Origin of the sequence: Shewanella sp. ALD9 (genome assembly GCF_002836315.1) — a bacterium.
In the GTDB taxonomy this organism is placed as follows: Bacteria; Pseudomonadota; Gammaproteobacteria; order Enterobacterales; family Shewanellaceae; genus Shewanella.
The window spans coordinates 461372-692057 of the sequence record NZ_PJCD01000001.1 but is presented as its reverse complement, the minus strand read 5'-3'; the positions used below and the strand labels follow the sequence as shown (position 1 = coordinate 692057).

General features: G+C 41.8%; 206 protein-coding genes, 3 tRNA genes and 1 pseudogene (1 of these 210 only partly in view). 98 read left to right on the top strand and 112 right to left on the bottom strand.

Annotated features, from left to right (window positions below; translation table 11 throughout):
- Window positions 1-953 carry the 5' portion of an ammonia-forming nitrite reductase cytochrome c552 subunit gene (gene nrfA, locus CXF88_RS03210; RefSeq protein ID WP_192114231.1) on the bottom strand. It extends 439 nt beyond the left edge of the window, so only the first 953 of its 1392 coding nucleotides appear in the window; its start codon is at window positions 951-953; its stop codon lies beyond the left edge, outside the window.
- 283 nt (window positions 954-1236) lie between these two features.
- On the opposite strand from nrfA, the gene narQ reads away from it, so the two are divergent.
- Window positions 1237-2952, top strand: a complete 1716-nt coding sequence (gene narQ, locus CXF88_RS03205; RefSeq protein ID WP_101085304.1) for a nitrate/nitrite two-component system sensor histidine kinase NarQ — start codon at window positions 1237-1239, stop codon at window positions 2950-2952.
- On the top strand, window positions 2945-3574 hold the full coding sequence (locus CXF88_RS03200) for a response regulator (RefSeq protein WP_101085303.1): 630 nt from the start codon (window positions 2945-2947) through the stop codon (window positions 3572-3574). Before narQ ends, CXF88_RS03200 begins: the two co-directional genes overlap by 8 nt.
- A gap of 90 nt (window positions 3575-3664) precedes the next feature.
- Here the strand turns inward: CXF88_RS03200 and CXF88_RS03195 are convergent, their stop codons facing one another.
- Window positions 3665-4036 carry a YacL family protein gene (locus CXF88_RS03195; protein WP_101085302.1) on the bottom strand — a complete coding sequence of 124 codons (372 nt, stop codon included), beginning with the start codon at window positions 4034-4036 and terminating at the stop codon, window positions 3665-3667.
- A gap of 185 nt (window positions 4037-4221) precedes the next feature.
- Here CXF88_RS03195 and CXF88_RS03190 point away from each other — a divergent pair, with 185 nt between their 5' ends.
- Window positions 4222-5202 (top strand): zinc transporter ZntB, encoded by a 981-nt coding sequence (locus tag CXF88_RS03190; RefSeq protein ID WP_101085301.1) that lies wholly within the window; start codon window positions 4222-4224, stop codon window positions 5200-5202.
- A gap of 277 nt (window positions 5203-5479) precedes the next feature.
- Here the strand turns inward: CXF88_RS03190 and fkpA are convergent, their stop codons facing one another.
- Complete coding sequence (fkpA, locus tag CXF88_RS03185) at window positions 5480-6232, bottom strand: FKBP-type peptidyl-prolyl cis-trans isomerase (protein ID WP_101085300.1); 753 nt, start codon at window positions 6230-6232, stop codon at window positions 5480-5482.
- Window positions 6233-6400: 168 nt separating this feature from the next.
- On the opposite strand from fkpA, the gene CXF88_RS03180 reads away from it, so the two are divergent.
- The 6 genes from CXF88_RS03180 to pepN all read left to right on the top strand — a co-directional run bounded on the left by CXF88_RS03180 (window position 6401) and on the right by pepN (window position 13121).
- On the top strand, window positions 6401-7369 hold the full coding sequence (locus tag CXF88_RS03180) for a hypothetical protein (RefSeq protein ID WP_101085299.1): 969 nt from the start codon (window positions 6401-6403) through the stop codon (window positions 7367-7369).
- A gap of 35 nt (window positions 7370-7404) precedes the next feature.
- On the top strand, window positions 7405-7617 hold the full coding sequence (locus CXF88_RS03175) for a SlyX family protein (protein ID WP_011638679.1): 213 nt from the start codon (window positions 7405-7407) through the stop codon (window positions 7615-7617).
- Between the two features lie 244 nt (window positions 7618-7861).
- Window positions 7862-8374: a peptide deformylase gene (gene def / locus CXF88_RS03170; protein WP_101085298.1), complete on the top strand. Its 513-nt coding sequence runs from the start codon at window positions 7862-7864 to the stop codon at window positions 8372-8374.
- On the top strand, window positions 8368-9738 hold the full coding sequence (locus CXF88_RS03165) for a hypothetical protein (RefSeq protein ID WP_101085297.1): 1371 nt from the start codon (window positions 8368-8370) through the stop codon (window positions 9736-9738). The genes def and CXF88_RS03165 overlap by 7 nt, the downstream gene beginning before the upstream one ends.
- 49 nt (window positions 9739-9787) lie before the next feature.
- Window positions 9788-10381 carry a penicillin-binding protein activator LpoB gene (lpoB, locus tag CXF88_RS03160; protein WP_174839654.1) on the top strand — a complete coding sequence of 198 codons (594 nt, stop codon included), beginning with the start codon at window positions 9788-9790 and terminating at the stop codon, window positions 10379-10381.
- Between the two features lie 76 nt (window positions 10382-10457).
- Window positions 10458-13121 (top strand): aminopeptidase N, encoded by a 2664-nt coding sequence (gene pepN, locus CXF88_RS03155; protein WP_101085296.1) that lies wholly within the window; start codon window positions 10458-10460, stop codon window positions 13119-13121.
- Window positions 13122-13280: 159 nt separating this feature from the next.
- Here pepN and CXF88_RS03150 read toward each other — a convergent pair whose 3' ends face one another.
- On the bottom strand, window positions 13281-14414 hold the full coding sequence (locus CXF88_RS03150) for an endonuclease/exonuclease/phosphatase family protein (protein WP_101085295.1): 1134 nt from the start codon (window positions 14412-14414) through the stop codon (window positions 13281-13283).
- 342 nt (window positions 14415-14756) lie between these two features.
- Between CXF88_RS03150 and CXF88_RS03145 the strand changes: the two genes are divergently transcribed.
- Genes CXF88_RS03145 through CXF88_RS03135 form a run of 3 tightly spaced genes read left to right on the top strand, consistent with a single transcriptional unit; the run spans window position 14757 to window position 16259 of the window.
- Window positions 14757-15368: a CIA30 family protein gene (locus tag CXF88_RS03145; RefSeq protein WP_101085294.1), complete on the top strand. Its 612-nt coding sequence runs from the start codon at window positions 14757-14759 to the stop codon at window positions 15366-15368.
- A 25-nt stretch (window positions 15369-15393) separates the two neighbouring features.
- The gene (locus tag CXF88_RS03140; RefSeq protein ID WP_059746633.1) at window positions 15394-15999 is read left to right on the top strand and encodes an HAD family hydrolase; all 606 of its coding nucleotides are present in this window, start codon (window positions 15394-15396) and stop codon (window positions 15997-15999) included.
- A gap of 44 nt (window positions 16000-16043) precedes the next feature.
- Window positions 16044-16259: a TIGR02450 family Trp-rich protein gene (locus CXF88_RS03135; RefSeq protein WP_182743245.1), complete on the top strand. Its 216-nt coding sequence runs from the start codon at window positions 16044-16046 to the stop codon at window positions 16257-16259.
- A 257-nt stretch (window positions 16260-16516) separates the two neighbouring features.
- Here the strand turns inward: CXF88_RS03135 and CXF88_RS03130 are convergent, their stop codons facing one another.
- From CXF88_RS03130 to slyA, 4 genes are all read right to left on the bottom strand, one after another.
- A complete protein-coding gene (locus tag CXF88_RS03130) occupies window positions 16517-17404 on the bottom strand; it encodes a tetratricopeptide repeat protein (protein ID WP_101085292.1) in 888 nt (295 codons plus the stop codon).
- A gap of 250 nt (window positions 17405-17654) precedes the next feature.
- Window positions 17655-18680 carry a DUF2955 domain-containing protein gene (locus tag CXF88_RS03125; protein ID WP_101085291.1) on the bottom strand — a complete coding sequence of 342 codons (1026 nt, stop codon included), beginning with the start codon at window positions 18678-18680 and terminating at the stop codon, window positions 17655-17657.
- Window positions 18681-18800: 120 nt separating this feature from the next.
- Entirely contained in the window at window positions 18801-19859 is a 1059-nt protein-coding gene (locus tag CXF88_RS03120) for an HlyD family secretion protein (RefSeq protein ID WP_101085290.1), read from the bottom strand.
- Between the two features lie 8 nt (window positions 19860-19867).
- Window positions 19868-20353: a transcriptional regulator SlyA gene (slyA, locus tag CXF88_RS03115; RefSeq protein WP_101085289.1), complete on the bottom strand. Its 486-nt coding sequence runs from the start codon at window positions 20351-20353 to the stop codon at window positions 19868-19870.
- 426 nt (window positions 20354-20779) lie between these two features.
- Between slyA and CXF88_RS03110 the strand changes: the two genes are divergently transcribed.
- The 3 genes from CXF88_RS03110 to CXF88_RS03100 all read left to right on the top strand — a co-directional run bounded on the left by CXF88_RS03110 (window position 20780) and on the right by CXF88_RS03100 (window position 25849).
- On the top strand, window positions 20780-23068 hold the full coding sequence (locus CXF88_RS03110; protein ID WP_101085288.1) for a nitric-oxide reductase large subunit: 2289 nt from the start codon (window positions 20780-20782) through the stop codon (window positions 23066-23068).
- Window positions 23069-23210: 142 nt separating this feature from the next.
- Entirely contained in the window at window positions 23211-24767 is a 1557-nt protein-coding gene (gene norR / locus CXF88_RS03105) for a nitric oxide reductase transcriptional regulator NorR (RefSeq protein WP_101085287.1), read from the top strand.
- A 167-nt stretch (window positions 24768-24934) separates the two neighbouring features.
- Window positions 24935-25849 (top strand): L,D-transpeptidase family protein, encoded by a 915-nt coding sequence (locus tag CXF88_RS03100; protein ID WP_101085369.1) that lies wholly within the window; start codon window positions 24935-24937, stop codon window positions 25847-25849.
- Window positions 25850-25990: 141 nt separating this feature from the next.
- Here CXF88_RS03100 and CXF88_RS03095 read toward each other — a convergent pair whose 3' ends face one another.
- Window positions 25991-26788 carry a polymer-forming cytoskeletal protein gene (locus CXF88_RS03095; protein ID WP_101085286.1) on the bottom strand — a complete coding sequence of 266 codons (798 nt, stop codon included), beginning with the start codon at window positions 26786-26788 and terminating at the stop codon, window positions 25991-25993.
- Between the two features lie 176 nt (window positions 26789-26964).
- Here CXF88_RS03095 and zapE (CXF88_RS03090) point away from each other — a divergent pair, with 176 nt between their 5' ends.
- Entirely contained in the window at window positions 26965-28164 is a 1200-nt protein-coding gene (gene zapE / locus CXF88_RS03090; protein ID WP_101085285.1) for a cell division protein ZapE, read from the top strand.
- A 53-nt stretch (window positions 28165-28217) separates the two neighbouring features.
- Here zapE (CXF88_RS03090) and CXF88_RS03085 read toward each other — a convergent pair whose 3' ends face one another.
- Window positions 28218-28502, bottom strand: coding sequence for a DUF3081 domain-containing protein (locus tag CXF88_RS03085; RefSeq protein WP_101085284.1), 285 nt, complete (start codon window positions 28500-28502; stop codon window positions 28218-28220).
- A gap of 227 nt (window positions 28503-28729) precedes the next feature.
- Here CXF88_RS03085 and CXF88_RS03080 point away from each other — a divergent pair, with 227 nt between their 5' ends.
- Entirely contained in the window at window positions 28730-29683 is a 954-nt protein-coding gene (locus CXF88_RS03080; RefSeq protein WP_101085283.1) for a sodium-dependent bicarbonate transport family permease, read from the top strand.
- Window positions 29684-29924: 241 nt separating this feature from the next.
- On the opposite strand, the gene CXF88_RS03075 is transcribed toward CXF88_RS03080, so the two are convergent.
- Together CXF88_RS03075 and glnE are read right to left on the bottom strand one after the other, a co-directional pair.
- Entirely contained in the window at window positions 29925-30908 is a 984-nt protein-coding gene (locus CXF88_RS03075) for a sensor domain-containing diguanylate cyclase (protein ID WP_101085282.1), read from the bottom strand.
- A gap of 86 nt (window positions 30909-30994) precedes the next feature.
- The gene (glnE, locus tag CXF88_RS03070; protein ID WP_194956035.1) at window positions 30995-33844 is read right to left on the bottom strand and encodes a bifunctional [glutamate--ammonia ligase]-adenylyl-L-tyrosine phosphorylase/[glutamate--ammonia-ligase] adenylyltransferase; all 2850 of its coding nucleotides are present in this window, start codon (window positions 33842-33844) and stop codon (window positions 30995-30997) included.
- A gap of 163 nt (window positions 33845-34007) precedes the next feature.
- On the opposite strand from glnE, the gene CXF88_RS03065 reads away from it, so the two are divergent.
- From CXF88_RS03065 to CXF88_RS03030, 8 genes are all read left to right on the top strand, one after another.
- Window positions 34008-34970: a hypothetical protein gene (locus CXF88_RS03065; protein ID WP_101085280.1), complete on the top strand. Its 963-nt coding sequence runs from the start codon at window positions 34008-34010 to the stop codon at window positions 34968-34970.
- 13 nt (window positions 34971-34983) lie between these two features.
- Window positions 34984-35883: a DUF350 domain-containing protein gene (locus tag CXF88_RS03060; RefSeq protein WP_101085279.1), complete on the top strand. Its 900-nt coding sequence runs from the start codon at window positions 34984-34986 to the stop codon at window positions 35881-35883.
- 3 nt (window positions 35884-35886) lie between these two features.
- Window positions 35887-37647: a polyamine aminopropyltransferase gene (locus tag CXF88_RS03055; protein ID WP_101085278.1), complete on the top strand. Its 1761-nt coding sequence runs from the start codon at window positions 35887-35889 to the stop codon at window positions 37645-37647.
- Between the two features lie 79 nt (window positions 37648-37726).
- Complete coding sequence (locus CXF88_RS03050) at window positions 37727-38140, top strand: DUF2170 family protein (protein WP_101085277.1); 414 nt, start codon at window positions 37727-37729, stop codon at window positions 38138-38140.
- Window positions 38141-38150: 10 nt separating this feature from the next.
- Window positions 38151-38840 carry a PspA/IM30 family protein gene (locus CXF88_RS03045; RefSeq protein ID WP_101085276.1) on the top strand — a complete coding sequence of 230 codons (690 nt, stop codon included), beginning with the start codon at window positions 38151-38153 and terminating at the stop codon, window positions 38838-38840.
- Window positions 38841-38846: 6 nt separating this feature from the next.
- Window positions 38847-39500, top strand: a complete 654-nt coding sequence (locus tag CXF88_RS03040; RefSeq protein WP_101085275.1) for a hypothetical protein — start codon at window positions 38847-38849, stop codon at window positions 39498-39500.
- Between the two features lie 23 nt (window positions 39501-39523).
- Complete coding sequence (locus CXF88_RS03035) at window positions 39524-39859, top strand: hypothetical protein (protein ID WP_101085274.1); 336 nt, start codon at window positions 39524-39526, stop codon at window positions 39857-39859.
- Window positions 39860-39988: 129 nt separating this feature from the next.
- Window positions 39989-40798, top strand: coding sequence for an ion transporter (locus tag CXF88_RS03030; RefSeq protein ID WP_101085273.1), 810 nt, complete (start codon window positions 39989-39991; stop codon window positions 40796-40798).
- Between the two features lie 141 nt (window positions 40799-40939).
- Here the strand turns inward: CXF88_RS03030 and mrcB are convergent, their stop codons facing one another.
- The 3 genes from mrcB to CXF88_RS03015 all read right to left on the bottom strand — a co-directional run bounded on the left by mrcB (window position 40940) and on the right by CXF88_RS03015 (window position 48300).
- Window positions 40940-43240, bottom strand: a complete 2301-nt coding sequence (gene mrcB, locus CXF88_RS03025; RefSeq protein WP_101085272.1) for a penicillin-binding protein 1B — start codon at window positions 43238-43240, stop codon at window positions 40940-40942.
- Window positions 43241-43308: 68 nt separating this feature from the next.
- Entirely contained in the window at window positions 43309-45855 is a 2547-nt protein-coding gene (hrpB, locus tag CXF88_RS03020) for an ATP-dependent helicase HrpB (protein ID WP_101085368.1), read from the bottom strand.
- Between the two features lie 183 nt (window positions 45856-46038).
- Window positions 46039-48300 (bottom strand): EAL domain-containing protein, encoded by a 2262-nt coding sequence (locus tag CXF88_RS03015; protein WP_101085271.1) that lies wholly within the window; start codon window positions 48298-48300, stop codon window positions 46039-46041.
- A gap of 221 nt (window positions 48301-48521) precedes the next feature.
- On the opposite strand from CXF88_RS03015, the gene thpR reads away from it, so the two are divergent.
- On the top strand, window positions 48522-49067 hold the full coding sequence (gene thpR / locus CXF88_RS03010; RefSeq protein WP_157822766.1) for an RNA 2',3'-cyclic phosphodiesterase: 546 nt from the start codon (window positions 48522-48524) through the stop codon (window positions 49065-49067).
- Between the two features lie 53 nt (window positions 49068-49120).
- Here the strand turns inward: thpR and pepB are convergent, their stop codons facing one another.
- Window positions 49121-50395 carry an aminopeptidase PepB gene (pepB, locus tag CXF88_RS03005; protein ID WP_101085269.1) on the bottom strand — a complete coding sequence of 425 codons (1275 nt, stop codon included), beginning with the start codon at window positions 50393-50395 and terminating at the stop codon, window positions 49121-49123.
- A 144-nt stretch (window positions 50396-50539) separates the two neighbouring features.
- Between pepB and sfsA the strand changes: the two genes are divergently transcribed.
- The 8 genes from sfsA (at window position 50540) to CXF88_RS02965 (ending at window position 57831) form a co-directional block, all read left to right on the top strand.
- Entirely contained in the window at window positions 50540-51244 is a 705-nt protein-coding gene (gene sfsA / locus CXF88_RS03000; RefSeq protein WP_101085268.1) for a DNA/RNA nuclease SfsA, read from the top strand.
- 118 nt (window positions 51245-51362) lie between these two features.
- The gene (dksA, locus tag CXF88_RS02995; RefSeq protein WP_011638715.1) at window positions 51363-51806 is read left to right on the top strand and encodes an RNA polymerase-binding protein DksA; all 444 of its coding nucleotides are present in this window, start codon (window positions 51363-51365) and stop codon (window positions 51804-51806) included.
- A gap of 138 nt (window positions 51807-51944) precedes the next feature.
- A complete protein-coding gene (gene gluQRS / locus CXF88_RS02990) occupies window positions 51945-52826 on the top strand; it encodes a tRNA glutamyl-Q(34) synthetase GluQRS (protein ID WP_101085267.1) in 882 nt (293 codons plus the stop codon).
- Between the two features lie 241 nt (window positions 52827-53067).
- Window positions 53068-54369: a polynucleotide adenylyltransferase PcnB gene (gene pcnB / locus CXF88_RS02985; protein WP_162024398.1), complete on the top strand. Its 1302-nt coding sequence runs from the start codon at window positions 53068-53070 to the stop codon at window positions 54367-54369.
- Between the two features lie 5 nt (window positions 54370-54374).
- The gene (gene folK, locus CXF88_RS02980) at window positions 54375-54860 is read left to right on the top strand and encodes a 2-amino-4-hydroxy-6-hydroxymethyldihydropteridine diphosphokinase (protein ID WP_101085265.1); all 486 of its coding nucleotides are present in this window, start codon (window positions 54375-54377) and stop codon (window positions 54858-54860) included.
- A 68-nt stretch (window positions 54861-54928) separates the two neighbouring features.
- Window positions 54929-55723: a 3-methyl-2-oxobutanoate hydroxymethyltransferase gene (gene panB / locus CXF88_RS02975; protein ID WP_101085264.1), complete on the top strand. Its 795-nt coding sequence runs from the start codon at window positions 54929-54931 to the stop codon at window positions 55721-55723.
- A gap of 243 nt (window positions 55724-55966) precedes the next feature.
- Window positions 55967-56821, top strand: a complete 855-nt coding sequence (gene panC, locus CXF88_RS02970) for a pantoate--beta-alanine ligase (protein ID WP_101085263.1) — start codon at window positions 55967-55969, stop codon at window positions 56819-56821.
- A 491-nt stretch (window positions 56822-57312) separates the two neighbouring features.
- A complete protein-coding gene (locus tag CXF88_RS02965) occupies window positions 57313-57831 on the top strand; it encodes a hypothetical protein (RefSeq protein ID WP_101085262.1) in 519 nt (172 codons plus the stop codon).
- Between the two features lie 36 nt (window positions 57832-57867).
- Here the strand turns inward: CXF88_RS02965 and CXF88_RS02960 are convergent, their stop codons facing one another.
- Entirely contained in the window at window positions 57868-58065 is a 198-nt protein-coding gene (locus tag CXF88_RS02960) for a YheV family putative zinc ribbon protein (protein WP_162023862.1), read from the bottom strand.
- Between the two features lie 176 nt (window positions 58066-58241).
- Here CXF88_RS02960 and CXF88_RS02955 point away from each other — a divergent pair, with 176 nt between their 5' ends.
- Together CXF88_RS02955 and CXF88_RS02950 are read left to right on the top strand one after the other, a co-directional pair.
- Window positions 58242-60152, top strand: a complete 1911-nt coding sequence (locus tag CXF88_RS02955; RefSeq protein ID WP_101085260.1) for an ABC transporter ATP-binding protein — start codon at window positions 58242-58244, stop codon at window positions 60150-60152.
- 72 nt (window positions 60153-60224) lie between these two features.
- The gene (locus CXF88_RS02950; RefSeq protein WP_101085259.1) at window positions 60225-60716 is read left to right on the top strand and encodes a TIGR02444 family protein; all 492 of its coding nucleotides are present in this window, start codon (window positions 60225-60227) and stop codon (window positions 60714-60716) included.
- Window positions 60717-60786: 70 nt separating this feature from the next.
- Here CXF88_RS02950 and CXF88_RS02945 read toward each other — a convergent pair whose 3' ends face one another.
- Both CXF88_RS02945 and CXF88_RS02940 read right to left on the bottom strand, forming a co-directional pair.
- Window positions 60787-62376, bottom strand: a complete 1590-nt coding sequence (locus CXF88_RS02945; protein ID WP_101085258.1) for a GMC family oxidoreductase — start codon at window positions 62374-62376, stop codon at window positions 60787-60789.
- Between the two features lie 23 nt (window positions 62377-62399).
- Window positions 62400-62912 (bottom strand): TAT leader-containing periplasmic protein, encoded by a 513-nt coding sequence (locus CXF88_RS02940; protein ID WP_101085257.1) that lies wholly within the window; start codon window positions 62910-62912, stop codon window positions 62400-62402.
- A 112-nt stretch (window positions 62913-63024) separates the two neighbouring features.
- On the opposite strand from CXF88_RS02940, the gene CXF88_RS02935 reads away from it, so the two are divergent.
- The 3 genes from CXF88_RS02935 to CXF88_RS02925 all read left to right on the top strand — a co-directional run bounded on the left by CXF88_RS02935 (window position 63025) and on the right by CXF88_RS02925 (window position 65330).
- A complete protein-coding gene (locus tag CXF88_RS02935; protein ID WP_101085256.1) occupies window positions 63025-64038 on the top strand; it encodes a hydrolase in 1014 nt (337 codons plus the stop codon).
- 13 nt (window positions 64039-64051) lie between these two features.
- Complete coding sequence (locus CXF88_RS02930; protein ID WP_101085255.1) at window positions 64052-64300, top strand: YheU family protein; 249 nt, start codon at window positions 64052-64054, stop codon at window positions 64298-64300.
- A 133-nt stretch (window positions 64301-64433) separates the two neighbouring features.
- Window positions 64434-65330, top strand: a complete 897-nt coding sequence (locus CXF88_RS02925) for a phosphoribulokinase (protein ID WP_059744602.1) — start codon at window positions 64434-64436, stop codon at window positions 65328-65330.
- Window positions 65331-65570: 240 nt separating this feature from the next.
- On the opposite strand, the gene CXF88_RS02920 is transcribed toward CXF88_RS02925, so the two are convergent.
- Window positions 65571-66269, bottom strand: a complete 699-nt coding sequence (locus CXF88_RS02920) for a tetratricopeptide repeat protein (protein ID WP_242445089.1) — start codon at window positions 66267-66269, stop codon at window positions 65571-65573.
- A 378-nt stretch (window positions 66270-66647) separates the two neighbouring features.
- Between CXF88_RS02920 and crp the strand changes: the two genes are divergently transcribed.
- The 4 genes from crp to CXF88_RS02900 all read left to right on the top strand — a co-directional run bounded on the left by crp (window position 66648) and on the right by CXF88_RS02900 (window position 69750).
- Window positions 66648-67283, top strand: coding sequence for a cAMP-activated global transcriptional regulator CRP (crp, locus tag CXF88_RS02915; RefSeq protein ID WP_101085253.1), 636 nt, complete (start codon window positions 66648-66650; stop codon window positions 67281-67283).
- A gap of 130 nt (window positions 67284-67413) precedes the next feature.
- Complete coding sequence (locus CXF88_RS02910; RefSeq protein ID WP_242445083.1) at window positions 67414-67764, top strand: hypothetical protein; 351 nt, start codon at window positions 67414-67416, stop codon at window positions 67762-67764.
- Window positions 67745-68419: a response regulator transcription factor gene (locus CXF88_RS02905; protein ID WP_101085252.1), complete on the top strand. Its 675-nt coding sequence runs from the start codon at window positions 67745-67747 to the stop codon at window positions 68417-68419. Before CXF88_RS02910 ends, CXF88_RS02905 begins: the two co-directional genes overlap by 20 nt.
- A complete protein-coding gene (locus CXF88_RS02900) occupies window positions 68416-69750 on the top strand; it encodes an ATP-binding protein (protein WP_101085251.1) in 1335 nt (444 codons plus the stop codon). Before CXF88_RS02905 ends, CXF88_RS02900 begins: the two co-directional genes overlap by 4 nt.
- Before the next feature lie 105 nt (window positions 69751-69855).
- On the opposite strand, the gene CXF88_RS02895 is transcribed toward CXF88_RS02900, so the two are convergent.
- From CXF88_RS02895 to CXF88_RS02795, 21 genes are all read right to left on the bottom strand, one after another.
- Window positions 69856-70656 carry a DUF1338 domain-containing protein gene (locus CXF88_RS02895; protein WP_101085250.1) on the bottom strand — a complete coding sequence of 267 codons (801 nt, stop codon included), beginning with the start codon at window positions 70654-70656 and terminating at the stop codon, window positions 69856-69858.
- A gap of 69 nt (window positions 70657-70725) precedes the next feature.
- On the bottom strand, window positions 70726-72186 hold the full coding sequence (gene astD, locus CXF88_RS02890) for a succinylglutamate-semialdehyde dehydrogenase (protein WP_101085249.1): 1461 nt from the start codon (window positions 72184-72186) through the stop codon (window positions 70726-70728).
- Between the two features lie 9 nt (window positions 72187-72195).
- Window positions 72196-73215, bottom strand: a complete 1020-nt coding sequence (gene astA / locus CXF88_RS02885) for an arginine N-succinyltransferase (protein ID WP_101085248.1) — start codon at window positions 73213-73215, stop codon at window positions 72196-72198.
- Between the two features lie 116 nt (window positions 73216-73331).
- Window positions 73332-74549, bottom strand: a complete 1218-nt coding sequence (locus CXF88_RS02880; protein WP_101085247.1) for an aspartate aminotransferase family protein — start codon at window positions 74547-74549, stop codon at window positions 73332-73334.
- Between the two features lie 336 nt (window positions 74550-74885).
- A complete protein-coding gene (locus tag CXF88_RS02875) occupies window positions 74886-76028 on the bottom strand; it encodes an HDOD domain-containing protein (RefSeq protein ID WP_101085246.1) in 1143 nt (380 codons plus the stop codon).
- Window positions 76029-76130: 102 nt separating this feature from the next.
- A complete protein-coding gene (locus tag CXF88_RS02870; protein ID WP_101085245.1) occupies window positions 76131-78620 on the bottom strand; it encodes a prolyl oligopeptidase family serine peptidase in 2490 nt (829 codons plus the stop codon).
- A gap of 128 nt (window positions 78621-78748) precedes the next feature.
- Window positions 78749-79318, bottom strand: coding sequence for an aminodeoxychorismate/anthranilate synthase component II (locus CXF88_RS02865; RefSeq protein ID WP_101085244.1), 570 nt, complete (start codon window positions 79316-79318; stop codon window positions 78749-78751).
- A 97-nt stretch (window positions 79319-79415) separates the two neighbouring features.
- Window positions 79416-79886, bottom strand: coding sequence for a ClpXP protease specificity-enhancing factor (locus CXF88_RS02860; protein WP_101085243.1), 471 nt, complete (start codon window positions 79884-79886; stop codon window positions 79416-79418).
- Complete coding sequence (sspA, locus tag CXF88_RS02855) at window positions 79886-80515, bottom strand: stringent starvation protein SspA (RefSeq protein ID WP_011638743.1); 630 nt, start codon at window positions 80513-80515, stop codon at window positions 79886-79888. The genes CXF88_RS02860 and sspA overlap by 1 nt, the downstream gene beginning before the upstream one ends.
- Before the next feature lie 95 nt (window positions 80516-80610).
- Window positions 80611-81345, bottom strand: coding sequence for a cytochrome c1 (locus tag CXF88_RS02850; RefSeq protein ID WP_101085242.1), 735 nt, complete (start codon window positions 81343-81345; stop codon window positions 80611-80613).
- Window positions 81345-82559, bottom strand: coding sequence for a cytochrome bc complex cytochrome b subunit (locus tag CXF88_RS02845; protein WP_101085241.1), 1215 nt, complete (start codon window positions 82557-82559; stop codon window positions 81345-81347). Before CXF88_RS02845 ends, CXF88_RS02850 begins: the two co-directional genes overlap by 1 nt.
- Window positions 82559-83149, bottom strand: coding sequence for a ubiquinol-cytochrome c reductase iron-sulfur subunit (petA, locus tag CXF88_RS02840; RefSeq protein ID WP_101085240.1), 591 nt, complete (start codon window positions 83147-83149; stop codon window positions 82559-82561). Before petA ends, CXF88_RS02845 begins: the two co-directional genes overlap by 1 nt.
- A 704-nt stretch (window positions 83150-83853) precedes the next feature.
- Window positions 83854-84732: a protease modulator HflC gene (hflC, locus tag CXF88_RS02835; RefSeq protein ID WP_101085239.1), complete on the bottom strand. Its 879-nt coding sequence runs from the start codon at window positions 84730-84732 to the stop codon at window positions 83854-83856.
- 2 nt (window positions 84733-84734) lie between these two features.
- Entirely contained in the window at window positions 84735-85895 is a 1161-nt protein-coding gene (gene hflK, locus CXF88_RS02830) for an FtsH protease activity modulator HflK (protein ID WP_101085238.1), read from the bottom strand.
- A gap of 33 nt (window positions 85896-85928) precedes the next feature.
- Window positions 85929-87236 carry a ribosome rescue GTPase HflX gene (hflX, locus tag CXF88_RS02825; RefSeq protein WP_101085237.1) on the bottom strand — a complete coding sequence of 436 codons (1308 nt, stop codon included), beginning with the start codon at window positions 87234-87236 and terminating at the stop codon, window positions 85929-85931.
- A gap of 20 nt (window positions 87237-87256) precedes the next feature.
- Entirely contained in the window at window positions 87257-87514 is a 258-nt protein-coding gene (gene hfq, locus CXF88_RS02820) for an RNA chaperone Hfq (RefSeq protein ID WP_011638750.1), read from the bottom strand.
- 83 nt (window positions 87515-87597) lie between these two features.
- The gene (miaA, locus tag CXF88_RS02815; protein ID WP_101085236.1) at window positions 87598-88524 is read right to left on the bottom strand and encodes a tRNA (adenosine(37)-N6)-dimethylallyltransferase MiaA; all 927 of its coding nucleotides are present in this window, start codon (window positions 88522-88524) and stop codon (window positions 87598-87600) included.
- 1 nt (window position 88525) lies between these two features.
- Window positions 88526-90388: a DNA mismatch repair endonuclease MutL gene (gene mutL / locus CXF88_RS02810; RefSeq protein ID WP_101085235.1), complete on the bottom strand. Its 1863-nt coding sequence runs from the start codon at window positions 90386-90388 to the stop codon at window positions 88526-88528.
- A 1-nt stretch (window position 90389) separates the two neighbouring features.
- Entirely contained in the window at window positions 90390-91694 is a 1305-nt protein-coding gene (locus CXF88_RS02805) for an N-acetylmuramoyl-L-alanine amidase (RefSeq protein WP_242445088.1), read from the bottom strand.
- 41 nt (window positions 91695-91735) lie between these two features.
- Window positions 91736-92194 carry a tRNA (adenosine(37)-N6)-threonylcarbamoyltransferase complex ATPase subunit type 1 TsaE gene (gene tsaE, locus CXF88_RS02800; protein ID WP_101085233.1) on the bottom strand — a complete coding sequence of 153 codons (459 nt, stop codon included), beginning with the start codon at window positions 92192-92194 and terminating at the stop codon, window positions 91736-91738.
- Window positions 92195-92366: 172 nt separating this feature from the next.
- On the bottom strand, window positions 92367-92822 hold the full coding sequence (locus CXF88_RS02795; protein ID WP_101085232.1) for a hypothetical protein: 456 nt from the start codon (window positions 92820-92822) through the stop codon (window positions 92367-92369).
- A 245-nt stretch (window positions 92823-93067) separates the two neighbouring features.
- Between CXF88_RS02795 and CXF88_RS21885 the strand changes: the two genes are divergently transcribed.
- Window positions 93068-93217, top strand: coding sequence for a hypothetical protein (locus tag CXF88_RS21885; protein ID WP_157822765.1), 150 nt, complete (start codon window positions 93068-93070; stop codon window positions 93215-93217).
- A 462-nt stretch (window positions 93218-93679) separates the two neighbouring features.
- On the opposite strand, the gene CXF88_RS02790 is transcribed toward CXF88_RS21885, so the two are convergent.
- From CXF88_RS02790 to orn, 4 genes are all read right to left on the bottom strand, one after another.
- Window positions 93680-93755 (bottom strand) — tRNA-Gly (locus CXF88_RS02790).
- Between the two features lie 22 nt (window positions 93756-93777).
- Window positions 93778-93853 (bottom strand) — tRNA-Gly (locus CXF88_RS02785).
- A gap of 36 nt (window positions 93854-93889) precedes the next feature.
- Window positions 93890-93965, bottom strand: a tRNA-Gly gene (locus CXF88_RS02780).
- Window positions 93966-94233: 268 nt separating this feature from the next.
- Window positions 94234-94779 carry an oligoribonuclease gene (gene orn / locus CXF88_RS02775; protein WP_011638756.1) on the bottom strand — a complete coding sequence of 182 codons (546 nt, stop codon included), beginning with the start codon at window positions 94777-94779 and terminating at the stop codon, window positions 94234-94236.
- A gap of 112 nt (window positions 94780-94891) precedes the next feature.
- Here orn and rsgA point away from each other — a divergent pair, with 112 nt between their 5' ends.
- From rsgA to CXF88_RS02740, 7 genes are all read left to right on the top strand, one after another.
- A complete protein-coding gene (rsgA, locus tag CXF88_RS02770) occupies window positions 94892-95953 on the top strand; it encodes a small ribosomal subunit biogenesis GTPase RsgA (protein WP_101085231.1) in 1062 nt (353 codons plus the stop codon).
- 55 nt (window positions 95954-96008) lie between these two features.
- The gene (gene asd, locus CXF88_RS02765; RefSeq protein ID WP_101085230.1) at window positions 96009-96875 is read left to right on the top strand and encodes an archaetidylserine decarboxylase; all 867 of its coding nucleotides are present in this window, start codon (window positions 96009-96011) and stop codon (window positions 96873-96875) included.
- Window positions 96876-96880: 5 nt separating this feature from the next.
- Window positions 96881-97753 (top strand): DMT family transporter, encoded by an 873-nt coding sequence (locus CXF88_RS02760; RefSeq protein ID WP_101085229.1) that lies wholly within the window; start codon window positions 96881-96883, stop codon window positions 97751-97753.
- 48 nt (window positions 97754-97801) lie between these two features.
- Window positions 97802-101008 (top strand): mechanosensitive ion channel domain-containing protein, encoded by a 3207-nt coding sequence (locus tag CXF88_RS02755; RefSeq protein WP_182743239.1) that lies wholly within the window; start codon window positions 97802-97804, stop codon window positions 101006-101008.
- A 24-nt stretch (window positions 101009-101032) separates the two neighbouring features.
- Window positions 101033-101767: a glycerophosphodiester phosphodiesterase gene (locus CXF88_RS02750; protein WP_101085227.1), complete on the top strand. Its 735-nt coding sequence runs from the start codon at window positions 101033-101035 to the stop codon at window positions 101765-101767.
- Window positions 101768-101800: 33 nt separating this feature from the next.
- The gene (locus tag CXF88_RS02745) at window positions 101801-102754 is read left to right on the top strand and encodes a D-2-hydroxyacid dehydrogenase (RefSeq protein WP_101085226.1); all 954 of its coding nucleotides are present in this window, start codon (window positions 101801-101803) and stop codon (window positions 102752-102754) included.
- A gap of 354 nt (window positions 102755-103108) precedes the next feature.
- Window positions 103109-103300: a bacterioferritin-associated ferredoxin gene (locus tag CXF88_RS02740; RefSeq protein ID WP_011638763.1), complete on the top strand. Its 192-nt coding sequence runs from the start codon at window positions 103109-103111 to the stop codon at window positions 103298-103300.
- Between the two features lie 93 nt (window positions 103301-103393).
- On the opposite strand, the gene parC is transcribed toward CXF88_RS02740, so the two are convergent.
- The 7 genes from parC to nudF all read right to left on the bottom strand — a co-directional run bounded on the left by parC (window position 103394) and on the right by nudF (window position 111471).
- The gene (gene parC, locus CXF88_RS02735; RefSeq protein ID WP_101085225.1) at window positions 103394-105697 is read right to left on the bottom strand and encodes a DNA topoisomerase IV subunit A; all 2304 of its coding nucleotides are present in this window, start codon (window positions 105695-105697) and stop codon (window positions 103394-103396) included.
- Window positions 105690-106790, bottom strand: coding sequence for a PQQ-dependent sugar dehydrogenase (locus CXF88_RS02730; RefSeq protein WP_242445087.1), 1101 nt, complete (start codon window positions 106788-106790; stop codon window positions 105690-105692). The genes parC and CXF88_RS02730 overlap by 8 nt, the downstream gene beginning before the upstream one ends.
- A 108-nt stretch (window positions 106791-106898) precedes the next feature.
- Window positions 106899-108785, bottom strand: a complete 1887-nt coding sequence (gene parE / locus CXF88_RS02725) for a DNA topoisomerase IV subunit B (protein ID WP_101085223.1) — start codon at window positions 108783-108785, stop codon at window positions 106899-106901.
- Between the two features lie 70 nt (window positions 108786-108855).
- Window positions 108856-109428, bottom strand: coding sequence for a YqiA/YcfP family alpha/beta fold hydrolase (locus tag CXF88_RS02720; RefSeq protein ID WP_101085222.1), 573 nt, complete (start codon window positions 109426-109428; stop codon window positions 108856-108858).
- Between the two features lie 64 nt (window positions 109429-109492).
- Window positions 109493-110332, bottom strand: coding sequence for a 3',5'-cyclic-AMP phosphodiesterase (gene cpdA, locus CXF88_RS02715; protein WP_101085221.1), 840 nt, complete (start codon window positions 110330-110332; stop codon window positions 109493-109495).
- 35 nt (window positions 110333-110367) lie between these two features.
- Window positions 110368-110805 (bottom strand): DUF1249 domain-containing protein, encoded by a 438-nt coding sequence (locus tag CXF88_RS02710; RefSeq protein WP_101085220.1) that lies wholly within the window; start codon window positions 110803-110805, stop codon window positions 110368-110370.
- Window positions 110806-110844: 39 nt separating this feature from the next.
- Window positions 110845-111471 (bottom strand): ADP-ribose diphosphatase, encoded by a 627-nt coding sequence (gene nudF, locus CXF88_RS02705; RefSeq protein ID WP_101085219.1) that lies wholly within the window; start codon window positions 111469-111471, stop codon window positions 110845-110847.
- A gap of 424 nt (window positions 111472-111895) precedes the next feature.
- Between nudF and tolC the strand changes: the two genes are divergently transcribed.
- Window positions 111896-113191 (top strand): outer membrane channel protein TolC, encoded by a 1296-nt coding sequence (gene tolC / locus CXF88_RS02700; protein ID WP_101085218.1) that lies wholly within the window; start codon window positions 111896-111898, stop codon window positions 113189-113191.
- Window positions 113192-113323: 132 nt separating this feature from the next.
- On the opposite strand, the gene CXF88_RS02695 is transcribed toward tolC, so the two are convergent.
- From CXF88_RS02695 to CXF88_RS02685, 3 genes are read right to left on the bottom strand one after another with little or no spacing between them, the layout of a single operon-like run.
- A complete protein-coding gene (locus CXF88_RS02695; RefSeq protein ID WP_101085217.1) occupies window positions 113324-114058 on the bottom strand; it encodes a TIGR04219 family outer membrane beta-barrel protein in 735 nt (244 codons plus the stop codon).
- A gap of 2 nt (window positions 114059-114060) precedes the next feature.
- Window positions 114061-115032, bottom strand: a complete 972-nt coding sequence (locus CXF88_RS02690) for a DUF2333 family protein (protein WP_101085216.1) — start codon at window positions 115030-115032, stop codon at window positions 114061-114063.
- A 12-nt stretch (window positions 115033-115044) separates the two neighbouring features.
- On the bottom strand, window positions 115045-115533 hold the full coding sequence (locus CXF88_RS02685; protein WP_101085215.1) for a copper chaperone PCu(A)C: 489 nt from the start codon (window positions 115531-115533) through the stop codon (window positions 115045-115047).
- Window positions 115534-115568: 35 nt separating this feature from the next.
- Between CXF88_RS02685 and CXF88_RS02680 the strand changes: the two genes are divergently transcribed.
- Window positions 115569-116306, top strand: coding sequence for an enoyl-CoA hydratase-related protein (locus tag CXF88_RS02680; RefSeq protein ID WP_101085214.1), 738 nt, complete (start codon window positions 115569-115571; stop codon window positions 116304-116306).
- 72 nt (window positions 116307-116378) lie between these two features.
- On the opposite strand, the gene CXF88_RS02675 is transcribed toward CXF88_RS02680, so the two are convergent.
- The 5 genes from CXF88_RS02675 to CXF88_RS02650 all read right to left on the bottom strand — a co-directional run bounded on the left by CXF88_RS02675 (window position 116379) and on the right by CXF88_RS02650 (window position 120477).
- A complete protein-coding gene (locus tag CXF88_RS02675) occupies window positions 116379-116579 on the bottom strand; it encodes a PspC domain-containing protein (protein ID WP_011638776.1) in 201 nt (66 codons plus the stop codon).
- Window positions 116580-116760: 181 nt separating this feature from the next.
- Complete coding sequence (locus tag CXF88_RS02670) at window positions 116761-117066, bottom strand: hypothetical protein (protein ID WP_059744650.1); 306 nt, start codon at window positions 117064-117066, stop codon at window positions 116761-116763.
- Window positions 117067-117799: 733 nt separating this feature from the next.
- Window positions 117800-118849, bottom strand: a complete 1050-nt coding sequence (gene dusA / locus CXF88_RS02665) for a tRNA dihydrouridine(20/20a) synthase DusA (RefSeq protein ID WP_101085213.1) — start codon at window positions 118847-118849, stop codon at window positions 117800-117802.
- A 465-nt stretch (window positions 118850-119314) separates the two neighbouring features.
- Window positions 119315-119836 (bottom strand): hypothetical protein, encoded by a 522-nt coding sequence (locus CXF88_RS02655; RefSeq protein ID WP_101085211.1) that lies wholly within the window; start codon window positions 119834-119836, stop codon window positions 119315-119317.
- 245 nt (window positions 119837-120081) lie between these two features.
- Window positions 120082-120477 (bottom strand): cupin domain-containing protein, encoded by a 396-nt coding sequence (locus tag CXF88_RS02650; RefSeq protein ID WP_101085210.1) that lies wholly within the window; start codon window positions 120475-120477, stop codon window positions 120082-120084.
- Window positions 120478-121174: 697 nt separating this feature from the next.
- On the opposite strand from CXF88_RS02650, the gene CXF88_RS02645 reads away from it, so the two are divergent.
- Complete coding sequence (locus CXF88_RS02645) at window positions 121175-121642, top strand: chemotaxis protein CheX (protein ID WP_101085209.1); 468 nt, start codon at window positions 121175-121177, stop codon at window positions 121640-121642.
- A 194-nt stretch (window positions 121643-121836) separates the two neighbouring features.
- Here the strand turns inward: CXF88_RS02645 and alr are convergent, their stop codons facing one another.
- Together alr and dnaB are read right to left on the bottom strand one after the other, a co-directional pair.
- Complete coding sequence (gene alr, locus CXF88_RS02635; RefSeq protein ID WP_101085207.1) at window positions 121837-122955, bottom strand: alanine racemase; 1119 nt, start codon at window positions 122953-122955, stop codon at window positions 121837-121839.
- A gap of 145 nt (window positions 122956-123100) precedes the next feature.
- Complete coding sequence (dnaB, locus tag CXF88_RS02630; protein ID WP_101085206.1) at window positions 123101-124507, bottom strand: replicative DNA helicase; 1407 nt, start codon at window positions 124505-124507, stop codon at window positions 123101-123103.
- A 130-nt stretch (window positions 124508-124637) separates the two neighbouring features.
- Here dnaB and CXF88_RS02625 point away from each other — a divergent pair.
- Window positions 124638-126821, top strand: a pseudogene (locus CXF88_RS02625) (S46 family peptidase); the annotation flags it as partial.
- A gap of 883 nt (window positions 126822-127704) precedes the next feature.
- Here the strand turns inward: CXF88_RS02625 and rplI are convergent.
- The 4 genes from rplI to rpsF are packed head-to-tail and all read right to left on the bottom strand — an operon-like array spanning window position 127705 to window position 129144.
- Entirely contained in the window at window positions 127705-128157 is a 453-nt protein-coding gene (gene rplI, locus CXF88_RS02620; RefSeq protein WP_101085204.1) for a 50S ribosomal protein L9, read from the bottom strand.
- A gap of 45 nt (window positions 128158-128202) precedes the next feature.
- Window positions 128203-128430, bottom strand: a complete 228-nt coding sequence (gene rpsR, locus CXF88_RS02615) for a 30S ribosomal protein S18 (protein ID WP_101085203.1) — start codon at window positions 128428-128430, stop codon at window positions 128203-128205.
- 12 nt (window positions 128431-128442) lie between these two features.
- Window positions 128443-128730, bottom strand: coding sequence for a primosomal replication protein N (gene priB / locus CXF88_RS02610; protein ID WP_011638788.1), 288 nt, complete (start codon window positions 128728-128730; stop codon window positions 128443-128445).
- Between the two features lie 21 nt (window positions 128731-128751).
- On the bottom strand, window positions 128752-129144 hold the full coding sequence (gene rpsF / locus CXF88_RS02605) for a 30S ribosomal protein S6 (protein ID WP_011638789.1): 393 nt from the start codon (window positions 129142-129144) through the stop codon (window positions 128752-128754).
- 216 nt (window positions 129145-129360) lie between these two features.
- Here rpsF and CXF88_RS02595 point away from each other — a divergent pair, with 216 nt between their 5' ends.
- Together CXF88_RS02595 and CXF88_RS02590 are read left to right on the top strand one after the other, a co-directional pair.
- Window positions 129361-130113: a DUF481 domain-containing protein gene (locus CXF88_RS02595; RefSeq protein ID WP_101085201.1), complete on the top strand. Its 753-nt coding sequence runs from the start codon at window positions 129361-129363 to the stop codon at window positions 130111-130113.
- A gap of 81 nt (window positions 130114-130194) precedes the next feature.
- Complete coding sequence (locus CXF88_RS02590) at window positions 130195-131619, top strand: MFS transporter (RefSeq protein ID WP_101085200.1); 1425 nt, start codon at window positions 130195-130197, stop codon at window positions 131617-131619.
- Between the two features lie 216 nt (window positions 131620-131835).
- Here the strand turns inward: CXF88_RS02590 and rlmB are convergent, their stop codons facing one another.
- From rlmB to zapE (CXF88_RS02550), 8 genes are all read right to left on the bottom strand, one after another.
- Window positions 131836-132576: a 23S rRNA (guanosine(2251)-2'-O)-methyltransferase RlmB gene (rlmB, locus tag CXF88_RS02585; protein WP_011638792.1), complete on the bottom strand. Its 741-nt coding sequence runs from the start codon at window positions 132574-132576 to the stop codon at window positions 131836-131838.
- A 4-nt stretch (window positions 132577-132580) separates the two neighbouring features.
- The gene (rnr, locus tag CXF88_RS02580; protein ID WP_101085199.1) at window positions 132581-135100 is read right to left on the bottom strand and encodes a ribonuclease R; all 2520 of its coding nucleotides are present in this window, start codon (window positions 135098-135100) and stop codon (window positions 132581-132583) included.
- Between the two features lie 37 nt (window positions 135101-135137).
- Entirely contained in the window at window positions 135138-135779 is a 642-nt protein-coding gene (locus tag CXF88_RS02575; protein ID WP_101085198.1) for an SEL1-like repeat protein, read from the bottom strand.
- Between the two features lie 98 nt (window positions 135780-135877).
- Window positions 135878-137173: an adenylosuccinate synthase gene (locus CXF88_RS02570; RefSeq protein WP_101085197.1), complete on the bottom strand. Its 1296-nt coding sequence runs from the start codon at window positions 137171-137173 to the stop codon at window positions 135878-135880.
- A 69-nt stretch (window positions 137174-137242) separates the two neighbouring features.
- Window positions 137243-137431, bottom strand: coding sequence for a DUF2065 domain-containing protein (locus CXF88_RS02565; RefSeq protein ID WP_011638796.1), 189 nt, complete (start codon window positions 137429-137431; stop codon window positions 137243-137245).
- Between the two features lie 392 nt (window positions 137432-137823).
- A complete protein-coding gene (rpsI, locus tag CXF88_RS02560; RefSeq protein WP_011494965.1) occupies window positions 137824-138216 on the bottom strand; it encodes a 30S ribosomal protein S9 in 393 nt (130 codons plus the stop codon).
- Between the two features lie 17 nt (window positions 138217-138233).
- Window positions 138234-138662: a 50S ribosomal protein L13 gene (gene rplM, locus CXF88_RS02555; RefSeq protein ID WP_011638797.1), complete on the bottom strand. Its 429-nt coding sequence runs from the start codon at window positions 138660-138662 to the stop codon at window positions 138234-138236.
- A gap of 262 nt (window positions 138663-138924) precedes the next feature.
- Window positions 138925-140037, bottom strand: coding sequence for a cell division protein ZapE (gene zapE, locus CXF88_RS02550; protein ID WP_101085196.1), 1113 nt, complete (start codon window positions 140035-140037; stop codon window positions 138925-138927).
- Window positions 140038-140359: 322 nt separating this feature from the next.
- On the opposite strand from zapE (CXF88_RS02550), the gene degQ reads away from it, so the two are divergent.
- Window positions 140360-141709 carry a Do family serine endopeptidase DegQ gene (degQ, locus tag CXF88_RS02545; RefSeq protein WP_101085195.1) on the top strand — a complete coding sequence of 450 codons (1350 nt, stop codon included), beginning with the start codon at window positions 140360-140362 and terminating at the stop codon, window positions 141707-141709.
- Between the two features lie 155 nt (window positions 141710-141864).
- Window positions 141865-142944: an outer membrane-stress sensor serine endopeptidase DegS gene (degS, locus tag CXF88_RS02540; RefSeq protein ID WP_101085194.1), complete on the top strand. Its 1080-nt coding sequence runs from the start codon at window positions 141865-141867 to the stop codon at window positions 142942-142944.
- Window positions 142945-143056: 112 nt separating this feature from the next.
- Here degS and murA read toward each other — a convergent pair whose 3' ends face one another.
- Genes murA through CXF88_RS02505 form a run of 7 tightly spaced genes read right to left on the bottom strand, consistent with a single transcriptional unit; the run spans window position 143057 to window position 147697 of the window.
- Window positions 143057-144316 carry a UDP-N-acetylglucosamine 1-carboxyvinyltransferase gene (gene murA / locus CXF88_RS02535; protein WP_101085193.1) on the bottom strand — a complete coding sequence of 420 codons (1260 nt, stop codon included), beginning with the start codon at window positions 144314-144316 and terminating at the stop codon, window positions 143057-143059.
- Window positions 144317-144331: 15 nt separating this feature from the next.
- Window positions 144332-144583 (bottom strand): BolA family protein, encoded by a 252-nt coding sequence (locus tag CXF88_RS02530; protein WP_011638802.1) that lies wholly within the window; start codon window positions 144581-144583, stop codon window positions 144332-144334.
- 27 nt (window positions 144584-144610) lie between these two features.
- Window positions 144611-144910 (bottom strand): STAS domain-containing protein, encoded by a 300-nt coding sequence (locus tag CXF88_RS02525; protein ID WP_101085192.1) that lies wholly within the window; start codon window positions 144908-144910, stop codon window positions 144611-144613.
- Window positions 144907-145575 carry an ABC transporter substrate-binding protein gene (locus CXF88_RS02520; RefSeq protein WP_194956034.1) on the bottom strand — a complete coding sequence of 223 codons (669 nt, stop codon included), beginning with the start codon at window positions 145573-145575 and terminating at the stop codon, window positions 144907-144909. The genes CXF88_RS02525 and CXF88_RS02520 overlap by 4 nt, the downstream gene beginning before the upstream one ends.
- A gap of 10 nt (window positions 145576-145585) precedes the next feature.
- Window positions 145586-146059 carry an outer membrane lipid asymmetry maintenance protein MlaD gene (mlaD, locus tag CXF88_RS02515; protein WP_101085191.1) on the bottom strand — a complete coding sequence of 158 codons (474 nt, stop codon included), beginning with the start codon at window positions 146057-146059 and terminating at the stop codon, window positions 145586-145588.
- Window positions 146060-146100: 41 nt separating this feature from the next.
- Complete coding sequence (mlaE, locus tag CXF88_RS02510) at window positions 146101-146886, bottom strand: lipid asymmetry maintenance ABC transporter permease subunit MlaE (RefSeq protein WP_101085190.1); 786 nt, start codon at window positions 146884-146886, stop codon at window positions 146101-146103.
- Entirely contained in the window at window positions 146873-147697 is an 825-nt protein-coding gene (locus CXF88_RS02505) for an ATP-binding cassette domain-containing protein (RefSeq protein ID WP_101085189.1), read from the bottom strand. The genes mlaE and CXF88_RS02505 overlap by 14 nt, the downstream gene beginning before the upstream one ends.
- Window positions 147698-147885: 188 nt before the next feature.
- Between CXF88_RS02505 and CXF88_RS02500 the strand changes: the two genes are divergently transcribed.
- The 14 genes from CXF88_RS02500 to CXF88_RS02440 all read left to right on the top strand — a co-directional run bounded on the left by CXF88_RS02500 (window position 147886) and on the right by CXF88_RS02440 (window position 158654).
- Window positions 147886-148848: a calcium/sodium antiporter gene (locus tag CXF88_RS02500; RefSeq protein WP_101085188.1), complete on the top strand. Its 963-nt coding sequence runs from the start codon at window positions 147886-147888 to the stop codon at window positions 148846-148848.
- A gap of 44 nt (window positions 148849-148892) precedes the next feature.
- Complete coding sequence (locus CXF88_RS02495) at window positions 148893-149870, top strand: KpsF/GutQ family sugar-phosphate isomerase (protein ID WP_101085187.1); 978 nt, start codon at window positions 148893-148895, stop codon at window positions 149868-149870.
- Between the two features lie 2 nt (window positions 149871-149872).
- Window positions 149873-150439: a 3-deoxy-manno-octulosonate-8-phosphatase KdsC gene (gene kdsC / locus CXF88_RS02490; RefSeq protein ID WP_101085186.1), complete on the top strand. Its 567-nt coding sequence runs from the start codon at window positions 149873-149875 to the stop codon at window positions 150437-150439.
- Window positions 150436-150996 carry an LPS export ABC transporter periplasmic protein LptC gene (gene lptC, locus CXF88_RS02485; RefSeq protein ID WP_101085185.1) on the top strand — a complete coding sequence of 187 codons (561 nt, stop codon included), beginning with the start codon at window positions 150436-150438 and terminating at the stop codon, window positions 150994-150996. Before kdsC ends, lptC begins: the two co-directional genes overlap by 4 nt.
- Window positions 150983-151564, top strand: coding sequence for a lipopolysaccharide transport periplasmic protein LptA (lptA, locus tag CXF88_RS02480; protein WP_101085184.1), 582 nt, complete (start codon window positions 150983-150985; stop codon window positions 151562-151564). The genes lptC and lptA overlap by 14 nt, the downstream gene beginning before the upstream one ends.
- Window positions 151561-152292: an LPS export ABC transporter ATP-binding protein gene (lptB, locus tag CXF88_RS02475; protein WP_011638813.1), complete on the top strand. Its 732-nt coding sequence runs from the start codon at window positions 151561-151563 to the stop codon at window positions 152290-152292. Before lptA ends, lptB begins: the two co-directional genes overlap by 4 nt.
- A 142-nt stretch (window positions 152293-152434) precedes the next feature.
- Complete coding sequence (locus CXF88_RS02470) at window positions 152435-153919, top strand: RNA polymerase factor sigma-54 (RefSeq protein WP_059744680.1); 1485 nt, start codon at window positions 152435-152437, stop codon at window positions 153917-153919.
- A gap of 25 nt (window positions 153920-153944) precedes the next feature.
- The gene (hpf, locus tag CXF88_RS02465; RefSeq protein ID WP_101085183.1) at window positions 153945-154232 is read left to right on the top strand and encodes a ribosome hibernation promoting factor; all 288 of its coding nucleotides are present in this window, start codon (window positions 153945-153947) and stop codon (window positions 154230-154232) included.
- Window positions 154233-154234: 2 nt separating this feature from the next.
- Window positions 154235-154678 (top strand): PTS IIA-like nitrogen regulatory protein PtsN, encoded by a 444-nt coding sequence (ptsN, locus tag CXF88_RS02460; protein WP_011638816.1) that lies wholly within the window; start codon window positions 154235-154237, stop codon window positions 154676-154678.
- Entirely contained in the window at window positions 154675-155538 is an 864-nt protein-coding gene (gene rapZ, locus CXF88_RS02455; protein WP_101085182.1) for an RNase adapter RapZ, read from the top strand. Before ptsN ends, rapZ begins: the two co-directional genes overlap by 4 nt.
- 20 nt (window positions 155539-155558) lie before the next feature.
- A complete protein-coding gene (locus tag CXF88_RS02450; RefSeq protein ID WP_101085181.1) occupies window positions 155559-155834 on the top strand; it encodes an HPr family phosphocarrier protein in 276 nt (91 codons plus the stop codon).
- 511 nt (window positions 155835-156345) lie between these two features.
- Entirely contained in the window at window positions 156346-157710 is a 1365-nt protein-coding gene (gene mgtE, locus CXF88_RS02445; protein ID WP_101085180.1) for a magnesium transporter, read from the top strand.
- Between the two features lie 520 nt (window positions 157711-158230).
- Window positions 158231-158383: a hypothetical protein gene (locus CXF88_RS21880; RefSeq protein WP_157822764.1), complete on the top strand. Its 153-nt coding sequence runs from the start codon at window positions 158231-158233 to the stop codon at window positions 158381-158383.
- A gap of 19 nt (window positions 158384-158402) precedes the next feature.
- The gene (locus tag CXF88_RS02440) at window positions 158403-158654 is read left to right on the top strand and encodes a transposase (RefSeq protein WP_101085179.1); all 252 of its coding nucleotides are present in this window, start codon (window positions 158403-158405) and stop codon (window positions 158652-158654) included.
- A gap of 1174 nt (window positions 158655-159828) precedes the next feature.
- Here CXF88_RS02440 and CXF88_RS02435 read toward each other — a convergent pair.
- On the bottom strand, window positions 159829-162318 hold the full coding sequence (locus CXF88_RS02435; protein ID WP_101085178.1) for an EAL domain-containing protein: 2490 nt from the start codon (window positions 162316-162318) through the stop codon (window positions 159829-159831).
- Between the two features lie 419 nt (window positions 162319-162737).
- Between CXF88_RS02435 and CXF88_RS02430 the strand changes: the two genes are divergently transcribed.
- From CXF88_RS02430 to CXF88_RS02420, 3 genes are all read left to right on the top strand, one after another.
- A complete protein-coding gene (locus CXF88_RS02430; RefSeq protein WP_101085177.1) occupies window positions 162738-163388 on the top strand; it encodes a hypothetical protein in 651 nt (216 codons plus the stop codon).
- Between the two features lie 245 nt (window positions 163389-163633).
- On the top strand, window positions 163634-164611 hold the full coding sequence (locus CXF88_RS02425) for an ABC transporter substrate-binding protein (RefSeq protein ID WP_157822763.1): 978 nt from the start codon (window positions 163634-163636) through the stop codon (window positions 164609-164611).
- Window positions 164612-164614: 3 nt separating this feature from the next.
- Complete coding sequence (locus CXF88_RS02420; RefSeq protein WP_101085175.1) at window positions 164615-165943, top strand: diguanylate cyclase; 1329 nt, start codon at window positions 164615-164617, stop codon at window positions 165941-165943.
- On the opposite strand, the gene CXF88_RS21965 is transcribed toward CXF88_RS02420, so the two are convergent.
- Window positions 165913-166467: a hypothetical protein gene (locus CXF88_RS21965; RefSeq protein ID WP_197708403.1), complete on the bottom strand. Its 555-nt coding sequence runs from the start codon at window positions 166465-166467 to the stop codon at window positions 165913-165915. The two genes, CXF88_RS02420 and CXF88_RS21965, sit on opposite strands and share 31 nt — an antisense overlap.
- A gap of 487 nt (window positions 166468-166954) precedes the next feature.
- Here CXF88_RS21965 and ubiD point away from each other — a divergent pair, with 487 nt between their 5' ends.
- The 3 genes from ubiD to CXF88_RS02400 all read left to right on the top strand — a co-directional run bounded on the left by ubiD (window position 166955) and on the right by CXF88_RS02400 (window position 169922).
- On the top strand, window positions 166955-168436 hold the full coding sequence (gene ubiD / locus CXF88_RS02410) for a 4-hydroxy-3-polyprenylbenzoate decarboxylase (RefSeq protein ID WP_101085174.1): 1482 nt from the start codon (window positions 166955-166957) through the stop codon (window positions 168434-168436).
- An 80-nt stretch (window positions 168437-168516) separates the two neighbouring features.
- Complete coding sequence (gene fre, locus CXF88_RS02405; RefSeq protein ID WP_101085173.1) at window positions 168517-169215, top strand: NAD(P)H-flavin reductase; 699 nt, start codon at window positions 168517-168519, stop codon at window positions 169213-169215.
- A 128-nt stretch (window positions 169216-169343) separates the two neighbouring features.
- Complete coding sequence (locus tag CXF88_RS02400; RefSeq protein ID WP_101085172.1) at window positions 169344-169922, top strand: nucleoside triphosphate pyrophosphohydrolase family protein; 579 nt, start codon at window positions 169344-169346, stop codon at window positions 169920-169922.
- 141 nt (window positions 169923-170063) lie between these two features.
- Here the strand turns inward: CXF88_RS02400 and CXF88_RS02395 are convergent, their stop codons facing one another.
- The 4 genes from CXF88_RS02395 to uvrD all read right to left on the bottom strand — a co-directional run bounded on the left by CXF88_RS02395 (window position 170064) and on the right by uvrD (window position 175273).
- A complete protein-coding gene (locus CXF88_RS02395; RefSeq protein ID WP_101085171.1) occupies window positions 170064-171083 on the bottom strand; it encodes a hypothetical protein in 1020 nt (339 codons plus the stop codon).
- Between the two features lie 154 nt (window positions 171084-171237).
- Entirely contained in the window at window positions 171238-172158 is a 921-nt protein-coding gene (locus tag CXF88_RS02390; protein WP_101085170.1) for an alpha/beta hydrolase-fold protein, read from the bottom strand.
- A 33-nt stretch (window positions 172159-172191) separates the two neighbouring features.
- Entirely contained in the window at window positions 172192-173052 is an 861-nt protein-coding gene (gene ubiA, locus CXF88_RS02385; protein WP_101085169.1) for a 4-hydroxybenzoate octaprenyltransferase, read from the bottom strand.
- A gap of 37 nt (window positions 173053-173089) precedes the next feature.
- A complete protein-coding gene (gene uvrD, locus CXF88_RS02380) occupies window positions 173090-175273 on the bottom strand; it encodes a DNA helicase II (RefSeq protein ID WP_011638834.1) in 2184 nt (727 codons plus the stop codon).
- Between the two features lie 431 nt (window positions 175274-175704).
- Between uvrD and CXF88_RS02375 the strand changes: the two genes are divergently transcribed.
- Entirely contained in the window at window positions 175705-176583 is an 879-nt protein-coding gene (locus tag CXF88_RS02375; RefSeq protein WP_101085168.1) for a LysR family transcriptional regulator, read from the top strand.
- 179 nt (window positions 176584-176762) lie between these two features.
- On the opposite strand, the gene CXF88_RS02370 is transcribed toward CXF88_RS02375, so the two are convergent.
- From CXF88_RS02370 to CXF88_RS02360, 3 genes are all read right to left on the bottom strand, one after another.
- Window positions 176763-177698 carry a stomatin-like protein gene (locus CXF88_RS02370; protein WP_162024400.1) on the bottom strand — a complete coding sequence of 312 codons (936 nt, stop codon included), beginning with the start codon at window positions 177696-177698 and terminating at the stop codon, window positions 176763-176765.
- Window positions 177699-177700: 2 nt separating this feature from the next.
- Window positions 177701-178630, bottom strand: coding sequence for a slipin family protein (locus CXF88_RS02365; protein ID WP_101085166.1), 930 nt, complete (start codon window positions 178628-178630; stop codon window positions 177701-177703).
- 229 nt (window positions 178631-178859) lie between these two features.
- On the bottom strand, window positions 178860-179321 hold the full coding sequence (locus CXF88_RS02360; RefSeq protein ID WP_101085165.1) for an NfeD family protein: 462 nt from the start codon (window positions 179319-179321) through the stop codon (window positions 178860-178862).
- A 509-nt stretch (window positions 179322-179830) separates the two neighbouring features.
- Here CXF88_RS02360 and CXF88_RS02355 point away from each other — a divergent pair.
- Complete coding sequence (locus CXF88_RS02355) at window positions 179831-180583, top strand: outer membrane protein OmpK (protein WP_101085164.1); 753 nt, start codon at window positions 179831-179833, stop codon at window positions 180581-180583.
- Window positions 180584-180754: 171 nt separating this feature from the next.
- Here the strand turns inward: CXF88_RS02355 and udp are convergent, their stop codons facing one another.
- On the bottom strand, window positions 180755-181513 hold the full coding sequence (gene udp / locus CXF88_RS02350; RefSeq protein ID WP_011638840.1) for a uridine phosphorylase: 759 nt from the start codon (window positions 181511-181513) through the stop codon (window positions 180755-180757).
- A gap of 439 nt (window positions 181514-181952) precedes the next feature.
- Here udp and CXF88_RS02345 point away from each other — a divergent pair, with 439 nt between their 5' ends.
- Window positions 181953-182174 (top strand): DUF465 domain-containing protein, encoded by a 222-nt coding sequence (locus tag CXF88_RS02345; RefSeq protein WP_101085163.1) that lies wholly within the window; start codon window positions 181953-181955, stop codon window positions 182172-182174.
- Window positions 182175-182236: 62 nt separating this feature from the next.
- Here the strand turns inward: CXF88_RS02345 and CXF88_RS02340 are convergent, their stop codons facing one another.
- The gene (locus CXF88_RS02340) at window positions 182237-183412 is read right to left on the bottom strand and encodes a type III PLP-dependent enzyme (protein WP_011638842.1); all 1176 of its coding nucleotides are present in this window, start codon (window positions 183410-183412) and stop codon (window positions 182237-182239) included.
- A gap of 358 nt (window positions 183413-183770) precedes the next feature.
- On the opposite strand from CXF88_RS02340, the gene CXF88_RS02335 reads away from it, so the two are divergent.
- Window positions 183771-184604, top strand: a complete 834-nt coding sequence (locus CXF88_RS02335; protein ID WP_101085162.1) for a mechanosensitive ion channel family protein — start codon at window positions 183771-183773, stop codon at window positions 184602-184604.
- Between the two features lie 616 nt (window positions 184605-185220).
- Window positions 185221-186438, top strand: a complete 1218-nt coding sequence (gene rbsK, locus CXF88_RS02330) for a ribokinase (RefSeq protein WP_242445082.1) — start codon at window positions 185221-185223, stop codon at window positions 186436-186438.
- A 125-nt stretch (window positions 186439-186563) separates the two neighbouring features.
- On the opposite strand, the gene CXF88_RS02325 is transcribed toward rbsK, so the two are convergent.
- On the bottom strand, window positions 186564-187538 hold the full coding sequence (locus CXF88_RS02325; RefSeq protein ID WP_101085160.1) for a nucleoside hydrolase: 975 nt from the start codon (window positions 187536-187538) through the stop codon (window positions 186564-186566).
- Window positions 187539-188001: 463 nt separating this feature from the next.
- On the opposite strand from CXF88_RS02325, the gene CXF88_RS02320 reads away from it, so the two are divergent.
- Window positions 188002-188418 (top strand): hypothetical protein, encoded by a 417-nt coding sequence (locus CXF88_RS02320; RefSeq protein ID WP_101085159.1) that lies wholly within the window; start codon window positions 188002-188004, stop codon window positions 188416-188418.
- The gene (locus tag CXF88_RS02315) at window positions 188415-188609 is read left to right on the top strand and encodes a helix-turn-helix transcriptional regulator (protein WP_101085158.1); all 195 of its coding nucleotides are present in this window, start codon (window positions 188415-188417) and stop codon (window positions 188607-188609) included. Before CXF88_RS02320 ends, CXF88_RS02315 begins: the two co-directional genes overlap by 4 nt.
- Window positions 188610-188751: 142 nt before the next feature.
- Here CXF88_RS02315 and nhaC read toward each other — a convergent pair whose 3' ends face one another.
- Window positions 188752-190164, bottom strand: coding sequence for a Na+/H+ antiporter NhaC (gene nhaC, locus CXF88_RS02310; protein WP_182743109.1), 1413 nt, complete (start codon window positions 190162-190164; stop codon window positions 188752-188754).
- 502 nt (window positions 190165-190666) lie between these two features.
- Between nhaC and CXF88_RS02305 the strand changes: the two genes are divergently transcribed.
- Complete coding sequence (locus CXF88_RS02305) at window positions 190667-191800, top strand: ADP-ribosylglycohydrolase family protein (RefSeq protein WP_101085364.1); 1134 nt, start codon at window positions 190667-190669, stop codon at window positions 191798-191800.
- On the opposite strand, the gene ovoA is transcribed toward CXF88_RS02305, so the two are convergent.
- From ovoA to CXF88_RS02285, 4 genes are all read right to left on the bottom strand, one after another.
- The gene (ovoA, locus tag CXF88_RS02300; RefSeq protein WP_101085157.1) at window positions 191772-193934 is read right to left on the bottom strand and encodes a 5-histidylcysteine sulfoxide synthase; all 2163 of its coding nucleotides are present in this window, start codon (window positions 193932-193934) and stop codon (window positions 191772-191774) included. The two genes, CXF88_RS02305 and ovoA, sit on opposite strands and share 29 nt — an antisense overlap.
- Before the next feature lie 114 nt (window positions 193935-194048).
- Window positions 194049-195182 carry a PatB family C-S lyase gene (locus CXF88_RS02295; RefSeq protein WP_101085156.1) on the bottom strand — a complete coding sequence of 378 codons (1134 nt, stop codon included), beginning with the start codon at window positions 195180-195182 and terminating at the stop codon, window positions 194049-194051.
- 101 nt (window positions 195183-195283) lie between these two features.
- Window positions 195284-195943, bottom strand: a complete 660-nt coding sequence (locus tag CXF88_RS02290; protein WP_101085155.1) for a thiopurine S-methyltransferase — start codon at window positions 195941-195943, stop codon at window positions 195284-195286.
- 98 nt (window positions 195944-196041) lie between these two features.
- On the bottom strand, window positions 196042-196389 hold the full coding sequence (locus CXF88_RS02285) for a hypothetical protein (RefSeq protein ID WP_101085154.1): 348 nt from the start codon (window positions 196387-196389) through the stop codon (window positions 196042-196044).
- 291 nt (window positions 196390-196680) lie between these two features.
- Here CXF88_RS02285 and CXF88_RS02280 point away from each other — a divergent pair, with 291 nt between their 5' ends.
- Window positions 196681-198513 carry a protein kinase gene (locus CXF88_RS02280; protein WP_101085153.1) on the top strand — a complete coding sequence of 611 codons (1833 nt, stop codon included), beginning with the start codon at window positions 196681-196683 and terminating at the stop codon, window positions 198511-198513.
- A 137-nt stretch (window positions 198514-198650) separates the two neighbouring features.
- On the opposite strand, the gene CXF88_RS02275 is transcribed toward CXF88_RS02280, so the two are convergent.
- From CXF88_RS02275 to CXF88_RS02265, 3 genes are all read right to left on the bottom strand, one after another.
- Entirely contained in the window at window positions 198651-201047 is a 2397-nt protein-coding gene (locus CXF88_RS02275) for a zinc-dependent metalloprotease (RefSeq protein WP_101085152.1), read from the bottom strand.
- Window positions 201048-201087: 40 nt separating this feature from the next.
- Entirely contained in the window at window positions 201088-204798 is a 3711-nt protein-coding gene (locus CXF88_RS02270) for a response regulator (RefSeq protein ID WP_101085151.1), read from the bottom strand.
- Between the two features lie 261 nt (window positions 204799-205059).
- Window positions 205060-207324, bottom strand: coding sequence for a TonB-dependent receptor (locus CXF88_RS02265; RefSeq protein ID WP_101085150.1), 2265 nt, complete (start codon window positions 207322-207324; stop codon window positions 205060-205062).
- A 216-nt stretch (window positions 207325-207540) separates the two neighbouring features.
- Here CXF88_RS02265 and CXF88_RS02260 point away from each other — a divergent pair, with 216 nt between their 5' ends.
- The 3 genes from CXF88_RS02260 (at window position 207541) to treF (ending at window position 211468) form a co-directional block, all read left to right on the top strand.
- Entirely contained in the window at window positions 207541-208563 is a 1023-nt protein-coding gene (locus CXF88_RS02260) for a LacI family DNA-binding transcriptional regulator (RefSeq protein WP_011638923.1), read from the top strand.
- 111 nt (window positions 208564-208674) lie between these two features.
- The gene (locus CXF88_RS02255; RefSeq protein ID WP_197708402.1) at window positions 208675-209913 is read left to right on the top strand and encodes an MFS transporter; all 1239 of its coding nucleotides are present in this window, start codon (window positions 208675-208677) and stop codon (window positions 209911-209913) included.
- Between the two features lie 16 nt (window positions 209914-209929).
- Window positions 209930-211468, top strand: a complete 1539-nt coding sequence (treF, locus tag CXF88_RS02250) for an alpha,alpha-trehalase TreF (RefSeq protein ID WP_101085149.1) — start codon at window positions 209930-209932, stop codon at window positions 211466-211468.
- 69 nt (window positions 211469-211537) lie between these two features.
- On the opposite strand, the gene CXF88_RS02245 is transcribed toward treF, so the two are convergent.
- Window positions 211538-212932: a PhoH family protein gene (locus tag CXF88_RS02245; protein WP_101085148.1), complete on the bottom strand. Its 1395-nt coding sequence runs from the start codon at window positions 212930-212932 to the stop codon at window positions 211538-211540.
- Window positions 212933-213263: 331 nt separating this feature from the next.
- Here CXF88_RS02245 and rapA point away from each other — a divergent pair, with 331 nt between their 5' ends.
- Both rapA and CXF88_RS02235 read left to right on the top strand, forming a co-directional pair.
- Window positions 213264-216170, top strand: a complete 2907-nt coding sequence (gene rapA, locus CXF88_RS02240; protein WP_101085147.1) for an RNA polymerase-associated protein RapA — start codon at window positions 213264-213266, stop codon at window positions 216168-216170.
- A gap of 129 nt (window positions 216171-216299) precedes the next feature.
- Window positions 216300-217175, top strand: a complete 876-nt coding sequence (locus tag CXF88_RS02235; RefSeq protein WP_242445081.1) for an alpha/beta hydrolase family protein — start codon at window positions 216300-216302, stop codon at window positions 217173-217175.
- 51 nt (window positions 217176-217226) lie between these two features.
- On the opposite strand, the gene CXF88_RS02230 is transcribed toward CXF88_RS02235, so the two are convergent.
- Window positions 217227-218033, bottom strand: a complete 807-nt coding sequence (locus CXF88_RS02230; RefSeq protein WP_101085145.1) for a crotonase/enoyl-CoA hydratase family protein — start codon at window positions 218031-218033, stop codon at window positions 217227-217229.
- Between the two features lie 434 nt (window positions 218034-218467).
- On the opposite strand from CXF88_RS02230, the gene CXF88_RS02225 reads away from it, so the two are divergent.
- Both CXF88_RS02225 and CXF88_RS02220 read left to right on the top strand, forming a co-directional pair.
- Window positions 218468-219463, top strand: coding sequence for a response regulator (locus CXF88_RS02225; RefSeq protein WP_101085144.1), 996 nt, complete (start codon window positions 218468-218470; stop codon window positions 219461-219463).
- A gap of 15 nt (window positions 219464-219478) precedes the next feature.
- Window positions 219479-220435, top strand: a complete 957-nt coding sequence (locus CXF88_RS02220) for a sensor domain-containing diguanylate cyclase (protein WP_101085143.1) — start codon at window positions 219479-219481, stop codon at window positions 220433-220435.
- An 83-nt stretch (window positions 220436-220518) separates the two neighbouring features.
- Here CXF88_RS02220 and rraB read toward each other — a convergent pair whose 3' ends face one another.
- From rraB to CXF88_RS02190, 6 genes are all read right to left on the bottom strand, one after another.
- Entirely contained in the window at window positions 220519-220944 is a 426-nt protein-coding gene (gene rraB / locus CXF88_RS02215) for a ribonuclease E inhibitor RraB (RefSeq protein WP_101085142.1), read from the bottom strand.
- 101 nt (window positions 220945-221045) lie between these two features.
- A complete protein-coding gene (locus CXF88_RS02210; protein WP_101085141.1) occupies window positions 221046-221780 on the bottom strand; it encodes a 1-acylglycerol-3-phosphate O-acyltransferase in 735 nt (244 codons plus the stop codon).
- Window positions 221781-221942: 162 nt separating this feature from the next.
- A complete protein-coding gene (locus tag CXF88_RS02205; RefSeq protein ID WP_101085140.1) occupies window positions 221943-222728 on the bottom strand; it encodes a metal ABC transporter permease in 786 nt (261 codons plus the stop codon).
- Window positions 222729-222732: 4 nt separating this feature from the next.
- Window positions 222733-223638, bottom strand: a complete 906-nt coding sequence (locus CXF88_RS02200; protein WP_197708401.1) for a zinc ABC transporter substrate-binding protein — start codon at window positions 223636-223638, stop codon at window positions 222733-222735.
- Window positions 223622-224818 carry a hypothetical protein gene (locus CXF88_RS02195; protein ID WP_101085139.1) on the bottom strand — a complete coding sequence of 399 codons (1197 nt, stop codon included), beginning with the start codon at window positions 224816-224818 and terminating at the stop codon, window positions 223622-223624. The genes CXF88_RS02200 and CXF88_RS02195 overlap by 17 nt, the downstream gene beginning before the upstream one ends.
- Window positions 224819-224905: 87 nt before the next feature.
- Window positions 224906-225196: an ABC-type zinc uptake system zinc chaperone gene (locus tag CXF88_RS02190; RefSeq protein WP_101085138.1), complete on the bottom strand. Its 291-nt coding sequence runs from the start codon at window positions 225194-225196 to the stop codon at window positions 224906-224908.
- A 253-nt stretch (window positions 225197-225449) separates the two neighbouring features.
- On the opposite strand from CXF88_RS02190, the gene CXF88_RS22165 reads away from it, so the two are divergent.
- Complete coding sequence (locus CXF88_RS22165; RefSeq protein ID WP_259395501.1) at window positions 225450-225575, top strand: hypothetical protein; 126 nt, start codon at window positions 225450-225452, stop codon at window positions 225573-225575.
- A 5-nt stretch (window positions 225576-225580) separates the two neighbouring features.
- Here CXF88_RS22165 and CXF88_RS02185 read toward each other — a convergent pair whose 3' ends face one another.
- Complete coding sequence (locus tag CXF88_RS02185; protein WP_101085137.1) at window positions 225581-225910, bottom strand: hypothetical protein; 330 nt, start codon at window positions 225908-225910, stop codon at window positions 225581-225583.
- A 123-nt stretch (window positions 225911-226033) separates the two neighbouring features.
- Between CXF88_RS02185 and CXF88_RS02180 the strand changes: the two genes are divergently transcribed.
- On the top strand, window positions 226034-227677 hold the full coding sequence (locus CXF88_RS02180) for a mechanosensitive ion channel family protein (RefSeq protein ID WP_101085136.1): 1644 nt from the start codon (window positions 226034-226036) through the stop codon (window positions 227675-227677).
- 81 nt (window positions 227678-227758) lie between these two features.
- On the opposite strand, the gene CXF88_RS02175 is transcribed toward CXF88_RS02180, so the two are convergent.
- A complete protein-coding gene (locus tag CXF88_RS02175) occupies window positions 227759-228625 on the bottom strand; it encodes a MaoC/PaaZ C-terminal domain-containing protein (protein ID WP_101085361.1) in 867 nt (288 codons plus the stop codon).
- 268 nt (window positions 228626-228893) lie between these two features.
- Between CXF88_RS02175 and CXF88_RS02170 the strand changes: the two genes are divergently transcribed.
- On the top strand, window positions 228894-229661 hold the full coding sequence (locus CXF88_RS02170) for a methyltransferase domain-containing protein (protein WP_101085135.1): 768 nt from the start codon (window positions 228894-228896) through the stop codon (window positions 229659-229661).
- Window positions 229662-229758: 97 nt separating this feature from the next.
- Here the strand turns inward: CXF88_RS02170 and CXF88_RS02165 are convergent, their stop codons facing one another.
- Entirely contained in the window at window positions 229759-230667 is a 909-nt protein-coding gene (locus tag CXF88_RS02165; RefSeq protein ID WP_101085134.1) for a TraB/GumN family protein, read from the bottom strand.
- Window positions 230668-230686 lie beyond the last annotated feature (19 nt).

The window sequence follows — 230686 nt, the reverse complement described above, 5'->3', positions numbered from 1 at the left end:
TTGCTTTCATTAACTTGCTTAACCATAAACTCTTTGCTTTGACTGTGACAAGTTGCACATGTTTCTTCAAAGCGATCAAATGGGTTACCCACTTTATGGTCTGTAAATTTGCGGCCTTTGTCATTAGTCACTTTAGGCATATGACAATCAACACAACTCACGTTATTTTGACCGTGAACACCCATTTTCCAAGTTTCATAACCAGGGTGTTGTGCTTTTAGCATAGGAGTTTTAGACACAGCATGAGTCCAATCAGAGAACTCCATGTTGTCGTAATACACTTCCATTTGCTCAACAGTGGTACCCATATCCCAAGGGAATTTAACGAAACCAGGACGTTCAGCCGTTTTCTCGAAATAATATTCTACGTGACATTGAGCACACACCATTGACTGCTTGTCTTTACGAGAAGCTTTATCAAATGGAGTATTCAATGTTGTCATTGCGCGTTCTGCAAACGGACGAGACATACGTAACTTAGATGAGCCTTTTTCATGACAATCGCCACAACCAAGAACATTGACAATTTCTGGACCGCCTTTAGCCCACTTGCCACTGAAATAGCCATCTTCGCCCTGCTCTTCAATCACACGAGGCACATCAGGACTTTTACAGCTCCAACACGCCATTGGCATTGGACCATCTTCAGCATTTTTTGGCGCACCGGTACGCAATGAATTCGTTACGTCAGTAACCGCATACATATGACCTCGTGGTGCATTGTAATCTTTAGCAAAGCCGTAGCCTGCCCACAATACGACTAGACTAGGTACTTTTTCCAACATATCGACAACTTCTTTGCTTTCATCAGTTGCATGCCAGCTGTCATATTGCTTAGAAAATTTATCTTTATAAACCTCATTTCGAGGCTCCGTTTTATCACTCGCCATTGCGCCAGCAGCTAAAAAACTGGCTGCCATCACTGCACTCAGTGCAATTGATTTCATATTCATCTTCATCACCCTTTATCTCCGTGTTACATTATATTTAATTTAATAATCACGACATCTCCAAAGTCAAAGTTAGCGATTTAACACCGCTTTAAATATACCCCTTATGGGGTATAGCGATGAAAGTTTGCGCCAGATCAACATGTAAACAGGATGTATTTCACAGTTTTGTAAACTTGTTAATGTTATCAACCCATACCTAATGTAGAACACACTATTGGACATCATATAAAACAGTACTTTTGACTTATTTTTAATCACTAATCGCTATCAACAGCAGGATTTTATGTTTACTCGTGGCAGCCTTACTTCCACCATTTTAAGTTTAATGCTCATTTTAATTTTGTTGTCATCAAGCTTAGCGGTGTTTTCTATCGTCAATTTAACCTTCAGCTTAGGCGATGCCAAAGGCATCAACGCCTCAGGCTCACTGCGAATGCAAAGTTATAGGCTGTTGTTGTATACCAATGCCGGCAGTAGTAATACCGATGAAAAAATTACTGCATTCGAAAATACACTTAGTTCAGAAGCACTTAAACGCTCTCTTCAATGGTATAGCCCCAAAGAGCTGCGAGACCAATATTTATTGGTTATCGATAAATGGCAAGTGATGAGAGTGTATATTGAAGAAGGGAATACGCGACTTTACTCAGCCTCATTAACCGACTTTGTCGACACCATTGATACCTTGGTATTAAAGATGGAATTGTTCGCGGCCTTTAAATTAAAGTTATTGGTTATTGGGCAGATTATCGGCTTATTTATTTTACTTGTTATCGCTTTCTTTGCCGTAGTATTCACACGTAAACGGGTTGTTAAACCATTGCAATTGTTGATGGATAGCGCAGCAACTATTTCGAAAGGTAACTTCAAAGTTGAGATGCCTAAAACGGGTTATATAGAACTGACGGCTCTAGGTAATGCACTGCAAAAGACGGCAGCGGAATTAGCCCATTTATATGAAGATTTAGAAAACCAAGTGAACGAAAAAACCTTGGCATTAACCCGAGCAAACAATGAGCTAAAGTTTTTATACGACAATCTACTCATGTTACATGCTGATAAACTCGACTATAAAGCATTACAATCTGCAATCAATCAGCTGAAATATTATGAAGACTTAACCTTTCTTCGCTTAGTCGTTGAGCATGATGATGGCTCTAAAGACGTTATTAAAGCTGAAGGCGGCTGGCCTGATGAGTTAGCCACTGAATCGGTACAGTTTCCGCTATTAATAGAAAAGACCCAAATGGGCTATTTAGATGTAATATCTAATAAGCCATTGAATAAATTATTGTTTGAAAACTTCGCCATGATGTTAACCCGTTCAATTACTATCCATAATGCTACTGAACAACGGCAGCAACTGGCGCTACTGGAAGAACGTGCGGTCATCGCTAGAGAATTACATGATTCAATTGGGCAATTATTATCTTTTCTGAAAATCCAGGTGAGTTTATTACGTAAAAGTCTTGCTCACAGTTGTCGTAGCCCTGAAGTAGAAGGTCAATTGACAGAGATTAATGAAGGTGTCAGTACTGCTTATGTACAATTACGTGAACTGTTATCAACCTTTAGATTAACCATTAAAGAGCCTAATTTAAGTCAAGCTATTGAAGTTATGTTGGATCAATTACGTCATCAAACGAATATCAATATCCAATTGAATTACAAGATATCAGCACATTTACTTGAAGCTAAACAACACATTCATATTTTACAATTAATTCGCGAAGCGACATTAAATGCAATTAAACACGCTAACCCTGCTCATATAGTGGTAGATTGTCAGTTAACAAATAATGGCATGATTACTATTACAATATGTGATGATGGCATTGGCGTGACACATTTAGCTGAACGAGATCAGCATTTTGGTATTGGCATCATGCATGAACGCGCCAACAAACTGAATGGTATCGTTTCGTTCAATAGTAACCAGCTCGGCGGTACTACTGTTACGCTGAGTTTTCCACCTCAACAGGAGCCTTTAAATGGGTAAGCCGTATTCCGTACTTGTTGTCGATGATCATCCATTATTACGCCGTGGTATTTGCCAATTAATCACCTCCGACGGTGACTTTTCGCTTTTTGGTGAAACGGGCACGGGACTAGAAGCTCTTACCGCCGTAGCCGAAGATGAACCCGATATTATTTTGCTCGATTTGAATATGAAAGGCATGTCTGGGCTTGATACTCTCAATGCTATGCGTCAAGAAGGTGTAACAGCAAGAATTGTGATTTTAACCGTCTCAGACGCTAAACAAGATGTCATTAGACTACTGCGAGCGGGTGCTGACGGCTATTTACTCAAAGACACTGAGCCTGATTTACTGTTAGAGCAACTCAAAAAAGCCATGCTGGGTCACCGAGTCATTAGTGATGAAGTAGAAGCTTATCTTTATGAGTTGAAAAATACGATTGACGACAACAGCTGGATAGAGAATTTAACCCCGCGTGAATTACAAATATTGCAGGAGCTGGCGGAAGGTAAAAGTAATCGAATGATCGCCGAAGACTTACACATCAGCGAAGGCACTGTTAAAGTTCATGTGAAGAATTTACTGCGTAAAGCAAATGCTAAATCTCGCACTGAAATGGCGGTACGCTACCTTAACAATTAGCCCCACGCAAAAGTTCAAACCACACTTAACAACAAGGCCACATAAACGTGGTTTTGTTGTTATTTAACTCCCGCTAGAAATAAGAAATGGCTATTTATCGTTAATAAATGCTAACCAGCTTTGCAGCACCGACTCAAAGTCTTCCAGACCACAATAACACTCAGATTCCGCATTATACAGGTTCATGGAGTCTTCTAATAAGTGCTCTTCCTCAAAATCAATCACACTGGCAAACACTCTCACTTGCTCAGAGTCAATGTCGATAGTTAACTCTCCACCAACATCTAGCAAATGGCCAAGCGCCCCAGATTTGATTAACACTATCTGGGTGAGAATATGATTAGCTTTGCTCTTGTCGTCACCAAGCTCTTCAGCAAACCATCTGCCTAACACTTCATGACCCATGCTAAATTCAGCAAAGACCGTGCCTTCTAGGCGATTTCGACGAAATTGATATTCCATACTAGTACTCTTTTATTAGCATTTTTTCTATTTTAACCGATGAACGGCCACTCTGCTGCTCGTTAGTTCAGCAAATATTGCGCTTGATGGTTAAATGCACGATAAATAAAGGATTTCATTTTATAAGGTGGTTTTAAACTTGGGCTAGATAAAAAAATAGCGTAAATTATTGCGATAGTGATCACATGGAATCTCTAATAATGAATAATGGTTTTATATACAGTTTATTGCTTACCGGCCCCAATGTTGGCCAGTCACTTACCGCGGAACAAATAGCACAATGGCAGCCTGCTGATGGGCTGTTGTGGTTACATCTGCGATATCGTGAACCTAAAGCTCGTAAATGGATCCTCAACTCCGGCTTACAGAGGGTTGAGATGGATACTCTGTTGGCCACTGATACTCGTCCACGAGTATTAAGTTCCGACAAAGGAATTTTACTGGCGTTACGAGGAGTTAATTTAAACCCAAACTCCGATCCAGAAGACATGGTCGCAGTGCGGATCTACGCTGAAGAGCACAAGATCATCTCAACCTGCGAGCGCCAGTTACAATCGGTGATTGATGTTGCCGATGCGATAACACAAGGCAAAGGTCCGGTTGATAGTGCAGCGTTTATCATGGCCATTTGTGAGCGTCTGACGCAACGTAAAGTGGAGTTTATTGGCAAACTGGAAGAGCAGCTCGATGAATTAGAAGAACGCGTTGTCACTCAAGTAAACAAAACCTTACGTACTGACATTGCCGAGCTGCGCAGACAAACCGTGGTATTGCGTCGCTACCTCGCGCCCCAACGAGAAGCATTTTCTCGTATGCTACAAGAAGCCAGCGAACTATTTGACGACAATGATAAAGTCCGCTTACGTGAAATACACGAAACCCTTATTCGAGTAATAGAAGATCTTGATGCAATACGCGATCGAGCCAGCGTTACGCAGGAAGAGCTTCAATCACAACAGTCAGAACAAGTGAATCAGAGACTGTATTTCTTATCATTGATTTCGGCGGTATTTTTACCATTAGGTTTTTTAACAGGCTTATTGGGCGTCAATATTGGCGGAATACCTGGCGCTGAATCAAATTGGGCTTTTGCCGCATTCTGTGGCGGATTGTTTGCGCTGATAGGTTTGCAAATGTACTTATTCTACCGTTTGAAATGGCTATAATCCGTCTCTAATATACATGATGGACATTGATCTGCTGAGGGTTAACTACTCGTCAGGAGCGGCTAATTTGCACGTAATGATTAGCGGAGTTAACTTGGTATTACCTAACGTTAAACGACTAACGAGATACGACTAACGTTGAGCAATATAAAGCGACGGAGTTAATCACTTATCCAAGGCCATTCTAAGCAAATTTAACTGTAAACAAAAAAGGACACCGAAGCGTCCTTTTTAATTTATATTTATCAGTCTTTTAACGACTGAAACAATGTTGATATTACTTAGTTTCTACTGCAGCAGGTGTTTTCTCTACTGACATTAATTCAACTTCAAAAACCAATGTTGAGTTAGCAGGAATAGTGCCAGTATCACGTTCGCCATAAGCTAATTCTGATGGGATAACAAACTTATACTTAGCGCCTACAGGCATTAACTGTACGCCTTCAGTCCAACCAGGAATAACACGGTTTAGTGGGAACTTAGCCGTTTCACCACGAGCATATGAACTGTCAAATTCGGTGCCATCAATTAACGTGCCACGGTAATGAACTTCAACAGTATCTTCAGCAGCAGGCTTTTCACCACTACCGGCCTCTAATACTTCGTACTGCAAACCAGACTCAGTCGTGGTTACGCCTTCTTTGGCTTTATTGTCTTCTAAGAATTTTTTGCCATCTGCAATTGATTTAGCAGCTAACGTTTCAGCTTGCTCTAAGCGCTTGTCGTTTAGTTTTTTATCTAGGTTTTGTAATACAGTCTGCATTTCTTCTTCAGTTAACTGCATTTCTTCGCCTAAGCCATCGCTAAAGCCTTTAATCACCATAGCGCGGTCAACAGCAAAGCCTAATTCTTCTTGCTCTTTAATGTGACCAGACATGTACTTACCAATTGAACCACCAACACTATATGCTTCTTTTTGAACGTCAGTTGTCAATTCAACTTTCTTTTGAGCAACGTCTTGTTCCTGATTACACGCAGTAAGGCCAACAACGGCTAATGCAACTAACGATAATTTGTAAATAGATTTCATTAAAGCTTCCTCAGCATCCTATAGTGGTTACAATAACCTTAATACATTCAATCAATGAGATGTTTAATTGGTCATGTTCTCTTGCCACTTTATACTAGTTAAAACGGTTATACCATTGGGTAAACCTTATATGACAAGGTTTAGGACAATAATTCAAGGAGCAAGTTCATGATACGCGTTCCAATGCTGTTTTTTTGGCCAACTCTAGTCTTAGTAAGCCTATTATCTGCATGCCAACCAACAGCGACGAAAGTTAAGGTCATCACGACTGATGCCAGTTATAGTGCAAGTTTGTCAAATGATGCAACCATCGCCTTGGTTAGCACGGCTCATAATGGCGTACAGGTATGGGATCTTACTGACTCAACGTTGTCTTACCAGTGGCTCCAAGGCCAACAACAAAATACCAGTAACGTCATTGATACTGCGATATCAGCAAATAGCCTTTATGCTGCAACAATTAGCAGCCACTCACTTGCAATATGGCGATTAACCGATGGTTCATCTGTCGGATGGTGGTCTTTGCCTTCTTATGCGCAAAGTGTCGCCATCGCTAATACAGGGCAAACCCTTGTGGGTTTAGTCGATGGCTCTGTGATGTCATTGTCACCTGAAAAATCACGCTTAATTCAATTTTTGGGCCATCAAGAAAAAGTGAATAGCGTGTCTATTAGTGCCGATGGCAATACAGCATTAAGCGGCGGGAATGATGGTAAAGTATTACTTTGGCAAGCCCAAACGGGTCAACCATTACAACAATGGCAGTTAACATCCCGCATCACTAAAGTGGCGATTAACGATTCAGCGACTCTCAGCTTTGCAAGCGATATCACTGGTAATGCCACCCTGTGGCAGTCGGATACCGGTAAACCAATAAGTCATCTCGATATTAATCGACGCCAAATGAATTTTTCAAGTGCTCGCTTTGTTAATAATGACCAGCAATTACTCACAGGTACGCCATCAAGAGAAATCTTTTTATGGCAAATAGACTCAGGTAAACGACTTTCTCGCTGGCAAGTTCAATTGAGTAAAAACACCCAAAACAAAGGCGCTGTAGTATACTCTGCCGCAATGATAGCACCTGGCTCGATAGTCAGTATTAGCAGCCAAGGTTTAGTTGAATATTGGCAGTAATAACTAATGTAATAATTCAGTAATAAGAGGTCGACATGGAAAGCGTTTTACAAAAGATTGATGATCTTGAAATGAAATTATCATTTCAAGATATCTCCATTGAAGAGTTAAACCAAGAAGTGATAAAACTCAATGCATTAGTTGCCAGACAGCAACAGCAAATGCTATTAATGGTTAATAAACTGCATTCTATTGAGCCTAGTAACATGGCGTCTTCTGCCGAAGAGACTCCACCACCACATTACTAAAGCCTTGCGACCATACAAGATATTTTAGGATACTTTGACTGCTATCATAGTCAGCTTATAGTCAGCTTATAGTCAGCTGATATTCAGCAAATATGATATAGACTGTATTGAAATCGAGTGAATGGTCAGTACCATAGAATGAGACTATGCAAGTAATAACCTTGCTTACTCATAACAATTTAAACCATAAATAAGATTAACCTAGGTCGTCATCTAACGCGAATAACAAGGACAGCCGTCACCTATGCAGCTAAAGCCACTACTCAGCATTGCTACCACAGGCGAACAGATACTGACTCAAATTGCTGAGCCAGTGACGGTGTTTGACGACGCATTACATACCTTAGCTGATAACATGCTCAGCACTATGCTGAATGCAAATGGCGTCGGTATTGCGGCAACGCAAGTGTTCAGCAACGTAGCAATGTTTATCATGGCGTCAAATCCTAACGAACGTTATCCCCATGCGCCATCAATGCCTCCAACGGTAGTCATAAACCCACAGATTCTATCGGCATCTGCCGCAACAGAAACAGATGTAGAAGGTTGCTTATCCATTCCAGGTCAGCGGCTATCTATTGCGCGACACAGCGAAATAGAAGTTCAGTATCAGTCGCTTGATGGCCAGTTACATCAACAAACATTAACGGGATTTGTTGCGCGTATTTTTCAACATGAATATGACCACCTGCAGGGTATTACTTTACTTGAACGGGTCAACCTCATGACACCTCAGATACTGGTGCCACAATGTTAAGAACATTCTGTATTGGGTTGAGTCTCATTATTGGCCTATCCGGTTGTGCCTTTAATAGTGTATTTGTTAACTATCCATCGCAAATAGCGCCATACAAGCAACAACTCAATAGCGATTCACCAACAGCAAAAATTACTGATTTGGCCGACAATATTAGCGGCAATGATGGCTTACTTTACGCCCAAGAGTCTGGGCGTATTATGCAAATTGCGGGTGACTTTAGCGGCAGTAAAACCTATTACCAACAAGCCATTGACGATTATCAAGTTTTTGATGATAAAGCCATCGTGAGTGCCAGTAAATTAGGTGCAGGGGCGAGCAGTCTTTTACTCAACGATAATGCCATTCCTTATCGAGGTCCGGGTTATGAGCGTATTATGTTGCATCAATATCAGGCACTTAATTATTTATTTAGTGGTGATGCTCAAGGGGCATTAGTAGAAGTTCGCCGCAGTAATGAATTGCAAAGTATGGAACAAGCACGCTATCAGAAATCACAAAAATCAGTGCAAGACATGGCCAATGGCACCATTGACGCGCAAGTAGCCCAATTAAGCAAAGAAGCCGGCAATGTCACCAGTTCATTTCTAAACGCTTACAGCTATTACACTACTGGCTTGTTGCACGAGCTCGCCAACGAGCCTAATGATGCGTTTATTGATTATCGCAAAGCAGCACAAATTACCCCAGACAATGTGTATTTACAGCAAGATTTAGTTCGTTTAGCTAAACAACTGGGGATGCCTCAATACGACGAATTTAAACGTCGCTGGGGAGAGGCGGTAATGCCTACACCCGACCAAGGCCAAGTTGTGTTTATTATTGAACGTGATTTTGTACCAGAAAAACAGAGTATTACGGTACCTTTTCCACTTAACGGTAATATCCAATCCGCGTCATTAGCGACCTATCAACCACAACGTCAGTTAGTCAATAACAGCCAAATCCAAGGGTTAGACGCGCCACTCACAGCACAAACTATTGCTAACATTGATGCGTTAGCCATTAATGCCTTAAAAGAAGATTTACCCGCTGCGTTGTTTCGACAAGCCGCAAGAGTTTATGCTAAATACCAAATGAATCGCAGTGTACAAAACAGTAGTCAACGAGCCAATAATCAAGTTGATGCTGCTGCGATGGTAATGCAAATATTTAATGTTATCACCGAGCAAGCCGACCGTAGAAGTTGGTTAACCCTGCCACGTCAGGCTCAAATTGCTCGACAATTTATCGATGCCGGCAGCTATAATGTTCGCTTAAATAGCAGCCAAAATGTAAATATTGACGTAAAACCAAACCGTACAACATTAATTTGGGCAATAGAGACTGGAAATCGTACCCGTTTTTATTCGATAATCATCTGATAGACGATAATTGCTTATCAACTGTCACTCATCACCAATGGAATTTACTATGAAAAATTTGAAACTGATATTTGTATTAGCTGCAGTAATGGGGCTGAGCGCCTGTCAATCTAAAGTAGAGTATGGTGACGCGACGGAAGTCGAAACCGTTAACGAAAACTTCGGTTCAACTGATCTGCAAGTCATCGCAGCAAAAATGGTCGACAGCATGATGGCATTCCCACCTGTTGTAGTAATGACACAGAGCAACCGCCCGATTGTATTTGTGGATAAAATTAAAAATAAAACTTCTGAACATATCGATACAGAATCAGTGACCGACACCATTAGCAATAAACTATTACGCTCTGGTAAGTTCCGTTTTATTGATATGACTAAGGTTGATACTGTACGCAAACAACTTGATTATCAAAACAATGCTGGCATGGTAGACCCATCTACGGCAATTAAATTTGGCCGTCAAATTGGCGCGCAATATATGCTTTATGGCAACTTATCAAGCATCGTTAAACAAGATGGCAGCACCAAAGATGTTTACTACAAAATGACCATGCGGTTAATGGATCTTGAAACGGGCTTAATTGAATGGTCAGATGAAAAAGAAATCCGTAAAATGAAATCAAAGTCTTTTTTAGGCTTATAAATCACTACTCATAGCACTAAAGCCGACATTGTTGTCGGCTTTTTCATACATCAAATAAAAAGTTAGGAACACTAACGTGAAATTGTTATCCACTGAATTGTTTAGTCCTCGGGTCATCAAAACCAGTCTCATCGCATTATGTTGTGCTAGCCTTGTCAGCTGCAGCAGCTCACTTTCAACATCATCCTTGCAACGGGATGGCTCTGCCTACATAAGCCAAGTACAAGCACAAGCAAGATCCAACGTGGTATCAAATGCACAATATGAGCTAACTTTCTTTTTAAGTGAGCACAGCCAATTCAGTGCAAAATCGATTGTTCACTTTGACTTAAGCAGCGTGCCAAAATCACTGACGCTTGATCTTAACAAAGCCAATATTAAGCAATTTATTGTTAACGGAACCAAGGTATATCCTAATTACAATGGCGCTTATATTGTGTTAAATCAAAGTCTATTAGTTGATGGTCACAACACTGTAGAGGTTGAATTTACTCGAGAACACAGTACCAATGGCGAAGGCTTACATCGTTTTGTCGACCCAGTAGACAGTAAAGTTTATTTGTATTCACATTTTGAACCTGCAGCCGCCCAGCAAATGTTTGCAGTATTTGATCAACCGGATCTTAAAGCCAGTTATCAGATTAACGTCCATGCACCCAAAGATTGGCAAGTGATCAGTGCCATGCGTGAAACCAATGTGGTTGACCAAGGCGATACTAACTTATGGACCTTCCCTGCTACCCCAAAATTAAGCCCATATAACTTTTCTATGCACGCAGGTCCGTACCATGTTTGGGAAGATAATTCAGGCCGTTATCCGATGCGTTTATTTTCGCGTCAGTCTGTGGCCAACCAAGTTACCCCTCAAGATTGGTTCACCTATACCAAGCAAGGTTTAGACTTTTTTGATAGCTACTTTGGTATTGCTTATCCGTTTAAAAAATACGACCAAGTATTAGTGCCTGACTTTCTTTATGGCGCAATGGAAAACGCAGGAGCGATCACTTTTTCTGAAGACCGTTTCTTATTTAATGCCAAGATGACTGCCGAACAAAAAGAACGTTTAGCAGGCGTTATCATGCACGAAATGGCGCACCAATGGTTTGGCGACTTAGTCACCATGAAGTGGTGGAATGGCTTATGGTTAAATGAAAGCTTTGCCTCATTTATGGGCACCCTTGCTACCAGTGAAGCCACTGAATTTAGTCATGCATGGCGCACTTTTTATGCCTCTGGTAAACAAGCTGCTTACCATCAAGACAGTTTAGTCACGACTCACCCAATTGAAGTGCCCGTGGCCACCAGCCAAAATGCCTTTGATAATATCGACGCCATTACTTATCAAAAAGGCGCATCGACCATCAAGCAATTACGTCATTTACTCGGTGAAGAAACCTTCCGCCGTGGAGTGAGCCAATATTTACAACAATACAGTTATCAAAATGCTGAGCTTAATGACTTTATCAACAGTCTAGCCAAGGCCAGTGGTCGTGATTTGTCTTTGTGGACCAAAGAATGGTTGTACGCGGCGGGTGTAAATACCATCAAAGCTCAGTACACTTGTCAGCGAGGTCAAATTGACTCGTTTGGGTTAGTGCAAACATCTGATGATGAACAACATCCAACGCTACGTGAACAACGAGTACAACTAGGGTTGTTCAATAAAACTCGATATGGCATAGAAAAACAACAAGTGGTTGCGGTGACATACAAAGGCGCTTATACCGAAGTTGATCAGTTAATTGGCGAGGTTTGTCCTGATTTAGTGTATCCAAACTACGATGACTGGGGATTTGTGAAAGTAACGCTAGACTCTAGCTCATTTAACACCGCCAAACAGTCTTTAGGTCAAGTAACCGATCCGCTATTACGCTCTATGTTGTGGCAAAGCATGTGGGACAGTGTGATTGATGGTAATACATCATTGGATCAGTTTTTAAATATCGCGTTAATTAATGCGCCACTCGAAAAAGACTACACCATTCTAGGTCAAGTACTTGGTAATCTGCAGCGTGCTAAGAACTATCTTGATTTAATGGCGCCAGCTAATGCGGCTTACAACAGTAAAATATCTAAGGCACTTAGCCAAATGAGCCTGCGGATGAGTATGGAAAGCTACCGTAATAGTGATTTTCAACGCCGTTGGTTCGATGCTTATATTAGTTTATCTAGCCATGGCGATGCGTTAAAGCATATCCAATCATTACTGCAAAGTAAGAGCCATATTAAAGGGTTAAGCATAGATCAAGATTTACGCTGGGCGATGATCCGCCAATTAAACCGTTATGATTACGGTGATGCTCAGGCGCTACTCGCCCAAGAAAAACACCTTGATCAATCTGACTCTGGTGAAAAAGCCGCGATTGCAGCCGAGGTTATCCGCCCACAGTCATCGCTTAAGCGTCAGTGGTTAAATACTATTGAAAACAATGACAGCATGGCGTTCTCAAAAATTCGCGTCGCAATGTACAATATTTATCCGGCTGAACAAAAACTGTTAAGTGCCGCAACGGCAGAACAACGCTTTGCCAACTTGCCGCTAATGGACGATAAAGGTCCGGTATTTATGCGCAGTTTTGCGGCGCAATTAATTCCGACCGATTGTAGTGCAACAAACATAGATGCTATTAGCCACGTTTTAGATACACAAACGGGTTTATCACCATTGGTGAGACGCGCCCTACTCGAAACCCGTCAACAAGAACAACGCTGCGTAAAAATCAAACAAACATTACAGTAAGCTTACCCATTACAACGGTAAATCAATTACGTTAAATCTAAAAAAGCGCTGATATTTATCAGCGCTTTTTATTATCTTGACCAAATGGAGCCGACACTTAGCAAGTTATGTGGCGATCACTTTCAATAGTCCATCTATAAACATCATCATTGCCACTCACTAAGTGCGCACGCAAAAGCTCATCATCACTGGTGCATGATCGGTACTGTCGCTGTCGCGTTCATAGTCAGGCCGAACTAGATGACGATCAAACGTTTTATAATCAATTATATGAGCGAGGTTTTGCTGCTGAGTCGGATTAAACTCACTTGAGACTAATATGTAATCAAGTACTGAGCCACTGTTGCCATAGTAATGTGTCGGCTGCCTAGCAGGATGCGGTTGCTCATCCACTAGTGAGCTTGACTCAAATTCATCCAGGGCCAATGTTGCGTTACACTTAGTCGCGGCGATAAACAGCTCATAGCTGTCAAACAAACTGCTTTGCTGTAACTCTGCCATTAATGAGGTTTCACCTAGTTTAGCCAGCCCAGGGTCTTCAATATCACTGCGATACACTCGTAATTGATTATTAAATGCCGCTAAGAGTTCACTGCCCATGGTGTCATTAAAGTCACCCATCAGCATAAAGGGCTGCTGAGTTTGCTGTCGTCTCATCAGCATTTGATGGCACAATAGAGCTGATTCACTGCCGCGCTGTAAACTGGATGCCCAACGCCCAAGCACTTGCCGTGCAACAAAATCAGCACCGCCATGTAAGCCACTTTCACTGATATCGTCACGACTCACGCCACTGCGTTTAGACTTAAGGTGAATGACATAACAATCACATGGACCAAATACTGGTAACTGTATCGTAGCCCGTAACGGTTTACGGCTAAAACTAAATGACTCCGCTAAACCTAACTGGCTAACCCATTGCGGATCTGGGCTGACATTAGCTGAATCAATAATAGGATACTTTGATGCTATCGCGACCACAGGGCTGCGGTACACATAATCACTTACTACCTCGGGTAAATCTAGCGCCACAAAATATTCATAACCCAACGACTCAGTCAACTTAGCTAAGGCATCAGGACTAAACACTTCCTGAAAAGCAATAATGTCAGGTTGATTGTGGTTAATAAACTCACCTAACCATGCACATTTTTTTTGCCATTGCTTATCACTATAGATGTTTTCAAAGTCGTAGTAGGCGTGAGGCGGTTCAATAAAGTTAAATAAATTAATGCTTACGACACTAAATGTAAGCTCGGGTGATGGAGCGGTTGATACATCGTTTACGTCCAAAATATTTTGCTCTCTGTAAAACTTATATTAAGGGTACTGACAACATTGTTATTTGTCGAATTTAACTCCCCTCAACCAGGAATAATGCAACATAAACAAAATAACCTAAAAAAAACTGAACCTACATTCACAAATACGCGTAATGAATAATAGTTAGACGTTAAGTGATATCTGATTGACTATCCCCCGATATAGCTGATCCGATAAAGTAACACCCGATGTTCTAAGACAATCATCCTCCGTAAGACCCTTTATGGCTTATCCCTCACCCTGATAAGCCATTTTTTTACGGCATTGTTTCTATAGCACATGTGCTTATCGAACTAAAATGAATAGGAGTATATGATGGGATCACTCAATGCAAATAATCGGCATGTCTGCCAAACAATACAAATAGGCATTGCTACTGCCGTTGGGGTTTTATTATTAATTGGCCAACCCGTCTGGAGTGCCAGTGAGGACAACATGCTATTTCACTTTACTGACCCAAGCCACTTCACAGCGTGGAACATCAATAATGACACTGTGATGGGCGGTATTTCGCAAAGCCAAATGAAGCTTAATGAGCAACAAGCGTTATTATTCTCTGGACAGGTTTCCTTGGCAAATAATGGCGGATTTGCATCGACAGAATCCAGCTTTATCCATCAAATTGCCGATGCATCATTACTCACTATCACGGCCAAAGGTGACGGGAAAATATATCAAATCCGTCTAAAAACACCGAATTTATCTTATGGTGAAGCCTATGTGGCTAACGTTAATACTCAAGCTGATACACTCACTCAACATACTTTTACCCCGGCAGATTTTACTGTCAGCTTTAGAGGGCGAACGGTCACGAATGCCCCTACATTAAACTTTGAAGATATTGATCGTGTTGGTTTTCTCGTGGCACAAAAACAACAAGGTCCATTTATAATTGAGTTACACTCAATACAGTTTGACCGATAAATATGTTAATACATAAGGGTATTCATTGAATTTACCAATACACATAAAAGGCATTATTTTTGATTTAGACGGCACCTTAGTTGAGTCCAGTTTAGATTTTGACTTAATTCGCCAACAAATTGGTTGCCCTAATGGCGTAGACCTTCTTAAATACGTCGACGAGTTAAGTTGCAAAGCCACTCAAGCCAACGCAAACAAAATTATTCTTGAGCATGAATATCAAGATGCTATGAGTGCCAAACCAATCAAAGGCATGACCGAACTGATTAACGCTATTGAAGCGGCCAAATTACCCACAGCCATAGTGACTCGTAATAGCCTTGCAGCCAGTGCCATGAAGGTAACACAAAATAATATCGCCATAGACCATGTGTTAACCCGAGAGCACTTCCCTGCAAAGCCGGCACCCGATGCGTTACTGGCCATTGCAACACAATGGCAAATACATCCACAGCATATTATCTATGTTGGTGATTACTTATACGATATTCAAGCGGCTAATAACGCGGGAATGATAGCCTGTTTAATTAATCATGGCATCGAACGCGATTATCAACATTTAGCCGATATTGTTATCGAAGAGTTGAGTCAACTCCAGCAATTATTAATCAATAACTCACCGAGCGATTAACGCCAGTACTAACGTTAATAATAAATAAGAACTACCACATGAATATGAATCAAATTCACCCTAAAAAATTACTGAATAGTAAATGGACCAAAGTTAACGTGGTTCAAAAATTGAAGCATTTTACAGTGACTAAAGTTGAGTATGACGAGCAACAAAACGTGGTTGAATGTCTTATCCGTGCAGAAATGAATGCAGAAGAATTCTCTATTAATTGGCGCGTTCTTAAGGATCCGCAACAGTGGAAAATTGGTTGGCAATAATCTACTGCAAAACACATTTATTATGCCGTTTGATAATAAAAAAAGTGACTCTTGTTTAAATACAATGAGTCACTTTTTTATACTAGCATTAGCATAACCTTAGCTAACGAGTTTCAAGATAATAAACGGTTATCAAACCGCTTATTATCTGTTTACTATTGTATTGACTACAACAACTGACTATAACTTCGTTATTAGCCTTGCAACAAAAATAACCAGTTTGTCATTGAAACCCATTATTCTATTTAACTCGGCTATTATTTTATGATAAATATTGAACCTTCGATCCTAAATTGAAGGGTTTCTAAACCCCAATCAGATAACATGACATCCTGAATACGTTGGCCATCACCTTCACTACTACATCCCCACATTTTTGCACATGTTTGTCCCGCTATATTGGATCCAGTGCCTTTTGAAGTGTCAGGGATCATGTGGTTCAATTGGGTAATATGCGAGCCAAACATGTCTTCAAATGTATCCATTTGTACGTCAATGGTTTCCATTTCACCTTGAGGAAAATTGATCGCTGCAGTTTGCTGGTTTGAAACAGTTTTCTCAGGGATTAACGTGACAACATCTTTTGAAATTAAAGCGTAAAGTTTGCTCAGCGGTAAATCTTTAGTTGATTCATGTAGGTAAAGTATTTGCCCATAATTTCTGGCTGCAAAATTATTTTCTTCATAAGCTATAGCAAGGTATTGATCTGCAAGTGCCAAATCTTGTTCTACCATGCCACCACCTAAATACATTTTACCCAATAAATACGATGACTGAGAGTGGCCCATCTTTGATGCGAACTGTAAAAACTCAACACCTTCGTCGACATCTTTCAGAGGAGTATCTTGTAAATACAAGACACCCGCTTTATATTTTGCATCCAGTACACCATATTTACCTGCACGTCGGTACCATTTTAACGCCATGTCTAAATCTTTATCGGTGCCATAACCGGTGTAATAGAATTCAGCTAACATGGCCATTGCTGAGGAGTGGCCTCGTTTCGTTAAAATGCGATAGGCTTTAAAGTATTCAATACATTCAGACGTGTTACACTCAGGCAATTGGTTTGCTTGGCTTTTAAATGGAGCGAAAGCGAGAAAGCTTAATATTAAGCTCAAAATAATAGCATTTTGTTTCATCATGTTAAGTCCTTTTTATATACGATTCATTACTATTAGCATTTATATGCAAAATGTCTATAGTAATTATGTCTATAAAACTAACCGTACGTTATATCTAATATTATCAATCGATTACCTAATTATTCTTCAAAAGTAATCTAATACTCTAACAATAGCCACTTCCCTACTGCCATTAAAATCAATCCACAACTGACGAATATTAGTAAACTCATATACTCCAATGAGATTTATTTACCGCACACACCAATGTTCAACCAAATCGAGTAGCTTCAAATCGATTCAATATCCGATGCACCACATAACACAGTAATAATGTTGCCACGATAGCGACTAATATGCTGCTTATTCGGTACAAAGCACTAAAAACTAAGTCATTATCTGGGGTTAAGTATTGACCGAATAATATCCCTAAGGTGATCATAGCACCGAATCCCACTCCAGAGCCACTCGCTTCTCTCACGTGTACTTGGCTAAACAACATTAAGCCTATCCACAATAGTGGTATCACAAAAATCAATAATCCAGACCAATCATAGAGTAACCCTTGTCCAACCAAGCCGAAAGTCACGCCAAACAAGGTACCGATAGCTCGTTTGCGGGCATAACCGAGTGCACCATTCCAATGCATTGGGAATAACAATAACAAGGTGGTGGCTTGAGCAGACATAGAATCACGTAAGTTAAATACCTGAAAAACCACAAATGATGCAGTTGCAATAGATGCACCGAGTAACGCTTCGTGTCGCATGCGGTTAGGCACTTTAACCACGGCAGCAACTGGCGCTCTTGGTTCAACATCGGGCCATAAAGCCGTCATAGCATAAGCGATTACAACAGAGGCCGCTGTCGCCCAAAAATTACTGAAAATGAGATTATTAATATCGACACTCGGATAACTGGCAAAGTGCAGCATAATGCTTAAGCTGATAACCCCGTTAGCGCCAAATAAAAACAAACTACCGCGTGACATTGCCGCAAAACGATACAAAAATAGCACAAACACGATAGGTAATATCACCCCAGCGTGAGAGCCAAATAAACCGCCTAAAATACCCACTTCAATCCCAGACATTACAGATGATGCCAATAATTGCCTCATCGCATGTGCATTCATCACAGGGACTAAACCCAGTAACAACATTGGAGTGACGGTAAAAAACACACCATAACTGAGATCGAAAAACTTGCATATCGCAAACCCTAGCGTGGCGCCTGTTGCAATGCGTAAACATTGGCGTAAATCGTTTTGAGTCAAAGGACTATGGCGTAATAACATATGAACAACCTACGACATTGATACAAGATACTGCACGCAAATAAATTAACCTGCAGCATTGCCTTGAGTGTGAATTGGTGTAATGAGTATTAACAATCAATATTGGGCTTAACTGCGGCGTTAATAGATATAATGCAGCGTGCTGATAACCTTAATTTGAACCTTGGCTAGAAAGCCAAGTAAACCGCTATTAGGTACTAATTGCACCGTTGCACGTGCTCCAGCGGGTAATGCATTAACGCCTTGGTGGTCAAGTTCAAGGTGTAATCGTAAGCGTTGAGCATCACGTACCCAACGTACCGATTCTTGCGGATCAGCTAAACGGCCATTGGCATCAAATTGCCCGGCACTCACACCGGCATCTACGGTACTCACTTTGGCATGATATAAACGTCCAGGTTGACCATCAAATGCAATAAGCGCAGTTGATTGTGGCTCAATACCGCGTAAACTTTTTTCTCTAAAATCAGCAATAATATCGACGTTTTCTGACACTACAGCTAATAGCGGCTGTCCAACAGTGGCAAAGCTGCCGACTTCTAACTGTAAGTTAGTCACCACGCCATTTTGGTCTGCGCGAATTTGAGTGTATGACAGGTTTAATTCTGCTTGAGCTAAACGATTTTGAGCTTGACGGACTTTTAAATTATCTTCGCCATTGCGTCCACGACTTACCACTAGCTTAGTTAAGCGAGCTTTAGCGGCAAGTAAATTGGCCTGCGCCGTGACGGCCTCACTTTGAGCTTGATCAGTTAACTGCTGCGATACACCTCGGGAGGCATACAGAGCATCAAGGCGTTTTGCTTCACTATTTCTCTGCTGTGCACTACTTTGATTTGCCTGAACATCTGCTTTGGCTGCTAGTATCGATGCATCAAGTTCAGCGTTATCTTGTTTTGCTTGCTCTAACGCCAATGTAGCTTGCTCAGCCGCTAACTCGTAAGGGGCTGAGTCGATGCTAAATAACACATCACCTTTAGCCACAAGTTGGTTATTTTCGACGGCAATAGATGCAATTTTACCACTGACTTGTGGCGTCACTTTAGTGACCATTCGTGTGGCCATGGCTTGCGGCGTCATAGGCATTACTGCATCGGCAAACATAAAGTAACCAAACACCATTACAAACATAAAAATAGCGATTTTAACGAGTCGAGCAAATTGTTGATCTGGGGTCATGTTATTTCTCATTCAGGAATTTTGTTGTCTTGTTCAGTGTTCTTATGCAGCGCAGCAAGAGCATTATCACTAATAAGACTAATGACACGTTCAAATTCACTTAATTCTTGGCTGCTAATACCTGCAAGTAAATCGCGACGAACCAACATAATGCGGCTTTCCATCTGCTTAAGCATGTCGATGCCTTCAGGAGTTAAGCTGACTATTCGTGCTCGCTTATCGTTCTCGCAGCAGCGGCGCTGTATATATCCTTGCTGTTCTAACTGGCTCAAAGTGCGCATTAAAGAGGGCAATTCTATCTCTAAAGCATCGGCAAGCACCTTTTGGCTCACGTTATCGCCCAAGCGCAGTAACTTCCACAGCGCAGTCCAGCGAGGGTGAGTTAACCCTAATGGTACGAGCTCCGCGTCTGCAGCGGTGCGCCATAAACGATGTAATCGCCCTAAGTGCTCAGCAAGTGAAAGTTCTTTTAATCGCTCTAATTCTTTATACATAATAAATTGCCATTTAGTTAGCGTGCTAAGCATTATAACAACTTAGCATGCTAAGTAAATGACTGATGTTAATTAATCCATAAAACCTCTATAGCGTTGAAACTAATTTATTGATAACTGTGACTAAAAATGACTAGCGTTGATTACACGAACAAGAAAGATTAGGCCTTTAGTCACATGACATTACCTGGAAAAGAGAACATGAGTGTTATTTAGACAAAGATGATCAGTATCACCAAAACAAAGTGTCACTTTGACATTAACAGTCTTTTTGACACTCATTAAATATGTCACTTTGACAACATATTAACGACAGGTAAAAACAAAATTCATTAATAACAGTAACTTAATAACAATAAAAAGTTGGCACGACTTGTGTAATGCTCTGGTCATCTGTATCAAAATGACTTTGCGCTAAGAGGACTTATGAGCAAAAATAAACTCACCGGCATTGCACTGCTAATCGTGCTAGTGGCTTCCTTCACGGTATTACTCAGTTTAGGCAGCGGCATATATCGAGAAAAACCGCCGATTCCAACGGCTTTCACTGACACCAGTGGCCAACCCATATTTACCAAAAATGATATTGAGCAAGGCCAACTTGTATGGCGTTCAATGGGCGGGCATCAGTTAGGATCAATTTGGGGCCATGGTTCTTATGTGGCACCAGATTGGACTGCAGATTGGTTACATCGTGAAGCCCAAGCTTGGTTGTCTATCACCGCAAACGAGCGCTATAACCGCGATTTCACTGAACTCGATTCAGAACAGCAAGCCGGTTTAGAAAAAGGCTTAAGAGATGATATTCGCCATAACACAGTGATCAAAGGTACTGGGGGTGAAACTCACGTCGCGCTGTCAAATACCCGAATTGCGGCAATTAATGAAGTGACTAAGCACTATTTATCGTTATTTGGTGATGATCCTGCATTAAGTTCATTACGTGAACAATATGCCATGAAAGAAGGCACTATCACTGATGCTGAACATCGTGAATTGTTAAATGCCTTCCTCTTTTGGGGAGCGTGGGCTGCGGTAACTGAGCGCCCTGGTTATGATTATACTTATACCAATAACTGGCCATACGATCCACAAATTGGCAACGTCCCCACTTCAGACAACATTGTTTGGTCAGTACTAAGCTTAGTGACATTGCTTCTTGGTATTGGCATGCTGGCTTGGCATCACGCCACCTGCAAAGAGGAACCATTGCCAGAACCAGCCAAAGGTGATCCATTATTTTTTACTAAACCTACTCCATCGCAAAAAGCCGTCGGAAAGTATTTTGTTACTGCTATTGGACTGTTTTTACTGCAAATATTAGTTGGCGGAATTACCGCGCATTACGCAGTTGAAGGCCAAGAATTTTATGGTTTCCCAATATCTGAAATTCTGCCTTATTCTGTTACCCGTACTTGGCATACTCAACTCGCAGTATTTTGGATTGCCACTGCATGGTTAGGCACAGGGCTATATATTGCCCCTGCACTATCAGGATACGAGCCGAAGTATCAACGCTTAGGGGTAAACGTTCTTTGGGTCGCGTTGGTCGTTATCGTATTGGGATCTATGGCTGGTGAATGGATTGGCGTACAACAATACTTTGACCTAGACATGAACTATTTATTCGGACATCAAGGATATGAGTACATTGATTTAGGACGCGTATGGCAAATATTATTGTTTGTGGGCTTATTAATTTGGACCGTGTTAATCACTGCAGCTATGCGCCCAGCATTAAAAGTTGACAGCGACATACTGCCGGCAATTTGGATTCTATACGCCTCTTGTGTCGCCATCGGTTTGTTTTATGGTGCCGGCCTGTTTATGGGCAAACACTCAAACCTTGCCATCGCTGAATACTGGCGTTGGTGGGTGGTCCACTTATGGGTAGAAGGCTTCTTTGAAACATTTGCAACAGCCGTTATCGCATTAATGTTAGTTCGCTTAGGCCTTATCCGTGCACGCAGTGCCAACGGTGCGGTATTATTCACAACAGTGGTGTTTTTAACTGGCGGCTTAATCGGCACCTTACATCATTTATACTTTACCGGTACCCAAACCTCAGTCATTGCTTGGGGAGCCATATTCTCGGCACTTGAAGTGGTGCCGTTAGCATTAATTGGTTTTGAAGCTGTGGGAACCTATCGTTTACGTAAAGCGAGCCCTTGGATGGAACGTTATCACTGGGTCATTATGTTCTTTGTCGCCACCTCATTTTGGAACTTAATTGGTGCCGGTGTATTAGGTTTCTTAATTAATCCACCAATATCGCTTTATTTTATCCAAGGTTTAAATACTACTGCGACACATTCTCATGGTGCATTTATGGGCGTGTACGGTATGTTAGGTATAGGGCTAATGCTATTCTGTTTACGCGGATTAACAGGCGATATGCAATGGAACCAAAAATACCTTAAAGGGGCATTCTGGACATTAAATATCGGCTTAGCAGCAATGCTGTTTATGTCATTATTGCCTGTCGGAATTGTGCAGTTCTTTGCGGTCATTGACCACGGCTATTGGTATGCTCGTTCACCCGCTGTGATCCACAGCGATTTAGTGGAAAGCCTTGTATGGACACGAATGTTTGGTGACATTATCTTCAGTATTGGTGGATTATTGATGGCGGCGTTCTTATTTGACATCATCAAGAAAGCCATTGCTAGCAAAGGCGTTAAAGCGAAACAAGCTAGTCCATTAACGATTAACTAAGTATGCATTAATAAACACGCTTTGATAACCATCATCAGGGGCCTTTGTGGCCCCTTTAGTTTCAACAATTTGGGCTTTACCCTTGTTGTTATATTCACACTTGTCATAATGACACTTATTATGTTCCTTTCTGGAGTTTAGCATGGCATTGAGACAAGCTGACTTAACCCGTATCGCACTTGATATCACGTCCAATTTATCTAAACGTGATCGATTCTCTCGTTTATTAACCACAGTAAGAGAAACCCTCGATTGTGATGCTGCTGCACTGTTATCGTTCCACGGGCATCAATTCAAGCCATTAGCGATTGATGGACTGAGTGCGGATGTATTAGGACGGCGCTTTATTTTAAGTGAGCATCCGCGACTTGAAACCATTGCCCGAGCGGGTGATATTGTCCGTTTCCCTTCCAATAGCGAATTACCCGACCCTTACGATGGCTTAATCCCCAATGTAGATGGTGACTTAAAAGTGCATGCCTGCATCGGTTTACCATTATTCGCTAACGAGCAACTCATTGGCGCATTAACTATTGATGCATTAGATCCCAATAAGTTTGATCAATTCAGTAATAATGAACTGCGCAGTTTTAGCGCAATTGCAGCGGCTTCATTAAACAACGCATTGCTGATTGATAAACTTGAAAAACAAGCGTCAACGTTTACCATCCCCCATACCCAACCCTCTAGGCTATTAGACACAGAAACAGAAACCGAAATAATTGGTCAGGCCGATAATCTATTATCGCTGCTTAATGAAGTGAATGTGGTGGCAGAAACTGAACTCAACGTGTTGATTTTAGGAGAAACGGGTACCGGTAAAGAACTGATAGCCAAGCAGATCCATCAACAATCAGCACGAGCCAATAAACCACTGGAGTATTTAAACTGTGCTGCACTTGCTGAATCCGTTGCCGAAAGCGAACTCTTTGGTCATGTAAAAGGCGCGTTTACTGGCGCTATTAGCCATCGTAGCGGCAAATTTCAAGTAGCCGATAAAGGCACATTATTTTTAGATGAAATTGGTGAACTACCTCTTAACTTACAAGCAAAACTTCTGCGAGTACTGCAATTTGGCGACGTGCAAAAGGTCGGTGATGATCGTAGCTTAAAAGTCGATGTTCGTATTATTGCCGCAACCAATAAAGACCTAAAAAGCGAAGTATTGGCCGGACGATTTAGAGCAGATTTATACCATCGTTTAAGCGTGTTCCCGGTTATGGTTCCACCACTAAGAGAACGTCAACAAGATATCCATTTATTAGCGGGCTACTTTATCGAGCGCTATAGACAGCAATTACACTTGGCCCATTTAAGATTAGAGCCTTCATCATTGCAATTACTGGAGCAATATGACTGGCCTGGCAACATACGTGAACTTGAGCATTCCATTCATCGAGCCGCTGTTTTAGCTAAATCACAAAGCCAAAAAGATGGTTTATGCATCATTAACAACAGCCATTTTGAATTTGCACAGTCATCGCCTGATGCTATCCATTCAAACAAAAACCTGACGCTTAAACAGTCGGCAACATCTTTACCACAAACAAGCTTACGAGATGCAACAGATCAGTTTCAAAATCAATTTATCCAGCAAATATATACTCAGCAAGGGAGTAATTGGGCTGCAACCGCACGCCAATTGCAAATAGATTCAGGTAACTTACACAGGCTGGCTAAACGCTTAGGATTAAAATAAAAAAAGTAAAAAATTTCAGTTGAAATATTAGCCGTAATAAGTAACGATGCGCCCTAACCATCTGTACAAATGACCTGTACTAATTATTTGTACTAAATAGTCAAACTTGGCAAAATATTGTAGTCTGACTAATATAACGTCTGTTTTGGAATGATATAACCCTTATGATAAATTCGTTACGTTCTACTTTAATTGCAGCGACTGCCATTGTATTAAGTTTTTCGAGTGCTGCTGTTGAATATCGTCTACCGGCTGAAGGCAGTAATTTAGTAGGTGAAAATCAATATTATGTTGTTCCTGAGGGGAAACTAACCTTAGAGCAAATTGCTTCACAATTTCAGCTAGGGTTGACTAATTTATTAGAAGCTAATCCAGGTGTTGACCCATTCTTACCTAAACCGGGTAGCACATTACTGATCCCGCATCAGCTAATTCTACCTAACGCTAAAAGAGAAGGTGTGGTCATTAACTCTGCCGAGATGCGTTTGTATTATTATCCGAAGGGTAAAAATACCGTCGAAGTATTGCCTATTGGTATTGGTCAAATTGGTAAAGATACCCCTGAAAATTGGGTAACAACAGTACAACGTAAACGCGCTAATCCAACTTGGACACCTACGGTTAATATTCGTAAATCATACGCGGCTAAAGGGATAACATTACCAGCTGTATGGCCAGCAGGCGCTGACAACCCAATGGGGTTATTCGCCCTTTATGTCGGTAACTTGTATGCGGTTCACGGTACTAACGCCACGTTTGGTATTGGTTTACGGGTAAGTTCTGGCTGTGTTCGTTTACGCGATGAAGACATTGAACATTTATATAATAGCGTACCAGTTGGCACACGTGTTGAGTTTATTAACCAACCGATTAAAGCCACTGAAGAACCTGATGGTAACCGCTATTTAGAAGTTCATGAGCCACTGTCACGAACTCAAGCTGAATTTGATTCGTTAGAACCAGTAGCACTATCATTCGATAAAGCCATGACTCGCTTTGTTGCTCACCCAGACACTGACTCATTTACATTAAAACGATTACTTGAGCAACGTACTGGAATGCCAGCTCGGATTAATCCTTAGGCATTAACCGATAAGCATAAAATGTTTGGATTTCTGCAAACATAACAAAATGGCTTTGTTAATTCAGTAAACACTGTGATTAACAAAGCCATTTTTTATATCAGCTTGATAGTTACTCCCTACTCAGGATAAGAAATGAAGTTACTTATCAGGTGTACTTATCGTCGACCCATTCTGATCAACATTATCACTTTCACTCACATTCTGACTATCACCCAGCGCTTCACTGGTTTGTGCTAATGCATGTAAATCTTCCATCGCCACATTAATGTCACTTTGACCGGCATTAATTAACTCTTCGGTTTGCTCGGCAAATGAAGTCTGTTGATCCATTTCTTGTAGAAGCGCGGCAGCATTTTCTTCTGTTATATTTAATGCTGATTGTGGGTATTGCTGAGCATTTGCTTGATTACTATCAGCTGACGGTGCTTGACCGCGATTTAGCATGGAGCTAATTGTCGGTTGCATAACCATAGCGGTAATAATCACGATTGCGGCCACAGCAACCAAACTAAGCTTACCCATAGAAATTGGCGTTTTCTTATCCGGCATTGAAGGAGTTTGATTGAGTTCGGAAAAACGTTCGTTATCAACCTGGGGTAACCCAGACGATTCAGGCCCTTTAGTGCGCATGCCGATAAATTGACCGCCATCATAAATTTCCATTTGATGGCTGGATACTTCACCCTCGACAATGCCCGAACTGACAATTATGAGTTTATTACAATGTAACTTGCCTTTGAATAAGCCAGACACTCGCAGCTCTTGACAAAAAACCTCACCTTCAACCACACCACTAGGTTCTATTTTTATTTGATCGGTTGAACTGATTTTACCCTTAGTTTGGCCCGCGATTATTGCTGGACCTTGAATATGCATATCACCTTCCAACGCCATATCGACACCAATATAGGTCATGCCCTTATTTTTATTATTCATTTTGGGTCCTTGTTAGGATTATTACTCTTGGTTATTATTCTTAGTTATTACTCTGGGTTAATCGTCTTTGTTGATAGATTGTTATTTTTATCACAAGAGCTTAAAGGAAATACACTTCATAATAAAGTAAGTCGTTAATGGTATAATACCCAGATCAACAATTTACCCTAAGTGCTATGTCGCCATTACAAGCTTACCAACAACGTCTTCAGCAAAATATTGTTGATGATCCTGCACAGCAGCAAGCAATACTCGCGCTTGATTTGCTTTATCAACAATGTCTCTGTGTTAATACAAACAGCCGAGGCTTATATTTATGGGGCGATGTAGGCCGAGGAAAAACCTTTTTGATGGACCTATTCTATCAAAGCTTGTGTGACCAGATTCAGTGCGATCAGATTCAGTGCGATCAGATTCAGTGCAACCAGAGCATGTATAGCTCACAACATAAAACGGATAAAACCGTATTACGCCTGCACTTTCACCGTTTTATGGCCATGGTCCACCAGCAATTAAATCAAACTTCGGGGATACGTGATCCATTAACTCACATAGGCAAGCAGATTGCGGAGAAATATTCTGTTATTTGTTTTGATGAGTTTTTTGTCGCTGATATCGGTGATGCCATTTTACTCGGTCGATTATTTGAAACATTATTTCAGTCAGGCGTCATCTTAGTTGCAACCTCAAATGTACCAATAATCGACTTGTATAAAAATGGTTTACAACGCGATCGTTTTTTACCCACAATCGATCTGCTCCTACAATATACCCAATCGATCCACTTAGACGGTCAAATCGATCATCGCTTACATTTTAGCGCCGTAACGCCTACAACATCAGCCCGCTGGTTAACATTGCCGTCGGCAATAACGCCTCAAGCGGTGTTTACACTTTTGTGTCAACAATACCCACAAGCTAATGTCAGCATAATAAATACACCTGACTCAATTGATATTTGTCAGCGCACTATTGCCATTGAGGCTCAATATGGACAACTTGCTTGGTTTGAATTTTCAGCTTTGTGCCAAGGCCCACGTTCGGCATTGGATTACATTGAATTAGCTAGCCGATTTAGCCATATATTGCTCAGTAATGTGCCTACATTAGGCGGTGAAGTACGTAGTTGGATTAAAGCTCGCGGCACCGAAGATGGCGCATTAGCTACCACCACAGGCGAACGACAACTGGCGTATGCCAGTGAAGACGATCCGACTCGACGCTTTATTAGTTTAGTGGACGAATTGTATGATCAAAAAGTGATGTTAATCCTCAATAGCGACTGCAACTTAGAAGATTTATATATCGACGGGGCATTACAATTTGAATTTAGACGCACTTATAGCCGCCTGATTGAAATGCAACAATGGGTGTAAATAAGCCTGCAGCACTGAAATGAACCGCTTAACAGGCGAGTCTATGCAGTAGATTATGAAGCTTGATAGTTTTCAACATCATTAAAACGAAGTAAAAAGTTGTCAAGAGCATCATTGGTCGGGTAATCGAACTGATATTTATTGTGAAAAAATACTGTCAAGCTAACCTGAGCATCGGCTAAAGTAATGGTATAACCATCATGATCCGTTTGCGCACTGATTCCACACAACCAATAATCATGACCATTATGACCGTCTTCAAGCGCCCGCTTCTCACCATATTGCGTGACTTTGTTAAACACTTTCAACGCGCGGTGAATATCAATTTCATTTTTCATATCATGCTCTGCTATTAATGTTTTGCATTATCATTTAAGCATACTATACGCCATTTGCACTTAATAGATCAGCGAAGAAAAACATGATAAACCCGCAAAGTACAACACGACTGATCAGCCGTAAATGGATAAGTTTACTATAGCAGTATTTTTTCGCTGAAAAGATTTCCCTTTGTTAACACAACAAGGCAGAATCGCGATACTTTATAACAGACAGAACCTATACCATGCCTGATATTGTGATTGCCTTTTTTGCCCTCGGTTTGCTTGCCGGGTTGATAAAGTCTGATTTAAAAGTCCCTAAAGCAACCTACGAAACCCTATCTATCTTACTTATGCTTACACTAGGACTAAAAGGTGGCATGGCACTGCATGGAGAAACTGCCAATTTAGCGATCACCGAATTACTGTCTGTTATTGCACTTGGATTCATTATCCCACTTAGCCTTTATCCTCTACTGCGAAAATTAATTCAATTACCGCAAAAAGAAGCCATAAGTATTGCTGCTCATTACGGCTCTGTGAGTGCGGGAACATTTGCCGTGGTGATGACCATGGTCGATCAATCTCAGTGGCCTTTACGACCTGAAACAACGTTGTATCTAGTGCTACTCGAATTGCCTGCAATTATTATCATGCTTTGGCTACACCGCTACTTACAAGCAAAAGTAGCAGGCGATAGCCAACACTCTTCGGCAGGCAGCGTATTACATGAAGCGCTGACAAGCCGCGGAGTCGTATTACTCTGTGGAGGGGTGATCATAGGCTGGATATATGGCACTAGTGGCATGGCACCACTTACACCAATGTTATTGGGTGGTTTTAAAACGTTATTAGCACTATTCTTATTAGAAATGGGGATTAGTACCGCCAAAGTATGCTTCCCTATTCCTTACAAACAATGGCGTTTATTGGTATTTGCTGCGGTAATTCCATTTATTTTAGCTTGGGCGGGTATCGGCTTAGGCGTGTTACTTGATTTACCTTCTGGCAGCATATTAGTACTTGCAGGCTTAAGTGCAAGTGCGTCTTATATTGCTGCGCCGGCCGCAATTAAGGCAGCAATACCAGACGCTAATATTGGTTTAGCGATGTTAGCATCACTCGGAATAACGTTCCCAATAAACGTATTAATTGGTTTACCTATCTATAAAATGTGGATAGAACAAATACTAAGCTGAGCATTGATACACTCATAACCGTGCCGATAAATCGATGTTAGCAGTTGTTGTTAACGAACGTTATTAACGATTGTTGTTAACAATCGTTAATAACGTTGATTTATTTCGCTGCGAATATGCAAATGAATAATAGTTGCGCCAAGTGTATTATTTGCAGCGGCTCAACGAGTTTAACGTTTGTAGCTTATCAAATCAGTTACATGCGCAGATAAAAACACCAATATCATCAGCCGAATCATCGCTATTTCACATCAATTTGAGTTCTCTGGTGATGTTTTTCTTTATCGACAAACATGGCTTTATCGACCTTAACCAAATAATCATTTAACGATAATGACTGCCTAGCTTGTCGATGCGCCACGCCCTTACTGTACTTTAATTGGTATGGTTTACCACTGTGCAAATTATGTTGATTAACGCACTGTTGAAAACGTTGTAATACATTATTAACACTAATTTCATCGCTTTGGCTCAGCATTACCACAAATTCATCACCAGCAAAGCGGGCAATAATATCCGATTCGCGGAAGCTGTCGATCAATAAGCCAGCAAAAGTCCTCAAGGCAGTATCACCTTCTTCATGGCCAAAATTGTCGTTAATTGCTTTAAAATAATCTAAATCAAAGAAAATTAAGCACGTTGCAAAATCAAGCCTATCACCATAAGCAAGCGTCTTATTAGCGAGTAATTCAAAGCCTCGACGATTAGAAATACCGGTTAGCGCATCTAAGGTATTTTGCTGAATCGACAGCAGTTCTTCTGCGACAATTTTGCCAAGGTCTTCCAAGGCATCTTCATCATCTTTAGAGAAAGATCTCGGCTTGTCATCGATAATACACAAGGTACCTACCCTCACACCATTAGGCATAGTCAACGGATAGCCGGCATAAAATCGAATCTTAGGAGCCGCCAATACAAGCGGATTGTCGGAAAAACGTTCATCTTTTAGTGTATCTGGCACAACTAAAACATGTTGTTGATTAATAGTATGACCACAAAATGAAATATCACGCCGGGTTTCGCATACATCCAACCCCTGCACAGACTTGAACCATTGGCGATCGGAGTCGATTAAACTCACCACACTAATTGACACTGAAAACAATCGCTTAGCCAACCGAGTGATACGATCAAAACGTTCTTCAGCGATCGTATCGAGCACGTTCAGCCCTCGAAGCGTTTCGAGTCGAGTGTATTCATTGTCAGGTATCGGTGCCAGCAGCATTAAACAACCTATTCAATCAAAATAATAGTTCTATAATCAAAGCAGTTAAGTGACTAAATATCAACCTAATCTACTTTGATTAATGTTTAAACCGATAGAATTTCATTATAAATTTCAATTACACTGTCGATTTTTTGTTGCACACTTTGTATGGGTAATTTACCGGGCAACTGTTGTAATGTCAGTTCATGATTCTCGTCACGCAGCCAGCAATAGGTTTGGGTTAAATGTTGGGCTTGCATGATGGGTAATAACTCCAACTCCGCCAACACTTCAAAGATACGCACATTATCAGACCAAATGGTTAATTCCTGATATTGATGAGCATTCGCTAACACTAAGTACTGAGCGATAAACTCTATGTCTGCAATACCACCAGCACTCTGTTTTAGATCAAATTGCCCTGGTTCAACTTGCAACAAGTGCTCACGCATTTTTATCCGCATGTCTTTGACCGCTTTGGCTAATACCTCTTTATCACGCTCTATTTTCAATATTTTCGCACGTAAATCACTAAAACGACCGGCAAGCGAATAATCACCAAATACAAAACGAGATCGCACTAATGCTTGATGCTCCCAAGTCCACGCTTCTTGTTGTAAATAGGTACCAAAATGCTCAATCTCACTCACCAACAAACCAGAAGCACCTGACGGACGTAAGCGCATATCCACTTCATATAACTCACCAGACGTTGTCCGGGTAGCAAATAAATGCACAATACGTTGGGCAAGCTTGAGGTAGAAATGGCCGATATCAATAGGACGCTTACCATCAGTTGTGCCAGCACCTGTGTGGCCGTGTAGAAACACCAAATCTAAATCAGAACCATAACCCAGCTCAATTCCACCTAACTTACCGTAACCAATGACGGCAAAACCCATGTTACTTGGGCTCGTTCCTGCAGGTATACCATGGCGAGATGCCACCTGATGCCAAGCTTGTAGTACAACTTGTTCGATAATGGCTTCAGCTAAAAAGGTTAAATGATCGCTAACCTGCATGACAGGTAATACCCCAGTAACATCTGCGGCCGCAATCTTAAGCTGCTGAGACAATTTAAACTGCCGTAACGCTTCCATTTGCTGTTCCATGTCATCTTCAGGTACACGTAATAAATACTGACGTAATTCACTAGGATAATCATCAATCGAAGTAATGTCATACAGCTGCGACGGATCAATTAACTCATCGAGCAGCATTGGGAAATTCGCCAGTTCGCGGGCAATCCAAGGGCTTGCACAACACAAACTCACTAATTGCTGTCTAGCGCCTGGGTTTTCACATAAAAGCTCTAGATAGGTAGTACGGGTTAAAATTTTATCCAGCACTTTAGCTACTGGTTTAAACGCCTGGCTCGGTTTAGTTTGAGTGACTAACTCTTCAAGCAACTTAGGCATTAATTTGTCTAGCGTTTCACGTCCTCGAGGTCCGATAGAACGTTTCGACACCGTTTGATGCCACTCATTTAATAGTGGCCATAATTCGGCATCATCGATTTGTTGCTCTTGCAACAAGGCGTTAGCGTGTTCATCTTGCTGCACATTCCAAAATAAAGCAGTCCAATGATCATTGTGTTCATGGCTGTCAGTACCACCCACAGTGGCATTAAAATGGCCATGAATGGTGACCATTGCTTGATTAATTTTTTGACGAAGTTCGGCTTCATCGGCCATGTCTAGCGGATAACATAAACGTTGCCAATCGAGCTCATTATTAGGCAGGGTTTGCGTTTGCTTATCGTCAATGGCTTGCAACAAGTTTTCCACTCGACGCAATATAATATAACTGTGTTTAAGCTCATCAACCGCTAAGTATTCCAATTGCCCTAAGCTGTACAAGGTATCAATGGCGCCAAATAAACTTTGCTGACGCAATGCAGGCTCGCGGCCACCACGGATCAACTGAAAACTTTGCACCACGAATTCAACTTCGCGGATCCCGCCGGCGCCAAGCTTAATATTATCGGTTAACTGACGACGCCTAACTTCTTGGGCGATTAATTGCTTCATTTTACGCAGTGATTCAATCGCAGAAAAATCAATATAACGGCGATAAACAAATGGTCGTAGTAGGTCATGCAACTCATCGCAATAGCCAGACCAAGGTCCAAGTACGCGCGCTTTGACCATGGCATAACGCTCCCAATCACGGCCTTGCTCTTGGTAATAGTCTTCTAAACCGCTAAAACTGACCACCAAAGGACCACTTTCACCATAAGGTCGTAGACGCATGTCGACACGGAAAACGAATCCATCCACGGTGACTTGGTCGAGTAAATTCACCAAGCGTTGTCCCATGCGGATAAAAAATTGCTGATTTGCCTGAGTCCGTCGACCGCCAACGGTTTCACCATGTTCTGGAAAGGTAAAAATTAAGTCGATGTCTGATGAAAAGTTAAGTTCACGACCACCCAGTTTACCCATGCCTAAAATCAATAAGGGTTGTGGCTTACCTTCAGCACTTGTTGGTGTGCCGTATTGTTGACACATCTCTTGATATAACCAATCACGTCCAGCAATTACCAATGCCTCTGCTAATGCAGATAAATCGAGTAATGACTCTTCAACTGGGGTGTAATTTAAAAAGTCACGCCACGCTAAGCGCACCATTTGCAGATTACGATAACGACGTAAGGCAGACTTAACTTGCTCTTCTTGAGTTAACTCAGCTAATAGCGAATGTAACTGCGCATCAAACTCACTGCGCACAACATCACTTAATAAGCCATCAAATAACTGCACAATCCATTCTGGATGACGACAAAGTTGCTCACCCATATAGTCACTTAAGCCAAATACGGCCTTTAACTCTTGCTGTTGCATGGCTGTCAGTGCTGTTTTAGCTTCTGGCCAAACGTCGCAGAGTCTTAACCAGTAACGATCTGCGCTGTCTAGCATCGCTGCAGATAATACCTTGTTACTTTGGTTTTGCATGGCAATAATGATCCCTAAAGAAAATGAACGTTGGACATATTATGTCGTGAATGGTATATCTATCAGCCAGTCAAATGATCAGATTAATATCATTGACACTAAGATTACTATAACCTGTGTCATATTGAATTAGCACATGAAAAATCTACATTTTGGAGAAAACATGGTAGGTCACCTCCCACGTGTACTCACATTGATAACGGTATTGTTTGTTGCCTTAACCCTTGGCGGTTGCGGTGACGATAGACCGGAACAAATTGCTAAGTACCAGCAACTGACCCAACAACGACTTGATCTGTTGGCCAGTTCGCTCGATAACAATCAGTTACGCAATGCGACGTTACTCAAACAATACACTCGAGTTCTCGCTCAGCGTCAATCCGACTTAACCCCATTACTAGAAGAATTGGCTAAAGATGCCAGCACTGAAGGGCCAATGTTTAAGTCATTAACGCGTCGTTACAAAGACTTAAACGACAGCGCTAATTTTATTGATTTAGACCAACAGTTAGCTGAAGCACAGAATATTTATCAAGCCGCTGACACCAGTTTGTATAACGATATGCTGTCTGATCCAGTCAATGTTGTTGCCGATATGTCTAAAGGGCAACTCGCTCGAGTTAATGCTATTAGCCGTGAGGCTGAAGCCCTAGCAAATGGCACCGAAGGCAGTGGTGCAGGCAGCCAACTTGTGGGTAATCCTGCATATGGTAGCTGGCAAAATAATTCAAGCGGCACCTCCATTTGGGCTTGGTATGGCATGTATGCGATGTTTTCTAACTTCTCCCGCCCAATAGGCTACGGTAGTTGGTCGGGTAACCGTGGTTACAGCTATTATAATGATGTGGGACGTTACCGTTACACTTCACCAAAACAAGCAACTTCGCAAACCAAAACCTTTGAACAAACCAAGAAACGTTTTAACAGCCAAGGGAAACGATTCGACAGCCCTTATGCAAAAGCTCGAACAGGCTCTACTAGCTTGTCACGTCAAAGTACCAGTGCACCCAAAGCTAATAGCACCACTCAGAGCGCGAGTAGAAAATTTCGTTCGAGCTACTCAAAAGACAGCAGTTTCCGTAACTCAAGCAGCCGCACTAGTCGCGGTGTTAGCCGTGGAAAATAGGTAAGGACTCACCATGACATTTTTTCAAGAATATGGCTTAACTCAACATTTGGCGATTATTTTAGCCATTGATTTAACCATCGCTATCATTTTGCTGACGCTAATGCGTTATTTGCAGGGGTGGAGCGTTAAAGTCAACAGCAGTGCAGAGTTAGCCGAGCGCGACAACTTTGCCTTTGGGATCAGTACCGCTGGTGCTGTGGCGGCTTTAGGTATTGTGCTAACTGGCGCTATCACAGGCGAAGCGGCTCCGTCTTATTTAACTGAAGCGATTGGCATGTCGGCATACGGCTTGTTTGGCTTAATACTGATTAAATTAGGCCGTTTTTTACATGATAAAATCGCCTTAAATGAATTTGCTAAAAACGATGAGATTCTTAAAGGTAATATTTCTGTTGCTGTGGTTGATGCTGCTGCAGCCATAGCCACTGCCATTATTATCCGCGCGGTATTAATGTGGGCTGAAGATATTACTCTAGATACCTTTATCGCTATTTTTAGTGCCTTTTTAATCTCACAACTGATGTTAGTCATACTCACCCGACTACGTGAAAAGCGTTATGCCAAACGTAATCAAGGCGCGTCAATGCAACAAGCGTTAACTCAGGGCCAAACGGCATTAGCACTTCGTCACAGCGGCTACATGATTGCCATGGCACTAAGCTTTAATGCGGCGAGTCATTTTATTGCTTATGACCCAACAGCCCATGTAAGCAACATTATTGGTTGGTGCGCATTCTCATTGATCATGCTGGTGGTATTATCGTTATTAATAACCATAGTGAAAAAAATGGTGTTAGCCGGTATCAATCTTGCTGAAGAAGTTGAGAAACAACAAAACATCGGTATTGCAGCCGTTGAAATGGCGATTAGTATTGCCGTTGCCCTTATTCTCACGGCGTTAATGGCTTAATCTATGACAACACCTTTGCTCGATGATCTTCCCGCTAACACTACACAGGGGGACTCGCAGCAAAGTTCCCCTCCATCCCGTCAAGTATCATGGTTTGATGATGCCTTGTTACTCGGCATTATGGCCTCGTTGGCGGGATGCGGTCTTATTTATGAATACTTATTATCACACTATGCTGGTCGCATTCTCGGCGCATTAGAAGCCGCCATTTACACCATGATTGGTCTAATGATTGTGTCCATGGGTGTGGGCGCTTTTGCCGCACGTAAAATAAAATGCGCTTTTACTGGCTTTGCCATGCTTGAATTAACCGTAGCACTGTGTGGCTCTTTTGCCATTATCATTACCGCAGCGGTCATCGGATTCGGTCAACAACTGCCGTTAACCATCGCCAATACACTCGGCCTACCGCCAGATCATTTACCCAATGGTGGCTTTATTGCCAGTTTGCAAACTCTCAGTGCATATTTACCGTATGTTTGGGGTGTATTACTCGGGTTAATGATTGGCATGGAAATTCCACTTATTGCCCGCGTTCGACAATCATTGTCTGAAGCGCACTTACTGCATAATGCCGGCACCATATATGGTGCCGATTACATTGGCGCTGGAATAGGCGCCGCAATCTGGGTCGGTTTTATGCTGGCCATTGATATTCAATTAGCTGCTGCGCTTACAGCGAGCGTTAACCTACTCGCTGGACTGGTGTTTATTTGGCGTTTTTGGTCAAAAATAAATCATGTAAAATTGCTGCTTATCGGCCATATTATTGCCAGTGTGGTGATTGGCATATTAGCCGTTAAAGGCCCGAGCTGGGAACAGCATTTTAATAATCTTTTGTATAAAGATCATGTGGTTTATGCCAAAGCGACCCGCTTTCAGCAGCTCAATTTTACTGAGCGTTTGCGCGGTGGTGGTTTACCTCCCGTTTATAATTTATACATCAATGGTCGGTTACAATTTTCAAGCAGCGACGAGCACATCTATCATAGCTTTTTGGTTCATCCAACATTGGCTGCCAGCGCACGGCACGATAACGTGCTCATTATTGGTGGTGGTGATGGCTTAGGACTGAAGCAAGTACTCAAATGGCAACCTAAAACGGTTACCTTAATGGATTTAGATAAAGACTTACTGGCACTGTTTAAATCGCCACCAGCAGATATGCCACAACGCTTACAGGATGCATTACTGGCGTTAAACGGCGATGCGTTAAACGATCCACGCTTAATATTAATGGTCGACGATGCATTTAACGGGGTTGATAAGCTAATTCAAAATGGCAAAATGTTTGATGCCATTATTGTTGACTTACCCGACCCAAGTCATCCTGATTTAAACAAACTGTATTCAGACTTATTTTATCGTAAGCTTAATGAATTACTTAGCGCCGATGGCGTGATAACGGTGCAATCAACCTCACCTTATCATGCGCCAAAAGCGTTTATATCGGTTGGTAAAACACTGACTGCTGCAGGGTTTAATGTAAAACAGTATCACCATAATGTCCCTAGCTTTGGTGAATGGGGTTGGAGCATTGGCAGTAAAATGGGTAAAAACCCACAACAACGACTTGCTGCACTAACAGATATACCGGTACCAGAAGAATGGCTAACCCCAGGACTTATTCACGCTTCATTTGAATTCCCAAAGAATTTCTATGCCGATATAGACAACATCAAAGTAAACGAAATTGGTTCATTACAGCTGTATTACTACCACTTAGCGGCTTGGTCAGAAAATGAAGTAATTAATCTTTTTTAATTGGACCAGATAGCGCTTGACATATTATGTCTAGATGCTATCTTTACTCACAGACATAATATGTCAATTAAGGACGAATATGAACATCCATACCATTGCAGGTCACCTAAACGGACTATGCGATCACAGCAAAACCGGTTTTCAGTTTGATTGTTATCCGATTGACGGTGATGTTGAAGTGTTACAAGTCAATATTGTCGGCCGAGAAGAAATTCCGGTGTTTGTATCAGTAACTGACAACCAAATATTGTGTATCAGTTACTTGTGGGGCGAAAACGAAGTAAACCAAGCTCGCCGCGCTGAAATGTTCGAGACCATGTTAGAGCTCAACATTCCAATGCCATTATCATCGTTTGCTAAAATTGATGATAAATATGTGGTTTACGGGGCATTATCTGTGCAATCAAGCATGGAAGAAATTGAACAAGAATTAGCAGTACTGTCAGACAACTGTCTGGAAGTCATCGACGAACTCGTCGAATTTTTAATCTAAGGAGCCAATTATGGGCATTCTAAACAAGATTCTTACAGCGTTTCGTGGTGGTGCAACTGAAGTTGGCCAAAATATCGTTGACTCAAACTCAACCCGAATTTTTGAACAAGAAATTCGTGATGCAGAAAAGCATTTAACCCGAGCTAAACGTGAATTAACTGATGTTATGGCTAAAGAAATGCAAGCCAGTCGTGAAATTGATCGCCTAAAGCGTAGTGTTGTTGAGCACGAAGGCTATGTCACCCAAGCGCTAGACAAAGGCAACGAAGCTTTAGCAATTGAAATTGCTGAAAAGATCGCTCAGCTAGACGAAGAATTAGCTGAACAACAAACAGCCAATGATAGCTTTAGCTCACATGCAGTGCGTTTAAAAGATTTAGTGAAGAAGACTGAGCGTCAGTTAAATGATTACCAACGTCAACTTACTATGGTTAAAACCACTGAAAGCGTGCAAAAAGCCACTGCAACTATCACTGACTCATTTGCGTCAAGTAATTCAAAACTGCTTAACGCTAAAGATTCACTAGAGCGCATCAAAGCACGTCAACAACAGTTTGATGACCGCTTAAAAGCGTCAGAAACATTAGCTGAAGAGAATAGCGATAAGTCATTACATGCCAAGCTAGCTGAAGCAGGTATTGGTGAGCAAAAGTCGAATGCTAATGCTGTGCTAGATCGCATTAAAGCACGTAAAGGTTAAGCTATTATGGGATTTCTTAGTGGCCTATTCGGTAAAAAAGAAGCCCCGAAGCGTAAGCTTGACCATCCAAATAAACTGCTCAAGGGTGATATGATCACCTTTGATGACAGTTTTGCTTTGCCTACGCAATTGCGCGGGCAACAGCTTAAGGTTGAAGCTATTCATACCTATGAATACCAACGCTCGCAGCTTTGTGAATTCTTATTACGTGGCCATAGCGGCACCGCAATCTATTTATCCTACGTGCAAGAAGACGAATCTTACTTAAGTATTTCAATCAAAATCAACCGCGCTGTGGTTGAACAATTGTTTGAGCTTGACGCATTTGCTGAAATATTTGAAGAACCAGGTAAAGCAACGCTGACATTGCAGGCACTTCCTGCCGAGTTAGCCGCTGAGTTCGATAAATGGCTCAGTGATGAATATCATCAAGTTGAATTTGCCGGTTTTGGTTACTTCCATCGTCAAGATTATCGCGACCTAAAGCCTCCTCAAAATGACGATGATGCTCGCGGTGAAGGTTTTGAAGGTTACAGTTTGACTAATGCTGATGACTCTCACGCGGTTGATATTGAAGTTTACGAAAGTGGAGACACTGAAGTGATGTTGACTTTATATCGCCCACTGACCGATATTAGAGAGTATTGGCCAGCAAGCTGATACAGGTAGGAGACGATTTTCTAATGAGTTCAGGCAAACCGTTACCAGAGAAATGGCTTAAAAACCAACAAGCTGCAAAAGCAACCCAAGTGGCTTTTGATCTGGATGAGAAGTTTCAATACTCAATCCGAAAAGAAGCCTTAGATAAAGGCGTCAGTCCTTCAGACCAAATCAGGACCATACTTGGACTCTCTGTATCCAAACGTCCAAAGCGTCCTCGTTTAACTGTGTCATTAAATGCTGAAGATTATGTGATTTTAGCGCAAAAATACGGCTTAGAATCTGAGTCGCAGCTGGAAATCAAAAAGCGCGTATTAGATGATTTGGTCCACTTCGTTGATACTAAATCGTCAAAATAAACACCGTTATCAGTACAGTACATTAACTAAAAACAACGCACCAGACACTTGTCTTGTGCGTTTTTTGTTATGATAAACTCAACATCTTAACAAAGCCTCACGGCGAACGAATGCAAACGGACTTATTATATGCTCGAATCTAAACGTTGGTCGGTCAAAAATGTCGATGGCCCAAGTCCATTCGAACTCGCAATGATGGTGTTATCACTGATCTCTGTGGTGATAGTACTCACGATTACCTTTGGTAAGTTAGACGCTGAAACCAACAAAGTACTGCTGTATATAGACACTACAATCTGCATGATTTTTATGACCAAGTTTTTCCATGGTTTGTTCAAAGCACGTAATAAAGCCTTTTACGTTAGGCACCATTGGATAGACTTTGTTGCCAGCATTCCAGCCATTGAAGCACTGCGTATCGCACGTATATTCCAAATATTAAGAGTTATTCGTTTAATCCGCATGAGCCGGTCATTATTAATCCCATTATTGCGTCAGCGAAAACAATCTACATTGGCCAGTTTACTGGTGGCGATGGTATTAATTTTAGCCACTGCATCTGTACTTATTTTACTAGTAGAAAGCACTGAACCTAACGCCAATATCCAAACAGCAGAGCAAGCTATTTGGTGGGCATTAGTGACCATATCAACCGTCGGTTACGGTGACTTCTATCCCGTCAGTACGGTAGGCCATATCATCGGTGGATTAGTGATCATTAGTGGTGTCAGCTTTTTCGGAGTGATATCCGGTTATATGGCATCTGTTTTCGTCGCACCAGATGAGCAAGAACGTAACGAAGCGCAAGAGGCTCAAGCAGCGCATAAAGCAGAAATCAATACCAAGCTAGAACAAGCGCTAGAGCGCATGGAGCACAATCAGCAGCAAATGATCGAAGAAATTGCCACCTTACGTAATCAACTCGGACAAGGTAAATAGCTTCTGCTCTGCAATATCGTCAGCAGGAAAAAAGATTGCTTAAAAATGTTGATTATCCTGCGCGAGACCAAAAAATAAGCCCAAAGTAATCACTTACTTTGGGCTTATTGTTGGCAACGACATAATGGCTAAGCTAACGCGTTACTCTCCCACCAACTTCTGCCACCAAGATAATGACTCGCCACAATTGGCAACCGGATGATAGCTTGCGTCTAATGCCGGTAGACCGATAATATTGTCACAATTACCTTTCTTAGCCACACCCGTTGTACGATCAAAATAACCATTAATAACCCCATTAACGGGCATCATTCGTAAACTAAGCGGTGGACGTTGATGTAAAAAGGCCTGATACACGGCCATTGCGCCACTACTACCATACAAGCCCGTTTTACTGTTATCGTCTTGGCCGACCCAAATAGCCGCTACGTTACGTTCATCAAATCCAGCAAACCACGAGTCACGACTATCATTACTGGTGCCGGTTTTACCCGCTAAACGAACCCCAGGAAATGCAGCGCCTAAACGCTTAGCCGTACCATTTCGCACTACCTGGTTCATTGCATATTGAACTAAGTAATCGGTTGCCGGATCAATTGCCATCGACGATGGAACACGAGTGACTTCCAACGCTTGGTTTTGACTGTCTAATACCGCTGTAATCGATGATAACTTACGATAGCGACCTTCATCAGCAATGGTTTGATAAACTTGAGCCACCATTAATGGTGAGCCATTCACCGCACCCAACAACATCGATGGATAAGGGGATATATCATCCTCCCAACCCGATTTTTTCAATGTAGCAGCAACCTTTTCAACACCAACAGCCAAACCAACGTTAACCGTTGGAACGTTCATTGAATCTTTAAATGCGCTTAATAAAGGCACTTGGCCACTGAACTTTTTATCGACGTTTTTAGGTGACCACGTTTTTCCTTGCTCATTTTTAAGGGTGATGGGTTTATCTTCTACGGGAGTGGCTAAAGTAAATTTATCTGCTTGGCGTAATGCGCTGGCATACACGAATGGTTTTATTAACGACCCAATTGGACGTCTAATTTCAACCGCGCGGTTAAATCCTTCATAACTCGGTTGTTTATCACCCACCATCGCTGCTATGCCGCCAGTATATTTGTCGGTGACAACCATGCCGACTTGAACGTTTTTAGCCCGTTTATCCAGTGATGCCATGGTAGACAACACGGCTTTTTCTGCGGCTTCTTGGGCCATAGGATCGAGCGTGGTATACACTTTTACGCCCGACTGCTTCAGTAACGAATCACCATAACGGTCGCGTAACTCTTGTTTAACCACAGCAAAAAACGCTGGTAACTTCTGATGTACCGATTTTTTAGCACTGCGTAGACCGATTGGCGACTCTGCTGCAGCTTTATATTGGGCAACGGTTAATTTATCGTTTTCCATAAGCAAACGTAACACTAAATCACGGCGCTCTTGGGCTCGTTCAGGATAACGCCACGGGTTGTAATAAGAAGGTCCTTTAATGACCGCAACTAAAAAGGCTTGCTGCGACACGGTTAATTCACCAATGGGGCGACCAAAATAGAATTGTGAGGCTAATCCCATACCATGCACACCACGGGCCTTGTCTTGGCCCATGTACACTTCATTGAGATAAGCTTCTAAAATATCATCTTTGCTATAACGAAAATCGATAATCAATGCCATTATGGCTTCACGCACTTTACGCACAATTGAGCGTTCGCTGCTTAAAAAGAAGTTTTTGGCTAACTGCTGAGTTAAGGTTGAACCCCCTTGCACCGTACGACCGGCAGTAATATTGACCACCGCAGCGCGTGCAATCGCCAATGGGTTTACCCCAAAGTGATCATAAAAACTGCGGTCCTCAACCAAAATAAGCGCATCGATAATCATTGAAGGCATCTCTGGCGTTCGCACAAATAAACGGTCTTCGCCATCGCCGGCAATAATACGGTCAAGTAATACTGGTTCTAAATGAAATACCGCTAATTCACGTTTGTCAGACATCCGCTTAACTGAGCTAACGCCTTCAGAGTCAAAGCTTATCATCACTCGCTGCTCGGCTTGGTTGCCTTCGGGATGCAAAAACGGCCGACGCCATAATTCGATACGAGTACTTGAAGCAGAAAACTCGCCAACTTGCCGCGGATTGGACACTTTACGGTAACCCAACAAATTAAGCTCAGCCATTAACTGCGGATGGTTTATCGCAGCACCTGGGTACAATGCCATTGAACGACTAAAAACTTGGGCAGGTAAATGCCACTTTTGGCCTTCAAATTTCTGCGCAATAATTTGGTCTAAATAAATAGCGTAAAAGCTCACAACAGCAATACCAACGATTGATAATTTCCATGTGAGCGACCACAGTTTTTGCCACCAAGATGAGCCACTTTTTTTTGTGTTGGCTGAAGACTTTTTGGTTTTTTTACTCATAAATAATGGTTTCGTTTTCCATATAACGCTGAAATAATTGCATGTTATTAATAAGCTAGATGACTTATTTACACGCCTGGAGTTTTCTTTTTAGTAAATTTTGTTGCCACTGTATTCACTGGGTCATCAGGCCATAAATGCCTAGGATAACGACCACGCATTTCTTTTTTTACATCAATATATGGGCCTTGCCAGAAGCTGGCTAAATCTGCCGTGGCGGCTAATGGTCGTTGTGCTGGCGACAACAACTCCATAGTAACCGTCATTTTGCCGTGCAATATTGTCGGGCTTTGCGCCATCCCTAATGCTTCTTGTAAACGTACACTAAGCAACGCACGGCCTTGTTGGTCATTGTTATGATAAAAATGTCCGTCAGTATCAAGTGGCATCTGGTAACGGATGGGGGCACGAGTGCCAGTTGCCATCGGCCAATGTGTTGGCACCAGTTGCTCTAATAGCTGCTGCTGTTGCCAATTGAGTAAATTTTTCACCAATCCATACGCGGCTACTTTAGCCAATGCGGCCAATGAACGAATGTTATCCAAATGTGGCTCAAGCCAATCTTCTAACGTCGCCAGTAAGTACTCATCGCTTAAACAAGGCCAATCATGCTCTGGCGCAAAGTATCGAGCTAATTCAACCCGATATTGTAACTGGATTAACAGCTCGTCACGATTAAGGATTGTTAACCCTTTTATACGGATCTGTTCTAATAATGCTGCGGTAATTTGTGCCCGTTCAGGCGTAATACCGGTGTCGATTTTAATGATAACCTCACCGATTTTAGTATGTTTTTCAGCAAAAAAACGCCCTTTTGCTTCATCCCAACCACCGTGAACATGAGTAGTTACTAACGAGGCAAGTTCGGCAGTAAACAAGCGTTCATCTAACCTTGCTGCAAGGTAAATTTGGCCAGCATTACGACCTTGAGTCTCTTGAAAGTCAGCAACCACTAACCAAGGTTCATGAGCCAAACTGTCTTCGGCATTGATCACCACACCCGTACCATTACTTAATAAAAAGCCTTCATGGCCACGAGCTTTGGCAATACGATCAGGGTAAGCAAGTGCTAACAAATAGCTTATATCACGAGTCGATGCATTACGTATTGCCTCATTGACCTGACCCGATATCGCCAAAGATTGTTGCCATTGCCTAACTTGCTGTTTAATTTGCCCCTGCAAAGCCTCGGTCAAATAATGATGAATATCAGCGCCTTTTTTCGGTAGTCCACGGGCTTCAATAATGCCTGCTAATACGCAAGCCAGCAGGCAAAGTTGCGGCTGATTGTCGTGCAAGGCAAGTTGCTTAGCTTTGAGCAGCATATGCGCTAAGCGCGGATGACAACCTAATGCATAAGCCTCTCGGCCAAGTGACGTTAATTTACGTTGTGGGTCAATTAATTCAAGTTGAATAAGTAATCGCCATGCGACTTGTTCATGGATCGGCGGCGGTGGTGTGAGCAATGATAATTCAGCAAATGATTTAGCGCCCCAACTGGCACAATCAAGTGCCATAGAAGTCAGTTCCGCTTGCGTGATTTCTGGCTCATCGACTTTGCGCATGCGCCCTTGTTCTTCTTGGCTCCATAACCGCACGCAATAACCCGCAGCTAAGCGCCCTGCTCGGCCACTACGTTGAATAGCCGATGCCTGGCTAATGCGCTTAAGCCCTAAGCGTGTCACGCCGGTTTTAGGGTTAAAACTCGCTTCACGTCGATAACCGCTGTCTATAACAAGGGTGATGCCTTCAATCGTTAAACTCGATTCAGCCACATTAGTCGCGAGGACGATTTTACGTTTACCCGGTTCTGCTGCACGAATGGCTTGATCTTGCTCCGCTGACGACAAGTCGCCATACATAGGACAAATAAGCCATGATGCATCTAAACGCTCACGCAATAATCCAGCTAATTTACGAATTTCACCTTTACCGGGTAAAAACGCCAAAACGCTGCCCTGTTGATATTGCGCTAGATTGGGATCTGAAATGGTATCGATAACCACGCGGGACATGTGTGTTAGCCACAACTGTTGCCCAGGGCAAGGCTGATAAGCAATCTCAACCTCAAAACTGCGACCATCACTGTGTATTTGCGCAGCATCGGGCATTAACGTGTCTAGCGGTAAGCCAGACAAGGTGGCAGACATAGCAATAATGTGTAAATCGTCACGTAATGATTGCTGCACTTCCAGTGCTAAAGCCAAGCCTAAATCAGTCGTAAGATGACGCTCATGTATTTCATCGAAAATAATCACATCAATCCCACTAAGCTCTGGGTCTTGTTGGATCATTCGGGTCAGAATACCTTCGGTGACAATTTCTAATCGAGTATCTGCGCTGACTTTTGATTCGCCACGGACACGATAACCCACTTGCTGGCCAACATTTTGGCCCAATTGTTGGGCAATAAACTTAGCGACATTGCGGGCCGCGACTCGACGGGGTTCTAACATCAGAATTTTGCCATGAATTTCAGGCCAGGCTAACATCGCTAATGGTAATGCTGTGGATTTACCTGCACCGGTTGGCGCTTCGATAATAATGTGTGAATGGGCCGAAAACTGCACACGCAACGAGTCGAGTACCGCGTGAATCGGCAATGTCGTGGGCATCAATGATGGGTGCTGCTGCAATACTTGTTTTGAGGTCAACGCGATTAACTTTTACGGCTATTTTCTGCGGTTCATTTTACCCACATTGTATCAAGGTGTCATTAATTGCCTATTTCAAGCCTATTTGGCTACCTTTTTAACAAAGCAATTAACCGCTCTCAGTTATTGAGTCATTTTACTCATTTAGATTAACCAAGGAGTCCGTAAACCGTGTTGTAGTTCAGCTAATCGTGTCGGTTTATTAATAGCATAGCCTTGCGCATAATCGACACCAATATTTTTAAGATATACGCCAATATCAGTATTTTCAACAAACTCTGCGATAACTTCAAACCCCATGTCTTTTCCGAGCTGACAAATAGCCGAAACAATGGCTTTATCACTGCGGTTTTCGCATAAATTCACTACAAATTGGCCGTCAATTTTAACGTAATCGACATCAAGACATTTCAAATATGCAAAGCTAGAAAAACCAGAACCAAAATCATCTAATGCAATCTTACAACCAAATGGTCGTAACAACTCAATTAATCCGGTAGCTTGGTCTAATTGGCTTACCGCTGCAGTTTCGGTTATTTCAAAACATAATTTACTCACCAGCTCAGGTTCAACCATTAAACGCATTTCGAGCCAAGTCATGAACTTTTGGTCAGCAAGTGACATCGCAGACAAATTCACCGACACCATAGAAAGCTGTTCCCATGTAGCTAAATTATTGCCGCCCCACGTCAATAAATTATCGATAACCCAACGGTCTACTCGAGGCGCTAAGTTATAACGCTCAGCAGCAGGTAAAAACACCCCCGGCGATACATATTGGCCATCACTCTGCACCATGCGAAGTAGAATTTCCATGTGGATGCCAGTGTCGGGTTTATCGAGCGGCTCAATTAATTGATAGAATAGCTCAAACTGATTTAATGCCAGTGCGCCTGTAATATCCACAGATGCCAGCATTTGGTTATACATCATGTGCATTTGTGGGTCGTCAGGATTATAAAAATGCCAACGGTTACGGCCTTCTTCTTTGGCCAAGCGGCAAGCGGCATCAGCTTTGCTCATCACACCGTAAATATCGGAGTCAACATAATCGACTTTGGCAATGCCAATGCTGGCACTAATGTTGTGTTTGATACCTTTCCAAGTAAATTCATGATCAAACAACTGTTGGCAAATTCGTTTTGCCACTTGTTGCGCCGATGCGGTATCAGAATAATGCATCAATAAGCCAAACTCATCGCCGCCTAAACGCGCAACCACATCGTCTTTACGTAATAATTGTTTTAAGCGAGTCGCCACTTGTTGCAGCAACACATCACCCGCTTGATGACCACTAAGGTCATTTACCACTTGAAATTGATCGAGATCGAGAAAGGCAATACAAGCCGGAGCATGTTCGTCGTCTTTTAATAACTCTTCAAGCATGTTTTCGAACTGTAATCGATTTGGTAATCCGGTTAGCACATCATAATTGGAATGAAACGATAACTCATCGGCAAGTCGATAACGTTCGGTGACATCTTCAATCATTAATAATAACTGTTGCTGTTTATTAAGTGCATGGCAAAAGCTAAACTTATACCAGTATATTTGAACCCCATTTCGTAACGGCACTTCACACCAGGCTTGGCGTAAAATACCTTCTCGAACGATATGCAAGGTATCGAGTAATAGTGGGTGATCATCTTCTCGTAGCAACGTAAATAAACTCTGCCCGACTGTAATGGGTAAATTTTGTTTACTCGCATCATTTTGCAATACAACATTATTGTGTAAATCAATCAACGCACATGGCATCGGCAGTAACTGAAATAGCTCTTGATACTGTTTATCTTTACTGTCTAAAAGCACGGATAAACGACGAAGTTCAAGTGAAGAGGCTAATTGATATGCAGTATCATCGAGTAACTTTTGCACAAACGCACAAGGATCATCTTGCTGACTCACTACTGTGTTAGCATCGGATGCACACATAGTGCCTAAAACAACTTTAACATTGCCAACATGCAAAACAGGACTCAGAGCAAGATGCTTACAATCAATATCGAGTTGATTAAAGATGCCTAAAAGCGGTGTAAGGAGTCGATTTTCGTCAGCGGTAAATGATTGCTCTGGGGAATGAGGATAAATGATTGCTTGATAGCTGTTAAATAATGATTCGCACAGTGACAAATTATCTTGTAAATGCTGGTTAAACAGCGCTTCTGATGCTGGTGAAGCACCAAAATGACTGACACATTGTTGCTCTGAAGTGTCGATAATATCAGTATCGACGGCAAATAATTTATCATATTGACTCGTCAACACAAATGCAGCGCTGCATTCTAGCCTTTGACAGACTAACTGTAATGCTTGATTAAGCAGTGATAACACCGAAGTATTACTACCCTCAATAGGTCCATTTGTAAAAACACTTTTCAATAGTTGCTGGGTGCTATCGGCCATTCATCAACTCATTCAAGGTTAGCAATTCAATTTGCTTGGGAATAAAATCAGTTATCTTGTGGATGCCATATCGCTAACTATAAGCACTAACTATAAGCGCTAACTATAAGCACTATATTGATTAGGTAGTTAACTGAAACCACGATATGTTTTTAAAATCAGTAGTATTGTTAATCTATCAACGTTTATGTTTCAGCTCAATAAATAATAGGGCCAACCGGATGCAAACACCTTCGTCAGCAAGATTATTTGTCGGCTTTAGCGTAGACAAACCACAAATAGATAAAATATTACATCTACAACAAACACTTATAACTAAAATAAATACAAATTCAGTAGCCACTTTAGCACACAACTTACACATAACATTAGGCTTTTTCGGTCAAATAGATCCGACCACTTGTTCAAAAATCCATGAAGCAATAAATCAGATGCCTAAAACAACTTTCAGTCAAGTTATCGACACCTTCGCTTGGTGGCAAACAGCACAATTAATCTGTTTAAAAGGACAAGCGAGTACATCATTAAACACTATGGCGAATGACATTAAGAACATTGCAAAAACTCACCATCTAGCCATCAGTCAATACGATTATGTTCCGCACATTAGTCTATTTCGTGGGGTGACAACAGCTTCTTTACCAGCCGTGGTAAAGGACACTCAGCTCATCATCGCACCAAGCCATTTACATTTATATCAATCGACTGGCCACCGCCATAACGTTAACTACACGATATTAGAAAGTTGGCCGTTACGGCAAAAATAAAAACCGTCACCACAGAATGTGAGCGACGGTTTAATTATGATTACAATTGATGACTAGTCTTTTAATAACTCAGCAATGGTCAATACGCCATGCGTTGTCGCACCAGCGGCCCATAGCGCCGAGGCAGATGATTCAAAAGCACCTGCGAGATCAACGTGTAACCAATTCGCTTTTGGTGACACAAAACGCCATAAGAAACCGGCCGCGTTTGATGCGCCACCTGCACCGCCACCCTTAACTGGGCGACTGTTTGCAGTATCAGCATAAGCTGATGGACACATATCTTTATGCCAAGCATCTAACGGCAATGGCCATACGTTTTCAGAAACGGCTTCAGCACATTGCTGTGCAAGCTGTAATGTCGCCTTTTGTGGTGAAAAAATGGCGTTATAATTTGAGCCCACAGCCATCACAGCAGCGCCGGTTAACGTTGCAGCATCAATAATTAAGCCTGCGCCCGTTTCTGATGCAGCTTGTAAACCATCGGCTAGAACTAAACGTCCTTCAGCATCAGTATTAACAATTTCAACCGTGGTGCCGTTTTTGTAGGTTAGAACATCACCCAGCTTGAAAGCATTACCGCTAACTAAGTTTTCTGCACAACACAAAAATAGCTTAACGCGTTTGTTCAAACCAGCCTTCATGGCTAATCCCAATGCAGCAGTAACAGTGGCAGCACCGCCCATGTCACACTTCATCGCTAACATACCTTCTGACGACTTCAAGCTATAGCCGCCTGAGTCAAACGTAATACCTTTACCCACTAAGGCAACAGAGACTGGAGCATCTGCGCCTAACGGATTAAAATCAAGCTCTAACAATGCAGGAGGACGTTCACTACCACGACCCACAGCATGAATACCGACCCATTTTTTTTCTAATAATTCATGGCCTTCAATAATGTTAAAACTGACATGGTCACCACCAATATTTTTTAGCCAAGACGCCGCTTGATTAGCTAACGATAAAGGCGATAAATCTTCTGGAGTATCATTGATCAATTTGCGAGCAAACTGGGCCGCTATGGCACGTTGATTCAACGTTTCTTTATCGGCGTCACTACCACACCAGTCCACTTGGTACCCTGCTTTAGCCGTGGCAAAACCTTGTGCAAATGCCCACTGTGAATTCAGGGTCCATAAGCCACCGTCTAGCTGCACATAATTAATGCCTTGATTGCGGATTTTTCTTGCGGCCATCTGCACTTGACGCAGTTCATCGCTACCCGATAGATGGATTGTTGCCTTAGTACCTTGGTAAGTCACATCAGCTTTACCCCAATGTTCTGCAGGGGCTTCGGTGGTGAGCGTAACGGTCATAATATTCATAATAATCCCTTGTAGTAAGCCAAATAACACCAATGCTCGAGCTTAATCACGAGCTAATGGCAGTAGTGTAGACAAAACATAATCGATAAACCAAGCTAAAGTTTGTTAGCATTGTTGTAAATCAACTCATTAGATGAGTCATCGATGAAATTTACTCCCGAATTAGAATCCGGTGTATTAATTAAACGATACAAACGCTTTCTTGCCGATATCATGCTACCTAACGGGCAAGAAATCACGATTCATTGCCCAAATACTGGTTCAATGAAAAATTGCTTATTCCCTGGTGAAAAGGTGTGGTTTTCCAGCTCCGACAATCCAAAACGAAAATATGCCCACACATGGGAATTAATGCAGACAGATCAGCAGCATTATATCGGGATTAATACCGGGCGAGCCAATGCTCTTGCAGAAGAAGCGATTAATCGGCAAGTGATTACCGAACTATTAGGTTACGAGCATTTAAAACGCGAAGTAAAGTATGGCAGTGAAAATAGCCGCATCGATATCTTGCTCACTAGCCAAAACCGGCCAGAGTGCTATATTGAAGTGAAGAGTTGTACTTTACTAGAGGATAAAATGGGTTACTTCCCCGATGCCGTAACCACTCGTGGACAAAAGCATCTGCGAGAACTCATCCACATGGTGGAATTAGGCCATCGTGCTGTTTTATTATTTGTGGTGCAGCACAGTGGCATCACGAGTGTTAAACCCGCGCGACATATAGATCCACAATATGCAGACTTACTTGAACAAGCCGTAGCAAATGGCGTTGAAGTGCTAGCTTATAAAACAGCGCTTTCGCCACAGGGAAGCCTGATCACTTCAGCTTGTAAAGTCATGCTGTAGATCAAAATAAAAATTAAATAACAAGTAAAAAATTTGCCACGCTATAGAGTTTCTGGTATAGATAGCGGCCATAAATTTAAGACGTCCTTAAAACGCAAATGATTACAGGAGATGCGTTATGCCTCAAGGCACGAAAAAACTTGGCGTACTCGCTATCGCTGGAGTAGATCCTTACCAGGAATCGGCTGGTGAAGAGTATATGAATACCAAGCAACGTGGTCACTTTACATTGATTCTCGAAGCATGGCGTAACCAATTGCGTGAAGAAGTCGACCGTACGTTAACTCACATGCAAGATGAAGCTGCAAACTTTCCTGATCCTGTCGACCGTGCAGCACAAGAAGAAGAATTCAGCTTAGAATTACGCGCTCGTGACAGAGAACGTAAATTGATCAAAAAGATTGAAAAGACTTTACAGTTGATCAAAGAAGACGATTTTGGTTTCTGCTTCTCATGTGGCGTAGAAATTGGAATCCGTCGACTTGAAGCTCGCCCTACAGCCGATCAATGTATCGATTGTAAAACGCTAGCTGAAATAAAAGAAAAACAAATGGCGGGTTAACCCGTTATTGATTAGGGCGAGATTATCTCGCCCTTTTTATTGACTTTATTTACCCACTAACAAATTAACAAGGCTATTGTGTTGTCGCATTAACTGACGATAATAACAATACGATGTTAACGAAAACAACGCTATAACATGATTCCCCCATCCTATATCGGACGTTTTGCGCCCTCACCATCAGGTTCACTGCATTTTGGCTCACTCATTGCTGCATTAGGCAGTTATCTTCGCGCGCACAGTCAACAAGGCCAATGGCTTGTCCGCATAGAAGATATCGACCCGCCACGCGAAGTCCCCGGTGCAAGCGATAACATCCTTAGAACACTCGATGCCTACGGCTTACATTGGCATGGAACCGTACTATTTCAACAGCAACGATATCAGGCTTATCAAGATCAAATTGAAGCGTTTATCGCCAGTGATCTTGCTTATTATTGCCAATGCACACGTAAAATAATTCAAACCAGCGGCGGAGTGTATGATGGCCGTTGTGGCCGACTTCAGCCTAGACTGACACACGGCGCAATTCGAATTCGTAATCACGTTAAAATTGATCATTTTGTTGATAAACTTCAAGGCTCGGTGATGGTTGATAAAGCTTTCGCCGAAGAAGACTTTATTATTAAACGCAGTGATGGTTTGTATGCTTACCAACTCGCCGTTGTACTCGACGATGCGTATCAAGGCATAACTGAAGTGGTCAGAGGTTGTGATTTACTTGAAGCCAGTTGCCGACAAATAAGTTTGTTTACCCAATTGGAATTTACGCCACCTGATTGGCTACATTTGCCGTTAGTTTGTGCCGAGAAAGGCTTTAAATTATCCAAGCAGAATTATGCTCCAGCCATAGATGTCATTCACCCTCAAGCCAGTATTAATGCGGCACTGACCTTTTTAGGCCAAAAAGCTGTCGATGTAGATTCGGTAGAAGTGATGCTTAAACAGGCTGTTGAACAATTTGACCTAAGCACGATTCCTGCACAAAAAGAAATTGTCTTATCGACAATAAACAACTAGGTATCGTCATTAACTGACATAAGTTATTGCATTAAGCCCTTTTTAGCGCAACTGTACGTATACTCATTCGGTCACATTTAATGTATTATACCCGCCAGATTTTTAATCAAATTATTATAGCATTTCGAGGTGTATTATTTTTCGCCGTATTAGCCAATTCTGTAAACAGCTATTTGAAAACAACAAAGTAGCTCCAGTCCTTGAAGAACCCATTCAAGAAGATGGCTTACGTCTGGATATTATCTCCAGAGATGGTCACTCAATTTCACGTCGTCAAATTAGTGAAAATGCACTAAAAGTACTTTATCGTCTTAATAAATCTGGCTACAAAGCTTATTTAGTGGGCGGTGGAGTACGTGACATTCTATTAGGTCTTGAACCGAAAGATTTTGACGTCGTCACTAATGCCACCCCAGATGACATTAAAAAGTTATTCCGCAATTGTCGCTTAGTCGGCCGTCGCTTTAGACTGGCGCATATCGTTTTTGGTCGTGATGTCATTGAGGTTGCCACTTTCCGCGGTCACCACAGTGAAAGCAATGATAAAGTATCAAAATCCAACGCTGAAGGCCGTTTGTTACGCGATAACGTCTACGGTGAGATCGATGAAGATGCTGAGCGCCGTGACTTCACCATTAACGCGCTCTACTATGATATTAGTGATTATTCTATTCGCAGCTATGGTGGTGGAATAAACGATCTCAATGCTAGAACGATTAAGCTTATTGGCGACCCAGACACGCGATACCGCGAAGACCCGGTGCGTATGCTTCGTGCTGTTCGTTTTGCGACGAAACTTGATATGCAAATCGATGCCGTGACAGCGGATCCCATCAAAGCCCTTGCTCCATTGCTAGCCGATATTCCTGCTGCGCGCATGTATGAAGAAGTATTGAAACTGTTTTTTGCCGGTAAAGCAGAAGCTAATTACCACATGATGCAACGTTTTGGTTTATTCGCGCCCTTGTTCCCACAAGTCGGTGCATTAATTGAAGAGTCGCCTAAAGGGTATGCCGCTAAAATGCTGCAAGTCGTTATGCGTAATACCGATATCCGTGTTAGCGAAGATAAAACCGTGACTCCGGCATTTTTCTTTGCGGCAATCTTGTGGTATCCCGTTAAGCAACGAGCTGATGATATTGCCATTGAAAGCGGCTTAACTCATTACGATGCATATGTTGCTGCAATGGGTGATGTGCTTGAAAAACAGTGTCTAACAATTAGCTTACCACGCCGATTTAGCACTCCAGCACGCGACATTTGGCAATTGCAGTTACGATTAGAACGCGGTCAAGGCACTCGAGCATTTAAACTACTAGAGCACCCTAAATTCAGAGCAGCTTATGATTTACTGCTACTGCGCGGTGAAGTTGAAATGGGTAATATTGCCAAGATAGCTGAGTGGTGGAAAGCGTTTGTAGAAGCTGATGAAACTGACCGTAGCGACATAGCTAAAAGCATCAAAGGCAGCAATAATCGTAACAGAAATGCACCACAGCGTAAGCGTCGCCGTAAACCAGCAGCCAAGCCAGCAGAAGAATAACAATCATGGCGGTTCAAGTTTATGTTGCCATAGGCGCTAATTTAGCGGAGCCAATACAACAACTCGATGTTGCAGTATTGGCGCTAAAGGCATTGGCAATAAACAACACTTTTACGGTGTCAGCATATTATGGTTCCAAGCCCATGGGTGATGTTATTCAGCCAGATTATGTCAATGCTGTCGCGGGGTTTCAAACCTCACTATTGCCCATTGAGTTACTCGATACCTTACAAGAAATCGAGCAACAACAAGGGCGTGTACGACTTGAACACTGGGGACCTCGTACCTTAGATTTAGATTTGTTACTCTATGGTCAACAACACATCAACGAACCTCGACTTTGTGTGCCTCATTACGGCATGAAGCAACGCAGTTTTGTGTTAGTTCCATTAGCAGACATTGCACCAGCGCTAACATTGCCTTGTAATACAAGCCTTGAAAGCCTTATTAGTGTGGCAATGCGTGATGAATTACAAAAGCTTATCGATTAAAGTTGATCTTAACAGACAGAAGATTAAGCTCAGCTTTTAGTATTTCAATATTGTTTTAAGAGTCTACTATGTCAAAAGTCACCAGTTCGACCCTAATCAAGTTCAAACAAGAAGGTAAAAAGTTCACCGCATTAACGGCTTATGACGCTAGCTTTGCCGGCGCATTTGACAGTGAAGGTGTTGATGTACTTCTAGTGGGTGATTCACTCGGTATGGTGCTTCAAGGCCATAACGATACCTTACCAGTAACCATTGCCGATATTGCTTACCATACCGCTTGTGTCAAACGTGGTGTTTCGCGCGCATTACTCATCGCAGACATGCCGTTTATGAGCTATAGCACCCCAGAACAGACCATGACTAACGCTGCAATATTAATGCAGGCAGGTGCCAGCATGGTTAAATTAGAAGGCGGACATTGGTTACTTGAAAGCGTAAAAATGTTAACCGAACGTGGTATTCCAGTTTGTGCTCACCTAGGGTTAACGCCACAGTCGGTGAACGTTTTTGGCGGATTTAAAGTGCAAGGTCGCGACGCTGATAACGCGCAACGCATTCTAGATGAAGCTAAAGCATTGCAAGCTGCTGGTGCGCAATTATTAGTGGTTGAGTGTATTCCAGCCTCCCTGGCTAAAGCCATTACTGAAGCACTAACCATTCCAGTTATCGGTATCGGCGCGGGTGCTGACACCGATGGCCAAATTCTTGTTATGCACGATGTTTTAGGCATTTCGAGTGGCTACATTCCCCGTTTTTCAAAAAACTACCTCAAACAAACCGGCGAAATCCGTTCGGCTATCAGAGCTTATATTGATGAAGTTGCTAACGGCACATTCCCAGCGGAAGAACATACCTTTAATTAATATAACATCTTGATAATATAAATTTATTATCATTTTTGCTCTGCTATCTACGTTGCATTGACTTACAATAGATCGACAGTTGATGAGTCAATGCACCTTCGTTAGCAACACAAACGGCAAGTTTGATTTGCAGATGCGAAATAAACCCGTTGTTATCGATTACCCTAGCTCTTATTCGGCTTGAGGCTAATCATTAAATCTACATCAATGACTACATTGTTTTTATTAAGGTTCGAACAGAAAATGATAACCACTTCCGCTATCTCAACCATTCGCGAACATGTTAAGACTTGGCGCAGCAAAGGCGAAACGGTTGCTTTTGTGCCTACTATGGGTAACTTACACCAAGGTCACATTACCTTAGTGAATGAAGCTAAAAAGCGCGCAGACCATGTGGTGGTATCTATTTTTGTTAATCCGATGCAATTTAGTGCCAATGAAGACTTAGAGGGTTACCCACGCACACTCGCACAAGATAGCGAAAAGCTAATGCTTGCCGGAACAGAACTACTCTTCACTCCAACACCTGAGATTATTTATCCCAAAGGATTGGCACAGCAAACATTTATTGAAGTACCAGAAATTGGTGATGAATTATGCGGTGCAAGCCGCCCAGGTCATTTTCGTGGTGTGGCCACTATAGTTTCCAAACTGTTTAATATTGTTCAACCTGATATCGCCTTATTCGGCCGTAAAGATTTTCAACAATTGATGATTATCAAAACCATGGTTGAAGATTTATCGATGCCAATCGATGTAATTGGAGTGGAAACTATCCGAGAAGCGTCGGGTCTTGCGATGAGCTCTCGTAATGGCTATTTAACCACTGAAGAAAAACACTCAGCAGCAACATTAAAACAAGCATTAGACAGTATTGTTAACGCGATTCAACGCGGTGAAGCAATACAACAAGCTATCTCAATTGCCAAAAAACGACTTATAACAGTTGGTTTTACTCCTGATTATCTCGAAGTGAGAAATGCCAATACATTACGCCAAGTAACGGCAGCTGACAGTGAGCTAGTGGTTATTGGGGCGGTGTATCTCGGCAAAGCGCGCTTGATAGACAACGTGTCATTTTCTCGTCATTCAAGTTAGGCACATAGCACGCTTCGCTAAAAAAACATTATTTTTTGGCTTAACTCAATAAAATAAAAAACAAAGATTTTTTATTTTATTGAGATTTCCATTGTCAAAAAACTGGTTTTATCGATAAAATTGAACCATATTTAAGCGTTAGAATAGTATTATCGACGTGATTATAGTTATATAGTTAGCAAAGTATGATTGCCGAGTATTCAATATCCGGTAACGAGTATGGGTAATGTCTTACTTGCGTAGCGTTAAAAAATGCTAATCTGTTTAAGTACATAAGCTCATCAAAACACTAGTTAAATAAGTGAGTTGGCGAGATACAGTAAAAAACAATACCTTTAGCCAAAATACGTAACCGGTGATTGCTTACCATTAGCAGCTAGACATGGTTGTCAACTGTGAGGCTGAATGCATCATCGACAAGGCCTAGTGTCGAAAACGTAAACATGTGATATCAAAATCGTAATAGTGATGACAAAAGGATGTGTGGCCGCATGGCAAAAAGACTGTTATTCATCGTACTCGCCATGAGCACTTTTACTGCTCAAGCCAATACTATTTACAAATGCATGATGGATGAAAAAGTCGTTTTCAGCCAAACAGCTTGCCCTCAGGAATATAGCCAACATAAAATTGAATACCAATTGGGTATAACCACTGAGGTTGACTCGGACAAGCGCGAGCTCAAACAAGATCCCTTAGAAGCAATACTCAATAAACAAACCATTTCTAAAGAGAAATTACTGCAGCTACTTGATGGTGAAATTTATCGCTTAAATCAAGAAAACAGCTATTTTGAAATTTTACGGGCTAGCGAAATACAAAAATTGGATCGTAAGCGTTACTGGCAAACTAAACCTAGAGACGACCCAAGTTACGGCCTAGAATTACAAGAAATTACTACACGCTTCAACGGCCTAATTAAAAATAATACTAATGTTATCCAGATATTAACTAAACATAAAATGAAGATATCTGCTGAAACACAACCAGATGAATATATGAGTAACTAACTCAACTCTTCATCTGCGTTGAGATGCCACGCCACGTTAATCAGGTTTGAATACCCCGATCATGCTACCACTGGTTTTTTGAGGCACTTTAATATCCGTTTGTTGCTCACGATAATCACAGTCAGTACATTCAACCGTTTCAATTCCATTTTCTTTAAACAATAAAATACTGTCTTTAGCACTGCATTTAGGGCATTTAGCCCCTGCAACAAAACGCTTTTTAATTTTGGTCATGATTTACTCAACTTAGTGTTTACTGAATGAGCGGTTAACTCAATAAGGTCTTTACCTGATTTATACGCCTATTTTGCCATGATTAGCCCACATGAGTCCCGTGATTGTGGGAAATAAATCGTAGATGCGATATTATCTGCACCATTATTCTATTCTTAAGTATCAAGTTGTAATTAATGATCAACATAAGCCAAGCTCAGTTAATTCGCGGCAGTAAAACCTTACTCGATGAAACCTCACTGACGATATATCCCGGACACAAGGTTGGCCTTGTCGGCGCCAACGGTACAGGTAAATCATCATTGCTTGCCTTGATTTTGGGTCATTTACATCTAGATAAGGGTGAATTTAGTTTCCCCTCAGGCTGGCAAGTTGCCTCTGTTGCGCAGGAAACTCCGGCATTAGATGTGTCGGCTCTAGAGTATGTCCTCGACGGTGACACTGAATACCGTGATTTAGAAGCCCAACTAGAGAAAGCCCAAACCGACAATAACGGTAATGCCATTGCGCTTATTCACGGCAAAATTGATGCTATTGGCGGCTATGCCATCAAAGCTCGAGCAGGCGCGCTATTAGCAGGCTTAGGGTTTAAAGATGCAGACCAAAGTAACCCGGTAAAAAGCTTCTCTGGTGGTTGGCGTATGCGCCTCAACTTAGCCCAAGCACTATTATGTCGTTCAGACTTATTGTTACTCGATGAGCCAACCAACCACTTAGACTTAGATACCATGTATTGGTTAGAAGGTTGGATAAAATCTTATCAAGGGACACTCATTTTGATCAGTCACGATCGTGACTTTATCGATGGCATTGTTGGTGAAATTGTTCATGTTGAAAATCACAAACTAAATTACTATAAAGGTAATTACTCTTCTTTTGAACGAGTACGCGCCGAACGCATGGCCCAGCAACAAGTCGCCTTTGAGCGTCAACAAAAAGAACGCTCACATATGCAGTCATTTGTTGATCGTTTCCGCTATAAAGCCAGTAAAGCTAAACAAGCACAAAGCCGCTTAAAAGCCCTCGAACGCATGGCCGATTTGTTGCCCTCACAAGTAGACAATCCATTTCAAATGGCCTTTAGAGAACCAGAAGCGCTACCTAACCCATTAGTGGTAATGGAAAATGTCTCTATTGGTTATGAAGATAACACCATCCTGAAACAGGTTGAGTTAAACCTAGTCCCTGGTGCGCGTATTGGTTTGTTAGGTAGAAATGGTGCCGGTAAATCGACGCTGATCAAACTGTTATCAGGGCAATTACAAGCTAAAACGGGTAAATACCAACCTAACCCAGGATTGAATATTGGTTATTTTGCTCAGCATCAAGTTGAATTTTTAACGCTTGATGACTCTCCAATGCAACACTTAGTAAGACTTGCACCAGCAAGTGTTCGCGAACAAGAATTACGCAACTTTTTAGGCGGGTTTGGCTTTAATGGTGATATGGCCTTATCGCCAGTACGGCCGTTTTCTGGCGGCGAAAAAGCCCGCCTAGTATTAGCATTAGTGGTTTGGCAGCGTCCAAATTTACTATTACTCGATGAACCGACCAACCATTTAGATTTAGAGATGCGTCACGCACTCACCATGGCATTGCAAACCTTTGAGGGTGCAATGGTCATCGTGTCACACGATCGTCACCTATTACGCTTAAGTTGTAGTGATTATTACTTAGTTGACCAAGGTGTTGTAACACCTTTTGACGGTGACTTAGATGACTATCATCAATGGTTGCTCGATGCCGCTAAACTAGCACAAGCCAACAACAAAACAGATGTTGGCACTGGCGGTGATGCAGTTGATAAAAAACAGCAAAAAAGAATGGAAGCTGAATTACGTCAGAAAGTATCGCCGCTGAAAAAACAACAAGTAAAGTTAGAAACTCAACAGCAAAAAATTAATGCCAGATTAGCCGAATTAGAAATTGAGTTAGCCGATGGCAGCTTATACGAAGCCGAGAACAAAGCTAAAATGACCAATGTTCTCAACGAACGGACTACGCTGACTCAAGCTATGGATGAAAGTGAAATGCATTGGTTAGACATTCAAGAGCAGATAGAGCTTTTCGAGCAAGATTTTCAATAAACAGTTAGTTTTATTTTATTCAAGCCTTAAGTGGTGTTAACTCACACCACTTAAGGCTGTAAGGGATACTGTATGTCGCGGCCTTCTCACCAGCAAACATTTAGCTATTTAATTTGGCATGATTGCGAACAAAATTACTCAACTAATCCCAATTTTTACATAAACTTACAAGACACTTACCAAGTAAATGTGAATATTTTATTATTGGCTCAATACCTTGATCAACAGCATTATGTGTTGACGCCACAACTGTGGGAATTATTGACGGGTATTGTAGATCAATGGGAAGCAAATGTGTTGCAACCTTATCGACGATTACGGCGGATTGCTAAAGCATACTTAGACGGTGAAGAATATCAAAAAATGCTCGATGTTGAGCTCATTATGGAACGTAAATCTCAGTACATGTTATTGCACAAATTGAACTTACTGCAGGGAAAAACGTTAGATACTGAACCTGATAATACTGAGCCGAGCAATATAAAACACTACCTTAGCTTATTTGGCTTAGATGAAAGCATTATGACTGAGTTGACCACCCAAACAGGCCTTACTCACTCATAACGCATCATCTGGTTTAGCGACTTGCCGTACGTTGATATACCGCCATGCTACGGCATACCAAGCCGTTCAGCTAGCTAGTTTGAGTCAATTTTTGTGCTAATGCCGTTGCATTTCGAGCAACTAGACCATAAATAGACAACTGCGGATTCGCGCCTAAACTTGTTGGAAATACCGAACCATCCATCACCGATAAATTTTCAAGGTAATGCGAATAACCAAAAGTATCGACCATTGATAGGGTTTTATCTTCACCCATTGCACAACCGCCCATCACATGGGCCGACGCGACAATGGTTTTTAATAAACCTAAATCGGCATTATTGATAGCCTGCTTTGCTTCACTCCACGAATTAAGAAATGACAAGCCATCATGCATCGGCAACACCTTTTTGGCTCCTGCAGCAAATTGTAATTCGGCCATCGACAAAAATGCCCGACGAGCACCATCCCAAAAGCCTTTATCTAAAGGATAATCTAACGCCAAACTCGTATCGGTTAATCTTACCTGACCACCAGGACATTGCTGATTAAAACCATCACGAATAAGCGCAATAGTCACCTGCATTTGGTTAAAGTTAGCCATTAATTGTGCGTGGCTTACACCATAACCAATGGTTTTAGATGCAATCAACACCGGATGTACAGGCGCAACTTCAAGCTTATAACCTAAATCGCCAGTCGCGCCATCACGCCAAACAAATTCATCTGAATAGATAGATTGCGGCGCACCACTGTGACCATTAATTTGTTCTGCAAAAATACCGCCCGATAACAATGACGGATGTAAAAACGTTTTGCCTAATTGCTTATGTGGATCTGGGGTATTAGAACGCATTAATATCGTTGGTGTATGAACTGCACCCGCACTTAAAATATAATGCTTAGCACTAAAAGTAATGTTAACCGATGTCGGCATTAACCCTTCGGTTAATGCCTGCGCCGTTAAACCAACAACTTGATCGCCTTTGTGTTCAAGTTTGATGACCTTGGCGCGAGAAATCAACGTCGCGCCTTTGTCCAAAGCCGCTGGAATAGTAGTCACTAACATAGATTGTTTGGCATTAACGGGACAACCCATGCCACAGTAACCGGTATTCCAGCAACCTTTAACATTACGTTTAATGACGGTGTAATCCCAACCCAGCTTTTCACAACCTTCGCGCAGTGCACCATTGTTTCTATTGGGCTCAAACTGCCACTGCTCAATATTGAGCCGCTGCTCCATCAATTCAAACCAAGGCAGTAAATCTTGCGAGGACAAACCTTTTACCGATTTTTCTTGCTCCCAAAAGGCCAAGGTTTGTTCTGGAGTTCTAATTGAGGTTGTCCAATTGACCGTGGTTGAACCGCCTACCGTTCGACCTTGAAATATACCAATACCTTTATCTGCAGTTTTCATTGCGGCTGCTTGTTGATACAAATTCGGATAAGCGTGGCGCTCTTCCATATCAAAGTGAGTTGATGATTTTAGCGATCCGCCTTCAATCATAATCACTTTTAATCCAGCTTCAGTGAGTATTTCTGCTGCGGTGCCGCCGCCAGCTCCGGTGCCAACAATAACAACATCAGCGTCAAAGTGGCGATCCATTTCTAAGGTACTAGCATCGATATGATGCCAGCCTGAACTTAATCCGGTAATAATAGGATCAATAATGGCCAAGGGAGAGCTCCTTACATGAGGGATTAATGCGCGTTATGCACCAAGAAAGTAGGCTTTACATAACGTAAATTGCCCCAATGTTCCGGACAGGCGTAATAACTTGCCATTATCAATTCACGTAATCCGTTATAAGCGGTCGTTAACATGTCCAAATAGTTGTGGCGCCAAAACTCTAACATGTCAATCAATTGCTTTGGTTCACGCATTAACAACGGTGTCATACTGCCACTGAGCAACAATAAGCCGAAGCGTCCTTCAAGCAACTCCAACAATTCCATTAACTCTTGTTGTTGTTCTACAGGCAAATGAGTAATTGATTGTGAAATCGCATCCAATGTGCGATTTATCGCGATTTCTCTATGGCTTGGAACCTCGGGCAATGCACCGTCTAAGAACACTGGCAGCAACACACTGAACAACACTCGATGATGAATATCATCGGTAGAGGTCGTGATACTAGGTGAATATAAATTAACGCCGAGTGCTATTGCCGCAGTTCCAGCAAAAGCACCAGTAAGAAAGGCACGCCGCTTCATTTACTTCCCCTTGAGTTTATTGTTGTCTCTATTTTTTATGTGGTAGAGTGGCATGAGTAACATTTAAACATACGTTTAAATTTTCACAAACAATTACAGAAATATTCCTTCTATGAAAACCTTGTTCACTCCGCCTTGGTGGGCTGCTAGCCCGCATGTACAAACGATTCTACCATTCATTTTTAAAGTGGCCAGACCAATAACATTTAGGCAACGACAAGAGTTACCCGACGGCGACTTTATCGATTTAGATTGGCTAGGCCAAGCGCAAAATGGCGCGCCTATTTTAGTGATTATCCATGGTCTTGAAGGTAACACAGAATCGCATTATGCACGCAGAATGCTCATCGAAGCAAAAAAAGCCAAAATATCTGCTGTTGTTCATCATCATCGAGGTTGTTCGGGTGAACCTAACCGCTTAGCTCGCAGTTATCATAGCGGCGATGTAAACGACTTAGCCTACACCCTAGAACAACTAAAACACTACTATCCAGACTCGCCATTGTATGCTGTTGGCTACAGTTTAGGCGGTAATGTATTGGCAAAATACCAAGGCAGCAAACAACAGCATAGCTTACTCGAACGCGCTGTGGTTGTGTCGGCGCCTCTCACGTTAAGCGCATGTGCAAAACGCTTAGAAAATGGTTTTTCAACTCTGTATCAACGCTTTTTAATTAAACGCTTACAAGATAAAATGCTCGAAAAAATTAACACTGCAGAGTTAACCGAGCAAATGCCGATCACTAAAGAACAGCTCAAAATGCTCAATACCTTTTATTTATTTGACGATAAAGTCACTGCACCTTTGCATGGTTTTATTGACGTTAATGATTATTATCAACAATCTAGCGGCCTAGGCTATTTGCAACATATTACCAAGCCCACATTAGTCATCCACGCCAAAGATGACCCCTTCATGACTGATGAAGTGATCCCAAACCAAGCTCAATTGTCGCCTATGGTTGAATACGAGTTGCATCAGTTTGGCGGACATGTAGGTTTTGTTGAAGGTGGCTGGCCTTGGAAACCGCGCTTTTACCTCGAACGTCGCATCATCGAGTTTATACTAACGGCGAGTGATACAGTAACCGAACACGATGCCCACGCTTCTTTAGTCAGTCATTAATAGGAAATACACCATGCTTGTGCCTTATGAAGCGTTACTTTCATTACCTCAAGAAGTACTTCAACGTATGATAAAAGAATATCTGTTATCACAACTTGAAGATGGCAGTTTTAGTGACGCAGACGAGCAACAATTAAGTCGTGCAATGGACCAATGTAAGCTAGCACTAAAAAAAGGCGACTTAGTTGTCGAGTATAGTGAGGATGATGAGTCTATCGCCATTAGACAACGCGAGCATATTTCACGTTCATCTTTCGATTAGTTGTAAAACAAAACAATGGTTTTACCACAAAATGATCACATTGTTACCCGCGAAGAATTGACCCACGGGTGATGATTACCGTATAACTAGTGACTCGATTTTTCGCGTCCACAACTTTACCTAGGCAAATAACATGTCAGCAAAACATCCTATTATTGCTGTAACCGGTTCATCTGGTGCTGGCACAACGACAACCACGACGGCCTTCATTCATATTTTTAGACAGCTGGGTATTAATGCTGCATTCGTTGAAGGCGATAGTTTCCATAATTTCACCCGCGCAGAAATGGAAGTGTTAATTCGAAAATCACAAGCTGAAAATCGAAATCTAAGCTATTTTGGCCCCGAAGCCAATAATTTCAAAAAACTCGAAGAGTGTTTTACCAGCTATGGTGATACAGGCAATGGCCAAACCCGCAGCTACTTGCACACCTTCGATGAAGCGGTGCCATTTAACCAAATGCCTGGTACATTCACGCAATGGCGTGATTTGCCAGCCAATACCGATATGTTGTATTACGAAGGGCTACACGGTGGTGTGGTGACGGAAGATGCCGATGTCGCTAAACATGTTGATCTATTGATAGGCATGGTGCCGATTGTCAATTTAGAGTGGATTCAGAAAATTATTCGCGACACAAACGATAGGGGTCATAGTCGTGAAAAAGTAATGGGCTCGATAGTCCGTAGTATGGACGATTACATCAAGCACATGACGCCGCAATTTTCACGGACACACATTAATTTTCAACGAGTGCCGACCGTAGACACCTCAAATCCCTTTAGCGCAAAAGACATACCTAGCCTAGATGAAAGCTTTTTAGTGATTCGCTTTCGCGGCATTAACAATGTTGATTTCCCTTATTACCTCAACATGATCCAAGGCTCATTTATGTCACGCGTTAATACACTGGTTGTTCCCGGTGGAAAAATGTCATTAGCAATGGAATTAATTTTAACGCCATTAGTTAAAGACTTAATGGATAAGCGTATAGAGTTGCAAAACCTTGATGATATCAAACCCGATTAAGTTTGATTTAAGTCAGAACTATTAAGATAGCTGCATCGTGATTTCAAGCGAAATAACGGCAGTTGATGTGCTTGAAGTGCTAATTCCCCCTTTTTGATCTGTTAGTGCATTAAGCACATCAACGAAACCCAAAAAAGTCGATGTTCCAGCACCCACATCAACTTTTATCTCTTCTGATAAACAAGTGAATACACTGACTGATTGATAATAGTAAATGACTCACATTGCTCACTCAGAGCATTACATCAGTGGGATAACTTCTCGATAAGCTTGATTATTCTGATACTGCTTCAAACGTAAAATAAATTCATCGCTGCGCACAATCTCAGGGTTATCTTTCAACGCATCAATCGCTTTTTTCTGGGTATCTATCGCCGCAGTAAAGTCACCCTGTTCTGCATACGCGGCCGCAAGATTATCTAATACCGTCGGATCATTCTGATTATGCTCAAGTAACTTTAACGACATCGATACTGCACGTGAACCATCGCGATATTCCGCTTCAGGGCATGTAGCTAATATCCACGCAATATTGCCCATTGAAACAGCATCTCCCGCAGCACTAAACTGCTCCATTGCTTTACCACAATTACGCACTACGCCATCACCACCAGCAGAATAAATAAACCCTAAACGAAAATGAGCCCACTTATCCCCCTGTGCAACCATTTGCAAATACCATTGCTCGGCAAGTGCTAAATCCCGCGGAATTAATTTGCCGTCAAAAGCTAGGTCAGCTAATGTTTGTTGCGCCTTAATATTTTGCTGTTGCGCAGCAAGATTAACCCAGCTTAATCCTTGCTTGGTATCTTGAGTAACAAATCGTCCGGAAAGGTTCATTAAGCCCAATAGAAATTGTGCGTCTGCATTACCTTGTTTGGCTTTAATCTGAATATGAACCAGTTTACTCGCCGCTTGAGACTCAATAGAGGGCGGGATAACAAATGCTTTTACAGATGAACTAAGTCCACTTAATAAAACAACACAAACAATAACCCCAATTTGACTCAGTTTTTTCACGCATACCTCGACAACTATTTATGAAGCTGATTAAATAACATTAGCTAACTCATGGATCCAATACAATAGACAAATAACATTGGCAACAATTCAATCGTAGTGATGATTAAGACAAATTCACAAAAAAAGTCGACCGCCATCACAAACGAGATAAATTTAATCTAAAATTTAACAAGTTAATATACACTACGCACACTTCTAAATACGATCTCTATCAAAGTTTTCACCGTTTCAATAGCGTAGAATGCTTAATTAGACATTACTTACTTTCATTTTTAATCAATCGAGGAATATCATATGGCTCTGATTGGTAAGCCAAAACCTGACCCAACATTAGAATGGTTTCTTTCACATTGTCACATTCATAAGTACCCAGCAAAGAGTACTTTAATTCACGCAGGTGAAGAGTCTGATACTTTATATTACATCGTCAAAGGTTCCGTCGCTGTATTGATCAAAGATGAAGAAGGTAAAGAAATGATCCTTTCTTATCTAAATCAAGGCGATTTTATCGGTGAACTAGGGCTGTTTGAAGAGCAATCTGAACGTACTGCATGGGTTCGTGCTAAACAAGCATGTGAAATTGCAGAAATTTCTTATAAGAAATTTAAGCAATTGATTCAGGTAAATCCTGAAATCTTGATGAAACTTTCGGCGCAAATGGCCTATCGTTTACAAAGTACTAGTCAAAAAGTAGGCGACTTAGCCTTCCTTGACGTTGCTGGTCGTATTGCACAAACGCTATTACATCTTGCAAAACAACCCGATGCTATGACACATCCTGACGGCATGCAGATTAAGATAACCCGTCAAGAGATTGGTCAAATTGTTGGTTGTTCACGTGAAACTGTTGGTCGTATTTTAAAAATGCTTGAAGAACAAAACTTGATCCAAGCACACGGTAAAACGATCGTAGTTTACGGTACACGCTAAATGACAAAAGGCTAACGACGAATCAAGCAAAATGTTTATGTTTAATCATATAAGCTTCAGCTTGATTTAAGCCAAGATACTTAAAGTGGTGTTCATACTCTGAACGCCACTTTTTTATTTTGGAGCGCCCATGAATAGCTTGTTCTTTACAGCAATAAGCAGCTTAATGGCCATCACCATTAATCAACAAGATATTCCCGCAAAAGAACTCCCTCTGGATCATGACTACGTCCAAAAATTGGTATCTTCTGGTAATATACGTTCATTAGATGATTACTTAACTTGGCTATCGCAGTATTGTGATGGTCACTTAATCGACGCCCAGCTTTATCAACATCAAGATAAGTGGCGCTATGATTTACAATTTAAGCTAAAACAAGGGCATGTTGTTAATCTGCAATTAGATGCAGCTAACGGTATGCAGGACTCATTGACTCAATTACCGAGCGAATGTACTAAACATGAAACTGTTACTCGTTGAAGATAGCCCATTACTGGTTGCTGAACTTGAAAAACAACTCAAGCAAGCTGGTTATATTACGGATGTTACAGACAAAGCTATTGAAGCCGATTATTTGATGAAAGAAACAGATTATGACTGTGTCATTTTAGATATCGGCTTACCTGATGGCAATGGCTTGTCATTAGTGACTCAATGGCGTGAACGTGGCATCAGTACCCCTGTCATTATGCTAACGGCCCGCAGTCAGTGGCACGAAAAAGTTGAAGGTTTTAATGCTGGTGCTGATGATTACTTAGGCAAACCTTTTCATACTCAAGAGCTCCTCGCCCGTATTCAGGCACTTATCCATCGTGCCCATGGGCGGGTTAATTCGTCGTCGAAGCAACTATGTTATGCCGGGGTTAATTTAGACGAAAATGAGCAAAAAGTGACGGTAGGCGGACACGTATACGAACTGACGTCGATGGAATTTAGGTTATTGAAAATTTTCTTAATGTCACCAAAGAAGCTTCTTTCGAAACAGCAGCTTACAGACAAGCTTTATCAATTTGATGATGAAAAAGAAAGTAATGTCGTGGAAGTTTACGTAACACACTTACGTAAAAAACTCGGTAAAACCGCTATTGAAACCCGCCGTGGTCAGGGTTATATCTTCCATGGCATTATTGAATGATTTCAATTCGGTTTAAATTAAGCTTATGGCTCAGTGGCTTAATCATTATTGCCACGCTAATAGGTTTATTTTTATTTGAGTCGATGTTGCGAGATGCCTTTCATGACTCCATTATTAATCGTCTTGAAGAAGATTTAGAACACATCATTATCGCCACCAGACTCGATGATGGTGAGATAGTTATCGACCAAAGCCAACTATCCAGTTTTTATAAACCTGCCTATTCAGGGCGTTATTTCCAATTAAATTTGCCCGACCGTACAATTCGCTCCCGTTCACTGTGGGATGCGGAATTACAGATTGAACAGTTACAAGCGCAGCAGAAAAGAGTTTGGCAGGCTAAAGGGCCAAAAAACAATGATATGCAGCTGTTATCTATCGGCATCGGCGCGCCAAACAGCCACAACACAGCAACCTTGACTGTCGCCCAAGATCTCAGTATTGGACGACGTGTTTTTAGCGAAGTATTTGGCACTAAACTGGCAATTAATATCGGCATGTTATTAGCGATGATTGCCGGTATTTTTATCATTTTACGCCAATCATTTAAACCGGTGAATCAAATCCAAGGGGCGCTGGCTAAATTGCGCGAAGGGGAAATAGCCTCGTTAGCCATTTCACAAATTCCAGCAGAGATCCGCCCGTTAGCCGAAACCTATAATGAGTTATTAGACTACACAGCCAAACAAATTGAACGTAGTCGCAATAACTTGGGTAATTTAAGCCATGGCTTAAAAACCCCATTAGCGGTCATGCAGCAACAAGTTGAAGCGCTCGGGCTCACCCATCCGGATGCCGCTATAGCCATGCAGCAGCAATTAGATTTAGTTCATAAAATGATTGAACGTAAATTGGCTGCAGCGAGGATAACCGGAGACATGCTACCCGCAGCACAACTGGCGGTACCAAAAGATTTTGATAGTTTAATCCAAACGTTACATAAAGTGCATCATCAGCGGAGTATTGATGGCAGCATTGTTAACCCACAACATATTAGTCGTATTCCAATACACCGCGAAGATGGTATGGAGCTGTTTGGCAACCTGCTCGATAATGCCTTTAAATGGGCGAATTCACAGGTTAATGTCAGCGTCGAAGAATTACCTTCGGGAGAGATATTAATTCAGATCGAGGACGATGGTCGAGGCGTAAAGCAAGAACAAATTGTATTATTAACCTCTCGTGGCACACGACTAGATGAAGCCACTATTGGCCACGGATTGGGCTTATCGATTGTTAAAGAGATATGCGACCAATATGGTTTTGTATTGCAATTTAGTCGTAGTAAAGCATTACAAGGACTTAATGTCAGTATTTTGATGAGCAACTAAGCATCAGTATATTGATGAGTAGCTAAGCTTTTTTTGCCTAAAATAACCAATAAAAAAGACCTAATTGATCACTCAATTAGGTCTTTTTTTGTCCATGCATAAACGTTACATCATTGCATTGGTACTTTCGAAAATCTTGTCAGCTGATGCCGCAACAAAACCAGTATAAAGCTGACCATTATCCATTGGATAACGGCGGGCAAATTCATAGAAACAACTTGGAATTTCCACATCGCCATCAGTAAAGTTAACCACCACTTTATCCGCCATGGTAGAAGATTGCTCTAACAAGACTTCTGGCGATCCTTTAATTTCACCGCCAGAGCTATTTAACACAAACCCAGCCAGCTTTAAGGCTTGGTTTACATCTTCAATACGCTCAAACTCAGGCAGATCGTTAATTGAAACCGTAAAGTGATTGGCACGATATCCCAATGCAGCAACCCAAGCAGCATATTCGCTTTCAGCAAGTAAGGCTTGGTATGTTGCTTTATCTACATCCCAATGACGACCAGAATAAATAAAATTATCTTCAGTGGTTGCCGTTTCATCAACCTGATCGATTAAACCATGGATGCTCTTTTGCAACTCAGGGCTAAATTCTTCTACTAATAGCTCAGAAATAAACACCTTCGGCTGCTTTGGATCCGGATGTTCAAAGTGCTTGGCAATCAGTTTTTTCTGCACAAACTGATAATCGCCACTGTCGACATAACCGATAGAGGTAAAGTGTTTAGCCAATACGCTTAAATTCACCTTGGCGATATTAAAGGTGCGCAAAGCGATATGGTCATTGATGATTGGCGCGCCATGGCCTAATAGCTGATGAATTTTCGCCGCTGAAGGCGTCATCTTAATGTAGTCTTGCCATAAGGCAGCAAATAAAGCATTAACGTCAGTATGCATGGTTAAATCCTTCTAAAATAAGGCTGGTGAACAAAGTCACCAGCACGGATCATGCGATGAATTTATCAGTTAAATTGATAAACCAGGGCTTAAAGTAGCGGGTAAGCTTACTGAATCAGCTTCCATTGAAGCGACAGGGTAAGCACAGTAATCAGCCGCATAAAATGCACTTGCTCGATGATTACCTGATGCGCCAACGCCACCAAACGGTGCTGCACCTGATGCGCCTGTAATCTGCTTATTCCAATTAACAATCCCAGCACGAATGCGCGCTAAAAAGTAATCATAATCTTCACGACTATCGGCTAATAAACCGGCAGATAAACCATAACGAGTCGCATTGGCCAAATGAATCGCTTGGTCAAAATCGCTGTAACGCACTAATTGCAATAATGGACCAAAGTATTCTTCATCAGGTAACTCAGCGACTTTAGTGACATCTATTAAGCCTGGAGTGACTAAACCAGTACCAGCTTCAACTTGCACTAACTCAACTAATGAAACACCACCTAATGACTGAAGTGTCGCCTGTGCGGCAACCATGCCACGTGCAGCGGTTTCAGAAATCATCGAGCCCATAAAAGGTTGTGGTTGAACGTTCCAAGCACCCACTTTAATTTGTTTAATAGCCTTTACTAGCTCTGCGATTAACGCATCACCTTGTGCGCCCTCTTCAATATATAAACGACGGGCACAGGTACAACGTTGGCCAGACGAAATATAAGCAGACTGAATAATGTCATGTACCGCAGCTTTGGTATCGGTAACACCTTTAACGATAAGCGGATTATTACCGCCCATTTCTAAGGCTAAAATCTTACCAGGCAGACCAGCATATTGTTCATGTAAAATATGCCCAGTACGTGAACTACCGGTAAAGAATAAACCGTCAATTTGTGGATGTGACGCTAACGCTTTACCGGTTTCAACTTCACCCTGCACTAAGTTAACCACACCTTGTGGTAAACCGGCTTTGTCCCAACACTTCAGCATTAGCTCAGCCACTTTAGGCGTTAATTCTGATGGCTTAAATACCACGGTGTTACCGGCCAATAATGCTGGCACTATGTGACCGTTTGGCAAATGCCCAGGGAAATTATAAGGGCCAAATACCGCTACCACACCATGAGGTTTGTGACGTAATACGGCACGTCCTGCTGGTAAATCGTTGGTTTCAGTACCAGTACGTTTGTCATGAGCTTTTGCTGACAATGCGATCTTGCCAATCATAGCGCCCACTTCAGTAGCCGTTTCCCACTGTGGCTTACCCGTTTCTTGAGCGATGGTTTCTGCGATCTCGGCTTTATTAGCTTCTAACTGTGCACGATACGCTTCTACTATCGCTAAGCGAGCTTCATACCCCAGCATAAACCAATCAAACTGCGCCGCACGAGCGGCATCTACAGCTGCATTAACTTGAGAAGCAGTAGCCGTGTTACCTTGCCAAATTACGTCACCGTTGGCAGGGTTTTTTGAATTAATCTCATGACCTTCGCCAGCTAACCACTGACCTTGAATATATTGTGTCATTTCTTGCTCCTACATTGCTAAAACACGAATTTGCTCACCATCGCTCACCAGTAAACCAGCTGCGATTTCAGGGCTGAGCACAACATTATCGTGTTCATCAGAGACCAACAATTTAGCTGCTGACGCACGATAATCAGCAAGCGAGGTGTTGGAGATAATAAAATGATGATCGGCATGTGGCATCTTGCCAACTGAAACGGTCAATAAACGGCTCTTTTTCACTGAGCGGATCTCAGCTAGTGCACATTCAACCGTTGGGCCGCCATCAAAAATATCGACATAATTACGGAACTTAAAACCCTCAGCTTGTAATAAACGTAATGCTGGCTTAGTGTTTTTATGCACTTCACCAATCACTTTTTGGGCTTTTTTAGGCAACATGCAAACATAAACGGGGTTGCGCGGCATCATTTCGGCCATAAAGGCTTTTTTGCCTAAACCAGACAAGTAGTCTGCTTCAACAAAATCGATACCTAAAAAGTGATTTTGTAGCCATTCATAAAACGGTGAATCGCCATGTTCATCACTGACACCACGCATTTCAGCAATAACCGTTTCGCCAAAGCGTTCAGGATGCTGTGCTAATAATAAAAAGCGCGAGCGTGATAACATGCGGCCGTTATTGCCTTTGCGATATCCGTCTTTTAAAAACAGAGTGCACACTTCTGCTGCGCCAGTGTAGTCGTGGCATAATGTGAGGGTTTCAACTTCATTGCGAACAGAAATTTGCTGAGAATGATAGACCTCAGTACCTAAACGGTAATGATAAAAAGCATCTTGCATGCCGACGGCGGCTTCAATACCACAGGTGCCGACAACTTCATTGGTCTTTGTATCTTCAAGTACCATTAAATAACCTTCGTCAAAAGGTTTATCAATTTGCTTGATAAAAGATGCCTCTGCCCTAGCAATCTTCGAACGCAGTAACTCTTCGTTAACTGGTAAAGATGTAAAACCGTGGCCTGACTCAACTGCGATACCATAAAGTGCATCGTAATCACTTGCACGGATAGGACGTATGATTAACATCTTAATCTCCTCATTGCGCCATAAGCGAATCGCGCTGAAATACATTTCAACACGTATTCACCCAACAGGCGTACCCAAACACATCAGTGCAAGCTAGGCCCGCACTGATTTGTTAATTAACCAGCAACCACTTTTGCTACTGCGCGTTCAAAACGCAATAAGCCTTCTGCGATGTCAGCTTCTGGGATCACTAATGAAGGAGCAAAACGCACAACGTTTGCACCAGCCATCAAACTCATAAGGCCTTCAGCAACAGAAGCAACCAAGAAGTCACGGCTACGACCTTCATACTGTTCATTTAATACCGCACCAATTAACAAACCTTTACCGCGCACTTCACTGAATACGTTGTATTTGGCGTTAATAGCCGCTAAACCATCACGGAATAACTGTTCGCGATGTTTAACTCCGTCGAGTACTTCTTTGGTATTCACTACGTCCATTACCGCATTACCAACAGCACAAGCCAATGGATTGCCGCCATAAGTAGAACCATGAGTACCAATTTTTAAATGAGCGGCAATTTTTGCCGTGGTTAGCATTGCAGCAATAGGGAAGCCACCGCCTAGTGCTTTGGCGCTGGTTAAAATATCTGGCACGATGTCAGTACCCATGTAAGCAAATAACTCACCAGTACGGCCTACACCAGTTTGTACTTCATCAAAAATCACTAATGCGTCGTGCTTATCTGCTAAACGACGTACTGCTTTTAAGAACTCAGGATCACCATTGATAATCCCGCCTTCACCTTGAAGAGGTTCAAGCATGATGGCGCAAGTCTTGTCTGAAATTACTGCTTCAAGTGCAGCGATATCATTAAATGGCACGTGGGTAATACTTTGTGGCTTAGGACCAAATCCGTCTGAATAAGCAGCTTGTCCGCCAACCGTTACAGTAAAGAATGTACGGCCATGGAACGCTTTATCGAATGCGATGATTTGGTCTTTATCTGCACCATGGTTATCTAATGCATAACGACGAGCTAATTTTAATGCAGCTTCGTTCGCTTCAGCACCTGAGTTAGCAAAATAGACGCGCTCAGCAAATGTGGCATTAACTAACTTTGTCGCTAATTCAAGCGCGGGCTCGTTGGTCATTACGTTTGATAAATGCCATAATTTTTCGCCTTGCTCTTTTAATGCTGACACTAAAGCTGGGTGACAATGACCTAAACAATTTACTGCAATACCACCGGCAAAATCGATGAATTCATTACCTTCTTGATCCCATACTCGGCTACCCGCTCCACGAACAGGAATAACAGCGGCAGGCGCATAATTAGGCACCATAACTTCATCGAATTGGGCACGGGTTAGATTCATTTCTACACTCATTGCATTTCATCCTTCAGGTTGTAAGCGGCTTGAAAGCCGCTGTTTCCGCTGTCTGCTTTATATTCTGTAAGTGCATTAGCGGAAGTTTGTGTTATTTATGCGACATTATTAGCGAAAATGTGATCAAAATACCAGTTCAGTACAATTAACTTCTGCAGGCCTGATTGGCATTCTGCATAAAGATTGAGAAATATGACTAAACAACGCGTTTATTGGGGGGTTATGAAGCATAAATAGTCATAAAAAAAGTTATTTGACTCGAATTTGTGTAGCTATTCATCAAAAGTGAATAATTACACAGATTTAACATTTACGCTTTTGATAGAAAAAGGCTATTTACAGTAAATCAAGCTTACGAAAATTTTGCCCTTTAAGCCGAATCAGTTCTTGTGCCGAAAACTGATAATAATCAAACATAATGCGTTTCTCTTGTGGATCGATTTGTTGTTGCTCTTCTAACAAAAGCACTTTGGCATAACAACTCGCCTTAGCCACAATGGCGGCATCGACAGACAACTCTGTAAAATGGTAATCGTGGTCGAGCTCTTTCAATACTTGTGTGATCGGTGAATCATCAAATTTAAGTAAACTCAACAGTTGCCAATTCAATCGATGGCTATGGAGTAATACTTGCCCCAATACAGCTTCAGCAGGAAAATCCGTTGCCATAATGGCATCGTAAACTTGTTTTTCTCGACTATGGCTTGCCTCTCGTAACCAAGTCCCCCAAGTGTTATCAAATATACGTCCACTTTGGCTCAGTATAATCGAGGTAGAAAATTGGTACATTAACGCGCAGCTATAAGCCAAACCAGGCTTTTCATTATGCAATTCTGCTAAGGTTTGCGCCGCAATGGCACTGACCATGCTGTAACGCCAAAGCTTGCGGGTTATCCACAATAAATTAGCATTGCCTGAAGGTAACCAGTTACGTAAACAAAAATAAGGGATCAGCAAACGTAAATTTTCAATACCAATGTAGTTAAGCACCAGCTTTATGTCGGTCACTTGAACATCGCCATGTTTAGGCCGTCGGTGACGAGATGCTGGACTATTAATTAAATTGATTAAATCACGTGATAACCAGCTAATACTTTCGATAATCGGTCGAAGTCGATTAATATTCAGGTCAGGATGTAATAATAGATCGAGCAGTAAAATTTGATTTTCACAAATTGCCGATGCTTCTAATATCATTTGAGGATGAGCTAATTGATGCTCTATCGCATTATTAACCGTATTAGTTAACAGCGCGGACACCTCTAAATACACATTTTTCTCTTTTGCTTGCTTATCAAGGCGCACTTTCAATGCTTTGCGCTCAATATCAAGCTTATTGGCACTCTCTTCTAACTCTTCGTTCAACTCATCAGGCATTGCATTGGCTTTATGCTTACCCACAATAAGTTGTTTATAGAGTCGGCGCTCAATCTCAATGACTTTTCCGGGCCGAACGCCACCTGCTATTGATATTGCCACTCACATTACCTTTTACTGTTTTCATCACTTAATCATAAAAATTAAGGCTTCACAAAGGAAGCCTTAATAGATATTTATTTGTTTTTTTGAACTCAGAGCCGATTACTTCAACTCTTGTTCAAACAGTTTATAAATACGACGATACTGATCTAACCAACTAGAAGGTTGCTTAAATCCATGCGGCTCGACAGGATAGATTGCGGTTTCAAACATCGGCTTTTCTAATTCAATAAGCCGTTGCACCATGCGCACACTGTCTTGGAAAAACACGTTGTCATCTAACACACCACTCATGATCAGTAATGGTTTTTGTAAACCTTGAGCATGCTCTATCGGAGAACTACGCTCATAAGCGATAGGGTCAACGTCAGGCGTATTTAAAATATTAGAGGTATATGGCGCATTATAATGAGCCCAATCAGCTACAGGGCGCAATGCGGCCCCTGCTTGGAATAACTCAGGTTCATTAAACAGCGCCATAAAAGTAAGGAATCCGCCGTATGAACCGCCATAAGTCCCTACTCGCTGGGGGTCTACATTAACATTGCTTGCCATCCAAGCCACACCATCTTTCAAATCTTCAACTTCTGGATGGCCCATATTACGATAAACGGACGTACGCCAATCACGTCCATAGCCTTTCGAACCTCGATAATCCATGTCCATTACCACGTAACCTTGTTGTGTGAGTAAGTTATTGAACATAAATTCACGGAAGTAACCCGAAAAGCCATAATGGGCATTTTGTAAATAACCCGCACCATGGTTAAACATCACTGCTGGATATTTTTCAGCTTGCTTAGCATCATAACCTTGCGGCAAATAAACTCGTGCATAAATTGGCTCAGCGCCATGAGTTGAAGCTAGCGCGACAACTTGTGGTACTTGCCATGGATATTGTTTAAATGCTGTACTGGTATAATCGGTTAATTGGCTTATGTCGCCGCCAATAGGTTGAATATATAACTCATCTGGATGAATCGCAGACGAAGCGGTCAATAATAGTGATTGTCCATCAGGGCTTAAACTGTAATCCAATGTACCTAACCACTGGGTCAATTGCTCTGACTTACCACTGGCAATCTCAACACGGTAAACATTATAGCTACCTGGGTGGTCTTTATTGGCACGATAATAAAGATGTTTTGCATCGGGTGATAAAGTCACATTATCAACCACAAATTTGCCATTGGTTAATGCCGATACCTTACCTGCTGCGGTTTTAATATATAACTGTGAAAACCCTGATTCTTCAGATAAGTAGTACATGCTATCTGTACCTGGTATCCAGCCAAATTGATTAAAATTATAATTTACCCAAGCATCATCATGTAATCTGTGTTCGGTTATCAGCTTACCTTTTTGAAGATCAACACTGGCGATCCAGCGATCTTTGTTGTCAACAGCTTCCAACATCACCAATAATTTATCGTCAGACTCATGCCACTGAATTGCGCTCTGACTCCATTCCCAATCTTGCATTAACTGCACTAAACGCGGGGCTTTTTCGCTGTTATAGGTTTTACCTTTCGCTTGAGCATTTTCAGCTTTAACGCTCGCCAGTACATCCTCATCAAAACCCGTTAAGCCTTCAATGGTAATGTCTTTTTTACTGTGGTCAACAAGGTCGAGTAACACTAAACGTTGACCAGGAAAGACATCTTCGGCAACTCGAGAGCGGGCTGGTACAGGGTCAACATAACCCTCTTGGCCCAAATAATTAGGCATAATGTCGTGTTCTGCACGCCAATCATAATTTTTATCGGTTAACGCTAATACTACGTAGCGTCCATCTGGCGACAAACTCATTTCTGATACCACTTCAGCGTCACCTAAATACCAAGGTTTAGCAGAAAAAGTGGGATCGGCTTTAGCCAATGAGTCGCGGTATTGATCACGCGTCAGGCTGTTATCATGTTCCATGGCAACATATTGAATAAGTCTATGCTGTTGCTTAGCAATAAAGCTACTTGGCTCTTGCGTCGCTTTTGGTTCGTTTTCCATTTGGATCGCGGCAATTTGTTCTACTAGGCCGCTAGACTGGTGCACACGAAAAATATTATTACCTTGCCAGAATGCAAGGTCGCCACCCTTTAAAAAACGTACCCCATTAATTGCATCGTTTTGACGGGTAAGTTGCTTTATTTCACCGTTTGATAAATCTTTTACAAATACGTTACCTTGATAAATATAGGCTTTTTGAGTCTTTGCCTGATCGAAGACACCATTACGTTGATCGGCAAGGTGTAGCTGATTGAGTGCTAGTTTATTTGCTTCAGACTGTCCAATAGCTTGTTGATAAAAATCACGGACCGGAGATTGATGTGCTTGGCGACTGAAATATACCGACTGACTGTCATCGCTCCAATAAGCTCCTTGAGCAAATATGCCCATCCAATCTGGATTAGCCATAATTTGATTAAGTGTCAACGGTTGCTGGGCTTTTGGAGGCTGTGCAAATGGCACGGTCACTGTCGTTGCACTCGGCGTTGTCATAACCATTATATCGTCAGGTTTAGCCGTGGCAGCACAGCCACTTATCATTGCCAAAGAAAGTGCGCTAACCGCAAAGTTTCGCATAAAGCTTGTCATGGTTATCCCTTTTATTATTTTAAGCGCTATTTATAGCACAAATAGACGCGAGAATTTAGCCAGATTAGTTGCAGAAGTTGTAACAGAATACGTGATAATGAACCCGAATATATAAATTCAAAAATGCTTTATAAATGCAAAAAGTTATCCAAAAGTTCATGGCCTTGCTGAGTTAAAATAGATTCAGGATGAAACTGGACGCTGTAAATACGTAACGCGTCATGGCTCATCGCCATAATTTCACGGCCATAAATTGGGTCATCAAACCACGCATCCAGACTAAAACCATGAGGTACATGGTTAATCAACAATGAATGATAACGAGTAACCTGCAGAGGTAATGCTAATTGACGAAATAATCCCTGTTGATTATGTTCAATCAAACTGGTTTTACCGTGCATAACACGCTTGGCACGCACAACATCAACGCCAAACACTTGTGCGATAGCTTGATGTCCTAAACACACACCAAGAATAGGAATTTTACCGGCAAAATGTTTAATAGCTGCAAGTGAAATACCCGCTTCATTAGGAGTGCATGGACCGGGAGAGATTATCAAATGTGTAGGTGCTAAAGCTTCAATTTGTTCAATGCTGATTTCATCGTTACGTTTAACCAGTATCTCTTGCCCAAGAGCTTGGAAGTACTGAACTAAGTTAAACGTAAAAGAATCATAATTATCAATCATCAACAACATTATGGGTTCCAGTTGCGCTATAAATGTTTGTAGCACATCAATTTTAGCTTAAAAAAAACCAGCCTTGCGACTGGTTTTATGTAATGTTAACTAACCGCTACTTCACCACAGTTAAATGGTTTTTACGCTTAGTTTTATCATCAGGCTTTGCCGATTTAGACGATGGTGGCAATGTCGAAGTGTCATCAACAGATTTCATTGATGGCGGTACAGATGATAACTCATCATGTTCACCTTCGATCATATATGCATCTTCCATATCAAACACCGTGCCAGCACCGTTTTCACGAGCGTAAATGGCCACGATCGATGCCATAGGCAAAAACACATTCTGTGGTACACCACCAAAACGTGCATTAAACTCTACTGCATCATTAGACATGTGAAGATTAGCCACCGCTCCGGTTGCAATATTCAAGACGATTTGACCGTCTTTGACAAATTGCTGCGGAACCTGCGTACCGTTAACAAATGCATCCACGACTACGTGTGGCGTCAAATGGTTATCCATCAACCACTCATAGTAAGCACGCAACAAATATGGACGATTAGCTGTTATTGGTTTCATTACATGCCCATGCGCATTTCGCGCTCAGCCTCAGTTAGCGATGCCTTAAATGATTCACGTTCAAAAATACGTGTCATGTAAGCACTGATATCTTTCGATGTACGCGGATCTAAGTGAATACCTAATACTGGTAGACGCCACAATAATGGGCCTAAGTAGCAATCAGATAAACCAAACTCTTCGCTCATGAAGTATGGCATTTCAGCAAATACTGGCGCTAAAGCAATTAAGCTTTCCATTAACTCTTTACGCGCTGCATCAGCCTTTTCACCTTTACGGATACGCTCTACAAGCGCATACCAATCGGTGTCGATTCTGTGCATCATTAAACGGCTTTGGCCGCGAGATACTGGGTATACAGGCATTAATGGAGGATGTGGAAAACGCTCATCCAAATATTCCATAATAATGCGTGATTCGTACAACACGAGTTCACGATCAACTAAAGTCGGTACAGAGTTGTATGGATTTACTTCAAGTAAATCTTCAGGCATCTCACTTGGGTCTACCTGTAAAACATCAACGGTAACCCCTTTTTCAGCCAATACGATACGTACTTGGTGACTATATAAATCATCGGCACCAGAAAAAAGTGTCATGATAGAGCGCTTGTTGGCAGCAACAGCCATTGATACCCTCCAGAATCTAGAAAAAACAAAACAAACGAGGGGCTAAGCCCCCCGTTTACAAAATGCGGATAATGTATATTAACCGTTATTGATGGCTAGTGCACATCTTTCCAGTATTCTTTCTTCAACAAATACGCAATTATGAAGAAAATAAACAAGAATCCAAGTACCCACCAACCTAAAGCTTCACGCTCTAGCTGAACTGGTTCGGCAGAATAAACTAAGAAACCCGTGATATCACGAACGACTTGGTCGTATTCTTCTGCCGTCAATTTGCCACCCGTGGTAACAATATTACCATCTTTATCTTTTACAAGAGATACATTACCAGCTTCATCTTTCGTAACAGTAGCAAGACCTTGTAAGTCTTGTAATACGTGTGGCATACCCACTGCTGGGAACACTATATTGTTCACACCAAATGGACGAGTCTCATCTGCGTAGAAACCTTTTAGGTATGAAAATACCCAATCAGCACCACGAACACGAGCAACCAACGTTAAATCAGGAGGCGCAGCACCAAACCATTTAGCGGCATCTGGAGTAGGAATAGCGTTTTCCATTAAATCACCGATTTTTGCACCGGTGAACATGTACTTGTTACGCATATCATCGTTAGAGATGCCTAAATCAGTTGCAACACGCTCGTAGCGTTGGTATTGAGTGCTGTGACAACCAGAGCAGTAATGTTGGAATGAATCCAAACCACGCTCTAATGACGCTTTATCATGCAAATCAACGTTAGCACTTTCTAAGTGAACACTATGTCCACTGGCGGCCATAGCGAGAGATGGCAGCAATGTAACTAATGCAATTAATAACTTTTTCATTAGTGTGTCACCCTCGTTGGGACTTCTTTTGTTTTCTCATTCTTACTGTAAACCCATAAGGCTACGAAGAAAGCAAAGTAAGTGAAAGTGAATACACGTGCCGCAATAGTTAACTCAGGAGTTGCAGGAACGACACCTAAATATCCTAAAATAATGAACGACACTGTAAATTGTGCAATGTTGATCTTGTGGATCATGCTGCGATAGCGAATAGACTTCACTTTACAACGGTCAAGCCAAGGCAGTAGGAATAACACTGCAATAGACAGACCCATACCAATAACGCCTACCAATTTATCAGGGATAGCACGTAAAATGGCATAGAAAGGTGTGAAGTACCAAACTGGCGCAATGTGTTCCGGTGTTTTCATTGGATTAGCCGCTTCAAAGTTTGGCTTTTCTAGGAAATATCCACCGCCTTCAGGCATGAAGAACAACACATAACAGAACACGATTAAGAACCCAGCGACACCCATAATATCTTTTACAGTGTAGTAAGGGTGGAATGGAATACCATCAATAGGCCATCCGTTCTCATCTTTGTTCTTTTTAATCTCGACACCATCAGGGTTATTTGAGCCCACTTCATGCAAGGCGATTAGGTGTAAGAACACCAACACAACCAATACAAGTGGTAGCGCAATAACGTGCAGGGCGAAGAAACGGTTTAGTGTTGCACCTGAAATAACGTAATCACCACGGATCCACAATGTTAGGTCATCACCAATAATAGGGATGGCACCAAACAAAGAGATAATTACCTGCGCACCCCAGTAAGACATTTGTCCCCAAGGTAGTAAGTAACCCATAAATGCTTCAGCCATTAACACAAGGAAAATCAACATACCAAACAGCCATAATAGCTCTCTTGGTTTTTGATAAGACCCGTATATTAATCCACGGAACATGTGCATGTAGATGACAAAGAAAAATGCCGATGCACCTGTAGAGTGCATGTAACGTAGCAACCAACCGTAATCAACATCACGCATGATGTATTCAACAGAAGCAAATGCGCCTTCTGCTGTCGGTACGTAATTCATGGTCAGCCAAATACCTGTCAGCAATTGGTTAACCAAAACTAATAGCGCTAATGAACCAAAGAAATACCAAAAGTTAAAGTTCTTTGGTGTCGCATACTGCCCCACATGACGGTTATATGTAGCCGTCATTGGGATGCGAGCATCAATCCAATCAATAATATTCTTAACCATTACGCCGCTCCTGTATCTACACCGATGATAACGTTAGCATCATCAACATATTTGTGCGGTGGGATCACTAAGTTTAGTGGTGCTGGAACACCCTGGAATACACGACCGGCCATGTCAAATTTAGAACCATGACAAGGACAGAAGAAACCAGAAGTTACACCTTCAACCTGCTCACCGAATGAATCAGGCAGATAAGTTGGTGAACAACCTAAGTGAGTACAGATACCGACTGCAATAAAAAATTCAGGCTTAATAGAACGCGCAGGGTTAGTTGCATATTCTGGTTGCTGCATTTCTTCTGAAGCAGGATCGCGTAATTGACTGTCTAATGTTTTAAGATTATTTAGCACAGCTTCTGTACGACGAACGACCCAAACCGGTTTTCCGCGCCATTCGACACGAATTAACTGACCTGGTTCTACTTTACTAATATTTACTTCGACCGGCGCACCTGCAGCTTTCGCTTTGGCGCTCGGATTCCATGACTTGATGAAAGGAACCGCTACAGCGACGGCACCAGCACCACCTACTACGGCGGTTGCAGCTGTCAGGAATCTGCGACGTCCGGTATCGACTGGCGCATTGCTCATCCACTTATCTCCCAGAGGGTGTTGGAATTTTTATATTTCAATACTTTAGCGACCCAAAATGGTGAAACGCTAAAATCATAGTTTGAGGCGGTGCTCATTATAGCGAAAAATTAGAACCAGATCATAGTGAAAACACACATCTAAGATGAGGATATTAACATTTTTTTTAAAATCGCTTATAAATCAGCCATTTTATAACAATTAGTTGCCACTTAATTAGCAATAAAAAGCTTGAGAAATGCATTTAAAACAATAAATTATTAATGATAAATAATAAAAGACATCAGAAATATCTACTGTTGTGATTGATGACCGCTTTTGGGAAAACTGAATTCATAGCAAAAACATTAGGGGTGGTTGATCTTTCAAGGTTATTTTTACAGCGAACTTTTGGTCATTACTTAAACAAGAGCTACAAGGCAGAGGCTTTGTGGCGTAGTTATTCTACATGAAAAGCTGATAACGCAGTAGAAATGACTCACAAACACTGCACAAGGGTTCGGCTAAAAACGTTTTACTCTTTGTTGAGTGCATCTTCTCGACGTGATGGTTGCTTAGATTGCTAGGCTGTAATCTACTCGCCTCGGTTAACACATTTTTATCTCGAACAAAATTCAACCAGTAAAGATCTACAGACCTAGATAATAGGCACAAAAAAGCTCGGTAAAAACCGAGCTTTTTAATGCAAAAAACATACGCGGGTATTATTTAACGCTAGATGATTTCATGTACTTGAAGAAATCACCTTCAGGTTCTAACACCATAATGTCATTTTTACCGGCAAAACTTTCTTTGTATGCTTCTAGGCTACGTAAAAAACTATAAAACTCAGCATCTTTACTGTAGGTATCAGCATAAATTTTTGCCGCTAATGCATCACCTTCACCACGAATAGTAAGGGCTTTACGTTCAGCTTCAGCAATCTTTACTGTCACATTGGCATCAATAGTCGCACGGATAATTTCAGCTTGTTCTTTACCTTGTGCACGGTGCTCTTTCGCCACAGCTTGACGTTCAGCACGCATACGTTGGTAAATACTAATACTGACATTAGCAGGTAAATTAATTTGCTTTACGCGCACATCAACTACTTCAATACCGAGATTTTGTGCACTTTCAGAAGCATTTTCTAATGCGTCGGTTTGCAATTCATCACGCTTACCTGAAACAATTTCCTTGATTGTGCGACGACCAAATTCAGTACGTAAATCGTTGCTAATTTTGGCTTGTAATAAGCTTTCTGCATTGGCTTTAATACCGCCATTGGTAGAAAGATAGTACTTTTCAAAATCACGAATACGCCACTTAACATAAGAGTCGACCATTAAGTCTTTCTTTTCAGAAGTAACAAAACGATCTGCTGCGCCGTCCAATGTCTGGATACGAGCATCCAGATAGCGAACTTTATCGACTAAAGGTAATTTAAAGTGAAGGCCAGGAGCAAAAACGGTTGTTACGTCTCCATCTTTAAGCACCTTACCGAAACGTGCAACAATCGCGCGCTCACCTTCGCTTACCACCATCAAAGAGGAAAAACTCACCCCTAAAATGATCACTAGAATGATCAGAGCTAATCTACCCATTGTTAGTTCCTCCCTTGGCGAATACGATCTTCGCGGCTGAGACGACCATCAGTCGGCATGCTAGTAATAGGTGTATCTACACCACTACTAGAAACAGAATTGATGTGACGTTCTACCTCAGGTTCTACTTGATTGCGCAGACTCTTAGAAGAATCCATCAGCTTATCCAAAGGTAAATACATCAGATTACCGCTACTCTTAGTGTCGATAAGAACTTTATTTGTGTCAGCCAACACAGATTGCATCGCATCTATGTATAAACGATTTCGGGTTACACCTGGAGCAGCTTTATACTCAGGTAATAACTTCTCAAATCGAGCGACTTTACCTCTAGCTTCAAGAACTTCACGCTCTTTATAAGCACTAGCTTGTTGTGCCATACGCTCTACTTGACCACGCGCTTTGGGTTCGATTTCACGAGCATAAGCTTCAGCTTCGCGAATAAAGCGCTGTTCATCTTCCTGAGCAGAGATAGCATCATCAAATGCATCTTTTACTTCTTCTGGAGGACGAGCGGGTAAAAAGTTAACATCACGAATTTCCAAGCCTAATTTATACGGCTCAATAATACGCTCTAACTCAGTCCAAGTATCACGACGAATAGCATCACGTCCAGTGGTTAAAATGTCATCCATACGATTATGCCCAATGACATAGCGCAACGCACTATCAGTCGCTTCACGTAAACTCGAATTGGCATCGACTGCACTGTACAAGTATGAATAAGCATCTGATACGCTATATTGAACCACAAGTTCAACATTCACGATATTTTCATCAGATGTCAGCATTCTGCCAGACGCTGGAATCGAACGGAACGTTTCCACATCAACCATTGTCACATCGTCAATAAAAGTGGCTTTCCAATGTAAACCGGAACTCACTTCACCGATGTGCTGACCAAAACGGAGTAACACTCCACGCTCAGCTTCTTTAACCGTGTATAAGCCAGACAATGCCCAAATAATTAAGGCAATCACTGCTATTATAATCAGTAAAGATGAATTAAATGGCTGACCAGTGGCGCTACCGCCTCCCTTGCCACCAAAGCGTTTTGATAGGTTACGAAATACTTCGTCAAGATCTGGTGGCCCTTTATCGTTACCACCTTTATTTCCCCAAGGGTCTTTGTTCCCCTTGTTACCGGGCTCATTCCAAGCCATTTAGCACTCCATAATTGGATGAAATAAATGAGATTAACAAGTGGCGTCTACTTCTGAAGGTTCAAAAATAAATGCCTCTAATTCCCCTTGACTCTGTTTAGCTAATCGGCGCCAATTGGCGTCCGATAAACGAACAGATAAAATACAGTTCCCCAGATTGTCATACTCTTTCTGCTGTATTGCATCCAGTCGATAAAACTGGCCAAGATAATGTCCTGCTGATGCAGGTATTTTCAATGTAAGCTCGCAAATCACTTCACCGATTAATTCGGTTATCGCTTTCAGCAGCAAATCAAATCCAATGCGTTTTTGCGCAGAGACCCAAACCCTCTCAGGTTTACCATCTTCATCGTAATCGATACGAGGCGCGAAATCTTCAAGTAAATCAATCTTATTGCATACAATCAATTGAGTGATTTCATCTGCATCAATTTCTTCCAATACTCTTTGTACTTGGTCAAAATTTTCAGTCATATTGTCATCAGCACAATCAACGACATGTAAAAGAATTTCAGCTTGTCGAGTTTCTTGTAATGTGGCTTTAAATGCTGCGACGAGATCATGAGGTAAATGACGAATAAAGCCAACAGTATCCGCTAAAATCACCGCACCATCAGGTAACGATAATTTACGCAGTGTCGGATCTAATGTTGCGAATAACTGATCGGCTGCATAAACATCCGATGACGTTAGCGCATTAAATAATGTCGATTTACCCGCATTTGTATAGCCTACTAAAGACACAGTCGCTAAATCACTGCGCTTACGAGCTCGTCGGCTTTGCTCACGTTGTTTATCTACTTTATCGAGGCGTCGATTAATATTCTTAATCCGGCCTCGTAATAAACGTCGGTCTGTTTCGAGCTGGGTCTCACCCGGCCCTCGCATCCCGATACCACCTTTTTGTCGCTCTAAATGAGTCCAACCACGAATTAGGCGTGTCGACATGTGGCGCAATTGCGCTAGCTCCACTTGCATCTTACCTTCATGAGTTCTCGCTCGTTGAGCAAAAATATCAAGGATCAACGTAGTTCGATCTAAGACTCGACACTGACACACCACTTCAAGATTACGCTCTTGAGCTGGACTCAATGCATGATTAAAAATCACTACATTGGCTTCAGTAGCAGCGACCATAGCAGCAAGTTCTTCTGCTTTACCGGAACCAATAAAAAACTTTCGGTCCGGCGAGCGTCTGCTGCCAGTAATCACTCCAACAGAGCGAGCACCAGCAGATTCAACTAACAACTGTAATTCAATTAGATCTTCTCGACGCTCTTCGTCTGAAAAGTCTATATGAACCAATACAGCTGTTTCACCCGCTTCATAACGATCAAACAAAAATTATATTCCTTTTCAAATTATTCAGCATCGCTTTCTTCACCATGGGCAGTACCCTGGTGAGCAGAAACATTAAATGGGCGTGCTGGTACGACTGTTGAAATAGCGTGTTTGTAAACCATTTGGCTTACAGTATTTTTCAACAAGATAACAAATTGATCGAATGACTCAACTTGGCCTTGTAATTTAATACCATTCACTAAATAGATAGAGACTGGTACACGCTCTCGACGCAATGCGTTCAAAAATGGGTCTTGTAAAGATTGCCCCTTAGCCATTTTCAATTTCCTTTTTTATTTTAAAATATGTTGAATTAAGTTTTATTGTTTAGTTTTAGTATTATACAGCAACAGCTAATAAGCTAGCGGCTTTGTCGCATAAGCGTAACTAAATTCCCTTCTACACCACTTTCAAGCCACTGTAAATCTGGCCAGCTCCTCAACCATGTTAATTGACGTTTAGCCAATTGCCTAGTGGCTGCGGTAGCTTTTTCGACCATTGTCGCATGATCAAATTCATTATCTAGGTACTGCCAGCACTGTCTGTAACCAACGCAACGCATAGATGGTAGCTCTAAATGCAAATCATCACGCGCTTTCAAACGCGCAACTTCTTCGATAAAACCTTGCTCTAACATGATATTAAAACGCTTTGCGATTAACTCATGTAATACTTTTCGATCGTTTGGTGCAATAGCAAATTGCACTACATCATACGGCAAAGCGGCTGACTTAGTTTGTGTCAATTCAGTCATTGTTTTGCCACTGATCCGATAAACCTCTAAAGCCCGCGACAATCGTTGTGGATCGTTAGGATGAATTCTTTCTCCAGCAACAGGGTCAATATTACACAATTCTTGATGCAGCGCATCCCAACCCTCGGTTTGCGCTTGCGCTAATATTTGTTGCCTAATAGCTTCATCAGCACTGGGTAAAGGTGATAAGCCTTCTAACAATGCCTTAAAATACATCATGGTGCCACCCACGAGTAAAGGGGTCTTACCACGGCTAATAATGTCTTCGATAGCCAATAATGCATCACGGCGAAAATCTGCCGCGGAATAACTTTCGCTAGGGTCAAGAATATCAATTAATTTATGCGGAGCCATTTCCAGCTCTTCAGCACTGGGTTTAGCAGACCCTATATTCATATCACGATAGATCAACGCAGAATCTACTGAGATAATTTCACAATTATATTGAGTTGCCATATCAATGGCTAATGCCGTTTTGCCTGAGGCGGTAGGCCCCATTAAAAAAATCACTTTCGGCTTATCGACACTATTCACGTTAATTATCTTTCATCCAATTTTGCCAAGGCATTATGCGCTCTTGGTCATAACAAGTTTGTTGCGTTTCATCGTCAAGTGAACAAAATTGCAGCCATAAAGCTTGAGCTGGCTCAAATTGCGATAAACTTTGTTGTGCCAACCAACCTACGATAGCGCTTTCTGTAGGTTGCTCTAATTGTATCCATTGCAGTAACTCTGGGATCACAATAGCAAGTTGGCATTCCCTCAAATATGGGGGCACTTTTTTAATAATCAACTGTTGGAAGCGAATTGTTAATTCAATACCCATTTGACGCAGTAATTGCTCACGAGCGGCTAAGGTTTCTATCCAGTCCAAATCTGCGGCTAAAGACACAGGCATTAATAAAGGTTGCGACACTAAACCGTTAGCTAATTTGGTTGCGATGTCTTTCTTTCTTACTGCCAATAACACGGTTTTTATCGACAGTAATGACAGCTTATCATCTTTACAGATAACCCAATGCTCACCCGCTAATAACGGCGGCATGGCAACTTGATGTACAGCCTCGTTAACATAGGATACCGCGCTATTCATCGGGGTATGCAACAACTGCCCATAATTAGCAATAGCGGTTTTCGTCTGGGCAGATGAAGATGCACCAGAAGGCTTTGTACCATAACTAGGCTTAATTGCAGCTGAATAGCCACCAGATGAGCCATTTGTCTTACCAGGTACATGCATCGAACCAAATTGACTAACGCTGTTAATCGTCTTACTCGAACCATGATTAAGTGTAAAAATGTCTTCTGTGGTATCGGCCACTTTCGCATCATGCATCATGTTTGATTCGGTGTGCATTGTTACAACAGTATCATGATGTTCTAATTCATCTGATAAAGGTAACAAAGGCATTTCGACTAATGCCGATTGCACCGCTTGTAAAATAAAGTCATGTACATAACGAGATTGATGAAACCGCACTTCATGCTTAGCAGGATGAACATTGACATCTACTTGATGTGGGTCAAGTGATAACATCAACACATAGCCCGGCTGATGTTCAATACCATATTCAGCAAATGCTTGTTTTACGGCATGGTTAACCAATCGGTCCCTAATTAAGCGTCCATTGACATAAAAAAAGTTGGTATCGGTGATAACAGTGTCTTGTGGCGACTGCAGATAACCCGTTAATAATAAATCATCGTGTTCACAAGCAATGCTCAATGCCTGTTCAGCAAAAGCTCTACCACAAATTTGCGCCAAACGTTGTTGAGTTTGAATGTCAGTATTTGCAGGACGATACTGACGTACTAACTTACCATTGTGTGTCAGGGTAAAGTGAATATCGCTACGAACAATGGCTATGCGCTTTAACCACTCATCTATATGAGTAAATTCGGTTTTATCGCTTTTTAAAAAACGGCGTCTGGCGGGAGTATTAAAAAATAAATCGACCACATCAATAGTCGAACCTTGAGGATGCGCAGCAGGAGTCACTTTCACGTCCATTTGCGAGCCTTCAGCATAGGCCTGCCAAGCTTCAGATTGCTCTGCAGTTTTCGACGTTAATGTTAATCGCGATACCGAACTAATACTGGCCAAGGCCTCGCCCCGAAAACCAAAGCTTAAAATAGCTTCGAGGTCATCGAGCGTATGTACTTTTGAGGTTGCGTGACGCGATAACGCCAATGCCAACTCATCTTTAGGAATACCCGCACCATTATCGCGAATACGAATAAGCTTGCTGCCGCCTTTGTCGATATCAATATCAACTCTAGTCGCACCAGCATCTAAACTGTTTTCAACCAGTTCTTTGACCACCGAAGCCGGACGTTCCACTACTTCACCGGCTGCGATTTGGTTTGCAAGTTGAGGTGGTAGCAGCTGAATCGCCATATTAAGCCCTTGGGATCACAAGATGTTGACCAACACGAACCACGTCTGACTTCAAGTTATTAGCCTGCTTTAAACGTGAAATAGAAACGCGGTATCGCTGAGCGATAACAGACAATGACTCACCACGTTGCACTTTATGCTTTTGTGTTTGCGAGCTGTCAGAGCGTGTTTTAGCAATCAAAGTATCACTGGGCGCATTACTAGCAAAATAACGTTGCACCCCTGAATGGATGGCGCGGGCTATCTTTTCTTGATGCGCTGGGTTTCTTAGTAAACGCTCTTCTTGTGGATTAGAAATAAAACCTGTTTCCACCAGAATTGAAGGTATATCCGGCGATTTAAGTACCGCCAAACTCGCAGCTTCTGGTTTATGTTTATGTAATTTGGTGACACTGTTGAGATCTTTTAATACATCGCCAGCAATAGAATTACTTATCGCCATAGAACTATTCATCGACATATCTAAAAGGGTCATGGCTAAATATTGTTCGCTATCAGAGTTTTGAATAATTTCTCCAGCACCCCCTAATAACTCAGAATGCTTCTCTTTTTGCTCAAGCCAACGACCAATTTCAGTATTTGCACGGCGCATAGATAATACCCAAACAGAAGCGCCCTGAGGCTGAGGAGAAGTAAATGCATCTGCATGAATTGAAATCAATAAATCTGCTTTAATATTACGCGCCAGCTCAGAGCGTTTATTTGGATGAATATAATAATCACCACGCCTCGTCATCACAGCACGCATTCCTGCTGTTTGATTAATTTTGCTGGCTAAACGCGTTGCAATTTCCATCACCACACGCTTTTCGTAAGTCCCAGAGGGGCCAATTGAGCCAGGATCTTCACCACCGTGTCCAGCATCAATGGCGATCACAATATCTCTAGATGACTGATTAGCAGAGCGACTAACCGTATTCACCGTTGGCGACTCGCCGTTAGAATCTTCTAAATCGACGACAAGGCGGTTGCCATAAGGAGCGGTTGGAGGCAATGTAAATAGACTGGACTTTACCGGTTTAGTTAAATCCATAACCAGACGCAATACACCTTTTTTAGGTGGAGAGCTAAAGCGTATCTTTTTGATAATTTTACTATTGTTAGCTATTTTATCTAAATTAATCTTGGCGCCAGTATCTTGAATGTCGACCACTAAACGATGAGGACCGGTTAAGGTAAAGCTGTCATAATTAGGTGATTGAGTTAAATCGAACACCACTCGCGTCGATTCTGGGGCAGCCCAAATGCGCACGCTATCAAGTTGGTTGGCAGCCCAAACCACATTAGACTGCAAAAACAACAGCATGAATACTACAGAGGTAAAAAACGTATTTTTTAAAGTCATTATTATTTTATTTTATTTATAATTGCCTGCCCAGCAGGGGATAAGCCTTGTAATTCAATTTGTCTTTGAGATTCTTTATAACGCAAATGCAAATGGATGTCAGCCTCAGGGAGTAATCCATGACCATTATTAGGCCATTCAACTAGACACACACTTCTGTCAGTAAAATAATCACGGATACCCATATACTCGAGCTCTTCTGGGTCAGCTAATCGATATAGGTCAAAATGAAATACATCCATATCATTAAATTCATAGGGCTCGACCAAGGTGTATGTTGGACTTTTCACCGCGCCTTGATGACCTAAACTTTGAATAATGCCTCGACTAAACGTTGTTTTACCCGCCCCTAAATCCCCCGTAAGATAAATAGTGAGTGGCGGCTTTATCCACTGTGCAATTTGTTGTCCAAGGGCAACAGTAGCTTGTTCATTTTCAAGGGTTTTAAACAGCGATGTCATGTGTAAAGTCAGCTTCCATAAAAAAGAGATACAAGAATGCTAAATATACCAGAAGTTACCGGGGAACTCCCACTGTTATAGTGGTTATTTTTTGTTAATAAAAAAACCAGCTACTGGGAATAGCTGGCAAAATCACACTTCAGGAAGTTATATTAAATTTTCAACGCCTCGTTTAAATGTCATCCATACGGATGGTGCTATGAACTAAACGTTTTTGTTGAGTTTGTGCAACACGGACTAAGTCCATTAATGCACTTTTAATTTCATCAGTTGGGCTACTAATAGCTGTTTTTTCTAGTAACGCGATTAAGCGGTTTTCTAGGTCTAAATGCAATTCAAGCACTTCGTCTTCTTTCATATTGGCAGGGAGTGACGTTTCATTGCAACGCTTGCTAAAATCTTCAAAAGTAATGTCTTTATACCAAGTATTTAATATTCTTGATGGTGCATCTTCAATATAGCTTTCTAACGTTTCGTAAATATGTCTTTGGTGTTGTTGAAAATAAGTCAACATCATCTTAACTCGAGAGGAATCCGCATTACGATCTAAGCGCTTATATAATTTCTCCATATCGAGATGGCAATTAGCAACGTAATCAAGTAGCTCACTTAGTTGTTGGATCCGCATAAAACTCACCTCGTTTAAAGCCCTAACTTCTTAGGAAAATCTATCTTGAGTTGATTATCAAAGATTACAACGGTAAATGATTTGAAGCAGATCATGTTTTACTTCACCAATATGCGCTTACTTTAGAGATCCATGAAGAAGTGAGTACTAGATCACTTATTTGTTGATTGCAAAAAGATTTGCTCAAACACAAATGATGCAAATTTATTAAAATAATAAGGTTTATGGTGAGTTAGAGCACATTGATGAACACCAGAAATGTAGATCGCCCTATATCGGCAATGGTTCGAACTGATGAGCGCTTTATGACGTCTAGCTTGGCAAACAAAAAAGGTATCGCATTCTCTAAGGGCGCAACTGAGCTAACTGTCGCTGTAGTTATTCGTAAGATTTAGAACAAAGAAGATTTGGAGCAAATAGGATTAATAAGGAAGTAATTTGGAGTGACATATCTTTTTAATAATGGGGGATTCGAACTGATGACCGCTTTATGACGTCTAGTTTAGCAACCAAAAAGGTAGCGTATTTTCTAAAAGCGCAACTGAGCTAATGTCGCATTTCAAACTAGGGATTTCAAACTAGGGAAGTGATTTGGAGCGACGTTTCTTTATAAATAAAGAGGGGTTCGAACTGATGACCGCTTTATGACGTCTAGCTTGGCAAAAAAAAGCTATCGTATTTTCTAAGGGCGCAACTGAGCTAATGTTGTATTTTAAACTAGGGAAGTGATTTGGAGCGACGTTTCTTTTAACAAAAAGAGGTTCGAACTGATGACCTATACCTTGGCAAAAAAAAGGTATCGCATTTTCTAAAAGCGCAACTGAGCTAATGTTATATTTTAAACTAGGGAAGTGATTTGGAGCGACATATCAGGTTCGAACTGATGACCTATACCTTGGCAAGGTATCGCTCTACCAACTGAGCTAATGTCGCATTACAAAATCATGTAGAAAATTGGAGCGACATATCAGGTTCGAACTGATGACCTATACCTTGGCAAGGTATCGCTCTACCAACTGAGCTAATGTCGCACATATTTCACTTTCTTTTAAAATCATACAGAAATTTGGAGCGACATATCAGGTTCGAACTGATGACCTATACCTTGGCAAGGTATCGCTCTACCAACTGAGCTAATGTCGCGTACTATTTGCTTCATTGTAACAATCAACAAGGTATCGTCTTTCAACCTATGTCAACTGAGCTAATGTCGCGTACTATTTGCTTCATTGTAACAATCAACAAGGTATCGTCTTTCAACCTATGCCAACTGAGCTAATGTCGCGTACTTTCAAATTTCATTACAACTTTCTATGACTCAGAGTTTGGCGCTCTGTAGAAAGTTGAGGCCGCATTATAGGTAAATTTTACTATGCTGCAACCCCCTTTTTAAAAAAAATTGTTCGATTGGTTAAATTTTAAATACTTCTTTGCGATAAAACTGCATTTCAGCAATAGATTCCTTAATATCTTCTAATGCTTGGTGAGTATTTTTCTTGCTGAAGCCATTCATTGTTTCAGGACTCCAACGACGAACCAATTCTTTAACTGTGCTGACATCAATGTTGCGATAATGAAAGAACTCTTCAAGTTCCAGCATGTACTTATTCAAAAAGCGACGATCTTGACCAATACTATTACCGCACATTGGCGATGCGCCTTTAGGCACGTACTGAGCTAAAAAATCAATCGTTTGTGCTATCGCATCTTGTTCAGAACATTTACTGGCACGCACACGGTCAACTAATCCAGACTCTCCGTGATGTTTTTGGTTCCAATCATCCATGCCTGCTAGTACTTCATCGGTCTGATAAATGGCTAGAACAGGGCCTTGAGCAATGATATTGAGTTCTTGGTCGGTCACTAAGGTTGCAATTTCAATGACTCGATCGACATCTGGTTCTAAGCCTGTCATTTCCAAATCAACCCAAATTAGATTATTCGCATCAACAGCCATTTATGCCGCCTTATGTTATCTGTCGCCTAAATTCAGGCATTTTTATAAAAGAGTGTGTATCATACTGTTTTTTTGACACACAAAAAAACACCTATTTAATGAAGATAAGCCAGTGAGTAAAAAGAAACCCCTAAGCCAAGGCCAATTACGCCGAATGCGAGCGAATCAAACCAAGCGATTAAAGCGCGGTGACGATGACACTCAACAAGCTGAGTTACAGGATAATCTCTTAGGCCCTGAGCAAGCTGGAGTAGTTATTTCCCGCTTTGGTCAGCATGCCGACATCGAAACGGCTGACGGTACTGTATCGCGGTGTAATATTCGCCGCGCAGTAACCAGTTTAGTTACTGGTGATAAAGTGGTGGTCCGATTAGCGACAGAAGTCCAATCTGGCTCCAGTATCGGTGGCATTGTTATCGCCGTTCACCCTCGAAAATCTTCTTTAACTCGACCAGATTTATACGACGGCGTAAAAATTATTGCCGCCAACATCGATCAAATCTTAATTGTGTCATCGGTATTGCCCAGCTTTACCACTCAAATTATTGACCGATACTTAGTGGCTTCAGAAGATACAGATATCACACCGATCATCATTCTCAATAAAATTGATTTATTGGATGACACTAATCGTGATGAAATCGAAACGGCATTAACGCGTTACCAAAATATTGGTTATCAGGTTTTCCGCGTCAGTAGTCACACCGGTGAAGGCGTTGAAGACCTTAAAGAATTACTCAATAACAGCGTCAGTGTTTTTGCTGGTCAGTCTGGTGTTGGCAAGTCTTCTTTAATCAATGCATTAATGCCTGATGCTGAATTGTTGATCGGAGATGTCTCTGGCAACTCAGGTTTAGGACAGCACACTACAACCACAGCCAAATTACTGCACTTTGTCAGCGGCGGTGATTTAATCGACTCACCTGGTGTTCGCGAATTTGCCTTGTGGCATTTGGATGCCATCAGAGTGGGCTGGTGTTTTGTTGAGTTTAGAGACTTTTTAGGATCGTGTAAGTTCCGCGATTGTAAACATGGCGACGACCCAGGTTGTGCTTTACAGCAGGCTTTAGCTGATGGAAAGATAACTCAAGACCGCTTTAGTAATTACCAACGTATTATTGCCAGTTTAGACGAGCAACGTCATGCACGACATTTTCGTGCTATTGATGAATAATACTCAATAGAATAATATTTTATGGTTCAACCAGATTAGAGAAAAGGAAAATACATTGGACTCAATTAAAATTGCTTTGCAATACATGCTACCAAAACATTTTCTGTCGCGTTTAGTGGGTAAGTTTGCTGCTGCGGAAGCAGGCGCTATCACCACGGCAGGAATTAAATGGTTTATCAAACAATACAAAATTGATATGTCTGAAGCACAGCAACCTGAGCCCGAAGCCTATAAAACGTTTAATGCATTTTTTACCCGTGCATTAAAGCCTGAACTCAGACCTATCTGCACAGAAAGTAATATGATGGCGCACCCTGTTGACGGTGCGGTAAGCCAATGTGGACCCATTGAAGCGGGCAATATTTTCCAGGCTAAAGGCCACACTTATACCTCTGAAGCATTGTTAGGTGGCAATAAGGCCGATGCTGCACGCTTTGATGGTGGGGATTTTGCCACCATTTATTTGGCCCCAAAAGATTACCATCGCCTGCATATGCCTATTACAGGTACATTATCAAAAATGACTTACGTGCCAGGTGATTTATTCTCGGTTAATCCACTTACCGCTCAAAACGTGCCAGGACTGTTTGCCCGTAATGAACGTGTTGTAGCTATATTTGAAACCGAAGTAGGTCCACTAGCAATGGTACTAGTTGGTGCAACCATTGTTGCCAGTATTGAAACCATATGGTCTGGCACGGTAACACCGCCAGGCGGTAAGCAAGTATTTAGCTGGGACTATCCAACCACGGGTCCAGAAGCGGTCACCTTAGAAAAAGGCGCTGAAATGGGCCGCTTTAAACTAGGCAGTACTGTGGTGATGTTATTTGCCCAAGATGCTATTGAAACATTTGCAGATGGTGTTGAACCAGGTGCAACAACTCGTATGGGCCAGCCGTTCGCTAAACTCACACAGCAGTAACCAACATGACAACAACTAAACCACACTCTGGCTTAGTTGAGTTACATATAGCCGTACTGCTCTTTGGTGGTACGGCTTTATTTTCTAAACTCATTCCCCTTAGCGCACTTAACATTACCTTTTTGCGCTGTATCATCGCCGCAATAGTACTCGCTGCAATGATTAAAACGACCAAACGCCCACTTAGATTACAACGCCAACAAGATTATTGGGCGGCCTTAGCGCTAGGCACTTTAGTGTGTCTGCATTGGGTAACCTATTTTGCAGCTATGCAGTTGTCATCTGTCGCCATTGGCATGATTGCATTTTTTACTTATCCCGTCATGACGGTATTAATCGAACCATTAATCAATAAAACGCAGCTCAAACTTGTCGATGTAATATCCGGTATCGCGGTATTAGCAGGCGTAATAATGCTGATCCCTGAGGCAAATCTGAATAACGACACCACCATAGGCATTATCGTTGGCGTTATTTCAGCAGCTTTATTTACCTGCAGAAATTTGCTTCATAAACGTGTATTTTCGCAATATAGCGGTCCGCATGCTATGTTTTATCAAACACTGATAACGTTAATTCTATTGAGTCCTTGGCAAGATGTCGCTGCACAGCACATTAGCCAAACCACTTGGGGATTGATTCTGTTACTTGGCATAGTGTTCACCGCCTTACCTCATGCGTTATTTACTACAGCACTGCGTTTTTTAAGCGCTAAAACAGTGGGGTTAGTGTCGTGTTTACAACCGTTTTATGGTGCAGTGCTCGCATTATTGGTTTTAGACGAACAACTCACAACACCAACCCTTATCGGCGGAACCATTATTGTGGCAACGGCTTTATTTGAAACCCAACAAAGTCATCAAAAAAGTAGAGCATAATCACGCAAATTTGCTACCATGGCCTTACTCCAACCTGAGCAAAGTATTATGTTACGTTTAGCGTGTTTATTCCTGTGTTTCCTTATAGTTAATACACTGTCGGTTTCTGTATTCGCCAATACTCCCCTAACCCTAGATAAGCGTTTGGGGCTCAATAGCCAAGCCGAAAATCAGCCGCTTGATATCACATCTCAAATTGCAGAACTGCAAAGCAGCATTGAAAAGCTGCAAATAGAACAACAAACCTATACCAATATTGAACAATCTAACAACGAAACCAAACTATCACTTACAGGGCAGCTACGTGAAGCGCAAATAGCATTGAGTCTAGATGCGGATATAGACCTTGATCAGCAAGCTTCAATGGCCTACTTTCACTTATCGGAATTAAAAGAGACTGAGTCGAGCCTTAATGATAAGTTGCGCCTAATTTCACAACGTCAGACATTATTACCAGACTTAATCGTTCAGGCACAAAATGCCTTAACTCAACATAATAAAACCCTCCAAGTCCCGATTGAAACTCCGTTAGGTCAACGTAACAAACTTCAAGCAGAACTGCTAACGCAGCATATTGCGACCTTAGAATCGGAACGTTTAGCTAACCCTAAGCAATTAGAGATCACCCAACTACAACAACAGCTCAATCGTTTATCGTTAAGCCAACAAGAAACCTTTATCGAGCTTATCAACAAACATAATATTGAGTATCGTCAGCAGCAAACCGCAGACACCATAGCCAACAACTTAATTGATGCCCAAGAGCTAGCCGACCCATTGTCTCAAGATTTAAGCAAATTGAATCAACACTATGCAGAACAATTACAAAAACTTACTAGCAATATAAAATCTGCGATAGAGAAACAGCAACGCATTGAAAAACGCTATCAATCGCAAAATGCACAGCTATCAAACGTGCTTGAGCAAATTACCTGGGTTAAAACTAATTCTGCATTTGGCGATCGTTTTTTACAAATGCTGCAATCATTGCCGAAACCGCCCAATCTCGACAAATTGCAAACTGAATTAGCTGACACACGGCTAGAGCGCTACCAATTAGAACAACAACAAGCGTTAAATAGTCAGCAACTCGATGACAGCGAAATGTTTAATGAAACCCAAATCAAATTATTGCAATCACAGCAAGTATTGATAGAGCAGCTACTGCAAAGCTATGATCGATATTTAGCTGAATTTGCAAAATTGCGCATTGGGTATGAACAGTTAAATCAACTGCATAACACATTAAAAAACACTCTTAATGAGCATTTGTTTTGGGTACCTAACGCCCCTAGCATTGGCGCGTTATGGCTAATTGATTTAAGCCACAGTAGCGTTTGGTTGCTGCAACCGAGTCAGTGGCAGTCATTACAACAAGCGTGGTCCGAACAAAGTAATTATTGGGCTTGGTGGGGAATTTTATTATTGTGCTGTTTAATGGCACAAGACATGCTGACACCTAAGTTCAATAAAGCGATTGGGCGCTATGCCATCTTTGTCGGTAATGTGACTCAAGATAAATTTAAATACACCATCAAAACCTTAATCATCAGCTTAGTGTATGCCCTAATAAAACCCTTACCGGTGATCATGGCTGGGTTTATATTCTCGCGATCAGAGCAAAACATGGTGTATGCCGTCGGAGTGGGCATCTTAGCCATTGGTGTCTGTTATCTCATTTATCAATTCTTTTACTTATTAACCGTTGATAAAGGCATTTTGATTAGCCACTTCAGACGGCCCAAAAAAATTGTTAAACAAGCACAACAAACCATGGCTTCATTTGTCATGGTATCGGCACCATTAATCGGCTTAATGGGTTTCACCGAAGCACTAGATACTTCATTAGTACGCAACAGCCTTGGCCGCGGGGCATTTATCGTTTTCTGTATTGTGTTATGCCTGTTGTATAAAGATATCATGTTACTTATTGGCCAATATCGTAAAAATAAGCCTAACGCCACTAACATGGAGTTGATTCAAAAAGCGGTATGGGCACTTCTAGTTGTCACGCCAATTTTTAGCGCTATCTTAGCGGGAATAGGTTACTACTTCACGGCTTTCCAGCTGCTATTACAGCTACAAATATCGGTACTGTTAGGCTTAGGTTTCTTACTCACCTATCAGCTCATTAAACGTTGGATGTTAATCGAGCGTCGCTTAATAGCCTTTGACCGTGCCAAAGCTAAACGTGCAGAGCGTCTTGCACAGCGTGAAAGAGGCGAAATGAATAATGAGCCGATAGAAACCTACGAAGAACCCGTCGTTGATTTAGAAACCATCTCTAGCCAATCGTTAGGCTTAGTAAGATCGATCCTAATCTTAGCTTTTTTTGCCAGCTTATTAGGCATTTTGGCGCAAACGCATACCGCGGTATTCTCATTTTTAGATGGCATTACCTTATGGACCACCAATAGCAATGTAAATGGTATTGAGCAACAAGTGCCCATTACATTAAAGTCGATTTTATTTGGCATCATGTTAGTCGGGTTCTCAGTCGTTATTGCGAAGAATCTTCCCGGTTTACTTGAATTAATGCTCTTACAAAGACTCGATTTATCACCAGGCACAGGTTTTGCGATTACCACGGTAAGTAGCTACCTTGTGGTATTTTTTGGCACGTTGTTCGGTTTTTCAACCTTGGGCATGGAATGGTCAAAATTACAGTGGTTAGTTGCCGCATTATCAGTGGGCTTAGGTTTTGGCCTCCAGGAAATTTTTGCCAACTTTATTTCCGGTATTATCATTCTATTTGAAAAACCGATCCGTATTGGCGATACCGTCACCATTAGAGATCTCACTGGTACTGTCAGTAAAATCCAGATTCGAGCAACCACAATTGTCGATTGGGACCGTAAAGAAATTATCGTGCCTAACAAAGCCTTTATCACCGAGCAATTGGTCAACTGGTCTTTATCAGATCCAATTACCCGCGTTATCGTCACGGTATCTGTATCTCGTGATTCAGATCCAACCAAAGTAGAAATGCTATTGCATCAAGCGGTGCGCGAATGTGATTTATCATTAACCAGCCCAGAACCCGAAGTGTGGTTTGCTGGTTTTGGTCAACACACACAAGATTATGAAGTACGTTCGTATGCTAAAGACATGTCTGATCGTTGGCCGCTGCGCCATAATTTACATAAGCGTATTAGTAAAAAATTGAAAGACAATAATGTTGAACTTGCCTACCCTCAGATGGAAGTTCATATTAATCATGCGCCTAAAGAATCCACAGGATTATACAAGGGCTAAGCTAAGTATTGATTAAGGACACCTATGCTCGTTTTTGCTCACCGCGGCGCCAGCGGTTATGCTCCTGAAAACACCTTAGCCGCAATGGACAAAGCGCTCGACTTGGGTGTTAATGCCATTGAACTGGATGTGCATTGCGTTGAAGGTGAATTAGTGGTGTTTCATGATCGCCGCTTAGAAGGTAAATCAACCGGAACAGGGCTAATCCATTTAACCACCAAGGCAGCATTGGCTCAATTTACGGTTGGCGGACAAGCAATCCCCACATTGTGGCAAGTACTCGAACGAGTCAGTGTTAGCAGCAAAGGCTCTTGTACTATTAACATCGAATTAAAAGGCATTGGCTGCGTACAACCGTTTATTGCCTTATATCCTCAAGCCTTAGAGCAACTTAGTTTCACCCCAGAACAACTGTTAATATCATCCTTTAACCATCCTTATTTGGCGCAGATAAAACAGTCTTTTCCGCACGCGGTGATCGCACCATTATTAGCAGGCATTCCGCTCGATCTAGCTACAATAATGACCACACTTAATGCCTATTCAATTAACCTTGATGTTGGTTTTATTAATCAAGCCATTGTTGATGATGCCCACCAGCGAGGCGGCAAAGTGTTTGTTTATACGGTTGATAACCCACAAGATATTCAAGCGTTAAAAGCGATGGGCGTGGACGGTATATTCAGTAATTACCCAGATAAAGCCATCGCTGCTGCAATGATGCCGATAACAACCGATTATAGCGCTTGGTTTGAATAATCTAGTTATCCAACGTTCGACAATGAGGTTAATGTGGCACATAAACTGTTATTACTCACCAGAGAAAACGATCAATATAGGCAACTATTAACAAAACTTTGCCTGCCGAACCTCGAAATTGTTGACGATCTGATGGTTGATGATTCTGGCCATTACACCGGCGGCAATATTAACGATGCCGATATTTGGTTAGCAGAACCTCATCTAGCGGCTTCATTATTGCCGCATGCAACAGCACCAAAATGGTTACAATCTACCTTTGCCGGTATCGATGCATTAATGCATCCATCGTTACCACATGATTATTTACTCACCAACATTCGCGGTGTATTTGGCCCGCTTATGAGTGAATATGTTTTTGGTTACCTGCTAAGCCATTATCGCCACCATAATGCGTACACTCAACAGCAACAACAGCAGCGTTGGTTACCGGGTAGTTATGGTACTTTGCAAGGAGTCAAACTATTAATATTAGGCACCGGCTCTATCGCACAGCACCTTGCAAAAACAGCCCATCATTTTGGTATGACTGTCAGCGGGCTTAATCGAAAAGGTGCTCCTGTTAGTGGCTTTGATAACATCGACACCATTGATAAATTAGCCGACTATTTGCCTCTAGCAGATGTGATTGTTAGCGTATTGCCCAATACACCTCAAACCAAGCACATATTAAATGCGGCTAATCTGTCGTTATTAAAAGCAGATGCCATGTTATTTAATATTGGCCGAGGTAACGCCATTGAATTAGATGCGTTACAAGCTGAATTAACCTTACAACCACAACGTCAAGCCATATTAGATGTATTCGAACAAGAGCCCTTACCTGCTGATCATCCACTATGGCATTACCATAACGTCACTATCACACCGCATATCGCTGCACCAAGCTTCCCTGAACAAGTAACACAAATTTTCAGCCACAACTATCAACTATGGCAACAATCTAAACCATTACAATATGTGGTCGACGTTAAACAAGGTTACTAAAGCTGCAATCAATTTAGGATTAACAGGGAAGGCTTGCGGAGATTTTGATCACTTTGGTGTATAACATCAAGCATGTACTTAATCTAATCCAGCTAGCATCTAACATTAACCACTTTCACAGTTCTCTTCACTCATCGAACTAAATTCATTTATATCAATACGTTAATTAACAACTGGTTTATGCCGGGACTAATATCGCGGTGCTGGTTTATCGGAAAAAGGTGAGCCAGATCAAACTGTATTAAAAATGATCGCTACATAAGCAAAATAGTTATTGCCAATGATAACTGTTTTCATTTAGAATTAGATTACTTTCTAGCTCAGACCATTTTTTTGAATGAAGAGGCTTTCCCTATGTTCGTTTGTCTTTGTCATGCGATTACCGACACTCAAATCAAAGCAGCTGTTAGCTTAGGTGACAGTTCGTTAGCTGATGTAAAGAAACGTCTTGGCGTTGCAGACCAATGCGGCAAATGTGCCCGCATGGCTAGTCAAATAATTCAAACACAGCTTGAGTACGAACCTAATTTCTATGAAGTTGCCTAGTCGCATTAATATATAAGTCGACTCTGCTTCCATAAAAAAATGCTGCTCATATGACATATGAGCAGCATTTTTTTATTCTACAATCCAGCATTCTTACTCGTTTATATCCAGATTATCGTCTTGCAAGCCGTCTTCTGCCAATGGTCCCATTTCGACATCAACACTGTCTACGCGTTGTAATCCTCTCGGTAACTTAGCACCACGTCGACCTCGCTCACCACGATAGTGCTCTAAATCGCTTGGTTTCAATGTTAGCTTGCGCTTACCGGCCCACAAGGTTACTGCGGTATTATGCGGCACTACATTTAAGTGCAAAAGTAACTCTTCACGATTTTTAGCGCGATCGGTTGGAATACCAATAATCTTATTGCCTTTACCTTTTGATAACTGTGGCAATGCATCTAAGCTAAACATCAACATACGGCCTTCAGAGGTAATGGCTAACAACGATTGCTCTGCCGTTTTATTGATTAACTTTGGCTGTAGAGCTAACGCATTGGTTGGCAGACTGAGTAGTGCCTTACCGGCTTTATTGCGGCTAACCAAATCTGGGTAAGCACAAATAAAGCCATAACCAGCATCGGTTGCCAACAAGAAGAACTGTTCATCTTCGCCCATGAGTACATGTTGCATCGTCGCGCCAGGAGCCATATTAAAGCGTGTGGTAATTGGCTCGCCTTGGCTGCGCGCCGAAGGCAACGTATGACTGTCTGTGGCAAATGCACGTCCAGTCGAATCTATAAACACCGCAGCTTGGTTACTCTTGCCCATCACGCTACAAAGATAACTGTCACCAGACTTATACGATAAGCCTTCTACATCGACATCATGGCCTTTAGCACAACGTACCCAGCCTTTATCAGACAATACAACTGTGACAGACTCAGTTGGCGTTAACTCTTGCTCAGTCAGCGCTTTGGCATCTAAACGTTCAATAATTGGCGAGCGACGATTATCACCATAAGTCTCACCATCTTGGATTAATTCTTTTTTCACTAAGGTTTTCATGCGACGTTCTGAGCTTAACAATAACTCTAATTTGTCACGTTCTGCCGCAAGCTCATCTTGCTCACCTTTAATTTTAAATTCTTCAAGCTTGGCTAAATGACGTAATTTTAACTCTAAAATTGATTCAGCTTGTTTATCTGACAAGTTAAAGCGTGCCATCAACTCGGCTTTAGGTTCGTCGTTATAACGAATAATTTCAATCACTTCATCAATGTTTAAAAACGCAACCATCAACGCTTCTAAAATATGTAACCGGGCTAATACTTTATCAAGTCGATATTGCAAGCGGCGAGTGACCGTTGTAAGGCGGAACTCCAACCACTCGGTTAACAGTTGTTTCAGACCTTTTACTTTCGGACGACCGTCCAGTCCCAACACATTTAGGTTAACTCGAAAGCTTTTTTCAAGATCTGTCGTCGCAAATAAATGGGTCATTAGCTGATCACAATCAATGCGATTTGAACGAGGTACAATCACTAATCGCACTGGGTTTTCATGATCAGACTCGTCACGTAAATCAGACACCATCGGCAGCTTTTTAGCCTGCATTTGATTGGCGATTTGCTCTAAAATTTTACCGCTACTGGCTTGATGCGGTAATGACGTAATGACAATCTCGCCCTGCTCTTCACTGTAAACTGCACGCGCTCTGATTGAGCCTTTACCAGTTTCATAAATCCGCTCAATATCAGCTCTAGGAGTAATAATTTCGGCTTCTGTTGGATAATCAGGACCAGGAACAAACTCCATTAGGCGGGCTAAATCAGCTTTAGGATTATCGATTAGCTCTATACAGGCGCCTACTAATTCACGCACGTTATGCGGCGGAATATCCGTTGCCATGCCCACTGCGATACCGGTAATACCATTCAATAATATATGCGGTAATCGTGCTGGTAAGGTTACAGGCTCTTTCATGGTGCCATCAAAGTTAGGGCTCCAATCTACGGTACCCTGCCCTAATTCCGACAATAACACTTCAGAAAACTTTGATAATCTAGCTTCGGTATAACGCATTGCAGCAAATGACTTAGGGTCATCTGGCGCACCCCAGTTACCTTGGCCGTCAACCAGCGGATATCGATAGGAAAATGGCTGCGCCATTAACACCATAGCTTCGTAACACGCACTATCACCGTGCGGGTGATATTTACCTAACACGTCGCCGACAGTACGGGCTGATTTTTTGTGTTTAGATTGCGCTGATAAGCCTAATTCGCTCATTGCATAGATAATGCGGCGTTGGACAGGTTTTAGACCATCACCAATGTGCGGTAGGGCGCGATCCATAATCACGTACATGGAATAATTTAAATAAGCCCCTTCGGTAAAGCGCCTCAGCGGCATTTGCTCTACACCATCAAGGCTTAATTCAATCGCATCACTCATTATTCGTTTCCTGTGATTGTTCGGGTGCATTATAAAACAAGCGGTAAATATTACCTTTTAGATCATCTGAAATGTACATTGCACCATCAGGCGCATTAATTACATCAAATGGACGTGCTACCGGAAATTCTCCATCCAGAAAACTCACCACGGTTTCACGTTTAATAATTTTGTTATCTTCCATTTCAAGCATCACAATTTGATAACCGACTTTACTTGAACGGTTCCACGAACCATTTTCAGCCACAAAAATCTGTTTGCGATAACGTTCAGGAAATTGCTCGCCTCGGTAAAAGCTTAATCCCGTTGCAGCAACATGGGCTGGTAATTCAAATTCGGGCAGGGTGATGTTTAAATTTTCCGGTTTATCATAGGCGGGTTCAATAACATCTTTACCGTGCAAATAAGGAAAGCCAAAATGGCTGCCTTTAACGTCTAAACGGTTTATCTCATCAGCGGGAATATTATCGCCCATCCAATCTCGGCCTAAATCAGCAAACCATAACTTGTTAGTATCGGGTGACCAATCAAAGCCAATAACACTGCGAAGCCCAGAAGCTACTTGCTCACTAGCACCGGTATCGACATTAATCGCTAATATACTGCCAAATGGCGAAGCAGCCTCGCACACATTACAAGGCGAGCCGATGGCAATGTACAAACGTCCGTCGGGTCCAAAATGCATCGAACGCGAATACTTTTTGTCTAAGCTTGGTAAATTTGAATACACTTCACGCGCACGGCTAGGACGACGCAAGCGAGACTCAATCTCTTCAAAACGGATAATGCGATCGTCTTCAGTGACGTATAATGAACCATCATGAAAGGCTAACGCTTCAGGATAATCGAGGCCTCTGGCAATAAGATAACGTTTATCAACTTGGCCATTTTGATCGCTATCAACTAGCGCATAAACAGTGCCACTTTTTTGAGAGCCTACAAAAAGAGTGCCCTCATCGCCTACAGTTAATTGCTTAATATCACCTAAATCGGAAGCATATAAACTTAATCCAAAACCTTTGGTAACGGTAATCATCACCGATTGCGCAGCAGAGGCTAAAATAGGCGTCAGGGCTAAAAACATAACCCCCATGAAGGCGAATTTACCGCCCAAATTTACGTAAGATCGTAATCTAATATATTGCATGCTAATTATCTTTTGCCTTATGTTATACATTATTATTGGCACTAAGAAACACGGCTAAAGTAACGCTAGGTCACCTTTGGTTTCTAACCAACTTTTACGATCCGGTGCACGCTTTTTGGCAAGTAACATATCCATTAATGCCACGGTCTCATCGGCATCATCAATGGTTAATTGCACTAAGCGTCTAGTATTGGGATCCATAGTGGTTTCACGTAGCTGCAACGGGTTCATTTCACCCAGACCTTTAAAACGAGTCACTTGCACTTTACCTTTTTTATTTTCTGCCGCTATACGGTCTAAAATACCGGTTTTTTCCGCTTCATCCAAAGCGTAAAAAACCTCTTTACCGATATCAATACGAAATAACGGTGGCATTGCAATATACACATGACCATTGTTAACTAATACACGATAATGCTTTAAAAACAACGCACACAACAATGTCGCAATATGCAGCCCATCAGAATCCGCATCGGCTAAGATACAAATTTTACCATAACGTAATTCTGAAATATCATCACTGTCAGGATCGCAACCAATCGCAATCGAAATATTATGTACCTCTTGCGACGCTAACACTTGTCCGGAATCAACTTCCCAGGTATTTAAAATCTTACCTCTTAGCGGCATAATCGCTTGAAACTCGCGGTCTCGAGCTTGTTTAGCGCTACCACCAGCAGAATCACCCTCTACTAAAAACAACTCTCCTCGCATTGGGTCTTGGCCACTACAATCGGTTAACTTGCCCGGTAACGCAGGTCCAGAAGTGACTTTTTTACGCGCGACTTTTTTGGCTGCCTTTAAGCGCCGCAATGCATTGCCAATACACAATTCTGCCAACTGCTCTGCTAACTCAGTATTAGAATTTAACCACAACGAAAAGGCATCACGAGCAATACCAGAAACAAATGCAGAGCTTTGACGGCTCGATAATTTTTCTTTGGTTTGCCCAGCAAATTGTGGATCTTGCATTTTTATCGATAAAATAAACGCCGCACGGTCCCAAATGTCTTCGGGCGACAACTTAATTCCCCGAGGAACAAGATTGCGAAATTCACAAAACTCACGCATAGACTCAAGCAAACCTTGTCTAAACCCATTCACATGAGTACCACCTAATGGTGTCGGAATTAAGTTAACGTAGCTTTCACTTAAACTTTCGCCACCTTCTGGTAACCATGTAATAGCCCACTCAGCAGCTTCTAATTTGCCTTTAAAGCTGCCAACAAAAGGCTCTTCAGGTAATAAAACCGAGTCTTTTATCGCTTCTTTGAGGTAATCAGTTAAGCCACTTTCATAAAACCATTCATGCACATCACCATTTTGTTTATTGGTGAATTTAATCCGCAAACCAGGGCACAATACCGCTTTAGCTCGCAGAATATAAATTAATTTACTGACCGAGAAATTAGGTGAATCAAAATAACTTACATCGGGCCAAAAATGCACTCGGGTCCCGGTATTGCGACGTCCACAAGTACCCGTCACCACCAACTCTTCGACCTTAAAACCATTCTCAAAGGCCATTTCGTATATTTGTGCATCACGGCGAACGCTGATTTCAACTCGGGTGGATAAGGCGTTAACAACAGAAATACCAACCCCGTGTAAACCGCCCGAGAATTGGTAGTTTTTATTGGAAAACTTACCGCCAGCGTGCAATTTAGTTAGGATCAGTTCAACCCCAGGAATGCCTTCTTCAGCGTGAATATCCACCGGCATACCGCGGCCATCATCGGTCACTTCAAGGGAATTATCAGTATGGAGTACAACTTCAATTTTAGTCGCGTGTCCTGCCAGAGCTTCATCAACACTGTTATCAATGACTTCTTGCCCAAGATGATTTGGTCTAGAGGTGTCGGTATACATACCTGGACGGCGTTTTACCGGGTCAAGTCCATTAAGGACCTCAATAGCGTCAGAAGTATATTGGTTGCTCATAATCCACACATTTGGAGTTAAATAGAGCCAAAGTTAGCTCAAATTGATCGTTGTTTGTAACGGTAGAAAGTTACAACTGAATAAATTTACATATTTTGTCTAATTGTTGTTCATAGCCGACAAAACTGTGGTCGCCATTAGGCTCTAAATGTAATTCACAGCTATGGTACTTATGTAATGCTTGTCGATAATCTAACACTTCGTCACCAGTTTGCAACAGCACCAGAAAACGATCCGGGTGCCGGATCACGTGAGTATTATACAGGGCGACATCATCTTGATGCTGCGGCAACACTTGATAATGCTCATTGGTATAAGGATTATATTGAGGCCCGATAAACTCTTCAAATAATTCGAACGGTTTTACCGCCGGATTAATCAAAACAGCTCTGCCACCATACGTTTCGGTTAAATAACTGGCAAAATAGCAACCTAACGACGAGCCAATAAAGCGCAATATCTGCCCTTGCCGTTTCGCTTGCTCAGCGATGTTGCACAATAAAGCCATAGCAGCAGAGGGTGATGAAGGTAATTGTGGTTGGTGAAAGTCGACTTGTGGATAATGTTGCTGAATATAGTGTGCGGTTTGAACGGCCTTATCCGACTGAGGAGAACTATTAAAACCATGTATATAAAGCAGCATATTCCCTCGCGAGACGGTTAATCAATACTTAACGTCCCTTAGTAACATAAGATGACGCACTAAACTAGTATCCGCTGGCCTCATTATCGGGTGCAAATCGATTTCCAGGCACGCGATACACATTAGTACGAATGCTACCATCGCCTGCCAACTCCAGCAAACGATAACCCGGTTGACGATGATCTAAGGCGAAATAGGAGGATAATGGTTTAAACTGAATACACGTCGATGGTGTCGCCATTAGTGGAATAGGACCATGCGGTCCACGATGAATATTATCGACTTGTTGGTGTACGTGCCCCCAAAGAACGCCTTTCACTTGCGGGTAGCGACTTGTTCGTTGCAAAAAGTCTTCGCCATTCATCATGCAATGCTGATCTAACCAAGCGCACTGCATTAAAATAGGATTATGGTGCATCACTAATAACACATGTTTATCTGGTGTCGCCTTAATTGAAGCCTCGATCAATGCAAACTGCTGTTCGCCCATATAGCCACCAGGCTTACCACGAACAGTTGAATCAAGCATTAATATTAGCCAGTTACCAATAATTATCCGTTGTTGACCAAACACTTTTTCACCCTGCATACGCAGACTCATTAAGCGAGGATCATCGTGGTTTCCGGGTAAGTAATGACAAGGCAGATCTAACATCTCAATCTTCTGCACAAAGTGCTGATAAGACTCAGGTGAATAATCTTGGCTAATATCTCCCGTAGCCAATAAAATATTGGCGGGATATTGGGTTGCAATAAACGTATTCAACACGGCTTGAAGACTTTGTGCCGTATTAACACCAAGCAATTGACCTTCAGGATCAGCAAAAAGATGCGGATCCGTCACTTGTACTAATCGCACAGGCTCATTTTCAGCAACAGAATAATGCACTGCGTCTTTAAGCACAAAATATTCCTAACATGGTAAAAAGAAGAAAAAAGCTACGATTGGCAAGTCACTCTCAGAGACCCAATCTTCAACAGCTCCTCAAGGAATGCATTCACCTGAAATTTTTCATCGCTATGATGCATATGTATATTCGGGTAATCATACACTGGCTTTAAGCGATAAATCTGTTGGCTAGTTAACACTTCTGCTAATTGAGCATCATGATAGACACGAACAATTGCGTTTGGAGATTTAAAAAAATGTCCATTTGGTATAGGGCGCGATATTTCGATTAACTGAGTATATTTAGTATTCTCAAGAAGATTGATCGACAACTGGCCAAACTCACCTTCAACCTGCCAAGGCACATTGACCGTAATTTGATCGGGTAACCATTTTAAAATATGTGCATAATTTCGACCACATACCGCTAAAAATGCGCTGATATTGGGTTGATATTTTTGCTTCTGTCTCTGGTTAAACTCTGCCACTCAATCATTCCTATCTTGCTTATCACCATGTTCAATAAACTAAAGTGCGTCACGAATCTGTTGGTAGTTTAGCATCAACCATTGGATGCCTAATACCGTCGATGCATTGTCAATGCGACCATTATTAATCCACTCATAGGCTTGTTCACGGCTAACAACATGCACACGAATATCTTCATTTTCATGTTCAAGTCCGTGTATTCCGCCAGCTTTGGTCGTATCAACCTGCCCCCAAAACAAATGAAAACGCTCTGAAGTGCCACCAGGACTGACTAAGTAACTGTTTATGCGTGTTAAACCTAATAGACTTAATCCAGCTTCTTCGGCCAATTCTCGCTCTGCAACTTGTTCTGGAAATTCGCCGGGCTCAATCATACCTGCCACTAACTCAAGAAGCCAGATTGATTTAGTAGTTGCTAATGCAGGTACCCTAATTTGTTCGATTAATACAATTTCATCACGAACCGGGTCATAAGGCAGTACAACCACCGCATTACCGCGCTCAAAAACCTCACGGGTAATCTCACCACTCCAGCCACCTTTAAACAACTTATGCTTAAAGGTGTATTCGTCCAACTGGAAGAAACCTTTATACAACACTTTTTTAGATATCAAACTAAAACCTGACTCTGCGTCAAAGGTTGTTAACACCGATTGCTCAGACATATTTATCCTTGTCTATCAAAACATAAACTAACGGGTCATTTTAACAGTTTAAATTAACATAATTAAGAACTAAGCATTTGAGCTTGAAAAAGCAAAAACGGGTCTAATTAAAATAAAATCTGTTACACTTCAAATTTGACTTGAAAATGAAAAAATCACTACTATTAAGTAGTGCACAATATGTAGTAATCGACATGACATAATCGATATATTGTGAGCAATATGTAATCAACGATGAAATGTCGACATTGAACGACGCTATCATCTGTAAATTATTGTGCATATTCATTAAGCAAGTGAGTTAACACTGATTGCCGAGTTAAGATTAAATGATGATAAATCATTTACTTAACCAAGAGCATGACCAAATTATAAGTTAATCAACACCTCAAATTACCGAGGAATTGTCTAAAAAGGGCAGCAAATGAAATTCAAAATTGGTTCATTATACGCAGCATTAGCATTTGCTATTGCAGCACCAGCAGTACAAGCTGACGATTTACTTCAAATTTATCAAAAAGCACTCACTAGCGACCCTATCGTTTTACAAGCCAAAGCACAACGTGATGCGTTATACGCGAGTATTCAAGAAAACCGTGCACCGTTATTGCCTACCATCAGTGCAAACGTTGGTTATGCCAAAGCGTGGAACGATCCTTTAGCAGACACCGACGGATTAACGGGTGGTGTTAGCTTAACTCAAGTTATATACGATCATAGTGCATGGGTTGGTTTAGATCTTGCTGAAATGGCAGCATCTCAAGCCGATTCAACTTATGCATCTTCATTACAATCGTTAATCACTCGCGTAACTAAAGCGTACTTTGACGTATTAACGGCTAAAGATAACTACGAGTTCCAAGGTGCAGAAAAAGCCGCCATTGAACGTCAGCTTGAACAAACTAAGCAACGTTTTGCAGTCGGCCTAACCGCAATTACTGATGTACATGAAGCTCAAGCACAATATGACTTAGCATCAGCATTAGAAATTTTGGCTCAAAATACCCTAGACAATAGCTACGAAACATTACGTGAAATTACTGGTATAGATCATAAATCAATTGATATTCTTGATACTAACCGTTTTTCAGCCGTTACACCTGCCCCTGCATCGTCTGCTGCTTGGTTAAAAATGGCCGAAACCAATAGTATCGATTTAATGACTCAACGTATCGCTAAAGATATCGCCAATGAAACCATTAAATTGTACAAAGCTGGCCATATGCCTTCATTGAACTTCAATGCTGGTTACAACAAAGGCGTTGATCAAACGCCTGGTCCAGATTATGACAACAGCAATGTTGGTATCACGTTAAGCATTCCAATTTTTGAAGGCTTTAAAGTCACCTCTCAAGTGAAGCAAGCGCAATTCCGATATGTGGAAGCTAGCGAGAAATTAGAGCAAACTCATCGTAGCGTTACCAAAAACGTGCGTAATAACTTTAACAACGTGAATGCGTCTATCAGTTCAATCAAAGCGTATGAGCAATCAGTTATTTCATCTGAAAGCGCGCTAAAAGCAACCCAAGCTGGTTTTGAAGTGGGTACGCGTACAATTGTTGATGTGCTAAACCGTACACGTGACTTATATGATTCAAAGCGTCAACTATCTGAAGCTCGTTATGGTTATATTAACTCTATATTAGCGCTTAAACAGGCTGCGGGTACGTTGAACGAAGATGATGTTATCTCGATTAACAGCGGACTTATTGCTCAATAAGCACTAGTCACTAAGCACTAAGCACTAAGCACTAAGCTTACACAAAAATAAGCTCCCACAAAAAAACCGCCAATTGGCGGTTTTTTTATAGGCATTATAATTATTTATATAATCGTTAAGCTCGATACCGAATTAGAAAACTAATTCAACACCAGCAAATGCACCACTAAAGTCAGTATTCTGAGAAACACCAGAGAAGTTGCTTACATCAAAATTGAACTCGCGGTAACCAACACGGATAGAAGTATCGACAGCTAATCCGTCAAACTGCCATCCTAAACCTGCACCATAGTCATATACATTAGATTCATCTACACCGATCATTACATCAGCAAAGCCAAACAAACCTAAACCAATCATGCCGACTTGTGCACTGGCGTATCCCATCACGATACCGCTATCGATATCCACCTCTTCTGGGTGACCTGCATCAGCAACACGTAATGAACCACTCATTAACTTGTATGCCGCACCTAAATCAACAGACACTAAGTCGTTATCAAGAATTTCGTAATACAATACAAAGTCAGTATTACTTAAGTCATTAGTCACTGAGGTTTCGCCAGTAAAATTGTGACCGTTAAAGTTAAAGTCGGCATTAGCAAGACTCGTGCTCGACTCAAGACGGTTTTCACGAATTTTAACATTAGGCACAAACGGCAATGGATGCTCAACAGCAATCCACACACTACCTTGTGAAGAATCATCATTAAAGCTGTGAGCAACACCACTATCATCATTAAATGCATTTGTGGTGTCTGCCTGCCAATAATCGGCGCCTACTTTAAAACCCAATACAGTTGCCGCATGAGCCGATGACACACTTAAAAGGCCCACTACAGCTGTGGCAAGAAGAGTCTTTTTCATCATTATCCTTGTGAGAGTAAATTAGTTAAATCAATTACCGCGGCATTTGCACGCGAAATATAATTAGCCATCACCAACGAGTGATTAGCCACTAAACCAAAACCATTTCCATTAAGAACCAAAGGGCTCCAAACTGTTTGCTGAGTTGCTTCAAGTTCACGAATAATTTGACGTAAACTGACCTCAGCGTTTTTCTTTTCTAACACATCGGCAAAATCAACTTCAATAGCCCGCATAAAATTCAATAATGCCCAGGCTGAACCACGGCTTTCATAAAATACATCATCAATTTTCCACCAGCTGGTTTTAATTTCATTACTCGATAAACCCGGTGTAGATTGACGCGCAGACTTATCACCTGCTAAATCAGTATTTAAGCGTTCTTGGCCCACACTGGCAGATAAGTGTTGCGACATACTGCCTAAGCGTTTCTGAACTTCTTTCAACCATTCATTGAGATTATCTGCACGAGCATAAAACTGAGCATTATTGTTATCAGCGTCGTTGATTTTAGCACGGTAAAGTTTCAATAATTTGATCGCATCACGATACTCACCTTCAGCACTTGGCACTAACCAACTAGTATGACCAATGTTTAACTTCGAATGAGCGGCTAACAAATCAGTGTCCGCCGTCGACTGCGACTGCGAACGACTAAACTCTTTACGCATAGTCAGTGCTAAATCACGCACTTGCTCTAATGCACCAAATTCAAATGCAGGCATGTTATCCATCATTACCGACGGAGGCATAATATCATTAGATAGCCAACCACCTGGTTTATCCAGCAAGGTTTCCATGGTATCAATTAATGCAGTCGTTGTGGCATAACCCACAATTAACTTACCGTTATCAGTTTGCGACGAGACCGGCTTAATGGGATCCGGCTCAACGCTCCACCACACGCTAACAAAGTAAAGTACTAAACCCAGCACACCAACAACGGCTAAAATTTTATTCCTTGTTACTTGCATCAATATTGCTCCTTAATGATGGTGATGATGCTCGACATGTTCATCATGTTGAGCCGCGGTCTGTTTAAGCACTGTAAGCTCAATCATAAGATGTTGACCATCTTCAAAAATTAATTCTAAAGGCACTTTATCATCAATAACCAATGGCGCAGTTAACGACAACAACATCACATGGTCGCCAGTAGGTTGAAGTGTTAACGAACCGTGAGACGGTATAGTAAACCCTTCGACTTGACGCATTTTAACCATGCCATCTTCTTCTAAAATTGTATGTAACTGCGCTACTTTTGCCGCACTGGTCTTCACTTCAACTAACTTAACATCGCTGTTGTTATGATTTTCTAACGTAAAATAAGCGGCGGTATTAGGCACACTCGCAGGCATAGCTCTAACATGTCCATCGACCAGGACAACGTTAGCAGTGGCGGTGAATGATAATGATGATAACACTAAAAAGTTAAACAGATGTTTGAATATTGCTTTCAATGTCTTAAACTCCATGTAATCCCACTCGCGTTCACAACAGGAAGCTACGAATGAGTCATATTCAGGTAAGAGATGATCAAGGCGTGCGTATCATCAGTTTTAATCGTCCAGAAAAGCGCAATGCCTTTAATCTAGAAATGTATCAGCAATTCACAGAATACCTGATCCAAGGTGAAGCCGACAATGATATTCGTGCCTTTCTGTTCCATGGTACCGAAAACTGTTTTACCTCTGGCAATGATATCGTCGATTTTCTGCAAAGTGGTGCCTTAGATGACAATCATCCAACCGTTAAATTCTTGTTTTGTTTGTTAGATCTTAAAAAGCCTGTGGTTGCAGCGGTAACCGGCGCGGCTGTGGGAATAGGAACAACTCTACTATTGCATTGCGACTTAGTGTACGCCGACAATCAGGCTAAATTCCAAATGCCATTTGTCAATTTAGCGCTAGTACCAGAAGCAGCCTCAAGCATCTTGTTACCCTTAATTGTTGGCCAACAAAAAGCGGCTGAACTGATTTTACTGGGCGAAGCCTTTGATGCAGAGACGGCTGAAAAATTAACCATTATTAACCGCGTAGTTGCGCAAGACGAGCTCATTAGCTTCAGTCTAGCGCAAGCAAAAAAATTGGCAGCTCTGCCACCATTATCTATGCAAGCATCAAAACGGCTTTTACGTCATAACCAGGCAGAAGTTAAAGCTCAGATGAAATTAGAATTAGTTGAGTTTGCTGAACGCTTACAAAGTAACGAAGCAAAACAACGCTTCCAAGCTTTCTTAAAAAAATAACCACATACATCAATGCATAACCTATCTGCGGGGTAATTAAACTTCCCCCGCTTACTCATTACTGGGCAAGCCTTAAAATCGAGATGTTTTTTGACTCATCACCACTGCAATCACAAAGTACGCAAGTAAACTAATACTTGGATTGGTTAGCACTAATCCTACTGTCACAATACGAGTCCAAAGTAATGACCAGCCATATTGTTTTGCTAACTTCGCAGATACGCCACATACAATTCGAGTTTCATCTTGTAATCTATTGATTAAACGGTTCATATTATCCTCTCGTACTTAATAAGGTTTATTCTAAAAGCAATGAGTTAAGATTAAGCTTGGTCATTAATGCTTGGCCAAAACAGCCAGCTGACTAACATCGCACACAATGCAAAACTGATAACTGGCAATAACAATAACGACATTAATGGCAGCACCAAGCCTATATTCATCGCCCCATCCATTACTTATTCTCAGCAGCTACAGCGGTACTCACTTGTGGTTGTTCAAAGCTAGCAAACTCTAAAGCTGAATTAATTTCAAAAACTTGTTCAGCAATTTGAGTTTGCAACGACAGCATTAACTCTTGCTTCACATTTGAAATCATCTCTTGGCTCGCTTGCGTCATATTCTGTTCTAGCGCAGCGACTGTATTAGAGATTGAAATTTCATCTGCTTGTGCCGAAACACTGGCGGTAACCAATAATGCTGCAGCAATTGATAGTTGAACACTACGGCGAATCACGTTGGTTGAAGTTAATGTAGACATAATGGCATCCTTTCTTGTGTTGGTTAATGGCAACTAAACACCCGTCTAGTTGATTACACAATAGGTATTACAAGCTGCGTGCCAACTTTTAAAAACCACTCTAACCACTTAATTTGTAAGCCAAATAAATTAATTATAGTTTATATAACTGAACTAAAGTCGTGAGCAAAAAACCAACAGGTAGTAAAATTAACCATATAGTTAGTGAAAATGACCAGTGATTTTTATTAAGCATCTTAGCAAGACTAAAACGTCGTCAGAAATAGCCCAATATTACCACCCACCGAAAAGCTACAGCGAAGTAAGTGCTTAGATGAGTGGCTGAAATAGAGGTTAAATTAACGGCGAGATTAATAGTTGATGAATGTGATGGTTACGCTGACAGAGTTAATGATCAAGATAATGGGTGAGTTAATAATTGAGAAAATGATTGCGTGAGTGACAGGTTTAGTAACTGGATTCGTGACAATCGTTACTGACAATAGTCAGTGACGGTCTAGTCTTTCTAGGTCTTATCATAGGTAATTGTCTTGGCCACTTTTGTCTAGCAGGCTTTATGGATTCTCGAGCTGATTTTACAAGCGAGTTAAAAATCAAAAAGCGCCTAATAAAAGACGCTTTTGATATGCTAACGGCTATTGTTAATATAACCGTCTGGGCATTTATTTGACAACGTATTCTATTGAAATACCTCGCGATATAACTTCTCGATATAACCTATTAATATAAAGTGTTATATCAAAGTCGATTCGTCACTGGCCAATGCTTCGGCATCAACAAACTCAGCGGCTTTAAGCACTACCCCAATATCAGCATTAGGCTTATGAGCATTCTCACTTAAATGACGACGCCAGCCACGTGAACCCGGCAATCCTTGAAATAAACCAATCATATGACGAGTAATGTGGTTTAACCGACCGCCTTGGGCTAAATGAGCCTCAATATACGGCAACATTTGCTCAATCACTTGCTGACGAGTAATCACCACGGTATCGAGTCCACACAATTGCTGATCAACTTGCGCCAATATATAGGGGTTTTGATAAGCTTCACGCCCCACCATCACTCCATCTAGCTGGGTTAGATGCAGCTTAGATTCTTCAAGGGTTTTAATGCCACCGTTAATGCTGATGTTCAAGTGTGGATAATCACGCTTTAACTGGTAAACCCGATCATAATCTAGCGGCGGAATTTCACGGTTTTCTTTCGGGCTTAACCCTTGTAACCAGGCTTTACGCGCATGAATAGTAAATGCACTACAACCTTGAGCGTTCACGGTTTCAATAAAATCCGTTAAAAACTGATAACTGTCTTGCTCATCAATCCCAATACGGGTTTTTACCGTGATCGGCATATCGGTTACCTGCTTCATCGCATCAACACATTGCGCTACTAACGCAGGTTCAGCCATTAAACACGCACCAAAGCGACCATTCTGCACTCTATCAGACGGACACCCTACATTGAGGTTCACTTCATCATAACCGCGCTCAGCAGCCAATTTGGCACACGCCGCTAAATCCACAGTGTTAGAGCCACCCAACTGTAACGCTACAGGATGCTCTTGCTCGTTATAAGCTAAATAGTCGCCCTTACCTTGTAATATGGCACCCGTGGTGATCATCTCGGTATACAACAAGGCTTTGCTCGACATAAGGCGTGCAAAGTAACGATAGTGGCGGTCAGTCCAATCCAGCATCGGCGCTATGGAAAAGGTGCGATCAAGCGTATCTGTTGGTATGACTAGCTTTGGTGTTGTATTCACTGAATTCTTTATACTCATAATTTGCGGTATTGATGCACCTTTTTAGCTGCATTTTGGGTAATCGTTGTTGCACAAGGAGCCAGTAAAAAAGTCATAAATTAGGCTAAAACAACTGGGCTGCCCTAAGTAATGGCTAATTATATCATTAACCCATCATCGAGAAGCAAGTGTCTACTGATTTAAGGAAAGATCACGGTGCGATAGAGTGTATACTTTGGTATGGCTAGCTTTGACGTTGTATTCACTGAATTAACACCTCTCACGTTTTTGAGTTTTTCACACATTTTAAGACGCTTTTACACGTTTTTAGAGGCCAGGGGAACCATAATGAATTGGGCAAATAAAAGTGGGGAACCAAAATTATGGCGTCTTATAGCATTCATAAACATGATAAAGCTGATGGTGCATGTAAGTACCGTTGCTTAATTCGCGTAAAGAAAGGCCACCAATTGGTAGCTACGGTTATTGATTAGTTTGTTTGGTTTACAGTTGTTTTAATTCAGACCTAAGTGCAGATATTTGACGATCAATTGATTCGACTTCTGTACTTCCCTGTTGCATAACTGCAGTCATTTCTTGCGCTAGACTTTGCTGCCAAGTTGCACCCGCTAAATTATTGTTAGCTCGCTTACCAGTGGTACGCAATTGATCGATTTTATCATCACGATCTTTGAACGCTTTTTTCCTTTCTTTTTCGAGGTTTCTAATGTCACGTTCAATTTTTTGTTTACGTAAGTATTGAGCGATTTCAGCTTTTTTATCACGCGCATTAACAGCACTATCCAGCTGCCTTGCATCTATGGTCTCGTTAGTTAGGCTTTCAGGGTAACCTCTCGATGGTGCAACCACGCTGCCTACATTACTTAAATCTAACAGTTCGCTTTGGTCGTCGCACGGGTCTGCTTGATACTTACCATCTGCACACTTATAGACTTCTGCAGAAGCTGAAGCTGAAGCTGAAGCTGACACCATTATTAAAATAACGATTAATGATTTTCCATCCATAGAACACCTCTTATTTAGTTATTTTTATTGTACAACGATATGATTTCTCATGAAATTAAAAAACAATCTAAAACAATAGCTTAAAGTTTAAATATGCAGAGTAATCCAAGGTTTATCTTCTTACTACCTTTCACAACGGCACATTGCACAACGGCACATTTCACGACAGCATTTTTGCTTAACCGAATCGGGCTGCTCGCGCTAATGGGTACTTAATACGGCTTCAGCCGACCTATCGTTATTTGTTATGTTCCGTTTGGCTTCTCGATACTATGCTCTGTTGGTTGCGGTGTTATTGTCATAATTTTAACACCTTCTGGTGATTCAAAACGGTGCCAAACATCTTGGGGGATAACCAACATTTGCCCCGTCGATAAAGGGTAACGTTGCTCTACGTTATCAACTAGAAGGACTAATGTCGTTTCTCCACCTAAAATCTGAATGAACTCATCACCTTTTGGGTGTTTCTCCCACTCACTAAAACCGGAATAATGAGCGATATATATTCCACCGTCTCTATATTCAGATAATAGCGCAAAAGCATTTTTTGCTTGTTCATTAGTGGTTTCTGGCGTTCTATGTTTCAGAAAATCAACTCGTGAAAATTGATCATTTATTGTGATTGCTACAGATTTCGACACTTGCTCGATCCTTGTGGTACATGACGTTTAGTCATTGCAGTATTGATTTATCCTACATTTGCCATCTTATTGATGTAAAGCGATTAAATCATCTTAGCTTTTCAGGTAGCCAACACAGCGTTAAAAACATGAACTAGCTAATAGAAATTCCAAACTGAATCATTACAATTACAGTCAGCGACTTAACATAATGAACTATCCAACATCGATATAATGGAAAAGAAGCGCACGAGCATAGCTATTGCTGTGCTTATCCGTTGGTGAGCCTCGCTTTGATGTGGCATTAACCGAATTTATCATCATTGGATAATCAACGTTTGCAGTCTTCGCTGTCGCGCTAATTGCTTTAAGTCCATGGGTAATCAATATTAGCTCCAACTAGAAACCACCTTAGTCAGTAGCGCAATCAATTGATGCTCAGCTCAGCCCTTGTAGCGTTAGACCTACCATAGTAAATTAATGGCTCATTCTAGATTTTTGTTACATGAATTAACTGTATAAAAATATTTTTACCGTTAATGCCACTATCAATTTCCTTTTTGTGCTCTAAGCTTAAACCTGTATTTCACTTTGCTGATATAGTCAGTATTTGTGTTAGTCAGCTACTATAATGATAGGGCCGTGTAGCGTTACGCACTCTTTATGCCCTCTCTATATACTATGCCACCCTTTAAAATGTAGAAGGATTGCTTTGCCTATGAACGTTGAATTCATCAACCCATTTCTTGTGTCTTTAATCAATGTAATCTCTACCATGGCAACAATGGATCTTAAGCCTGGTAAACCTCAATTAAAAAACCATGACCTTGCAAAAGGTGACGTATCTGGTTTGATTGGTATGGTGGGGCCTAAAACTCGCGGTTCGCTGTCGATTACTTTTGAGCAATCACTTATCCTTGAAATTATGAATAAAATGCTTGGTGAAAAACCGGGGGTTATTAATGATGAAGTTACTGATTTAGTGGGTGAAATAACTAACATGGTGACTGGCGGTGCCAAAAACTTACTCAGCGAAAAAGGTTACGACTTTGATATGGCAACACCGGCTGTGGTGTCTGGTAAAAACCATACTATTTCTCATAAAGCGCGCGGTAAAAAAATCATGATGCCTTTTAGCCACGAATTCGGTAACGCTTTTATTGAAATTTGCTTTGAGGATTCTTAATCAAACCTTAGAAGTTAACGCCAAAGTGAAAAACTGAATCTAACGCTGGCACCCAATTCTTAAAAAAACGGAGCCTCAAAACTACAGCACCTAAAACAACAGTATCTAAAACTACAGCACCTAAAAAAGTATCTAAAACAACAATGCCCAACACGTTATCTACGTATTGGGCATTGTTTATATCAATCTCATGCTCAATCGAGCAGTTCAACCAACACTCGTGGCGTAAGCTTAGTGACTAATTCATAAGCAATGGTACCAATGTGTTCGGCCACTTCTTCTACTGCAAGCGCTTTACCCCACAGCTGAACACTATCGCCGACGTTATCTTGTGCATCGGCACCTAGGTCTACGGTTAACATGTCCATAGACACTCGACCGACTATCGGTACTCGGCGGCCGTTAATCCATACAGGTGTGCCTTCTGGCGCATTACGTGGGTAACCATCACCATAACCAATGGCAACAACCCCTAAGCGAGTGTCTTTTTTAGCGGTCCAAGTTGCACCGTAGCCGACACTATCGCCGGCTTTATGTTCGCGCACAGCTATCAGATTGGATACTAATTCCATCGCCGGAATTAATCGATGATTAACGCCCCTATCACCCACCACCGGAGATACACCATAAAGCGCAATGCCGGGTCTTATCCAGTCGGCTTGGCTTGTTGGCCAAAATAAGGTACCTGCAGAATTTGCTAAGGTGCGATCGCCTTCTAAGCCACTAATCAATTGCTCAAAGGCATTCATTTGCGTTTGAGTAAGGATATTATCGGGTTCGTCGGCGCAGGCAAAGTGAGTCATTAAATGAATCGGCTTAGCCACTTGCGGACAAGCCAGCAAACGCTGATAAATACTGTCGAACTGCTCAAGACTAAAGCCAATACGATGCATGCCAGTATCAATTTTTATCCATACGGTGACAGGCTTATCTAGCGTGATAGTTTCAAGCATTTGCAATTGCGATTCATGATGAACCACAGTATCGATATTATGACTAACCAGTGTGGGTAAATCTGACTGACGGAAAAAACCCTCTAATAATAAAAGCTTACCTTTTACGCCGCCTTCTCTGAGTTGCAATGCTTCTTCAAGCCTTGCCAAACCAAACCCATCTGCGCCGCCATGATACTTGCCGACACTTTCTACATAATTTAATAAGCCGACACTTTCAGCCACATTTAATAACCCATGGCCATAACCATTGGCTTTAACCACTGCCATAATTTTGCTATTGGGCGCAATAAGGCGCAATTGTGCCAAGTTACTTTGCAATGCGTAACGACTGATTTCTGCACGAGGAAAAGGTTTCAATAGGTTGCCTTAATTAACAATAAATAACATGGCGCGGCTTGCTGTCTGTTAAGAGGTTTAGGGCCATGAATGCAACCTCATTAACAGAGATAAACTAATATCATAAATAACGATACTAAAAACACAAATACAGTCTAATCAATGATTAATCTTCTTCAAATTGCGGCCCAGCATAGTTATCAAAGCGAGAGAATTGACCTTGGAATACCAGACGAATACGCCCAATAGGTCCGTTACGTTGCTTACCAATAATGATTTCTGCGGTGCCTTTATCTTCAGAGCTGTCGTTATACACTTCGTCGCGATAGATGAACATAATTAAATCGGCATCCTGCTCAATCGCACCCGATTCACGTAAGTCAGAGTTAATTGGGCGTTTATCGGCTCGTTGCTCTAGCGAGCGGTTAAGCTGCGACAATGCAATAACAGGTACTTCTAATTCTTTGGCTAAGGCTTTTAATGAACGAGAGATCTCTGAAATTTCTAAGGTACGATTATCTTTTAACGACGGTACCTGCATTAATTGCAGGTAATCGATCATGATCATTGATAACCCGCCATGCTCACGCGCAATACGTCTGGCACGACTGCGCACTTCGGTTGGGGTTAACCCTGAGCCATCATCGATGTACATTTTACCTTGTTCAAGCATGATACCCATGGTTGAAGACACGCGCGCCCAATCTTCATCGTCTAATTGACCTGTACGAATTTTGGTTTGGTCTACACGGCCAAGCGAGGCTAACATACGCATCATAATCTGTTCTGACGGCATCTCGAGACTGAAAATAAGCACTGGCTTGTCTTCATTCATGGCGGCTTGTTCACACAAGTTCATCGCGAAGGTGGTTTTACCCATAGAAGGACGCGCGGCTACAATAATTAAGTCGCCAGACTGAAAACCTGCGGTCATTTTATCTAAATCATTAAAACCACTTGAAACACCAGTCACACCGTTATGGGGATTGTTATAAAGCTGCTCAATCCTATCGACGGTTTTTTCAAGAATGCTTTTAATGTTTTCCGGGCCTTCATTGGCATTGGTACGCATTTCTGCGATTTTAAAGACTTTGGTTTCAGCCAAATCTAATAATGCACTTGAATCACGGCCTTCTGGGTTATAACCCGCATCGGCAATTTCGTGGGCAACGGCAATCATGTCACGTACTACGGCACGTTCACGCACAATGTCTGCGTAAGATAGAATATTACCGGCGCTGGGGGTATTTTTGGCAATTTCGCCTAAGTAAGCAAAGCCGCCAGCATCGTCTAATTGATCTTCAATTTCGAGCTGTTCGGATACGGTAATTAAATCCAGCGGTTGGCCCGATTCCATTAAACGTTGCATAGCCGTGAAAATCATTCGATGAGAACGAGAATAAAAATCTTCTGGCACAACCGCTTCAGAAACACGATCCCACGCTTCAGCATCTAGCATCAATCCACCTAAAACGGATTGTTCTGCTTCTATTGAATGAGGAGGCAATTTTAATGCATTAACTTCTACATCTCTTTGCCTGTTTCTTGCTTTAAAAGCACCTTGCTGTGACATTAACACTCCCAATTTCCAACGACTTTATAAAATATGGTATAACACCGTGGTCTAGCTTAATTTGCCGTCATTACCGATTAGAATAACAGCTCCGTCAAACGGAAATAAAATAATTATTTAAGGAAAATACATGCGTATAGCACTCGTTGCAGCACTTGTGCTGACATCTGGTTTTGCCTTTGCCGATGAAGGGCAGTGGCAACCGTATCAAATGCCATCCATTGCCGACAAACTCCTGCAACGTGGTATTGATATTCCCGCATCACAACTGGCAGATTTGGGACAGTACCCAATGAATGCTGTCGTCAGTTTGGGGTATTGTACCGCCAGTTTTGTATCCCCCCAAGGCCTAGTTGTCACAAACCATCATTGTGCTTATCGCGGCATACAATATAACAGCAAAAAAGAACATAATTACCTCGCAGATGGCTTTTTAGCAAACACCCAAGCGGAAGAACCTTCTGCTGGGCCAAACGAACGCTTATACATTACCGAGGAAGTTACCAACGTGACCGATAGCGTTATGGCTAACTTAAGCACCGAACCTTTGGTACGCTTTGAAGATATCCAGGCGAATAAAAAAGCATTAATTAAAATCTGCGAATCAGATGACAACTACCGTTGCTCAGTTAACAGTTTTCACCACGGCTTAGAATATTATCTGACGAAACAGTTAATCATTCGAGATGTACGCTTGGTGTATGCGCCACCTAAAAGTATTGGCGGCTTTGGCGGCGATATCGACAATTATGAATACCCTCGTCATTCTGGCGATTTTACCTTTTTACGCGCCTATGTGGGCAAAGACGGTAAGCCTGCAACGTTTAAGAAAGGCAATGTGCCATATCAGCCTAAGAGCTACTTAAAAGTGAACGCAGACGGTGTAAAAGCAGGCGATGGTATTTTTGTGGCCGGTTATCCAGGTTCTACCAGCCGTTACAACTTAACCAGTGAGTTACAGTTTGCCAGTGATTGGATATATCCAACCTACGCAAAACGCTACCAGTTGCAAATTGATACCATTACCTTAATGGGCGATGTAGATAAAGATATCGCGCTTAAATATGCCGGCACTATGGCCTCAATGGCTAACCGGATGAAAAAGCTTAATGGCTTATTAGATGGCTTTAACGCCACTGATATTGTTGGTATTAAACAGCAACGTGAGAATGACTTTCTCGCTTGGCTTAAAAAAGATCCTGGTGCTAACCAAAATCTCATCAGTGATCTTGAAGCACTACTTGCTGAAAAACATCAGCAAATGCAAACCAATTATTTCTTTAAAAATGCCCAATCAAGCGAAATGCTCCAGGCTGCTAGCAAACTGTACCGTTTAGCTAAAGAAAGGAAGAAACCCAATGACCAACGTGAGTCAGGGTTTCAGCTGCGTGATATGAAAATGTTTAAAGCAGCACTTAAACGTATCGATAGCAGCTTCGATCCCGTGGTCGATAAAATTTTATGGTTACAAGACTTACAAGCCTATGTAAGACAACCGTTAAAAACTGAAGTGTTTGATAACGCCTTAAGCAGCTCAGACAATTTTGAACAGCTAGAGTCTAAAGTGGAAGGTTTGTATGCATTAACAGAGCTCACCGACCAAGCTAAACGCCTAGCGTGGATGAGTAAAAGATCTGAAGATTTTGAGATTAGCGATGACCCATTTATTCGTTTAGCGGTGGCCATTCATGACACCAATATGGCATTGGAAAAGAGCGAAAAGCTACTTGCAGGTAAATTGTCATCTGTTCGTCCTGAATATATGAAGGCGATTATTGATTATTACAAATCAAATAACTGGCCTGTATACCCTGATGCTAACCGCACATTACGTATTACCTACGGTATGGTTGATGGCTATCAATCTAAAGATGCATTATACAAGCAGCCATTTACTCGCTTAGCTGGCATCCTAGCCAAAAACACCGGTGAAGCACCGTATAATGCTCCCGCGAAACTGTTAGCGGCAATTAAAGCTGACGACTTAGGTAAACATCGCGTCACATCGGTATATAAGCAGCAAAGCAGTTGTCAATTTATGTCTTGTTTAGACAAGCCCGCCGATTTTAACTCTGTACCGGTTAACTTTTTATCAAGTGCTGACACTACTGGTGGTAACTCAGGCTCACCAGTGTTAAATGGTAAAGGTGAGTTAGTTGGTCTTAACTTCGACTCAACTTATGAAGCCATCACTAAAGACTGGTTCTTTAACCCAACGATTACCCGTGCCGTACATGTCGATATTCGCTACATTTTGTGGATGATGGACAAGGTCGATCACGCTGATAATTTGATAAAAGAGTTAACCTTAGTGACCAAGACTGAAGGAGAAGCAAAGGTAGCAACTGAAGTTACTGCCATAGCAACAACCGAAATATTGCCTGAAATTGCAACTGAAGCAGTAACAGTCGTCACACCCGAAGTGGCAACTGAGACACCAGCCAAAGTGGCAACTGAGACACCAGCCAAAGTGGCAACTGAGACACCAGCCAAAGTGGCAACTGAGGCACCAGCCAAAGTGGCAACTGAGGCACCAGCCAAAGCGGTAACTGAAGTAGCGCCTGATGTTGCAATAGAAACTGCAACTGAAATACCTGCAGAAGCGGCAATTGAAGTTGCACCCGATGTTGCAATAAAAGCAGCGACTGAAGTTCCTACCAATGCAGTGGTTGCAGTAACACCAGAAGCATCTGCCGAAGTTACAACCAAAGTACAAGCCGAAGCGGCAGTTGTAGTAGTACCAGAAGCCGCTGCAGAAGTTGCAACTAAAGTACAAGTCAAACCAGCAGTTGCAGTAGCCCCTGAAGCAGCTGCCGAAGTTGCAACCAAAGCATCTGCTAAAGCCGGAGTTGTAGTAGTACCAGAAGCCCCTGCAGAAGTTACAACCAAAGTACAAGCCAAAACGGCAGTTGTAGTAGCCCCTGAAGCAGCTGCCGAAGTTGCAACCAAAGCACCGGCCAAAGCGACTGTTGTAGTAGCGCCTGAAGCAGCGACTAAAAAAGAACTAAACTAGCCCTGGTAAACAATATTCCAGTGACCATCAAATAGAGGTTCACTGGAATATTCTCTGGCATTGAAAGATCCTAAACAGCTGGCCATGCGGCCTAAACAGATGGTGTTAACAAGGCTAGTGATTAAATCGCAGACATAAAAAAACACCGCCCGGAGGCGGTGTTTTTTATGGAGCTAAACAGTAATTAAGCTTCTGCTACAATAGCAATCTTAACTACAGCTTTAACTTCAGCGTGTACTTGAACTTCAATTTCGAAGCTACCAGTAGTGCGTAAAGCACCTAAAGGTAAACGAACTTCAGATTTAGCAAGTGTTACGCCAGCTGCAGTAACTGCATCAGCGATATCACGGTTGCCAATTGATCCGAATAATTTACCTTCATCACCTGCTTTAGAAGCAATAACAACAGCTTCTAATGCAGTTAATTTATCAGCACGAGCTGTCGCAGTAGCTAATTCAGCAGCTAATTTAGCTTCTAATTCAGCACGACGAGCTTCAAATACTTCAGTGTTTGCTGTGTTTGCTACAACTGCTTTACCATAAGGTAAAAGGAAGTTACGAGCATAACCAGCTTTAACAGAAACTTGGTCGCCTAAGCTACCTAAGTTTGCAACTTTATCTAGCAAAATAACGTTCATTATCAAATCCTCAATATTCTGTTAGGAATAATTAATACTGCAATATTACTGATGTAAATCAGTATATGGCAGTAGAGAAAGATAACGAGCACGCTTGATAGCGCGAGCTAGTTGGCGTTGATATCTAGCACTGGTACCAGTGATACGGCTAGGAACAATCTTGCCGCTTTCAGTGATGTAGTTCTTTAAAGTAACGATATCTTTGTAATCAATCTCGACAACACCTTCAGCGGTGAAGCGACAGAACTTGCGACGACGGAAATAACGTGCCATTTTGACAGTCTCCTAAGTTTTCAATTCGACATTTTCAGCATGCAAGACTAAACGGTTTTGTCCATTTCGCCCTTGTTGTAGTGAAAGAAACCCTTCAACATCAACTTGCACACCTGCTTGTAATTTATTTGCTACGCTATCAAAGCGCGGACCACTTAATACCACTTGAATCAAACAGTAGACGTTTCTCAACATTTCTACTTCTTGTCTTTGTGATTTATGCTCTACCGTTATGACCACATGGGCTATACCGCTAGGGCTATCTAATCGCCTTGAACGAGTTATCGTTCCAGACAACATTAAGTGATTATTCACAAAAAATTATTCAGCGTTTTCTTCAGCGCTTTCTTCTACATTACGGTCATCAGAAGGTGAACGACGTGAATCACGTTCGTCTCTTGCTTTTGCCATAGGAGAAGCTTCAGTAACTGCAGCTTTAGTGCGCATTACCATGTTACGCAGAACAGCGTCGTTGAAACGGAAAGCTGTTTCTAGTTCTTCGATAGACTCTGCAGATGCTTCTACGTTCAAAAGAACATAGTGAGCTTTATGTAGGTCTTGGATCGGGTAAGCCAATTGACGACGGCCCCAATCTTCTAAACGGTGGACTGTACCATTAGCAGCGGTGATAACACCGGTGTAACGCTCAATCATACCAGGGACTTGTTCACTTTGATCTGGGTGAACCATAAATACGATTTCATAATGACGCATTTATTGCTCCTTACGGTTAAGTAGCCTCTTTTCTGGCTCAGTCAGACCAATGTGGAGGCAAGGAACGAATTAAAGTGACTGATTTGAGCGCGCGATGATACATAAAGTACGCTATAAACTCAAGCACTAACTCACTCTTTTCAGCAATCTTGAATACAGGTATGATGGCGACAGTCCAAAATACCGCGTTTACGCCGTCAAGAATAAAACAGTCTAATGATAACCATGAAAAACATAGCCACAACATGCTGCCTCTTTTTATTGTCTGCTCCGGCATGGGCGTTAGTACCACCAGATTATCAAGAACCGCCTAGTAATTTTAATGCTGAAGTTGAAGCTGGTTTACAGCTAAACAGTGGTAACAACGAAACTAAAAACTTCAACGGCCGTACTTATTTAACTTACGACTCGCCGAGCACCAAACAAGAAGCGACATTAAAGGCTTATTATGCCTCTGATGGAAATGAGTCTACTGCGGAAAAGTACGAATTGTTTTTACAGTCTAACTATAAATTAGAGCGTGGTTATGTATTTGGTCGTGGCGAATTTACCTGGAACGAGTTTGGTTCTTATACCCGTATTTCTACTATTTCTACTGGTTACGGTTTTGACTTAATTAAAAACTATAAAACCAAATTGAGCCTTGAAGCCGGCCCTGGTTATCGTTACGACCAACCGCAAGCCAGTATTGCTGAACCAAACCCTGATGAAAATCGTGATGTAATATTACGTTCAGCGGCTAAATATACGGTAAAATTGCAAGAATATACTAGCTTCAACGCCGACGTAACAGCCGAAACAGGTTTAGACAACAACACGTTAACCCTTGATATGAGTTATAAAAATACATTTATTCAAGATTGGGCATTTAAAATCGGTATGAACATCAAGTACACTGAAGTGGTGCCTGATGAAAGTAAAAACACCGATACAGTCACCACATTCAACTTGTTGTACACGTTTCAATAATTATTGATCGTAAATGAAGCGTAACAAGACAATCAATCAGTAGGGCTAACGTAGCCTTACTGAACCAATAAAGGCGCAGTTATGGACAGCCCGCTTCGCAGTTTTGCATCCTTATATAGCACCACTTTTTTAATGGTACTTGCTGCAGGTCTACTGACAACCTACCTGGGCTTAAGCCTGACCACCATGCAAGTGCCACAAATATGGATTGGTGGCATGATGTCTGCCTACTATATTGGTCTTGTGTGCGGTTCCAAAGTTGGCCATAAACTTATCGCTCAAGTTGGCCATATTCGTGCTTTTGTTGCCTGTGCTGGAATCGTCACCGCATCAGCACTGGGTCATGCCCTCATCGACAACTTAACCATATGGTTAGTATTGCGCCTTGCCGTTGGTATGGGAATGATGTGCCAATATATGGTGTTAGAAAGCTGGCTCAATGAACAGGCCGAAAATAATCAACGCGGCACCGTATTTGCCAGTTACATGATTGTATCTTATTTAGGGTTAATGGCTGGCCAGGGAGCCATTAGCTTATATCCTGATTTGGGCATAGAACCACTGCTGTTAATCGCCATATGTTTTGCATTATGCATTGTGCCTATTTCAATCACTCGAAGAATTCACCCAGAACCGTTAACGCCGGCACCATTACAAATGGGTCTGTATTGGAAACGAGCCCCTCAAGCCTTAACGACAATAGCGTTAGGAAGCATGATTGTAGGTTGTTTTTATGGTTTAGCGCCATCTTATGCGACTGCCAAAGGTATTGATCCTGAACATGTTGCACTCTACATGTCTTGTACCATTTTTGCCGGGTTGTTAGCCCAATGGCCAATGGGTAAATTATCTGACATTATTTCTCGTAGCTTATTAATTCGCATTAACTGTACGTTATTGGGGGTTATTGTATTAATTATTACTGTCGTTCCATTCCATTCAGTGTATTCATTAATATTAACCAGTTTATTTGGTATTTTAGCGTTCACCTTATACCCATTAGCAACTGCCTTAGCAAACTCACGCGTAGACCAACACGAACGAGTTGGACTGTCTGCCACTATATTAGTGACCTTTGGTATTGGAGCAAGTATTGGCCCCTTAGTTGCTTCTGGTTTAATGCAGGTCTTAGGTGACCAAATGCTGTATGCGTTTATGGCAATCTGTTCGTTTACCTTATTAGTAAGACTACTGTGGATTAATTTACGCCAAAAAGCCGAACAGACTGCCACTGGAGATTACATAATGGCAGGTGGTGATTTAGTCAGCTCGCCGTTGGCAGCATCATTTGATCCACGTGTGGATATAGAAATGGTCAACGAGCAAATGATCAATCCTGCCGAGGATGCATTTGATAGCGTGCCAGATTCAACCGACGATGAGCTTGAAGATGCCGATGAGCAAGCCGGTTATAATACTGCTTATGCTAGCGTAGTAAACGATGATAGTTTGGGGCATGAGGAATTGGATGACGAAGATGTCGATAATGAGATCGGTAGACGTTAATTGATGTCGTAAATTGCATATATAAAGTGTATTTATTTAAAGTGCACTTGTTTAAACTGAACGCATTAGCCGTTTTGAATTAATAAAAACGTTAAAGCAGTATGTAAAACACTCAATATTCTGAGCTCGAGATAATAAAAAACGGCGATTAATATCGCCGTTTTTTGATCGCATTCTTTGCTATTTTCGCTAGCAACAACGCTAATGGATAGGTGATTAACCTAAACGCTGTCTAACCGCTTCAAATAAGCAAACACCAGTGGCAACAGACACGTTGAGACTCGACACGCTTCCAGACATTGGAATTGATACAAGTGAATCACAACCTTCGCGTGATAAACGACGTAAACCTTTATCTTCCGCGCCCATAGCAATCGCTAGCGGCCCTTTGAGGTCTGCTTGGTATACATTACCTTCGGCTTCGCCTGCAGTACCTACAATCCAAACACCTTTATCTTGCAAGTGACGCATAGTACGAGCAAGGTTAGTCACTTGAAATAACGGTATGGTTTCTGCTGCGCCACAAGCAACTTTGCTTACGGTTGAGGTTAACCCTACTGAGTTATCTTTTGGTACGATAACCGCATGTACCCCAGCAGCATCAGCATTACGTAAACATGCGCCAAGGTTATGTGGATCAGTTACACCGTCTAAAATTAATAAGAAAGGCACTGCAGTTTTATCAAGTAACTCATCTAAATCTTTTTCAGTCAACGGCTTAACAGCCTTAACGCGAGCCACAATACCTTGGTGTTGTGAGCTACCCGCTTTATCATCTAACACTTTACGTGCTGCACGTTGTAGTGTTGTACCAAAGGTTGACGCTAGATTAATTAACGGGGTTAAGCGTTCGTCATCACGGCCTTGTAGTAGCCAAAGTTCAATGACACGTTCAGGGCTGTTATCTAACAAAGCTTGAACGGCGTGAATGCCAAAAATGGTATCTTGTTTTTTCATTTAATTACTTTCTCTTGCTGCGCTTGGCAGGGTTTTTCTTAACGCTAGAATCTGGTTTTGCTGCATCCGTTTTTTGTGCAACTGCAGAAGATTTTTTCACCGCCGCTGGTTTTGCTGCTGGAGATGAAGCTTTTCCGCTTGAACGACGCTTGCTGGCTTTAGGCTTATCAGACTTTGGTTTATCAGACTTTGATTTATCAGACTTAGGCTTATCTGATTTAGGTTTATCAGACTTTGCAGATGACTTACCTCGTGCTGACTTAGCGCCTTCAGCATTCACTCGTTGGCGCGCTGTTGTTGGCTTACTGCCTTTACGCGCTGTTTTACCCGCACCTTTAGTGTTGTCACCCACCATCAATAAATCAATTTGACGATCATCAAGATTCACCGCCGCAACTTTAACCGTCACAGGATCGCCTACTTGATATACTTGGCGAGAATTTTCACCAATTAACCGTTGGCGCATTGGATCAAATTGATAATAGTCACTGGCAAGACTTGAAATATGTACCAGCCCATCAATAAATAATTCGTTTAATCTGACAAATAACCCAAAGCTAGTGACTGAGGCAATAACCGCATCGAAAGTGTCGCCGACGTGATCTTGCATATATTCACATTTAAGCCAATCACTCACATCACGGGTAGCTTCATCTGCACGACGTTCAGTGGTGGAACATTCTTCACCTAATGCATCTAACTCTTCAATCTGGTAGAGATAACCACCATCTTGAGTCCATTTATCGTTAACATTGTCCTGCTCTTTTGCGAGTAAATATTTAATCACTCGGTGCAAAACTAAGTCAGGATAACGACGAATTGGCGACGTAAAATGCGAATAAGCTTCTAATGCCAAACCAAAGTGACCTTCGTTGTCTGGGCTGTAAACGGCCTGGCGCATTGAGCGCAATAACATCACCTGAATTAACTCAAAGTCAGGACGGTCAGCAATTTTTAACATCAGATTTTGATAGTCAGTCGGGGTCGGCTCTAATCCGCCATCCATGCTTAAACCACGCTCAGCAAGAAACTCTTTAAAATTAGCCAGTTTTTGCTCTGATGGTGCTTCGTGAACACGATATAGCACTTCACCTTTGTGCTTTTTAACAAATTTCGCCGACGCCACGTTAGCTAAAATCATACATTCTTCAATGATTTTATGCGCTTGATTGCGACCTCTAGGGACAATTTTATCAATTTTACGTTGTTCATTAAAAATGAATTGCGTTTCTAGCGTTTCAAAAGCAATCGCCCCACGCTCTGCACGGCGCTCATCTAAGATCAGATATAACGACTGCAAACACAATAAATGCGGGAATAATACTTCATGCTCAGGGGCAATTGCACCACCTTCTAGCATGTCGGCAACTTGGGTGTAGGTAAAACGTGCATGAGAGTGCATTACCGCGGGATAAAACTTAGTACCCGATAACTTACCCGCTGCAGAAATGGTCATTTCAGCAACCATACATAAACGGTCGACTTTTGGCTTTAATGAACACAAGCCATTAGATATTTTCTCAGGCAACATTGGGATAACTTGCGATGGGAAATATACCGAGTTACCACGTGAGCGCGCTTCAGTATCTAATGCTGAATCAGTGCGTACATAATGACTCACATCAGCAATTGCTACCCATAAACGCCAGCCACCACTTGGTTTTGCTTCAGCATACACCGCGTCATCAAAATCACGGGCATCTTCGCCATCAATAGTGACTAACGGTAAATGACGTAAATCGACGCGACCTAATTTATCTTCTTCGGTGACTTCGTCAGGAATACGTTTGAGTTTTTTCTCAATAATCGCTGACCAAGTATGTGGTAAATCATAATTACGTAACGCAATTTCAATTTCCATACCCGGTGCCATTGTCTTACCCAAGACTTCGGTCACTTTCGCTGCCGCTTTAACAAAACGACCAGGGCGACGGGTTAACTCAACCACGACAACATCACCGGCGCGCGCGCCTAGTGTATCTTCGCTGGCAATTAATATTTCTTGGGTGATGCGTCTGTCATCAGCAATAACAAAACCCATGCCGCCGTCGACGTGATAACGGCCAACTAATGCAGCTGTTCGCTCATGAACTAAGCGCACAATTCGTGCTTCGCGACGACCACGACGATCAGTACCTGCTTTTTGAGCAAGCACTTTATCGCCATGGAAATACATCAGCATATCGCGATTATTAATAAATAAATCGTCACCGCCTTCATCTGGCTTAAAAAAGCCGAATCCATCGCGATGGCCTAAAACGGTACCAGACAATAAATCCATCCGTTCAGGTAAGCCATAGCTTTGTCCGCGGGTAAAGACTAGCTGGCCATCACGCTCCATTGCACGTAAACGACGGCGGAGGGCTTCTAATGGCACTTCATCTGTAATGGATAATGCTTCAGCTATTTTATCGCGGGAAACAGGAGACTTTTGGGCGCGCAAGTATTCTAAAATATACTCACGGCTAGGAATAGGATTGTCGTACTTGTCTTGTTCTCTCTCAAAATGAGGATCGTTGATCATTCAATTTCCAAATAATTCGCTCCATATTTTGGAGCCTTTAACGTGTGTACAGCTGAGGCTGCTGTGCCCTGGCCACAATACTGGCGGGCATTTTTGCAGCGAGCATCTGCAGTAAAGACGAGGCCTTTTTCTGTTGGGCGTCGTCATCAAATATACTGTTATATAACCAATGATAGCCAAGTTCATAATCGGCAGGACTTCCGTAGCCTTCACCAAATAAATGAACCAATGTCATTCTTGCGGTTAAATCCCCATTAGCTGCCGCAGGCAATACATATTGCACTGCACGATTGGGATCTTTAACCACTAGTTTACCGCGATAATAATAATCTGCCAATTTTACCATCGCTTCAGCGCTACCCTGCTCAGCAGAGGTTTGCAGCAGCGCCATGCCGCGAGAAGGATGAGCCTTGACACAAACACCGTTATTAAGCATTTCAGCCCATAAAAATTGGTACATGGGTTGCTGTAATACTTCAGCACGGGCTTCAATGTCTTGAACCAGCTGACAGTCGTCTGCTTTTACGCGTTGTAAATATTGATTTGAGCGGATGAGCGAAATCAATTGTTGATCGCTATAGATATCGACGGCTTCTGTCACCGCAAATACATTGATCGAAACCACACTCAACAACAATAAACAGATACGCAACATAAGGATTCTCAATGGCACTTTCATGACTTATCCATCGGCAGTATAGCGTATTTCTTGAATAGAAACTGTTACAACCGTTAATAGCATCCATTAAAAAGGCCGCTTATCGCGGCCTTTTTGGTTTACTTGAACGGACTCACCAAAATCATGGTTTCATTTCTGTCCGGCCCCGTAGAGATAATATCAATAGGCGTTTCTAATAACTCTTCGATACGCTTGATATAATTTATTGCCGCTGGAGGCAATTGCTCGATTGTTGTGGCACCAAAAGTGGTTTCACTCCAACCAGGCATGGTTTCGTATATTGGGGTAACTAAATCATAACCTTCTGCAGCCAAAGGCGTAACCTTTGAAACTGTTCCATCAGCATATTGATAGCCAACACAAATTTTAACTTCTTTTAGGCCGTCTAAAACGTCTAATTTAGTTAAACAAAAACCACTAACACTGTTGATTTGAACTGCGCGGCGCATTGCCACAGCATCTAACCAACCTGGACGACGCTTACGACCAGTTGTTGCACCAAACTCTTGGCCTTTCTCACCAATATAATCACCAATTTCATTGGCTAATTCTGTTGGGAAAGGACCAGCACCGACACGAGTCGTATAAGCTTTCATGATGCCTAAAACATAGTCTAAATGACGAGGACCAAAACCTGAACCGGTCGCAACACCACCAGCTGTCGTGTTTGATGAAGTCACAAATGGATAAGTACCGTGGTCGATATCCAATAATGTGCCTTGAGCGCCTTCAAAAAGAATTGGCTCACCCGCTTTACGCGCAACATCAAGCATTTCGCTAACATCAGTACACATGCTTTTTAGATAATCAGCAATCGCTAATGCATCATCAAGTGTTTGCTGGTAATCAACGGCTTCAACTTTGTAGTACTCAGTTAGCATGAAGTTATGATATTTCATCACTTCTTGTAACTTAGTCGCAAAAAGTTCTGCATTAAACAAATCACCGATGCGTAAACCGCGACGAGAAACTTTGTCTTCATATGCAGGACCAATACCACGACCAGTTGTACCAATGGCTTTATTACCGCGAGCTTTCTCGCGAGCAACATCCAATGCACAATGGAATGGAAGGATAAGCGGACATGCTTCAGAAATTAATAAACGCTCTTCGACAGGTACGCCGCGTCCTTTTAGCATGTTGATTTCTTTCATCAACGCATCAGGAGCAACAACCACACCATTACCGATAATACATTTTACGTTATCACGTAAAATGCCTGACGGAATAAGATGAAGAACGGTTTTTTCACCATCAATTACCAAAGTATGACCGGCATTATGACCGCCTTGGTAACGAACTACGTATTTTGCCTGTTCTGTTAAAAGGTCGACAATCTTACCTTTGCCTTCGTCACCCCATTGAGTGCCGAGTACGACTACATTTTTGCCCATTATTAGCTGCAACGTCTTGTGGTATAAAATAGAATTTTAACAGATTTTAGGGGGTTATAGGCAAGTGTTTTATTGAAAAATGATCAATAAAACAATTCCTGCAGTAACTAAACATCCACCTAAGCGTCTGAGAACATTTTGCTTTTGTGTAGAAAGCTCTAATAAATATTTTTGCCACTTGTTAGGAAAAAGTAACGGACCAAGCCCTTCAATAATTAAAACTAAGCCAAATGCGGTCATTAACAATGGTAAATTCATGTTTTAGCCTCTTTTTAACTGATACCAATTCCATTAATTATGTAACCTCAACTCGGCATATAAATGAGGTTACATAATTATAAAAATTAAAGCTTAGTCATTAGCCACTATCAAACTTGTCATTTATTTTACTAACAAGGCAAATTGACGCGTCAATAGCTGGCCTATTGCAAGCCTGCTTGTATAAAGAATAACGCAGTTAGCAAGACAAAGGACTGCTTGCGAGGCGTTTGTTATCTCAAGTTCAGGCTATGTACCTTTCAGCCGATGTTTCTGGCCTATTCACATTGATGCTATACAACATCATTAACCCACACAGCACATTTTACACGATAAATTTTAGACAATAAAAAACCCAGCAAATGCTGGGTTTTTTGAATCCAAAAAACGAATTAACGCTTAGAGAACTGTGGCTTACGACGTGCTTTACGTAGACCAACTTTCTTACGTTCAACTTTACGTGCATCACGGGTAACAAAACCAGCGCTACGTAGAGTAGGACGTAAAGCTTCATCTAGTTGCAATAATGCACGGGTAATACCGTGACGAATTGCACCAGCTTGGCCAGTAGTACCACCGCCCTTTACAGTTACATAGATGTCTAACTTATCAGTCATTTCAACTAATTCTAATGGTTGACGAACAACCATACGAGCAGTTTCACGACCAAAATATACATCCAAAGGACGTTGGTTTACAACGATATTGCCACTACCTGCTTTAGCGAAAACGCGAGCTGTAGATGTTTTGCGACGGCCAGTGCCGTAGTACTGAGTTGCAGACATTTGCTTACTCCTCCCGTTTAGATATCAAGAACTTGTGGTTGTTGTGCAGCGTGGTTATGTTCTGTGCCAGCGTAAACTTTAAGCTTACGGAACATGGCACGGCCCAAAGGACCTTTTGGTAACATACCCTTAACTGCTTTCTCGATGATCATTTCAGGCTTATGAGCTTGAAGCTTCTCAAAGCTGATTTGCTTAATGCCACCAATGAAGCCTGAATGAGAGTAGTAAATCTTACCAGCAGCTTTATTACCAGTTACAGTCACTTTTTCAGCATTGATAACGATGATATAATCACCAGTGTCAACGTGTGGAGTGTATTCTGGCTTATGCTTGCCACGTAAGCGAGTTGCGATTTCAGTTGCGATACGGCCTAAAGTTTTGCCTTCAGCGTCAACAACAAACCAGTCACGAGTTACAGTTTCTGGTGTAGCAGTAAAAGTCTTCATTATTACAAAAACCCAAAGTTAATTTTCTGTCTCACATGCTGACTGCAGGTTGCAATCAACACAAAATTACCGATTCTTGCCCCTTCGAACATGAATATTGGCTTACAACTTCCGCCCAAATTGGCGGATTAACGCGGGCAGGTCGCAGATTATACGCAAAGCCACGGCAAAGATCACCTGATTTTTGATAATATTTCAAATAAATCACTTAATAATCGATGAACAAAAATACCCGACTTTTCAAAAAGTACCGTTTGTAGGTTTAAGGCAAATGTTCCAGCGCCAAATACTCTCTTGATTGCATTTCAATAAGCCTTGAACGACAGCGTCTGAATTCAAAACTTAGCTGACCATCAGTATAAATATGTTCCAATTCGACTTGGGCTGAAATAATCAATTTGACATTTCTTTCATAGAATTCATCGACCATGGCCAAGAAGCGTCTGGCAATATCATCACCCGTTTGTTGTGCACCCATTTGCTCTAAACCACTCACTAGCACTGTATGGTATAGGCAAGCCATTTCCATATAGTCACGTTGTGAGCGAGGTCCATCACATAAATCACGGAAACTTATTAACAGTACTCCTTGCGACTGTTGACGAATACGAATTGCACGCCCATCAACGTCTATAGGAGCAGTCAGTTTTTCAGATTCCGGTGCCAGTTGGTCGAAATAATGTAATAGATTGATGTCAGCTTGATCATCGAGTGGATAATGATAAATCTCTGCCTGCTCTAATGTTCGCAGACGGTAATCTATTCCAGAATCGACATTTAAGATTTCACAGTGTTGATTAATCAAGGCAATCGCAGGTAAAAAACGCGCTCGTTGTAAGCCGTTTTTGTATAACTCGTCAGGGATGATATTTGAAGTGGCGACTAGGGCAACGCCTTCTTTAAATAATGCTTGAAATAATGTCCCTAACAACATGGCATCGGTGATATCCGACACAAAAAACTCATCGAAACAGATAATTTGATATTGTGACGCCATCTTTTTTGCAATAGTAAGTAGAGGATCTTGCACGCCTTTTAGTTCACCTAAATCATGGTGAATTTGGTGCATAAAGCGGTGGAAATGAGCACGTAACTTTCGTTCGGTAGGCAATGCATCGTAAAAGGTGTCCATAAGATAGGTTTTACCCCGCCCAACGCCCCCCCAAAGATACAAACCTTTTACGGGAACCGGTGTCGACTTAATTCCTATTACGCTAAACAATTTACTGACACCTGATACTGGCTTAGCGGCGACAATCAATTCATCATATACTCGTTGTAATGACTTAACTGCTTGTTCTTGTGCTGCATCATGTGAAAAATCATCTCGGGTAAGGTCTTGCTGATAATGCTGCCAAGGGGTTAACTGCGACACGATTACGACTCTCTTACATCAAATAATTGCTGCGAATAATAACATTAAACAATCAATACGAGTAATGGCTTCAACGGATCAAATTAACCTTTGTTAATAAAAATGGAACTAACACGATGACCACTACTCTGATTGATTAACGTAAATTTGCTAATTGTTTGCTTATCATTGTGCTGACTTGCTCGCCATTGTAGAACATCATCAAACAAGCTCACGGCAACACACTAACAAGAATGATTAACGATATTTAACTTTGAAATCATGTCATCAAGCCACATATTTTATGTTACCAAGCTTGAATGCATACAGGAGCTATCCATAGATGAAAACCAAATTAAGCTTACTTTCTGCTGCGTTATTAACGGCATCGTTAGCCATGACACCCACGCTATCATTTGCTGCCATTCCACAAGCCGTCGACGGGCAAGCCATTCCTAGCTTAGCGCCAATGTTAGAACGGACAACGCCAGCGGTTGTGTCGGTAGCAGTATCGGGCACCCAAGTTTCAAAACAACGCGTACCGGATGTGTTTCGCTACTTCTTTGGTCCTAATGCCCCACAAGAACAAGTTCAAGAACGCCCTTTTAGAGGTTTAGGGTCAGGGGTTATTATTGATGCAGACAAAGGCTACATCATTACTAATAACCATGTCATTAATGGTGCTGACGACATTCAAATTGGTTTACATGATGGCCGTGAAGTTACAGCGAAGTTAATCGGCGCAGATAAAGAGTCGGACATTGCCCTACTTCAAATTGAAGCAAAAAACTTAGTTGCTATTAAACAAACTGATTCTGATGAAATTCGCGTCGGTGATTTTGCAGTGGCCATTGGTAACCCATTTGGTCTTGGGCAAACCGTCACGTCAGGGATAGTCAGCGCGCTAGGCCGCAGTGGTTTAGGCATTGAAATGCTAGAAAACTTTATCCAAACCGATGCAGCTATAAATAGTGGTAACTCAGGTGGCGCATTAGTTAATTTAAAAGGTGAGCTCATCGGAATTAACACCGCTATTGTCGCCCCTAATGGTGGTAACGTCGGTATTGGTTTCGCGATCCCTGCCAATATGGTTAATAACCTTGTTGATCAAATTATTGAACACGGTGAAGTAAGACGCGGCGTGCTTGGGGTATCAGGACGAGATCTTGATAATGAACTAGCCAAAGCTTTCGGTTTAGACACTCAACATGGTGGCTTTGTGAATGAAGTTATGCCAAAAAGTTCAGCTGACAAAGCCGGACTAAAAGCGGGTGACATTATTACCAGCCTGAATGGCCGCAGCATTAAGACTTTCCAAGAACTGCGCGCAAAAGTTGCCACTATGGGCGCGGGTGCAGAAGTAGAGTTTGGTATAATTCGTGACGGTGATAAAAAGACCATTAAAGCAACTTTAGGTGAAGCGGATAAAGTCGAGGCAGAAGCGGGTAACGTGCATCCAATGTTACAAGGTGCAACGCTAGAGGACAGCAAGAAAGGAATCCAGATAACTGAGATTGCTCAAGGCTCGCCAGCTGCAATGAGTGGTTTACAGAAAGGCGACTTAATAGTGGGGCTTAACCGCAACAAAGTGACCAGCCTTAAAGCATTAAAAGAAATGTTGAAAGACAATCAAAGCTCTGTCGCGCTAAAAATATTACGTGATAACAATTTGCTATATCTTGTTTTACGCTAGTATCGTCACCCCACTAGATCACACTCGATGACAATCATTCGATTATTGAGTGTGATATCAGTTAAGGAATTAAGCATCGACAAACGTTTGGTCGATGCTTAATTTATCGAGCTATGTTAATATAACAGCCATTTTTTTTAACAATTATTCATGCCATGAACTTAAAAGACACTTGCATCTATATAACTAAGGCTGTGGTATTTGGTCTGATCATGGCAGCTGTTTTTTTAGCCATAACCTCTTTGATGCAAAACTCCTCGCTCAACCATAACTTAACGAATGTTAGCAACAATGGCTCAGAATTATCTTTTGCTAAAGCGGTTCGTCGTGCAGCCCCTGCCGTTGCTAATATTTATAGCCTTAGTATTGACCAACATAATCCACTCAATTCAAGTTCACTTCAAGGCCTCGGCTCTGGAGTAATAATGAGTAAAGAAGGTTATGTATTAACCAATTACCATGTGATAAAAAAAGCTGACGAGATTGTGATTGCGCTGCAAGATGGGCGAAAATTTACCGCTGAAGTGGTTGGTTCAGATCCGGAAACTGATTTAGCAGTGCTCAAGATTGAAGGTGACAATTTACCTATCGTACCGATTAATCTCAATAAGCTAGCCCAAGTAGGTGATGTGGTATTGGCCATTGGCAATCCTTATAATATTGGCCAAACCATTACCCAAGGGATTATCAGTGCAACAGGACGTAACGGCTTAAGTTCAGGTTACTTAGACTTTCTACAAACTGATGCCGCCATTAATGCAGGCAATTCTGGCGGCGCATTAATCGACACCAGTGGTGAATTAATTGGCATTAATACTGCCGCATTCCAAGTGGGTGGTGATAATGGTGGCAATGGGATTAGTTTCGCGATTCCAATTAAATTAGCCCACAGTATTATGGATAAATTGGTTAAGCATGGCCGGGTTATTCGTGGCGCATTAGGTATTTCGGGTGAGCCACTCAATCCGGTAATGGCTCAGATACTCAACTTGCCTGATTTAAAAGGGGTGTTGGTTACCGGTATTGATCCTGATGGACCGGCTGCACGTGCACGTTTATCACCTAGGGATGTTATTACTCAATACAATGACGAAGATGTTCCAGGGGTTGAAATGTTAATGGACAGAATTGCAGAAACCACACCGGGGACTAAAGTCAACATGACCATTATTCGTGAAGGTAAAAAGCAAACACTACCGGTGATTATTGCGGAAAAGATCACTGCAGCAGAGTAGCAGACGCAAATATTGACAATATGCATCGACAAAAAAGCCATTCAAATGAATGGCTTTTTTGTGAGTCCGCGGTAATGCTTATACCTACTTCACTCTCAATATTTAACGTAAACTATTTAACTCGAACGACTTCAGCACCCAAGCCTTGGAACTTAGCTTCAATGTGCTCATAACCGCGGTCTAAATGGTAGATACGATCTACTGTTGTAGTACCTTCAGCCATTAAGCCTGCAATCACTAAGCTGGCAGATGCACGCAAATCTGTCGCCATAACTTGTGCGCCATTTAAGCGTTCAATACCATGAATAATGCAAGTGTTGCCTTCAAGCTCTAAATTAGCACCCATACGGCTCAACTCAGGTACATGCATAAAACGATTCTCGAAAATCGTCTCTGTAACACGGCCAGTGCCTTCAGCAAGAGCATTCAACACACAAAATTGCGCTTGCATATCGGTTGGAAACGCAGGATAAGGTGCAGTTTTAATATTGACTGATTTTGGACGTTGGCCTTTCATATCAAGCTCAATCCAGTCCTCGCCGGTCGTGATCTCAGCACCGGCATCTTCAAGCTTTGATAATACCGCTTCTAATGCACTAGGGTCTGCAGATACACAGCGAATTTTGCCACGTGTTACAGCTGCGGCAACCAGGAAGGAACCGGTCTCGATGCGATCAGGCATAACACGATATTCGCAACCCGATAAACGCTCAACCCCTTCAATCTTTAAGGTCGCAGTGCCTACACCAGTAATCTTTGCACCCATAGCAATTAAGCAATGTGCTAAATCAGTGACTTCAGGCTCACGGGCAGCATTTTCAATCACTGTGGTGCCATCCGCTAACGCAGCGGCCATAAGCAAGTTTTCAGTTGCGCCGACACTGACCATATCCATAAAGATATGTGCGCCTTTTAAACGGCCATCTACGCGCGCTTTGATGTAGCCTTCTTTGACTTCAATCTTAGCTCCCATTAACTCTAAACCATGTAAATGCAGATTCACCGGACGTGCGCCAATAGCACAACCGCCAGGCAAAGAAACATCTGCAGTACCATAACGGGCAAGCAATGGACCTAAAATAAGAATAGAAGCGCGCATTGTTTTGACTAAATCATAAGGGGCGCAGTATTCATTTAAATTGGTGGTTGAAATACGAATGCGGCTACCGCCTAAGTCTTCAACCTCTGCACCTAAACAGCGTAGTAGTTCACAGCTGGTGATCACGTCACGTAAGTTAGGCACATTTGAGACAATAAAATCTGTTTCAGCTAATACGCCAGCCATTAAAATTGGCAATGCTGCGTTTTTTGCACCAGAGATCACGACTTCGCCAGCTAAAGGTTTGCTGGCTTTAATAGTTAATTTATCCACTGTGAGTCTCAGTTGTTACATATTGAAAAGTTTTTCACGCTTCCACTGGGTAGGCGTAAAAGTTTTAATCGTTAACGCGTGCAATTCACCACTGGCAATTTGCTCAGCTAAAGGAGTATAAATCGCCTGCTGCTGTTTTACACGACTCATGCCTTCGAAGCATTCACCCACGGCGACCACTTTGTAATGGCTGCCATCAGAGGTCACATGTGCTTCTGTTAGCGACAACGCCTCTGTTAAAATCTGTTCAATAACCTTGCATTCCATGAAATCAATTACCTTTACTATTTGAGACTATATTTGGCTGAAAAAAGCGTCTAAATCATAAAGCTCAATCATTTTCTTGAGCTGATCACTTGGATTAACCAATTGACGTGACACACTTGTTTCTTGGCTACTTGAAGCATGTAGTTTGATAAACGCTAATAACAATGCAACACCTGCACTGTCGACGTATTCCAATGCTGATAAGTCTACCACTTGAGTAGATGCAGTAAACAATTCATGGCGTTTAGGCCACAATTGTTTTACATCATCTTGTGTTAACCGACCGCTGACAATGCAACGTTGCTCTTGTTGATTAAAGGTAATCACGCAGCGGCTGCTTCTTTTGCTGGTTGGCGATCAATATTCTGTTGGGTTTTATCATTCAACATTGTAATCACCGCTTCAATACCTTGCTGACGGATTAAATTTGAAATTTCAGACTGTTTAGAGGCGAGTAAACTCACCCCTTCCGCCACTAAATCAAATGCTTTCCAAGTGTTGTCTTTCAGACGACGCGCTTTAAATTGAATTTTAATCGGTGGACGACCTTTTTCGATAATCTGCACGTTCACTTCAACTATTTTTTCGTCGCTAAAATCACTCGGCGGATCAAAGGCCACTTTTTGGTCGGTATATTCTGTTAATGCTTGAGCATAAGTTGCGACTAAATAGCCTTCGAAAGCCTCAACAAAACGATTACGTTGATCTACGGTGGTATCACTTAAATACTGCCCCATGACTTTATACGCAGCGTATTTATAATCGACGTAAGGCATAAGCTCTTCACGTACAATCACTTTTAAATGACTTAAATCGGCATTAATTAATTCTTTATCTGATTTAAACCGATCAAAGGTCATATTGGCTACTTGTTTGATCATCTCATAAGGATCACTAGTATTCACCTCATCATTAGCAGCCGTAGCACCTTGGCTGATAACAGCGCTGCCCACTAGGCATAAAGCTATAACACGACTAAAAAACGTTTTCATAATAGGGATCCTATTTATCTTTAGATGACATGCTGTATAACAGCTGACCAATTAAATCTTCTAAAATCAATGCACCACGAGTGTCATGTACTTTATCGCCATCGGCAAGCATCGAAATATCATCGTCCATAAATCCAGGTGTTAGACCAATAAACTGCTCCCCAAGTAACCCTGAAGTCAAAATGGCCAAACTGCTGGTTTCGGGGAATTTATCAAAGCGCTTATCCATTGTTAACGTCACAACAGGCACTAATTTATGGCTATCAAGGGTAACATCAGTCACGCGTCCGACAACGACTCCGCCAACTTTTACCGGCGAACGTACTTTTAGGCCACCGATATTATTAAACTCAGCCACCAAGGTATAAGTCTGGGCATTGGATTTTACTTTCACATTAGCAACGTTGAATACTAATACGCAAAATGCCAACAAACCTGACAATAAAAATACACCTACTAATAACTCTATTTTCCGTGTCAACATACTATTAAACCACTTAAATTAATCTAAACAATGAAAAAATCTTAATTTCCAAACATGATTGCCGTAAGCAAAAAGTCCAGCGCTAAAACAGCTAAGCTTGCCTGCACAACCGTTGAGGTTGTCGCACGACTGATGCCTTCTGGATTGGGTTGAACTTCATAACCTCGGTACAAGGCTATCCATGTCACCACCACACCAAAAATAGCACTTTTTATCAAACAGTTAACAATATCTTGTCGCCACTCAACCGATGCTTGAAGAATAGACCAAAACGCACCACTATCAATGCCCTTCCATTCAACACCGACTAAGTGCCCACCTAAAATACCCACAAGACTAAACATTAACGCCAGTAATGGCATGCTAATGACACCCGCCCAAAAACGCGGTGCGATGATTTGCCTTAATGGGTCTATCGCCATCATCTCTAAACTCGACAATTGCTCTGTCGATTTCATTAAGCCTATTTCGGCGGTTAACGCAGAACCTGCTCGTCCGGCAAATAATAATGCAGCAACGACAGGCCCAAGTTCGCGTAATAAGCTTAACGCTACCATTGGGCCTAAGCTTTCTTCAGTGCCAAACCCAACTAAAATATTATATCCCTGCAGAGCCAATACCATGCCAATAAACAAACCGGACACTAAAATGATGACCATTGAACGAACACCAAGCACATAAACTTGCTTAATCAGTAATGGGGTGCCTTTTTTGATGTTAGGAAAATGCGCAATTGCGCGCCATAACATGATGCCCGCTCGACCATAACCCTGCACCAATCTCAGTGCATATTTGCCGGTGTCGGCAATATAATCAATTACGCCCACGAAGTAGCTCCTCTTGATAATCCTCTGCAGGATAATGGAATGGCACAGGGCCATCTGGCGCACCTTTGATAAACTGGACCAATTGTGGATTGTCAGATTGACGTAATTGCTCTGGTGTTCCATGTGCAATGACTTTTTTATCGGCTATCACATAGACATAATCTGCAATACCTAATACTTCATCTACATCATGAGAAACCACTACTGAAGTGAGTTTTAATGAATCCGACAACTCACGAATAAGTTTTACTAGCATGCCCATTGAAATAGGATCTTGTCCGGCAAAGGGCTCATCGTACAGCACCATCTCAGGTTCAAGTGCAATCGCTCGCGCCAATGCTGCTCGACGCTGCATACCACCAGATAACTCATTAGGCATCATATACGCGGCACCGCGAAGTCCGACAGCTTGAAGTTTCATCAATACAATGGAGCGGATAATCTCTTCAGGTAATCCAGAATGCTCTCTTAATGCAAACGCGACATTATCGAAAACATTAAGGTCAGTAAACATTGCACCACTTTGAAATAGCATACTCATGCGCTTACGCAATTCAAACAGATCTTTGCGTTTAAGCTTATGTATATCATGGCCATCGAATAAAACTTGCCCACTGTTGGGGGTTAACTGTCCGCCAATCAATTTCAATAGGGTGGTTTTACCGATACCGCTGGGCCCCATGATAGCGGTTACTTTACCTTTGAGAATCGATAAAGAAATATCTTCATAAATCACGTGTGAACCATGGCTAAATGCTAAATGGTTAACTTCGACCAAAGGTTTATTACTTGATTTGCTCATATCAGACATTGGCGTTGAGGAGATAACAGCCTTCCTTGCTTTAAGTTGAAGCGCAAATTGTACTGTAATTGTCGATTAAGCGACAACTATATCCATATCAACACGCTTCATTACCAGAGCAATTACTGTGCAATGCTTTCAATTTGATAGAAATCCAGCGAAAATAGTCGTTAATTAAATACTACTATCGGAATCACATGCTAGTTAATATCCTAATGTTAGTTGTTGGCCTTGCTGTTTTAGTTTGGAGTGCGGATAGATTTGTCTATGGGGCGGCGGCATTTGCCCGCAACTTAGGCTTACCTCCGATGTTAATTGGACTCACCATTGTTGCTATGGGTAGCTCTGCACCTGAAATGTTTGTTGCGGCCACCGCATCAATGGATGGCATGCGTGATACCGCCATTGGTAACGTATTGGGCTCAAACATTGCTAACATTACCTTAATTTTAGGATTAACAGCCTTACTAGGTGCCATTAGCTTAGATTCGAAGACCTTAAAACGCGAAATACCTATCATGCTTGCTGCTACGGTATTTGCCGGTTACACCTTGCATGATAATGTGTTGACACAAACAGAAGGTATCATGCTTATTGCATTACTTTTGTTGTTGATGGGATATTTCATTTGGCAAGCTACTCATGACAAAACCCCAGACAGCTTAGATGATAAACTTGAATCTGAGATCCCTAAAAATGTGCCAACCTTTCATGCTATCATTTGGCTGGTCGTCGGTATTATATTGCTCCCGCTATCAGCAAGTTGGATGGTCGATGGCGCTGTAGGTATTGCAAAGTTTTATGGGTTGTCAGATCTTGTGATTGGCTTAACCATTATCGCAGTAGGAACCAGCCTACCAGAATTAGCGGCCTGTATTGCTGGAGTATTAAAAAAAGAACACGACCTTGTCATTGGTAACATTGTTGGGTCTAACTTATTTAACATTCTTGCGGTACTGGCACTACCAGGATTGATCTCCCCTGGTGAAATAGATGCTTCAGCCAGTGGAAGAGACTTCTATATGGTATTAGGCACCAGTGCAGCATTAGCCGTTTTAGTATTATCCAGTGGCGCTAAGCAACAACTTACTCGCTGGCATGGCGCACTATTATTAATCACCTTTATTGCGTACCAAATTGTTGTCTTTCAGTCGCATTAGATTGGAGCATGAAGGTAAAGTATTAAGCTAACAGAGAGAGTCGTATGGTAAATCACACTCAATTTCGTCAATGGGGTCGTAAAGTCATTGATATAGAAAAAGCTGCCTTAGATAATTTATATCAATATGTAGACTCGGTTGAGTTTGACCAAGCATGTCAATTGATCATGCAGTGTAAAGGTAAAGTGATTGTCATGGGGATGGGCAAATCAGGTCATATTGGTAACAAAATATCCGCGACCTTTGCCAGTACCGGCACACCGGCATTTTTTGTTCACCCTGGTGAAGCCAGTCATGGTGATTTGGGCGCATTAGCCAAAAATGACATTGTACTCGCCATTTCCAACTCTGGTGAATCAAGCGAAATACTGACATTAATGCCTGTTATCCAACGTATGGGTGTACCAGTGATTGCGGTGACCGGTAAACCAGACTCCAATATGGCGCGTTTATCCAAAATCCATTTATGCATTCAAGTGCAAGAAGAAGCATGTCCATTAGGATTAGCACCCACTTCCAGCACCACTGCAACACTTGCTATGGGCGATGCATTAGCCATTGCTTTATTACAAGCAAAAGGTTTTACTCGTGATGACTTTGCCTTATCACACCCAGGTGGCTCTCTTGGAAGAAAATTACTTCTAAAAGTCGACGATGTCATGCATAAAGACGATGATTTACCGATCGTCAATGATGATATTTGTATTACTGAGGCACTTTATGAAATATCTAAAAAGGGCCTTGGCATGACGGCAGTAGTCGACCATGCCAATAAACTTGTGGGCATTTTTACCGATGGTGATTTACGCCGGGTTATCGATGCAGACGTGAATCTTCGAATCACTCCTATTGCCCAGGTTATGACCGAAAATTGTGTGACCTGCCCTGCGGGGATTTTAGCCGCACAAGCACTGCAAATCATGGATGAAAAGAGCATCAACGGACTGATTGTCGTTAATGAAAAACATCAACCGATCGGAGCATTAAACATGCTCGATATGGTTAAAGCTGGAGTCATTTAATCATGTCAGAATCAAACTCGTTTCACCAAGGATTTTACGGCCCTGTCAGCAATGATATTTGGCAACGAGCTCAAAAAATCAAACTGTTAATCTGTGATGTCGATGGAGTATTTTCAGATGGACGTATTTACCTCAGTAATGCAGGTGAAGAACTCAAAGCGTTCCACACTCGTGACGGTTATGGTGTGCGCTCTTTGCTTACCAGTGGTATCCATGTCGCCGTCATTACAGGACGTAAATCCAAGATTGTTGAAAACCGCATGACGGCATTAGGTGTAACACATATTTATCAAGGTATTGATAATAAATTTGAGCCTTTTGAGCAATTATTGTCGCTCTATAATGTGACTGCTGATGAAGTGGCTTACATTGGCGATGACATGGTAGACCTACCAGTAATGAAAGCCGTAGGACTAGCCGTTTGTGTCGGTGATGGTCATCCGTTTGTCAAACAACAGTGCCATATGACAACCACCCTCAATGGTGGCCACGGCGCACTGCGTGAACTCACCGATTTATTACTATTAAGCCAAGATAAATTTGCCAGTGCTCATGGTATGAGTATATGAGTAGAGTCACGCTAGGTATTATTGCTTTTTTTGGGCTTGCTTTTATATTGTACTGGCAAGCACAAGTAAAACGCAGTGAAATGGATGCGGTACAAATACGCGGTATTGAGCGCCCAGATTTTGTTGCAGATAACCTACGCACTACAGAATTCAACCAACTAGGTTTCGTCGAAAGTCGAGTCAGCGCCGAACACATGGAGCATTACGCCTCAAGTGACATCACTCACTTTACCAAACCTATCTACCTCATTTACCCTGAAAACGGTAAAGCACAATGGCAATTAAGTGCAGACCGTGGGCAATTGAATAAAAATACCAGCAAAGTCACATTAGAAAATAATGTTATTATTGATGCCATTGATATAGAAGAACCCCTGCAGTCACTGAGTACCCAAGCTATTACGGTGGATTTAACCACTATGATAGGATCCTCACAAGAGATGGTGTACATCAAAGGTAAAGGGTTTATTATTCAAGGTTTAGGCCTACATGCTGACTTGAATTCGCAAAAATTATCGCTACTAAGCCAGGTAGAAGGAACATATGAGCCACATTAATCGTCTCCACACTCGCGCCAATGTTATGTTATTAAGTAGCATACTTTGTATATTGAGTTTGCCTGCTATAGCGAAACAAGGGGATCTGAAACAAGAATTGAAAATCGCTTCAGTCAGTCAGTCTGCCGACATTAAGAATAATCAAATTGTTTTTAATGGTCCGGTAACGATTGTCCAAGGCACGATTAATATCAATGCAGATCAGTTACGGGCGTTTACCCCTGAAAACACCACCAGCAAGAGATTAATTGCTACTGGCACCCCGGCTACATTTTCACAAGAATTAGATGACGGTAAAATTGGTACCGCAAGTGCTAACGAAATTAGCTATGACCTTGCCACCACTACACTCACATTGACTGGCAACGCCAAATTGGATCAATCAGGTAGCCAGGTTACCGGTAATAAAATCAAGTACAACATCAGTGCTCAAGAGCTGATTGCCGAAAGTACTGGTACAGGGCAAGATCGGGTAATCACCATCATTCAACCAGAGAATTTCCAAGACGAGTCGGCGCCAAAGCAAAAACTCCCTGAAATTCCTGTTAACAAGCAGATCAAACCATGACCCAAATTACCTTAACCGCTGAAAATCTAGCTAAAAGCTATAAAGCTCGTCAAGTTGTTAAAGATGTGAGTTTAACGGTTAAAACAGGCCAAATTGTCGGTCTTTTAGGCCCCAATGGTGCAGGCAAAACCACCACCTTTTATATGGTTGTCGGCTTAGTAAAAAGCGATAAAGGCCGAATATTGATTGACGATGACGACCTTACTGCCGATCCAATGCATTTGCGCGCCCGCAAAGGTATAGGTTACTTACCACAAGAAGCCAGTATTTTCCGCAAGCTCACCGTTTACGACAACATAATGGCCGTACTGCAAACTCGCAAAGAGCTCAGCACAGACCAACGTATTGAACAGCTTGAGCACCTACTCGAAGAGTTCCACATTACTCACATACGCGACAGCCAAGGTATGTCGTTATCGGGTGGTGAACGTCGTCGTGTTGAAATTGCGCGCGCTTTAGCTGCTAATCCAAAATTTATTTTGCTTGATGAGCCCTTTGCTGGTGTTGATCCTATTTCGGTCATCGACATTAAAAAAATCATCCAACAACTTAAAAACCGCGGTTTAGGGGTATTAATTACCGACCATAACGTACGTGAAACGCTAGACGTTTGTGAGCGAGCCTATATCGTTAGCCAGGGTAATTTAATTGCCGAAGGCACACCAGATGAGATATTAAGTAATCAACAAGTTCGAGCTGTGTACTTAGGTGAACAATTCAAGCTATAGTTACTTTACTGGCCTTTTAGTCTAGCTAACTCATTTCATTGAACGATACCTAAACAACGTTAAATGTCATTGATGTTTATGGCAATCTATTACAGTTCGAGATTGTCATTTTTATGGAAAATCATCTAGGGATAAGCGGTAAATGAAAGCGTCACTCCAACTTAAAATGGGTCAACACTTAACCATGACCCCACAATTGCAGCAAGCCATTCGCTTACTGCAATTATCGTCATTGGAGCTACAGCAGGAAATCCAACAAGCATTAGATTCAAATCCATTGCTTGAAATAGAAGATGAGTTTTCTGAAGCAAAAGACTCCTTAAAAGAAAACCGCGACCAAGCGGATACAGACTTTAGTGACAACAGTATTGTTAATGTCGAAAAAGACACTTCCACCGTCGACATAGCAGAATCCATGACCAAAGAAACCATGGATGATTTAGCCATGGATACTACATGGGATGAAGTATACACAGCCTCACCTATGTCAGGTTCAGGCAGTGCAAGCATGCGCGATGACGACATGCCCTTTCAAGGTGAAACCACCGAAGGTCTGTACGAACACTTAGAATGGCAAAAAAATCTCACTCCATTTTCAGACACCGATCTCGCCATTGCCACCGCCATTATTGATGCCATTGATGAACGCGGTTATCTAACCCAAAGTACCGAAGATATTCTCGAAGCCATGGGTGATGAAAATGTGGAACTCGATGAGGTTGAGGCGGTATTAAAACGCGTTCAACACTTTGATCCTGTGGGTGTTGCAGCACGTGATTTAAGCGAATGCCTATTTATTCAATTAGCGCAATACTCTAACGACACACCCCATATCGATAATGCCCGTTTGTTAATTAAAGGCTATTTAGAGTTAATTGCTGGCCGTGATTTCAGATTATTGATGCGTAAAACAAAACTAAAAGAAAATGAGTTACGTGACGCAATCACTCTAATCCAGACACTCAATCCTCGTCCGGGCTTATTAATTACCCCCATGGATGATGAATACGTGATTCCCGATGTCACAGTATTAAAGAAAAATGGCCGTTGGGTAGTAGAGTTAAACCCAGACAACATGCCTAAAATTGGTGTTAATCAGCAATATGCAGCCATGGCTAGAGGCAGTAAAAACCCGTCGGATAGTCAATTTATTCGAGGCCATCTGCAAGAGGCTAAATGGTTTATTAAAAGTATTGAAAGCCGTAATGATACTTTACTTAAAGTGGCAAATTGCATTGTGCAATTTCAGCAAGGCTTTTTTGAATATGGCGAAGAAGCCATGAAGCCTATGGTGCTCAATGATATCGCTGAAGCCGTAGAAATGCATGAATCGACCATTTCACGAGTCACCACACAAAAATATATGCATACCCCTCGTGGCTTATTTGAACTAAAATACTTCTTCTCTAGCCATGTCAGTACTGATGATGGCGGGGAATGCTCATCAACGGCCATTCGTGCTTTTATCAAAAAGCTGGTTGCCGCAGAAAACCAGAAAAAACCACTGAGTGACAGTAAAATGGCTCAGCTTCTGGCAGAACAGGGCATAAACGTTGCTCGTCGTACGATAGCAAAATACCGTGAAGCAATGATGATCCCGCCCTCAAACCAACGTAAGAGTTTATAACCTACTAGGCAATGGAGGATTTTTTATGCAAATAAGTCTGACTGGACGTCATGTCGAAATAACAGAATCTTTACGTGAATACATCCACAGTAAATTTTCAAAGCTTGAACGACACTTCGATCAGATCCATAATGTACACGTTGTGCTCAATGTAGAAAAATTACAACAAAAAGCAGAAGCCAAAATCAACATTAATGGCGCAGAAATTTTTGCAATGTCAGAAAGTACTGATATGTATGCTGCAATAGACGCCCTGATAGACAAACTCGACCGTCAGGTAATTAAACACAAAGAGAAGAATACAAAACACTAACGATGGAACTTTGTACCATTCTGCAGCCGGAATGCACTACCTGTGCCACACCGGGCAGTAAGAAAAAAGTACTGGAACTCATCAGCAATTTAGTCGCTGCCCAGTACCCAACCCTGTCTTCGCAAGAGGTATTTGAAAGCCTGTTAGCGAGAGAGAAAATGGGTAGCACAGGTATAGGAAATGGCATTGCGATACCTCATGGTAGATTAACGACCATCGATCACCCTATCGCGATATTTATTAAATGTGAAGAAGCCATTGCCTTTGATGCAATCGATAAGCAACCCGTGGACCTTTTATTTGCTTTGTTAGTACCTGCAGACCAGTGCCAACAACATTTAGGCACGTTATCGAGCATGGCCCAAAAGTTAAGCGATAAGCAAATATTGAAACAGCTTCGTAAAACTCACGACGCAACAGAACTTTATCAGGTTATTACTGCATGAAACTAGTTATAGTATCGGGACGTTCAGGCTCAGGGAAATCCGTTGCCCTGAGAGTATTAGAAGACCTAGGATATTATTGTGTTGATAATTTGCCTTTACCACTCATTGGCACATTATTAGCCCAGCTTAAAGGCAGTAATGATTTGGTTGCGATTAGCGTTGATGTTCGTAACATTGCAGAACAAGGTAAAGTGCTTCAAGACCAATTGGCACTACTTCAAAATGACACTGAAATTATCAGTTTCTTTTTAAATTCCAATGACAAAGTATTGCTTAAACGTTACAGCGAAACACGTCGATTACACCCGTTATCTAAAAATCATATTTCACTGCAAGAAGCGATAAAACTAGAAGGCCGTTTACTTGAGCCTATCGCAAAAATTGTTGATCACTATATCGACACTTCTGCGCTAAATATCTACGAATTAAGCGACCAAGTTAGGCAAATATTATTAGGCAGTGTTGATAAAGAGTTAGTGATTAACTTTGAATCTTTTGGCTTTAAACACGGCATGCCGACAGAAGCAGATTTTATGTTTGATGTACGCTTTTTACCCAACCCACATTGGGAAATAGAACTGCGTCCATTTACGGGTTTAGACGAGCCCGTACAAGAATTTTTAGGTCGTCAGCCATTAGTTAATAAATTTATTTGGCAAATTGAAAACCTATTTGAAACTTGGATGCCGCATTTAGAACGTAACAATCGCAGTTACCTTACCATCGCGATTGGTTGTACTGGTGGTCAGCACCGTTCGGTATATATTGCAGATCAATTAGCAAAACGATTTCGACAAGGCAGTAAACACACGGTTAATGCTCGCCACAGAGAATTAAATATCAGTGATACTAATAACTAAGTGAGCATAGGATCGCGTCAATGATCAAACTTGAACGCCAAGTGACCATTTCAAATAAATTGGGGTTACACGCCCGTGCCGCCACAAAACTCGCGATGTTAGCGGCGGATTTTGATGCTAACATCACCTTAACTCAAGGCGAAAAAAACGCCAGCGCAGCTAGCGTACTTGGGCTATTAATGCTTGAAAGTGGTATCGGTAAAATGATTACGGTGACAGCTCAAGGCCCAGATGCTGAAGTGGCATTAAACGCAGTGTGTGATCTCATTAATGCTAAATTTGATGAATCTTGTTAATTTTTTAATCGCATTGAATTTATAAATAGCCTGTAATGTGTGAATAGCTGCAAGTTACTCATGCTTTAAGCCACCGTCATCCTTATTTTATGCGGCCTCTAAATGACTAGGCCATACTAACCAAACTGTCACGACATTGATGATCACCAGTAGACATCAGTCCCTCAAAAATATTAGCCCTTAGGTTTATCTCTCGCAGTTGATACCAATCTCATTAGTATCAGTTCATTCTGCGGGAGTTGGCGTTTAACATGATAAAGACATTACCGCTTCTAGCAACGGATCCAGTGCAACTCTGTTTCCGTGACGTGGTTCGTCTATAGTATGTAAAGCAGCATTGGCTGCTGCAGAATTTCACCGCAGAAGTCATTTAAGTATTCTATTTCTGCATTTCATTGTCTTACGTAAAGACAGCTATTTCTGCATTTATACGCCTTGAACTGTACAACCTGAGAAACCCAGAATAATGACATACTGAATAATATAAGTATGACGAATAGGAAGTAGATATATGGGTAAAGAGTACCTAGACAATGAGATAACAGAACAACGTCTCAATCAACTCGTTCAAGCACTAGACAGTGGTCTGTTTGTCCATGCCCGTAACATGCTACATACCATGTCACCTAACGATGTCGCCCTTATTCTCGAATCATCACCGCCCAAAAATCGTCAGGTGTTATGGCAACTCATTGACCAACAATATGCTGGGGAAATTCTTGACGAATTAGGTGAAGAGCTTAAAGATTCACTTATTAGCAGCATGACACCAGAGAAGCTTGCCCAGGCCACAATAGGCATGGATACAGATGACATGGCCTATATTCTTCGCAGTTTACCCGATGATGTTTACAAGAAAGTGCTCAAATCAATGCGAAGCCAAGACCGGGATAGAGTAGAGCAAGCATTGGGTTACCCAGATGATACTGCCGGCAGTATCATGAATACTGATACCGTCACCCTAAGACCCGATGTCAATATCGAAGTGGTATTACGCTATTTACGTCAACGGGGAAATTTACCTGATACGACTGATACTTTATATGTTGTGGATCGCCATGATCATGTTTTAGGCGGAGTAAGATTAGCTGATTTACTCACATGCGATCCAAGCGTAACGGTCCGCAGTATTATGGACACAGAATTAGAAAGTATTCCTGTAGAGATGTCCGATAAAGATGTGGCGCAAAAATTTGAACGGATGGATTGGATATCTGCCCCAGTCGTCGACAGCCAAGCAAAATTGCTTGGTCGAATTACTATCGATGACGTTATTGATGTCATCCGCGAGGATGCCGAACATTCAATGATGGGAATGGCAGGGATGGATGATGATGAAGATACCTTTGGCCCTGTGCTTAAAAGCACTCTGAGACGCTCTCTATGGCTAACCATCAATCTATTTGCAGCATTACTAGCCTCATCTGTCAGTAACATGTTTGAAGGTACCTTAGAGCAATTCGCCACCATCGCAATTTTAATGACCATTGTACCGAGTATGGGAGGCGTTGCGGGTAATCAAACCCTAGCACTCGTCATCCGCGGGATTGCACTTGGGCATATCGGCCAAAGTAACTCACGCTGGTTAATTGGTAAGGAATTAAGCATCGGATTATTGAACGGTTTAATGTGGTCTGTATTGGTCTTTTTTGCGGTATGGCTTTGGAAAGACGACATCGCATTAGGTGGATTAATTGGCAGTGCCATGCTGATTAATATGACGGTAGCAGGCTTTGCTGGCGCCACTATCCCCATAATGTTAAAAAAGCTAAATATCGATCCTGCGTTGGCGGGGGGTATGGTGTTAACGACGGTAACAGATGTCGTTGGCTTATTTGCATTTTTGGGCCTAGCTACATTATTTTTAATGCACTAAACCATTGATTTAAATCGTACATATCATGTCGTCCAACGAAATTGCGCTATCTAGTGCAATTTTACGGACGTCGGCGGCGTCTCTATACACATAAGTCTTTTTCACACATAAGCTCATTTACCAAGCGCTTAGTACTCTGATCACTTTTGCAGCTATGTCTGCAGCCTCACTTTGTTAACGTTTTTCAAACCATCAACTGGCAACAACTCATTCGGTGAAAACCTTGCCTTCATCTTGTCATTAAGGTGACCTTTTTTTGCCATATTTGTCATCCATACTGCGCTACGACAATCACAACCGTAATGTGTTGCCGGCAGCACATGCTCACCACATTAGTGCAATTGCACCAATCTGGTTGGCGACGCAAAAATAACAAAACTACAGGCAACAGGTAATGCACTGATAAATAACAACTAAAAATATTTATCAAAGTTGGCACAAGCTTTCCATATAAGAAATATGTACCTACTAAGTAGTAGTTTATTTTTTAAGCAGTCCATTGTAATTGTAGGAGATAGCGATGAATAAAATAACCGTAACACGTAGCATTATATCGATAAATGTCATGGTCAATAATGTCATTGCACAATGCCGCCAAAACATTTTTTTCTTAGCACATCTCGGTTGCAGTCAGTGGGATGAAGTTGAAACTCGCTCAGGTAAACATAGATAAATCGGAAGGAAATTATTTGATGAATATGTCAAATGCAAGACAGTATCCAATCGACTTACAAAGACAAGTGATTAATGAGGTCAAAAACCATAATCGATTATTATCCGACGTAGCAAAACAATATGGCGTGTCGGCTAAAACGGTTTATCAATGGGTGAGAAGTAACGATAGTCGCCAAACTGAAAGCAAGGGCGCGATCGTATCAGAAATAGCCTATTTACAACAAAAGATTGCCCAGTTAAGTCAACAATTACAAACAATGGCAAGTTAGTAACATTAACCGTTTTGGCAAGGATGTTTGATCGTATTAACAACTCGTCCCCCAGCAAGTTGATAACACAGCAACAAACATTCTAATAAAAAATAAGCGCAAAATATCTTGCATCCTTGCCGCTTTATCGCTCTACCGTTAGCCGTTAAGGAAGACAGCTAACATAACAGTTCAGGCGTTATTGGGTCCCCAGACTCTATAATCCAATAACGTCATTTTTATTAAGGTGTTTTACGGATCTAAATATCAAAACCGTTTTGGCAAGGATGTTTGACCGTGTTAACAACTCGTCCCCCAGCAAGTTGATAACGCACAGCAACAAACATTCTAATAAAAATAAGCGCAAACTATCTTGCATCCTTGCCGCTTTATTGCTCTACCGTTAGCCGTTAAGGAAGGCAGCTAACATAACAGTTCAGGCGTTATTGGGTCCCCAGACTCTATAATCCAATAATGTCATTTTTATTAAGGTGTTTTACGGAACTAAATATCAAAACCGTTTTGGCAAGGATGTTTGACCGTGTTAACAACTCGTCCCCCAGCAAGTTGATAACGCACAGCAACAAACATTCTAATAAAAATAAGCGCAAACTATCTTGCATCCTTGCCGCTTTATCGCTCTACCGTTAGTAGTCAAGAAGACAGCTAACACAACAGTTCAGGCGTTATTGGGTCCCCAGACTCTATTAATCCAATAACGTCATTTTTATTAAGGTGTTTTACGGATCTAAATATCAAAACCGTTTTGGCAAGGATGTTTGACCATGTTAACAACGCGTCCCCAAGCAAGTTGATAACGTACAGCAACAAACATTCTAATAATAAGCGCAAAATATCTTGCATCCTTGCCGCTTTATCGCTCTACCGTTAGTAGTCAAGAAGACAGCTAACATAACAGTTCAGGCGTTATTGGGTCCCCAGACTCTATAATCCAATAACGTCATTTTTATTCCAGCCTCTGGCTGACAAGCTCAAAACAATAATAATCACGAGCTTGATAACACTCTGGAGCATCAATTGGTACAGGTTGATAGCATTGGAGTGTTGGATACCCTAGTGGCATAAATATAACCACAGACAATGCAAACAAAAGCCCCAACGCAAAGGATGCAATGGGGCTTTTTCATTTCTATTAACTCAAAAACAGCTCAAGCTTAACTGAATAAGCCACCGCTTATTCATCGACGGAATTTACACCTTTAACACATTTGCTGCTCTGCGATATGAAGGCTTCAAAATCAGTGCTATTGAGTGGGCGACTAAACAAATAACCTTGACCCATAAAACATCCTAATTCGACTAATGCGAGGCTTTGATCTTCAGTTTCAACACCTTCGGCAATTAGCACTAACCCCATCGACTTACCCAACGAAATAATCGTCTTCACAATTTCATAATCATGTTTATTGTTGAGCATATCTTTCACAAACGACATATCAATTTTCATTACATCAACATTAAACTTTTTCAAATAGGCCAAGCTGGAATAACCAGTACCAAAATCGTCAATAGCAATCTTAATCCCTAATGATATTAACTCACTCAACTTGTTTTGCATGTCCGCTGCATCAATCATCAATGCAGTTTCGGTAATTTCCAATTCAAGTAAATGTGCCGGTAAATTATGCTCCAATAGTGCTTTCTTGATCATATCGGCTAAGTCGGGATCAGCAAACTGTGCCGCGGCCACATTTACCGAAATAGGAATCGTATAGCCCATTTCTAACCAACGTTTAGCTTCAGCACAGGCCTTATTAAGCACTTGTTTACCTAGCATAATAATTAAACCGGACTCTTCCGCTAATGGAATAAACTCTGCGGGAGAGATAAGCTCACCCTCATCATTGGCCAGTCTAACGAGAGCCTCAGCACCAATAATAATGTTTGTCTGTAAATCAATTTTAGGTTGATAATGCACAAAAAGTTCATCATTAATTAATGCTTTTCTTAAACGAGTCTCTAAATGATGGCGCTCCATAAGCGAACTTTCTAAATCATGCGAGAAAAAGCAGAAGCGATTTCGGCCTTCCTGCTTAGCACGGTACATTGCCACGTCCGCATGCCTCATTAATTCCTCGGCATCTAAAGCATCATTTGGGAACACACTAACACCAATACTTATCGACACATTAAACTTCTGATTATCAAGAATAAAAGGTTCATGCATCGCTTCAACTAATGTAGATGCTAATTGCGAAGAGGCCTCAACAGAGCGAGTCTCGCTCATTAAAATCACAAATTCGTCACCACCTAATCTCGCCAATGTATACGATGCAGGTATTAACGAGCGGATTCGTCTTGCCATCATACAAATGAGCTCATCACCATATTGGTGGCCTAAGGAATCATTAAGGTATTTAAAATGATCAATATCGATTAATAGTGCAGCTGCTTTGGTGCCATAAGATCTTGCTGTAGAACACGCCACGCTCAGTCTGTCCTGGAGTAATATCCTGTTTGGTAAATCAGTTAACTGATCATGGTTGGCTAAATGGCTCATTTTCATCGCCATCGCCATCGCTTCACTCACATCATGAAACACCATAATGGCGCCAATCATTTCACCATTTTCATTACGGATTGGCGCGGCTGAATCCTCCACATAAAAAACATGCCCTCCACGTGACGTAAGTAGGCTGTTTAGCGCCATTGCCACAATGCGCTGCTCGCGAAGAGCTAAATATAACGGGTTCAATAATGGCTGCTGAGTATCAGAATCTTTCAAATGCATCACATTTTCAATTTTTTGATGTAATGCCTCTTTTAACCGCCAACCCGTCATGCGCTCCGCAATTGGGTTCATAAAAGTAATAAGCCCTCTGGTGTCAGTCGCAATAACAGCATCACCAATAGAATTGAGTGTTACTCGAAGACGCTCCTTTTCAGAGTACAGCGCTTGCTTAGCATGCTTTACTTCAGAGACGTCAACAACAGTAACCAAGTAGCCATCGACTCCAGCACTTGATTTCATTTTGGACTGAAAGACTTCATAAAAGCTCATACCGTCACGGTTAGGGACTGTGACAATGTACTTTAATGCATCTGAGGTAATATGACGGTGATGATTTAAAATTGCATTACTGAGCGCTTCAGGAAAAATAGTCGAAATATGCTTGTTTTTAACATCACCGACCAAGCTATCAAACCACAAACCAGTGTTGTCATTACTAAATAAATTCTGACCTAAATCATCCCAATAGGTAATAAGCATTGGGACTTGATTAACTAATTGTTGTAGCTCTTCTTTAGCTTTAATAATTAATTGGTTTTGCTGCCTAAATTTAAGTTGTGTATGGACTCGTAAACAACAAATAGAAGCGTTAAAAGGTTTAGTAATAAAATCGACCCCACCACTTTCTAGCGCCAACCTTTCAAATTCAGGCTCAGTGTGGCCGGTAATAAAAATAATTGGAATATCGCTAAATAATGGATTAGCTTTGAGTGCACGACACACTTCCCATCCATCCATGTCAGGCATCTCAATATCGAGTAAAATGACATCAGGCTTAATTTTATCCACTAACGCGAGTGCATTAGTGCCAGACTCTGAAAAAAAGATATTACCAAGAGGCGACAAAATATCTTCCAGCATAAATATATTTTGAATATTATCGTCAATAATCAGAATTTTATAAACAGTATTGGATAAACCCGATAACAACATAGAAAAATAACTCCCTTATTTTCAGCTAGATAACATCCATTTAATCTTAAGGTTATCTGTAACCAACATACATTTATAATAGCTTAATTTTTTTACGTCTATCAATAATAGGCAGCAACGTAACCCACTACCTTAATTTAATGAAAACAACACCTACATAATAAGTACATTATGTTAACTTAGTCGATACCAAATGTGCTTGATCATAAAAGATATGAATACGCGAAAACGACATAAACACAAAAATGGTACACAGTTTCGTTAAGTAATATATTTGCACAGCATGTATCCAACGTGCATCTTAATATCTGCCTACATACTAGCGCGACCATATTCAGATAGACAATTGAGTTATCGTTATTGAGAGGCTGTTGAAACACTCATAGGCAATACAGGTAGACTAATTAGATGAGTTTGAAATGAACATGAGTAATACTGAACGACGTATCACGCTATTTTGTGCAGAACATCAGCTTGAATATCATCAGGCTGTTAATCGTTTTAGCGGCAATAAAGCCACCTATTTTAAGTCTGTTCAGCTGTTTATTAATGACTTAACCTTGTATATCCAACAAACCATGGCTTCACCGAACATTCCGGCGGACTTTGCACCTATGCTGCATACACTAAAAAGTTCTGCTGCTACTTTAGGTTTCACCGAATTAGCCTGCTACGCACGAAACCATGAAATTAAACTAGCACACTACTCTCCTACTGAATTTAGCCAGTTTCATAAGATATTATTGGCGAAATTAACCACGAATAAAGATCTAGCGATAATGCTAGCCTCCTTGCTAGAAATGGAATTACAAGCATCAAATAGCCAAGAGAACAAGCCGATATTAGCAGTGAACAGCGAATTTATTATGATATATGACACGCTAATGGAAGAAGTTAATCACTATAATATGAATGCCATTAATACATTTGCCAAAATAGCCAACACACTTAACCTCATTGCACCACAACATATTGAATTATTAACACAATCAATTAACCAATTAAAGTTTCAACAAGCAGAAAATATATTAGCTGAGATATTTCCCCGCATATTGAATATTCAACAGTGACACAGACTCATCAGACAAATCATAATGCATTGAAATTAATAAACAAATAAAATATAATCTTGCTTTCCCTATTGCTCACTATAAATAAATTAATGTCATCACTCATACCTTAGTACTAACGCTATTGATTGATATTATTAAAAAATCTTTTGTTTGCAAAAATTTAACATCAAAAAAAAATACATTCGCTACACTTAACCTTATTCACTCCTTATTGAAGTATCTTTATGATCAAAGTGTTGAACATGTTTATCTTAACTTTCATATTAATCGGCATTGTCAGTTGTGACCTTGGCACAAGCAAATCACTTACCGCTTCCGCCCTAAAAGACCCCATTAAAATTGCGGTATCTGGCACACCTCTTTCTGCACCTTTTTTTATTGCACAACAACAAGGTTACTTTAGAGCGAATGGGCTTAATGTTGAGCTAGTGAGATTCGACAGCGGAGTGAAATGCTTTGACGCCCTTAAGAATAAACAAGTTGACCTCGCCACGGCCTCAGAAACTGTGGTCATGTTTAATAGCTTTAAACAAACAAACTTTTCTGTATTAGCCAGTTTTGTCGAATCAGATAATGATCTAAAATTACTGAGTTTAACACCGCAAAAATATCAACAACTGGATAATTTAGCCCACGCACGCATAGGGATAGTAAAAAGCAGTGCCAGTGAGTTTTTTTTCGATAGTTTATTGATTATGTATAACAAAACTCAGCAGCCAATCGAGCGAGTATATTTACCTGCGGAGCAGCTTATTCCGGCGTTATTAAATAATGAGGTTGATATTATTTCAGCTTGGGAGCCCTTAAGTTATTTGTTAACACAACAAGTCCCCTCAAATACCAACGTCATCAGCAGTCGCGGCCTATACCACTTATCGTTCAACTTAATCGAGCTTAAAGAGACAAGGCTATCAACTACAGAAAAGTTAGCGCTACTCAAATCAATTAACGACGCAACCGATTATATTCATACACACCCAGATCTTGCTCAGACGAAAATTAGCCGTGTATTAGATATCGATCAATCCCAACTTAGTTATTCCTGGAATGACTATACTTTTCGGTTATCACTCAGTAATGCACTCTTTTCTAACATCCAAACTCAAAGCCAATGGGCAATTGATAATAAATTAGTCTCTGAAGAGAATAGTGTTGATTTTAGGCAGATTCTTGACCGAAAATTGTTTGAAAAGTTCACCAGTTTAGAGGCGGGATGGTAATTTATGATGTTATCTAAACGTCTAAAACTGACCGCAACACTCTGTTCACTGCTTACATTGATTGTCGGCTTGTCATTGATACAAGTTCACTATTATCAACAACAAATATACCGCCAACTCAATTACTCAATGAAGTTACAAATCAACATTGATAGTTTGCGTAGTCAACTGTGGCTTTACCAAGAGTATACAGATGACCAAGGGTTATCAGAGTTAAATATACGCCAAGCTGAACTGGCCAAAAACCTCTCAGAAGACATTCAATGGGGTACGCAACAAAAACTCATTATTGGAAACCTGAATAGACTGAATACCAATATTAGAGCACTTATTAATACTCAAAATAGCTTTCATAGTAAACAAGTCGATGTGTCATCCACCCTCACAGCAGAACGGTTATTTAAAGCAAAATACAGCATGGTTATTGAAGAGATGACTGAAGAAATGTTTAATCTTCATCAATTATCGATTAAACAAGCGAGCCAAAAACAACAAACGTTATTATTCCTTGTCGGAATGGTGCTATTGATATTAGCGATTCTGGTCACCGTATGGTCATTTATGACACTCATTCGATTTAAGAAAGGGTTAGCCTCACTCAACCAAGGGATGGAAGCACTTGCGGCTGGAGACCTAAAGAGTCAAATTAATTTCAGTGATACCGATGAGTTATCTGCACTCGCCCATAACTTCAATAGAATGAAGCTTTCACTTGCTCAAATCACCATTAAAAAGGATGAATTAAAGCAAGAAGTAGACAGCCAAACCCGTAAATTAATTGAACAACAAGACCAACTCATTTTCTTAGCTGAACATGATGAACTAACCGGTATTTATAACCGTCGCGCATTCATAAAACAAATTGATACTGCTATAGCAAGGGATTTACGCGGAGAAAATCAAGCGGCACTATTATTTATTGACCTTAATAAATTTAAAAATATTAACGACACCCTGGGCCATAGTATTGGTGATGAAGTGATCATGACCATTGCAAAACGTTTGGTTAATAGTCTACGCGCTACCGATATAGTGGGCAGACTCGGCGGCGATGAATTTATCGTTTGGCTTGATATGCTTCCTGAACCAATTGATATTGAACATAAAATAAACCAGCTATTAGCCAGTATTAAGCAACCGATTATTATTGGGAAGCATACCTTAGAAGTTGGCGCCAGTATCGGAATTAGTGTACTGCCAGAACATGGTTTAAATAGCCGAGAACTCATCACTGCAGCCGATACAGCGATGTACCAGGCTAAAGCAGACCATAGCATTGAGTATTGTTTCTATGCAGGCAGCTATGGAGCCTCTACTTTGGCTACCTCATAGGTTTGAGTGTTCCAGTCAAAATAATATTCAACGCCTTGCCATTCATAAACGGTACCGTTCGCGCGCTGAATCACTTTGGCATTTTCAGGTAAACGACTTAACCCAGAAGCATATTGAACTTGAGTAGTCGTTCGCTGCGGCGCAGATATCACTGCAGGTTCAACGACTTGGTAGCTTTGGCGAGGTGCAATATTAACCGTTCGATAAGGGTAATAATTATCGTTGTTGCGACGATATTCGTCTATACCCCAGCGATTGTCATATCGACTGCCATAGCCATTATATCGACTAAGCCCAATCGTCGGCCCCCAAACACTATTCCAACCAAATCCCCAGCGCCATGGGTCACGATAATGCGAAGAATGACGTCGACCTTGATGTTGATAACCTACCGAATGTGACACTCTATCGCCTAGAGCAATATCCAATGGCACTTTCGCCTGCACAGACAGAGTCAAGCTGCATAGTAAACAAACTCCACTCCCAAAAGACCATAGCAACACAGGGAATCTATTAATCGGCATACATCACCTCCAGCACATTATCGACACCCACCAGTTTACGCTAAGTCGAGTTAAAGTCGATATCCGTTATGGCTCTGAAATGATAGGTCTACTCAATTATTATTCACACCTATAACCATCATTCACTCCAATAGCATAATCAAACGACTTAGAGAATTTCATTCACTCGATAAACTCTCAATTGATGCCTCCTCAATTGATGTGATTATATTATTGGTATTAACGCTTATAGCCTTTCAAAATGATTAGTTAATAATCAATAACAGTTAATGGTGTGGCACAATAGCCTTAGATAGCTGACTACCTGATGAACTGATTAAATGACATTCAGATATTTACTCTCAAACGAAAAGAACTAATATCCAATCTAACCAGTATTGAACCCCGCAGAGCAATACCAATTTATATGGATTGGTATTAACCCTATATTAGAAAAATGCTATAGTGCGCGCCATATTGGTTTGGATTTCATTTACAGGCGGTAAACATGAGTTTTAAAGATTTACGCAGCTTTATCGATCATTTGGAAAAAAATGGCGAGTTAAAGCGCATTAGCTACCCTGTTGACCCTCATTTAGAAATGACAGAGATCGCCGATCGTGTTTTACGATCTGGAGGCCCCGCACTGTTATTTGAGAATCCGACCAACCATACCATGCCAGTACTGGTTAACTTATTTGGCACGCCTAAACGTGTTGCTATGGCATTGGGTAAAGACGACCCTTTGGCTTTGCGTGAAGTCGGTGAATTATTAGCATTCTTAAAAGAACCTGAGCCACCAAGTGGCTTTAAAGATGCCATCGCCAAAATACCTATGTATAAACAGGCATTAAATATGCCGCCTAAAACAGTGCGTAATCCGCCTTGTCAGCAAGTGGTTAAAACCGGTGATGAAGTTGACCTAACATCGTTGCCAATCCAACATTGCTGGCCTGGAGATGTCGCCCCATTAGTGACTTGGGGACTCACCATCACCAAAGGACCGCGTCAAAAAAGACAAAACCTAGGTATTTATCGTCAACAGTTATTAAGTAAAAACAAGCTGATTATGCGCTGGCTTGATCACCGTGGCGGAGCCTTAGATTTTAAAGACTTTAAACAGCTTCATCCGGGAGAGCGTTATCCTGTCGTAGTGGCATTAGGTAGCGATCCGGTGACCATTTTAGGGGCTGTCACTCCTGTGCCAGACTCCATGAGTGAATATGCTTTTGCAGGTTTACTGCGCGGCGAACGAACTGAAGTCTGTAAAGCCATTAGCTGCGATCTTGAGGTGCCAGCCACCAGCGAGATTATTCTTGAAGGTTATATTGACCCAGATGAGACAGCAGTAGAAGGTCCATATGGAGATCACACTGGCTACTATAACGAAACTGACTCATTCCCAGTATTTACCGTAACTCACATTACTCATCGTAAAGACGCCATTTATCATAGTACCTATACCGGTCGTCCACCTGATGAGCCGGCCATGTTAGGCGTGGCGTTGAACGAAGTATTTGTCCCCATTTTACGTAAGCAGTATCCAGAAATTATTGATTTTTATCTGCCGCCTGAAGGTTGTTCATATCGTATGGCTGTGATTTCAATCCGTAAGCAATATCCTGGTCATGCTAAGCGTGTCATGATGGGGGCCTGGTCATTCTTGCGCCAGTTTATGTATACCAAATTTATCGTTGTTGTTGATGACGATGTCAATTGCCGTGATTGGCAAGATGTTATTTGGGCCATTACTACACGAATGGATCCTATTCGCGATACCATGATGGTAGATAATACTCCAATAGATTATCTTGATTTTGCCTCACCCGTTGCTGGTTTAGGATCTAAGATGGGTTTAGATGCCACTAACAAATGGCCTGGTGAAACCACGCGAGAATGGGGAACCCCTATCGTGATGGATGAAAAGACAAAACAGAGAATTGACCAAATTTGGGATGATCTCGGCATACAAGATATGCCAACATTGTAACTACAGCGATCCGATCCGGGCGTAAATAGCTATAATTAACTCGTTGATAAAAAATTATAAAAGGGTTTAAAGGACGTTAGATGAAAACCATTCGTTGTCAGATAGAAAAAGTCACCCCGTTTAATGACGCTGTATACCAAGTGTTCCTTAAACCCGAAGCAGCCTTTGACTTTAAGGCTGGCCAATACCTAACTGTGGTCATGGGTGAAAAAGACAAACGTCCTTTTTCTATTGCTTCCGCGCCTAATGCAGCGTTAATTGAGTTGCACATTGGTGCCGCGGTTAGCGAAAGTTATCCAATGCAAGTTGTTGAACGCTTACAAACAGCGACACATATTGATATTGAAGCACCTGCTGGCGAAGCTTTTTTACGAAGTGAGAGCCATCGACCACGCATCTTAATTGCGGGCGGCACGGGTTTCTCATACATCAAAAGTATCGTTGAAGCACAGATTGCTAACGGCGAAACCATTAATACTAAACTGTATTGGGGTTGTCGTAACGAAGAAGCTATGTACTATCAAGACATCGCTCGTCAATGGCATGCCGATCATTCTTGGTTAGAGTTTATTCCAGTAGTAGAACTTGCTGACGGTAATTGGGAAGGTAAAAAAGCTAATCTACTCGAGCAGATTAAGCAGGATTTTGTCAGTTTGAATGGCTACGATATCTACATTGCTGGCCGTTTTGATATGGTTGGCACTGCACGAGAATTGTTCCGTGAGCTTGGCATTGAAGAAGCCCATTTGTATGGTGATGCTTTTGCATTTATCAAATAGGCTTTCCCAATAAAACCATTAAAACCGGCTATCTTGCCGGTTTTTTTATCGGTAAATCGACTGATTGCCTTTGTATTCCATGGCTCATTTATTTAAAATTAGCGCACATTTATTAATAAGGTACTCCAATGAAACTCAGTCAACTCACTCAGCCTATCTATGACCATTTATATCGCGATATTTTTGAGTTTCGCAGTACTTTTGATTTACCGGTTAACGACAGTGCTAGCCTAGACGACAAAGCTGATACCTTACACACCTCATTAATTATTGAAGAAATGACCGAGCTTGCAGAAGCAGACTCTCGCATGGAACAAGCTGATGCGATTGTTGACTCTGTCTATGTGTTAATGGGTCGTTTAGTGCACATAGGTGCGTCTCAGGTAAGCGATCGTCTAGAGATCAGCTATCTTATCGATTTATTGCTTAACGTGGCTAAAAACCGTGAAATAGACTTTATCCAATGCTGGGATGAAGTGCACTCAAGCAACATGAGCAAAGTATGCCGTAACCAGCAAGAATTGGATGAAACCATCGCCTTTTACGCCAAGCAAGGTGTTGAGATAGTCGGTAGCACTAAAGGTGAGTTTATTATTGCTAAGTGCGCTAAAGATGTCGATATGGCGGGTAAAGTGGTTCGCCAAGGCAAAGTATTAAAATCAGTTTATTATCGCCCTGCAGACTTAACTAAGTTAGTACGAGACTAGGTTAGTGCAAGATTAAGTTAGTACGAGACTAAGTTAGTGCGAGACTAATCAGCCAATCAACTACAGGGCTTTCACTTGCGAGTACTGATTTACCCATAAAAAAATGCGCTTTTATCAGCGCATTTTTTATGACGTTTCCGGTTACACAGCCACCGAGATTTTAGCATTATTAAGCGCCTGAATGAATCGCTGCGGCTCATCCACACTCAAATGCACCGTTTTCATCGGTTCGGGTAACTGACCCATACCACCATGATAAATGACCGGACGGTTGAAGGTAATAGTGACATTACTCTGCCCACGGCCAATCATAATGGTTTCTGGCTCATCTTTATTTAATTCAGTTGATTGTTGATCAGCGGCACTAGCAATATCGGCAATGTTCACTACCATAAATCCCCACAATGAATTATTGATCACTAAGTTATCCCTGATTAAATACAAAGAGTAATAACGTGATAATCGATGGTTAGCCACGATAGACATTAAGGTATAGGCAATAATGCTCGAGACAATAATCGCCACCCACTCACTCCACGATGCCAGTAATACGTAACTCAGACTCGACGCACCAACACAACCAATTAGCATTAACCACACATGCCAGCGTGTCGCGCTAACAAGATTGATATTGGCAATTACTGGTGGATGATGACGTGAGAACCATGGGATAGAATAAAACCAGTTAGTGGCTTCACTGGCGAGAATAAGCGCAATAGTTAAGCTTTTATCATCGCCATCCCGATACGTTTCTACCGCCCCAACTCTAGGATCGCCCTTAAGCTTTCGTACCTTAATCAAGCCACGAACAACACTCACCACCAAATACAATTCAATGACCAACAGCACCGCAATAATCGGATAGCGTAACCATGCAATAAACTCAAAATAATGCGCGACTTCAGCAGGAAAACTTAACCGAGCAACCAAGCTGCTCAAACTGAAAATAACAATCAGTTTCCACAGTTTCTGGCCACCCATTTTAATAATGCAATACCAGTAGCTCAGTGGCAGTAACACAAAATACAATCCGCAAATAAGATATAACGACCACTTATCAGCGTCACTTGTTAACGACTCTGGTGTCCACTGAACGCCTATCACAAAACCCAACACCATTAAGACTAAAAAGACTAACCGATACTTAACCGTGGCTCTCATTGAATACTTATCCCTGTATATGTTACTGACCCACGCCATATCATTATTCTTAATATAAACGTGAAGATACAAGTTGTTAACATATCAGCAAACATTAGTTTCACCGCTATTGATTGGCACAAAAATTGTTACTAAAAATTGCCGTGAACGGGTATCAAGATAAGTTGCGCTTGAACAGCCAAGTTAAACCATGAATCGCGGTGGTAGGAAAAGCCATCGAATGATCGGCCTCGGGGATGACTAGCAGCTTGAGTGCTAAGTCACCAGATTGCGCCGATGGATGGAATTGGAGTTGTTTAAATAAAGCCTGCGCATCTGCAACCATCTGATGACCATTATCGGTATAAGGTGGTTTTTCTAATTCGCCAATGCCAATAAACACTTTGGCAGATATTGCTGGTGTTTGACTAAAACGCTGAGCAAACTGCTGCAATAATTGTTTATTGTCAAACCACAGAGATGGACTGCCCAATACGTAATAATTAAATAACTTTGGCTGTTCTAATAAAATATAAGCACCCATTAACCCGCCTAGCGAATTACCCACAAAGGTGTTTTGTTGGCTGTCGACCCGATAGTTTTTTTCAACGAAGGGCATAACAACCTGGCTGATAAAAGCAACGTGTCGCTTGGCCTCGCCAGTGGGTAGTTTCCAACTCGCATCGTGACTTGGGGTATAGTCGCGGATCCGACTCGCCGAACCTTTGCTTGGCCTCTGATAGCCTATAGCGACTAAAATAGCTTGCTGCATCATGTTACTGTTCATTGGAAATCGCGTCGCACCAGACACTACTTGCAAGCTATACATGGAGTCAGTCATGTATATCACTGGATATTGATGTGAACTATTTTGCTGGTATTTTTTGGGGAGCTTGATCATCACTTGATAGTCACGATCGCCATCTTTAAGCACAAATTGGCGGGTACGAGGAATATTGACTACTGCAGCTGTGGAATGCACATCGACAGCGTTGCTTGTTAAGCCTGGCAGTACAGCATCATTGTTAGCTGACGCACTGGCTAGAGATAGCCCACAACACATTATCGCGCCGATTAACCCATAAATTGTTTTCATGCATCCCTGCCCTATGGTAATAAACCACAAACGTTAAATCATATAATCCAACGCAAGTGCGATAAACAATACCATTCCGGCCCAGTTATTATTTAAAAAGGCTTTAAAACATGGTGCACGTTCACGACCAAAAATTAATCGTTGCTGATACACGGCAAAACCAATAAAGCTGATAATACCTAAGCCGTAAATAATCCCACGGTCGGCCACCAGCCCAGCCATCACAAAACACCCTAGTGCAGCAAGTTGAAACAAACCGATAATCTGTCGATCAAAGCGACCGAATAAAATAGCCGTTGATTTAATGCCTACTTTTAAGTCATCGTCACGATCGACGATGGCATACATGGTGTCGTACGCTACCGTCCAACACCAATTGGCCATAAATAACCACCACGCTTCAACTGGCACTTCACCAAGTTGAGCGGCATAGGCCATCGGAATTGACCAACTCCACACAATGCCCAAAAACATTTGTGGCATGTTGGTCACCCGTTTCATAAACGGGTACATCACCGTTAAAATAATCCCCACCACAGATAACTGCACTACCAGTGGATTAAGCCATAATACTAAGCAAAACGCAGCCAAACCTAAGAGGGTAAATAGAGTCAGTGCCTCTTTAACAGACACTTCCCCCGACACCAACGGTCGCATACTCGTACGCTCAACATGAGCATCTAGTTTACGATCGGCAAAGTCATTAATAATGCAGCCATTGGCGCGCATAATCACCACGCCAACAATAAAGATTAACAACACCTTAATGTCTGGCAGCCCTTGAGCCGCTAACACCAGTGCCATTAAACACGGCCATAGCAGAAGCAAGGTACCAATAGGCCTATCTATCCGCATTAATCGTGCATAAGCACGAAGCTTATCTTGCAATGTCATTGGCGTCATCTCTCCATGATTTAGCAAGCGAAACACGTTAACAACGCTCTAGTTTTGCTAACGACACCAACAGCCATTTACTGCCAAAATCGACAAACTCAACCTGCACACGTCCTTTTTCACCAGAACCTTCAAAGCTAGTCACGACCCCTTCACCAAACTTAAAGTGCTTCACTTTAGAACCCACTTTATGACCGGTGTCGTTAAAACCATGAGGTTTTTTAGTGGCAACCGTAGCCTTAGCAGGAAAACGCTGACTAACTGACGGCTTAACCTGAGCACGTATACGGATTTGCTCAACAAACTTTTCGGGAATTTCGTTAATAAACCGTGATGGGCTAGCATAATCTTCACGGCCATAAATACGACGAGACTCAGCATAACTGATGTACAGTTTTTGCATAGCACGGGTCATACCGACATAACACAAACGGCGCTCTTCATCTAAACGATCGCCTTCATCCAGTGCCATCTTGCTCGGGAATAATCCTTCTTCAACGCCCGCCATAAACACCATTGGGAACTCAAGCCCTTTGGCTGAATGCAATGTCATCAACTGCACGGCATCGGTAAAGGCATCAGCCTGACCTTCGCCAGCTTCTAATGCTGCATGAGACAAAAAGGCATTAAGTTCGCCCATGTCTTCAAGCTCTTCAGGCATTTCAAAACTGCGCGCAGCAGTAACCAACTCGTTTAAGTTTTCAATTCGAGCTTGGGCTTTCTCGCCTTTTTCGGCCTCGTACATGGTACGCAAGCCTGAACGGTCAATCACATCATCAGCCATCCGGTACAGCAACATATCTGCCGTATCCGTTCGCATCGCAATAATCAGTTCCATAAAGCCATTGATGGCATTAGCCGCACGCCCGGCAAGGACTTTCTCTTCGATTAAACTCACGCAAGCTTGCCACAGCGTCAGTTCATGCTGTCTAGCGGTTGAGCGGATGATATCCAAAGTACGATCGCCGATACCACGAGCTGGCGTATTCACCACACGCTCGAATGCCGCATCATCATTTTGGTTATTAATCAGACGCATATAGCCCATAGCATCTTTAATTTCTTGTCGCTCGAAGAAGCGCAGACCACCGTAAATACGATACGCTAACCCTTTGTGTAAAAAGGCTTCTTCTAATACTCGCGATTGCGCATTTGAACGATATAAAATGGCGCACTCGCTCAAACTGCCGCCCTTTTCATGCCAGTCGCTAATGCGTCCAACAATAAATTTGGCTTCATCCATTTCATTAAAGGCGCAATAGACCGAAATGGGCTCGCCATCTTTATCTTCGGTCCATAACTCTTTGCCCAAACGATCTGGGTTATTGGCAATCACAGCGTTAGAGGCATTCAAAATATTCGCTGTTGAACGATAATTTTGTTCTAAACGAATGGTTGTTGCACCTGAGAAGTCTTTTAAGAAACGATGTAAGTTTTCAATTTGCGCACCACGCCAACCGTAAATAGATTGATCGTCATCACCGACAATCATCACATTGGCTGTGTTACCGGCTAACACACGGATCCACGCATATTGAATCGCGTTGGTATCTTGAAACTCATCGACTAAAATATGACGGAAGCGTTCTTGGTAATGTGCCAGTAAATGCGGTTTATTGAGCCATAATTCATGAGCTCGTAGTAAGATTTCGGCAAAGTCGACCAAACCTGCGCGATCGCAAGACTCTTGGTAAACCTTATAAATATTCAGTAAATTTTGTTCAATCGGAAAACCGCCCGCATCGATATGCTTAGGACGTAATCCTTGGTCTTTTTTGCCGTTAATATAGCCTTGGGCCTGACGAGGAGGATATTGCTTCTCGTCTAAATTAAGGCTTTTAAGAATGCGTTTCAGTAAACGTAACTGATCGTCAGAATCGATAATCTGGAAACTTTGCGGTAAATTGGCATCTTGATAATGGGTTCGCAATAACCGATGCGCTAAACCATGGAAGGTACCGATCCACATCCGCCCCATGTTAGTGCCCACGACCTTTTCCACCCGTTCACGCATTTCTGCCGCGGCTTTGTTGGTAAAGGTGACTGCCAAAATAGAATATGGACTTTGTTGTTCAACTTGCATTAACCACGCAATACGATGGGTTAATACACGGGTTTTACCACTGCCGGCACCCGCTAACACCAACATATTTGAAAGTGGCGCGCCGACTGCCTCACGCTGTTTATCGTTTAGGCCGTCTAATAATGATGATACGTCCATTTTTCCTCCCAGAAATCTGCGAGGCATTATATCTTAAATAGCGAGATAATGGCGTGCAATACTTCAGCTATTTTATGCCCACTATCACCTTAGGTAGCAGAGTGAACCTTTAGACGACATTAATATCAAAGTCACTAAAATCACTCACTTGTGATGTTCTAACCGCGAAAATCACACCTAAATTGACAAAGCTGTAAGCGAAAATTACTATATAAAATAAACAATTAATTAATGTTAGCGTTAAGTAATTGGCCTAATAGGCTATTAAACACTCACATTCATGACTAAAGAAACTAGATTAAGTTTGCTTTTTATGGCGAGTAAATCTGGTGACATGTCGGTTTATGATCGATATGTTCAATGCCATTAATACTAAAAAGTCCATTAAAATGGATTTATTGTCCACAGCTTCAGCTGTATAGGTTGCCATATTGAATATCAAAGATTTAGAGCTATTCATTGCTGTAGCAAAGTTAGGCAGTTTTTCAAAAGCGGCAAAATCTTTTGATACTCGCAGAGCATTAGTCAGCCGCCGGATTGGAGAAATAGAAAAACAGCTCGGGGCACCGTTATTTACTCGCACAACAAGAGTCATGGCCTTAACCTCTGCAGGTCGACAATATCTTGCTCAAATCGAACCTTTAGTGAATCAATTAAATCATGCCGGATATGTGTTTAAACATCGTCATGATGAAGTACAAGGTAATTTACGCATTGGTTTATTGCCTTTCGTCGACAAGTTGATGGATGAATATATCGCTCACTTCATTCATGCGTATCCGCAAGTCCAATTAGAGGTGTTAATTGTGTCTGGTGGCAGTAAAGAGCTCAATCGTTTAGGGCTCGACTTGATTATTGATGTCGGTCAAGTAAACGGTGCCAACATTGCTGTACATAAATTGACGACTTTTGAGCGTAAAATTTATGCTAGCCCAAGTTATTTAGAAAAATCATCACTGATCGAAAATACCGATGACTTACAATACCATTCATTACTAGGCTTTAGAGATGCACATGGGCAACTAGAGCAGACTTGGCATTTTCAGCATGCAAATGTACCAACTCATTATAAAGTTATCTGCAGCGACTTTAACTCGTTATATCACTTATGTTTAGCCGGGGCGGGTATCGCTTTATTACCTCATGTTATTGCTCACGAGGCGGTAAATCAGGGACGATTAATCAATGTTCTGCCGCAACACAGCATTGGCTTTGCCGACATCAGCTTGGCCTATTCGACCAAAAGTCCTCAATCGCCTGTGGCAAAAGCCTTTTGCGAACATTTACTTCGAGAGATGGTTCCCAGTTAAAGCGGTAAAAGCGGTAAAAGCGGTAAAAGCGGTAAAAGCATAATTAAAACAGACTGCAGCGGTATAGGTATAATTTAAATAGACTGCGGCGGTAAAAACAATAAAAAAGGTTAGCGAAATCGCTAACCTTTTTTATGTAATGTTCGTCACGCGGTGGCGTGACATAGCAGTAATAACGATTATTTTTTATCGTCTTTTAAGCCAATACTTTGCATCCAGTATTCAAAATTAACTAGATTACCCGGTAACACAATACGGCTATCAGGTTTGCTTAAACCATCTAGCTGCTTCATATACTGTTCACCAAGTTGCATACGCAATGCACTTTGTCCGCCTTCAGATGAAATAACCACCGCTAATCGTTCTATCGACTCAGCAGTTGCTTTAGCTAAAGTGAGAATTTCTTGCGCTTTACCTTCGGCCTCATTAATGCGGCGTTGCATCTCACCTTCAGAACGGTTAATGGTTTCTGCCATCACACCTTCTGAACGATTAATCTTACTTTGCTTGTCACCTTCACTTTTAGCTAATAATGCCCGACGTTCCCGCTCGGCATTCACCTGCATTTCCATGGCGTTTTTAACTGTTTCTGGTGGGGTGATATTTTTAATCTCGTAACGATGCACTCGAATGCCCCACATAGAGCCAGCTTCATCGAGAACTTCAACCACTTTGGCTGATATCACATCACGCTCTTCAAAAGTACGATCTAAATCTAAGGTACCAATCACAGAACGCGTAGTTGTTTGAGCAAGTTGAATGGCGGCATAGCGGTAGTCGGTAATACCATAACTGGCTTTAACGGGATCGGTAACCGAAATATAAATCACTCCATCCACTTCAACATTAACTTCATCACTGGAGAAACATTCTTGTGGCGGTACATCAATCGTTTCTTCCTTTAAGTCGTGGATATAAGCCACTTTATCAACGAAAGGGATCAGTGCATGGAAGCCTGCATCTAAGGTATTGTGATATTTACCTAAACGTTCAACAATATAAGCCGACTTGGTCGGTACAAGACAGATAGACTGGAATAGTTTTAGCACAAAAATAGCAAAAATTACGCCCCAGATAGCCATCACAATAAAATCAGTATCAATTCCGTTAATCAACATTAGCGGGCTCCTTTTGCTGATGAGTTTGATACGGCATGAGTTACTTGCTCCATACCTTCAAAAAAGCCTTCTAGCTTGGCCATTTCAGCAGGCACAACAGAGACTTGAGCTTCAGATAAAATCTTGCCCACTTGACCAATAAACTGCTCTTTAAGCAACATATTCATGGCGTCATTGCCGCCATTTACCGTTAAGGCTTTGCAGATCATTTCCATGCCTTCTGCCTTTGCAGTGGCAATAATAGAAATTTCTTGCCCTGTACCTAAAGCCTCATTAATGCGCTTTTGTTTTTGACCTTCGGACAAATTAATCGCCTCTTGACGTTCACCTTGCGACATATTGATCATTGCTGCTTTTTCAGCATTGGCCAAAGTGATCTCGGCACGCTTGCGACGCTCTGCTTCCATTTGTTTTTCAAGGGTGTGAATAACTTTCATTGAAGGGGAGATATTTTTAATCTCGTAACGTAATACTTTTATCCCCCAAGGATCTGAAGCCTTATCAATTTCGCGCACAATGGATTCATTCAAGCTGTCACGTTCAGAAAACGTTTGCGACAAGGTCAGCTTACCTATTTCTGAACGCATGGTTGTTTGCGCTAAGTTAACCGCTGCACGGCGATAGTTTTCAATACCATAGCTGGCCAGCTTGCCGTCCATCACTTTAAGGTAGACTAAACCGTCAACTTCCAACTGGGTGTTGTCTTTTGAAATACAACTCTGCGGCGGCACATCTAATACTTCTTCACGAGTGTCGTGGCGATAAGCAACCCGATCGACAAAAGGAACAAGAAAATGAAACCCTGGCTCGAGCACGGTACGAAACTTACCCAAACGCTCAATAACATGCACTTCACGCATTGGCACAATTAACATTAGTTTGAACAAAATGAACATTACAAATAAAAAAACGATTGTTAACACAAACATATCTACTCCCTTTTAATCTGACTTTCCTAGATAACACTTAACGGCAATCACAACACGACGATTTCGAAACAATACTTAATTTACGAAACAATAATGACAAAACAATATTCATATCACAATAATCTGAATTTTTTACAGTTAAGTACTCAATAACCTCAACTCCCGTAACAACTCGCGGTAACAACTCGCAGTAATAACTCGCGGCAACAAAAGGTTATCAACTAAATCGCTATACAGAATCGATGATAGGTTCAACAACAAAAGCAATATTATCCCGACAAATGATCCTGACTTTGGTACCTTTTTTTATCACGGTACCATCACCTAAAGCAGTCCAATCAGTACCCAAACAGCTAATTCGACCGGTCTTTTGACCAGGGCCGATGGCTTGCTTAACGATAGCGACTTGATTATAAAGATCCGCCTCTTCATCGGTATTATCGACATGTGAATCGCCGCCCACTAAACGCTGGGTCACATGACGAAAACTCAGTAATAACACCATTGAAGCCATAAACCATAATGTCAGACTTTGTACCAAGCCATCGATAATGCCAACAGCTTGTGCTGCTGCGACGATAACGCAAGCCGCACCTAATAAAATAACGATACCACCCGGAATGATAATCTCCGAGATCATCAATAACAGCCCAAGCACTAGCCAGACTGCGATCGGATTTGCAAGCTCCATATTCTCCCCCATAAATGAGAATGTCCGTAAATTCACTATAACAGCTTTATTTATTAATGCGACATATTATGTCAAAGCGTTGTTGCGAACAGTAAACGGGACAAACGATTCATCAACTTACCATTACCACACGAATACGTATCGCTAGTAATGAGTAACTGTAATAATAAGTCCCCCTATACAAATCAGTATTACTGCAAAGTGACATTTTATTTGTCACCATGGTGGTATTCGTTTTAAGTAAGATAACAGCGCCAATCAAACACCTTTATGCGTTACATCGCATTGACAGTGCTAATACCTGTCATAAGATTATATTGATGATGAAAACAATGAAATCTGTACATTCTGGTCGGTTTTAATTGTGCTCTTTCAAAATATTGAATATATTGCGCCCCATTGTGCACGATTGGGAATAATAGGTCACAAATTTAACCTCGATCGCTATAAAACTTACCTTTAAACTGTCAAAATTGACGTCTCTGATCATTTTACTAACCGGAAGAAAAATGAAAAAAATCTACCTTTTAGCCACATTAGTACTCTCACAAAATGTTTTTGCTGACGATTTAGTTCAATGGTGGGATGTTAGCGCTACTGTCTTGCATGGCGAAAACTATGACTTAGCGCCATCAGAAAGACAAACAACCATTACCCTAGAAACAGCCGGTGCTTGGAAGTATGGCGATTGGTTTGCATTCCAAGATTTTATTAATTTTAATGGTAATAATAACGGTGTTGATAGTTCGACTTATGGCGAAATATCTCCGCGCTTCAGTGCTAGCAAAATATTGGGTCAGCCAGTGAGCTTTGGTGCGATAAAAGATGTCTCTTTAGCATTAACTTACGAAGAAGGTGAAGGCCCAGTTCACAGCATGCTTTATGGTATTGGTGTAGACCTTGACGTGCCATTTTTTAGCTATTTACAACTGAACACTTACCGCCGAGATGCAATAAGCAGTGGTAATATTAGTGATGGTTGGCAGTTTACGCCGGTATTTAGAATCGATATGCCAGTGGGCAATGCCAACATTATTATAGATGGCTTCATTGATTGGGTATTTTCTGCCGACAACAACGGCTACGACGAAAACCTGCACATCAACCCACAAATAAAGTATGACTTAGGTAAAACACTGTTCGGTGATCACAAGCAAAACAAACTGTTGGTAGGTTTTGAATATGATTACTGGCAAAGCAAATACGGTGTTGCGGGTATCGACCAAAATACCTACTCAATTATTGCGCAATATCATTTCTAATTGATGCCGCTATTGATATAAATTAGATAACAAAAAAGGTGCCTAGGCACCTTTTTTAATGATTACATTTCAACACTCATTGATTTGAGACAATTTGTTTTGCGTAATCCGTTTTAACGTCATCAGCCTTAACACAATCTCTTGTTATAACGTGATGGTTAAAACGTTAGCTTAAGCTAATAATTTTTTCGCTGCTGCTACAACAATAGACACGGCACTTACTTCAGTCTTCTTCATTGTCGCTTCGTCAGGGATCTCTTGCTGTGTGCGGTTTACAATAACACCGGCAACACATGCTGCACGCCAACCTTGAGTTGCACACATTGTAAATAGCGTAGCTGATTCCATTTCATAGTTCAGCACACCCATTGACTGCCACTCTTTCATAGAGCCAACATAACGCTGCGTAATGCGACCAGAAACAGTATCGTAACGCTCTTGACCTGGATAGAAAGTATCAGAAGAAGCAGTAATACCAATGTGCGGCTCTAGACCAGCGTCACGACATGCTGCAACCATAGCAGTTGTACATTCAAAGTCTGCTGCTGCTGGGAACTCAAGCGGTGCAAAGTGTAAGCTTGCGCCATCTAAACGCACAGAAGCTTGAGTCACAATCACATCACCCACGTTTACGTGCGGCTGAATTGCTCCAGTTGTACCTACGCGTAAGAAAGTTCTCACACCTAATTGTGCTAATTCTTCAACCGCAATAGAAGTTGATGGGCCACCGATACCGGTTGAACACACAACCACGGCTTTGCCATCGATATAAGCTAAGTAGCTTGTGTATTCACGATGGCTCGCTAAGAACGTTGCGTTGTCCATTAACTCAGCAATACGCTTAACACGTTCTGGATCACCAGGAACGATTGCTAAGGTAGCGCCATCTAACATTTTTTTAGTTAATCCTAAGTGAAATACATCGGACATTGTGAAAACCCCTTTCAGTTTTGAATATTAAATTCTTATAACCCAGACTTTAACCTAGTCTTTAGGGGGATAAGGTTAACTTGATCACATATAAATTCATAATAGTTAATATTCATTCGTTAAATTATTACTAATATATGTCCAAATCCCACCAAATACACCCGTTTCAGCATAGTTGAAGGTCGATAGAAACAACAAATATCTTATCTCGCTTAACAATCATTAACGTGATTTACATCAAGTTAACCTCGCTAAAATGGTTTTAGGCTGAAGGTAAGCATAACCACTGAGCATAAAGTTAATCAATATTAGATTCAACACATCTCATTTCCAAATTGTGTTGCTGCTAAAGCAAGCATCATGGTTATTGGCATAACATCTGATGAATACAAATTGAAATGAGCCCGAAATCCGCTGACTCAGCTTAAAGGAGTAACTTATGTTTCCAGAGTACCGAGACTTAATCTCTAAACTTAAAGTCACAGATAAGCACTTTATCAAAAAGTTTAATGACCACAATCAACTCGATGAGCAAATTACCGCACTAGAAAAGCACAGTAGTAGTGATGCAACAGCTGAATTAAAACTAATTAAAAGCACGAGATTACACCTTAAAGAACAAATATTAGATATTTTAAAAAATCATCAACAAGAGGTTTAGGCGCACATAAAAATAAAGGACGCTAGTGCGTCCTTTAGGATGTCGTCAAACTACACCATTAATTAAAGATAATAATCTTTAAGTGGTGGGAAGCCGTTAAAACATACTGCTGAATAGGTCGTAGTGTAAGCACCAGCGGTTAACCAGTACATACGGTCACCAATGGCTAAGTCAACCGGTAAACCATAGCTATAGTGCTCATACATAATATCGGCACTGTCACAGGTTGGGCCGGCAATAACGCACTTATCTAACTCGCCTTTACGCTCAGTATAGATTGGGAATTTAATCGCTTCGTCCATGGTTTCAATTAAACCAGAGAACTTACCCACATCTGTAAATACCCAGCGCTCTAATGCAGTGTTTGATTTACGCGAAATCAATACCACTTCAGATACCAATACACCAGCATTTGAAAGCAATGAACGGCCAGGCTCTAGAATAATCTCGGGTAATTCGTCACCAAAATCTTCTTCTAGGAAATGCTTAATCTGCTGAGCATAAACACCTAGCTCATTCGTTTTATCCATATAGTTGGCAGGAAAACCACCCCCTAAATTGATCATCTTTAACACAATGCCATGTTCTTCTTTTAAACGGTCGTAAATGCTTTTCACTTTACCGATAGCAGAATCCCACGCACCGATATCACGTTGTTGTGAACCAACGTGGAAAGAAATGCCATGCGGTTGTAAGCCTAACTCTTTTGCCAATACTAATAAGTCGTACGCCATTTCATTTTGGCAACCAAACTTACGTGATAAAGGCCAGTCGGCTGTGTGTGTACCTTCAGTTAAAATACGCAAGTACACTTTTGAACCAGGAGCTTCTTCCGCAATCATGCGTAAATCGGCTTCAGAATCTGAAGCAAACATACGTACGCCTTGTTCAAAGAATGATCGTACATCAACGCGTTTCTTAATGGTGTTACCGTAGCTAATACGATCAGCAGAAACACCTATCGACGTGACCATTTCAAGTTCATAAATGGACGCGATATCAAAGTTTGAACCTTTGTCTCGTAACAAGGTTAAAATTTCTTTGGCCGGATTTGCCTTAACCGCATAATAGATATTAGCGAAAGGAAAATTATTAACCATATCATCATATTGTTTCGCAACGATTTGGGTGTCAATAACTACAAATGGCGTTGGCTTATCTTTAGCAAATGCCTCTATGCGGTCAAACGTGTCCTTGTCATAATAATCTGCAACATCAATCGATTGAAATTGGCTCATTAGGCCAGTGCCTCCTGTAAGTAGGGCGATAAAAGTGTCATTACGAATCTGTAAAAACATGCGCAGTAAACGATATTTTCAATCAATACGCAACGAATTTTTATGCAAAAAGTATACTTTTTTATTCTTCGAGAAATATCAATAACACGCAACGCCTTACTAGCTTAATACACTGCGTTATTGATTGGTTTCTGCGTCTAGAAAGTATAGACATTTGTCAGAAAAATGCCCATAAAGTCGTTGGAAATATTTTCGCCGTGATGGCATTTAACACTCATCACAGACTTACACCTTAGAGTAAAAAGTTGTTATCATCCAATTTGATAACAACTTAACGTGCTTCAATAAGGAACATAGAATGAACGAACCCAGTTTAGATCAGGAGCTCCAACAACTGCAAAATGTCTATAGCGTCATCACTGAGTTTGTTGTTGCGTACAGCTTTCAAATTGCGGGTGCGATTATTATTTTCTTATTGGGGCTTTGGGTGGCAAACAAAGCCGCCAACGTTGTCGCCGCTCAACTGAAAAAACATAACATTGATATCACCCTCAGTAACTTTGCTTCCAACTTAGTTAAAATCATTATTATTGTGATGGTTGCTGTTATCTGTTTAGGCAAACTAGGGATTAGCGTAACGCCAATGGTGGCTGCTATTGGTGCCGCTTCACTCGGAGCAGGCTTGGCGTTACAAGGAATGTTATCTAATTATGCTGCCGGCATTACCATTATTGTCACCCGCCCTTTTGTGGTTGGCAATACCATTGAAATTAAAGGTGTCAGCGGTGTGGTTGAAATCATTAAACTAGGCCAAACCATATTAACCAACGAAGAAGGCGAACAAATCAGTATTCCCAACAAGCACATTGTCGGTGAAATTTTACATAATTCATTCGCTTATAAATTGGTTGAAAACAAAATTAACATTGATTACCAAGCTGATGCGGATCATGTTATCCAATTAATTAATGGCGTGCTTGCCGCTGCTCCGGCAATTTATCAAGACAAGAAACCATTAGTCGGCATCAATGGATTTAATACTGTGGGGATAGAAGTTGGTGTACGTTATTGGGTACCGACAACACGCTATTTCGAAGAGAAGTACCACACTAACCTAGCCATAATCAAAGCACTCAATCAAGCCAAAATTAAGATACCTTGCCCGGTAAAGGAAATACATTTACAGCACTAGTTTTAATAGCACTCGTATTCACAGTTCTGTATTCGCAAGGCTGAAGGTTCTCTTCACCGCATAAAGTCTCACGATTGAAAGGGCTGCATATAAGGCTGAGTGGAAGCAGTTGCACTTTTTAGTCCATTCAATCTAACTGGCCCTAACAAACTGAATTGGGGCCAACAGACTATTGCCACCAATGGAGATTCCCGCGAGACTATATTGAATAAAGCAATTCATCACGCAGTAGTGGGCTGATCCACAAAGAATGCAATGAGAATAGCAGTACAGACGCCACAACAAATAATCATAACAATCAACTACTTACTACAGACGAGCAAACTCGATCACTATATATTTACTCTCAAAAACCACTGTGAATAGAATGAATAATATAATATATGCAGTAAACCCCGTCTTCCTTACTAAGTACATTTAATGAAACTCACTTCACTAAGCGCAATAAATTAAGCTGATTTGACTAAACTCATTTAAGCAGGCTCATTGAAATAAATGCGACCAAATCATTCTCCCCCCCAAACAACCAATAGCAAACGAACCAACTGGTTCACTTTGCATGTTAAGCTCTGGTCTTTATCACAATTTATTTTCTGCTGAAGCACTATATTCCATTATGAAAAAACTAAGTCGAAATGAAAGACTGGCTGTTATTCTCAAGTTACTCAGTATGCATAAAAAACTGTCTAACCAAAAAATATCCACATTACTGGCAGTAACCGCTAAAACGGTTCGTTGTGATCTCGTGCAGCTGGAAAAAGACGGTCTAGTAAAACGAATTCATGGCGGAGTCTGTCAGTCTGAAGGCGCGAATATCAAAAAGTATAGCTTGGACGCTATGTTGGCAGAATTACTCGACCGCAGCATACTGAATGACAGCAATGAACTCGACTCAAACCAAGGTAGATTAATCAAAATGAAACATAATGTATTTGTACTTGGCTCATTCAATGTCGATATTGTGGCAAAATTAGCACGCTTTCCCCAACCGGGTGAAACCTTGCATTCAAGTAGCAGTAGTATTGGCGCTGGCGGCAAAGGGGCAAACCAAGCTTATGCTGCGGCTAAAAATGGTGCCCATATTACCTTTATGACTAAAATTGGTACTGATCAATTTAGTCAATTTGCGCGCCAACACCTCAACAGTACCGGCATAGACAACACGATTATCCTCGAGTCATCAACTAGCCCGACAGGTACCGCGATGATTTACGTTAGTGAACAAGCTGGCGAGAATATGATTGCGGTCAACGAAGGCGCAAACATGACGCTGACCGATGATGAAATACACTCAGCCAAACACCATATTGTTAGTGCACAATTATTTTTAACCCAGCTTGAAACCAATTTTGATGCTATCAAGCTCGCGATGAGCATTGCCAAAGACAATGGCGCAAAAGTGATCCTCAATCCGGCGCCGTATCATCAGAGAACTCTCGAGCTATTACCTTTGGTTGATATGATCACCCCTAATGAAACAGAAGCTTCGTTAATGACAGGAATCGAAGTAACCAATCTAGACAGTGCTAAGCAGGCCGCGATTGCAATACATGCCTTAGGCGTAACATCGGTAGTCATCACTCTCGGATCTGATGGGGTATTACTTTATGAAAATGATCAATTCACCCTGCTAGATGCACTAAAAAGCGCGGTTGTTGATACCACTGGTGCAGGCGATGCTTTTAATGGCGCTTTAGTCGCTGAGCTTGCTAGAGGCAGTACACTGCATCAGGCCGCTAAATATGCCAACGCTTATGCGTCACTCGCTGTTGAGCGCCTCGGCGCAGCAAATATGCCAGACGGCTCACTTGTCGCAGCAAGACTTAATGCTTAATAGCGAGTGCTGAGTTCTAATGTAAAGCGCTAATGTAAAACACTAGAGTCGAACGCCCATGAAAAAAGCGCAGTGATTACTGCGCTCATTTGTAAGCGCTATTAGTCCAGCTGTTGTCGAGGGAGTTATTTCAATCTTGCTGCATAATTGATAATACTGTCGCGATATAGCTCCAATAGTTCGGCATCTTTGACCGCGACAGCAACCTGTTGCGGCGCCTGATTCATCCATTCATCATGCGGGTAAACACGGTCATCAATCTTCTGAATGGTCATTCCTTCGGCAACACCATCGACAACGACTCGTATTGGCCCTTCTCTAAGTGTGAACAACTCTGGATTAATCACATAGGCAATGGCAGAGGGGTCATGCACATGGCAAGCTTCTAAGCCCACTTTTTCACTATAAAACCTCAAATAGAACCGGCTAACATCCCAAATAAATTGGCCAACGTCGCCTGCATTGTCACGTAATTGGTCAAGATAATCACGAGTAAAAAAGCTTTGTTCAGTCACGTCTAAGCCAATCACAACCACAGGCCATGAGGCCGTCAACACTATATCAGCAGCATGAGGGTCATCGTGTACATTAGCTTCGGCAAAAGGGGTCACATTGCCACGATGACCGTTCTCACCAAAAGCGCCACCCATAATGACCACCTTGTTAACTAAGTCGACAATGCTTGGGTCAGCCTGAAGCGCTAGCGCAAGGTTAGTTAACGGACCGATGGCCACTAAAGTAATCTCACCAGGCTTCGCCTTTACAGCGTCAATGATGTATTGATACGCAGGCCGCGGATCAGCTTGACCTTCTACTTCGGCTGGGACATTCACATCACCAAAGCCACCTTCTCCGTGAACAACGACCGTTGGGCCAACTGGAGGACGTACGATAGGTTTACTCGCGCCAGTGACAATATCGGCTTGCAACTGAAATTTTTGTTTAAGATAAAGCGCGTTACGGGTCGCATTCTCAATGGTTACATTGCCATAAATAGTAGTAATGGCCTTAAGTTCGATATCGGGATGTGCTTCGGCAAAGAGAATAGCAAATACATCATCAATACCGGGATCTGTGTCTAATATTATTTTAGTTTTCATGGGGATCACTGTCCTACTTTATTAAGTGAATCGATACACTATAAGGTTTTACTGAATATCCTGCGATGAGACTCACAGGCCCTTCAATGCATACCAACAAGATATTCGAAGATGATTAACGACTGCGACAAACGAACGGTTACAGGGTCCTGAGGCTCATTAAATCCCTTGGCACTATACAAAAATAGTGCCGACAGAAGTGTGATTGTTCGTCAAACTTTAATCTGTAAGTGAACATAATGGTTCACTTACACGTGTGCAACTGGCTATAACAAGTTTGATATGAAATAGGCCGAATATTATATTTTGCCTTACATATCCCACCTTTTAACCCGAGTTGAGGTTAATTTACAACACCTCGAAAAAGTAAAGCTTACTTGACAAGCATTAATAGATTGCGATAACTTAAAGTCAAGCTTAGTTGACATAATGACAACTAAACACGACCAAGGGAATGTTGATAATGTCGCCACTAACACACAATCAAGACTGGAAAAATACCAACAAACATAATACAGCTCGTTTAGCAAAATGGACTTTAGCGTGGGTGATAAGTATGGCCGTCGCCAACTTTGGTCCACAATTTATTTGGCAACAAGATGTCATCACCATAATGGCCATTGGCATTAATTTCATGATGGGTATCGGGATGATTTTAGCCAATAGACGCCAACTACTTGGCTTAGATGAATTGCAGCAAAAAATTCAATTAAATGCGATGGGCCTCAGTCTGGGGGTGGGGCTAATTGTTGGCTTGAGCTACTCAAATTTAGACACAACAAACTTAATAGCTGGTCACGCGGAAATTTCTCACTTGGTGATCATTATGGGACTCACCTATTTAGTCGGTATTATTTTAGGCCATAGGAAGTACCAATGAAAAATCGCCTAAAAGTACTCAGGGCAGAGCAAGACCTGACCCAAGCACAACTAGCAGACTTACTTAATGTTTCCAGGCAGACGATCAATGCGATCGAAACTGGTAAGTTTGATCCTAGTTTGCCATTAGCCTTTAAAGCGGCACGTTTATTCAAGCTACCTATTGAAAGTATCTTTGAAGACGAAGGGTAGCTAATAGTATTTATAATCAATGTTATAAAAACAATGCTATAAAAAATGTTAAACGCTATCGCGGTCGATTCAGCTCAAGCATTGGCTAAATTTACAGTCTTAACGCTAACAGCCCTATGGATTGATAAGAGATTAATATCCTTTACGCCAAAGCTGGTTTAGTTTTCGGTTTGAGAAGACCAATACCAAAGGCGGCCATTGCCACTGCTATGATGGCATTAAGGTAGTTGAAAAAAGCATAGGGCGCGTAGTCAAGTACGTCTACCCCTAGAGTGGCGGTATAAAAGGCACCAGCTGTGGTCCACGGAATAAGGCCTGTAGTCATAGTGGCACCTTCTTCAACTGAGCGCGAAAGAATGGCGGCCTCTAAATTTTGTTGCTCATATTTGGGCTTAAACAGTTGGCAACTGAGAATAATCGAAATATAAGCCTCTCCCATAGCAATGTTACCTAAAAAACCGGACATAATCGTCGTCGCAATAAGGGTGGCGGTGCGCTGCACTCTTTTTATGATGCCGGCTAATAGTGCGCTGAGAAATCCCGCGCCGTGTAAAATGCCGCCTAGTGCGATAGCCATTAACGCCAGCAGCAAGGTCCAGCTCATACTGCTAATGCCGCCGCGACCAAGCAAAGCATCTAAACTGGCGATACCCGTTGATTCGGGCGTATTTTCCCACAGTGCATTAAGCACGGAGATAGCACTTTCTTGCTGATAAAAAATCGCGATTAGCACGGCGAGTATTATGCTGCATGACATCGTCACTTCAGCGGGCACCTTTCTAATGCTCAGTACCGCGAGTAAAATCAGTGGTAATAACGTAATCAGCGGCGTAAGGCTGTAATTGTTGGCAAGTGCGGTTTGAATTGAGGTAACTTCTGCCAAGTCTAGATTTTGTTCACTATAGTTCAATCCGATCACTAAAAATATTAAGAAAGTGAGGATAAAGGTCGGCGTTGTGGTGAACAGCATGGAGTAAATGTGTCGATAGAGATCCGTGCCAGCACTCATAGCGGCGAGGTTTGTGGTATCTGAAATCGGCGACATTTTATCACCGAAAGTTGCACCGCAGACAATCATACCTGCGACTAAAGGCAGTGGAATATTCATCGCAGAGCCGATGCCAATAAAAACCACGCCTAAGGTGCCGACAGTACCCCAAGATGTTCCAGTTGCTAGCGACATTAAGGCGCACAGTAATAAACCAACCGCCAAAAACAAACTCGGACTCAGCCAACTAAGACCATAATAAATAAGCGTGGCGATGGTGCCACTGTGCATAAAACTAGCAATCACCATGCCGATCAATATAAATATATAGATGGCAGGCATGGCTCTGGTAAGGGCGCTAGTCATCAACTCACGTATATGTATATAGCCGTAACCAAGACTAAAAGCGTTGAGTCCTATCCATAACAAGCACAGAAACATCAGTGTATGCAGGCTGATCCCTAGACCAAAAAGTCCACCCGCTATGGTGATGATAATCACGCTAAAACAGATAAGAGACTGCAAAAAACTAGGGCTACGGGGTAAGTTGGGAGTGATTACAGACATTGGCACACATTATGGTAACAATTGGGATGAAGCTGAGTATATCAGTACAAGTAATTGGGTAAACTATAAACAAGCATGATATTAAAAATAAACATTTTATCCATTATAAACAGCATGTTAAATACCAAGCAAAAGCCAATTCAAAAGATATATCATCACAGAGTGCTGCACATGATTATTTATACATTCATTTACAAGCTCATTTACAGGCACAATGGGTTACATCCGCGATATCCTCTTCGTCCTCCCCATACTCAAAAAGCTGTTGCGCTTGTCGGGTTGAAGATTTTGGTTGCGAAATAAATTTAGCCTATTGCCTTAAAAAAACGTCTAGTTTTGTATAAATAACGTATCTAGTATGACCACATACGTTTTTAATCAATATTCACATGGTAAAAATTATCCATTCGTTATCGATTCACAACCTATTGTTGCGGAGTCTATTGTTGCTGTATCTAATGCAGATACGTATTCTTTTTTACCATGTGAAAGAGGCATTATCATGAATCACAACCCTTCTCAGCCACTTCGCGTTACCTGGGCACTTAAAACAAGCTTTATTGCTGATGCTTTGGCCATGCCAGTGCATTGGTATTATCAACCGATGGAAATCGAGCGTGCCTTTACTGGTGGTATTCAGCGCTTTGAGGCCGCACCTGAGTTTCACCCTTCATCTATTATGTCCTTGCACTCCAAACATAAAGGGGGGCGACAGTCCAATGATCGGTCGTCTAAGGGGCATTCAGCTAACGATCAGTCGCCGCAAGTGGTAGGCGATATTATTTTAAAAGATAAGGCGCAGTTTTGGGACAAACCGAATGTACATTATCATCAAGGCATGCTGGCGGGTGAAAACACCCTCAACGCCCATTGCGCTCGAGTAGTGATGCGCACCCTGGCAAGTTCGCCACAACCCTATGACCGACAAGCATTTGTTAATGCCTACATTGACTTTATGACAATTACTCCCGCCGCTCATCCCGATACTTATGCAGAGTCCTACCATAGAGGATTTTTTGCTAACTTGGCGCAGGGACGCAAGCCTGAAAACTGTGGCATGATAACTCACGACACTGCATCTATTGGTGCATTGGTGACCATAGCACCTTTGGTTTTTTCAGAACGACTTAAGGGCATAAGCGAAGCCGAAATAAAGATTACCTGCCGAGCGCATCTGGCCTTAACCCATCCTGATGAATCTTTAATGCAGGTATGTGATAGCTACGTGCAACTGTTGTGCGCTCTGATGGATGGGCCGGATGAAGCAGGCGTTAAGGCTCTTTTACTTGAAGCAAGCATAGGCCTAACCAGTACTAATTTAGCCAGTCTGTTAAAACGTAACGTGCCCGACAATCAAGTCGTCGGCCAAATATTTTCAAGGGCATGTTATATTTCAGATTCTTGGCCTGTCGTCTTGTATCTGGCCTGTAAATACCAACATGATCCTTGGCAAGCACTGCGAGTGAATACTAACTTAGGCGGTGACAACGTACATCGAGGAATAGTGCTGGGAACCTTACTTGGATTGCAAAGCGATGCTGTGGCCACCAGCTGGTTTGAACAACTGGCAGACCACAAATTGATTGCTCAAGAAATTGAGGCACTTATCAGCGTGGCAAGCGCTCCCAAACCGTAAGTTCAGACAAAGTATGCTGAAACTTGTGCTGAGTTTCGCGGATCACAAACGGGACTTTGCGCGGCTCACCAACCAACTTAAAATGGCTTGATAGTTGATCTTTCAAGCCATCTAACGTGCTGTAGTTTTCACCATCTTTTTTGAAACCCCCTATCCACTCTTCCTTGGGTGTATGTTCTTCCAACCACGTGTAAGGCGATGCAATAATAAGCAAGCCGCCATCATTGATGCGCTGTGCCATATCCGCCAGAAAACGACTCGGCTGGTAGAGTCGGTCAATCAAATTAGCTGCTAAAACTAAATCATAAGCCGTGAATTGGGGTTTGAGGTTACAGGCGTCGCCTTGATGAAATGCGACACGGTTTGAATAAGCTTGCAACCCTAGTTCTTGCAGGGTACGAGTATGATAGCTCACTAATTCGCCTTCTTCGGCACGGGCGTAACGCACTGCGCCTTGCTGCGCCATTTTAGCTGCTAGGCGAGTAAAGTTTGCTGAAAAATCAATACCGTCTACTTCATCGAACTGGCGGGCCAACTCAAAACTTGCTCGGCCACAGGCACAACCTAAGTCAAGTGCTTTACCGGTGGGTTTACCCTTCATTGCCTCAAGTGCAATATCAGCTAAAGCTTTAGGAAAATTCTCTACGCCATACCAGGTGTCACCAAAGTGAAACTCTGCATATTCTGACAATAACTGGTCACTTTCGTAGTAAGCCTTAGGAGACGTTGCCTCAACTTCAGAGGCAATATAACGAAATCCGGCGTGCTGCGTAAAGTGACGCCTAAATGCATAACGTGCACTAAGACGCGCTTCGTTTCCACTTGAAATCCATGAACCACCTTTGATCAAGTTGTGTTTACCATCAAAAGTTGGCGTGGTGAAATCGTCATACAGTGGATGTACTTTAAAGTTATCGAAGGGGTAAATAGGCGTTTCGGTCCATTGCCACACGTTACCGACCACATCAAACCAATTGCCATGTTGATAGCGTGTTACCGGGCAGCATGATGCAAAATGGTCGAGATGCAAGTTTGCATTGGCCGCGCTGCTACCCAGCTCTTCTACGCCCGCTTGTGCACACAATCGATACCATTCGTCTTCAGTTGGCATGCGAATTTTCTGTCCAGTTTCTTCAGTCTTCCATTCACAAAACGCTTTCGCTTCATGATAGTTAACTTCGGCAGGCCAGTCCCAAGCCATATCAATTTCTTCCGTCATTAAGCGCAAGCGCCAGCCATTGTGCCAACGCCAAAATGCTGGGTGTTTTGCCTCAGTAAATTGCCGCCAAGCCAGACCTTCATCACTCCAAAAACGATTATGCTCATAACCACCGTCCTCAACAAACTCGAGGAACTCCTGATTGCTGACTAAATATTGGCTGGCTTTAAACTCAGCTACCTCAGCCTGATGTTGGCCATATTCATTGTCCCAGCCATAAAATGCACTATCAAATGATTGTCCAAGATTAACTGAGCCAGCGGCGACGCTTATTAGTTTATTTTTTGGCGCCTGGCCAGCATCTTTACAAGCTGGCCATTGAGGTAATGGCTGGACTTTAGCCAACTCATGTTGGCGAATGAGTACCGACGATGTCTCAAGGTGAATACGTTCGTGCTCAATACCCATGACGATGGGCCACCAGGTATTTTCCCAATCAATGGGTAGGGCAAGGTCCAAGGTATCAATTAATGTTAATACTGTGGCGCGCACTTTTGCACGGTAGTCTTTTACCGCAGCAACACTGGGCCAGTCATAACTGTCTTCAGACAAATCATCCCAGCTCATTTCATCAACGCCCACAGCAAAAATAGATTCCATATGAGGATTAATCCGATCGGATATCAGTTTTGCCAATAGTAGCTTGTTGATGAAAAAAGTGGCCGTATGCCCAAGATAAAAAATAAGCGGGTGGCGCAAAGGTATAGGTTTTTGATAGAAACCAGTATCGTCGCGCAAACAATCAAACAGTTGCGTATAGGTATCAAAGGTGTTGGTGAAGTAAAGCGCTATTTCTTGGCGCTTATCATCCACGGTGCCACTGTCCAGTGTAGGGGTTCGGCGCAATGATCCAGAGTCAACAAATGTTGCGGATCGTTTAGCCATTCCTTGAGCGTTTTGTATAGGTAATGTCATCGTGAAACACGTTCCTTTAATTCTTATTCTACATTCATACGATTAACTACTGGATAAAGGGTCAATTTTTTTACTTTATATTGATATTACCCGTAAAAAAAATTTTGCCGGTGGTTAAACGTCTCTGCCCTGCAGTTTTTTAATTGCTTCGACTAAGTAATCTCGTGAACAGCCGAAGTTCAAGCGAAAACAGTCTTTATCACCAAAGTCTCTGCCCGCTGATGGGCCGACACCTTTGGCTTCACACCAGGCTTGCGTATCGGGGACTTGTAAACCGCTGGCATCAACCCACAGTAAAAAAGTCGCCGCGGGTGAGATAGCTTTTAAACCGTCGATTTTGTTGATTTCAGTCACTAGATAATCACGATTTTCAGTTAAATACGCCACTTGTTGTTGATGCCACTCATCGCAATGCCTGAAGGCTGCATTAGTGGCGGTAAGACCTATGACTGTTACCGATGGTAACCTGCCGCGGGCTGCATGGTTGAATGCTACTCTTAATTTTTCGTTTGGAATAATAGCGAAAGACGTACCTAATCCCGCGATATTGAAGGTTTTACTGGCGGCCATTAATGTCACTGAATGCTCAGCCAATTCTGGGTGCGCACTGGCGGGTAAATGTGGCACGTCATCTAAAATTAAATCACAGTGTATTTCATCCGAGCACAGCATGACGCCATGTTTTCTGCATATTGCTGCAATTGTGTCGAGTTCTGCTTGGTTTAAGACGGTTCCAAGCGGATTCATTGGATTACACATAATAAATAAGCTGGCTTTAGGATCCGCAGCAGCCTCTTCCAAGGCATTAAAATCGAGTGTCCAGCGACCCTCCACTTCTATCGAGCCGATACAAGTTCGCTTGAGATTATTAATTGCCGGTGCAGCCAATATAGGAGGATAATTGGGTGTTTGTACGATAACCGTATCACCTGCTTGGCAATAAGCTTGAATAGCTACATTAAATGCAGGCACCACACCCGGAGTCCACACTAGCCAACTAGGATCAATCTTCCAGTTATATTGACGTTGACACCACGCCACAACGGCCTCACTGGCATCGATATCGTGAGCTGGTAAGGTATAACCGAACAGGCCATCGTCAATGCGCTGATGTAAGGCAGACAAAATAGGCTCAGCACAGCGAAACTCAGTATCAGCAATCCACATAGGCAATATATCTGTACCTTTGTATTTTTCCCATTTATGGGCTTTTGACGATGTGCGGTCAGGTTTATCACTGAAGTTCATTGCGGATCCTTTGATTATTCATTTGCTAGTCTACAGAAAACAGCCGACTTAGCCTGTTATAAAAAAACCTACCGATGTTATAGGTAGGTTTTAGGGTCTGTTTATGATTTTCGGGTCAACTTATAAACAGCTTCATTAAGCCAAGGCACGTGTTTATTCATAAACCTCGGATTGTCAGCCAGTACATCAACACACTCCAATAATTCAACATCAAAATATGGCGTTAAATAGCTTTTAACCCAATCTGGACTGACTGCAAATGGCGGCCCTTTTAGAGTATCTTGTAGGTAATCTAGGGTAATTAATAAGCCACTTACATTCGCCGGTATAAGCGCAGCGAGTGCTTTAACATACTGTTGGCGCATTTCTTCTGGCCACGCAATCAGGGCAGCACGATCGTAAAAACCACTAATCGACGCTGTTGCACTTTTGGGTAGAGTAAAAATATCCCCTTGATATAAGGTGACTTGAACGGCAGAAAAGACTACATGTTCGTCGGTAGGATTAACTTGATAAGTAAGATCATTGTCGGTAAAAAATTGTTCAACTGCGAGGGTATTGAGTTCACATCCCAGCACAGTATGGCGCTGCTCGGCCAAATAAAACATATCCAATGATTTACCACATAGAGGAACGAATACCTCAGTGTTTTCATTCAAACCAATATGCGACCAATATTTTACTAAAAAAGGGTTCACTTGGTTTTGGTGAAAACCAATTTGTTGTAACTGCCATTTTTCATGCCAAAAGCTGGGTTCCATGATGCTATTCTTCAGTCAAGTTGCTAATGAGATGCTGGCTACTTTAAAGACTAAAAAAAAAGGATGCAACCTCCCTTAATGATTTGGCATTCAACTGCCTAAGCTTTACCGTCTAGTGTCATTTGTACTTGCCTTAACCAACGACAGTTTTCACATTGGCACTTTCTGCGCGACATGTGGTGTGGGCTTAAATTTGAGTCAATGTAATCGACCGCAATTAATAATTGTTGCTTTAATTGGTCAACCGACTTCATCTCAAGCGCAACCATTTCATCGTTATGATTAATCCATAAACACTCCTCCCCCTGATGACAGGTTATGCATTGCTCATCACTTTGATTAAAAAACACTGCATGGGGACAATGGGTGACTTCCATTGATTGTAAAATTCGCTGCCGAGGAAAATTAAATAGCTGAATTAAATCAGCTTTATTTATATTATGCATATAACCTCTCACAAAAACGTTGATTAACTAGTACAGCCATAGTACCGAGTGTTGATTGATTTTGATTTGATATAGGTCAAGGTTTACTTATCATAATTTTTTAGATAGGAAGCGGCCTTTTACAATTAAAAATCCTTGCTCACAGAAAATACTGGGCGGTATTGAGTCAAAGAACCGCCATGTTTAAATAGACTGCGTGGATGTTTGGATACAATCTGTTGTTTTCAATAAGAAGCACTTGCCGCAGTAAGGTTAATCAAGGTTTAATGGACTTAAAAAGGAGGCTTACCTTTGCAAACACCGCAGCTGCAACACTTTTATATCAATGAAGAGCAGTCCATCTATCTGCTCAGCGCCAATGATGCACGCAAGCATAAGGCCTGGATCCGCTTGTGTAAGCAACAGCTGAGTAAATTGGGATATCAGCAAATTGAATTTATTGGTAAGGGGGCCTATGGCTTTGTATTTGCGGGTATCAATGAGTTTAGCCAATCACATGTGTTTAAATTCTCAAGGGTAAATTTACCCCAAAGCGTCCAAGATAGGCTTGAAGAAGAAGCCTATATGCTTAGCCAAGTAAAACACCCAAATATACCTGGGGCGATAAAATTCGAACGGGTCGGTAAGCAAGGCATTTTAGTAATGGAACGGGCTCAAGGAGAAGATCTCGACAAAATTTGCCAGCGATTAGGGGCTTTACCGCCGGTAATTATCGTCAGTATTGCGAGACAATTAGCCAATATTTTATATTATCTGCGTAAGGGTAAGCCTTTAGTGCATGGCGATATTAAGCCATCTAACTTGGTTTATGATATTGAAACCGACAAATTGTCGTTAATCGATTGGGGATCTGCGGTATTTGCTCAGCGAGATGAACATGGCCGCGCGGTTGATGACAATGTCATGTCCTTACTATCAAGCGACCAACAGCACACTAACGCGCGCATGGGCGATGTGTATTTTATTGGTGACGAACAACTGAGCGGTGCGTTATCTACGCCTCGATTCGACGAGCAAGGCGCTGCTGCAACCTTATATGCGCTCGCATCAGGACAAATTAGCCGTTTCGGCACAAAAATCATTCCAGCCACCAGCATAGGATTACCTATCGAACTGGCAAAAACACTCGATGCAATGCTCAGTGATGATGTTGAACGGCGCAATCTTGCGGGTGACTACTTTCTCAAAAGCCTGCGCCACAGCCATCGAATGCATTTGCCGATATTATCGACACCTCCGCTAGCACCCGACATTCCGGTGTGGGCTCAACCGCGATCTAAAGCCGTCGAAACCGTAAGTTACAGCTCGCGTAAATCGTTTTTGAAAGAGCACAATACTCTGGATCCCATTGCCAAAATGGATGATGTGCAATTAGAAAAATACTATCGCAATTTTATGGTGGGTATGGCCGATACCGAAAAAGGCTTTATTGCCGCAGTAGGCCGTTTAGCACAGTATCCAATCGTCGGCGGTTTGGTGATCCATTGGCAAGAGTCTGGGGTGTTTATCGACTCCAATTTAGCTATTTACGATCCCGACAGTAAAGCGCCGTTAGTGTTAGCAGTAAATAATATGGTCACCATGGCGCGAGGAATTAAGCGGATTGGGGTGTTCAAGGCTTGCTTCTTTAATGCCAAAGACACCTTACACCTTGAGCGAAAAAGTACCGAGCACCAATATAAAATAACCGGTGAACTGCAAATGCCTTTTGAGGTCGGTGATGTGCCCACCTTAGAAGATAAATCTCGGCTGCACTCATACTTTGAAGACGGTAAAGATCCGGAAGAAAACTTGGAACTGCCAGCAGAAATCATGACCGAACTGGGGTGGTTAAATCAAATCCATCATACTGGCTGTATTATTTTTGAAGCGTTACCAAACCATTTAAAAATCCACAGTTATTTACGTTTATTAAATCCACGAAAACAGGCGGCATTTCGAGCCTGTTTGGATCGAATTATTACTCACGCAAATAAAATTCAAGGTCATGGCATTTCAGGTTTTATGAAACTGCCCTATAAAAACACTCGCCAATTTAGCCATATCGATCGTAAAGCAGATGATTTCTACCCTAGAAACCCTAAAGTCATCGTTGCAGAAGCCACTTTACCGCAAACAAAATAGCCATACTCCAAACACTATCATCATGCTGTTGCGGTGATACAAAGCAATACGCGACCCCAATAGAGGTCGCGTATTATCCGCTATACATCACTCAACACTATCACTCAACACTCTCACCCAACACTATCAGCCAACACTTAAATTGGCGAGCCAGGAGGCAAGTCCACCGGCTTGGTGATTAATCGATAAGTAGGATCGGTCATGCCTTTAGTGATACCTTGAAACAGCCAGTCGTAATGCGCCGATTGATAATCGCTGCCACGGTTACTGCGGCGTTTAAGTTGCTTAATAATATAGTCAACTCTTGCGGCTAACTGTGCTTTGACTTCGGGCGCTGTTTTAGGGCTATGGTACGTTGCTAACAAACTATCAATCACCACTGTATTGACGCGCATTTGCATCGCTAGGCCCTGTCCACTCGGTAAGTCTTGATACAAACTGGCACCCGCAAGCTTATCGATTAATTGAACCACCGACAGTTGCTGACTGTCTTCCATATAGGCCTGACTGACACGGTTTAAACGTTCAGGGGTTAATAATTGCGCCACAATGTGACGGCTCAACACTTCTGCCATCGCCACAGGATCAGTTATCACGCCTAAGTTTGATCCAAAGCTTTCACGAGTTTTTCGATAATTACCGGCTTTTGGCACTAACGCTTGCAAAACATTACTTGGTACTAACAAGCTCTCTGTTTGCAAACTCGCCAATAATGCATCGAGCGCAGCAAGTTGCATTTTAGGCCGAATATAATTCCAACGTACGCCAGAACCTACTTGCTGATAACTGTAATCCGTCCCGCCAATCCACTTTGCTGCGGCTTCTATTTGATAACGCGTGAGCAAATATATGGGCACAAATACATCGGCTAATTCGCCATGAGGTTCACCGGCTAATAAAGCATCTGAGTTAAAGTCATCCATCGCTTTACGACGCACTGTTTCTAAACGTACTAACTCTGCTACCGCATCGTTACCACTATCCCATAAACTGGCGTATGCATTACTGGCGCTGGCACTACGAGAGTCTGCTTCCCCAATATATCGAAAGCCTTTAGTTAGGGTCGACGTTAACAAAGACTCGGTCTGCGTAAGGCCTCCATAACCATAAGCTATGGTGTATTTGTCCCACTCACCAATTCCTTCGGTGTAAGGCGTGGCAATATTAATTTTATCGCCTTGAATACTCACGTACGGATGCGGATAATCCATTACTGAAGCATTATCGTTTGTTGATGCGGCAAAGTTATGGTCAAGCCCTAGGGTATGGCCCACTTCATGCGCTGCTAACTGGCGAATACGGGCAAGCGACAATGCCATGGCGGCATCAGCAGCGGCTTTACGATCAGGCCAACCAGCCGTTAGCCCTCGAGCAATAAGATGATCTTGGCGTACTCTTAAGCTGCCAAGCGTGACATTACCTTTAATGATTTCACCGGTACGAGGGTCGGTTACTGCTGCGCCATATGACCAACCTCTTGTGGCGCGATGCACCCATTGAATCATGTTATAGCGTACGTCTTGAGGGTCTGCACCTTCTGGCAACAATTCAACTTTAAAGCCGTCAATGAAACCGGCATCAGTAAATGCACTTTCCCACCAACGTGCACCTTCCAATAACGCACTGCGAATAGGCTCAGGTACACCTGGGTCGAGGTAATAAATAATAGGTTTAACCACTTTACTGGGAGCATCACCCGGAGTAACTTTTTCTAATCTGTGGCGCAGTAAATGGCGTTGAGTCAGTGGTTGATCAACTGCGGTAGAATAATCGGCATATTCATCAGATAAATAACCGCTCATGGGATGATAACGACGAGGTTGATAACCCACATCAGGGAGTTGCACAAAGGAATAGCGCACTTGAACAGACAACAATTTACCGTCTGGAGTAACTTGCTCAACTTGCTTGCCTGCTTTGCTGGCTTTAAAGGTTAAATTAACATCAATATCAGCATTACGTTCAAACGATTTAATCTTTTGCGGCAATATCACTGAGCGGCTGCTGTCTAAGCTGTACAAACCTTGCTTAGTTGCCGTTAATACATCCGACACCCCATGCAAATCATTAATCACTAGGTCATTAATCGCGACTAATGCCGTTTTACCTTCTACTAATTTACCGCGCCATAAAATCGATTCAGCAAAAGCTTGTGTGACCGCTTGACGCTCAGCAACGTTATCACTGGAGGCGCGAAAATAGGTATTAAGCTGCTTGAGCACAACATAAGGACCATGCTGTTCAAATTGTACCATTCGGGTTTGGCCTAGCTGGCCACGGTCTAAACCGATATCATTTGAACCAACACCATGAGGTAAACTGGTCAGCAATAGAAAGGGTTGATTGAGCTTATTCGCTTGTAAATAAAGCTGTGCGGATTTGGCATCATAAAATAGATTGATAAAGCCTTTTGCCACTTCAGCATTATTAATTATTTTTTGGGCTGAGTCGCTGGCAGCCATTGCTGCGTTAGAAAGTAATGTTGCTGGTGTGATTGCCAGCAACAGCGCCAATGAAATACTTCGGCGGACCATAATTAATCTCCCTGTCGTTTATATCCTATCTTCAAAAATACTAATCGTCTTTATGATTATGTTTATATGTAATCCAATGAGATAAGGTTTCAAATAATTCAGTAAGCACAATCGGCTTAGTGATATGCGCATTCATGCCTGCTGCTAAACTTTTTTCTTTATCACCCGACATTGCATGCGCAGTCATGGCAATAATGGGCATTTGTTGTTTGCTATAACGTTTGCGTAATTCGGCGGTGGCAGTTAATCCATCCATTACCGGCATTTGAATATCCATTAACACTGCATCAAATGGTTTAGAATCAATCACATCTAATGCCACTTGGCCATTGTCGGCTATCACAACTTCATAACCAGCACTTTTGAGTAATTCTGATGCCACTTGTTGGTTAATAAAGTTATCCTCAACCAACAATACTAAGCCAGATGCTTTAGCGGGTTCTGCTTCAATAATAACCGGCATTGCATTTAGCTTGGGTTCTTTGGCAAAAGCATTAATAATTTCATCAAATAACGCCGAGGCCTTAAACGGTTTTTGTAACACTGCATAAACAGAATTTTTTTGCAGCTCATGGTCTAACGGTTCAGCAGCATAAGCGGTCATTAAGATAATAATAGGACGCTTTGCTAAGCTACTATCTGCGACCATTTCATCTATCGCCTTAATAACATCACAGCCGTTCATTTCAGGCATCATCCAATCCAACAACAATAAATCGACTGGTTTTTTACGCAATATATCCAGTGCTTTTTGACCACTGTCAGCCGTGTTTACACCAAAGCTAAAGTCGGTCATCAATGTCGAATAAATTTGTAATGCACTCGGGTTGTCGTCAACCACCAGCGTTGTCAGGTTATTTAATTGTTCTGGCACCACCAGCGGCTCGATCACTTGTTCTTCGGCAATTTCAAAGCTAATGGTAAAACTAAAAGTACTGCCTGCGCCCAGCTCGGACTCAACTTGCATGGTACCACCCATCATCGACACTAAATGTTTACTGATAGATAACCCTAAGCCTGTGCCACCATATTTACGTGTGGTTGAACCATCGGCTTGTGAGAATGCATCAAACAGCATTGCTTGTTGATCTTTACTGATCCCAATACCGCTATCGCGTACCCAGAACTTCATGGTAATACGGTCGTCACGCTCCCCCACATCTTCACAACCCAGCTCAACTTCACCGGTTTGGGTAAATTTGACCGCATTAGACAATAAATTAACGATGACCTGGCCTAAACGCAGTGGATCGCCATACAAAATAAGCCCTGCGGTAACAGGCGCATATAGCAGTAATTCAACGCCTTTTTCTTGCGCTTTAAGCGCATTAATATCAATAACATGATCAAGCACTTTATCCAGCGGAAACGCGACTCTTTCTAATTCTAATTTGCCTGCTTCAATTTTAGAAAAATCTAAAATGTCATTAATAATTCGCAGTAACGATTGGGCAGAAAAACCGGCTTTATTAAGATAATCTTGTTGCTGCACGGTCAAGCTAGTGCGTTGTGCTAACTGCAACATCCCAATAATCGCGTTCATAGGTGTCCGAATTTCGTGACTCATGTTGGCCAAAAATTCGCTCTTGTACATGTTGGCTAACTCGGCGTCTTGTTTTGCTTCAAGCAAGGCGACTTCGTTACTCTTCTGGCGGGTAATGTCTTTATGAGTACCTAGCATCCGCTTACTACAACCATCCTCGGAAAACTCAACCGCTCGACCACGGGATAACACCCAGTAGTACTGGTCATTTTTACCGCGCATTCTAAATTCGATTTCATAAGTGCCAACCGGATCGCGCACATATTGAGAGCGGTACTCTTGGACCCGTTCACGATCGTCAGGATGATACAACTCATCGATTGATTCGAGTAACGGTGGAAACTCATTAGCTTGATAACCCAACATAGAATAAAAAGCCGGATTACAAATAATCTGTTCAGAATCAATGTACCAATCCCACAGGCCATCTTCTACCGCATCCATAGCAAGATGATAACGTTGCTCAGACATACGTAACTGTTCAGCAGCTTCATATTCACGGGTAATATCGCGCCAAACAGAAATCAAACCTAATAGATCGCCACGGCGATTGTAAAACGGTAATTTAAAGGTATCGAGTAATACCGGTTTACCTTCAATATTCACTCGTTCTTGGTAACGCAAGGAATGTTGCTGGGTCAGTACTTTGTTGTCTTCTTCACCAATGCGCAAGCCTTGCTCTGGGCTCACCACTTCTGACGACGTTAAGCCTATAATCTCATTTTCGGTATAACCCAGCATTCTTTCAGCTGACTTATTACAGCCTAAGTATTTGCCTTCTTTGTCTTTAAACACGATCGCTTCAGGGATCGAATCGATCAATGATCGTAACAGTGCAAACTCGCGCTCACGGCGCTCTGTTGTTTCACGTAAACGCTGAGTGCGCCTAGCAACTAAGTTATCAAGACGTTTGTTTTGTTCGGCAAGATGATGAGTATACTGACGGTTTTCTTCAAAAATACGACTCACTAGCGCAAACCATGGCTCCCAACCACGGGTAATTTTCTCTGGCGGACGGATAGGCGTTTGTGAACATGCTTCTAAATGGGTTAACAAACGTGAAGCAGGGCTAACGAATGCTCGGCGAGTTTGCCAATGCACTATGGTAACCAGCAGCGACAAAGCCAATACCACTAACAGAAAACTCAGTTGCAGCTTGTCCCAAGAATCTTTAAATAAATCATCTTCATCTTGCAAATACAGTAATCGCCATGGCGCGTTATGCAGTGCCACACTATGAATATAATAACCGTTTCGCAATATGCCTTCGTGGGCATCAAATAGCTCAGATTCCGATAATGAATGTAACTCTGCCGGAATTCGCTGGCTTATGTGATAAACCTTATTCATTTCACTGGAGTCAAAATCACTGTGAGATAAAATATTATTTTGCTGGTCAAGCAGAATCACCGTGCCTGGCATTTTAAAATAGGTGCGAATTTGTTTATCTAACGATGATAACGTCATGTCGAGGTTAATCGAACCAATAAACTCATCTTCAAGGTACACGGGTAACCCAAGCGTAGTAATTAAGCCCTGATTCGTCGAGTCGATGTATGCCTCACTCCAAAACACACTCCGTTGTGGGTTCATTGAAGGTGTCGCTAATTGAAATTGTTTCTTATTGAGCAGCTCATCCCTAAAGCGTAAGTCATTATTTTCCCATGGATAAAATGACATCATCCGACGCTTAGAAATATAATAAATCGACGAAGCTTTAGGCGCTGCTTCTTTCGCGACGGGGAAGGATAATGACAGTTCAAACAGCATTTCAAGCTCTTGATAAAAGCTCTCGCTACGATCATCTAATGAACCAGCACCCGTAATGCGTCCCATATTGGTAAACGGCACGCCGCTGTTGGCATAATTAGGTTCTAAGGTGAAATACTGGCCATCTTCGTTAAATTTTTCATACTCTGGTAAGCGCTCTTTACGAACAAACTCCCCCAAACGTAAATGGTCCACCGCCACATCACGCAAACTTTTCACCGCACGAATGCTCGACTCAAGCAATAAGTCGATTTGCATAACATGACGGGCAACTTGTTCTTCTCGCTGTTGAATTTGCTGCTCTTTTTGACGCTCAAACATAATGCCAGCGGTCAGCAAAGCCATCACAATCACCCCGATATAGGTGTAGAACACCGCTCGGTTATAATTACGTTGAATAGGAGATTTTAGTTGTAAATCTGGCTCAGTCGGTTTCATTAACCACCCTTGATACAGCGTAAAAAAAAGACCCGCTGTCGAACGAATAACACCAAAAAACGGCAGTTATAACAGTAATGATTATGATATCAGGAAGATATCGTTAATCACATGAATAAATACCTTATATGGTCTGATCTGTTTAACCTAGTAAGCTTAGGCATACCAGCAAAATAGCATCGAAAACGTGATAAAAACAAAGACAAAAAAGCCAGTAGTTTGCACTACTGGCTGTTAATATATTAAGAGAGTTTTAGGGGATTAAAACTGGTAACTTACATTAAAATCAATGGTTCTTGGAAGGATATAGCGTCCATTTGAAGAAAGTGAATCTCGAGGGTCACCTTCTGTTAGTGCATTCTCATCTGTTAAATTACTCACAGCAAGCTGCATTTGAACTTCTTCGGTTAAGTTAACAATAACGCCTAAATCGACTTTGGTGTATCCAGCTAACGTTACCGTGTTTTCATTATTAGCAAAACGGTCGCCAACTGCCGATACCGTTCCGTAAAGCGTCGCGTACATCCCATTTGAAAAATCAATATCGTAACTAGGTGTCATACGCACTTGCCAGCCAGGCTGCCTTTGCGCTTCATTACCTTTATTGGTAGGGCTTTCGGTAATTTCAGTTTGTTGTATGGTTGAATTAAGATTTAACGTAAAGCCACTATCCGTGAAGTAATTAAAATCAACTTCAAGACCATACGCTTGGTTTGTTAATACCTCAGCTGGGGCACCTGGAACTGCAACAAAAGTATCGCCTTTTACTTCATTGAAAAATGTTGTGGCATAAAGTTCGTAATCATCAGCAACTAACTTGTAACCCAATTCATATTGAGTAACATCTTTAATCAAATCTTCACCCGACTGATATGCGTCAAAGTTATCGCGAAAATCATCAAAGAATGGCATTTTAGAACCATCACTTATCCGTGCAAATATGCCTTGGGAATCAGCAAACATCCAATTTGCTCCTAAAGTCCATGCTATGGCAGACTCATCATAGGAAACCGCTTTGCTGATCACACCGTCTAACCCTTCATCAACCGTATACTCAATTTGATGATTTTCGTTGCGAATACCAGCATCCATCGAGAGTGAATCGGTTATTTCATGGGATGCTGCAACATAAAAAGCTTGAGTAGACCCATCGCCAACACTGTTTATATCGTAATTCCAACCACAGCTATCTTGGTTATCGTTACAATCGATTCCCGTTAGCATTTCGCCACCAGACTCAACCACATGATAAGCTTGGTTACCTATTGACCACCAGTCATTCGCGCTAAAGGTAGAGTGGTAATAACCCGCAGTAATTGTACTGTTATCAAATGTTTTAGTAATAGCGAGATCATTGGTAAAGGCTTCAATTTGTTTCTTAACAACCCAACGACCAATTTGCTGTACCACAGTTGACCCCGCATATTCTGTTCCTGTTACCGCGCCAGAAGCAGTGCTTCCACTGTCTGCAACCGTCGATAACATGACTGGATCACCATCAGGGACTAGTCCATATGTATCAGCATCGCCTTTGGTATAAATAAAACGGTCAACAATGCCCCAACCATTGTCTAAGGTTAAATCTAAACTGCCGCCTGATACAGAACCATTCCAGCCTCGACCTTGGCCAAAATCAACGTTGATAGCTTCACCATTGGATCCAAATTTAACTGTTGCTTGACGGTTATTGGTTCCAATTTGGTTATATTGATTATCGACAGTAGAAACATTTATCGGTGCAGGCAAATACCACACGCCGTGGTCATCAGTTTGACGAGTAAAAACATTGAACTTACCGTTATCAAATTTTTTGGTGATATTAACCGTAAACTGTTTGCCTTCTTCTGCATTGAATCCGGCATCACGAACGCCTGGTGAGCTCTTAATATAGCCACCAGCCATAAAATATAAATCTTCTGCTAATTGGCCACTAACAACGCCGTCAACACGTTGTAAGTTGTAATCTGAAGTTGAATATTTCACTAAACCTTCAGTTTCTTCGGAGCCTTCTTTTAATAAAAAGTTTGTGGTTAAACCTGGTTGGCCATTTGATACCACAGGATTAGGACCACCACGAAGCGCTTCCATGAATGACACTGTTTCGTCTAGTCTAAATAAGGTCGAGTTTTCTAAAAATGACAGCGTTGGCGGTGGAAAAATAGGCGCGCCTTGCAGTTGAACAGTTAAGAAAGGAGCATCTCCGCCCCCAGGAAAACCACGAACAAACACGTTAGCACCTGATACACCACCTGAACTTTCAGCCCAAATCCCCGGTACAGCCTGAAAAAGTTCTGCAGTGCTTTTTGGAGCCAATTTTTTAATATCGTCTTCAGAAAACGAGCTAATGGCATAACTAGCATCTTCTTTGGCAACACTTTTCCCACTAAATGTGCCGGTTACTACAATTTTTTCGACTCTATCTTTGCTGACTTCTTGTTGTATTTTATCTGCGGCAAAACTGCTATTAGCTTGGCAAATTAAAGCTATTGCTACAGTTAATGAAGATAGCTTGAAATTTTTCATCATGTTTTTCCCTTTAGTTGACAAGCGCATTTAGCGATGATCAACGATTTATTATATTGATTACTTTTTCTTCCCCACACCCAATATAGGTTCCAATGCAAACGTTTGCAATAATTTTATGCAAACGTTTGCATTTTGATTTCGCTTTCCGTTGCATTACTGGCTGTATATGTAATAATTCTTTGACAGGTTTTAAGGATATACTGGGATGTTTCACCTTTGAATAACGACAATAAAATCACCCTAGCGGGTTTAGCCAAGCTTGCTGGTGTGTCTACTTCTACCGTATCAAGAGCACTCAACAATAATCCGCTGATCAAACAAGAAACTCGCGATAGCCTCCAAGCGCTTGCAAAACAGCATAACTTTAGTTTAAACCGCGCCGCGAGTCGGTTACGTACACAAAAAACCAATGTGATTGCTGTCATTTTGAATCTAAGCGACAGTACCGATCAAAGTATTAGCGATCCATTCTTACTTAAGGTTGTAGGTGACTTGAACCAAGCACTCAACCAACACGGTTATGAAATGTTGTTATCGAATTCATTAATGGCTCATGAAGATTGGACAAGTTACTTTATCAACAGTAGCCGTGCCGATGGCATCATTGTTGTAGGCCAAGGAAAAAGCACCCAAAAAATAGAAGATGTCGCCCTCTCAGGAGCACCACTGGTGGTGTGGGGAGATCCTAAAGTGAATGCTACCTATCCTGTTATTGGTAGCGATAACTGCCTTGGGAGTTACTTAGCTACGCGTCATCTTATTGAAGGGGGCTGCAAACGGATTGTATTTCTTGGCGACCCAGAACATGCCGAAATGAGTGAGCGTTACAAAGGCTACGAAAAAGCCCTCGCTGAATTCAATCTTGATATTAGTATCGATCTTACAGTATCTTGCGACATTACCAGTAAAGCTGCATACGAAAAAATGGACCAAGTTATCCTTGATCACGGGCTTTTTTTCGACGGTATTGTAGCAGCCAGTGACATGGTTGCTCTTGGCGCATTAAAAGCGCTAAAAGAACGTTACATCAATATTCCAAATGACGTCGGCATCGTAGGGTTTGATGATATTGTCATGGCTGAATTATTTCACCCTTCACTCACAACCATCCAACAAGACACTAAAACGGCCGCGAATATCATGGTAGAACAACTCATCAACCAATTGAATGGCCAACCAGCAAAATCAGTTGTTATGGACATCAAACTGATCACTCGAAAATCGACTAAATCGGTGTAAGTTATTTCGATAATAGAAAAAACTAATACTCACAAGACAAAATGCAAACGATTGCATTGATGAGATTTCAAAGATACACTGAAATGACTTACCTTTATTTGAGCGAACTTTATGCCTCGTTTTATCACTATAACTGCCATTGCTGCTTGTTACTTTGTGTTTGCTATTTTGCTCAACAGTGTTGGTACTGTAATCCTGCAATCGATCAATAGTTTTGATATCAGTAAAACAGAAGCAAGTACACTGGAAGGTTTTAAAGACTTATCTATCGCATTTGTGTCATTTTTTGTTGCATCAATTATTCCAAGAATTGGCTATAAAGTTGCGCTACTCATCGGATTAACAATTGTCACTATCGCCTGTGCTATTACGCCAATGCTAGGTCAGTTTTGGGTGATCAAACTGCTATTTATGTGCATTGGTGTGTCTTTTGCGTTAGTAAAAATATCGGTTTACTCTGTTATTGGCCAATTAAGCGACTCGGTAAAAGCACATTCATCATTGCTCAATACCATTGAGGGTATTTTCATGTTGGGCAGTTTATCGGGGTATTGGTTATTTAGCTTTTACATCCATCCCGACAATGACTCATCAACCCACTGGCTACAAGTTTACTATCCGTTAACCGCAATGGTGTTAGTCGCGATGGTTCTCGTTTTCTGCTCATCCATGACCAAGCCGTCACAACAAGACACACCACCCAGTATTGTGGATGGGTTTGTCGACATGATCAAAATGAGCATAAAGCCTTTGGTACTCATTTTTGTTATGTCCGTGTTTTTATATGTGCTTATTGAACAAGGCATAGGCTCTTGGTTACCAACATTTTACAATGAAGTCATTAACCTACCGAGTCATATCAGTGTACAAATGGCGAGTATTTTTGCAGCATCACTCGCCATTGGACGCTTACTCGCGGGGCAAATTCTAAAGTTCATCAATTGGCATTTATTTCTAAATATCTGTCTCATCGGTATGGCGTTAATCATCGTATTTTTACTGCCCCTAACTGGAGCAAGTTCTGGTGAAGAAATAAAATCTATCGTTGATGCTCCACTTGTCGCTTATTTATTGCCACTTATCGGCTTAATGATGGCTCCTATATACCCCGTGTTGAACTCAGTAATGCTGAGCAGTTTAGCGCGTCACAAACACGCTCCGATGACGGGGTTGATTGTTGTTTTCTCTGCTTTTGGCGGCACGACAGGCTCGCTTATTACTGGTTATTTTTTTCAAGAAGTTGGAGGAAAGAATGCTTTCTATCTTGCCCTTATCCCAATGGTGCTGTTAATCATCAGCCTGTACTTTTTTAAGCAAGAGACTCAGAAAAGCTCTGTCAATAAGTCGTAACGAAAAGGCCTTTTTCATGGAACAGATCTATGATTCAACCAATCAAGCTAGACAAAGCTTGATGTTTTTTGAAAGTGATTTATTTAAAACGGTACAAATAAGTCATATTTTTACCGACAGTAAAACGTTTGCAGATGCGATTCCACGCATTGCCATGAACGATATTCTAAATGAATTCAATAAAATCAGTAGCAACTTATCTAAAGCTGAATTACTGCAATTTATAGCCAATTATTTCGAACTACCAGAATATCAAAGCATCGTCATAAATAATCCTTCTGCTGATATTGATAAATATATAGATACCTTATGGGGCAAACTTGAAAAAGCAGCAGATAAGCAAATCCCTGGTTCGCTATTGCCTTTGAATGGAAAATATATCGTACCGGGCGGTCGTTTTAGAGAAATATATTACTGGGATAGTTACTTCACCGCATTAGGGTTAATAGAAGCAAACAAGGTTGATATTGTCGAATCTATGTTCACTAATTTCGTCGACCTGCAGAAAAGATATGGTTGTATACCTAATGGCAACCGCAGCTATTATTTATCCCGCTCTCAACCTCCTATTTTAGGGTTGATGTTAGAACTATTACTTCCCTTTCAAGACAATTCAAAGCTGTTTTTAGCTCAACATCTCCAAGCAATTGAAACAGAATATCAGTTTTGGATGCAGGGAAATGAATCACTGTCCGCTGATAATAGTGAATTCAAACGGGTCGTAAAAATGCCAAATGGCTGTATTTTGAATCGTTATTGGGATGATTCAACATCACCAAGACCTGAATCATATTGCGAAGATATGGAGTTAATGAATAGTTTACATGCTAATCAAGATACTTTTTTTAGACATATACGTGCTGCTTGTGAATCGGGTTGGGATTTTAGTTCTCGCTGGTTATCTGACATCAACTCATTAGCCAGTATTAATACCACTAATATTGTTCCAGTGGATTTAAACTGCTTATTATATAAATTAGAAAAACTATTATCTGAATACCATTCTTCATTGAATAATGTGCTTAAGAGTAACCACTATGAGCACCTTGCTGAAACCAGAAAAACCGCCATTAACCAATATATGTGGTGCCCTGAGCAGCAATTCTTTTTTGATTACAATATCAAGAGTCACAATATGAGTTCGGTAAAATCATTGGCTGCCACTTTGCCATTATATGTTCAATTAGCAAGCCAATTGCAGGCCGACTCAGTCAGTAACATCCTTAAGAATGAGTTCCTAAAAGTTGGCGGACTCGTCACCACAGTAAATTCCACAGAGCAACAATGGGATGCACCGAACGGATGGGCACCATTGCAATGGTTTGCCACTCAGGGACTATCTACCTATCATCATAACTCGCTTGCTAATGACATTAAACAACGCTGGATGTCGACAATAGAAACGTATTTTACCCAAACAGGTAAATTAATGGAAAAGTACAATGTTTGTCAGCAAACACAGAAAGCTGAAGGCGGTGAGTATGATGTTCAAGAGGGTTTTGGGTGGACAAATGGCGTCTATCTTGCTTTTAAAAAACAATTGAAAGCCAAATAAAAGTGCAATAAACATAAAGGATCAAAAACGCCGAACTCGTTTTTGATCCTTTATTATGACGTAATGTCGTTACAAATGTTCTTCAGCAAACTCAGCTAAACGAGACCGTACGACGCCATTAAGATAAATATTGGCGCTGCCTTCAAAGTCTTTAAAACGTTCGACTATGTAAGTTAATCCTGATGTAACCGGTGTTAAATACGTCGAGTCAATTTGGGCTAAATTACCACTACAAATCAGTTTAGTGCCTTCGCCCATACGAGTGATCATGGTTTTAATTTGTGACGCGGTTAGGTTTTGACATTCATCTAAAATAACCACCGAGTTTTGAATAGAGCGGCCACGCATAAAGTTAATCGACTTAAACTGAATATTGGCTTTTTCCATTATGTAATTAACACTACCTGCTGGGTTTACATCATTTTTATGTAGCACTTCTAGCGTATCGGTTATCGCAGCCAACCAAGGGGTCATTTTCTCTTCTTCGCTACCCGGAAGAAAACCTATCGACTCAGCAATTTCGGGGGTATTACGGGTGACGATAATTTTGTCATATAACTTACGTTCGACGACCAATTCTAATGCCGCAGCCATCGCCAATAGCGTCTTACCGCAACCCGCTGGCCCCGTCAGAATAATCAGTTCAATATCAGGATCTAGCAAAGCATCTAGCGCCATACCTTGGTAAATATTTTTAGGATTAATTCCCCATGCTTCATGATGTAATAAGCGATCACGGCCGCGATCGATCATCTCTAAATGTTTATCGGTTTTACTGACTACTCGCCCACAAAAATCTGAGCTTTCATCGATTAAATACTGGTTAAGATAAAAGTTTTCATTACCAAGATGTTCCAATGGTACTTGGTGAACCGTATGCAACCCTCTACGTTCGGTGGAGACTTTATCGACATTTTGCCAAAAATCCCCAGAGAATTGATAAAAGCCTTTGGCGAGAAAACGCACATCATCAATCAACTGATCGCTGCGGTAATCTTCTACGCGCTCAATACCTGCACCTTTGGCTTTTAAGCGCATGTTAATGTCTTTAGTGACTAACACGACGGTGCGGGAAAAATGGATTTTTTGTAAATGCAGGGCGGTGTTGATAATGCGGTTATCGTTATTGTCTCCAGGCAGCGAGCCGATAATAAACTCGACTTGATGATCTGGGAAAATCGATAAATGACCAGAAACTTGAGAATGTTCTTCGCGAGTAGGCAATGCAACGCCTTTTAAAATTTGCTCTGGGGTCGTGGGACCACCAAGAATATCTTCTAATGCACGTATAGCCACTCGTGCATCACGACTCACATCTCGTTTGCGGTCCTTTATACTGTCGAGCTCTTCTAACACTGTCATGGGAATAACTACGTCATGTTCCATAAACGAATATATCGCTAAAGGTTCATGCAGTAACACGTTGGTATCCAGTACAAACAACTTTTTGTCGTTTCGTTGCATGGTGCCTCCAGAGTGCTCTCAATGAATAGATATCAGTATCACTTAACTTAACTAAACGTATAACATTAAAGGGATAATTAAAGTCTCTATTGAAAACAGGTCATTGCCATTAGCAATGCTGCCTTAATAAAATATGTCACTTGTCGGGTAAAAACTCAATGTCATCATCATCGCCTTTGCTTCACACTATGACGTCAATGTGACGCTAACATGTCAAGATGGTGTAAAAATGAACATCTAAACGATAAATCAATGCTAAAATTTCAATCTGGATGGGTTTGGTTTAACATACGCCCCCTTTTTTGTTTCACGCAATAAATGAGAGTAAAAGATGCCGTTTGCCTTAGGTCAACGCTGGATAAGTGATACCGAGTCAGAACTCGGATTAGGAACAGTCGTTCAAGTTGAAGGCCGCATGGTTACGCTGCTATTCCCTGCCACTGGAGAAAACCGGATGTTTTCTCGCAGTGAAGCTCCCTTAACCCGAGTTATTTTTAACCCAGGTGACACTGTCGAAAGCGGTGAAGGTTGGAGTATCACCATTGAAGAGCTTGAAGAAAAAAACCAATTGGTGATTTATCATGGTATTCATAGCGAGACTCAAGAAAAAGTCAGTCTTCGTGAGACCATGCTAAGCCACAATATTCGCTTTAATAAACCACAAGATCGTTTATTCGCCGGACAAATTGACCGCCTAGAACGTTTTGGGGTGCGTTATCAATGTCAGTTATTGCGCCACAAATTAGCCAGCTCAGATTTACTCGGTCAACAAGGCCCACGCGTAGGCTTAATTGCACATCAGCAGTGGATTGCTCATGAAGTGGGTAGCCGTTACGCTCCACGCGTATTACTGGCCGATGAAGTCGGTTTAGGTAAAACCATTGAGGCTGGCTTAATTATTCATCAGCAATTACTCACAGGTCGTGCTGAACGTATTTTAGTCATAGTCCCGGACACACTTCGTCACCAGTGGTTAGTTGAAATGCTGCGCCGCTTTAATTTACGCTTTTCAGTATTTGATGAAGATCGATGCGTAGAAGCTTATGCCGATAATGACAATCCGTTTTATACCGAGCAGTTAATTATTTGTTCACTTGATTTACTGCGCAAGAAAAAGCGTCTTGAACAAGCTGTAGACGCTGATTGGGACTTAATGGTTGTCGATGAAGCTCACCATTTAGAATGGTCAGAAGATGCCCCTAGTCGCGCTTATAAAATCGTCGAAGCGTTAAGTGAAGTGGTCCCTGGTGTATTACTCCTTACCGCGACCCCTGATCAACTCGGTCATCAAAGCCACTTTGCTCGTTTACGTTTGCTCGATCCAGATCGTTTTTATGATTACGATGCTTTCTTAGCTGAAGAAGCAAGCTACAAAGATGTGGCAGAAGCAGCTGAAGCATTAAGTCAGGATAAAAAATTACCCGACAGTGCCATTAACAGTTTAACTGAGTTGCTTAGCGAGAAAGACATCGAGCCAAGCATTCGTTTAATCCAGTCAAAAGAGGTTGATGCAGAATCACAGCAAGCAGCACGTCAAGAATTGCTCCAAGAATTGCTCGACCGCCATGGCACTGGCCGCGTACTTTATCGTAACAGTCGCGCATCAGTAAAAGGCTTTCCAAAGCGTATATTTAATGCTTATCCATATGAGATGCCTGCGCAGTACGTGACCGCTGAACGCGTTAACGCCATGATGGGCAGTGCCAAGCAGCCACTGGCTAAAGCAGCACAAGCATTAAGCCCTGAGAAGCTTTACCAGGCCTTTGAAAATGACAGTGCCAGCTGGTGGAAGTTTGATCCACGGGTAGACTGGTTAATTGAGTTCCTAAAATCGCATCGCAGTAAAAAAGTACTGATTATTGCTAGCCAGGCTGAAACTGCATTAAGCCTTGAAGAAGCGCTGCGAACCCGCGAAGGTATTCAAGCTACGGTATTCCATGAAGATATGTCGATTATCGAACGCGATAAAGCCGGCGCTTACTTTGCTCAAGAAGACGGCGGCGCCCAAGCATTAATTTGTTCTGAAATAGGCTCCGAAGGGCGTAACTTCCAGTTTGCTAGCCATTTGATTTTGTTTGATTTGCCGCTTAATCCTGATTTGTTAGAGCAACGTATTGGCCGCTTAGATCGTATTGGGCAACAAAACGATATCCAAATTCATTTGCCTTACTTGCGCGATACCGCTCAAGAAAGATTGATGCGTTGGTATCATCAAGGATTAAATGCATTCGAACTCACCTGCCCGAGCGGTCATGTGTTGTTTAACGAATTTGCCGATGAACTGATTAACGTACTTTGCGACGATGATGAAGATCAGATGACTCAATTGCTGAATCACACCCAGCATCGTTATAAAGAGCTTAAACAGGCAATGGAGCAAGGCCGCGATAAACTGCTAGAGATAAACTCTCACGGTGGCGAGCGTGCCAATGCATTAATTAAGCGTTTATCAGACAGCGATAACGATACTCATCTCATCGGTTCGGTCATTCGTTTATGGGATATTATTGGTGTCGATCAAGAAGATCGCGGTGAAAACTCAATCATTTTACGCCCTAGTGAGCACATGATGTTCCCTACTTATCCTGGGCTGAATGAAGACGGTATTACGGTGACGTTTGATCGTGAAACCGCTTTGTCTCGTGATGACATAGCATTTATCACCCAAGAGCATCCTTTAGTACAAACCGGCTTAGATTTAATCACTGGCTCAGAAACGGGCACCACCAGTGTGGCAATTCTAAAGAATAAAGCGCTTCCCGCGGGGACGCTATTTTTAGAATTAATTTACATGGCTGATGCCTCTGCCCCAAAATCGACTCAGTTATACCGTTATTTACCACCGACACCTATCCGGGTGTTATTGGATAAAAATGGTCTTAATATGGCAGATAAAGTGGACTACGCCAGTTTTGACAAACAGCTAAGTGCGGTAAACCGTCACATCGCTAGCAAGCTTGTTAATGCCTCACAGCCTATTTTACATCCGTTATTGGCCAAAGGTGAAGAGTATGCAAAAGAGTCGCTTAAGCAGCTAGTAGTGAATGCTCGCGCTAAAATGACTCAACAACTCACAGGCGAGCTGGAAAGACTTGAAGCCCTAAAAGCCGTAAATCCGAACATTCGTGAAGACGAGCTAGAATATATTCGTAATCAAATGACCGAGATAACGGGCTACATGGATAACAGTCAATTACAGCTTGATGCAATACGTATGGTACTTGTCAGCCACGTATAACGGCTAACTAGCATTAAATAATGTTGTATTAATCATGTCGTGTAACCAATGCCCTGTATATCAGGGCATTGTTTTTATTCGCGGTTATACATTAAGCTAACCGCATTATGGTGTTATTCGCTCGAGGTTATGGTGCAACTAGGACAATTTAGTCGATTATTAATCGTAACGATGAGCATATTACTGGCAGCGCCTGGCGCAAAGGCACAGCAACCTTACGGCTACTTACCTACCGATGAAATCAAATTTATCACTATTGACGGTAAACAAACTGAAGTGCTTGTAAGGTCTTGGCAGAGTAAAAAACACTTTGGTTCAGCGATGATTATTGCTGCGTCGGACACCGATGCTGATGCTGCCGGCTTAGCCAGCTACTTACGAACCAATATTAATGCCCGCGGTTGGGCAAGTATTAGCTTAACCCCAGCAAAAGGGCTATATCGGCCTAACTATGCAACAAAACCAGAAGAAATCACTAAAGCAGGCACCGAACAACTGCAATTAACCAGCAATAAAAGTATCCCAAAGTATGAGTCGTCTCAATTGCTTGAATTACGTAACTTTCAGCAAAGTAATCTCAATGAAGCCCTGAACCAATTAACCTCAACCACCAGTTTATTTCCTGGCGGCAAGATTCTAATTGTTATTGATGACACGGCCGGCATGGTCACGAATCTGCTTTATGACAAAAAAATTCCCACCCCTGATGTGCTAGTCATCGTCAACGCTTATCGCGAATTTGAGTATTTAATTGATCCGCAAAGTCAGCGTAAATCAATCGCCGAACAATTAGTCACCATGTCGATCCCGATCCTTGATATTCAATCCGCCGATGCACATCCGAATTCAATTGAACAAGCACCTACCCGCCTCAACTACAATCAAGTGAAACCTGCTAAGTATTATCGCCAATACCAAATGAGCTTGGACTTAAGCAGCCCGAGTGGCTGGGAAGAAGCCCTCGATCAAATAGAAGGCTTTTCCAGAACCGTTATCGGAAGATAGTAAATTCAGCGTAGCCATGACTAAAAATAGAGCATTAGCGAAAACAGATTATTACCACCAAGATTGACGAGACCGATAGGCTTTATCAGGATTTTTAGTTTGTCTAATCGCAGCAATCACGCGGTTTTTACCCAGCAACAATCTTATTTGGCTTAGTGATTCTCGGGCTAATAGGCTGCGCACTGAAGCGGTCCAACTTTGATTGATGCTGCGTTTAATCGCAGCATTAGCATCCGGGGAAGTGCGGATGATTTTTTGGGCTAGTGCCGTGGCACACTCATAAGCGTTATCACTTATTTGAGTCACCAAGCCTAGCTCAAGTGCTTGCTCGGCAGTTAAAATATCCGCGGTATAGGTCAACATCAACGCTTTGTCTTTGGGCATAATTTGCCTTAATGCCACCAAACCAGCCATATCTGGCACAAGCCCCCACTTTGCTTCCATTATCGACAACTTACAGTTTGGCGTCGCAATACGAATATCTGCCCCTAGCGCAATTTGAGTCCCACCGCCGTAGCAACAACCTTCTAGAACCGCAATAACAGGAACAGGCAAACGCTGCCATCCCAACGACACACGTTGGGCTAAATTTGCATTACCAGGCAACCACTTGAATAAAAGCTTTAATGCACTTGTAGGTGAACTCGCGACACTCTTCACATCTAAGCCTGAACAAAAGTTACCTTCCGCACCCGATAAAATAACCGCATAAACTCGTTTATCGCCACGGAGTTGTTTAATTACGTTATCAATCGCAGTAAACATTTCAACATTAAGCGCATTAATTTTACTGGGTCTATTTAAGCAAACATGGGCAATGCCATTATCTACCGTCAACTTAATCAACTCTCTTTCCATGAAACACCCTGTTACTGGTCAGTCCAGTTTTTAGACTAACATATCTGGACTATCTGGCGAATAGTAATAACATGACAAATAATCGGCACTGGTCAAAATATTGCCACACGTTATTTTGAACAAAATTTCATTGAGTGTTAGCCTGATATATTATCAATATAAGCATAACCATCTAATCTTCATGTTTTTACATAACATGTAACACCTGATTGATATGACATTGATGACTTTGTGGCAACGGCCACATAAATGTTACAAACTTAATTAAATGTTAAAACTAAGTTATCAATATTGTAAGCAAATAAGTATAATGATCTAACGAACAAAAAATCGCTGTAAATAGTCTTATAATAATAACTATCCGCCTCGCACCACTCGCAGTTGCATTAACGAGTTTTTTTCCCCTAAAGGCGAAATAAGGAAGACCAGCAACAATGACCATTCCAATATTAATATGCGACGATTCTGCGCTCGCCAGAAAACAAATGGCAAGAACTCTCCCCAAAGATTGGGACGTTGAAATTAGCTACGCCACAAATGGCGCTGAAGGCCTTGAAGTTATTCGCGCAGGTAAAGGTGAGATTGTGTTTCTCGATCTCAACATGCCAGTCATGGATGGTTACGAAGTACTTCAAGCGGTACAACAACAAGATTTACCGGCACTGATTATTGTGGTGTCAGGTGATATTCAAATTAAGGCTCATGAACGAGTCAAAGCATTAGGTGCCCTCGACTTTATTCAAAAACCCGTTAGTGCAGAGGCTATTAGCCATATTCTGCAAGAGTACGGTATTTTGACTCTTACCCAGGGTAATAAAGCTGAAGAAACGCCAATGATGAAAGTTGACATGCGTGATGCATGTCAAGAAATAGCCAACGTCGCCATGGGCAGAGCCGCTGACTTGCTCGCTAAGCTTCTGGATGTATTTGTACTACTGCCTATTCCTAACGTTAATGTGCTTGAAGTCAGCGAATTAACGATGGCCTTAAAAGCCACCGAACGAAACTCAACAGTCTCTGGGCTTTGCCAAGGATTTATTGGTGCAGGTATCGCGGGTGAAGCGTTATTACTGTTCCATGATTCTAGTTTTGAAGATATGGCCAAGTTAATGGGATTAGAAAATCCAAATGATATTGGTACTGAAATAGAAGTAATGATGGACACTGGTAATGTGCTCATTGGCGCTTTTTTAAATGGTATTTCTGAACAACTCGACATGAAATTCAGTCAGACCCATCCAGTAGTGCTTGGCAGACACTGCAGTGTCAACGAGCTCATTCACGACAACTCTGACAAATGGCAGCGCACTCTCGCGATGGAAATTAACTATCGAATAGAAGATTACAATATTGAATGTGATCTTCTGCTGCTATTTACTGAAGACTCAATTCCTACGCTGAACTACAAACTTGGCTATTTACTCGACTAATGTTGGATACTTTTTATGTCAAATGATCAAAGTGCGATGAACGAACTCCACTGGCTAATCGATATGGTGCAAACCATTGAGGTTGGTTTAGTTGTGCTCGATCGCGACTATAACATCCAACTTTGGAACGGTTTTATGGAAAACCACAGCGGTGTCTCACCCAATTCCATTAAAGGTAGTAATCTATTTGAAAAGTTTCCCGACTTACCCGCCACGTGGCTAAAACATAAAATGGAGTCGGTTTTTTTACTTAAAAATCGCACCTTTATTAGTTGGGAACAGCGTCCATACGTATTTCAGTTTAAAAACTATCGCCCGGTGACTGGCCGAGCCGATTTTATGTACCAAAATATTACCTTACTGCCATTAGCTTCGTTAACAGGGCAAATCACTCATATCAGCATTATTATCTATGATGTGACCGATATTGCGGTTAATAAACTGCAACTTAAAGCCGCTAATGAGCAACTTGAACAACTCAGTCAAACCGATGGTTTAACCCTTTTGCATAACCGTCGCCATTGGCAAAGTTGCATGGAAAAAGAATTCGATCGTTATTCACGTTATGGCGATGCGGCATCATTGGTGATGATTGATATTGATAATTTCAAGCGCATTAACGATGAATATGGTCACCCTGCCGGTGATAAAGTGATCCAACATATTGCCTATTTGTTAAAGCAAGCATTGCGTGACACTGACTGTGCAGGCCGATATGGCGGAGAAGAGTTTGGAGTGGTGCTATCTAAGACAACCGCAGAAGAAGCTCTCAACTTTACCGAACGATTAAGAAAGCGCATTGAAGAGTCGGAAGTCGCATTCGAAAACCGCCTCATTAGAGTCACGGTGAGTCTGGGCATTAACGATTTAGATTCTGAAATAGATAATAGCTCAACCTGGTTATCGGGTGCAGATAAAGCCTTATATGTCGCTAAGCAAGAAGGCCGTAACAAAAGCATTATCCATAAATAAGCGCCTAGCAAACTTTTTGGTTATCCATAAAAAAACGCCCATCTTTGATGAGCGTTTTTTTATGGAATTAGACAATCGATTTATTAGTGAAATGTACCATCTTCATCGTCTTCGTCTTCTTCATCGTCTTCGTCTTCTTCATCGCCTTCAACTTCATCACCGACAAAAAAAGTACCCCAACCGTCGTAGTCTACTTTTTGCTTGCCCGCAACGAGAATCAACTGTTCACATGCTTTATCCAGCAAAGGCACTTCTAGCTTATGCTTGGCAATAGCGTCAAAACAGAAAATAATCGAGCCATCTTCAAGTTCCATTTCTTCGGCATCATTCACTTCAAAACCAAGCTTAAATGCATCAACAGCGGCTTTTTCTAAACGATCAAAATTAGTCGCCGAAAAATGATGTTCAATTGTATATTCCGCATCAGGCTCTGAACCATCAGCAAGTAAGGCATCAACAATTTCAAGATTCTCAGCAAATTGCTCTTTTAACTGACGCTCAACAGACATGGATTACTCCGTAAATAGGACTCGTAAAAATGTTAACCAATTATACCCAAACTGACACAAGTTGCGAGCTTATGACGGATGTTTGACGACCAATAACATGGTTAAGCTTTGGCTTGCTGCATTAATGCTTCTGCTTCTTTGTTTAATTCAACTAAACGCGCCGACATAACTTGATGCACCTTAGCGTTTAACGCTTTAACATCATTCTTATCTAAGCCCGCCGTTGCTATCGGCTCCTGCATTTCTACAATCACCACACCGTTGTTCCAACGATTAAGGTTAATATGATTCTGACAAGAAGCTAATACTGGCACTATTGGCGCTTGAGCAGCGACTGCAGTATGGAATGCACCCACTTTAAAAGGTAATAATCCACGACCGCGTGAACGAGTCCCTTCAGGGAATATCCACACTGATAATAGTTTATTTTTCATTTTATCTACCGTTTTAGCCATAGTATCGAATGCACTATGACGATTGTTACGATCGATAAGGATATTGCCTGATAGCCAATATATTTGCCCAAATAAGGGTACCCACACTAAGCTCTTTTTACCTAAGCTGACAGTCCCTTTAGGCACAACTGACGTATGAGTAAATAAATCAAAATTATTTTGATGATTGGCTAAATAAATACACGGTTGCGATGTTGCACTGACTGGATGAGCACGTCTAATGACCTTAATGCCTAATACCGGTGCAACCGAACCAAAAAAACGGGCAACCAAATGTACATTGTCGCGATGCATTGGCCGCACAAGGCAAATAACAACTGAAAATATAAAGGCTAAAAATAACAGCACAACGAGAATGATTGAACGAGCGATAAGCAGCACAGCATACTCCTGCAATAAAATTGGCGTCAGTATAACGATGCTAGTCTAGGGACTCAACGTTTTGTTTACATATGTACGCTGAAATACTCTGCCCCTGTGATCTGGGGCAGAGTAACTTAGCTTATATGACAGAAGCTTATATGGCAGCTAGATGGCAGATATTTATTTAGCTGGTTGTTGTGCTGACACTGGTGAACGTAGTTTAAGTAACATTCTAAACAACAATGCACTTAATGCTAATGTCGCAACAATAGCGGCACCACTGGGTAAGTCATAGCGAGCAGACAACAGTAGCCCAGCAATATAACCCACTATGCCTACGCCATAAGCCCACACTAACTTGGTTTTACCTTGATACTTATTTAATGCCAAAGCCGGTAAAATAAGTGTGCTAAACACTAAATACACGCCTACTAACTCCACCGACAAAGTAATCACTAATGCAAATAAAAAGTAAAAACCTGCACCATCTAATATCCGTGGTTTCGCGATGATCACCCCAAGAATACCTGCAGAGACTACTGCAGGTAATGCTAACTGAGACCAACTCACCCACAATATTTGACCCGACATTAACTGCTTTAATAATTCAGCTCCATGAGGATCATTGGCTAACAATAACATTGCCGCCACCGCACTGAGCACATAAAAACAACCAATAAAAGCCTCGAGTTCACCGACTAAGTGTTTTGCCATCCAAGCGATAACTCCAGCACCGGCTAATGCAAACAACGCTGGCATCCAAACATGAGCAAACGGTAACGCTTCTACTCGATGATCTATGTGCGATACGATTGCCCCCAATGCAGCGACCTGAGCGATAGCCAAATCAATGAAGATAATGCCACGCTTAAGCACTTGTTGACCTAACAACACATGAGTTGATAACACTAATAGCCCTGCCACTAACGCAGGCAACAAAATAGACAGTAGCTCGACATCAAACATAGTGTTATTTCACTCCATTTAATAACGTCAGCAAACTATCATATAGACTGATTAAGTCTTTGCTTTCATCGTTACCACCTACCGACATCGGTAGCACCAATACCGGCAGATTTGCGCGTTCACCTAACCATTTAGCTCCACGTTCATCTTGATATGAAGCGACGATTACCGCCATTACATCGCCTTTTTCAGCACGAGTAAGTAATGAGGCTAGATGGCTGCTGGTGGGTGCTAAGCCGGGTTTAGGCTCAAGATCTGCCACTTGCTCTATTCCAGTCCAATTAAATAAATAACGGAAGCTCGAATGATAAGCGATGACCTTTTTACCGGCTAAGTTTTTAGCTTGCTCTTGCCACTGCGGTATTTTAGCCTGCCAACGTTGACTAAAGTCGCTCAATGACTGGGCATACTGACTGGCATTTTCTGGATCAACTTCAGTAAGCTTAGCGCTCAAAGCCTGCGCAACGGTCAACATCCGCAAGGGATCTAAATGCAAATGAGGATTTCCCTTTGCATGCACATCACCCATTGAACGATCTACTTGAGTTAACTTATCCAAGGTATCAATTTGGTCTGCCGCAAAAAACAAGCCTTTATCTGTTGAGTTAACCTGAGGATTAGCAGACTTCATTTGTAACATTGGCAACCAACCAATTTCTAAATCGGCCCCAGCACACACAACTAAATCAGCTTGGCGCATTTTAGCAATCAAGCTTGGTCTTGCTTGTACTTGATGTGGATCTTGCATCGCTGTGGTGGCCGAATACACCCTCGCATCGGGCGCTAAAGTTTGCGCTAATGCGGCATATTCAGGTTCACATGCAAACACGTTCAGTTCCGCTTTAGCTGTCGCGGTAAACAGCAGCGACATTGAAGCCACTGCTAAAAGCAATTTAGAATTGATGTGCACCGTGAGCTCCTAATGACATGACATATTGTAAAGTAAGGATATTATCATCTTCGAAACCATCGAAATTAGTTCCAGTCTGATGAGTGTATTGCAAACGCACGGTCGAAAAATGACTGCTATGCCAAGCAAGACTGACTTCAGACTCTTTTAATTTCTGTGGGTCGAGGTGATCTTCATGGATTTCATTAGTATCAATTTGACCGTAACGAATCCCAGCAGACCAACTTGGTGAAAATTGATACACACTACTCACGTACCAACCTTGATGATAGTCATCAGTACTAACGTCCTCATGATCTGCCTCAAGAATATGTCCAGGCTCCATACCAAAAATGTCAGTGACTCTAAAATATTCGCCACTCACGGTTAAGTTTTGATATTTGTAATTACCATTAGGTGCCCACTTATAAACAAAGTCAGCTATGTAGGTATTTTCGCCAGTATAAGATGCACTATGGCTGTGTTCAGTGTGTCCTTCCTCATCAACCACTTCATCTTCATGCTCCTCTTCGGCATAAGCTTGGCCATTCTGATTACGCAAATAGCTCAATCCTAGTTGCCAAGAACTCTCGATACCAATGTCACCACCGATTTTGGTTAATGCGGTATACACGCCAACATCATCAAAATCACGCTCTCCATGCTCATCTGCAGCGCGTAAACTTTCACCTTTAAACGCTTCAACGCCCATGGTCCAGTAGAGATCTGTTGGGGCCACATAATTTAAACGAATACCATCATCAAAATAATGACCACCTAAAAATGCACGATAGGCCGCTGGACGTTCTGAAAATGCATCGGTATGTAAATGTTGATTATTTAAATAACCAATATCCGATAAAAATCGACCCGCACGAACCGATAAACCGTAAGGCATCGCTAACGTTTGGATAAAGGCTTCTTCTAAATTAAGCTCTGTTTCACCGTCATGAGACTCAACAACTGCGGTCACTTTACCGTAAAACATTTCATCAATATTGGCACTTAATGCCAACTCAGTTTCGCCTAAACCAAAACCTTCAGCACGCTCAGCTAATGGCCGGTCGCCCGTTTGGTAATAACCATCGAGCACCGCACTAATACTAGGATTAGTTAAACTAGAATCTTCTGCCATTGCAGAATACGAACTCACAGCACAAGCCAGTGCCAATAACGAAACACGTGTGTTTAACGCAGACATAATATCTCCAAAATACAACAAGTAGCCGCCTATCTGGGTTTAGAGTAAACCGACAGATAACGGAAAATAAATCATTACAATGTTGGACTAACGAGATACAGGTGGGGCACGACTTTGATAGTAGGCTTGGAATACGCTAAGTAAAAAAGGCAGCGTATAGTGTTGGCGTTCGAACGTTTGCTTAGAAACAGCAAAAACTAAATTGGAAGAGTGAAGCGTTTTATTAAGCTGATGCTGATGGAAACACAAGGTACAATGATTTTGTACGCCGTCATCAAGATGTTTAACTGAGTGTGCAGACGCAGCAACAGACAACACAATCAAAATGGCACTGAGCCAGATTGCGATAGTTTGTCTTATTTTGATGCGGGAACTCACCAGCACAACTCCATCAGGTTAATAAAAGTGAGCGTTAGTGTAAAAGACCGTAGCTGAAAAGCAACCCTTAGATTGTGACAATTCATGACAACCCATTCACAACGACGCTCATTAGCAACTAATATTAACCACTACCAATAACAACTACCAATAACAACTAATAGGTGACTAAGTCGTTATTTTTAAGATAGCCTTAAGCTATGACCCATACCATAACGAATGTGTAAAACATCATCATTACAGGACAAACACCATGGCACAATTTATTAAAGAAAACATTGGCATCATTTTAGTCATGATCATTGTTGGGGTTGTCGTGTTAGGCGGGATTTACTATGTTGAAGCATCACTAGAAAGCCAAGTTATTGAAGTTAATTAACAAGCTTATTTCGCACTAGTCTCTGCACTAGGATCATTTTCAGGTGCTTCAATCAGCTGTAAATGGTCCATAATATGCGACAAACCAACCATAATAACGGCCAAAATAATCAATGGAGTAGTGATAACGGTTACACCCTCAACAAAATAACCTACTGCAGCAGCAACAACCCCACCATAGAAACCTACTATTTTAACAACTGATAAATATTTATTATGCCCAAGCCATGCTGCACAATGAGGGCATTGAACTTCTACGGACAAACCTTTCCCGCGACTGTCTTTCACCTTCGCAATTGAAAAAGATTTATAGCAATGAGCACATTGCAGCGACATGATAATTTCCTCAGTTCAATAATGGCGGCAGTGTAACAAATTAACCAACCAATTACTGTACTTGGCTCCTATAGGATTTTTCCACTATCATAGCCGCAACTCAGAGCCAAAGGACCACTTTCCATGCTACGGATTTTACTTACGTTATTATTATTCACCTCGGCAGTGTTTATGACGCCATCTCTTCGTGCAGAACAAGATGCAGTGGTACCGATTGTTGCCACTAGCCAGCTAACCGATACCCAGACTCAAATAAGTCGCTTACAACAAACGATCGAGCAAGATACCAAGTTACTATTTAAAGCAAAAGGTGAACTACGTGCATTTACTGAATATCGCATTAAAAACAAATCGTCTGAATTACGCGACATAATTGGTCAACTCATTGCAACACCCGACGCAGACCAACAATATTTAGTCACTTTAGTGCAAAGCCAAATGGCCTTTTTAGAGAATGTCAGTGCATACTTAAACGACCACATTATGACCATGCGTCTTGGATTAAGCCAAGATGATGACAATAAGAGCATCTTAGCCATTTCACAACGCGAATTTGAACGCGACCATTATCTCAAGGCACAATTAACCACTCTGCAGTGGGCAGAAACACTGAATATAGATGTGAGTGTCCAAAAGCAAAAATTGACCGAGTTTATGCTCAATAGAGCCGATCAGTTCGATAGTTTAGTGCATTACACTCAAGATGAATTACAAAAAGCCGTTGCAGAAGCCGCTGATGCAGGTGCAGATATCACCAGCGAACAAAAAGCTGATGTGGTGGCACTAAAAGAACGCTTGGAGCAAAGCAGCTCTAGCTTAGCGGTTTCAGCGGGAATACTCGAAACATTAGGCCAGAACGTGGCACCATTTAAACAAACATTGTTTAGTGTTTCTGGTGATATCACCCAAGATGTATTGAATTTTAGCGTCGCGTCTAACCTGCTACAGGGTTGGGGTAAAGTCATTAAAGATCAGACGATTAATAATGGGCCCAGTTTAACCTTTAAGATTTTAGTGTTTCTATTCATATTATTTGCCGCAAGTTTAGTCGCCAAAATTGTCACTCAAATTATCTCTAAAACGGTACGAGCATCAAAATTACAATTTAGCCAATTACTGCAAGACTTCTTTATATCTTTGTCCAGTAAACTAGTGTTTGCCCTAGGATTATTGATAGCCTTATCACAGCTCGGATTTGAGCTTGGGCCGTTACTCGCAGGTTTTGGTATTGCGGGAGTCATTATTGGTTTTGCACTGCAAGATACCCTGTCTAACTTCGCCTCTGGCATGATGATCTTAATCTACCGCCCATTTGATGTCGGCGACTTAATCAATGCCGCTAATGTTACCGGTCGCGTCAGCCACATGAGCCTAGTATCAACAACAATCAAAACGCTAGATAACCAACGTCTTATTGTTCCAAACAATAAAATCTGGGGCGATACCATTAACAACATCACCGCAGAGCATCAGCGCCGAGTAGACATGACCTTTGGCATTAGCTACAGCGACAATGTTGAACATGCAGAAACCATATTAAAAAGTATTGTAGAACAACATCCTAAGGTGCAAGCGCATCCAGAACCGATAGTCAAACTCCACACATTGGGCGAATCGTCAGTCGACTTTATTGTAAGGCCTTGGGTTAAACCCGATGATTACTGGGAAGTATACTGGGACATTACTCGCGCAGTGAAAATACGCTTTGATGCGGAAGGCATTAGTATTCCGTTCCCGCAACGCGATGTACACATATATCAAAAGTAAGCTTTGCAGTTAGCAATAAAAAGGCTCAAGTCATCGACTTGAGCCTTTTTATTAATAGATAAAGTTAGCTAACCAAAGGGCTTATAAATAAGTGATGCTGCCCTGTAAATGCGGTCGGCGGCCTTTAACATCACGCATTTCAAAACGTTTACCATTTTCAATACTTTCAAACGCAAACGTCACTTCAGACGGCATAAATACTGGCAGTTTAAATTCAACATCAACTTGAAATGGTCGATCGCCAACAAACGTCATTAACTGAGACAACACCCGCGCTTTAGACCACATTCCATGCGCTAACACTCGCTCAAAACCAAAGCGTTTTGACAACAATGGATGTAAATGGATCAAGTTATAATCGCCAGAAGCTTTAGCATAGCGACGGCCTAAATCATCGGTTAAGCGCCATTGTTGAACGTTTTCCCATACCATACCTGATGCTTTAGGTGGACGAGCACGACGACCTGCAGACTCTATACGATATAAGTAAGTTGATAGCGCTTGCCAAACTAACTCTTCACCGACAAACACTTTAGACACCAAATCAAACTCAAGCCCAGCATCGGTCGTGCGACTTGTGGCTAACTCACACTGTACGATTAAGGTTTCATCTGCTCGCACTGGGCGTAATACACTAATACTATTTTTTAAATGGAGCATGCCAAGTAACGGAAATGTCACCGCTTTATGCGTAAAAATCATCGCATGTAAACGAAACGCCCAAACATACAAATACGTTGGCGGTAACGTCATACCGTCATATTCAAAACTGCACACAGCAGCATATTGGCTAATTTTATCTTGCGACAACACCACATTCGACGCTTGTACATAAATATTCGGAAGCGGTTGTTGGTTCCATCCCGGTTTACGTCCAAACAGGATTTTGCGATACAAAGACAAAAGCGAAGGCATCGCTTTTAATTCGATAGCGTAGTCGTGACTCAAAATGTTGTACCCTAGGTAGGCAGCAAAAAGCATGTGCTGCAAAACGGTTAATAGATGATTATACCTTAGACTCCTGCCGTTGCTAAACCGCTAATTACTTTTTGCGTTTAAAACAGTATGTCGCGACAACATATATTGATGCCATCAACTCACAAACTCTCGACACAATGGTTGTGACTACTCGCTTACTACAACTAATTTACCTTTACCTTTTTCAATCCAAAATGAGATAATTATCCGACTTAACTGACCTAACGCAGCCGATACAGTGCAAGACAAAAACTTTGATAAACTCAGCCAAAAATTTGCCCAAAATATTTACGGTACCACTAAAGGTGAAATCCGTGCTGCAGTATTATGGCGCGACTTAGTTCCGGCTTTAGCCAGCCTTGGCAAACCAAGATTACGTATTTTAGATGCCGGTGGCGGTTTTGGTTATTTGAGTCAAAAACTGGCAGCTTTAGGCCATGATGTCGTGCTATGTGATATTTCTGAGCAAATGCTTGCCCTAGCACAGCAACAGATTGAAGCGGCAAATACTGCATTATCGATACAGTTAATCCACAGCCCAATACAAGCATTAACCGTTGAAGAGTATGGTCAATTTGATGTCATTCTCTGCCATGCGGTAGCAGAATGGTTAATTGATGCCCGCAGCACCTTGCAAGGTTTACTGGCATTATTAAAGCCTAATGGTTTATTTTCTCTGATGTTTTTTAATAAAGAAGCTTTACGGTTTCATAGCTTAATATCAGGTAATTTTGACTATGTTAACCGTGATTTCAACGTCAAAAAGAAGGTCGGATTAACCCCGACCCACCCGCTGTATATTGAAGATGTCCGCACTTGGTTTAGCCAATGGCAACTGTCGATGGTGAGTCAATCGGGCGTAAGAGTTATCAATGACTACTTGAAACATAATCTGCCACCTGGCTTTGATAAACATCAACTGATTGAGATGGAGTTGGCTTATTCTCAACAAGAACCTTATTTGTCGCTTGGGCGCTACATTCACTTTGTAGGCCAATCGACTTAACAATAAACTCAGGCTTTAGTATCTTATTTTCAACAACTTATTTTCAATAACTTACTTTCAATAACTTACCTTTCGAATAACTGGCACCACATCGACATTAACACTGTAAAAAGCTACAGCGAGTAATTGTTGCTCCTTGCTGTTTTAGTAGGTCAGGAATAGCTTGCTGTCCGACAATATGGCCAGCGCCCACCACAATAAATAATTGTTTGTGGGTTTTACTTTGTAACAACTGGATGATTTTTTGCGCCATCGTGTGATTACGTTGCCACAACAGCTTTTCGAGTAATTCGTCAGCATCGCCCGCTTGCGATTCCATAATTTTTGCTAGAGCATTACTATCGCCTTGGCGCCAAGCGTAGATTAAATCAAGCATTTCAGCATCGCTAGCGTTAATCGAATCATCCAGCATTTGCAGCTGAGTCGCAGTTGAAAATGATGAAATTAATTCGAATTGAAACTGAATGCTTTCCAGCTCAACCAAAGCTTTACCACTGCGATTTGCCATAAAATAAGCGTCGACACCCTGTTCTGCGCTGTAACCTAATTGCCCAAAACGCCCCATGCTAATTTGCGCTGACTGCAACCAAGGTGCATACGGAGCCAGTGCTTGGCATAAGGTTTGATGACTTTGACAATACTCTTGCCGAGTCGCATTAACGTCTGCGGCAATATCTGCCGACAAACCACCATATTGTTGCAATAACGCCCCAGTATCGCCTTGGCTAATATCAGCTTCAACGACCAACGCATCCGATTGTTTAAATGCTGATTCTATATGTTGTGCTAATGGGTAAAAGTCTTGCCGACCAATATGAATGGAGCCCAATAAATACGCTTGCTGTTGCTGATACTCTATTTTATAGAATACCGGTGAATCCAACGCAGCTGCCGATGTCGATGTAAAACACAGCAGTAATGCAACTAAACCGTAGCAATTTCGTTGTAAGCGACCATAAATCAAATTGATATTGAAAATAAGCCGACTTTCTCTTGTTGCCTGCATACCAGCTCCTTATAATTAA

Bases quoted from the DNA above. Each gene is read 5' to 3' on its own strand.
- rplM (WP_011638797.1), bottom strand. From the start codon at position 138,662: ATGAAGACTTTTACTGCTACACCAGAAACTGTAACTCGTGACTGGTTT.
- fkpA (WP_101085300.1), bottom strand. From the start codon at position 6,232: ATGAAATCTATTTACAAATTATCGTTAGTTGCATTAGCCGTTGTTGGC.
- CXF88_RS02570 (WP_101085197.1), bottom strand. From the start codon at position 137,173: ATGGGCAAAAATGTAGTCGTACTCGGCACTCAATGGGGTGACGAAGGC.
- ubiD (WP_101085174.1), top strand. From the start codon at position 166,955: ATGAGTTTTAAAGATTTACGCAGCTTTATCGATCATTTGGAAAAAAAT.
- CXF88_RS02655 (WP_101085211.1), bottom strand. From the start codon at position 119,836: ATGGATGGAAAATCATTAATCGTTATTTTAATAATGGTGTCAGCTTCA.
- CXF88_RS03130 (WP_101085292.1), bottom strand. From the start codon at position 17,404: ATGATGAAACAAAATGCTATTATTTTGAGCTTAATATTAAGCTTTCTC.
- mlaD (WP_101085191.1), bottom strand. From the start codon at position 146,059: ATGTTGACACGGAAAATAGAGTTATTAGTAGGTGTATTTTTATTGTCA.
- CXF88_RS02235 (WP_242445081.1), top strand. From the start codon at position 216,300: ATGGTGCAACTAGGACAATTTAGTCGATTATTAATCGTAACGATGAGC.
- CXF88_RS02255 (WP_197708402.1), top strand. From the start codon at position 208,675: ATGCCTCGTTTTATCACTATAACTGCCATTGCTGCTTGTTACTTTGTG.
- hflC (WP_101085239.1), bottom strand. From the start codon at position 84,732: ATGGGTAGATTAGCTCTGATCATTCTAGTGATCATTTTAGGGGTGAGT.
- lptA (WP_101085184.1), top strand. From the start codon at position 150,983: ATGAGCCACATTAATCGTCTCCACACTCGCGCCAATGTTATGTTATTA.
- CXF88_RS02670 (WP_059744650.1), bottom strand. From the start codon at position 117,066: ATGTCTACATTAACTTCAACCAACGTGATTCGCCGTAGTGTTCAACTA.
- CXF88_RS03095 (WP_101085286.1), bottom strand. From the start codon at position 26,788: ATGAATAATAAAAATAAGGGCATGACCTATATTGGTGTCGATATGGCG.
- CXF88_RS02195 (WP_101085139.1), bottom strand. From the start codon at position 224,818: ATGTCTGCGTTAAACACACGTGTTTCGTTATTGGCACTGGCTTGTGCT.
- CXF88_RS02575 (WP_101085198.1), bottom strand. From the start codon at position 135,779: ATGAAAGTGCCATTGAGAATCCTTATGTTGCGTATCTGTTTATTGTTG.
- CXF88_RS02950 (WP_101085259.1), top strand. From the start codon at position 60,225: ATGTCGCGGCCTTCTCACCAGCAAACATTTAGCTATTTAATTTGGCAT.
- nudF (WP_101085219.1), bottom strand. From the start codon at position 111,471: ATGTCTGAGCAATCGGTGTTAACAACCTTTGACGCAGAGTCAGGTTTT.
- CXF88_RS03085 (WP_101085284.1), bottom strand. From the start codon at position 28,502: ATGAAAAATGAAATTGATATTCACCGCGCGTTGAAAGTGTTTAACAAA.
- CXF88_RS02360 (WP_101085165.1), bottom strand. From the start codon at position 179,321: ATGGAGCTTGCAAATCCGATCGCAGTCTGGCTAGTGCTTGGGCTGTTA.
- CXF88_RS02750 (WP_101085227.1), top strand. From the start codon at position 101,033: ATGCTCGTTTTTGCTCACCGCGGCGCCAGCGGTTATGCTCCTGAAAAC.
- CXF88_RS02935 (WP_101085256.1), top strand. From the start codon at position 63,025: ATGAAAACCTTGTTCACTCCGCCTTGGTGGGCTGCTAGCCCGCATGTA.
- CXF88_RS02265 (WP_101085150.1), bottom strand. From the start codon at position 207,324: ATGATGAAAAATTTCAAGCTATCTTCATTAACTGTAGCAATAGCTTTA.
- kdsC (WP_101085186.1), top strand. From the start codon at position 149,873: ATGTCAGAATCAAACTCGTTTCACCAAGGATTTTACGGCCCTGTCAGC.
- CXF88_RS02755 (WP_182743239.1), top strand. From the start codon at position 97,802: ATGTTACGTTTAGCGTGTTTATTCCTGTGTTTCCTTATAGTTAATACA.
- hpf (WP_101085183.1), top strand. From the start codon at position 153,945: ATGCAAATAAGTCTGACTGGACGTCATGTCGAAATAACAGAATCTTTA.
- degQ (WP_101085195.1), top strand. From the start codon at position 140,360: ATGAAAACCAAATTAAGCTTACTTTCTGCTGCGTTATTAACGGCATCG.
- CXF88_RS02390 (WP_101085170.1), bottom strand. From the start codon at position 172,158: ATGAAAACAATTTATGGGTTAATCGGCGCGATAATGTGTTGTGGGCTA.
- CXF88_RS02495 (WP_101085187.1), top strand. From the start codon at position 148,893: ATGGTAAATCACACTCAATTTCGTCAATGGGGTCGTAAAGTCATTGAT.
- CXF88_RS02420 (WP_101085175.1), top strand. From the start codon at position 164,615: ATGATGTTATCTAAACGTCTAAAACTGACCGCAACACTCTGTTCACTG.
- CXF88_RS21885 (WP_157822765.1), top strand. From the start codon at position 93,068: ATGAACACCAGAAATGTAGATCGCCCTATATCGGCAATGGTTCGAACT.
- udp (WP_011638840.1), bottom strand. From the start codon at position 181,513: ATGTCCGATGTATTTCACTTAGGATTAACTAAAAAAATGTTAGATGGC.
- CXF88_RS02365 (WP_101085166.1), bottom strand. From the start codon at position 178,630: ATGTTTGTGTTAACAATCGTTTTTTTATTTGTAATGTTCATTTTGTTC.
- lptB (WP_011638813.1), top strand. From the start codon at position 151,561: ATGACCCAAATTACCTTAACCGCTGAAAATCTAGCTAAAAGCTATAAA.
- CXF88_RS02180 (WP_101085136.1), top strand. From the start codon at position 226,034: ATGCTACGGATTTTACTTACGTTATTATTATTCACCTCGGCAGTGTTT.
- CXF88_RS03080 (WP_101085283.1), top strand. From the start codon at position 28,730: ATGCCTGATATTGTGATTGCCTTTTTTGCCCTCGGTTTGCTTGCCGGG.
- glnE (WP_194956035.1), bottom strand. From the start codon at position 33,844: ATGCAAAACCAAAGTAACAAGGTATTATCTGCAGCGATGCTAGACAGC.
- parE (WP_101085223.1), bottom strand. From the start codon at position 108,785: ATGAGCAACCAATATACTTCTGACGCTATTGAGGTCCTTAATGGACTT.
- CXF88_RS22165 (WP_259395501.1), top strand. From the start codon at position 225,450: ATGGCACAATTTATTAAAGAAAACATTGGCATCATTTTAGTCATGATC.
- CXF88_RS02685 (WP_101085215.1), bottom strand. From the start codon at position 115,533: ATGGAGTTTAAGACATTGAAAGCAATATTCAAACATCTGTTTAACTTT.
- CXF88_RS02910 (WP_242445083.1), top strand. From the start codon at position 67,414: ATGAATAGCTTGTTCTTTACAGCAATAAGCAGCTTAATGGCCATCACC.
- CXF88_RS02530 (WP_011638802.1), bottom strand. From the start codon at position 144,583: ATGGAATGCAAGGTTATTGAACAGATTTTAACAGAGGCGTTGTCGCTA.
- mrcB (WP_101085272.1), bottom strand. From the start codon at position 43,240: ATGAGTAAAAAAACCAAAAAGTCTTCAGCCAACACAAAAAAAAGTGGC.
- CXF88_RS03040 (WP_101085275.1), top strand. From the start codon at position 38,847: ATGGGATTTCTTAGTGGCCTATTCGGTAAAAAAGAAGCCCCGAAGCGT.
- CXF88_RS02760 (WP_101085229.1), top strand. From the start codon at position 96,881: ATGACAACAACTAAACCACACTCTGGCTTAGTTGAGTTACATATAGCC.
- rpsF (WP_011638789.1), bottom strand. From the start codon at position 129,144: ATGCGTCATTATGAAATCGTATTTATGGTTCACCCAGATCAAAGTGAA.
- CXF88_RS02645 (WP_101085209.1), top strand. From the start codon at position 121,175: ATGAACGTTGAATTCATCAACCCATTTCTTGTGTCTTTAATCAATGTA.
- CXF88_RS02245 (WP_101085148.1), bottom strand. From the start codon at position 212,932: ATGCAACGAAACGACAAAAAGTTGTTTGTACTGGATACCAACGTGTTA.
- CXF88_RS02505 (WP_101085189.1), bottom strand. From the start codon at position 147,697: ATGTCTGATATGAGCAAATCAAGTAATAAACCTTTGGTCGAAGTTAAC.
- CXF88_RS02680 (WP_101085214.1), top strand. From the start codon at position 115,569: ATGAGTCATATTCAGGTAAGAGATGATCAAGGCGTGCGTATCATCAGT.
- CXF88_RS02805 (WP_242445088.1), bottom strand. From the start codon at position 91,694: ATGCTGTTGTTTTTGCAGTCTAATGTGGTTTGGGCTGCCAACCAACTT.
- CXF88_RS02290 (WP_101085155.1), bottom strand. From the start codon at position 195,943: ATGGAACCCAGCTTTTGGCATGAAAAATGGCAGTTACAACAAATTGGT.
- CXF88_RS03065 (WP_101085280.1), top strand. From the start codon at position 34,008: ATGGTAGGTCACCTCCCACGTGTACTCACATTGATAACGGTATTGTTT.
- CXF88_RS03120 (WP_101085290.1), bottom strand. From the start codon at position 19,859: ATGACCCCAGATCAACAATTTGCTCGACTCGTTAAAATCGCTATTTTT.
- rlmB (WP_011638792.1), bottom strand. From the start codon at position 132,576: ATGAAAAAACAAGATACCATTTTTGGCATTCACGCCGTTCAAGCTTTG.
- CXF88_RS02860 (WP_101085243.1), bottom strand. From the start codon at position 79,886: ATGAAACCAATAACAGCTAATCGTCCATATTTGTTGCGTGCTTACTAT.
- CXF88_RS03015 (WP_101085271.1), bottom strand. From the start codon at position 48,300: ATGGCCGATAGCACCCAGCAACTATTGAAAAGTGTTTTTACAAATGGA.
- zapE (WP_101085285.1), top strand. From the start codon at position 26,965: ATGTCGCCATTACAAGCTTACCAACAACGTCTTCAGCAAAATATTGTT.
- tsaE (WP_101085233.1), bottom strand. From the start codon at position 92,194: ATGACATCGCTGTTTAAAACCCTTGAAAATGAACAAGCTACTGTTGCC.
- CXF88_RS21965 (WP_197708403.1), bottom strand. From the start codon at position 166,467: ATGCCGATTAATAGATTCCCTGTGTTGCTATGGTCTTTTGGGAGTGGA.
- CXF88_RS02205 (WP_101085140.1), bottom strand. From the start codon at position 222,728: ATGTTTGATGTCGAGCTACTGTCTATTTTGTTGCCTGCGTTAGTGGCA.
- CXF88_RS02720 (WP_101085222.1), bottom strand. From the start codon at position 109,428: ATGCTGCTTTATATACATGGTTTTAATAGTTCTCCTCAGTCGGATAAG.
- CXF88_RS02440 (WP_101085179.1), top strand. From the start codon at position 158,403: ATGAATATGTCAAATGCAAGACAGTATCCAATCGACTTACAAAGACAA.
- CXF88_RS02185 (WP_101085137.1), bottom strand. From the start codon at position 225,910: ATGTCGCTGCAATGTGCTCATTGCTATAAATCTTTTTCAATTGCGAAG.
- treF (WP_101085149.1), top strand. From the start codon at position 209,930: ATGGAACAGATCTATGATTCAACCAATCAAGCTAGACAAAGCTTGATG.
- CXF88_RS02500 (WP_101085188.1), top strand. From the start codon at position 147,886: ATGCTAGTTAATATCCTAATGTTAGTTGTTGGCCTTGCTGTTTTAGTT.
- CXF88_RS02795 (WP_101085232.1), bottom strand. From the start codon at position 92,822: ATGCGGATCCAACAACTAAGTGAGCTACTTGATTACGTTGCTAATTGC.
- panB (WP_101085264.1), top strand. From the start codon at position 54,929: ATGTCAAAAGTCACCAGTTCGACCCTAATCAAGTTCAAACAAGAAGGT.
- CXF88_RS02225 (WP_101085144.1), top strand. From the start codon at position 218,468: ATGACCATTCCAATATTAATATGCGACGATTCTGCGCTCGCCAGAAAA.
- CXF88_RS02955 (WP_101085260.1), top strand. From the start codon at position 58,242: ATGATCAACATAAGCCAAGCTCAGTTAATTCGCGGCAGTAAAACCTTA.
- CXF88_RS02275 (WP_101085152.1), bottom strand. From the start codon at position 201,047: ATGGTCCGCCGAAGTATTTCATTGGCGCTGTTGCTGGCAATCACACCA.
- dnaB (WP_101085206.1), bottom strand. From the start codon at position 124,507: ATGTCACAGCAAGGTGCTTTTAAAGCAAGAAACAGGCAAAGAGATGTA.
- petA (WP_101085240.1), bottom strand. From the start codon at position 83,149: ATGAGCAATGCGCCAGTCGATACCGGACGTCGCAGATTCCTGACAGCT.
- astA (WP_101085248.1), bottom strand. From the start codon at position 73,215: ATGTTAATCATACGTCCTATCCGTGCAAGTGATTACGATGCACTTTAT.
- orn (WP_011638756.1), bottom strand. From the start codon at position 94,779: ATGGCTGTTGATGCGAATAATCTAATTTGGGTTGATTTGGAAATGACA.
- dusA (WP_101085213.1), bottom strand. From the start codon at position 118,849: ATGAGTATAAAGAATTCAGTGAATACAACACCAAAGCTAGTCATACCA.
- mgtE (WP_101085180.1), top strand. From the start codon at position 156,346: ATGGGTAAAGAGTACCTAGACAATGAGATAACAGAACAACGTCTCAAT.
- CXF88_RS02470 (WP_059744680.1), top strand. From the start codon at position 152,435: ATGAAAGCGTCACTCCAACTTAAAATGGGTCAACACTTAACCATGACC.
- CXF88_RS02940 (WP_101085257.1), bottom strand. From the start codon at position 62,912: ATGAAGCGGCGTGCCTTTCTTACTGGTGCTTTTGCTGGAACTGCGGCA.
- CXF88_RS03195 (WP_101085302.1), bottom strand. From the start codon at position 4,036: ATGGAATATCAATTTCGTCGAAATCGCCTAGAAGGCACGGTCTTTGCT.
- rbsK (WP_242445082.1), top strand. From the start codon at position 185,221: ATGAAAAAACTAAGTCGAAATGAAAGACTGGCTGTTATTCTCAAGTTA.
- tolC (WP_101085218.1), top strand. From the start codon at position 111,896: ATGAAATTCAAAATTGGTTCATTATACGCAGCATTAGCATTTGCTATT.
- degS (WP_101085194.1), top strand. From the start codon at position 141,865: ATGAACTTAAAAGACACTTGCATCTATATAACTAAGGCTGTGGTATTT.
- CXF88_RS02450 (WP_101085181.1), top strand. From the start codon at position 155,559: ATGATCAAACTTGAACGCCAAGTGACCATTTCAAATAAATTGGGGTTA.
- CXF88_RS02930 (WP_101085255.1), top strand. From the start codon at position 64,052: ATGCTTGTGCCTTATGAAGCGTTACTTTCATTACCTCAAGAAGTACTT.
- CXF88_RS02335 (WP_101085162.1), top strand. From the start codon at position 183,771: ATGAACGAACCCAGTTTAGATCAGGAGCTCCAACAACTGCAAAATGTC.
- lptC (WP_101085185.1), top strand. From the start codon at position 150,436: ATGAGTAGAGTCACGCTAGGTATTATTGCTTTTTTTGGGCTTGCTTTT.
- CXF88_RS02740 (WP_011638763.1), top strand. From the start codon at position 103,109: ATGTTCGTTTGTCTTTGTCATGCGATTACCGACACTCAAATCAAAGCA.
- norR (WP_101085287.1), top strand. From the start codon at position 23,211: ATGGCATTGAGACAAGCTGACTTAACCCGTATCGCACTTGATATCACG.
- CXF88_RS02520 (WP_194956034.1), bottom strand. From the start codon at position 145,575: ATGAAAACGTTTTTTAGTCGTGTTATAGCTTTATGCCTAGTGGGCAGC.
- narQ (WP_101085304.1), top strand. From the start codon at position 1,237: ATGTTTACTCGTGGCAGCCTTACTTCCACCATTTTAAGTTTAATGCTC.
- CXF88_RS03045 (WP_101085276.1), top strand. From the start codon at position 38,151: ATGGGCATTCTAAACAAGATTCTTACAGCGTTTCGTGGTGGTGCAACT.
- CXF88_RS02285 (WP_101085154.1), bottom strand. From the start codon at position 196,389: ATGCATAATATAAATAAAGCTGATTTAATTCAGCTATTTAATTTTCCT.
- CXF88_RS02565 (WP_011638796.1), bottom strand. From the start codon at position 137,431: ATGAATTTACCATTGTTAATGACCGCATTTGGCTTAGTTTTAATTATT.
- hfq (WP_011638750.1), bottom strand. From the start codon at position 87,514: ATGGCTAAGGGGCAATCTTTACAAGACCCATTTTTGAACGCATTGCGT.
- CXF88_RS02925 (WP_059744602.1), top strand. From the start codon at position 64,434: ATGTCAGCAAAACATCCTATTATTGCTGTAACCGGTTCATCTGGTGCT.
- rpsR (WP_101085203.1), bottom strand. From the start codon at position 128,430: ATGGCACGTTATTTCCGTCGTCGCAAGTTCTGTCGCTTCACCGCTGAA.
- ptsN (WP_011638816.1), top strand. From the start codon at position 154,235: ATGGAACTTTGTACCATTCTGCAGCCGGAATGCACTACCTGTGCCACA.
- lpoB (WP_174839654.1), top strand. From the start codon at position 9,788: ATGAAAAATTTGAAACTGATATTTGTATTAGCTGCAGTAATGGGGCTG.
- CXF88_RS02960 (WP_162023862.1), bottom strand. From the start codon at position 58,065: ATGACCAAAATTAAAAAGCGTTTTGTTGCAGGGGCTAAATGCCCTAAA.
- CXF88_RS03035 (WP_101085274.1), top strand. From the start codon at position 39,524: ATGAGTTCAGGCAAACCGTTACCAGAGAAATGGCTTAAAAACCAACAA.
- CXF88_RS02675 (WP_011638776.1), bottom strand. From the start codon at position 116,579: ATGAACCGTTTAATCAATAGATTACAAGATGAAACTCGAATTGTATGT.
- CXF88_RS02395 (WP_101085171.1), bottom strand. From the start codon at position 171,083: ATGAGAGCCACGGTTAAGTATCGGTTAGTCTTTTTAGTCTTAATGGTG.
- CXF88_RS02900 (WP_101085251.1), top strand. From the start codon at position 68,416: ATGATTTCAATTCGGTTTAAATTAAGCTTATGGCTCAGTGGCTTAATC.
- CXF88_RS03200 (WP_101085303.1), top strand. From the start codon at position 2,945: ATGGGTAAGCCGTATTCCGTACTTGTTGTCGATGATCATCCATTATTA.
- hrpB (WP_101085368.1), bottom strand. From the start codon at position 45,855: ATGCCCACGACATTGCCGATTCACGCGGTACTCGACTCGTTGCGTGTG.
- CXF88_RS03175 (WP_011638679.1), top strand. From the start codon at position 7,405: ATGGAAAGCGTTTTACAAAAGATTGATGATCTTGAAATGAAATTATCA.
- CXF88_RS02355 (WP_101085164.1), top strand. From the start codon at position 179,831: ATGAAAAAAATCTACCTTTTAGCCACATTAGTACTCTCACAAAATGTT.
- CXF88_RS02165 (WP_101085134.1), bottom strand. From the start codon at position 230,667: ATGCAGGCAACAAGAGAAAGTCGGCTTATTTTCAATATCAATTTGATT.
- pepB (WP_101085269.1), bottom strand. From the start codon at position 50,395: ATGAATATTATGACCGTTACGCTCACCACCGAAGCCCCTGCAGAACAT.
- CXF88_RS02230 (WP_101085145.1), bottom strand. From the start codon at position 218,033: ATGGAAAGAGAGTTGATTAAGTTGACGGTAGATAATGGCATTGCCCAT.
- rapA (WP_101085147.1), top strand. From the start codon at position 213,264: ATGCCGTTTGCCTTAGGTCAACGCTGGATAAGTGATACCGAGTCAGAA.
- CXF88_RS03055 (WP_101085278.1), top strand. From the start codon at position 35,887: ATGACAACACCTTTGCTCGATGATCTTCCCGCTAACACTACACAGGGG.
- CXF88_RS02270 (WP_101085151.1), bottom strand. From the start codon at position 204,798: ATGAAACCGACTGAGCCAGATTTACAACTAAAATCTCCTATTCAACGT.
- CXF88_RS02870 (WP_101085245.1), bottom strand. From the start codon at position 78,620: ATGACAAGCTTTATGCGAAACTTTGCGGTTAGCGCACTTTCTTTGGCA.
- CXF88_RS02305 (WP_101085364.1), top strand. From the start codon at position 190,667: ATGAATCACAACCCTTCTCAGCCACTTCGCGTTACCTGGGCACTTAAA.
- priB (WP_011638788.1), bottom strand. From the start codon at position 128,730: ATGTTGTCTGGAACGATAACTCGTTCAAGGCGATTAGATAGCCCTAGC.
- CXF88_RS03030 (WP_101085273.1), top strand. From the start codon at position 39,989: ATGCTCGAATCTAAACGTTGGTCGGTCAAAAATGTCGATGGCCCAAGT.
- CXF88_RS02865 (WP_101085244.1), bottom strand. From the start codon at position 79,318: ATGTTGTTGATGATTGATAATTATGATTCTTTTACGTTTAACTTAGTT.
- CXF88_RS02590 (WP_101085200.1), top strand. From the start codon at position 130,195: ATGGACAGCCCGCTTCGCAGTTTTGCATCCTTATATAGCACCACTTTT.
- parC (WP_101085225.1), bottom strand. From the start codon at position 105,697: ATGAGTGATGCGATTGAATTAAGCCTTGATGGTGTAGAGCAAATGCCG.
- CXF88_RS02295 (WP_101085156.1), bottom strand. From the start codon at position 195,182: ATGAACTTCAGTGATAAACCTGACCGCACATCGTCAAAAGCCCATAAA.
- CXF88_RS02220 (WP_101085143.1), top strand. From the start codon at position 219,479: ATGTCAAATGATCAAAGTGCGATGAACGAACTCCACTGGCTAATCGAT.
- thpR (WP_157822766.1), top strand. From the start codon at position 48,522: ATGCAAACACCTTCGTCAGCAAGATTATTTGTCGGCTTTAGCGTAGAC.
- ovoA (WP_101085157.1), bottom strand. From the start codon at position 193,934: ATGACATTACCTATACAAAACGCTCAAGGAATGGCTAAACGATCCGCA.
- nhaC (WP_182743109.1), bottom strand. From the start codon at position 190,164: ATGTCTGTAATCACTCCCAACTTACCCCGTAGCCCTAGTTTTTTGCAG.
- CXF88_RS03145 (WP_101085294.1), top strand. From the start codon at position 14,757: ATGATGGGATCACTCAATGCAAATAATCGGCATGTCTGCCAAACAATA.
- CXF88_RS02690 (WP_101085216.1), bottom strand. From the start codon at position 115,032: ATGCAAGTAACAAGGAATAAAATTTTAGCCGTTGTTGGTGTGCTGGGT.
- CXF88_RS03075 (WP_101085282.1), bottom strand. From the start codon at position 30,908: ATGCTGCTGGCACCGATACCTGACAATGAATACACTCGACTCGAAACG.
- CXF88_RS02400 (WP_101085172.1), top strand. From the start codon at position 169,344: ATGAAACTCAGTCAACTCACTCAGCCTATCTATGACCATTTATATCGC.
- CXF88_RS03050 (WP_101085277.1), top strand. From the start codon at position 37,727: ATGAACATCCATACCATTGCAGGTCACCTAAACGGACTATGCGATCAC.
- CXF88_RS02595 (WP_101085201.1), top strand. From the start codon at position 129,361: ATGATAACCATGAAAAACATAGCCACAACATGCTGCCTCTTTTTATTG.
- astD (WP_101085249.1), bottom strand. From the start codon at position 72,186: ATGACACAATATATTCAAGGTCAGTGGTTAGCTGGCGAAGGTCATGAG.
- hflK (WP_101085238.1), bottom strand. From the start codon at position 85,895: ATGGCTTGGAATGAGCCCGGTAACAAGGGGAACAAAGACCCTTGGGGA.
- CXF88_RS02425 (WP_157822763.1), top strand. From the start codon at position 163,634: ATGTTTATCTTAACTTTCATATTAATCGGCATTGTCAGTTGTGACCTT.
- uvrD (WP_011638834.1), bottom strand. From the start codon at position 175,273: ATGGACGTATCATCATTATTAGACGGCCTAAACGATAAACAGCGTGAG.
- CXF88_RS21880 (WP_157822764.1), top strand. From the start codon at position 158,231: ATGAATAAAATAACCGTAACACGTAGCATTATATCGATAAATGTCATG.
- CXF88_RS02315 (WP_101085158.1), top strand. From the start codon at position 188,415: ATGAAAAATCGCCTAAAAGTACTCAGGGCAGAGCAAGACCTGACCCAA.
- CXF88_RS02895 (WP_101085250.1), bottom strand. From the start codon at position 70,656: ATGCATACTGACGTTAATGCTTTATTTGCTGCCTTATGGCAAGACTAC.
- CXF88_RS03110 (WP_101085288.1), top strand. From the start codon at position 20,780: ATGAGCAAAAATAAACTCACCGGCATTGCACTGCTAATCGTGCTAGTG.
- sspA (WP_011638743.1), bottom strand. From the start codon at position 80,515: ATGGCTGTTGCTGCCAACAAGCGCTCTATCATGACACTTTTTTCTGGT.
- dksA (WP_011638715.1), top strand. From the start codon at position 51,363: ATGCCTCAAGGCACGAAAAAACTTGGCGTACTCGCTATCGCTGGAGTA.
- CXF88_RS02430 (WP_101085177.1), top strand. From the start codon at position 162,738: ATGAACATGAGTAATACTGAACGACGTATCACGCTATTTTGTGCAGAA.
- CXF88_RS02730 (WP_242445087.1), bottom strand. From the start codon at position 106,790: ATGGGGGTTATGTTTTTAGCCCTGACGCCTATTTTAGCCTCTGCTGCG.
- CXF88_RS02345 (WP_101085163.1), top strand. From the start codon at position 181,953: ATGTTTCCAGAGTACCGAGACTTAATCTCTAAACTTAAAGTCACAGAT.
- CXF88_RS02340 (WP_011638842.1), bottom strand. From the start codon at position 183,412: ATGAGCCAATTTCAATCGATTGATGTTGCAGATTATTATGACAAGGAC.
- gluQRS (WP_101085267.1), top strand. From the start codon at position 51,945: ATGATTCCCCCATCCTATATCGGACGTTTTGCGCCCTCACCATCAGGT.
- CXF88_RS02695 (WP_101085217.1), bottom strand. From the start codon at position 114,058: ATGAAAAAGACTCTTCTTGCCACAGCTGTAGTGGGCCTTTTAAGTGTG.
- CXF88_RS03125 (WP_101085291.1), bottom strand. From the start codon at position 18,680: ATGTTATTACGCCATAGTCCTTTGACTCAAAACGATTTACGCCAATGT.
- CXF88_RS03190 (WP_101085301.1), top strand. From the start codon at position 4,222: ATGGAATCTCTAATAATGAATAATGGTTTTATATACAGTTTATTGCTT.
- slyA (WP_101085289.1), bottom strand. From the start codon at position 20,353: ATGTATAAAGAATTAGAGCGATTAAAAGAACTTTCACTTGCTGAGCAC.
- CXF88_RS02905 (WP_101085252.1), top strand. From the start codon at position 67,745: ATGAAACTGTTACTCGTTGAAGATAGCCCATTACTGGTTGCTGAACTT.
- CXF88_RS03165 (WP_101085297.1), top strand. From the start codon at position 8,368: ATGTTAAGAACATTCTGTATTGGGTTGAGTCTCATTATTGGCCTATCC.
- CXF88_RS03180 (WP_101085299.1), top strand. From the start codon at position 6,401: ATGATACGCGTTCCAATGCTGTTTTTTTGGCCAACTCTAGTCTTAGTA.
- crp (WP_101085253.1), top strand. From the start codon at position 66,648: ATGGCTCTGATTGGTAAGCCAAAACCTGACCCAACATTAGAATGGTTT.
- rapZ (WP_101085182.1), top strand. From the start codon at position 154,675: ATGAAACTAGTTATAGTATCGGGACGTTCAGGCTCAGGGAAATCCGTT.
- rpsI (WP_011494965.1), bottom strand. From the start codon at position 138,216: ATGTCTGCAACTCAGTACTACGGCACTGGCCGTCGCAAAACATCTACA.
- sfsA (WP_101085268.1), top strand. From the start codon at position 50,540: ATGAAATTTACTCCCGAATTAGAATCCGGTGTATTAATTAAACGATAC.
- folK (WP_101085265.1), top strand. From the start codon at position 54,375: ATGGCGGTTCAAGTTTATGTTGCCATAGGCGCTAATTTAGCGGAGCCA.
- CXF88_RS02845 (WP_101085241.1), bottom strand. From the start codon at position 82,559: ATGGTTAAGAATATTATTGATTGGATTGATGCTCGCATCCCAATGACG.
- fre (WP_101085173.1), top strand. From the start codon at position 168,517: ATGAAAACCATTCGTTGTCAGATAGAAAAAGTCACCCCGTTTAATGAC.
- CXF88_RS02320 (WP_101085159.1), top strand. From the start codon at position 188,002: ATGTCGCCACTAACACACAATCAAGACTGGAAAAATACCAACAAACAT.
- CXF88_RS02435 (WP_101085178.1), bottom strand. From the start codon at position 162,318: ATGTTGTTATCGGGTTTATCCAATACTGTTTATAAAATTCTGATTATT.
- panC (WP_101085263.1), top strand. From the start codon at position 55,967: ATGATAACCACTTCCGCTATCTCAACCATTCGCGAACATGTTAAGACT.
- ubiA (WP_101085169.1), bottom strand. From the start codon at position 173,052: ATGACATTGCAAGATAAGCTTCGTGCTTATGCACGATTAATGCGGATA.
- mutL (WP_101085235.1), bottom strand. From the start codon at position 90,388: ATGGCGATTCAGCTGCTACCACCTCAACTTGCAAACCAAATCGCAGCC.
- CXF88_RS03135 (WP_182743245.1), top strand. From the start codon at position 16,044: ATGAATCAAATTCACCCTAAAAAATTACTGAATAGTAAATGGACCAAA.
- CXF88_RS02850 (WP_101085242.1), bottom strand. From the start codon at position 81,345: ATGAAAAAGTTATTAATTGCATTAGTTACATTGCTGCCATCTCTCGCT.
- rnr (WP_101085199.1), bottom strand. From the start codon at position 135,100: ATGATCAACGATCCTCATTTTGAGAGAGAACAAGACAAGTACGACAAT.
- CXF88_RS02880 (WP_101085247.1), bottom strand. From the start codon at position 74,549: ATGAGTGTAGAAATGAATCTAACCCGTGCCCAATTCGATGAAGTTATG.
- rplI (WP_101085204.1), bottom strand. From the start codon at position 128,157: ATGAACGTTATTTTGCTAGATAAAGTTGCAAACTTAGGTAGCTTAGGC.
- def (WP_101085298.1), top strand. From the start codon at position 7,862: ATGCAGCTAAAGCCACTACTCAGCATTGCTACCACAGGCGAACAGATA.
- CXF88_RS02965 (WP_101085262.1), top strand. From the start codon at position 57,313: ATGGCAAAAAGACTGTTATTCATCGTACTCGCCATGAGCACTTTTACT.
- rraB (WP_101085142.1), bottom strand. From the start codon at position 220,944: ATGTCTGTTGAGCGTCAGTTAAAAGAGCAATTTGCTGAGAATCTTGAA.
- CXF88_RS03060 (WP_101085279.1), top strand. From the start codon at position 34,984: ATGACATTTTTTCAAGAATATGGCTTAACTCAACATTTGGCGATTATT.
- CXF88_RS02325 (WP_101085160.1), bottom strand. From the start codon at position 187,538: ATGAAAACTAAAATAATATTAGACACAGATCCCGGTATTGATGATGTA.